The sequence below is a fragment of the Meridianimarinicoccus sp. MJW13 genome (genome assembly GCF_014901205.1).
Taxonomy (GTDB): domain Bacteria; phylum Pseudomonadota; class Alphaproteobacteria; order Rhodobacterales; family Rhodobacteraceae; genus Meridianimarinicoccus.
Genome location: NZ_JACNMU010000003.1, coordinates 343234 through 511744, shown reverse-complemented (window position 1 = coordinate 511744; position 168511 = coordinate 343234). Strand labels below are relative to the sequence as shown.

Below are 168511 nucleotides of genomic sequence, written 5' to 3'. Positions count from 1 at the left end.
GGAAGAAAGGCTCAAGACGCGCCATTTGCACGTCAGTCAGCCAGAAAAGATCAGACATGTTCACCGCTCGTTTTTGAGCCGTGAATCACGCCAGCAAACGGAAATCAATGGGTCCTGACCCTAAAACCCTTCACCACCCCCCTGCTGCCACGGCTTCACCAAATTCCCGAACCGCGTAAACCGGCCCTCGAAGCTCAGGTCCACCGAGCCGATCGGCCCGTGCCGCTGCTTGCCGATGATGACCTCGGCCTTGCCGTGCATCTTCTCCATGTCGTCCTGCCATTTGGCCATGGCTTCCAGATTGTCGTCGGCGGGCTTTTCGCGTTCTTTGTAATATTCGCCCCGGTAGACGAACATCACCACGTCGGCGTCCTGTTCGATGGAGCCGGATTCGCGCAGGTCCGACAGTTGCGGGCGCTTGTCGTCGCGGTTCTCCACCTGGCGCGACAGTTGCGACAGGGCGACGACGGGGATGTCCAGCTCCTTGGCGATGGCCTTCAGGCCCTGGGTGATCTCGGACACCTCGTTGACGCGGCTGTCCTTGGCGGTGGCCGGGCGCACCAGTTGCAGGTAGTCGACGAACAGCGCGTCCAGCCCATGGGTGCGTTTCAGGCGGCGGGCGCGGGCGGCCAGCTGGCTGATCGGCAGGGCCGGGGTGTCGTCGATGAACAGCGGGCAGGATTCCAGCGTCTTGGCGGCCTCGACAAAGCGGCGGAACTCGGCCTCGGTCATGTCGCCGCGGCGGATCTGTTCGGAGGGCACTTCCGAGGCCTCCGACAATACCCGCGCGGCCAGCTGTTCGGCCGACATCTCCAGCGAGTAGAAGCCGACGACGCCGCCATTGACCGCGCCCTCGGTGCCGTCCGGCGTGATGCCCTTCTGGTAGGCCTTGGCGATGTTGAAGGCGATGTTGGTGGCCAGCGAGGTCTTGCCCATCGACGGCCGCCCGGCCAGGATCAGCAGGTCCGACCGGTGCAGCCCGCCCAGCTTCTTGTCCAGATCGTCCAGCCCGGTCGCCAGTCCCGCCAGCCCGCCGTCGCGCATATAGGCGGCATTGGCCACATTCACCGCATCGGTGACCGCCGACAGGAACGAGGTGAAGCCGCGGTCGGTCTGGCCCTTTTCGCCCAGCTTGTAAAGCGCCTGTTCGGCGGCAACGATCTGGTCCTTGGGGCCGGTGTCCACATCGACCTTGCTGGCCTGCGTGGCGATGTTGCGGCCCAGTTCGATCAGCTCGCGCCGGATCGCCAGGTCATAGATCAGCTCGGCGTAATCCTTGGCGGCGAAGGTGGAGATCGCCGCCCCCGCCAGACGGACAAGGTACTGCGGCCCGCCCAGCTCCTTCAGCCCTTCCTCGTCCTCAAGGAAGGTGGCCAGTGTCACCGGGGTGACCAGCGCATTCTTGGCGATCCGCGCGGCGGCGGCCTCATAGATCTTGCGATGCACAGGGTCGAAGAAATGCTCGGGCTTCAGAACCGAAGCGATGCGGTCGTAGATCTGATCGTTGGTCAGCAACGCGCCCAGCAGTTGCTGCTCGGCCTCGATACTGTGGGGCAGTGTGCCTTCGGCCTCCGCCTGCTCGCGCGGAACCACTGCCCCCAGCCCTGCCAAATCGTTCATGCCTGTGCCTCCGGGCCGTCTTTTTCTGGGTTGCTCGGGGGATACGCGCTCCCCCGAGTCGGTGCAATTGGATAACCCTGTGGAAATCTTGTGCAGATCCTGTGGGGTGCTGTGGACTTACCCGATCTTGCGGTGCGGGCGGCTTGTCTGTCAATATATGGGTGGGTGGCCGGGGTCATCGCCCAACCGGCAGCGCATACGACGCCCAAACCGGCATGACCGTGCAACGAAACCAGCCGTCGCGCCACGCGCCGCAGGCCCGCGCCTGACCGGCTTCAACTTCAAGGTGCAACTGCCCCGAGACGGGCGTCAGCCGCGCGCTGCTTGCCAGGCCCGCGGATCGTCGAGGAACGACTCGACTTCGGACAGCGTTTCGGCATCGAAGGCCTGCGCCGCCTTGGCCTCGGCCAGAACATCATGCCAGGTGCACAGATGATGCAGCGCGATGCCATGGTCGCCGAGGGTCTTTTCTGTCTCCGGAAAGATCCCGTAGTAGAAGATGACCGCCGTATGCCCGCATTCCGCCCCGGTCTCACGGATCGCATCCACGAAACTCAGCTTCGAGCCGCCATCGGTGGTCAGATCCTCGACCAGCAATACCCGCTGGCCCTCGGTCATCGCGCCCTCGATCCGCGCGTTGCGCCCGTAGCCCTTGGGCTTCTTGCGCACATAGGTCATCGGCAAGGCCAGACGTTCCGCCACCATGGCCGCGAAAGGAATGCCCGCGGTCTCGCCGCCCGCGATGTTGTCGAACGCTTCAAACCCGGCCTCGCGCAGCACCGTCACCGACAGGAAGTCCATCAGCGTCGACCGGATCCGCGGATAGCTGATCAGCTTGCGGCAGTCGATATAGGTGGGCGAGGGCAGGCCAGAGGCCAGCGTGAAGGGCTCCGCCGCGTTGAAATGCACCGCCTTGATTTCCAACAGCATGCGCGCGGTCAAACGCGCGATCTCGGCCTTGTCGGGATAGGAGGATGGGATCATGTTTGAAGGTCTTTCCTATTTCTTCTTGGCGCAAATACTCAAATTTCCGGCCCAGCCACAATCGAAACGCCTGAGGCCGGGGGATAGGCATGAGTATTTCTTTCCAAGAAGAAGCCTCATCAGTCCTGAACCCGCCAGTGCAGCGGGAATCCGGGGTCGAATACGGTGACGGGCCCCTCGCCGGTGTCGATCCGGGCCGGGTAGGTGACAGGGTCGCCTTTCACCAGGGTCACGGTGGTCTCGTTCACCGGCAGCTTGTAGAAGGCGGGCCCGTGGCGCGATGTGAAGCCTTCGAGCTTGTCGAGGGCGCCTTCACGCTCGAACACTTCCGCAAGGCAACTCAGCGTGTTGGTGGCGGTGAAACAGCCAGCGCAGCCGCAGGCGCTTTCCTTGTTGGCGTCCGTGTGCGGGGCGCTGTCGGTGCCAAGGAAGAAGCGCGGGTTGCCCGAGGTGGCCGCGGCGACCAGGGCGCTGCGATGGGTGGCGCGTTTTGCCACCGGCAGGCAGTAATAGTGCGGCTTGATCCCACCGACGAGGATGTGATTGCGGTCGATGATCAGGTGATGGGTGGTGATGGTGGCGCCCATCTGGCCCTCGGGCTGTTCCTTGACGTAGTCGACGCCGTCTTTCGTGGTGATGTGTTCCATCACCACGCGCAGGTTGGGGATGCGGCGGCGCAGCGGGTCAAGCACCGTGTCGACGAACACCGCCTCGCGGTCAAAGATGTCGACGTCCGGATCGGTGACCTCGCCGTGCACACAAAGCGGCAGGCCCAGCACTGCCATGGTTTCCAGCACCCGCGTGACCTTGTCGAAATCCTTCACGCCAGAGGCCGAATTGGTGGTGGCGCCTGCCGGGTAAAGCTTCACCGCCGAGATCAGGCCGATTTCAGCGGCGGCACGCACGGATTTTGCCTCGGTCTCTTCGGTGAGATACAGCGTCATCAGCGGCTGGAACTTGTTGTTCAGCGGCTTGGCGGCCAGGATCCTGTCGCGATAGGCGGCGGCATCGGCCGGGGTCACCACCGGTGGCACCAGGTTGGGCATGATGATGGCGCGCCCGAAATGGCGGGCGGTTTCGGGCAGCACCGCGCGCAACATGTCGCCGTCGCGCAGGTGCAGATGCCAGTCGTCGGGCTGGCGGATGGTCAGGCTTTGGGTCATGGGCGTCGCATAGCGAAAATCGCGGCGGGGTGCCAGAGCCTGTGACGCGGGGCACCTTGTGGATTCGCCGCGCATCGTCGTCCGTCCGATTGTGCTATTGCAGCATTTCGGAAATCTCCAGCGGCGGGAAAACGCGCAAAACACCGCAATATTGTCACGGTATGGCCGAAATCCGGGATCAAACCGGCAAATGCCCCGCATTTTCGCTATGCTGCAGTTGCACAATGTGCAAGAGTGCTCACATGCGGAGAGAAGGTTTTTCCGCGGGGCGTCGCCATTGCGCGCAACGCGGCGACTTCGTGGAGTTGCTAGGTTTCTGGGTCACCCCCACCCGTGCCGGACCGTTGTGGTTTTCCCGGCAGCAGACAAAGCCAAGGCGAGGCCGGAGGTTTTCGGCCGTCGCAGAGATGGAGAAAGTGAAATGATGTTGACGCCGCTCGATATCTGGCGCCAGAGCATGGAATTCTGGTTTCGGAGTACCACGACGCAGGTCGAGATGACCCGTCGGATGATGGCGATGTTCCCGTCGTGGAACATCATTGCGGTCGATGGTTCGGTTGTGGCCAATGCGCCCAAACCCGCGCCGGCGCCCAAACCCGCTGCGCCGAAGGCCGAAAAGCCGTCCCTGAAGGCCGTGCCCGATGCCGTGAAGCCGGCGCCGCGCCGCAAGGTGACGCCGAAGCCCGCCCCGGCACAGGATGCCAAGCCGCTGGAAACCGTTGTGGCCAAGCCGCTCGAAACCGTTGTGGCCCAGACGGTTGCTCCGGTCGAAGCCGAAGCCCCCGTGCAGCCGAAACCGAAGCCGGCCCCGCGTCGCAAGGCAGCGCCCAAGGCCGCACCGGCCCCTGCTGCGGCTCCGGCCCCGGCGCCCGCCGCGAAAACGACCAAGGCCCCTGAAGCGGCCGAGGTTCCGGCCAAACCGGCCCCGCGCAAGCGTGCCGCGGCCAAGCCGGCGACCGTCAAGCCCGATGCACCGGATGCGACCTCGCGCCGTCGCCGGACCCCGGCCAAGCCGCAGGTTCCGGACGCGCTGAAGCCGACCGACAGCCAGAGCTGATCTGGATTTGACCGTGCGGCCTGCCAGTCGCGCGGTCCTCGGCCTGCCGGTCCGGCGGGCCGCCCCACCCGCGGGCAACCCGGGATCATGTAGAACAAGAAAGCAGGCGCCATGATGGCTTCCGATCCCGCCGCAACAATGCCCGAAACCAATGTCGACGCCGGTTGGCTGTACGATGTGACCCATACCGGCACCAGTCTGGCCGCGATGGCCTCGGAAGCGCAAACGGTGATCGCAATGCGCACCCTGGGCATGCTGGGGTTCTGGCCGATGGGGTTGGGCGAAAATACCCAGATGATCATGGAAAAGCCTGCCGCGATGGTGCAGGCGGCGGATGAGGCGATGCGCGCCACGCTGCAGGGGCTGCGCCCCGACCAGGTGCTTGGTGCCGCGCTGGAGCCGATCCGGGCCTGCACCCAGGACAATGCCCACCGGTTGACCCGGCTCGACATCTGGGATCGCAACTGACCCGAGATTGCATCCGCCCATGGGCGGGACCGGGGAGATCGCTGACCAGGGCGGATGCCCGGACAGGATAGGCGCACGGCTTTGCCGTTGCGCCTTTTTGCTGTGCTGCGCGCAGGATGGCACCAACAGCCATGCAAAACGCACAGGGCTGGCTTGCGCAACTGAGTGTTGCTGCGGGACTTGGCTGGGGATACCACTCGGCCCCGGGAAGAATACGATGGTATACCATGCAGGAGTTTGCCCAATGGCCCAGTCCCTGGCCGCTTCGAACCCCGGTTTCCTTTCCAGTCCGCTTCAGGCGGTTGCCGAGATGTTCGACAAGGTGACCTGGTCGGATGAGTTTCGGCAGCGGGTGGCGGCATTGGATGCGCTTTCCGACCGGCAGCTGGCACGCAAGGGCCTGCGGCGGAGCGAAATCTCGCGCCACGTTCTGCGGGACATGTCCCTGAGCTGAGCGCAACGGCTGATCGGCATCCGCAGCACCCAGAACCCGGCCCTTGTGCGGGGTCACCGTTTTCCGCACATGGATCCGCGCGCCGCATAGGCGAAACTTGCGCCAGTGGGGTGAATCCATAGGGTAGGCCTATGACGGTCACCCTGCGCCAATTGCGATACTTCAAGGCTCTGGTCGAGGCCGGACATTTCGGCATCGCGGCCGAGCGGATGCACGTCAGCCAGCCGGCGCTGTCGGTCCAGATCAAGGAGCTGGAGCTGACCCTTGGCGGGCGGCTGGTGGAGCGTCTGCCCCGCGAAATCCGGCTGACCCCGCGCGGACGGGCGGTTCTGGCGCGGGCCGAACGGATCCTGATGGAAGTGACGGAACTGGAAAGTGCGGCGCGCCGTGACGGGCCGGATGCGGTGATCCGGCTGGGGGTGATTCCCACCGTGGCGCCCTATCTGCTGCCGGCGGTGTTCGAGGATCTGGCGGCGCAGGGGCAGCTGCGGTTGCAGGTGCGCGAAGCGCAGACCGCGACCCTGACGGCTGAACTGCTGGACGGGCGGCTGGATGCACTGCTGATGGCGCAGCCCGACCGGGATGCCCGGTTGGTTGCGCAACCGCTGGTCGAAGACCGCTTCCTGCTGGCGGGCACGGTGCCGCGTCTGGCGCGGGTTGCGGCCCGGATGGAGCATCTGCGGCCCGCGCTATTGGATCCCGACGATCTGTTGTTGCTGGATGAAGGCCATTGCCTGGCCGATCAGGCGCTGGAGGTCTGTGCGCTGGATCGCAACGCCCTGCGGGTCGATCTGGGGGCGGCCTCTCTGGCGACGCTGTGCCGTCTGGTGGCGGCCGACCACGGGCTGACCCTGTTGCCGGAACTGGCGCTGGCCAGCGAATGCGCAGCCTCGCCCGAAATCGCCTTGCGCCGGTTCGAGACACCACAGCCGTTCCGGGTTCTGGCGCTGGTGCGCCGGTCAGGTGCGGCAGAGGAGCCCTGGGTGCAGGATCTGGCCGATCTGCTGACGCGTGCCGGACGGCGGGTGCAGACGGCTGCCGCGCAGCAGGCATAACCGGCCCGCCGAAACGCAAAAGCGGGCCCCGAAAGGCCCGCTCCGAATCTGCGACTGTGGCTGCGATCAGGCAGCAGCAGTGGCGTTGGCTTCGCGCAGATAGTCCAGCACGGTTTCCGGCGAGGACACGCCATAGGGATCTTCGCCGTGGTTGTCGGCCAGGCCGGGCTCTTCGAACCAGGCTTCGACGGTGCCGTCGTTGACGATGGCGGCATAGCGCCAGGACCGGGCACCGAAGCCGACGTTGTCCTTGGCGACCAGCATGCCCATCTTGCGGGTGAACTCGGCCGAACCGTCGGGGATCACCTTGACGTACTTCAGGCCCTGGCCCTCGGCCCATTTGTTCATGACGAAGCTGTCGTTGACCGACAGGCAGTAGATCGCGTCGATGCCTTCGGCCTTGAAATCGTCAAAGCCGTTTTCGAAGCCCGGCAGCTGGTAGGTCGAGCAGGTCGGTGTGAAGGCACCGGGCAGGGCGAACAGGACCACGCGCTTGCCGGCGAAAAAGTCGGAAGTGGTCTTGTCCTGCCAGCGGAAGGGGTTCGGACCTTCGATGCTGTCATCGCGGACGCGGGTGTGAAAGGTCACTTCGGGAAGTTTGAGGCCAGCTTTCATGGGGACTATCCTGTATCAGACGCTAACATTTGCCGCGCTGCGGCATGACTCTGATTTAGAAATGTTCTAAACCAGTTACAAGGCCGAAGCGGGGATTTTTGCCAGGGCATGGCGGCTATGCGTTTTAGACGCGGGACAAGTCAGCATGTCTGGCCTATATATGCGGCACTGGAGGAGGAACGTGATGCGTGATCTGAACATCCCCGAACAGCGCCACCCCGAAAAGGCGCATCGGCCCGACAATGCCCAGCCGCGCAAGCCAAGCTGGATTCGCGTCAAGGCGCCGATGTCGGACGGGTACAAGAAGACCCATCAGATCATGCGCGAGCACAAGCTCACCACCGTCTGCGAAGAAGCAGGCTGCCCCAATGCCGGTGAATGCTGGAGCCAGGGCCACGCCACCATGATGATCATGGGCGAGATCTGCACACGCGGCTGCACATTCTGCAACGTGGCCACGGGCCGTCCGGATGCGCTGGATGCGTTTGAGCCGGGCCGGGTGGCCGATGCGGTCAAGAAGCTGGGCCTGAACCATGTGGTCATCACCTCGGTGGACCGTGACGATCTGGAAGACGGCGGGGCCGAGCATTTCGCCCAGACCATCCGCGCGGTGCGGCACCGGGCGCCCGACACCACGATCGAGATTCTGACGCCGGATTTCCTGAAATGCTCGGACGACGTGCTGGAGGTCGTGGTTGCGGCCAAGCCGGACGTGTTCAACCACAATCTGGAAACCGTGCCGGGCCTGTACCCGGAAGTGCGCCCCGGGGCGCGCTATTTCCACTCGTTGCGGCTGTTGCAGCGGGTCAAGGAACTGGATCCGACGATGTTCACCAAGTCGGGCATCATGGTCGGTCTGGGCGAGGACAAGCAGTCCGTGCATCAGGTGATGGACGACATGCGCGCCGCCGACATCGATTTCCTGACCATCGGCCAATACCTGCAGCCGACGCTCAAGCATCACGTGGTGGATCGCTTCGTGACGCCCGATGAATTCAAGGCCTACGAGAAAGCCGCCTATGGCAAGGGCTTCCTGATGGTCTCGGCGACGCCGCTGACGCGGTCGTCCTATCATGCGGGCGACGATTTCGCCCGGCTGCGCGACGCCCGCCTGGCCAAGCTGGCCAAGGGCTGACCGCACACAGCTTCATGCATGAAAAAGGGGCCCGCGGGCCCCTTTGTTGTCTCTGGTTGGCGCTAAAGCCGAAGGCTCACTTCTGGGCGCGATAGTCCTTGTGGCACGCCTTGCAGGTGCCGCCGATGGCACCCAGCGCCGGTCCAAGGGTCTCGGGCGAGGTGATCTGCGAGGCCGCGTTTTCCGCTGCCACGCGCAGCGCATCCGCTTTCTCGGAGAAACCGGCATAGTTCTGCCAGATTGCCGGCAGGGCTTCCGAGGTCGCGCTGGTTTCTTCCGCCTCGAACAGGGCCGGCACCTCGGCCGCGGTCTGGGAAATGGTGGCGGCAGCCGCCTGTGCCTTTTCCGCGTCGAAGGGCGTTTCGCCCTTGGCCATGTCGCCCAACACCTTGGTGTTGCCGCCGATGGTCTTCATGGCTTCCATGCGCGCCTTGATGATCGGGTTGGTTTCCTCGGCATGGGACAGGGCCATGGTGCCAAGCGTGAGTGGCACGACGAGGGCAAGACTGGTCAGGAATTTCATTGGGGGGTCTCCTAGGCTTGGGTGAAAAGGTCAGGGGGCAGAGGCCACCGGCGGCAGGGCCCCCAGATAGGCGGCAATCGCGGCGCGATCCTCGGGTGTCAGTTTCGCCATGTTGCTGACCACATGGGCCATATGGCCGCCGACACTGTCGAAATCGGGTGTGAAGCCGGTTTCAAGGTAATAGGCCACGTCGGTGGCGGACCAATCCAGCGCGGCCGGGGTGATGTTGGGCACCTTGCCCTTGCCCGAGGGGTCCGGCGCGCCACCCATCCAGCGGTCGATGTCCATGCCGCCCAACGCCGTGCGCGGGGTATGGCATTCGCCGCAATGGGCCAGCGCCTCGACCAGATAGCGCCCGCGCGCCAGTTGCGGATCGTCACCCACCGGCAGCACCCAGTGGTCGGACAGATACAGCAGGTTCCAGCCAAACATCGCGCGGCGGATGTTGAACGGAAAGCCCACCTGGTGCGGCTGGCTGGGCACATCGGACGCGGGCAGGGTGTCCAGATGGGCCTTCAGGTTGGCGATGTCCTGAAGCGCCATGTGGGAGTAGGCGGTATAGGGAAAGGCCGGATAGTAATGCTCCCCCTCGGGGCTGACACCGCGGGTCAGGGCGCCCGCCAGATCGGCCAGGTCCCAGCCGCCGATGCCGTGATCGGGGTCGGACGAGATGTTGGGGGCAATGAATGTGCCGAAATCAGAGGGAAACTTCTGGCCCCCGGACAGCACCAGTTGCGCCTCGCCCTCGGCTCCCGGCGCCATGTGGCACGAGGCACAACCGGCGGCGGTGAAGATGGTTTGTCCGGCCACCGGATCGCCGGTCAGCCCGGCGACGGCGCTTTCGGGCAGGGGACGCCCTGCAGAAACGACCCACCCCAATCCGGCCAGAGCACACAGGACAATCAGACCAAGAAATAGACGCGACATGCAGGCTCCGGCACAATGAAATGCAGTGTTTACGAAATCCTTGCACATTGATTGGCCGCTGTCCTGCCCCTTGGTCACCGCCTCACAGGGGTGTGATCGGGGCTCCGCGCCGCCCGACGCCCCGGTCCGGGGTCAACCAGTCGGGCCAGCCGTACAGGTGTTCCCACAGCACGAACGCAGCGCAGAGCGCGAGGATCAGCAGCAGGATCCGGAATTGCGCCCAGCTTGGCGGCCGCCGCACCAGGTTGGACATCCGCATGAGCCATTCCGGCGGGATCATTCGGTAAAGCGCACCTTGCCGATATAGGGCAGGTTGCGGTTGCGCTGGGCGTAGTCGATGCCATAGCCGACGACGAATTCATCCGGAATCTGGAAGCCGGTCCAGTCGGCCTGTACATCGACCTCGCGGCGCGAGGGTTTGTCCAGCAGCACGATCGAGCGCAGCGAGGCCGGCTTGCGCTGCTTCAGCAGGCCAACGACGTGCGACATGGTATGGCCAGTGTCGATGATATCCTCGACCAGCAGCACGTCCCGGCCCTCGATGCCGCTGCGCAGATCCTTCAGGATGCGGACCTCGCGGCTGGAGATGGTGGAGTCGCCGTAAGAGGAGGCCTCGATGAAATCGACCTCGATATCCAGGTCCAGCTCGCGCACCAGGTCGGCGATGAAGACGAACGAGCCGCGTAACATTCCCACCACGACCAGCTTGTCGACACCGGCATATTGAGTCTCGATCTGGCGGGCCAGATCTTCGATCCGGGCGGCAATGGCCTTGGCCGAGATCATCGGATCGATTACATAGCTGCGGTCTGACATATCGTCCCCTTGATTTCACGGGGCAACTTTACGATACGGGCGCCCAATGTCTTGCCGTCAAAAGGACACAGATGCCCCGTCACGCCGAAAAACGCCATATGCCCTATAGCGCGGACCAGATGTATGCGCTGGTTGCCGATGTGGCCGCCTACCCGGAATTCCTGCCGTGGTGTGCTGCGGCCCGCATCCGGTCGCGCACGCCCAAGGGCGACTCGCTGGTGATGGAGGCGGATCTGGTGATCTCGTTCAAGGTGTTCCGCGAACGCTTTGGCAGCCGTGTCACCCTGTGGGACGAGGCGCGCAAGATCGACACCGAATACCTGGACGGCCCGTTCAAGTTCCTGAAATCGCATTGGGTGTTCGAACCGGCCGAGGATGGCGGCTGCGACGTCGATTTCTTCGTGGATTTCGAATTCAAGAACCGGGTGTTGCAGAAGGTGATCGGCGTGGTGTTCCACGAGGCCATGCAGCGCATCGTGCGCGCCTTCGAGGACCGCGCCAAGGCGCTGTACGGCGCGTCAGGCGTCTAGGGCAGCTTCCAGCAAGTCCAGCGCCCGCGCCACGGTGGCGGCGCGCACCTGCGTTCGGCCAATGGCGCCGAAGTCCTGTGTTTCGATCCGGGTGGGCTGGCCGGTCATGGCGAGGCCAAAGCAGACCCGGCCCTCGGGCTTGTGTTCCGACCCGCCCGGCCCGGCGATTCCTGTGACCGAGACCGCCAGTTGCGCGTCCGACCGGGCCAGCGCGCCCTCGGCCATTTCGCGCGCCACCTGTTCCGACACCGCGCCATGGGCGTCCAGCGTGTCGGCCCGCACCCCCAGCATCGCCTGTTTGGCCGCGTTGGAATAGGTGACGAAGCCGCGATCCACCACGTCGGACGATCCCGCGACCTCGGTCAGCGCGCCCGCGATCAGCCCGCCGGTGCAGCTTTCGGCGGTGGCAATCAGCAGCCCACGGGCGCGGGCCTTGTCCAGAATGCGCGCGACGGTCACTGGCCCATCAACCCGTGCGAGACCCCGGCGGCCAGCGCCACCACCACGGCGGCCATGACGCCCGCGATCAGGTCGTCCAGCATCACGCCCCAGGGGGTGTTCTTGCGGTCGGCCCAGCCCACCGGGCCGGGTTTCCAGATGTCGAACAGGCGGAACATCACGAAGGCCCCGATCCAGCCCGGATAGGGAAAGATCCACGGATCCACGCCCGCGTGCCACAGGCCCGCCGACAGGGGCCAAAGCGCGATCCAGATCCCGGCAGTCTCATCAATCACCCATTCGGACGCATCATGCGCCCCGGTCAGCGCCTCTTCCTGCGCGATGGCCCAGGTGCCGACGGCAATGACGATCAGCGTGGCCAGGACGAGGCCCGGAAAGCCGGTCAGCCCGTGAATGACCCAAGCCAGCGGGATCGAGGCGACGGTGCCCCAGGTGCCGGGTGCCGGGCGGATCAGCCCGACGCCGCCAAGGGTGCAGATGGCACGGGTCAGTCTCATGCCTGCACCAGTGCGGCTGTTGCGATGGCGGCGATGCCTTCGCCCCGTCCGGTGAACCCCAGCCGTTCCGAGGTGGTGGCCTTGACGCTGATGCGCCCGGCCTCCAGCCCCATGATCTTGGCCAGCCGCGCCTGCATGGCGGCGGCGTGGGGCCCGATCTTGGGCATTTCGCAGACCAGCGTGCAATCGACATTGGTGATGGCAAAGCCCCGGCTGGCGGCCAGATCGACCGCGTGTTTCAGGAAGATGTCGCTGGGCGCGCCCTTCCACTGCGGATCCGAGGGCGGAAAGTGGCGGCCAATGTCACCTTCGGCCAGCGCGCCATAGATGGCGTCGGTGATGGCGTGCATGCCAACATCGGCATCCGAATGGCCCAGAAGCGCCTGGTCGTGGGGCACGGTGATGCCGCACAGCACAACGCCGTTGCCTTCGCAGAACTTGTGAACGTCGTAGCCATTGCCGAGGCGGATATCCATCTGCGCTCCTTCGCGTTCGCCCAGCAGACGTTCGGCGCGGGCGAAGTCCTGGGGCAGGGTGATCTTGATGTTGTTCTCATCCCCGGCGGTGATGGCCACGTCAAGCCCGTGGGCGCGGGCGACCTCTACATCGTCGGCGGCACCGCCGGGGTGGGCGGCATGGGCGGCGCGGATGGCTGACAGGTGAAAGCCCTGCGGGGTTTGCGCCCGGAACAGGCCTGTGCGGTCCTGGGTGCCGGTGACCTGCCCGTCGGCACCGCGCCACAGTGCATCGGTGACCGGAAGGGCCGGGGCCGCGCCGGGATGGGTCGCCAATGCGGCCAGCACGCCGTTGATCACCGCGCGGTTGACCAGCGGTCGCGCGGCATCATGGATCAGCACGCGGTCGCAACTGTCGGGTGCCGCCGCCAGCCCGGCCTGCACCGAGGCATCGCGGCTGGCCCCGCCGTGCACCACGCTCAGCGGCAGGTCCGGGTGGGGCAGGGCCGCGAACAGATCGGCGTCCTCGGGGTGGATCACCACCACCAGCGCCGAAATCTGCGGATGCCGCGCCAGCGCCCGCAGGGTATGCGCCAGCACCGGTTCCCCGCGCAGGGGCTGGTATTGCTTGGGCAGTGCGCCTCCGGCGCGGGTGCCGCGCCCGGCAGCAACGATGACAGCAGCGGCGGTCATGAGATCCTCCGATCAGTTGCCGATTGTTTAGGACTTGCACCCGTGAGAGACAATCCATGCCCGACAGCCGGGATTATCGCCTAAAAAATATGCACAACCGGGCTGAGGCGTCTTAAGTTCGCCCGTCCACTTTGCTATTGCGCAGGGGGCACGTACAGAAAAGAGACATTCGCGTAAGGATTGAGCAGTTGTCCATTCTTTTGGCACATCAGGAAATCGCACCCAACGTGGTGCTGGCACCGATGGCGGGGATCACCGATCTGCCGTTCCGTCGGCTTGTGTCCCGTTTCGGCGCCGGTCTGGTGGTGTCGGAAATGGTCGCCAGCCAGGAAATGGTGCAGGCCAAGCCCGGCGTGCGTGAGCGCGCCGAACTGGGCTTTGGCGAGACCCGCAGCGCCGTGCAACTGGCCGGGCGCGATCCCTATTGGATCGCCGAGGCCGCGCGCATGGTCGAGGCCAATGGCGCCCGCATCATCGACATCAACATGGGTTGCCCGGCGAAGAAAGTGGTGGGCGGCCTGTCGGGCTCGGCCCTGATGCGCGATCTGGATCTGGCGCTGCGTCTGGTCGAGGCGGTGGTGGCCGCCGTGTCGGTGCCGGTGACGCTGAAAACCCGGCTGGGCTGGGATCACGACTGCCTGAATGCGGCAGAGCTGGGATCCCGCGCCGCCGATGCCGGGGTGCAGATGCTGACCGTTCATGGGCGCACCCGCTGCCAGTTCTACAGGGGGCGGGCCGATTGGGCAGCGATTGCCCCGGTGGTCGATGCGCTGGACATCCCGGTGCTGGCCAATGGCGACATTTGCAACGGTGCGGATGCTCGGGCGGCACTGGCGGCCTCGGGCGCGGCCGGGGTGATGGTCGGACGCGGGGCGCAAGGCCGGCCCTGGGCGCTGGCCGAAATCGCCGCCGATCTGCACGGCCAGCCCGCGCCGGAGATTCCCCAAGGGAGAGATTTCGTGGACATGGTCGAGGACCACCACAAGGACATGCTGCGTTTCTACGGCCCAAGCCTGGGCTTGCGCGTCGCGCGCAAGCATCTGGGCTGGTTCATGGACACCGCCAACACGCCCGCGCCCTTGCGGCGCGAAGTTCTGACCGCCACCGCCCCGGCGCAGGTTCATGTCCTGCTGCCCCTGGCGCTGGATGCCCATGCAGAGATGGCCGCATGACCGAGACCTGGGGAGACACCCTTTGGGCCTCGCTGCCGGTGCCGGCGGTGCTGGTCGATGCCGAGGACAAGATCCTCGACATGACGCCGGCGGCGGAATCCTTCCTGAACACTTCGGTCAAATCGGTGCGCGGCTCTCCGGTCTGGGACAAGGTGATGGTCGATGCGCCGCTGGAGGATGCCTTCGCGCGGGTGCGTTCGGACAGGGCGGGCCTGTATATCAACGACGTGGATGTGGGCAGTGGCAACCGCGCCCCGGCGCAATGCAACCTGCAGATCGGGCCGGTGATGCGCGATCCGGGGCTGGTTCTGGTGCTGTTCGAGCCGCGCCAGATCGCCGAGCGCATGGATCGCGCCAATTCGATGAAATCGGCGGCGAAATCGGCCATCGGCATGGCCGAGATGCTGGCCCACGAGATCAAGAACCCGCTGGCGGGCATCACCGGGGCGGCGCAGCTTCTGGCGATGGGGCTGCGCGGCGAGGATCTGGAACTGACCGATCTGATCGTGGGCGAGGCCCGGCGCATCACCAAGCTGCTGGACCAGGTCGAGCAATTCGGCAACCTGCGCCCGCCGGAACGCAAATCGGTGAACCTGCACGATCTGCTGGATCGCGCCCGCAAGTCCGCCGCCCTTGGCGTCGCGGCGCGGATGCGGATCGTCGAGGACTACGATCCCTCGCTGCCCAACACCCATGTGGACGGTGACCAGATGTTGCAGGTGTTCCAGAATCTGATGAAGAACGCCGCCGAAGCTTCGGATCCGCGGAATGGCGGCACCATCACCCTGCGCACCTTCTATGACATGGCGCTGCGCGTGCGCCGCAGCGATGGCAGCCACGCGCGGCTGCCCCTGCAGGTCGAGATCATCGACGACGGACCCGGCATTCCCGCCGATATCGTCGACGACATCTTCGATCCCTTTGTATCGGGTCGCGAAAACGGCACCGGGTTGGGGCTGGCCCTGGTGTCGAAGATCGTCTCGGATCATGACGGCTGGGTTGGCGTGGAAAGCACGCCGGGCCGCACCGTGTTCCGCATTTCCCTGCCTGTCGCCCCCAAAGAAGAGACGGAGACGCCCTGATGGATGGCACGATCCTGGTGGCCGATGACGATCGCACGATCCGCACGGTCCTGACCCAAGCCCTGACCCGCGCCGGCTGCAAGGTGCATGCGACCTCCTCGCTGATGACGCTGATGCGCTGGGTCGAAGAGGGCAAGGGCGACCTTGTGATCTCGGACGTCATCATGCCCGATGGCAACGGTCTGGAGACCCTGCCGAAGATCAGCGAGGCGCGGCCGGGCCTGCCGGTGATCGTGATCTCGGCGCAGAACACGATCATGACGGCGATCCAGGCGGCCGAGGCCGAAGCCTTCGACTATCTGCCCAAGCCCTTTGACCTGCCCGACCTGATGCGACGCGCCGGGCGCGCGCTGGAGGTCAAGCGCCGCGCCCCGGTGCAGCGCGATCCGGTGGACGAGGACGCCGACGAACTGCCGCTGGTGGGCCGCACCCCGGCCATGCAATCGCTGTACCGGCTGGTGGCGCGGGTGATGAACACCGAACTGTCGGTGATGATCTCGGGCGAAAGCGGCACCGGCAAATCGCTGATCGCGCGCGCCATCCATGACTTCAGCGATCGGCGGGCGATGCCCTTCGTGGTGGCCTCGGCGGCGGATCTGGTTGGGGTCGATGGCCCGGCCAGCCTGATGGCGCGGGCGCGCGGCGGCTCGATCCTGTTCGACGAGGTCGGCGATTTCGACCTTGAGGCGCAGGCCAGGGTCGTGCGGATGCTGGACGGTTTCGGCGATCCGTCGCCGCGGATCATGGCCACCTCGCAAGAGGATCTGAGCGGGCGCATCGACGACGGTGGCTTCCGGCAGGATCTGTATTACCGGCTGAGCGGCGTGACGGTGCAGGTGCCCGCGCTGCGCGAACGGGTCGATGACATTCCGCTTCTGGCCGATCATTTCCTGGCCCGCGCCGAGCGGGACGGCGCCCCGGCCCGTCGGTTCGACGACACCGCGATGGAGATGATCCGCGCCTATTCCTGGCCCGGCAACGTGCGGCAGTTGGAAAATACCGTGCGCCGCCTTGTGGTGACCAGCCCGGAAGATCAGATCTCGAAGGCCGATGTGGAACACGTGCTGGGCAACCAGCCGGCGATGGAGCCGATAGGCGGGCGGGCTGCCGATACCGACAAGCTGTCGGCCTCGGTCGGGGCGCATCTGAAACGCTATTTCGATCTGCATGGCGGCGTGCTGCCACCGCCGGGTCTGTATCAGCGTATCCTGCGCGAGGTTGAAATGCCGCTGATCGAGATCGCGCTGGATGCCACCGGCGGAAACCAGGCAAAATGCGCCGATCTGCTGGGGATCAACCGAAATACGTTGCGCAAGAAGATCACCGACCTTGATATCCGCGTGACACGCCGGCGAAAATTGATGTAAGCGTGCAACAGGGCGTTGCAGCCCTGCCGCAGGTATGACATCCGCGGCAACGCGACGATCAATCTGTTCGAGGTCCGGCATGCGTGCAGACCTGGGTCGGTCGACCTGGCTCATGCTCAACGAATTCAGTCGCCGCCGACGGGTGCGAACCGGGGCCACCTTTGCCATGGTGATCCTCGGGCCGACCCTGGCCGTGGCGACCTTCCTTGTGCTCGGGCCTCTGGCGCTGGGATCGTCAAGCGGCGGCCTGCGCTTCGTGCTGCTGCTGGACTTCGTCTATATCCTGACCCTTGCCGCACTGGTGCTGTACCGCATCGCCGGGATGATCGCGGCACGACGGGCGCATTCCGCCGGATCGCGGCTGCACCTGCGCCTGACCGGGGTGTTCACGCTGGTGGCGCTGATCCCCACGGTTCTGGTGGCGGTCTTCGCCGGGCTGACGGTGAACATGGGGCTTGAGGGCTGGTTTTCAGAACGGGTGCAATCGGTGATCGGCGCCTCGCTGGACGCCGCCGAAGCCTATCAGGAAGAACAGCGCCGCGACCTGAAGACCGATGCCAGCGCACTGGCGGAACTGCTGAACGCCCAGCAGCAGCGGGTGTTCGTGGTCTCGGACGGAGAGTTCCGGCAGGTGCTGGCGCAGGGGCAGGCGCAGATCCAGCGCGGACTGAAAGAGGCCTATGTGATCGACGGACAGGCCGAGATCCGGGCCCGTGGCGAACGTTCCTACCTGTTTGGCTATGATGCGCCGGAACAGGGGCTGCTGACCACGTCGCGCACCGATGGCGTGCAGGTGATCGAGGATTGGGATGCCAACGAGTTTCGGGCGCTGGTCCATCTGGACGCGTTCGTGGATCGCTATCTGCTGGTGTCGCGTCAGGTCGATGGCGACTTGCTGAATCTGCTGGATGATACCCAGCAGACCGCGCAACTGTACCAGCAACTTGAGCGCGATCGTGGCCGGATGCTGTTCGAGTTCTCGCTGCTGTACCTTGGCTTTGCCGTCATGCTGATGCTGGCGGCGGTCTGGCTGGGGCTGTGGTTCGCCGAACGGCTGTCGCGCCCGGTGGGCCGTCTGGCCGGGGCCGCGCAGCAGGTCGGCGAGGGCAATCTTGAAGTGCGGGTGCGCGAAGAGAAGGGCGATGACGAGATCGCCGTCCTGGGCCGCGTGTTCAACCAGATGACCCGCCAGTTGAAACGTCAGCGCCAGACCCTGCTGGATACCAATGCCAAGAACGAACAACGCCGCCGCCTGTTCGATTCGGTGCTGTCCTCGGTCTCGGCCGGGGTCATGGGGCTGGATGCGGATGGCCGCATCGACTTCATCAACCGGTCCGGGGCGCGGCTGATCTTCATGGAGGACGAACCGGTATCCGGGCGCGCCATGGCCGAGGTCGTGCCCGAATTCCTGCCGCTTCTTGAAACCCTGCGCCACGGGCGCGAGGATTTCGCCCAGCAGGAGGTCAAGCTGCGGCGCGGCGGGGTGCAGGACATTTTGCTGGTGCGCATGGGAATGCGGTTTGGCAACGACCGCGTGATCGAGGGCTTCGTGGTGGCCTTTGATGATGTCACCGATCTGGTCTCGGCGCAGCGGATGGCGGCCTGGGGCGACGTGGCCCGCCGCATCGCCCATGAGATCAAGAACCCGCTGACCCCGATCCAGCTGTCGGCCGAGCGCATCAACCGCAAGTTCGGCCGCGCGCTGGAGGCCGAAGATGCCGAGAAACTGGGGCAGCTCACGGATGTGATCGTGCGCCAGACCGGCGACCTGCGCCGCATCGTCGACGAATTCTCGAAATTCGCGCGGATGCCCGTGCCGGAACCCGAACGCGAAAACCTGACCAAACTGGTGAAAGACGCCGTGCTGTTGCAATCCACGGGCCAGCCCGAGGTGCAGATGACCAGCGACATGCCGTCCGAACCGGCGCTGGCCGATCTCGACGCCACGCTGATTTCGCGGGCACTGGTCAATGTGCTGAAGAACGCCTGCGAGGCGGCCTTGGCGTGCAAGGATCGTCCCGAGGACGAAGGGGCACAGGTGCGGGTGTCGCTGGAAATCCTCGACCACCAGTTGCGCCTGACGGTCGAAGACAACGGTGCGGGCTTCCCGCCGGACCGGGCCAAGCTGTTCGAACCCTATGTGACCAACCGCGAAGGCGGCACCGGGCTGGGCCTGCCGATCGTCAAGAAGATCGTGGACGACCACGGCGGACGGGTGCGGCTGGAAGATGCCGACCCCTTCGGCCCCAGCGCGCACCGGGGGGCCTGCGTCGTCGTGACCCTGCCGCGCGCGGGCGATGAACTGCAGGACGCGGCGCAATGATGACACCGGGCATGACAATAAACGAAAAGGGAGCCAACCCGTGACAGATATCCTGATCGTGGATGACGAACGTGACATCCGGGAACTGATTTCCGATATTCTGGAAGACGAGGGGTTCACCACCCGTCTGGCCGGCAACTCGGACGATTGCCTGAAGGCGCTGGACGACGGGCTGCCCGGCCTGATGATCCTGGATATCTGGCTCAAGGACAGCCAGATGGACGGCATCGACATCCTGACCAAGGTCAAGCGCGAAACCCCGGACGTGCCGGTGGTCATCATCTCGGGGCATGGCAACATCGAAATCGCGGTCGCCGCCATCAAGCAGGGCGCCTATGACTTCATCGAAAAGCCGTTCAACATCGACCAGCTTCTGGTGGTCATCCGCCGCGCCATGGAAACCTCGCGCCTGCGCCGCGAGAACACCGAATTGCGCCGCGCCGAGGTTTCGACCGGCGATCTGATCGGCTCCAGCCCGCCGTTCAAGCTGCTGCGCAGCCAGTTGGAAAAGGTGGCCAAGACCAACAGCCGGGTGTTGCTGACCGGCGGGCCGGGGTCGGGTAAGGAAAGTGCGGCGCGCTATATCCACGCCCATTCGGGGCGCGCGGGCGGCAGTTTCGTCATGCTCAACTGCGCCTCGGTCTCGCCCGACCGGATGGAACACATCCTGTTCGGGCAGGAGGCGGACGGCCAGCGGGTCGAACCGGGGCTGCTGGAACAGGCGGACAAGGGCACGCTGTATCTGGACGAGGTCGGCGACCTGCCCCCCGACACGCAGGCCCGCATCCTGCGGGTGCTGGTCGAACAGCAGTTCCAGCGCATCGGCGGCACCGCGCGGATCAAGGTGGATGTGCGCATCATCTCGTCCACCGCGCGCAATCTTGAGCTTGAGATCGAACAGGGCCGGTTCCGGCAGGAGCTGTTCCACCGTCTGGCCGTGGTGCCCCTTGCGGTTCCCGGTCTGGACGAACGCCGCGCCGACATTCCCGAGATCGCCGAGCATCTGATCGACCAGTTCCACGACCGCGATGGCCTGGTCCGCCGCCCGCTGAGCGAGGAGGCCGCGGCAACCCTGCAATCCATGGTCTGGCCCGGCAATATCCGCCAGTTGCGCAACATGATCGAACGGGTGCTGATCCTGGGGTCCGGCGACGGCGAGATCCAGGCCCGCGAACTGCCCAACATGGATGCCGCACCGGGCGACGAGGATGAACGCGTGGTGCTGTCGTCGGCCATTGCCCGGCTGCCGCTGCGCGAGGCGCGTGAATTGTTCGAACGCGAATACCTGCTGACCCAGATCAACCGTTTCGGCGGCAACATCTCGCGAACCGCGAATTTCGTCGGCATGGAACGCTCGGCGTTGCACCGGAAGCTGAAATCGCTGAACGTCGTCACATCGACCCGCGCCGGGGCGCGCGTGGCGGTGGTTGAAGAGCCGGATGAAGAGTAACGCATTGGTCGGCCCGCCCAGGGCCAGACACGGGGAGCGTAGCGCATGAAGGTCATCATTTGCGGCGCCGGGCAGGTCGGCTGGCAGATCGCCCGCCATCTGGCCGGAGAGCGCAACGAGGTCACCGTGGTGGACCACAACGAGGAACTCGTGCGCCGCGCCACCGACCAGCTGGACGTGACCGGGGTGACCGGCTTTGCCTCTTATCCCAACGTGCTGGAACGGGCCGGGGCGGAAGACGCCGACATGATCATTGCCGCCACCTATTCGGACGAGGTCAACATGGTGACCTGCCAGGTGGCGCATTCGGTCTTCGGCGTGCAGCGCAAGATCGCGCGGCTGCGGGCGCAAAGCTATCTCGACACCATCCATTCGGATCTCTATCGCCGCGATCACCTGCCCATCGACGTGGTCATCAGCCCCGAGAAGGAAGTGGCCGAGGCGGCGTTGCAGCGGCTGGCCGCACCTTCGACTTTCGACATCGAGAGCTTTCTGGACGACAAGGCCCAGCTCATGGGGGTGCAGCTGAGCGACGACTGCCCGGTGCTGAACACGCCCCTGCGCCAGTTGACCGATCTGTTCTCGACCCTGCGCGCCATCGTCGTGGGGGTGCGCCGCGAGGGCACGCTGTTTGCGCCCGAGCCGCGCGACCAGCTGTTCGCCGGCGATCAGGTCTATGTGTTCAGCCATACCGACGACGCCCAACGCGCGCTGGAAATCTTCGGCAAGAGCCAAAGCCGCCAGACCCGCGTGGTCATTGTCGGCGGTGGCAACGTCGGCCTGACGGTGGCCAGTGCGCTGGAAGCCCGTACCGACCGGGTACGGGTCAAGGTGATCGAGAAGGATCGCAAGGTGGCCGAAGCCGCCGCCGAGGCGCTGGAACGCACCATCGTGCTGAACGGCGACGGGCTGAACGCGGATCTTCTGGCCGAAGCCAACATCACGAAGGCCGACGCGCTGCTGGCGGTGACCGATGACGACAAGACCAACCTGCTGACGGCGGTGCGGGCCAAGTCGCTGGGCTGTCCGCTGACGATCTCGCTGGTCAATGACCCCGCGCTTCTGCCGCTGATGGGGCCGTTGCACATCGACGCGTATATCAACCCGCGCTCGACCACGGTGTCATCGATCCTGCGCCACGTCCGCCATGGCCGGGTGCGCAGTGTCTATTCCATCGGCGACGCCGAGGCCGAGGTGCTGGAAGCGCAGGTGCTGAAGACCGCCACGCTGGCCGGGCAGCAGGTGCGCGACATCGACCTGCCCGAAGGCGTGCTGATGGGGCCGCTGCGCAAGGGCGACAAGATCCTCATCCCGCACGGCGGCACGCGGATCGAAGAGGGCGACGTGGTCACCTTCTTCGCGTTGTCGGAAGATGTGCCGGAAGTGGAACGGCTTTTGCAGGTCTCGATTGACTACTTCTAGGATCCGCCGCAAGACCCAGCATCAACGCTGGTACGACCGTTTGCCGCTGCTGGTGATGACGGCGGCGGTGGCGGCGGCGCTGATGCTGGTGCCCGCGATCTATGCCGGCTGGGTCGGCGATCACGATGCCGGCCGGCCGTTCCTGTATGGCGCGCTGACCTTCGCAACGATCATCATGTTCATCGGCCTTTCGGTCTGGACCATGGATCAGAACAACGCCGCGCGGGCCATGCTGCTGTCGCTGGTCGGCACCTTCGCCCTGTTGCCTGTCATGCTGGCGCTGCCGGTGGTTGAGGCGATGCCGGGGCTGAGCTTCCGCTCCGCCTATCTGGAAATGGTGTCCAGCCTGACCACCACTGGCGCCACGGTGTTCTCGGTGCCGTCGCGGGTGCCGGAGACGGTGCATCTGTGGCGGGCGCTGATGGGATGGTACGGCGGGTTCATCATGTGGGTGGCCTCGATCGCCATCCTGGCACCGCTGCGGATCGGCGGGTTCGAACTGGTGCTGACCTCGGTGTCGCTGGGCCGCGATGCCACCCTTGGCCGCGCGACCATGGCCGAATACCCGATGCAGAGGGTCTGGCGATTCTGCCGGGCGCTGGCACCGATCTATGCCGGGCTGACCCTTGTGGCCTGGCTGGCGCTGCTGGTGGCGGGAGAGACCCCCTTCATCGCCGCCTGTCATGCCATGTCGGTGCTGTCGACCAGCGGGATTTCGCCGGTGGCGACGCTGGGGCAGGCCGCGTCGGGGCTGGCCGGCGAGATCGTGCTGTTCATGTTCCTGTTCTTCGCTCTCAGCCGGGGCCTGTTCGCCCGCGATGTGCCGACACCGCTGGGCCGCAAATGGTACCAGGATCCCGAACTGCGGCTGGCGGTGGTGATGATCACCGTGGTGCCGCTGCTGGTGTTCAGCCTGCATTGGGTGTCGCTGCTGGAGGTGCTGGTTCTGGCGACGGATCTGCAACCGCTGCGCGGCTACTGGGGCGGGCAGTTCATGACCCTGTCGTTCCTCAGCACCGGCGGCTTCATTTCGGCGGACTGGGAAACCGCGCGCAACTGGTCGGGGCTGACCACGCCGGGGCTGATCCTGATGGGGCTGGCGATGATCGGGGGCGGGGTGGCGACCACCGCCGGGGGCGTGAAACTGCTCAGGGTCTATGCGCTGGCCCGTCACAGCCAGTTCGAGATGGCCAAGCTGGTGCACCCGTCGATTGTCGCCAATCCCGGCACCCGCCTGCGCCGGTTCAAGCCCGAGGCGGCCTATGTGGCCTGGCTGTATTTCATGATCTTCGCGGTCACCATCGCCGCGCTGATGCTGGCGTTCGCGGTGGTGGGGGCCGATTTCGATACCAGCCTCGTGCTGACCGTCGCCGGGCTGACCACCACCGGGCCGCTGACCATCGTTGCCGGGGATGTGCCGATCGAACTGGGGCTGCTGAGCGGCCCGCAGCAATTGCTGTTGTGCGTGGCCATGGTGCTGGGGCGGCTGGAAACGCTGGCGCTGATCGCCCTGCTGAACCCGGAATTCTGGCGCTCCTGACCCTGTCGATGCAAAAATGCTGCAAGTGCGAAGTGATATTTCCGCATCCCGCGCGCCGTCTGGCCTTCACCGCCTGTTGCGTGCAGTCATGAAACGCGATTGAATGCCCCCAAGAGCACGGGTCGAGAACAAAAAGGTTTATAAAAAATGGCAACCGACCGTCAGAACCTGCAGGATGCATTTCTGAACCACGTTCGGAAAACCAAGGTTCCGGTGACGATATTCCTGATCAATGGCGTAAAGCTGCAGGGCGTCATCACATGGTTTGACAATTTCTGCGTGCTGCTGCGCCGGGATGGACAATCGCAACTGGTGTACAAGCACGCGATTTCCACCATCATGCCCAGCCAGCCGATCAGCCTGTACGAGGGCGAAGACTGACCGAGCCTGCCCCCCGCACCCCGGAGCCGACACGCGCCTGGGTCCTGCATCCCGAAATCCGGTCAAAACCGGGGCGCCGCGCGCCCGGTTTTGCGTTGGAAGAAGCTGTTGCCCTGGCCGCTGCGCTGCCGGGGCTGGACGTCGTGGGTGGCGATGTTGTGCGCCTGACCCAGCCGCGTCCCGGCACCCTGTTCGGCACCGGCAAGGTTGAGGAACTGGGCGCGCTGTTCAAGGCCAACGACATCGAACTGGTGCTGGTCGACGGCCCCCTGTCGCCGGTGCAGCAGCGCAATCTGGAGAAGGACTGGAAGGTCAAGATCCTGGATCGCACCGGTCTGATCCTTGAGATTTTCTCGGACCGCGCCCGCACCCGCGAAGGGGTGCTGCAGGTTGAAATGGCCGCTCTCAGCTATCAGCGCACGCGGCTGGTCCGCGCCTGGACCCACCTGGAACGGCAGCGCGGCGGGCTGGGCTTCGTCGGCGGCCCCGGCGAAACCCAGATCGAGGCCGACCGCCGCGCCATCGACGAACAACTCACGCGGCTGCGGCGGCAGTTGGACAAGGTCGTCAAGACCCGCGAATTGCATCGCTCTGCCCGCGCCAAGGTGCCGTTCCCCATTGTCGCGCTGGTGGGCTATACCAACGCCGGGAAATCGACGCTGTTCAACCGCGTGACCGGGGCGTCGGTGATGGCCAAGGACATGCTGTTCGCCACGCTGGACCCGACCATGCGGGCGATCGACCTGCCGGACGGGCCAAAGATCATCCTGTCGGACACCGTGGGCTTCATCAGCGCCCTGCCGACCGAACTGGTCGCCGCCTTCCGCGCCACGCTGGAAGAGGTTCTGACCGCCGATCTGATCGTCCATGTGCGCGATATTTCTGACCCCGAGACCGAGGCCCAGGCCGAGGATGTGCGCGAGATCGTGGAAAGCCTTGGCGTCGATCCCGACACGCCGCAGATCGAGGTCTGGAACAAGCTGGACCGTCTGGATGCCGAGGCCGCCGAGCGTCTGCGCGCCCTGGCGCCGCGCCAGCCCGACGTGCATCTGATCTCGGCGATCACCGGAGAGGGTCTGGACGATCTGCTGGCCGCAATCGCGACCCGCATTTCCGATCCGGTTCTGGACGACACCCTGCATCTGGACTTTTCCGATGGCCGCCGCCGGGCGTGGCTGTTTGCCGAAGGCGTGGTCGAGGCCGAGCGGCAGGGCGAGGACGGGGTCGACCTGGACGTGCGCTGGACCGCGCGGCAGAAAGAGACCTTCTCGCGCCTCTAGCGCCAATTCTGCTTTCCGCAGCGTCGCTGTGGCGGGTTTCCGCTTGTTTGCACAGCGAAATTCATCTCATGGTTAACCAGTTTCCCGCGTGGAAGTTGTGCTTTGAAAACTTTGCGTCAAAGTGGAGCCTTACACGCGGAGCGGCATGTCTTGCCGTTGGCCGGCTGCCCGCAAGGTGACAATCTGGCCTTCCGGGAATATCCGGGCTAGACAGCCTTCGTACCAATTTTTTCCAGCATCCAGCATTGGCTGGTAAGTGAGCGATCTTGACCGTCGATATCTATGCCCCCACCCCCGGTGATGCCCTCAGTTCCGCAGAGCTGGAGTTCTACCACCTCGTCAACGATTACCGTGTCTCCCTTGGCCTGGATACGATCCAGCTGTCGCAGAGCCTGACCACCGTCGCCGGGCGTCACGCGCAGGATGTGCTCTATAACATCTGGGAACCGAACCTGCAGCAACCGGCCAATGCCTCGCTCAACAGCTGGAGCGATGCGGTCTATTTCAACGACCATTCGAACACCGGCGTCATGCATAACGCACCGCAGCGCCTGGGCACGGCCTATGTGGATCCCAACGCCACGGCGACCACGCGTCTGGATCGCGGCTATGAACTGTCGGTGGCCGGTCCTGCCACCGTACTGGAAGCCTTCAACGCCTTCGTGGCGTCCGATCCGCATCACAACGTCTTCATCAACAGCGGCACCTGGGCCAATTTCGACTTCAATGCCATGGGCATCGGGGTTGAACTGGATCCCAGCATCTCCACCAACGGCGGCACCATCTTTCACCTGTGGTTCGGCGAAATGGTGGATCCCGCGGGCGCGCCCGACATCAATGGCGACGGCAGCGACAACAGCCTGCGCGGCACCCTGTTCGACGATGTGCTGGACGGTCTGGCGGGTAATGACACGATCCTTGGCGACGATGGCAATGACACCATCCGCGCCGGCACCGGCAACGATGTCTTCAACGGGGGCAATGGTGTCGACACGCTGATCGAGGATCTGAGCGGCGCGGCGGCCCAGCAGTTCGTTGTGCAGGTCAACCTTAACACCGGCGACCACGGCGCCAAGGGAGACGCGGCCAACCGCGACACGCTGATCGCCATGGAGAACTATACCCTGATCGGCGACTATGACGCCGAAGTCATGGGCAATGGCGCGGCCAACGTAGTCACAACCGATGCGGGTGACGACACGATCTCGGTCGGGGCGGGCGACGACACGGTCAATGCAGGCGGCGGCAATGACACCATCGATGGCGGCGGCGGTTCGGACCAGTTGTTCGGGCAGGCTGGCGACGACCATCTGACCGGCGGCTTTGCCAATGACTTCCTGTTCGGCGGATCGGGCAATGACACCCTTCTGGGCGGCGATTCCAACGACCAGTTGTTCGGCGGCAGCGGCATCGACACCATGGATGGCGGCAACGGCTCGGATTTCTACGTGATCGACGGTTTCGATCTGGTCCTCGATACCGGCACCACCGGGTACGACAAGGCGCAGATCAACGATGCAGGCGGCGTGTCGCTGCTGATGACCCTGGCCGGATGGGGCGGGATCGAACGTGTCAACGGCTTCACCGGCAATGACACCGTGGATGCCTCGGAACAGACCTCGGCCGTGTTCCTGTTCGGCGACGCGGGCGACGATACGATGACTGGTGGCGCGGGAGATGACGTTCTGATCGGCGGCGACGGCAATGACACGCTGACCGGCAATGATGGCAACGACATCATGCTGGGCGCTGCGGGCAACGACACCTTCGATGGCGGTGGCGGCAACGACGTATTCTACATCGGCGAAAGCGGCGATGTGGTCAGCGACGGCGGGGCCGGGTTCGACAAGGCGGTGATCTATGACACCAACGGCCTGAGCCTGAACGTCGGCAGCTGGGTCGGGGTCGAGCGGATCATGGGTCTGACCGGCGACGACACCATCGACGCCACCGGGCTGGCAACCTCGGTGACGCTGGTGGGCGGTGCTGGCAACGATGTGCTGACCGGCGGGTCCGATGCGGACGTGTTCTTCGGCGGGGCCGATGACGACACGCTTCTGGGCGCGGCGGGCGATGATGCGCTCATCGCGGGCGCGGGCAACGACATGCTGGACGGTGGCGCGGGCAACGACTTCTACCTTGGCGGTCTTGGCGCGGATGTTTTCGCCTGGACCGACGGGTTTGGCCGCGACGTGGTGAAGGACTTCACCGATGGCGTCGACCGGCTGGACTTCTCGGGCCACAGCACGGTGAATTCGACCAGTGATCTGGTCATCACCCAAAGCGGGCAGCACACGATCATCACCCTGGCAGCCGGTGGCACCGACCAGATCACCCTGGCCAATACGCAAGCCAGCCTGATCACCGGGACGGATTTCGACTTCGTCTGATCCCGGCCTTTCGACCCAAACAGAAAGACCCGGCCCTTGCGGCCGGGTCTTTTGCGTTCAGGGGGCCGGGCGCAGGGTGGTCACGCCGGTGGCGGCGGCTTCGGCCAATGCCGGGTCCAGCGACATGGGGATGTACTCGCCGCGCCGCCAGCGTTCGCCCAGATTGTCGTAGAACCGCGAAAACGGATGCCCCGACTGCCCGGTCGCGATGACAAACACCGAACTGTCGGGATCGGCCATGTCATAGACCCCGCGATAGCCCGCCGCATGCACGTTCAGGAAGGGCTGCGCGCCCAGCCCGGCGGTGCGGCCCCGGTTCAGGGTGTGATCGCCGCCCGAAGTCGGCTGGCGGATATTGACCAGCCAGCCCAGCCCCGGAATGCCGCCCAGCACCTCGTGATCATGGGTGGCCTGATGGGCGCTGCCCCATTGCAGCCCTTCCAGGCCGCCGCGATAGGTCTCGGAGATCCACAGCAACGCATCGTCCAGCGCCCGTTCGGCCATGTCGCGGCAGGTCTCGATCCCCGAAGAGCGGCTGACATCGCACCAGGCCGAGGCGCCGTCCACGTCGCGAAACACCCGTTCCAGGAAGATCGGGTCGGGATGGCTGAACGCGGCCGCCAGATCGCGGCCCAGTTCGTCGACGATCAGCCGTTGCTGCAGCGCCTGCACCCAGGCCGCATAGATCAGTGGCTCGGGCATGTGTTCGTTCATGTCGCCGTTCCAGTTGGCCAGAAGGTCCAGCGCCTCGCGCCGGGCGCGGGCCGGGCTGCCATCGGGGGCGGCCTCGCCGGTGAACCACAGGTCGGCACCGATCAGGGGCAGCAGGCTGCGGGCGGCAGGGCTGATGGTGTCAAGCTGCGCTTCCATGAAGCTGTCGCGCGAATGCACCTCGCGGTTCCGCATCAGCCGTTCCCAGCGATGCACCCGCTGGCTGTCGCCCCAAGCATAGCTGACATGCAGCGGGAAGGCGCGTTCCAGCGGCTTGTTGTTGGTATTGCCCAGCAGGCCGCCGTCGGGATCGGTGAAACGCGGGTTCGTGTCAAAGGGCAGCCGGCCCTGCCAATGGTTCTCGGCCCGCCATCCCGGCGCGGGCAGACGGCCCAGGCTGTCGTGCTGGGCCGAGCGTCGGGGCAGGGCGCCGATCATCACCATCGCCACGGTCTCGCGGTCGGCCAGCACAAGGTTCTGTGCGGGGGCGACGTACTCGGCCATCGCCTCGATTGCGGGGGCCACCGCGCGCTGCTGCATCAGGTGCATCCCGGCGGTCATGGTGCGGTCGTCGGGAGTCAGCGCGGTCCAGGCCAGGCTGGCCACATGGCCCGCGGGCACGATGGTGTTCAGGTCGAACAGGTCGCCGGGCAGCACCGGTCCGCGATCGGTCCAGCGCAGGGTCAGAGTCACCGGCTCGGCCCCCTTGACGCGGACCAGCGCGCCCTCGGTGCGAAACGGTGCCATGGCCCCGGTGGGGGTTTCATAGGCGTTGGGATTGGTGGGGTCGAGCCGCTCGACATACAGGTCCTGGTCGTCGGCATAGGCGCTGGTCAGCCCCCAGGCCAGATCCTCGTTGCGGCCCACAAGGATCAGCGGCATCCCCGGAATGGTGCCGCCGATCACGCCGCCGCCCGCAATCTCGATCCGGGCCAGGTACCAGATCGACGGCGCGGTCAGCCCCAGGTGCGGATCGTTGGCCAGCAGTGTGCTCCCGGTGGTGGAGCGGTCGGGCATCGCCGCCCAGACGTTCGACGCCCCGGCCAGCGCCGGGGGCGAGAAGGGTGACAGCGGATCCGTCAGCAAGGGGTTGCCGGCCAGTTGGGTGTCGGCCGCGGTCGGAGCGGGGCCAAGTGCCGCCAGCACCGCCAGCCCGCCCGTGGGATCGTCGGGCAGAATATCGCGCAGCCGCTCGGGGCTGACGGTCAGCGCGGTGCGCGCGCGCAGAACCTCGTCCTGAAGGTGTGCTGTCAGCTTCAGCGCCATCAGCTTGGCGATGGCCAGCGAATCCGATGGTTGCCACGGGGCGATCTCGGGGGGGAACAGAAAGAACTCGGGTGCCCCGCGTCCGCGTGCGCCAGTGTTGACCTGATCGATCCACGCGTTGACACCGGCGGCATAGGCGTCCAGCGCGGCCAGCGTGGCGTCGTCCTGTATGGCCTGCGATTGCACGGCCAGCCGATAGATGTCGAGCCGCCGCAGCGTCTCGTCGATCTTCAGGGTGCGGGGGCCGAAAATCTCGGACAGCCGCCCCTGCGCCGTGCGCCGCATCATCGTCATCTGCCACAGCCGGTCCTGTGCATGGACGAAGCCCAGGCCGAAGAAACTGTCGGTCTCGGTAGCGCCGAAGACATGGGGCACATTGGCGGTGTCGCGCACGATCCGCATCGGTGCCGACAGGCCCGGAAGCTCGAAGCTTTCGCTGTAGTCGGGCAGCGAGCGTGTGGCGAGGTAATAGGCCAGCGTCGCGGCCAGTGCGGACAGCACGACGCCCGCCAGGAAGAGGCGCAATACCCAGCGGAAGGCGCGAGTCATGGCAGGCTCCTGCAATCTGTCCTTTCGGGATCATCCCGCGCAGGCGCGCGCGGGACAAGGGGCATTCCGGCTTTGTGCGATCAGCGCAGGATGCGGGTGTACTTGGTGCCCTCGATGGTGGCCCCGGCCATCAGGCCCTGCTGCGCAAACAGGAAGGCAATGGCCGAATTCGAAGTCACGGTGCTGGCCTTCAGCGCGCCGCCGACCTCGCCACCGGTGAATTCCGCGGCCGCCCCGGCATCCCAGCCCGGCGAGGTGCGGAAGCGGCGCAGGGACTCGGGCGTCAGGAAGAACAGCACGTAGGCGTATTGCTGCGCCCCGATCTGAAACCCGACGCTGCCTTGGGTGGCCGAGTAGTAGTCCACCGTCACCCCGGCCACCTGCAGCGCGCCTTCGCCGTAGGAGCCACCAACCATGAACCCGGCCTCGCCTACCAGCGGCATCACCAGCATGCCGACGGATTTGTCGCGCAATTCGGCGGTTTCGGGATAGGTCTTGTACATGTAGTCCAGCGCCGCGGCGACCCGCGTGTCGATGGTTTGCGCCCCTTTGGAGCCCACGGAGTTGTCGCAGGCGGCCAGAAGCGCGCCCGCGCCCAGAAGCAGCCCACGCCGCGTCATGTTGATCATTGTCTTTGCCTCGATTTTCACTGCTCGGAAGCGGTTGCCCCGCGATTGGCGCGCAGTCTAGCGCGAAACGCGCCCCGTGTCACCGCAGCGCAGCATCACCCGGCCAGAAGCCGCGCGGCGCGGGGGGCAAAATAGGTCAGGATGCCGTTGCAGCCGGCGCGTTTGAAGGCCAGCAGGCTTTCCATCATCACCTTGTCGCCATCCAGCCAGCCGTTGCGGGCCGCCCCCTCCAGCATCGCGTATTCGCCGGACACCTGGTAGGCGTAGGTGGGCACGCCGAAGCTGTCGCGAACCTGGGTGCAGATGTCGAGATAGGCCATGCCCGGCTTGACCATGACCATGTCGGCGCCCTCGTCGAGATCGCGGGCGATCATGCGCAGGGCCTCGTCGCGGTTGGCCGGGTCGATCTGGTAGGTGTTCTTGTCCCCCTTCAGGGCTGCCGAGGCACCCACCGCGTCGCGGAACGGGCCGTAGAAGGACGAGGCGAATTTCGCCGAATAGCTCATGATCGCCACGTCGGAATGGCCCGCCGCCTCCAGCGCGTCGCGGATGGCACCGATGCGCCCGTCCATCATGTCCGAGGGGCCAAGGATGTCGGCGCCCGCCTCGGCCTGTGCCAGCCCCATACGCACCAGCGCCGCGACGGTTTCGTCGTTCACGATCATCCCGTCGCGGACAATGCCGTCATGGCCGTTGGCGTTATAGGGATCCAGCGCGATGTCGGTCATGACCGCGATCTCGGGCACGGCGGCCTTGATTGCCCGGATGGCGCGGTTCGACAGGTTGTCGGGATCCCAGGCCATCTCGCAGCTTTCGGTGCGGTCTTCCATCGCTGTGTAGGGAAACAGACACATGGCCGGGATGCCCAGATCTGCGGCCATGCGGGCAGCCTCGACCGCCTTGTCGACAGACAGGCGCGAGACGCCGGGCATCGCGGCGATGGGGTCTTCGATGCCGTCACCGTCGCGCACGAAGACCGGCCAGATCAGATCGGTCACCGACAGGGTGGTTTCGCGCACCAGCCCGCGCAGGGCGGCGGTCCGGCGCGTGCGCCGCGGACGATTGCGCAGGTATTGTCGATGGGCGTCGGTCATCTTGGGATCCTTTCTGACTGCTCCCTGACTGCCACCGATGGGCGGCAGGCTCAAGAGGCGGCGGGGGCTGGGCAATCGCGCCGCATTGGGCTAGCTGGAAGACAGACTTGAACGGGAATCCCATACCGTGCCGACGACAATTCTTGACCTGATCGACCTGCGGTCGTTTTCCAGTGTCTGGTACTGGATCCTTCTGGGCGTGATCTGGTCGCGGGTTCTGACCTATCCGATGGGGATCCCGGTGGACATGCTGCGGGCGGCGCGGGCCGAGGATCCCGCGGCGCGGGAACGGCTGGCGGCCCTGACCGAGATCATGGTGAGCCGTCATCTGGCGCATCTGAACGGCCTGGGTCCGATCCTGGTGGGGTTCTGGGCCTTTGCGCTGACCGGGCTGATCCTGCTGTCTGTCGTCTACCGCGTGGAATTTGCCCAGGCCATCCTTGTGCTGGCCTTGCCGCTGGCGCTGGCCGCCTGGATAACCGCGCGCGGAGCCCGGCACATGGCGCAGGCACAGATGACCGTGGACGACCTGCCGCGTGCCTTGAGCGTCCTGCGCTGGAAGCTGCATGCGCTGGCGCTGCTGGCGGTATTCTTCAGCGCCATCTGGGGAATGTACTACAACCTGTCAGCGGTGATGCTCTAGGGCCGGGGGCGGGTGCCTCCGGCGGGAGTATTTTGGCCAAGAAGAAATCGGGCGCGCCGATCTCCGCCGGACCGGGTGCTTGACACGACGGTGGGGCCGGGTAGGTCACGGCGCGGAACCACGCAACCACCCCGGAGGGTGACATGTCTCAGTCCGACAGCCAGAAACTGACCGTAGGTGGCGCACCGGAGGGCTTCGATGCGCGGCTGGTGCTGAAGGAGCTGGACCGCGGGCCGGTTCTGCATGTGGCGCGCGATGACAAGCGGCTGGAGGCGATGCGGGCAGCCCTGCGGTTCTTCGCACCCGATGTGCCGGTGTTCCATTTCCCGGCCTGGGATTGCCTGCCCTATGACCGGGTTTCGCCCAATGCCGATATCTCGGCGGCGCGGATGGCGACGCTGGCCGCGCTGGTGCATGGCGCGCCCAAGCGGTTCGTGCTGCTGACCACGCTGGCGGCAGCCACCCAGCGGGTGCCCGCGCGCGAAGTTCTGGCCGAAGCGGCGTTCTCGGCGCAGGTGGGGAGCCGCATTGACGAGGCCGGGTTGCGGCAGTTCCTGGTGCGGATGGGGTTCTCGCAAGCGCCCACGGTGATGGAGCCGGGCGACTATGCCGTGCGGGGCGGGATCATCGATATCTATCCGCCCGGCGACGGCGGCCCGGTGCGGCTGGATCTGTTCGGTGACGTCCTGGACGGCGCGCGGCGGTTCGATCCGGTCAGCCAGCGCACCACCGAGAAGCTGGACATCGTGGAACTGGCCCCGGTGTCAGAGATCGTTCTGGATGACGCGGCCATCACCCGCTTCCGGCAGACCTATCGCATCGAGTTCGGTGCCGCCGGGGGCGACGATCCGCTGTACGAGGCGGTCAGTGCCGGGCGCAAGCATCAGGGGATGGAGCATTGGCTGCCCTTCTTCCACGCACGGCTGGAAACCCTGTTCGACTATCTGCCGGGCGCAGTGGTGACGCTGGACGATCAGACCGATGCCATGCGTCTGGCGCGCTGGGAGGGGATCGCAGACCAATACGACACACGGCGCGAGGCGATGACCCATCGCGCGCGGATGGACACGGTCTATAAACCCGCAGCCCCCGAAACACTGTATCTGAACGACGCCGATTGGGAGGCCGCCGTGGCTGGCCGCCGGGTGCTGCGCTTTCATCCCCTGCCGCAGGCCAGTGGGCCGGGCGTCGTCGATGCCGGCGGCCGGATCGGGCGCAACTTCGCCCCCGAACGCCAGGCCGAGCAGACCAACATCTTCGAAGCACTTGCCGATCATATCCGCGCCCGGCGCGCTATGGGGGCGGTGGTGGTGGCCTCCTATTCCGAGGGCGCGCGGGAACGCTTGCAGGGGCTGCTTGAGGACGAGGAGCTGACGGGGCTGCGGCTGATTTCCGACAGCCGCGATCTGGTGGAAAAGGCCGGGCAGGTGCATCTGGCGATCTGGGGGCTGGAGCACGGGTTCGAGGCTGACGGGCTGACCGTCATCTCGGAGCAGGATGTGCTGGGCGACCGGCTGGTGCGCGCACCGAAAAAGCGCAAGCGGGCCGAGAATTTCCTGACCGAAACCCATAGCCTGACGCCGGGCGACCTGGTGGTGCACGTCGATCACGGGGTCGGACGGTTCACCGGGCTGGAAGTCGTCACTGCCCTCGGCGCGCCGCATGAATGTCTGGCGCTGGAATATGCGGGCGGCGATCGCTTGTACCTGCCGGTGGAAAACATCGAGCTGCTGTCGCGCTTCGGGCATGAGGAAGGTCTGCTCGACAAGCTGGGCGGCGGCGCGTGGCAGGCCAAGAAGGCGCGGCTGAAGGCACGCATCCGCGAGATTGCCGACCGCCTGATCCGCATCGCCGCCGAGCGCGAATTGCGCCACGCCCCGGTGATGGCGCCGCCCGATGCCATGTGGGAGGCCTTCTGCGCGCGCTTCCCCTATCAGGAGACCGACGATCAGCTGACCGCCATCGAGGCGGTGCTGGAGGATCTGGAACGTGGCCGTCCGATGGACCGCCTGATCTGCGGCGATGTCGGTTTCGGCAAGACAGAGGTGGCCATGCGCGCAGCCTTTGTCGCGGCCCTGTCGGGCACGCAGGTGGCGGTGATCGCGCCGACCACCCTGCTGGCGCGCCAACATGCCAAAAGCTTCCGCGACCGTTTCCGCGGCTTCCCGGTCGAGGTGCGCGCCCTGTCGCGTTTCATCTCGACGAAAGCGGCCAGTGCCACCCGCGCCGGTCTGGCCGACGGCACCGTCGATATCGTGGTCGGCACCCATGCGATCCTCGCCAAATCCGTCCGGTTCCGGAACCTCGGACTGGTGGTCATCGACGAGGAGCAGCGCTTTGGCGTGCAGCACAAGGAGCGGCTCAAGAACCTGCGCTCGGACGTGCATGTGCTGACCCTGACCGCCACGCCGATCCCGCGCACCCTGCAGATGTCGCTGTCGGGCGTCCGCGACCTGTCGATCATCGGCACGCCGCCGGTCGACCGTCTGGCGATTCGCACCTATGTGTCAGAATTCGACACGGTCACCGTCCGCGAGGCGCTGCTGCGCGAACACTATCGCGGTGGGCAGAGCTTCATCGTGGTGCCGCGCATCAAGGACATTCCCGACATGGAGGAGTTCCTGCGCGACCAGGTGCCCGAGGTGACCTTCATGGTGGCGCACGGCCAGATGGCCGCAGGCGAACTGGATGACCGGATGAACGCCTTTTACGACGGCAAATACGATGTGCTGCTGGCCACGACCATTGTCGAATCGGGGCTGGATATTCCCACCGCCAACACCATGGTGGTGCATCGCGCCGATATGTTCGGGCTGGCGCAGCTCTATCAGATCCGGGGCCGGGTGGGCCGGGCCAAGACCCGCGCTTATGCCTATCTGACCACCAAGCCGCGCGGCAAGCTGACCCCGCAGGCCGAAAAACGGCTGCGGGTGCTGGGCTCGCTCGACAGTCTGGGGGCGGGGTTCACGCTGGCCAGCCAGGATCTGGACATTCGCGGCGCCGGCAACCTGATCGGCGAGGAACAGTCCGGCCAGATGCGCGAAGTGGGCTATGAGCTGTATCAGCAGATGCTGGAAGAGGCGGTGGCCAAGATCCGCTCGGGCGAGAGCGAGGGGCTGGCCGAGACCGATGACCAATGGTCGCCGCAGATCAACCTTGGCCTGCCGGTGCTGATCCCCGAAGATTATGTGCCCGATCTGGACGTGCGCCTTGGCCTCTATCGCCGTCTGTCGGGATTGCAGAACAAGGTCGAACTGGAAGGCTTCGCGGCCGAGTTGATCGACCGCTTTGGCAAGCTGCCCAAAGAGGTGAACACCCTGCTGTTGGTGGTGCGGATCAAGGCCGAATGCAAGAAGGCCGGGATTGCGCGGCTGGACGCCGGGCCGAAGGGTGCGACGATCCAGTTCCACAACGACAAGTTCGCCTCGCCCGAGGGGCTGGTGGCTTTCGTGCAGGATCAGAACGGGCTGGCAAAGATCCGCGACAACAAGATCATTGTGCGGCGCGACTGGGCCAAGGAAGCCGACAAGGTGCGCGGCGCGTTTGCCATCGCGCGGGATCTGGCCGCCAAGCTGAAGAAGAAAGCCGCCTGACCGAAAGGGCACCCGCGCCGGTCGTGGTTAACCCTTCGTCAACCCAAGGTTTCTACCTCTGGGCCGGAGTCTTGAACTCTGGCCGACAGGTGCTGTGTGCGTGATCTGCCAGTCCGGGCAGGGAGAGTATGGATCATGCGGTGCTTGAGGGTTGGCGTTCAGGGGGGCATTGTGGCGTTGCTGCTGGCGCTGTCTCCGGCAGGGGCGGCCACGCGGGTGGATGCCATCCACGTGGTGTTTCAGGACTTTTCGTACCAGTCGAATTTCTGGGCCGGGGTGATGCCGACGGCCACCGTTGGCGGCCCTGCGCCGATCACGCGCATGGATATGGGATTTCACCTGACCTATCGCACACCGGTCGATCAGGCCTTTGCCTTCGGGCTGCGGCAACCTGCGGTGACTGGGGTCAGTGTCTCCATGCAAACCGCTGATATCGCGGGATTGTCCATGTCAGGAATGCGGATCTCGCACAGCGTGATGACGGATGCGCTGGTGATCCAGAGCGGGGCGGGCTTTGGCCTGCGCGGCGGGGTCGAGGTCTTTACCGCTGCTTCGGGGGCGACAACGCCGCTGGCGCGGCTGTCCTTCACATTGCCGGGGCTGTTCAACCTTGATCCGCTCACCGGGGCCGAGATCGCCAGCTATGACTACAACAGCCCTCGACCCCTCGATGCGCCGCGCTATGGGGCGCAGGCCATGTCCGGGGCAGCGATACAGGTGCAGCGCAGGTTCGTTTCGTCCACGCCGGGCCCGGTGCCCCTGTCGGGCGCGCTGGTGTACGGGATCAGCGGACTGGTAGCCCTGACCGGCGTCGGCCTGCGCGGACGCGGACGCCTCAGGTGCCGCGATGCTGGTCGAAGAAAGCTGCTGCGCGGTCGAAGAACTGTTTTCGGCGCGCGGGTGTTTCCATCATCGTCTCGTGGCGGCCGCCCTCGATGATCTCGATCTGGCCGCCGGTCATCTCGCGGCCCTGACGGGTCATGTCGGGCACCGAAACGATTTCGTCCCGTGTCGGCACCACGGTCAGGGTCGGGATGCCGGGATCGCGGATTCGGCGCAGCGCACGGCATTCGACCAGCGCGCGGTAAAGCCAGGGCACCGACGGCGCGCCCAGATCCAGCCCCGGTACTGCGTCCAGCTGCCGCCGCATATAGGCGATCATCTCGGGATCCGTGGTCAGCCAGTTGTCTGTCGGATCCGCCAGCCGCACGTAGGTTTCACGCGACATGCCCGGGGTGATCCATCGGTTCAGGCGGGTCTTGTGCGCCAGCCAGCCCAAACCCCAGGCTGCCGGGCGCACGCCGGGATACATGTTGATGCCCCACATCGGCGCAGAGAACACCGCCGAGGTCACATCGAGACCGTTCAGAACGGCGCGCAGGCCAATGGCGCCGCCCATGGAATGACCCAGCAGCACCCAGGGGCGCGGCATGTCATGATGCGCGGCATAGGCCAGCAGGGTCGCCACATCGCACTGATACTCGGCGAAATCCTCGACATGCCCGATGGCGGGATCGGTCAGCGGCCGGTCGGCCAGCCCCTGACCGCGAAAGTCGACGGCCACCGATCCATAGCCGCGTGCCAGAAACTCGGCGGCGGGAAGCCCGTACTTCTCAAGGTACTCGGTCCGTCCCGGCAGGATCAGAACCGTGCCCCGTGGCCCTGTCGCCAGACGCCCCACCCGCAGCCGCACGCCGTCGCTAGCCTCGGCCCAATGCGCCTCGGCCCCCTCGGGGGCCTGCGACGACGGGGTATGGAACGGGGCCGGGCCAAATCTCACGACAGCGAGGAGCCCAGTTTCATCGCCAACCCAAGGTCGCCGTCGATCTTCAGGCGACCGCCCATGTAGGCCGAGGTCGGGTCCAGTTCGCCCGACATCATCTCGCGGAACGTGTCCTCGTCGGCGATCAACGTCACATCGGCGTCTTCCGCACCAGCGCGCACGCCGTCGCTGTCCACCATGATCGAGCCTTCGCCCTCGATATCGAAACGGGCCACCCCGTCGAAGCCGTTGGGCATCTTTTCGGCCAGTTTCTCGACGGCTCCTGCAATAACATCGCTCATTTGTGCTCTCCTGTTGCATTCCCGCGGCTATCGACGGGAACATGTTTTGCGCTATCCTCGCCATATGCGAAGTATTCGGACCCAGATCAAATACGCCGTAGCGACACTTTTTGTGGCAGTGGGGTTTTCCACCATGGCGCTGGCCGAGGAGGCGCCGCTCGACAGGCTGTTCGACCGGCTTGCCGATCCCGAACTGGCCAACTGGCAGCAGGTCGAGAACGAGATCTGGGGCATCTGGTCGAAATCCGGGTCCGACACCGCCGATCTGTTGCTGGAGCGCGGCCGCCAGGCCATGACGGCCGGGGACATGCCGGCGGCCATCGACCATCTGTCCGCCCTGATCGACCACGCACCGGACTTCGCCGAAGGCTACAACGCCCGCGCCACCGCCTATTTCCAGGCCGGTCTGCTGGGCCTGTCCCTGCGCGACATCGAGGCGACCCTGGCCCTGAACCCGCGCCATTTCGGGGCGTTGAGCGGACTGGGGATGATTCTGGAACAGATCGGCGACGAGGCCCGCGCGCTGGATGCCTATCGTATGGTCAACGCTATACATCCCCACCGCCCGAACGTAAAAGATGCGATGAAGCGGCTTGAAGCCCGCTTGGGCGAAACCGCCCTCTGACACGCGGATCCCGGCGGGCATTCCGGCGGCGAAGGAAAGGGGTCTCATGTCTGGCAGCAGTCGCATCGAAGCGGTGCTTGGCCCCACCAACACCGGCAAGACCCATTACGCCATTGAACGGATGCTGATGCATCGCACCGGGGTCATCGGCCTGCCGCTGCGGCTGCTTGCGCGCGAGGTTTACGACCGGGTCAAGGAAAAACGCGGCCCCTCGGTGGTGGCGCTGATCACCGGCGAGGAACGCATCGTGCCGGAGCGGGCGCAATACTGGGTCTGCACCGTCGAAGCGATGCCCGAGGGCATGGGCGCGGATTTCGTGGCCGTGGACGAGATCCAGCTGTGCGCCGATCCCGAACGCGGCCATGTGTTCACCGACCGCCTGCTGCGCGCCCGTGGCCTGCTGGAAACCCTGTTTCTGGGGGCCGACACCATGCGCAGTGCCATCGCCGCACAGGTGCCCGGCGTCGTCTTCACCCATCGCGACCGCCTGTCCGAACTGACCTATATCGGCGCCAAGAAGATCAGCCGGATGCCTGCACGCTCGGCCATCGTCGGGTTCTCGGTGGAAAACGTCTATGCCATCGCCGAACTGCTGCGCCGCCAGAAGGGCGGGGCGGCGGTGGTGATGGGCGCGCTCAGCCCGCGCACCCGTAACGCGCAGGTGGAACTGTATCAAAGCGGCGAGGTCGATCACCTTGTCGCCACCGATGCCATCGGCATGGGGCTGAACCTGGACATCCAGCACGTGGCGTTTTCATCGCTGTCCAAGTTCGACGGCCGCCGGATGCGCCCCTTGCAACCCAACGAGTTGGCGCAAATCGCTGGTCGCGCCGGGCGCCACACCCAGAACGGCACTTTCGGCGTCACCGGCGAGGCCCGCCCGCTGCCCGAGGATCTGGCGCAGGCCATCACCGCCAACCGCTTCGTGCCGGTCAAGAAGTTGCAATGGCGCAACGCGCGGCTGGATTTCGGCACCGTGGGCCGGCTGATCGGCTCGCTTGAAGAGCGCACCGACGACGAATGGCTGTCCCGCGCGCGCGAAGCCGACGACCTGATGGCGCTGAAGACGCTGGCCGAAGTGGGGGCCATCCGGGCCCGGCTGAGCGACCCGCAGGCGGTGCGCCTGCTGTGGGACGTGTGCCGGATCCCCGACTTCCGGGGCATCAGCCATGCCGAACATGCCACGCTGCTTGAGACGATTTTCAACGACCTGCTCGAATTGCGCCGCATTCCCGACGACTGGATGGCGCGGCAGGTCAAACGCATCGACCGGACCGAAGGCGATATCGACACATTGTCGAAACGACTGGCATATATCCGCACTTGGACATATGTGGCTCAGCGGAAAGGCTGGTTGGACGATGAAGCCCATTGGCGTGAGGTCACTCGGGCTGTAGAAGACCGCCTGTCGGATGCGCTTCATGCGCGTCTCACACAAAGATTTGTTGATCGGCGCACATCCGTGTTGTTGCGCCGGTTGAAGCAGAGGGAGAGCCTTGTGGCTGAAGTAAACGATTTGGGCGAAGTCACCGTCGAGGAACAGTTCGTCGGACGGCTGGAAGGATTTCGCTTCATCCAGGACAAATCCGGCTCCCCCGATGAAGCCAAGACATTGCGGCAGGCCAGCCTTCAGGCACTGGCCCCGCATTTTCATCTGCGTGCCGACAAGTTCTACAACGCGCCCGACAGCGAGATCGACTATACCGATCAGGGCGGGCTGATGTGGGGCGAACACGCGGTGGGCAAGCTGGTTGCCGGATCCGAGCCGCTGAAGCCGCAGGTCAAGGCGTTCGTCGATGACGAAGCCGGTGCCGATGTGGCCGCCAAGGTGGAACGCCGCCTGCAGCATTTCATCGACCGCAAGGTTGCGACCCTGTTCGAACCGCTGCTGAACCTGCAACGGGACGAGACCCTGACCGGGCTGGCCCGTGGCTTTGCCTTCCGCATGGTCGAAGGCAATGGCGTGGTGCCGCGCGACGAGGTCGCGGGTGACGTCAAGGAGCTGGACCAGGAAGCGCGCGGCATGCTGCGCAAGCATGGCATCCGTTTCGGCCAGTTCACCATCTTCATGCCGCTGCTGCTGAAGCCGGCGCCGACGCGGCTGCGGCTGGTGCTGTGGTCGCTGGCGCAGGGTCTGGATGAATTCCCCTCCAGCCCGCCGCCGGGTCTGGTGACCGTGCCGACCGCGACCGATGTCCCCGAGGGCTATCACACCATGGCTGGCTATCGCGCCGCCGGAGAGCGGGCGATTCGCATCGACATGCTGGAACGTCTGGCCGATCTGCTGCGCGCGCAGGACACGCGCGGTGGCTTCGAAGCCACGCCCGACATGCTGTCGATCACCGGCATGACGCTGGAACAATTCGCGGGGCTGATGCAGGGGCTGGGCTACAAGGCGGAACGTGACGAGCGCCCCAAGGCGCGCCCGCAACCGGTCGAGGCGAAAACCGCGCCCGAAGCCACAACGGAACCGGACGCCAGCGCCGGGGCCGAGACGCCAGAGACGGATACAGAAGCAGCCTCCGAGGCCGACGCAACGGTTGCGCAACCGGAAACGGACGCGGCCGCTGAGACCGCGGCAGAGGCGGAAATCCCCGCCGAGGCCCCCGCCGCGGAAGCCCCCACAGAAGAAGCCCCCGTCAGCGCGGACACTTCGGCCGAGGCACCGGCAACCGAAGCCGCTCCCGAGGAACCGGCGGAGGTGGCCATCGAGGCCGCTGCCGAAGCCAGTGACGCCGACGCGCCGGCCGAGCCCGAGATCGAGGTGTTCTACACCTTCACCTGGGCACCGCGCCGCCGTCAGGGCGGACGTCCGCAACAGGGCCGTCGCGAAGGTGCTCCCGGTGATCGACCCGCCCGTGGCAAACCGCGCGGCGACGGCAAGCCGCGTGGCGACAAGCCCGGCGGCAAGTTCCAGGGCGGCAAGGGCAAGGGCAAACGTCCGCCGCAGGGTGCCAAGACCTATTCAGCGCGTCCGAAGAAGGCCGAAAAGCCGATCGATCCGGACAATCCCTTTGCCGCTGCGCTGATGGGGCTGCGTGACAAGACCTGACACCGGCATCGACGCGTCGGAGCATCCCTCCATGCGCGTCGACAAATGGCTCTGGCACGCGCGGTTCTTCAAGACCCGCAGCAAGGCCAGCGCCGTGGTGGCGGCCGGGCACCTGCGGGTGAACGGCCAGCACGCCAGAAAGGCGGCCCAGGCCATTCGTGCGGGCGATGTGCTGACCTTTCCGCAGGCGAAAACGGTGCGAATCATCAAGATCCTCGCCCTGGCCGACCGGCGCGGCCCGGCACCCGAGGCACAGGCGCTTTACGAAGACCTGACCCCGCAGGCGCCGCGCGATGACAGTGCCCCGCGCCCGGTACAGGGCCGCCCCGACAGCCGCGACCGCCGTGCCGCACGTGCGGCCAAACAGGCTCGGCTTGAATGATCGGGCGCGGCGGAGTAGGGAAACGCCAAACAAACGGATGAGTGCGCCCCATGACCTATGTCGTCACTGACAACTGTATCGCCTGCAAATATACCGACTGCGTCGAGGTCTGCCCGGTGGATTGTTTCTACGAGGGTGAGAACGCGCTCGTGATCCATCCCGATGAGTGCATCGACTGCGGCGTGTGCGAGCCGGAATGCCCGGCAGACGCGATTCGCCCGGATACTGAACCGGACATGGAGCAATGGGTTGAATTCAACCGCAAGTACAGCGAACTCTGGCCGGTGATCTACACCAAGAAGGAACCGCTGCCCGAAGCCGAAGAGCGCGACGGCGAAAAGGACAAACTGGGCAAATACTTCTCGGAAGCGCCCGGCGAAGGCGGCTGATTTCCGCCGCCAGACCTGCGCCCTGCACAGCGGCATTTCCCGTGCCGACATGCGGGGCTTTGAATTTTTGCGTATATGTGCTATATATTTTGGTCAGCGAACTATAACCGTCCGGAAACGTCTCGCACTCGGTGTGCGAGCACGTTTCTTTTTTCGCCTCGGAACCCGATCATTGCACGGGATCTGACGCGGACCAGAGCAAGGAAGACCACCAGATGAGCCAAGAGTATACGCCGGATTTCCGTGCCAATGATTACGTTGTCTACCCGGCCCATGGCGTCGGAAAAATTGTCTCGATCGAAGAGCAGGAAGTTGCGGGTCTCAAGCTCGAACTTTTCGTGATCTCGTTCGAGAAGGACAAGATGACCCTGCGGGTGCCGACGGCAAAGGCGGCCGGTGCGGGTCTGCGGGCGTTGTCGACCCCGGACGTGATCAGCCACGCGATGGAAATCCTGCGGGGCAAGGCCAAGGTCAAGAAAGCCATGTGGTCGCGCCGGGCGCAGGAATACGAACAGAAGATCAACTCGGGCGATCTGATCGCCATTGCCGAGGTGGTCCGCGACCTGCACCGCGCCGACGATCAGCGTGAGCAGAGCTATTCCGAGCGCCAGCTGTATGAAGCCGCGCTGGAGCGTCTGACCCGCGAAGTGGCCGCCGTCAAAGGCTCGGGCGAGGATGAAGCCCAGAAGGCCGTGGGCGAGGTTCTGTTGAGCCGCGCCGCCTGAGCACCCAGCTTTTCAAGCCTTTCAAAGCCGCGCCTTCGGGGGCGGCTTTCTCATGTCAGCAACACGGACAGGCTCAGCAGGGCGGCGACTTCGGCGATTTGTTGCGTGGCGCCCAGCACATCGCCGGTCTGGCCGCCGATCTTGGCGCGGGCCAGCAATGCCACGCCAACAGCAGCGGCTGCGGTGGCCAACGCCGCAACCATCACGCTGCTGCCCAGACAGGCCCAGGCTCCGGCGACGGCAAGACCCAAAGCCACGGCCGCCGTGGCCGGGCGCGGCTGTCCCAGCGAACGCGCCAGCCCGTCGTTTCGCGCCGCGGGCAGTGCGGCCCAGACCACCACCATCGCGGCGCGCGACAGCATCCCGACCGCCAGAAGCACCGGCCAGTGCCGGACCAGCTCGGCCAGCCCCTGCCAGCGCAACAGCCCCACCAAAACCAGTGCCAGCACGCCGTAGGTGCCGATGCGGCTGTCATGCATGATCTCAAGCCGTCGGTCGCGGGCAAAGCCGCCCCAGAAGCCATCGGCGCAATCGGCCAGACCGTCCTCGTGCATCGCTCCGGTCAGCACCACCATCAGCCCCAGCGCCAGTCCCGCCGACAGGTTTTCCGGCAGACCCATCCACAGCGCGGCCTGCATCAGCAACGCCGCCACCCCCCCCACCACCAGCCCCGCCAGCGGATAGGCCCAGGCGGCACGCGCCCCGCGTCGTTGCGCGGTATCCATCGCCACGGGCACCGGAAGGCGGGTCAGAAGACCCAGGGCCAGGGCCGGATCGGCGGGGTCCAGAAGGGCAGGTCGGGGTGCGGTCACTTGGCGGTTTTCCTCTGTGTTGTTCGCCGTTAACGTCCCGCCGGAACAAAAGCAACGAGGCTGCGCATGTCCCAGGAACCCTTTCAGTCGCTTTCGCAGATCCACAAGATCCTGCGTCAGCTTCCGAACCCCGATGAGGGGGCTTTGGTGCGGGCGCAAAACCGCAACGGCCAGTTGACCAAACCTCCCGGTGCGCTGGGGCGGCTGGAGGATCTGGCGATCTGGTACGCCGGGTGGCGCGGCGATCATCGCCCGGTCGTTCGCGCGCCGCAGGTTCTGGTCTTTGCCGGCAATCACGGTGTCGCCGCACGTGGCGTGTCGGCCTTCCCGCCCGAAGTCACGGTGCAGATGGTGGCCAATTTCCAAGCCGGCGGGGCGGCAGTCAACCAGTTGGCCAAGTGCTTTGGCGCCACCTTCATCGTGGTGCCGCTGGATCTGCAGAACCCGACGCAGGATTTCACCCAAGGTCCGGCGATGAGCGAAGCCGAGGTCTGCGCCGCCTTCAGCGCTGGCTGGCAGGGCGTAGACCCGGACGCCGACCTTCTGGTCACCGGCGAAATGGGCATCGGCAATACCACGTCCGCGGCCGCCATCGCGCTGGCCCTGTTCGGGGGCACTGCACGCGCCTGGACCGGGCGCGGCACCGGTGTCGAAGGCGCAGCCCTTGAGGCCAAGGCGCAGGTGGTGGCGGACGGGCTGACGGCCAATGCCGATCTGCTGGGCGACCCGTTGCAGGTGCTGCAAGCTCTCGGCGGGCGCGAGATCGCCGCAATGGCCGGGGCCATCCTGCGGGCGCGCAGCCTGCGCATTCCGGTGATCCTGGACGGCTTCATCTGCTGCGCGGCGGCGGCGGTGCTGGAGAAAGCCCGGACCGGTGCGCTGGATCACTGCGTGGCCGGACACCGCTCGGCCGAGCAGGCGCACCAGCGGCTGCTGGACGCGCTGCACAAGCCCGCGCTTCTCAGCCTCGGGATGCGCCTGGGCGAAGGCTCGGGCGCGGCGCTGGCCATCGGGGTTCTGCAAGGGGCTGTCGCGTGCCATTCCGGCATGGCGACCTTTGCCGAAGCCGGGGTCGCTGACGGCTGAGCCTCAGTTCTTCGGGGCGGGGATCGGTTCCTTGTCCTCGAAGGAGCCGTCCTTGCGCTCCACCTGGCTGACCAGCGCGGTTTCCAATTCGCGGCTGAACTGCTTGGCCCGTGCCATATAGGCGGCGTTCTCGGTCACCGGCACGCCGGGTTTCCAGACCTCGGCCTGTTCGCGCAGGGCCTTCCGGTCGAGCTTGTAATACAGGGTTTCCAGCTCGTTGGCCTCGAACTCGCTTAGCCCCATGTTTTCCAGCACGTAGCGCGCGGCGCGCAGCGAACTGTCGAACATCTCGCGCACGATGTCATTGGCTCCGGCGCGATACAGTTCGAACACATGCACACGGTCATGGGCGCGGGCGACGATATGCAGATCGGGCCGCACCCGGCGCGCATAGCGCACGATCCGGGTCGAGGCGTTCTTGTCGTCCATCGACACCACCAGCACCTGCGCTTCCATCAACCCGGCCGAGCGCAGCAGGTCGGGGCGAGTGGGATCGCCCAGAAACCCCTTGAAGCCGAACTGCCGCATCAGGCGGATGGTGTTCAGGTCGTTGTCCAGAACCGTGGTGCGAAAGCCGCTCATCTGCACCATGCGGTTGACGACCTGCCCAAAGCGGCCGACGCCCGCGATGATGATCGGGCCTTCCTGCTGGATCTGGTCGGGCGGCTGGTCGAGCGGTTCTTCCGAACGGATGCGCTTGGACAGGATCTCGTAGGCGATGAAAAACAGCGGTGTCAGCAACATCGACAGGGCGATGACCAGATAGATGACCTGCTGGTATTCCGGTGGGATCACGCCGCGTTGCAGACTGAACCCGACCAGTACGAAGCCGAATTCCCCGGCCTGTGCCAGCCCGAGGGTGAACAATCGCTGATCGCGCCCCTTGAGTTGGAAGATGCGGGCCAGCAACAGCAGGATCGCGCCCTTGGTAAACATCAGCGCCAGGGTCAGCGCCAGAAGCTGAAAGGGCTGCGCCAGGAAGGTGGTCACATCCATGCCGGCGCCGACGGTGATGAAGAACAGCCCCAGAAGCAGGCCCTTGAAGGGCTCCAGCGCGGTTTCCATCTCGTGCTGGAATTCCGAGTTGGCCAGCACCACCCCTGCCAGGAAGGTGCCAAGCGCGGGCGATACGCCCAGGATCAGCATCAGGCAGGCGATGGCGATGACGATCAGCAGGGCCAGCGCCGTGAACATCTCGCGCAGACGGGTGGCGTGGATGGCGTTGAACACCGGCCGGGTCAGGAAGATGCCCGCAAGGATGATGCCCAGAAGGGCGGCCATGGTCACCAGCGCCTCGCCCCAGACGGGCAACTGGCTGATGTGGCCACGGGCCCAGTTGGCAAATTCCATCATTCCGCTCGTGGTGGCGGCACCATGTCCGGCAACGTCATGGGCCGCGACCGGATGCGGGTCGACACCGCCAAGTGCAAGCAGCGGCAGCAGTGCCAGCATCGGGATCACGGCCACATCCTGCGTCAGCAGCACCGCGAAGGTGGCACGCCCGCCATTGGTCTGCATCAGCCGCTTTTCCGACAAGGTCTGCAACACGATCGCGGTCGAGGACAGCGACAGCGCCAGACCCACCGCCAGCGCCGCCGACCATGTCAGCCCCAGCGCCATGGCGGCGGCCATGATTGCGCCGGTGGACAGCACCACCTGCAACCCGCCCATGCCGATCAGCCGGTGTCGCATCGCCCAAAGGGCGCGGGGATCAAGCTCCAGCCCGATCAGGAACAGCATCATCACCACGCCGAACTCGGCAAAATGCTGCAGGCTCTCGGTCTCGCTGCCGACCACCCCCAGTACCGGTCCGATCAGGATACCGGCCAGCAGGTAGCCCAGCACCGACCCCAATCCCAGGCGCGACGCAATGGGCACCGCCAGGACGGCGGCCAGAAGATAGATCACGGCCTGAAACAGGAAACTTTCCATGGTCCCTCGGTGTGGTGGAATGCGATGCGGGTTTATCCCACTGTGCCGTGCTGGCTGCGGGGCCGCCACTGGTCATTGCGCAGATGCGGCCATCCCACGCGCTTGTGACCGCGCCGGGCGCAATCCTAGCCGCGCGGCATGGTCAGGGTCACGTTGCGCCCGCCCTTCACATAGCTCAGCCGGCCCTCCTTGATGGCCGACACCTTGCCGCCGTCGATGCGATCGCCGACCTCGACATTGACGACCCGTCCCGACGCCAGGCGCACCAGGGCGCGCGGCGATCGGCTGGATCCGAAAGTGCCCAGCAGATTGATCTCGTTCAGGTCGATCCCGCTGCCACGGGTGGCCTGTTTCGCCACCTTTTTCGGCGAGGCCGCCGTGGCGGTCTCGACCTGATCCTGCCGGATCACCTGCGGCGCGGGCTTGGCGACGCTGGCGGCGGCGAAACGTTGCGCGGCTTGTGGCGAGCGCGCCTTGGGGCGCGGGGCCTGGCTGACGGCCTGCGCGGTGGCCGGCGCGTCGCGCACTGCGTCTTGTGCCGAAGCAGGGCGCGGTACCGGGCGGTAAAGCGCCAGTTCGGTCTTGGTCTTGCCGCCAAGGGCGGCGCGCTCGAACTTCTCGTCCAGACCCTGCGGGCGCGCGCGCGGCGCGACGTTCCTGAGCGGATGATCCTCGGCCAGACCGGCGCGGGTCAGCACGATGGTGACCGCGACGGGCTCTTCACGTTCCGGGCGCGGGCGGGCCTCGCCGGGCGGCTGGCCTTCGAACACCAGTACGCCGTCGGGGGTCGGGGTGCCATCGGCGCTGGGGCGGACCAGCCCGCGGTCGTCCACCACGAAGATCTGAGCGGCGGCCCCCGGCGGCTGGGGCGAAGCGGGCAGGCTGTCGGCGCGCCAGGTGGTCAGATCGGCCAGTGCCAGCGCATCGGTGCGAAAACTGGGATCCAGCCCCGGCATTGCAAGGTCCAGTAGATCCTGTTCGTCCAGCGGCTGGGTCAGGATCGGCGCCGGGCTGTAGAAGACCGTCAGATCCTCGGGCAACGGCGGCGGCTGATCGGCGGTGCGTGTCGCCTCGACCGGATCGGCGGCGGCGGTGATGCTCTCGCCGCTTTCGTCTTCATCCGCCGCGATTTCGGCCACGATGGGCTCATCCGGCTCTGCGGCGATGATCTGGGCCGGGGATTCGGGTGCGGGCCCCTTGGCCATATCGTCGACGGGCCACAGCGCGGCCACAGACAGACCGGCAACCAGCACCAGGGTCAGCGCGGCAGCAATGCGCAGGCGTGGACCAGGGGTCAGCCGGTGGCGCAGGCTGCGGGCGGCCACGGCGCGCTTGATGCGGGGTGGCGGATCCTCGGCCTCGATCTCGTCAAGGGTGCGCAGATTTTCGGGATCGCGGCGGGCGACCTCATCGGCGCGGATGCGGGCCGGGGTGAGCGCGGCCACAGGCGGCGGTGACGGGACGGACGCAACTGGCGGCTCGACAGGCTGCTCGGTCACGCCGGGCGCGGTCTCGGGATCGGGCAGGGGCGGCCAGGGTTGGGCGCCGTCCGGGGGACGCAATCCGCCAAGGTCGGGCTGATCGGGGAACTGGCCGGGTTCGGGGCGCGCGGTGAAGGCCGACGGCGCGGCACCGCAAGCCTGCAGGAAGGTCGTGGCTTCCTCGACCACCACGCGCGGTGCGGCGGCGATCAGGAACCAGCCGCCCTGCAAGTCCCAGTCCAGCGCCATGGCGTCGGTCAGATGCGGATGCTTTGCACACAGAACCGCGATCAGCCGGGCCGTGGGATCTTCGGCAGTCTCGCCGATCTCCTGCATCGACAGCGCGGCATAGGTCATCTGGTCGGGGGGCAGCGCCACCAGCAGATCCAGGGCGTCCAGGGGCGTGTCCAGATGCCCCGCGCCCAGACGCAACAGTGCCGACAGCCGGTTTTGCAGCCCGTCGCCGGCCAGCGGCGTACGGCCCAGCCGTGCCCAGCCCCGGCCCTGGGGAACCAGGAGCGTTGCCCACTCTTCCGAGAGGTCGAGAGCACATCGTTGCGTCATTTGCCTGTCCGGACTGCCTTGCCGCTGCATAGCGCGGTTTGTTTTCCAGAATGCTACCATATCTGGAAAGGCAGGACAGGCCCTACCGGACCTGAAAACACCCTCAACCAAAGGAAAACCGCATGACCAGACCGCTGATCCCACTTCTTCTGAGCGCGATGCTGATGGCCGGGGCCGCCGGTGCCGACACGCCGCAGCGCAGCATCACCGTGACCGGGGAAGGCCGCGTGGCCGCGGCCCCCGACATGGCGCGCTTGCAGGCCGGCGCGGTGGCGCGCGCCGACACCGCCGAGGGCGCGCTGGCGGCCATGTCGGACATGATGGCGGCGGTGCTGGCGGCGCTGAAGGCCGAAGGCATCGCGCCCGAGAAGATCCAGACCCAGTCGCTGGGCTTGATGCCGCTGCGGCCCAACCGCAATGACCCTGGCGTCGATCCGCTGGCGGTGATCGGATTCGAGGCACGCAGCGAGGTGGCGGTCGAACTGGTCGATCTGGCGCGGGTGGGGCCGGTCATCGACACGCTGGTCAAGGCCGGGGCCAATGACATCTCGCGGTTGACCTTCGACATCGCCGATCCCGCCGGGTTGCGCGATGCGGCGCGCAAGGCGGCGGTGGCCGATGCGCTGGCCTCGGCCAAGCTTTACGCGGACGCGGCCGGGGTCGAACTGGGCAAAGTGCTGAGCCTGAGCGAACAGGGCGGCGGGATGCCCCGGCCCGAAATGGCGGGCCGGGCGCTGATGGCCGATGCGGCGGTGCCGGTGGCCGAGGGCGAACTGCAGGTCACCGCGCGGGTGACGCTGGTCATCGCCCTCGACTGAGACCGATCAGCTGGTGGCCTTGGCCAGGGCCTGGTCAAGGTCGTGGATCAGGTCCTCGGCGTCTTCGATGCCGATGGACAGACGCACCACATTGGGGGCCGCGCCGGCGGCCTCCTGCTGCTCGGGCGTCAACTGCCGGTGCGTGGTCGAGGCCGAATGGATCACCAGCGACCGGGTGTCGCCAAGGTTGGCCACATGGCTGAAGATCTCGACACTGTCGACGAATTTCACGCAGGCCTCGTAGCCACCCTTGATGGCGAAGGTGAACAGCGCCCCCGCGCCCTTGGGATACAGCGCCTGAACCCGGTCGTAATAGGGCGACGAGGGCAACCCGGCGTAAGTGACGAAATCGACGCGGTCGTCATCTTCCAGCCAGTTGGCGATGACCTGCGCGTTTTCCACGTGGCGCTGCATCCGCAACGACAGGGTCTCGATCCCCATCAGCGTGTAATGCGCTGCCTGCGGGTTCATGGTCATGCCCAGATCGCGCAGACCCACGGCGATGGAGTGGAAGGTGAAAGCCATCGGGCCAAGGGCTTCGTGGAACTTCAAGCCGTGGTAGGCGGGCTCGGGCGCGCTGAGCGAGGGGAACTTGTCGCTGGCCGACCAGTCGAACTTGCCGCTGTCCACGACGCAGCCGCCGGTGACGGTGCCGTTGCCGGTCAGGTACTTGGTGGTCGAATGCACCACCAGGTCGGCGCCATGTTCGATCGGGCGGCACAGGTAGGGCGTGGCCGAGGTGTTGTCGACGATCAGCGGCACGCCGCCGTCATGGGCGATGCCCGCGATGGTCAGCAGGTCGGTCACGTAGCCGCCCGGATTGGCGATGGATTCGCAGAACACCGCGCGGGTGTCGTCGTCGATGGCCGCTTTCACCGCCTCCACATCGTCGAAATCGACGAATTTGGCCGACCAGCCGAAACGCTTGATGGTCTGGCTGAACTGGGTGATCGTGCCGCCGTACAGACGGGTCGAGGCGACCACGTTCTTGCCCGGTCCCATCAGCGGGAACAGCGCCATGATCTGCGCCGCATGGCCCGACGAACAGCACACCGCTCCGGCGCCGCCTTCCAGCGTGGCGATGCGTTCGGCCAGCACCGCAACCGTGGGGTTGGTCAGGCGCGAATAGATGTAGCCGACCTCTTGCAGGTTGAACAACGCTGCGGCGTGATCGGCATCGCGGAACACATAGGCCGTGGTCTGGTAGATCGGTGTCTGCCGGGCGCCGGTGGCCGGATCGGGGCTGGCGCCTGCGTGGATCTGCAGCGTGTCGAAACCTAGTTTTGCCGTGTCGGACATTGCTCTCTCCCTGTGGTGTCGCCAAAGTAGCAGTAAGTGAAGGTTTTCGCGCCGACAAGCAGCCATAGGAGTCCGCAATGCCCATGCCCTTTCACCTGGCCATCAATGTGGCCGATCTGGATGACGCCCGCGCCTTCTATGGCGGGCTGCTGGGGGCCGAAGAGGGGCGCAGCACCGACACCTGGGTGGATTTCAATTTCTTCGGCCATCAGTTGTCGCTGCATCTTGGTCCGATTCTGGAAACCCGCAACACCGGCAAGGTGGGCGACCACATGGTGCCGATGCCGCATTTCGGCGTGGTTCTGGCGATGGCCGACTGGGAGGCGCTGGCCGCGCGGCTGACCGAGGCCGGGATCGACTTCGTGCTGCCGCCGTCGCGCCGGTTCGAAGGCCAGCCCGGCGCGCAAAGCACCATGTTCTTCCGCGACCCCTGCGGCAATCCCATCGAGGTGAAGGGTTTTGCCGACACCGACGGGATTTTCGCCAGCTGACCGCATTCGCGCGCCGTCCCGTTAAGCCCCGTCCCGTCAAACGGGTTGATCGGGGCGTTGCGCTTGCCTAGGCTTCCCGGAAATGCACCGGCATTTGGGCCGGTATTCAGGGAGTTGGACCATGAAATTCACCCGCTTTGGCGCGGTTGCCCTGTCGGCGCTGCTGGCCGTGCCTGCCGCCGCCGACATCACCATCGCCCATGTCTACGGCAAGACCGGCCCGTTCGAGGCCTATGCCAAGCAGTCCCATGCGGGCCTGATGATGGGTCTGGAATACGCCACCGGCGGCACCATGGAAATCGACGGCGAGAAGATCGTGGTGATCGAGAAGGACACCCAGTTGAAGCCCGACATCGGTCGGGCGCTGCTGGAAGAAGCCTATGGCGATGACGAGGTCGATCTGGCGGTCGGCCCGGTCAGTTCCGGCGTGGCGCTGGCGATGCTGCCGGTGGCCGAGGAATACGAGAAGATCCTGATCGTCGAGCCAGCGGTGGCCGACAGCATCACCGGGGCCAACTGGAATCGCTACATCTTCCGCACCTCGCGCAACTCCAGCCAGGATGCCATCGCCAATGCCGTGGCGCTGGGGGGCGAGAGGGTGAGCGTGGCGACGCTGGCGCAGGACTATGCCTTTGGCCGCGACGGCGTGGCCGCCTTCGAGGAGGCACTGACCGGCACCGGCGCGGCGCTGGTCCACAAGGAATTCGTGCCGACGGACACCACCGATTTCACCGCCGCCGCCGAGCGGATCTTCAACGCCATGAAGGACGTGGACGGCGAGAAAAAGCTGTTCATCATCTGGGCCGGAGGCGGCAACCCGATGAGCAAGATCAACGCGATGGAGCCGTCGCGCTTCGGCATCGACATCGCCACGGGCGGCAACATCCTGGCGGCGCTGAAGGCCTATAAGGAACTGCCGGGCATGGAAGGCGCGACCTATTACTACTATGAAATCCCGCAGAACCCGGTGAACGACTGGCTGGTGACCGAACATATCAGCCGCTACGACAGCCCGCCGGATTTCTTCACCGCGGGCGGCATGAGCGCCGGCATCGCCGTGGTCGAGGCGATCAAGGCCGCAGGCTCTACCGACACCGAGGAACTGATCGCCGCCATGGAAGGCATGTCGTGGGAAACCCCCAAGGGCACGATGACCTTCCGCGCCGAGGATCATCAGGCGCTGCAGTCCATGTATCATTTCAAGATCAAGGTGGACGAGAACGTGGAATGGGGTATTCCTGAACTGGTACGTGAGCTTACGATCGACGACATGCCGATCCCGGTTCGCAATTGACAGGTAGCGCGCCCTGCCTTGTGCAACGGCGGGGCGCTGCGGACGGGTGAGTGACGGCAATGGCCGATATGGTATTGGAGACCCGTGACCTGACCGTCCAGTTTGGCGGTCACGTGGCGGTAGACGGGATCAGCACAGGCTTTCGGGCAGGCGAGCTGACCGCGATCGTCGGACCCAACGGGGCCGGAAAGACCACCTATTTCAACCTGATCTCGGGACAGATCGCGGCCACGCGCGGGCGCGTTCTGCTGGAGGGGCGCAACATCAGCCGCAAGCCCGCCTCGACGCGCACGCGCATGGGACTGGGGCGCGGCTTTCAACTGACCAACCTGTTTCCCGACCTGACGGTCTATGAAAACGTCCGTCTGGTGGTGCAGGCGCATCAGCGCAAAGGCGGACGCTTGCTGCGGCTGGCCGACAGTGACGATCACATGCGCGACATGACGCATCAGGCGCTGGACCAGGTACAGATGCGCGTGCAGGCCGACAAGCCGGTCAGCGAACTGCCGCACGGCGACCAGCGCAAGCTTGAGGTGGCGATGCTGATCGCCATGGATCCCAAGGTCTACATGTTCGACGAACCCACCGCGGGCATGTCGCCCGATGATGCGCCGGTGGTGCTGGACCTGATCGGGCGGCTGTCGCAGGACCGCAGCAAGTGCATCCTGCTGGTGGAACACAAGATGGATGTCATCAGTGCGCTGGCGGATCGGATCATCGTGCTGCACAACGGCGCGCTTGTGGCCGATGGCGCCCCGCGGGACGTGATGGCCTCGGCCATCGTGCAGGAAGCCTATATGGGACGGGCACAGGCCAATGTCTGACGACGAAGACAAGATCAACCTGCGGGTCGACCGCCTGGCCGCCGCCATGGACGCTGCTCGCGCCCGCGCCCGTGGCGAACAGCCCGCCGAAGCGCCCAAGCCCAGGGCCGAAGCGCCGCCTCCGGTGAGCGAGGAATTCGCACCGCCCGAACCCGGTGCCTCGCTGCAAGAGGCCGGCCGACTGGCCGCCCGGCCCTTTGGCGCCGCTGGGGAAGAGCCCGCCCCGGTTGCGCCCGCTCCCGAGCCTGCGCCCGAGGATGTGCGGGAAGAGGCATGGCCCGACATGGACCCTGTTGCCGAGGTTGCGCCGGAGCCAGAGCCCGCATCTTGGTCAGACCCCGCGTTTGAACCGGATCCCGAACCGGGCCCGGAGGCAGATCCGGAACCCGATCCCGACCCGTTCCAGGCACGGGACGGTTTCGCGCCCGAAGTGCAGGACGGCGACGTCGCAGATGCCCCGGCTGAGGACGAGGTTCCCGCCGAACCGGACTTCCTTGAACATCAGGACGCGGAGGAAGACTGGAGCGAGGATGCGCCCCACGCCATCGACGCGCCTGCCATTGACGATGACGCCATCCCCGCGGAAACCGGCCCCCTTGTCCTGAGCGAATATCACCAGGTCGAGGACCAGGACGACGGCGTGGACCCTGGTTCCGCCGCCGTCGACGATCAGCCGATCCACATCCGGGTGGAACCGCCGGTCACCTATTGGGAGGACCCGGAGGATCCGGGCGTGACGCTGGTCCCCCCGCTGCCCGAGACGCCGCTGCCCGTGACCCCGTCCATTCTGGCCCCGCGCGGCCCGGCCCTGCTGCGCCTGTCCGGGGTGCACACGGATATCGGCCGCTATCACATCCTGCACGGGGTCGATCTTGAGGTGCCCACCGGCGGCGTCACCATGCTGCTGGGCCGCAACGGCGCCGGAAAGACCACGACGCTGCGCACCATCATGGGGCTGTGGCGCGCCCGCGCCGGCACGATCACCCTTGGCGGGCAGGAAATTCAGGGCCAGCGGCCGCACCGGATTGCGCGGGCGGGCATCGGTTTCGTGCCCGAGGACATGGGCATCTTCGCGGATCTGACAGTGGCGGAGAACATGGCGCTGGCCGCCCGCAGCGGCCGGATCAGCCGCGACCGGCTGGACTGGATCTTCCGTGTATTCCCGGCGCTGGATCAATTCTGGCGGGCGCGGGCCGGCACCCTGTCGGGCGGCCAGAAACAGATGCTGTCGGTGGCCCGCGCGGTGATCGAGAAACGCCGCCTGTACCTGATCGACGAACCCACCAAGGGTCTTGCCCCGGCCATCGTCACTTCGCTGGCGGGCGCGCTGAAGGATCTGAAATCGCAGGGCGCCTCGATCCTGATGGTGGAACAGAATTTCGCCGTGGCCGCTGAACTGGGCGACACCGCGGCGGTGATGGAAGACGGCCGCATCGTCTGGGCGGGGGAGATGGCGGAACTTGCCGGATCGCCCGACCTGCAGGCGCGCTACCTTGGACTGAACGTGGAGGCCCTATGAGCAGCAGCACCCCCGACGTGGGCGCGATCCACGCCACCACGCCCCGCCGGATCGGCGGACGCCGCTTTCCGGCGCTGGTGCCGCTTCTGCTGGTGCCGGGGCTGGTGATCCTTGGCCTTGTGGCCATGGCGCTGCAGGCCAGCCTGCCCGAGGGCGCCGGGTGGGCAGCGCTGCTGGACCCGGCCACATGGTCGGGCCTGCCCATGGCCGCCATCGCGATCCAGCCCAGTTGGCTGACCCTGACGGTGTCGGGACTGGCGATGGGGATGATGATCTTCCTGATGGCCTCGGGGCTGACGCTGGTCTTCGGGCTGATGGATGTGATCAACTTCGGCCATGGGGCCTTCATCTCGGTCGGCGCCTTCGTCGGGGCCAGCGTGCTGTTCGCCTATGCCAGTTGGGTCGGCGCGCCGGATCTCGGGCTGAACCTGGCCGCCGTGGCCCTGGCGGTGCTGGCGGCGATGGCCGCCACCGGGGCCATGGGGCTGGTGTTCGAACGGGTGATCGTGCGCCCGGTCTATGGCGCGCATCTGAAACAGATCCTTGTGACCATGGGCGGGCTGATCATCGCCGAGCAGTTGATCCACGTGATCTGGGGCCCGGACGAGATATTCCTCAGCCGCCCCGAGACCCTGAAGGGCGCGCTGACGTGGCAGGGCGCGGCGCTGGAGAAATACCGCCTGCTGGCGGTGGCCGTGGGGCTGGTGGTCTTTGCGCTGATGGGGCTGGTGCTGCGCTTCAGCCGCATCGGGCTGATCGTACGCGCCGGGGTGCAGAACGGTGAAATGGTCGAAGCGATGGGCTATCGCCTGAGCCGCATCTTCGTGCTGGTCTTCGTCGCGGGTTCGGCACTGGCCGGGTTGGGCGGCGTCATGTGGGCCATGTACCAGGAGGTCGTCACCGCCCAGATGGGCGCCGAACTGATGGTTCTGGTGTTCATCGTGGTGATCATCGGCGGGCTGGGATCGGTCGAGGGCTGTTTCATCGGCGCGCTGCTGGTGGGGCTGACCCAGAACTACACCGCCTTTCTGGAACCGAAGATGGCGCTGGTGTCCAACATCGGCCTGATGGTGCTGATCCTGATGTGGCGGCCGCAGGGCATGTTGCCGGTGGTGAGGGCGAAATGATGGTCAAGTTGCTGTCCGGTGACAAACCCGGTTCTGTCCTCTTGTCGCTGATATTGCTGGGGATATTCCTGTCCCTGGCCTTTGCGCCCTTCCTGTTCGAAGGCACCCGCGCGCTGGATACGGCGGCGCGGATCTGTGTCTTCATCGTGCTGGTGGCCAGCTACGATCTGCTGCTGGGCTATACCGGCGTGGTCAGTTTCGCCCATACGATCTTCTTCGGCTTCGGAGCCTACGGCGTGGCGCTGGCGTCGATTCACATGGGCCGCAGCTTCGAGGCACTGGCGATGGGCGCCGGGGCCGGGGCGCTGGGGGCGGCACTGCTGGCGGCGGTGATCGGGCTGTTTTCGCTACGGGTGCGGGCGATCTTCTTTGCCATGATTACACTGGCGGTGGCTTCGGCGGTGGCGGTGCTGGTCTCGCAGCTTTCGGTTCTGACCGGGGGCGAGGACGGGCTGACCTATCGCATCCCGCGCGAACTGACGGCGGCGGTGACCTATGGACAGGCGCCGGAATGGCGCATTGCGCTGCCCGAAGCGGTGGCGCCCGGAACCGAGGAGGGACCGGCGATGCTGACCCTCGGTGGCGACCGGATCAGCGGCAAGATCGCCAACTACTACCTTGTTTTTGCAGGCTCCCTGATCCTTGTTCTACTGATGCTTCGGATCGTGAACTCGCCCTTCGGACGGGTTCTGCAGGCGATCCGCGAGAATGATTTCCGGGCCGAGGCCATCGGCTATCGGGTGGTCAGCTACCGCATCGGGGTGACGGTTCTGTCGGCGGTGTTCGCGGCGCTGGCGGGGTCGCTGTTCGCGATCTGGCTGCGCTATGTGGGGCCGGACACGGTGTTGAGCTTCGAGATCATGATCGACATCCTGCTGATGGTGGTGATCGGCGGCATGGGCACGATCTATGGCGCGGTGATCGGCGCGGTGGTGCTGATGCTGGCACAGAATTACCTGAAAGACCTGATGGCGGGCGCGGCCACCGGGCTGGCGGATGTGCCCTATGCGGCGGACCTGCTGAACCCGGATCGCTGGCTGTTGTGGCTGGGGGTGCTGTTCGTGCTCAGCGTCTATTTCTTCCCCACAGGGGTGGTCGGGCGGCTGCGCGGCAAGCGCGGCTGAGGGCCGAAAACCGGGGCTGGAAAGCGTCTGGAAAAGGTATGGCTGGTGTATGGCTGCGGGGCTGGCCCGCAGCCCACCGCCGCCGACCGGGATCGGCACGAAAAAGGGCGGCCCTGAGGCCGCCCCGTTTGTGTCCGTACCACTGATGTCCGCTCAGCCGACGCGGGCCTTCATCTCGCGCATCAGGCGGGCGTTCTTGGTCATCGCGGCGACCACGTCGTCATAGGTGGTCATGCCTTGCGCTTCCAGCATCGCCAGCATCCGCTGGAACACCTCGGCGGTGGCCACGGTGTCGCCATAGGCGGTGTGGCGGACCTCGGCCGGGATCACCACGCCGAAGCGGTCGGCCAGCGCATCCAGCGTGTGCTCTTCGTTCTGGCCGAACAGGATCGCCGACAGCAGCACCGTGTCGAGCACCGGGTGATCGAACGGCGCACCGATGATGTCGGCATGGCGATGGAAGAAGGCCATGTCGAAGGGCGCGTTGTGGGCGACCAGCACGGCGTTCTCGCAGAAGCGGTGAAACTGCGCCCCGGCCTCCTTGATGGTCGGCATGCCTTGCACCATGTCCTCGGTAATGCCGTGAATCTCGGTGGATTTGGGCGGGATCGAACGTTTGGGATCGACCAGCTGATCCAGCACCTCGCCATCCACGCGCTTGCCATTCAGCAGACGCACGGCGGCGATCTGCACGATCTCGTCGCCGCCCTTGGGATCGAGCCCGGTGGTTTCGGTGTCAAAGACCACATAGGTCAGTTCCGACAGCTTCTTGCCGGTCACCGCGCCGTCGCGGACCTGGGTCAGCAGATCGAAGTCAAAGACCGTGGGCCGCCCGTAGCCGGGTTTCAGCGATCCCAGCGCCTCGACCGCGCGCGCCTCGGCGATGGGCAGCACCAAAGCGGCTTGCCCCGTGTCCGTGGTTTCGGGCCAGATGTCGGCGTTGTGGTGGTCCAGGATCTCCTGCCCGGTGATCTCGAAGGGACCGTCTTCCAGCGGCGCATCCAGAACCTCGCGCAGCGCCGGGATCGGCAGCGCGTCGCCATCCCAATGCAGCGAGATCAAGGCGCCGGGGCCCTCCATCTCGACGGTCAGCGACAGCGCCTTTGCCAGATGCAGTTCGGTGATCTTTTCGATCAGCGAGGCCAGAAGGCCGGACAGGGCCAGGCCGTCGCAACGCAGGCTGATGTGGGGGCTGGGCGCGTCCAGCGGCAGCGCGTCGGGGCCAAGATGGCCGCGGATCGCGTCGATCATCTGCGAGGCACGCACGTCCTGCATCGGCCACCAGGTGTCCTGATTGGCATCGTGGCGTTCGGCCAGCGTGTTGACGACCTCGACCAGGCCTGCGGCTTCGGCTTTCAGCGCCTCGCCGTGATCGGCAAAACCGCCGACCGGATCGTTGATCAGGTCCAGCACCGCCTGCAGGCGCGCGGCGGGCAGGCGCACCGAGTCGATGGTTTCGGTCAGCAGACGTTCACGTTCGCTGTGCAGCTTCATGTCCTTGGACACGTCGCGCAGGGTCAGCACATAGCCGGGCTTTTCCCCCATTCCCAGCGCCCCGCTGACCAGCCGCATATGCGCCGCGATGGTGCGGCCACAGCCAACGGTCGAGACCAGCACATCCCGGTGCCGTTCGCCGCGTTCGGCCTTCAGCAGTGTTTCATAGGTGCGCCGGATCGGACGTTCGTGCAGCAGGTCGAAGATCATCCGGTCCAGCCGGGGCCGCCCGGTGTCTTGCAGAAGATCCACCGAAGTCGGGTTGTAGAACACGATCTGGTGGCTGGGGGAACACAGGATCAGCCCCATGTCCACATCCGACAGCAGCGCGGTCAGCTGCGCGGTCTGTTCCTTCAGCCGGCCGGTCTGCTCGGCCACGGTTTCCTCAAGCTCGGTGCGGGCCGAGGACAGGGTCCTGGTCAATTCGCCGGCGGCGGGGGCCAGATCGCCCAGGTATTTGGCCGGTGCGGCGTCCAGATCGCGGGAGATATCCGCATGGGCGCGGGCGCGCAGTTCGGCCGACAGACGTTCGATGGCGCGGGCGACGTTTTCGTCAAACAGGTACCAGATTCCGGCGACAAGGGCGGCGGTCAGGAACCCGGCCATGATGCCGCCGGTGGTCAGGGCGGCCATAGGGTGCGCCGGATCCATGCGGGAGGCGGCGAAGGCGAGGCTGCCGGCCAGAATGGCCAGTGATCCGCAGCCCAGGAAGGCGAAGAACAGGAATATTCTCAGCCGTAGCGACAGGGAGTGGAACATCGGTCAGGCCTCCAGCAGCCGTCCGACCTCGATGCGCAGCGACGACATGGGGAAGGGCATGGACAGGAAGCCGTCGGCACCCATGGCACGGGCCCGGCGCTTGTCGATGGCGCGGCCCGAATTCTGCAGCACCAGCAGGCGGGCATGATCCAGATCGCGGTTTTGCCGGATCGCCTGTGCGACGCCGAAGGCCGACATGTCGCTGGTCCGGGTTTCCAGCACGATCACATCGGGGCAGCATTCGCACAGCCTTGGCACAGCGCTGGTGGCGCAGGGGGCGCGGGTCATGGCGCAGCCGTCGCGGCTGAGGCTTTGCGCGATGGCATCGCCCAGCGTGTCATCCAGCCCCAGCAGGGCCACGCGGGCCTCGTGTCCATTGCATGTCAATGTCCTTGTCATCCCAATACCTCCTCCTCACAGGTCTTGAGCAGAACCGGATCTTCCGGTTCCAGCGGAATCCACGCGCTTTCCTCCACATTGCCGTTGGCATCCATGGCGACCCCCTCCATGAGGTCGGCACGGCGGTTGTTGGCGCAGTCGATGACAACCCGGATCTGCCGGACCGGCGCCCAGCGTCCGAAGAAAAACAGGTCAACCATGCGTTGGCCGGGCAGGTCGTCGTTGGTGCGGATGGTTTCCAGATCCACGGCAACGAAGCGATCCACCTGCGGCGAGACATAGGTCCAGGGCTTGTAGAACGCAGAGGTTTCATGCGCCCAGGCGACGACGATCTCTTCGGGCAGGGTGGTCGTGGTGCGGTCGTACCAGGTGTATTCCGACCAGACCGAAAACCCGATCATGGCCAGACCCGCCCCGGCCGGCAGAAACCAGCGCGGCAGCCGTTTGCCGACGAGCAGATTCACCAGCAGGATCACCCCTGCCGCGCCAAGGCCGATCGCGAACGTCGCGAAGAGTTCTAGAAACATGTATCCTCCCAGGGTGGTCCGCAGCGGCGGACCGAAGTGTTAACCGATCATGCCGCGTCCATGTCCAAGAGCCGATTGCAGCGTCTTTACCACGACGAAAGCGTCGCGAAGATGACTTCGCTCAAAGTCGGACAATTCTGTCGGTGAAAGAAAGTTGTCAGGGGCCGCGCCGTGGCGCACCAGCTTGGCCTGATGGTCCAGACGGGTCTGGGCGATCAGGTCATAGGCATCCATCAGGTCGCTGCCGCCGGACTTCGACAGCACGCCCTTGGCCTCGGCCTCGACCAGGCGGGCGCGGGTGTTGGCGGCGGTCAATTCGCCCTGGATCGCATAGATCCGGGCAAGGTCGACGATCGGCACAACGCCGTTGTGCTTGAGGTCGATGCGGTTCTTGTGCTCGCCCGAGCGGATGGTGGCAAAGCCGCGCAGCAGTCCCAGCGGCGGCGTGTGCTTGAGCGAGTTCGCGATCATGTGCGACACGAAGATCGAATTGGCCGAGGCCTTGGCCAGAACCTCGCGCTGAAGCCCGTCGAACAGGCTGGCGTCGCCGCCGATCACCCGCAGGTCGAACATCACCGAGGCCAGCATCTGCGCCTCGGGGCTGGGCTTGACGATCCAGCCTTCGAAATAGCTGCGCCAGACCCGCACCGGCTGACGCCAGCGGGTCGCCGTCGCCATCATGTCGCCGGGGCAATAGACATAGCCGCAGGTGTTCAGCCCGTCACAGACGAATTTCGCCAGCTTCTCGAAATAGGGCATGTCCTCGGCGGTGACCCGATCGTCGAGAAACAGGCAGTTGTCCTGATCCGACACGCCGGTCTGTTCGCGGCGGCCCTGGCTGCCACAGGCAAGCCAGCAATAGGGCACCGGGGGCGGGCCGAACTTGGCTTCGGCCAGCGTCAGCAGGCGGCGGGTGACGGCATCGGCGATGTCGGTGATAAGCCGGGTGACGACCTCGTGCGGGTTGCCGGACCCCACCAGTTGCACCAGCAACTGCGGGATCTGCTTGGTGACCTTGGCCAGCGCGGCCGGGGTGCGCCCATAGGCGATGTCCGAAACGAATTGCGCCGAGGTGACCGCCTGCAGGCGGGTCAGGTCGGTCTGGGTGACCATGCCGAGGATCTTGTCGCCCTCGGCAATGGGCAGATGACCGATATGGCGTTCGTGCATCACGTGCAGCACGTCCGAGGCCAGCGCGTCTGGGGGCAGGGTGATCGGCTGCGGTGTCATGATCCGCGACACATCCAGCGCGGAATCGATGCCTTCGGCCACGACCCGATGCGACAGGTCGGTGGTGGTGACGATGCCCTTCAGGACGCCATCCTCGACCACGGCCAGGCTTGAGATGTTCTTTTCACGCATCTGCCGCGCGGCCTCGCGGATCGAGGTCGTAGGCGGGCACGACACGGGCGGACCGGTCAGCAGGTTCGACACCTGCGTGGTGGCCAGCGACAGGGTGTTGGGCTTGTCGCCCGAGGTGCCGCGATCGAAGAATCTTGCAAAGGCGGGCTGCGTGTCCAGCAGGCGGGTGACCTCGGTCACCGGCAGGATCAGCAGGGAAACATCGGTGGCGGCGAGGGCGTTGGTGACGGCGGTGCCGTCCCGGAACAGGCCGCGTTCGCCGAAACTGTTGCGCGGACCCAGCAGCGAAAGCTGGCCGCCCTGGGTATCGTGGATCTCGACCGAGCCGTCTAGGATGACATAGAGGCCCGGGAGCTTGTCGCCGATGGAATAGATCGTATCGCCCTTGGCGCGCGCGTCGACGGTGAAGGCGTCGGCAACCCGGTTCAGGTCTTCGGGGGGGAGGGCGTCATAGGGGTGCAGGGCGGAAAGAAACGTGCGCACTGCTTCGGTGGTGACTTCCATCGAAAGCTCCTTTGGGGAAGAAGCCGGGCGCAGCCTGTGCCGCGCCCAGCGATGGCTGCGGCCGGGGCGCGAAGGGCGCCCCGGCGGATCTTTTCAGGACCAGATCAGTGGTCGATGGCAGCAGCGCCGGCACCTTTCGGGACGCGGATGCTTTCCACCAGATCCTGGATCTCCTGCGGCGGCTCTTCCGTGGCGTTCGACACGAAGTAGGCGACCACGAAGTTCACCAGGGCACCGATCGAACCGATCGCGGTGGACTGGATGCCCAGCAGCGACCCCTGGATGGTGTCAGGGAACTGGTTGGTCCCTGCGATGAAGAACCAGCCCTTGTGCATGAAGATGTAGACCAGCGTGAACAGCAGACCCGACACCATGCCGGCAACAGCACCCTTGTTGTTGATGCGCTTCACGAAGATGCCCATCATCAGCGCCGGGAAGATCGACGCGGCAGCCAGACCGAAGGCAAGAGCCACGGTTTGAGCAGCGAAGCCCGGAGGGTTGAGGCCGAGGTAGGTTGCGACACCAATGGCAACCGCCATCGAGATACGCGCCCAGAGCAGTTCGCCTTTTTCCGAGATGCCGGGGTTCAGCTGACCCTTGATCAGGTCGTGCGACACCGAGGACGAGATCGCGAGCAGCAGGCCGGCAGCGGTCGACAGCGCGGCGGCAAGACCACCGGCGGCGACGATTGCCAGAACCCAACCGGGCAGCTGTGCGATTTCAGGGTTGGCCAGAACGATGATGTCCCGGTTCACCGTCAGCTCGGAGCCTTTCCAACCGCGCGGCGTGGCCACATCGGCGTCGAAGGTGGAGTTGGCGTCGTTGTACCACTGGATGCGGCCGTCACCGTTCTTGTCTTCGAACTTCAGCAGGCCGGTCTTTTCCCAGTTGGTCATCCAGTCGGGACGGCTTGCGTATTCGATCGGCTCTTCGGCAACACCGTTCGGATAGATGGTGTCGACCAGGTTCAGACGTGCCATGGCGCCAACAGCCGGAGCCGTCAGGTACAGCAGGGCGATGAAGACCAGGGCCCAGCCTGCCGACCAGCGGGCGTCAGCCACGCGGGGAACGGTGAAGAAGCGGATGATGACGTGGGGCAGACCCGCGGTACCGATCATCAGCGAGAAGGTGAAGAGCACCATGTTGATGACCGAAGACGGCGTGCCGTCCTGCGCGGTGTAGTCCGCAAAGCCCAGATCGGTGACCACCTGGTTCAGGCGCGTCAGCAGCGGCTCGCCCGAGGCGACGTCGTTGCCGAACAGGCCGATGCCGGGGATGGCGTGGCCGGTCAGCTGCAGCGAGATGAAGACCGCCGGGATGGTGTAGGCGGTGATCAGAACGCAGTACTGAGCCACCTGCGTGTAGGTGACGCCCTTCATGCCGCCGAGAACGGCGTAGGCAAACACGATGGCGGCGCCGATCAGCAGGCCGGTGGTGTTGTCCAGTTCCAGGAAGCGCGAGAAGGCAACGCCAACACCGGTCATCTGACCGATCACATAGGTGATCGAGGCAGTGATCAGGCAGACCACGGCCACCAGGCGCGCGGTCGGGCTGTAGAAACGGTCGCCAATGAATTCCGGCACGGTGAACTTGCCGAACTTGCGCAGGTAGGGCGCGAGCAGCAGGGCCAGAAGCACGTAACCACCGGTCCAGCCCATCAGGTAGGACGAGGTTGCATAGCCGCCAAAGGCGATCAGGCCGGCCATCGAGATGAACGAAGCGGCAGACATCCAGTCAGCGCCTGTGGCCATCCCGTTGACAACCGGGTGCACACCGCGACCGGCTGCATAGAATTCCGAGGTCGAGCCCGCACGGGCCCAGATTGCAATGCCGATGTAGAGCGCGAACGTCGCGCCGACCACCAGCAAGTTGAGGGTAAACTGATCCATCGTTCCCTGTCCCTTACTCTTCGACGCCGTGCTCTGCGTCGAGCTTGTTTACGCGCCATGCGTAGAAGAAAATGATGGCAAGAAATACCAGGATGGAGCCCTGCTGGGCGAACCAGAAGCCCAGGTCGGTGCCACCCACCGGAATACCCTTGAGGAGCGGGCGCAGCAGGATGCCGAACCCGAAGGAAACGAGGGCCCAAATGGCGAGGCAAACCTTGATGATATTCAGGTTCGCTTGCCAGTAGGCGTTGTTGGACGAATTATCCGCCATAGCGGTCTCTCCCTTTAAGACATGCTTTCCCGGAGCCCGGAACAGTGCGTTCCAAAATCCAATGATGAAAGCGGTTGCTCTGCCGACCCCCCCCCAAGTCCCACCGGGGGGAGCCGGCTCTCCCTTATGCCGAAGCGGCTTCCACGATGCGACCGAGGCCCTGCGCGATCGCGCTGATGTCGCCCATGGCGTCAACGCGTTGCAGGACACCCTTGGCGTCGTAGTAGTCGATCAGCGGCGCCGTTTGCGCGTGGTAGGCTTCAAGCCTGGACCGCACGGTTTCGGCATTGTCGTCGGCCCGGCGCTTGAACTCCGTGCCTCCGCATTTGTCGCAGGTCCCGTCAACGGCGGGCTGCTTGAAGCTGTCATGGTAGCCTTCGCCACATTTGGCGCAGGTGTAGCGGCCCGAAACCCGCTCGACCATGGCTTCGTCCTCAACGTCCAGCGAGATCGCGGCGTTGATCTTCTGTCCGGTTTCTTCCAGCAGCGCGTCCAAGCTTTCGGCCTGGCCGGTGGTGCGGGGGAAGCCGTCCAGAATGACACCCTTCTGGGTGTCATCCTCGGCCAGGCGATCCTTCAGGATGGCCAGAACGATCTCGTCGGAGACGAGCTTGCCCGCCTCCATCACCGCCTTGGCGGTCTTGCCGGCATCGGTGCCCGCGGCAACCGCCGCGCGCAGCAGATCGCCGGTGGACAGCTGGACGAGGCCGAATTTCTCTTCCAGCATGCGGGCCTGGGTGCCCTTCCCGGCGCCCGGAGGGCCGAGAAGGATGAGGACTGCGGGTGTCGTGGTCACGATGTCTGCTCCGTCCATGACTTATTTTTTGTTCATGCGGTTTTCGATGAGATCATCGACCACCGCCGGTTCGGCCAGCGTCGAAGTATCGCCGAGCGCCCCGAAATCGTCTTCCGCGATCTTGCGCAGGATGCGGCGCATGATCTTGCCCGAACGGGTCTTGGGCAGGCCGGGCGCCCACTGGATCAGATCCGGTGCGGCGATCGGGCCGATCTCGGTGCGGACCCAGGTGCGCAGTTCCTTGCGCAGCTCCTCGGTCGGCTCGACGCCGTTCATCAGGGTGACATAGCAGTAGATGCCCTGGCCCTTGATGTCGTGCGGATAGCCCACCACGGCGGCCTCGGCGACCTTGGCATGTGCCACCAGCGCGCTTTCGACCTCGGCGGTGCCCATGCGGTGACCGGACACGTTGATCACGTCATCGACGCGGCCGGTGATCCAATAGTCGCCATCGGCATCGCGGCGGCAGCCGTCACCGGTGAAGTAGTAGCCCTTGTAGTCCGAGAAATAGGTCTTCTCGAAACGTTCGTGATCGCCATAGACGGTGCGCATCTGACCGGGCCAGCTGGCCTTGATGCAAAGCACGCCTTCGGCCGGGCTTTCGTGGATTTCCTCGCCCGACTGCGGGTCCAGAACCACCGGCTCGACGCCGAAGAAGGGCTTCATGGCCGATCCGGGCTTCAGCGCATGGGCGCCGGGCAACGGGGTCAGCAGGTGACCGCCGGTTTCGGTCTGCCACCAGGTGTCGACGATCGGGCATTTGCCCTTGCCGACATTGTCGTTGTACCAGTTCCAGGCTTCCGGGTTGATCGGCTCGCCCACGGTGCCGAGGATGCGCAGGCTGGAAAGGTCGGCTTTCTCGACGAACTCGGTGCCCTTGCCCATCAGCGCGCGGATGGCGGTCGGCGCGGTGTAGAACTGGTTGACCTTGTGCTTTTCGCAGACTTCCCAGAAGCGCGAGGCGTCGGGGTAGGTCGGCACGCCTTCGAACATCACCGTGGTGGCGCCATTGGCGAGCGGGCCGTAGACGATGTAGCTGTGGCCGGTGACCCAGCCCACATCCGCGGTGCACCAGAAGACATCGCCTTCCTTGTAGTCGAAGACGTACTTGTGGGTCATGGCGGCATACAGAAGGTAGCCGCCCGAGCTGTGCACGACGCCCTTGGGCTGGCCGGTCGAGCCAGATGTGTAAAGCACGAACAGCGGATCTTCGGCGTTCACTTCCACGGCACGGCTGTGATCGTCGGCTTCGGCGTGCAGTTCCGAATAGTCGTAGTCGCGGCCATCAACCCAGGTTGTCTGGCCACCGGTGCGCTTGACCACCAGGCATTTGACCGTGTCCTTGCAGTGCAGCAGGGCGGCGTCGGCGTTCGACTTCAGCGGGGTCTGGCGACCGCCGCGCGGGGCGTAGTCGGCGGTGATCACGACCTTGGCGTCGGCGCCGTTCACACGGGCGGCCAGGGCATCCGGCGAGAAGCCGGCGAAAACGATCGAGTGGATGGCCCCGATCCGGGCGCAGGCCAGCATGGCGTAAGCGGCTTCCGGGATCATCGGCAGATACAGGACGACGCGATCGCCCTTGCGGACGCCAAGGCCCTCAAGGATGTTGGCCATCTTGCAGACTTCGGTGTGCAGCGCCTTGTAGGTGATGTGCTGCGCCGGCTCTTCGGGGTTGTCGGGTTCGAAGATGATGGCGGTCTGGTCACCACGGGTTTCAAGGTGGCGATCCACGCAGTTGGCGCAGACGTTCAGGGTGCCGTCCTCGAACCACTTGATAGACACCTTGCCGAAGTCAAAGGTTGTGTCCTTGACCTTGGTATACGGCTTGATCCAGTCCAGCTGCTTGCCGTGCTCGCCCCAGAAGACCTCGGGGTCGGAAATCGACTCCGCGTACATACGATTGTAGGTTTCGGCATCAATATGCGCGTTTGCGGCGATCTCAGCGCTCGGCGGATAGGTTGCTGTGTCCTGACTTTGACCCGTCATCGGAGTCCTCCCGTCATTAGTCAACTTCGCGTTCAGTCATGCGCCCGCAGCAATGCGGATATGAGCACATGTCCCGACTGTCCCGTAGTCACTTTATCACCTTTTGAAAACACCAGAATAAGTCGTAGATATTCCACGCCTTTTTTGTCAACGATTTTGCCGCTTTCATCGAAAAGCTGTAAAGTCGTTCACGGTTAGGAATTTCGCAAGGATTTCGGGCTGTTGCTCATCCGCGCCTGGTCTGCTGCGCTTTGTCAGTAAACAGGAATCTGTAATACACGTCATCCGCAGTGTGGTGTGACAAAATCTCCAGCGCTCTTGAAGCGCCCCTCGGCTGTGTCCCTGCCACCGACCAAAGGTTAGTTGCGCCGCATGATTCTGCCGGCGCAATTTTGTTACACCAACCGCGCCAGCAGCGCATAAAAAAACACATTCTCAAATGCACGTTTACGAAGTCGTTGCATGGCCCCTATGGTGCACCCGGAAGTTGAGTGGCGCGGCTGATCCGTGCCCATTGTCCAAGGAAAGTTCCCGATGAAACCTGTTGTTGTCCTGCTGGCCGCCCTGTGCGCGACCACCTCTGCCCAGGCGGGCACGCGCGATTGCGTGCACACTCATGATGTGGATTGGAATATCACACTCGATCCCGATACCAATTATGGCAGCGCGCTGACGCCTCAGAAGCACACGCCCAACGGCCAGACCGACAAGAATGGTCGCCCGCAGTATGATCTTGCGTCGCCGATCAACTTCGAAGCAAAGACCTATAGTGTGCTCAGCGATTTCGCCGATCCGGGGCTGGACAATGTCTGCAAGGAGCGCGGACGCAAGCCGCCCGAGGAGATGAAGGTCTTTGCCCGGCTGGTGCGCTATTACGGCGTCGATGTGGGCTATGCTGCGGGCGACAGCAAATACAGCAAGGCAGGCAAGCTGACGGCCACGGTCAATGGCGAGACGCGCAGCAAGATCGGTCGCGTCGGGTCGCCGGGCAGCAGTTTCGACCATGACTCGGGGGGCATCAACGGCGGCAAGGTGGCGGTTGGTGGTACATTTGACGTGAGCGCGGTGCTGGAGCTGCTGAACTGGAACGGCGGCAACGGCGCGATCCAGCACTATTTCACCCTGTCGCCCGAGCTGCGGGGGCGGACCAGCGGGACGGTGCGCTACTATACCGATATCGCGGCGGGATCGTCGGCTCTGGCCCCGGCGTCCGGCAACGGAAGCACAGCGGTGCCCCTGCCGGCAGGAGGCGCGTTGATGATCGGCGGGTTGTTGGCGCTGGCCGGTGTGCGGAAGCGGCGGCGCGGGCGCGGCTGACGGCTCAATCCACCGGCAGACCGCTGGGCACGGCATCGGGCCGGCCCAGCGGATGCTGCCCGGCGGTGGTGCCGGTCAACGCGTGCAGGAAGGCCAGCAGGGCATCGACCTCGGCCCCGGTCAGATTGACCGGGGCGATGTCGCGCCGCGCCGCCTGGCGGGCCAGTTCCGCGCGATCCTGCCAGACGATGAAATCGGTGGCGGCCAGCCAGGGCGCCTCGGGCAGACCCGCCATTTGCGGCGTCCAGCGGACCAGCGCCGCGTCTGGATCGAGGTGATGCTCGACAATGCCGCGCAGGGTCGGGTAGGCGCCGTTGTGCCCCCACGGCCCGGTCAGCGCCACGTTGCGCAGCGAGGGCGTGCGGAAGCGGTAGGCATCCTCCAGACGGTCGCTTTCGCCCATCCGCCCGACATCGCGGGCATGCGGATCGAAGGCGCGGGTGCGGCCCGGCCCGAAGGGCGGCAGGCCGATGGCATGAAAATCCTGATCGGTCAGCAACGGGCCGGAATGGCAGCGCGCACATCCGGCCTTGCCATAGAACAACTCCAGCCCGGTCTGTTCCTGGGGGTCCAGGGCGTCGGGATCGCCGGCCAGATAGGCATCGAAGGGGCTGTCGAAACTGCGCCAGTCGGCGTTGATATAGTCACCGATGGCCTCGGCCACCTCGACGATGGTGACCTGCTCGGGGCGGTCGATGGTGTCGAAGGCGGCCACGAAGCCTGCGCCATAGGTAGGCAGGATGCGCACCCGCTTGGCCAGGATCGGCCAGGCCGCGTCGATGCGGTCGTGCACCGCGCCGGCGATCTCGTTCTCTTTCGGATTGCCCGCCATTTCGAATTGCGCCACCAGCGGAAACACCGCCTGCGCCGCGATCAGCGTGTCCAGCCCCGGCGGCAGCCATTCCTGCGCCGGAGAGTTGTAGGCGTTGCCGTAAAGGTTTGACGACTCCAACCGCCCGTCGTGGAACATCACCTTGATGTCGCGGTGCCCGAGGTTCCACAGGCTGGGGGCGTTGCGCGGGATGCGTTTGGCGATGCGATCCGGGCCGCTGCCCGCCGTGCGGTCGGGGCCAAGACCGACGCCGCCTTCGCCGATGCCAAGGCTCAGCCCGTCGCTGCCCGCGTGCTTGGGATGGTGGCAGGTGGCGCAAGCGATGTTGCGGTTGCCCGAAAGGATCTTGTCGAAGAACAGCAACTGGCCCAGTTTCGCCTTGGCGGGATCGAACGGGTGGAAGTCTGCTGCCGTGATCGGTTCCGGCAAGGGAAAGAGGTGCGGCTCGGCCATCGCCGCCAGGGGAAGGAGCAGGAAATGACCCAGAACCACAGCCTTGGGGCCGCCGCGTTTGCGGTGTGTCTGGCGCTGGCCGGACCGGTCCTTGCGGATCTGGAAGAGGCGCGCGACCTGATGGAGGCCGGCGCCTTCGAGGACGCCCGCGCCGCGCTGTGGCCTGCGGCCCGGTCGGGCAATGCCGAGGCCGAAGAGTTGATCGGCGTCATGTATGCCATGGGGCTGGGGGTGGCGCGGGATGACCACCGCGCTTTCGACTGGTATCTGCGGGCGGCGATGAAGGGCCATCCCGGCGCGCAATCGGGCGTCGGCTGGTACTACGAAGTCGGTCGCGGCATGCCCGCCCCCGACCTTGTGCGCGCCTATGCGTGGTACGTGCTGTCCGCCATCGGCGGCGACCCCGACGCGGCGATCAGCCAGGAAGAGGTGGTCAAGAAGATGACGGCAGAGGAAATCGCGCAGGCGCATGTGATGATCGATGATTACCGGGTCTGGATGTATCCGTTCCGCTAGGGGGGACCGCCCGGGCGCTGCTGTCAAGCGCGGCCTTATGCGGGTCGCGTGACCCAAACGCCATTTTCCGCTATGGTTGCAGAATGTCAGGCAGACACGGCCCAGGCGGACCGGGGTTCAACAGCCCCAAGCACCCGTACCGCCGTGTCCCATCCGCACAATCAGGGGGACGTGGGATGCTGAGGATACTACTGCTCGTGGCGCTGCTTTGGCCGGGGGCCGCAATGGCCGTGGTGATGTCCGCCACCGAGATCACGCCGAATACCGATGAGGTCTACAGATCCGCCTTCCAGTTCAGGATCGAGCTGAAAAGCAGCCGCCCGGAGAGACCCTATACCGAAACCGTGCCGTTTACGTTGGGGGGCGGGTACTGGGAAGTGAGAGGGTCCGTAACATTCTCGGGCGATGCCAGCAAGGCCGGGTCCGAAACCATGAGTTTCACGCCCATTTCCTACCAGCACCTGACCCACCCGCATGCAAACGAGGGGATCAGCCTGTACATGTCACCGGCCCTCAGCTTCACCGCGTCGGATTATCTGCGCATCAAGTACGACCAGAACGGGAACAAGGTGCCTCAGCTTGATGGGCGGCGGATCCGGGTCTGGTTGTTCAACGTGGATGAACCGCATGTCTCGGGCGCCGGCGATGGGCCGTCGCCGGGCCACTACGATACGTTCATTGGCAAGTTCGGAACCCATGTGGACACCCATTTGATCGATCCGGACAATGATCGCTACACGATCTTCGAACGGGTCGATATCCGGTTCGAATCCGTCCACCCGGCGCCGGTGCCGCCTGCGGCGTTGGCCCTGGGATCGGGGCTGGCCGGGCTTGTCGGGCTGGGCTGGATGCGGCGCCGGCGGCAGGTCTGATGCCCCGCGCGCCGGTTCCCGAAAAGAAAAGGCAGGCCGTGAGGCCTGCCTGATCGGATCCGTCCGGGGTGAGGAGGGGGCCCCGGCCCAGATCGTCAACTCTTGCGGCGAAAGCGCCGTGCCAGAACCAGCGCGCCAAGCCCGGATGCAATCAACGGCAGCCCTGCGGGCAGCGGGATTGGTGCCGGCGCGGTGCTCGGCGGCAGGCCACCTGCCTTGGTGATGACGTAGCCGACGCCATTGCCGTTCTTGAAATCGGCGTGGAAGAAGTCGATCGCCACGGCCAGCGGGCCAGTGTAGCCGTCCAGCGCGAACGAGATCTTCAGCGGATTGCTGTCGGTCAGGCCGGCGTAGGTGCCCGAGAATTCCAGCGGCCACCAGTCGTTCTTGTTCTTGAACGCCTTGTCCTTGATGCGCAGGTTCAGGCCGCCCCAGTCACCGCCAACATTGGTGAAAGTGAAGTCCAGTGAGGTGGTGCCGTCTTCAAACCCGTCAAAGAACAGGAAATCGCTGTCGCCATTGTTCTTCTGGCCACCAATCACGGTGCCCACGTCCTTGTCGAAAATGGCGGACTGTTTGGGGTTGTTGCCAAACTCGCCCAATACCGCTTCATCCGCGACAACAGTGGCTGCCACGACCGGTGCAGCACCCAGGGTCAGGGCGGAAAAGGCTGCCAGAAATGCCATGCGATTGAAGGTCATCGGTTTCTCCTCGTTCTACTCTTCATATGGGCGCTGCTGAGCATGCGCTCAATGGAGTGAAGGGGAGAATAACGGGGTGTGACGCAGCGTTACGTGCGCGTCAAGCAGGGTCGCGGGCCAACCCGATGCCGGGCTGGCCCGCTGGGGGGATTATTGCAGGTCGGCGCTGCGCGCGGCGTCCAGTTCCGCTTCGGCCTCGGCCACGGCCTCGGTCAGGGCGGTGAAGATCGGCTCGCCCCGTTCCACGTTCTGCTTGAACCAATCGTAGACCGGTGCGGCGGCGTCCTTGAACGCAGCCTTTTCCTCGGGCGTCGGCACATACAGGTCGCCGCCACCGGCAACGAATTCCTCATAGGCGGCGATGGATTTGCGCTTGGGCGAGGCGAAGGTGGCCTGTTGCAGCGCGTAGAACCCATCGACCACGACGCGGCGCAGGTCTTCGGGCATCTCCATGAAGCGGGCGTTGTTCATCCACCACAGGGCGCCCATGTAGGCGTGGCCATCCAGCGTGACGTATTGCAGGCCGGCATCGGGGAACTTCATGCCCATGATGTCGGTGATGCCGTTCTTGGAGCCTTCGACAACGCCGGTCTGGAACGAAGTGAACAGTTCCGGCCACGGGATCGGGGTGGGCGAGGCGCCAAGCGCGCGCACCAGTTCCTGCGGCAGGTCGGCGACCACGGTGCGGATCTTCAGCCCCTCCATGTCGGCCGGGGTCTGCACCCGCCGCTTGGTGTTGGCGAAGTTGCGCCAGCCGCCGGTGTTGCCGATGGTCATCAGGCGGATGGTGCCGCCGGAATCCTCAAGCGCCATGTCGCGCATGGTCCGGGTGAAATCGCCCTGAAGAACAGCTTCGGCGATGCGGTCGTCGGCCATCAGATAGGGCAGGTCCAACACCTGCACATAGGGGAAGATCCCCGCCGCGCCGCCCGAGGTCGAGATGTAGATGTCGATGGAGCCATCGGCGATGCCCTGAAGACATTCCGCGCCTTTCGAGCAAAGCTGCGTGCCGATGAACAGCTCAACCTCGATGGCGCCGTTCGACGCGGCCTCGACATAATTCTTGAACACGACCAGACCGTCATAGTCTTCATCGTTCTCGTTGGAATTCGCGGTGGCGCGCAGCGTGTAGTCTGCCGCCATGGACGCCATCGGCGTGACCGCAAGGGCCGCAGCCAGAAGCGGTTTGGATAGGTTCTTGAGCATGTCTCTCTCCCTGTAGTTGTTTTGGTTGCTCAGTTCACGAAGCCCGCGAGGCGGGGGATGGTCATCGAGAAGGCCGGCACGAAGGTGATCAGGAAGATCACCACCACCTCGACGGCCAGAAACGGCAGGATGGCCTTGGAAATCGTCTCGACCCGTTCGCCCGACACCGACGAGGCGACGAACAGCACCAGCCCCATGGGCGGCGTGGCCAGGCCCACGGTCAGGTTGACGCTCATGATGATGGCGAAATGCACCGGGTCAACGCCCAGATCCACGAAGATCGGCCCCAGGATCGGCCCCAGGATGATGATCGCCGGGCCTGCGTCCAGAAACATGCCGACGACGAACAGCAGCAGGTTGATGAGGAACAGCAGGATCAGCGGGTTCTGGCTGAGGCCAAGGATGAATTCGGCCAGGATCTCGGGCGCATGGGACAGGCTGACCACGGTCTTGAAGGCCATGGCCGCCCCGACCAGCAGCAGCACCACCGCCGAGGTTGTCCCGGCTTTCGCCAGCACGTCGGGCAGTTCCGACAGTTTCAGGCTGCCCATGATGAAAAAGCCGATGAACGTGGCATAAGCGACGGCGACGGCTGCGGCCTCGGTCGGGGTGAAGACGCCGCCCAGGATGCCGCCCAGGATGATGACCGGGGTCATCAGCGGGAAGAAGGCGCGCAGGCTGGCTTGCCCGCGTTGCCGCCACGTGGTCTTGGCCGAGGCGATGGGAAAGTCATAGCGGTCGGCCATGACCTTGACCATCAGCATCAGCCCGACCCCGACCATGATCCCCGGCACGATGCCCGCCAGAAACAGCGCGGCCACGCTTTCGCCCATGACATAGGCATAGATGATCATGATGCCCGAGGGCGGGATGATCGGGCCGATCACCGAACTGGCCGCGGTAATGGCGGCGGCGAACCGGCGGGTATAGCCCTGACGTTCCATCGCCGGGATCAGCATCGACCCCAGCGCCGAGGTGTCCGCCACCGCCGATCCCGACAGCCCGGCAAACAGCATCGACGACAGCACGTTCACATGCGCCAGCCCGCCGCGCAGATGGCCCATCAGGGCTTGGGCGAATTCCACCAGCCGTTCGGTGATGCCGCCACGGTTCATCAGCTCGCCCGCCAGCATGAAGAAGGGAATGGCCATCAGCGGGAAGCTGTCCATGCCGTTGTAGACGTTGCGATACAGCAGGGCGATGTCGCGTTCCTGCCCGTTCAGCCACAACAGCAGGCCGGGGGCGACCAGCAGCGCGAAGAACACCGGCAGGCCGACCATCAGGAAGATCAGGAAGACGGGCAGGAACCAGATCAGCATCACTCGGCCTCCACGACATCGCGCGGCAGCGGGCGCAGGTGATCTTCGCGGCCCAGCAGGGTCGCCAGCCCGCGCAGCAGCAATTCGACATTGACCAGCACCAGCAGGATCAGCCCAACGTAGAGCGAGGCATACATCATCGCCAGCGGCATCTTGGCCCAGCCCCATGTCAGCCCAAAGGCCGCATCCGCCTTGGTGCACAGGGTCAGCGACATGTCGAGACCGGGCAGGGGCATCGCGAAACTGAAGGTGAAGGGCATCCACAGGGTCGAGCTTTTGAACAGGCAGCCCGACATGGTGTGGTTGTAGCCCAGCCGCACGCCGACGATCAGCACCACCAGCGACAGGCTGAGCAGGACCAGCGACAACAGGGCCGCCGGCCGTTTTGGCAGGGCGCGCTCGACCATGTCGATGGCAACGAAGCCGCCCCGGCGAAAGGCGTAGGGCGCGATCAGCCCGGTCATCCACAGCATCAGGAAGCGCGCGGCCTCATCGGGCCAGGGCAGGGCATTGTTCAGCACGTAGCGGAACACCACCTGGATCAGGATCACAATCACCATCAGCGCCATGGCCACCACGGTCACGCCCCGGCCCAGCCGCCCCATGGCGGTGTTGACGATCTCGAACGGGCGCAACAGCGCCAGCAGAATGGGCATCCGCCGTGATCCTCCCTGATCGGGCCGACGTTGCGACCCTTGCACTCCCCTCCCGTATGCTCAGGAGGTGGAGAAACTTCCGAATTTGCCCTGCACGAACAGCAGGGGCAGGCCGTGGCGCGCCGAGACGCTGGACACTTTCGACACGAGGATGATGTGATCCCCGCCATCATGGGTGGCCACGGTTTCGCAATCAAAGCGTGTCAGGCAACCGTCCAGACAGGGCACACCATTGCCGTCGGGCTGCCAGTCGGTCTGCGCGAAATCAAAGCCGTCGCGGGCAAAACGCCATGCCAGATCCTGCTGGCTGCGTTCCAGGACGTGAATCGCGCTGTGGCTGGCTTCGGCAAAGGCGGCGCAACGGTCCGAAGCCTTGTCCACCGACCACAGCACAAGGGCCGGGTCCAGCGAGACGCTGGCGAAACTGTTGACGGTGATGGCGCAGGGGCCAAGGTCGGTGGTCGTGGTGATGACCGTGACGCCGGTGCCGAACGAGCCAAGCGCGGTGCGATAGGCCCGTTGCGTATCGGGTGCGGGCTGGAATGTCTCTATCGAAATCGCGCTGCTCCCGTCCATGCTCAGGGCACCTCTTGTCCCAGGGCCGCTGTGTAGAAGTCGAACCAGTCTTCCCGCGACATCTCCACTTTGCACGCCTCGGACAAACGTGCAATCCGTGCCAGGCTGTTGGTGCCCATGACCGGAAGGATGCGGGCGGGATGCGCCAGCAGCCAGGCCACCGCCACGGCACTGGCATCGACGTCATGCTTTTCGCCGAATGTTGCAAGTTTGTCGTGCAAGGCGCTGTTTTCAGGGGCGAACAAGGCACCACCGGCCAGCGGCGACCAGGCCATCGTCGCCACGCCCGCCTGCATCAGCGTGGCCAACGCGCCATTGCGGAAAGGGTCCGAGGCCAGAAGGCTGATCTCGATCTGGTTGGTGACCATTGTCGAGGACATGCGCGATTGCAGCAGGTTCATATCCGCCGGCAGGAAGTTCGACACGCCCACATGCCCGACCTTGCCCGAGGCCACCATGTCATCCAGCACAGCCCCGGTTTCATCGGCATCCATGAAGGGATCGGGGCGGTGGATCAGCAGCAGATCGATATGCTCGATTTCCATCTCGCGCAGGGAATACTCCACCGATTTCTCGATGTGCGCCCGCGAGGTGTCATAGTATTTCACCCGCGCGTCGGCATAGCGTCCCGCCGGGGCCACAATTCCGCATTTGGTGATGATCTGCATCTGGTCGCGCAGCGCCGGGGCGGCCCGCAGGGCGCTGCCCAGCACCGCTTCCGAGGTGTAGCCGCCATAGATGTCGGCCTGATCGAAACTGGTGATGCCCTGCGCAAGACAGGCTTCGATCTTGGCCTGCACATGGGCGGGCGAGATGTTGTCATCATCGGCCAGACGCCACATGCCATAGACGATGCGCGACAGGTCCAGCGTCGGGGACAGGGAAACACGATCCATTACTTGCGCTCTCCGGCTCCTAAAGGGGTCATCGGGGTCTTGTCCGGCACCCGGCCATAGGCGTGGGGCAGCGAACAGGTCTTGAGATGAGGTAGAACCTTTTCCCCGAATATCCTGCATTCTTCCAGATGCGGGTAGCCCGAGAAGATGAAGGCGCGCATGCCCATCTTGCGATAGGCCTCGATCTCGCTCAGCACCTGGTCGACGGATCCGACCAGGGCCGCACCGCAACCCGACCGGGCGCGACCGATGCCGGTCCACAGGTGCGGCTCCACATAGCCGAACTTGTCGGCCAGCTCGCGGGCGCGGGCCTGGTGCGAAACGCCCAGCGAGCCGGAATCATGCGCCCGTTCGCGGATCAGCTTGCCGTATTCGTCATCCAGTTTCGACACCAGGTGTTCGGCGTATTCCTTGGCCTCGGCTTCGGTGTCGCGCACGATGGTGTGGACCCGCAGGCCATAGTCCAGCGTGCGGTCGTATTTCTCGGCCACGGCGTTGACCGCCTTCATGCGTTCGGCCAGCTGGTCCCTGGGCTCCGGCCACATCAGGTAGACGTCGCAATGCTGGCCGCAGAGGTCCAGCGCGTCGGGAGAGTACCCGCCGAAATACAGCAGCGGCCCGCCGGTCTGATAGGGTTTCGCGGGATCGGTGGTCAGCCCCTCGAAGTCATAGACCTGCCCCTTGTAGGTGATCTGGTCCTGCGTCCACGCTTGTTTCAGGATCTCCACCACCTCGCGGGAACGCTGGTAACGAAAACTGCTGTCTTCTTTCTGGCCGGGAAAATCGCTGCTGATGATGTTCACCGTCAGGCGGCCCTGCAACATGTGGTCCAGCGTGGCGATGGTGCGGGCCAGCATGATCGGTTGCATCTCGCCGCAGCGCACGGCGGCCAGCATGTTGATGCGGTCGGAGATCGGCGCGCACCCCGCCACGAAGCTGAGCGTGTCCTGCCCGACCTGGTAGGAGGACGGGCACAGGATGTTGCGGAAGCCTTGCGCTTCGGCTTCCTTCAGGATCGATGAACAATGGGCAAAGCTGGACCGCAGATCGCCCTCGGGCACCCCCAGCAAGCGGTAGTCGTCCGAACACAGGGCCGAGAACCACGACACCTCGGATGCATCAAGATCTGCGGATGTGACTGGCACCACCGTCATCGACTTCCCCCCGGTTGTTTCTTCTTGCCTAGCATCGCGCAATTGATGCATCAATAGTAAATCAATTCGACAGGGGGATGGCGTGGCAGATCGTGCAGCACTGCCCAAGTATCTGCAAATTGCCGAGTTTCTGGTGCGTGAAATCACGGCCGGACGCTTGCGCGTCGGCGATCGCCTGCCGCCCGAACGGCAGATGGCGGATGGCATGGGCATTGCCGTCGGCACCCTGCGCAAGGCGCTGGCACGGCTGGAGCGCCAAGGCATTCTGGAGCGTCGGCAGGGGTCGGGGAACTATATTCTCGACACTGACCAGGGCGGGTCGATCTATGCCTTCTTCCGGCTGGAACGGCTGGACGGCGGCGGGCTGCCACGGGCCCGCGTGCTGTCGGTGACGCGCCTGCCCAAGCCTGCCGATCTGCCGGATTTTGGCGGCTCGGACACCGCGCACCGCATTCGCCGCCTGCGCTATCTGGATGACCGCGCCGTTGCAGCAGAGGAGATCTGGCTCGACGGGGAGATCACCGACCGGCTGGATGCGCAGGCGTTGTCGGAATCTCTGTACCTTTACTACCGGGAAACCCTTGGGCTTTGGATCACCGCCATCGAGGATCGGATCGGCGTCGATGCCATGCCCGGTTGGGGGCAGGACACCGGCTGTGACGAGGGCGCGGTCTGCGGCCACGTCCTGCGCCAGAGTCGCACCAGCGACGGGGCACTGCCCGAGGTCTCTCGCACCTGGTTCAACCACGACCGCGCCCGCTATGTGGCGCGCAACAGCTAGGAGAGCAGGCATGACGCCAATGCGCTATGGCATCATCGGATGCGGGATGATGGGGCAGGAGCATATCCGCAACATCGCGATTCTGGACGGTGCCGAGGTGGCCGCATTGTGCGATCCCGATGCGGGGATGCGCGGTGCTGCGCAGGCGCTGGTGCCGGGGGCCGTGGCGGTGGCCGATCTGGCCGATCTGCTGGCCCTGCCGGATCTGGATGCACTGGTGATCGTCAGCCCCAACGACTGCCACGTGGCGCAGATGGAGCAGATCGCCGCCACCCGGCCGCTGCCGCTGCTGGTGGAAAAGCCGCTGTTCACCGATCCTGACGATGCGGCCCGGCTGGCGGCGCTGCACGCGCGCTATCCGGCACCGATCTGGGTGGCGATGGAGTATCGCTACATGCCGCCCATCGCGGCGCTGATCGACAAGGTGGCCGAGGTTACCGGCGGTGTGCGGATGCTGACCATCCGGGAACATCGCTTTCCGTTTCTCGACAAGGTCGGCGGCTGGAACCGTTACAACGCCCGCACCGGTGGCACGCTGGTCGAGAAATGCTGCCATTTCTTCGACCTGATGCGGCTGGTGGTGGGGGCCGAGCCGGTGCGGATCATGGCCTCGGGCGCGCAGGACGTGAACCACAAGGCCGAACACCCGGCCGCGGGCCCGCCCGACATCTGGGACAATGCCTATGTGATCGTGGATTTCGCCAACGGCGCGCGCGGGATGCTGGAATTGTGCATGTTCGCGGAAGGCTCCGAGTTTCAGGAAGAGATCACCGCCCTCGGTCCGCTGGGCAAGATCGAGGCCAAGGTGCCGGGGCCGACCCGGTTCTGGCCTGCCGACCTTGGCCCGCCGCCGGTGTCACGGGTGATCGTATCGCCGCGCCGTCCCAAGCGGCCGCAGATGCTGGAGATCCCGGTCGACGAGGCGCTGCTGGACGCGGGCGATCACAACGGCTCCACCTTCTACCAGCATCAGAAGTTCCTGCAGGTACTGCGCGGACAGGGAACGGTCGAGGTCGGCTTCGACGACGGGATGCGCGCGGTGCTGATGGGGCAGGCGGCGCAACGCTCGGCGCTTGAGGGACAGGCGGTGGCGTCCGGTTTGCCCACTGACGCGCCTCAGGTGCAGACGCCGATGTCCGCCTGATCGATCAGGGCCTGAACCTCGGCCTTGCTGCGGTTGCCCACGGCCAGCACCGACCCCACCACCAGCGCCGGTGTGCCGGGGATCTGGAAGCGGGCCGCCAACCCAAGGCTGGTGGCGATGCGCGCGGTCACCTCGGGGCGGTCCATGTCCTGCAACAGCCGTGGGGCGTCCAGCCCCAGGCCTTCGGCCAGCGCGGTCAGATAGGCCGGGTCGGGCTGAAAACGGGTGCGATGCAGCCGGGTGCGCATCGCCGAGGAGGCTCCCTGGTACTCTGCCGCCAGGATGGCCCGCGCCGCCGCCACCGAACCCGCGCCCAGCAATGGCAGATCATGCACGGTCAGAGCCACGGTTGCCGGGTCCAGCGCGGTGATCCACGGCTCCATGGTTCGGCAATAGGTGCAGTTGATGTCGGTGAAGAACGCCAGCGGCACGCGCCCGTCACGCGGTGTGCGGAACAGCGCGGCGCAGATATCGGGGATCTCGGCCGCCTCGATCCGGGGGCCATCCTGAAGGCCCACCAGCGGATCGAAGGCCCCGGTCACCGCCGCCTGTTCCAACTGGAAGAACCCCGGCACCGACGGATGCGGCGGGGCCGACAGGGAGGGCGCGAAGACCCGCCACAACGCGGGCGCCCCGGCCAACAGGGCCACAGCGCCGCCCAAGGCAAGAAATCCGCGCCGGTTGCCAGAGAGTTTGGGTGTTGTCATCGGGGCCGTGCCTCATCTTTTGCCGGGATCAGTATCGCGCTCCCCGGTCCGGTCTGCCGAGACAACTCTAGGGGCCGTGCGCCCCCGCGCCCCTTGCCCAAAACAGCGCAGGCGCCCTACCAGGCATCCACCCGGTGCTCGGGCGGCAGCCACATGGGATCGCCCTTGATGCTGTCGAACGCCCCTTTCAGGGAACCGTTGGCCGACTGGAGGCATCGGCAGGAATGTCCAGGCAGGGGTCGCAAAGGCCCCGCAGTCAACAAATTTGGGCGCAAACGCAGAGGGACCGGGCGCTGCCGCTTCATCACATACGGAGCGGCATCCCGAGTGTGGCGCCACAGGTGCATGGGTTTCCACGACAGCGCGGTGTGGATGCGGTCGCCGCCCTTGCGATGACGATCCGGGCGCGACCCCAAACGGAAAACGCCCCGTCCACTGGATCAGTAGCCGGGGCGCAGCCGTGCAGGTCATGACACCGATCGCCTGCTGATGCGCGGCAACCGGCGGCGGGCTCAGTTCGGGAAGATCGTTTTCCAGTCGTTCTTCATGTCGATCAGAAGCCAGCCGTTTTCGGCAGCTGCATCAAGGCCCTTGTCGAGTTTGCCAAAATGCGTGTCGCGGTCATAGGCGTATTCGCGGTCGGCGTCGGTGTGGTGCACGAAGGCGCCAAGACGCGGGCCATCGGCGCCGATGGTGGTGTATTGCAGCATCTCGAAATCGCCGTCGGAATTGCCGAAGGCGGCAATAGGTCGGCGGCCGATATGGGAATTGATGCCGACGGGCTTTCCGGCCTTGTCGTCGATGAAGTCGATCTTGTCGGTGCGCATCAGCACCGGCTTGCCATCCACCATCTTGAACTCGGTGGTGATCGACGATCCGACGACCTGTTGCGGCGGGATGTCATAGACTTCTTCGGTCCAGGGGCGCATGAACTCGATACCGCCGCCGGAAACGATGAAGGTCTCGAAATCATTGTCCCGCAGGTAGTCGAGCAGCTCCAGCATCGGCTGGTAGATCAGCTCGGTATAGGGCCGGTCGAATTTCGGGTGTTTCGCGGTGGCCAGCCAATCGGTGGTGATCGACGCGAAATCTTCGGTCGACATGCCGGAATGGGTCGCGGCGACGATTTCCAGCAGACCCTTATCACCGGCTTCGCCAAGCGCTTTCATGTCGCCTTCCAGAACGGCCTGGAACGGCTGGGTCGTCTTCCATTCCGGGTGGTCGTCGGCCATGGCCTTGACCCGGTCGAAAGCGAAGGCAAGCTGGGTGTACATCGGCTGCTCGACCCAAAGCGTGCCGTCATTGTCGAAGGTCGCGATCCGTGCGTCTTCGTCGACAAAGGTGTCGCTGTCGTCGTCGGTCACGCTCTCGACGAACGCGATGATGGCGCTTTTGGTGTCGCCGTCGTTCCACGATGGCAGGGGATCGTCCTGGGCAATCGCGGGAAGCGCGAATGCCAGGGATACGGCAAGGGTGGAGGCAAGAAATTTCATTTTGGGATTGGCCTTTGCGTGTCCGGTACGAGGTCAAGTGGACGCGAGAGAGGGCGGGCCCGTCAAGGCCCGCCCCGTGTGTGGTGTTGCCTCAGTTGCCGGTCGGCAGGCCGATGCTGACACCATCCTTGGCAAGTTCGTCACGAACATGCTTGAACCGCTGATACGCGCTCAGCGTGATCGGACCGGTATAGGTCTCGCTCTGCAGCTTGCGCGGCGGATACTCGACATAGCTTTTCATGATCTCCTGCATCGCCTCGTTGGCCGGGACCATTGCCCAGGTGCTCTCGGTGAAGGTGGTCATGAAGATGTCGTAGCGTTCCTGCGGGTCGGCCAGCAGGTCAAAGACCTGCGGAACAGTGGCGACGTATTTCTCGGCGCCTTTCCAGCCCAGGTTGGTATCGACCGCAAGGCCACCGGTGGTGGCGCCATTGTCGCCGCGCAGGTTGAACACGTACTTGAAGTTGTCGACGCGGACAGCACCCGGAGTTAGTTCGTTCTCGGTGAAGTAGAACCACTCGTTGCGGTCAGACTTGCCCTTGCCGGTCCAGACCGGGGTCATGTCGTGGCTGTCGAAGATGATCGGCTCGCCGGCGCGATCTTTCTCGGGCAGCGTCTGATCGGCCAGGGCTGCGAAGGTTGCCATCAGGTCGAGACCGCCGAGAATGTCGTCGCTCTTGGTGCCTGCCGGAACATGCGCAGGCCAGCGCACCACGGCCGGAACCCGGCTGCCGCCCTCGCGGTCGGTGCCCTTGGTGCTGCGGAACGGAGTGTAACCGCTGTCCGGGTAGACATCCTGCCAGGCGCCGTTGTCGACCGTGTAGAACACGACGGTGTTGTCCTTGAGGCCAAGCTCGTCCAGCTTGTTCAGGACGTTGCCGACGCGCGCGTCAAGTTCGACCACCGCATCTGCATAGGGCGACTTCGAGATCGATTTGCCCTCGAAATCCGGGTGCGGCAGGTTCGGCTGGTGGTTCTTCATGAAGTTGACGTTGATGAAGAACGGCGTGTCCGGATCCTTGGCGGCGTCTTCAAGGAACTCATAGGCGGCCTTTTCGACATAGGCGTCGAGATATTTGATGCCGACCTTGCCCTGATCCGGCGTGTCCGCGTCGCCGATCACCTTGAAATCCTCGGTGACCTCTTCGCCGGCATTGCCGGACAGCGACCCCTTGGTGATCTTGGCGAACTCGGCGCGCAGGTCGTCGCCCATGTTCTTGTGCCAGGCCGGATCGGGGTAGGTATAGGCGTTTAGATGATAGAGGAACGCGTATTTCATCTGGTCATAGCCCTGCGCGTTGGGCAGCGCATAGTCAGACTCGCCCAGGTGCCACTTGCCAGTGAAATAGGTCTTGTACCCGGCTTCTTTCAGCACCGAAGCCAGCGTCCATTCCGCTTCGGGCAGACCGCCGCCCTGGCCCTGGAAGGCCACGGTGGTCATGCCGGACCGGTTCGGGTTGCGCCCGGTCTGCATCGCCGCGCGGCCCGGTGTGCACGAGGGCTGGCCGTAGAAGTTGGTGAAGAACATGCCTTCTTCGGCCAGCTTGTCGAAGTTCGGCGTCGGCATGCCGCGCGCGGCACCGCCCAGATAGGGACCGAGATCGCCCCAGCCGGTATCGTCCGAGACGATCAGGAGGATGTTGGGCTTGCTGCCGGCAGGATCGTCCTGCGCAAGGGCTTGCGACGCTCCGAGTCCGCCAAGGGCAAAGGCGACCCCAAGCGCAAGCGCGCGCCCCGCCATGCCGGTTTGGGTTCCGGAAGTTTGCATATGAATTTCTCCGTCAGAGGTTTCTGATCCCGGCGCTCTCCGTCCGCACGGGGATGCCATCTTTTGCCAGCTCTTTTTCGATCTCGGCTTCGAGTTCGCGGACGAGCCTGTCGTAATCCGCGATCCGACACGACGATTCCGGGTCGATTGCGCGCCATCGGTCAAGTGCTTCCCATGCTTCCCTGTAGTCGGAAAGAAGCTCTCGAAAGCCCGGATCGATGGTGCTCCGTCTACGGAGTTCGGGCATGAGGTTCGGCCAACGTTCCGCAATGATCGGACCAGGCTCCATGTCATCTCTCCGTAAGAAATGTGATCTTGCGACCATTGGTTTCACAACCGGACGGAAGACGTGTCGAAATCGCCTTGAGCTTGCCCCATGCGTGCGGTGCCCGGGAGTGGCGAACATGTTCGAACCCCTCACAAAGGGGTGCCTGGTAAGGCCGCAACACCGCAATACGGCCCTTTAATTCAGGGGGCGGGCGACTATAGTGCTGCCGAACAGGTCCCGGCCGGCATTTTCATGTGGGATCGAGACCAGCGCAGCGAGATGCCCCCGAAAATGGTAAATGCCCGCCAGAACCTGATGGACGAGAGGGGTGCGCACCCCTCGCAGGCGGATGTTCGCGCGGCGTTGGACCGAATGTTCGAGCATCCGGAATTCAGGGCCAGCAAACGGCGGCGCGCATTCCTGAGTTTCGTGGTCGAAGAGGCGCTCGCGGGTCGCGGGCCCGCCCTCAAGGGTTTCGCCATCGCCCATTCGGTTTTCGGGCGCGACGAGAATTTCGATCCCAAGACGGATCCGGTGGTGCGGCTGGAAGCCCGGCGTCTTCGGCAGGACCTCGACAGCTATTATGTCGGCCCCGGTGCCGACGATCCGGTGCGCATATCGATCCCGAAGGGCAGGTACGAACCCCTGTTCGAGGTTCGTCCCCCCCAGGTCGCCACGACTGTCGCGCCAGTTGCCCCGACGGAGGTATCATCCGTCGCGCCACCGCAGGCGAAAACACGCAAGTCCAGGCGCAAGGCACCGCTGATGGCGGCGATCTTTGCCGGGCTGGCGGTTGTTGCGGTGATTTCATTGTGGTTGTTTCGCGCCGATGGCGTCGCGGTTACAGATCGTACCGTGGCAGAGTTTCCGCGCGTCGCGATCCTGCCCTTCGAGGCGCTCGATCCGTCGCCGACAACCCGGACGTTGTCGCTTGGCCTGAGTTCGGAACTGGTCCTGAAACTGCGCGGCTTCGACAACTTGCGCCTGTTTGCACCGCTGGCTGCGACCAACCTGACCGAGAGAATGGCGGAACTCGGTGCCGACGGGGTGCCGACCTATCTTGTGCACGGCACTGTCCAGACAGAGGGCGAGGCGGTTTCGGTCAACGTCCAGCTTCTGTCGGCCATCACGGACGAACTGGTCTGGGGCGAAAGCTATGACCTGCATCTGAACCCCGGCGCCCTCATCGACCTGCGCAACTCCGTATCGGCCGAGATCGCGACCGCCATCGGGCAGCCCTACGGCCCGCTGTCCGCCGATATCATGGCGCGGGCAGATGCCTCTCCCGCGCCCACAAGCCTCAACAGCTACCTGTGCGTTCTCGAGGCCATCGCCTACCGGCAGAAGTTCTCGTCAGCCGCCTATCAGACCGTGCGGGCCTGTCTTGAAGAAACCGTGGCGCAAAGCCCCGACTACGCCGAGGCCTGGGCAATGCTCGGGTGGCTCCAGCTTGACGCGGCGCGCTTCGGCTTTGTCCCTGCCGAGCAGGCCGATGCCGAAATCGCGGCGGCGCTGGAGGTTGCCGAACACGCCTATTCCATGGCTCCGGACAACGTACTTGCCGCGAAGGCCCTCTCCTCCATCCATCACTACACCGGCAATTATTCCGAAAGCGAACGCTACGGGCGTATCGCGCTGGACCTTAACCCGCACGATCCTGACACGCTCGCGCAGGTGGGGTGGCGGTTGTCGGTGCGGGGCAAATTCGACGAAGGCGGCCCACTCATGGCGCAGGCGATCGAGCGCACGGTCGACCCGCCCGGCTGGTACTATCACCTTCCGTCGCTGCAGCATTTCATGCAGGGCAACTTCGAACGGGCCTTGGAGGAAGCCGAAATCGCCGCGTCAAAGGGGACAGGCTTCGCGTGGTTCCTCGTTGCCATCAACGCGGCGGCACTGGGAGATGCCGAGAAGACGGCCCTGGCTTTGGACGTTTTGTCTGCACATCCATACATTTCCGCCGACCCGGCAGCGTTCTTGCGCCGCCACGGCGCCATCGATGAGATCGTGTTGAAAGCGACAGCCGCCTACGGCGCGGCTCAGCGCCTCGCGCCCTTTTAGACCGTATCGCCCCTCGGAACGCCATCCAGCAGGATGATGCCGGGAGCGTCCCCAGGCGGAACTGGCCGGTTGGTGCTCCGCGTGCTGCCCCAGCCCAAAAATGAAGAAGCACCCCCGAGGGGGTGCTTGCTTGGTCACCTGATATTGTTGGGTGATTTGGCTCCGGCGGTAGGGATCGAACCTACGACCAATTGATTAACAGTCAACTGCTCTACCGCTGAGCTACGCCGGAACATGCGGCGGTGTATAGCTATGCTGTCTGGGGGCGTCCAGAGGCTTTTGACATTTTTTTCACCCCATTTCAGGCCAGCGAAAACAGCGCCGAGGGCGACAGGTTCGGGGCGGCCTGAACCTTGCCGCGCGTGGTCAGATCTATGAGATGGGCCAGCACGTTACGCTCGGCCGCGGGCATCAGGGCGGCAGGGGTTTCGCGGTCATAGATGGCCCGGGTCAGGGCGCTCAGCCCGATGCCGTGCGGGGGAATGGCCGACAGGATCTGGGCCTCGCGGGCATGGCGATGCGCGATCAACCAGTCGATGCGCGCGGCGGGATCGGCGACCGGCAGGCCGTGACCGGGATGCAGGATGCGCGAACCAAGGTCCCGCAGCCGGTGGCAGGATGACAGGAACGCCGCCAGATCGCCGTCTGGGGGCGAGATCAGCGAACTGGCCCAGCCCATCACCAGATCGCCGGTGAACAGGATGTCGTCCCAAAGGAACGCCATGTGGTTGCCCATATGTCCCGGTGTCCACAGCGCCGTCAGCGTCCAGCCCGCGCCGGTTACCTGCGCGCCATCGGGAAGGCAACGGTCGGGCGCGAACTCCGTGTCCACGCCTTCCCCGCCCCCGGCAAGCCCATCCGCCACCAGACCTTGCATCAGCGCGCTGCGGCCCGAGGCGGCCGGTCCATAGGCCAGAACCGGGGCGCCCGTTCGGTCGGCCAGCGCGCGGGCCAGCGGCGAATGATCCCGGTGGGCATGGGTGACAAGGATCTGCGTGATCTTCTGGCCGGGGCGCAGGGCGGCAAGGATGGCCTCAAGATGCGCTGCATTGTCCGGGCCGGGATCGATCACAGCGATCTCCCGGTCGCCCAAAAGGTAGGTGTTGGTGCCCCAATAGGTCATGGGCGAGGGGTTGGGCGCCAGAACACGGCGCAGGCCTGGGGCGAGGTCTTCGACCTGTCCGGGAACGGGGGACTGCGGGGAAGGGTCCATTTGGCGCTTTCCTGTGCTGCTGCTGCATGGTCAGATGTAGCCATGCTCTTCGCCTGGCTCAAACACTCCCTTCCGCGCAGCCTGTATGGACGCGCCGCGCTGATCCTGATCCTGCCGGTGTTCAGCCTGCAACTGGTGGTCTCGATCGTCTTCATTCAACGCCATTTCGAAGGCGTCACCCGCCAGATGACCCGCAATGTGCTGGCTGAAACGCGGTATCTTGTGGACAGCGTGAACGCGGCGCCCGACCTTGCCGCGGCGCAGGCGCTGGTGGACGAGCTTGGACCGGCGCTGGAACTGGCGGTGTTCCTGCCCGCGCCGCTGCGCGATGGCGACACGCGCGCCTTCTATGATCTGTCGGGGCGGGTGGTGATCGAAACCCTGCACCGGCGTTTGACCGGTGTTTCGGGCATCGACCTTACCAGCAACCAGCGCGAGGTGCAGGTGTCGATCGACACCGTGCATGGCGGCATGGACTTGCGGATGCCGCGCGGGCGGGTGTCGGCGTCGAACCCGCATCAGCTTCTGGTGTTGATGATCGCGACCGGCGTTCTGATGACGTTGATTTCCTTCATCTTCCTGCGCAACCAGTTGCGGCCGATCAAGCGGCTGGCCCGGGCGGCGGATGCTTTCGGCAAGGGGCGGCATGTGTACTACCGTCCCACCGGCGCCAGCGAGGTTCGGCTGGCCGGGCAGGCGTTCCTCGACATGCGCAGCCGGATCGAGCGCCAGATGGAGCAGCGCACGCTGATGCTCTCGGGGGTCAGCCATGACCTGCGGACGCCACTGACACGGCTGAAGCTGGCGCTTGGGATGATGGACGACACCGAGGAAACCGACGCCATGCGGCGCGATGTTCAGGACATGCAGCATCTGGTGGACGAGTTCCTGAACTTCGTGCGCGGCGATGCGCTGGACGATGCGGAGGCCACCGATCTGACCGAACTGGTGCGCGACTGCGCCGATTCCGCCCGTCGCGGCGGTCACGCGGTGGACCTGTACCAGCTGGATGAAACCGGCGACGTCACGATCCGGCCCATGGCGATCAGCCGGGCGCTGGAGAACCTGATCGGCAACGCCGTGCGCTATGGCACCATGGCGGCGGTCACCGTCGTTGTGCGCGAGGGCACGGTCTGCATCCGCGTCGAGGACGACGGACCAGGCATTCCCGAGGACAAGTTCAAGGATGCGCTGAAACCCTTTGCCCAGCTCGATGCGGCGCGCAATCAGGATCGCGGCACCGGGGTCGGACTGGGTCTGGCCATCGCCTCGGACATCGCACGGCGGCACGGCGGGCGCCTGCACCTTGGGCGCAGCGCCCGTCTGGGCGGGTTGCAGGCCGAATTGATCGTCGCGCGATAGGCCTTGCCGGCGCGGAACCGTTGCAGGGACGGGCAGTTTCGATCAGACTCGCCCGCATGACCGACCCAACCGCCGCCGAATATCTGACGACCCAGGAACTGGCCGAGCTTCTGCGGATCAAGGAACGCAAGGTTTATGACCTGGCGGCCTCGGGACAGGTGCCCTGCATCCGGGTCGTGGGCAAGCTTCTGTTTCCGCGCGACGAGGTGAAGGCCTGGATCCAGGCCGGGCGCAGCGGACCAGAGGTGCGCGCGGATCTGCCCAGCATCGTCGTCGGCAGTCATGATCCGCTGTTGGAATGGGCGCTGCGCGATAGCGCCAGCGGGTTGGCGGGCCTGTTCGATGGCAGTTTCGACGGGCTGGGCCGGTTTCTGGCGCGCGAGGCCATGGCCTGTGCGCTGCATGTGCATGAACCCTCGGGGCATTGGAACATCGACACGGTTCAGGCGGCGGCCGGGGCGCTGCCGGTGGTGCTGGTGCGGCTCGCGACGCGGCGGCGCGGTCTGTTGCTGGCGCGGGACAACCCGCTGAAGATTTCCGGCATTGCCGATCTGGCGCCGCATCGCGTGGTCCGCCGGCAAGAGACCGCCGCCAGCGAACGTCACTTCCAGCGTCTGGCCAAGGCCGAGGGGCTGACGCCCGATGCGTTGAGCGGACCCCAGGGGGCCGCGCGCACCGAGTTGGACCTGGCCCGCGCCGTGGCGGAAGGGCAGGCCGATGCCGGTTTCGGGATCGAGGCCGTGGCAAAGCCCTTCGGGCTGGATTTCCTGCCGCTGGTCGAGGAACGCTTCGATCTTCTGGTGTGGCGGCAGGCGTGGTTCACCGCGCCGATGCAGGCGCTGATCGGTCTTGTGGGGCGGCCGGGGTTTGCAGATCGCGCCGCCGAACTGGGCGGCTATGACGTGGGCGAGGCGCTGCGGGTCGTGATGAACGGCAGCGCCCCGTAATCGCGCACTATGGCGCGGCGTTGGGATAGAACAGCTGCGTGCCGTCCACCTTGAAGGCGGCAATCGCGGCCTGTCCGTCGGGGCCGGTCAGCCAGTCGGCAAAGGTCTGCGCCGCGGCGGCCTGCACATTGGGATGCCGTTCGGGGTTCACCACGATGACGCCGTACTGGTTGAAAAGACGCGGGTCGCCCTCCAGCAGGATCCGGTGTTCGCCCTTGTTGCCAAAGGAAATCCAGGTCGCCCGGTCGGTCAGCACATAGGCGCCCATGGCCACGCCCGCGTTCAGCGTCGCCCCCATCCCCGATCCGGTTTCGCGGTACCAGGTGCCCGAAGCCGCGGCCACATCGGTGCCGGTGTCGCCCCACAGGCGCAGTTCCGCCTTGTGCGTGCCGGAGTCGTCTCCGCGCGACGCAAAGGGCGCCTCGGCCGCGGCGATCCTGGCCAGTGCCGCCACCACGTCGGCCTCGTTGGCCAGTCCGGCCGGATCCGTCGCCGGGCCGACGATCACGAAGTCATTGTACATCACGTCGCGGCGCGGCAAGCCGAATCCCTCGGCCACAAAAGCCTCTTCGGCGGGCTTGGCATGAACCAGCAGCACGTCGCCATCACCGTTGCGGGCATTGCGCAGGGCCTGCCCGGTGCCGACGGCGACGACGCGCACCTCGATCCCGGTGGCGTCCTGGAACTGCGGCAGGATCGCGTCCAGCAGGCCCGAATTCTGGGTCGATGTCGTGGATTGCACGATGATGACGTCATCGGCGGCGGTGGCGGAAATCGCGGTGGCGGCCAGCATCAGGCCACCCAATACAATGTTTCTGAAGAACACGTTCAGTCTCGCTTTGATGGGGATTACCGAAGAAGATCGCCGGACAGAAATGCCTGTGCGGCGGCAGAGCGGGGCAGGGCGAAGAACCGGTCCGTCGGAGCCTGCTCCTGAACCTGCCCGCGATGCAGCAGGATCACCTCGGAGGCCAGCCTGCGGGCCTGTCCAAGGTCGTGGGTGACCATGACAATCTTGATGCCACTGGCGCTGATCTGACGGATCAGGCCTTCGATCTCGCGCGTGGCGGCGGGATCCAGCGGGGCAGTGGGTTCGTCCAGGAGCAGCAGGTCCGGGCCGGTGGCCAGCGCGCGCACCAGCGCCAGCCGCTGTTGTTCCCCACCGGACAGGGAGCGCGCGGGCTGTTTCGCGCGGGTCTGCAGGTGGCCCTGGGCCAGAAGTTCGTCAATACGGGCGCGGCGTGCGCGCCACGGCACCCCCTGTTGGCGCAGCACGAAGCCCAGGTTGCCCGACACGCTGCGCCGCAACAGCACCGGTTTCTGAAACAACATCGCCTGTTTGACCGCGCCGCCGCCCGAGGGATCGGTCAGCGCGATCTGTCCGGTGGTGGCGGGCAGAAGCCCGTGGATCAGCCGCAGCAGCACGCTCTTGCCCGCGCCATTGGGACCGATGATGACGCTGGGGCCGGGGGCGTTCAGCGTCAGGGCGGGAATGTTCAGCAGGGTCTTGCGATCCCGCGCGACGGTCAGATCCGACACATCGACCCGGCAGGCGGGCACGGCGGGGGCCGCGTCCTTGGCCCAGTTGGCGCGCAGTTGATCGGTGTGGTCACGCATGGCTGAGCCTTTGCGCCCGCAGCGCGGTTGCGGCCACCGCCGCGTTCACCATCAGCGCGATCATGATCAGGATCACTCCCAACGCCAGCGCCAGCGCAAGATTGCCCTTCGAGGTTTCCAGCGCGATCGTGGTGGTCATGACGCGGGTCACATGGTTGATGTTGCCGCCAACGATCAGCACGGCCCCCACCTCGGCCACGGCGCGGCCGAACCCGGCCAGCAACGCCGTCATCAGTTGAAATCGGCCATCCCACAGCAGCGTCGGCACGGTTTGCATCCGGCTCAACCCCAGAGAGCGCAACTGGTCGGCATATTCGCCGTCCAGTTCGCTGATGATCTGGCGGGTCAGGGCTGTGATGATGGGCAGCACCAGCAGCACCTGGGCGACGATCATCGCGGTGGGGGTGTACAGCAGGCTCAAGACGCCCAGCGGGCCGGAGTTCGAGAGCAGAAGATAGACCGTCAGCCCGACCACGACCGGCGGCAAGCCCATCAGCGCGTTGACCACGACGACCACCAGCTGCTTGCCGGGAAAGCGCGTCACCGCAAGGATCGCGCCCAGCGGCAGGCCAATGGCCGCCGCCACCACGGTTGCCGTCAGCGACACGCGCAGCGACAGCAGAACAATGGACCACATGTCCGGATCCCCCGAGAGGATCAGAAGCAGCGCCGCCCTGAGTTCTTCTGCAAAATTCTGCATTTCCTCCCCGGATCCGAGAATTTCGGAAATTTCCCTCATCTTGGGGCAGGAGGCGCACCCTGTCTACCGGCATCGTGAAATTTCGACTGCGGCGCGCAGACAGGTCGCCAAACGCAAAAACGCCGCCTGGGCGGCGGCGCTGGAAGGGGCAGTCTTTGAAAGGGCTTCAGCCGTTCCAGGTTCGGATCGGGCCACAGTCCATATGGACGAAATTGGACCGGTAGTAGCGTCCGACACCGCCCGCCGAGACCGATTGCGCGGCTTTGGACATCTGGCTGACGCTGCGCGATTTCAACCGCAGGTCGGCGGCCTGGCCGGACATGTGCAGGGATTTCTTGGCAACCCCCCTGGTGCCCTTGCGCAGCATCGCGTTGGTGCGCGGTGTGCGATAGCCGGACAGAAGCAAGTAGGGTTCGTCAATATCCAGCAGCGTATGCGACGCGGCCATGATGTCGATGGTGCGGGTGTCGATCTTGGTCGCCTTGTTCTCGCGCCAATCCCGCATGAAGTGGTTGATTTCCTTGAGGGCGGGCTTCACATAGCGGCCGTCCACCCAATAGATCATGTCGATGCTCTCGCCGGTGCGGCCGGAATACATCTTGATCCGTCGAACGTCCCCGGCCCCGCGAAGGAACCCGAATACGCCTGCGTGAACCGGTGCTGCGGTAACCGTCGTTGCGGCGAAGGCCGCCAATAGTCCACGTCTGGAAATGCGGGCTGTGCCCGCCTTGCTGTCATTTGTCATGCCCGTACTGCCTCATATTCGCCACATTCGCGGCTGTTTTGAGAACCATCCCACAGAACGGCTTTTTACACAACAGTATGAACAACCCAACAATGATTTGGACTCACACCGGAATCTGGGCCGAAATCGGCAGCTTTCTGCCAATGCAAAGTCAGGAGGGGTGTCCTAATCCACCGTTGCCGATCCGCGACATAATATTCAGCAACATCTGATTGTGATTTTGACGGATTGAACCCCGCGCGTTACCTCGGGGATAACGGTCCCTTGCGCCGCAACCCAGGAGTTCCCATGTCCGCGATCCTGCGAAGCCCGATTCTGCGCCCTTTCTGGGCGTTTCTGTCTGTCCTTCTTCTGACCGGGGCTGCCTTTGCCCAGTCCGGCGATCAGGCCCTGCGTCAGGCCATTGCCTCGTCCGTGGCGCGCGATGCCACGCTGCAACAGTTCTATGCCCAGCGGAACTATCAGCCCATGTGGATGGGCGGGTCAGCCAAGGACAAGCGCCGCCAGCGCGACTTTCTGAAGGCGCTGAAGCAGTCCGGCGATCACGGTCTGCCCACCGGGGCCTATAATGTCGCGGGGCTGAGCCAGATGGCCGGGGCCAAATCGGTGGCCGACAAGGCCAAGGCCGAGATCGCTTTCACCAAGACCTTCAGCGCGTATGCGCAGGACATCCAGTCCGGCATCCTGACCCCGTCGCGGGTCAGCAAGGAGATCGACCGCGCAGCGCCCCGGCGTGGCACGGTGCAGACGCTGGTGGCTTTCTCGAAAAGCTCGCCGTCGGGATTTCTGAAGGCGCTGCCACCGCAGCGCGCCAGCTACAAGGCGCTGATGGAGGAAAAGACCCGGCTTGAGAAGATCGTCGGCGCCGGCGGCTGGGGCTCGAAGGTGGGCGGCAAGTCCTACAAGATGGGCCAGTCGTCGCAACAGATCGTGGTGATGCGGACGCGGCTGCGGGCCCTTGGCTATGGCAAGGGCGGAAAATCTCCGACTTTCGACCAGGCCTTGCAGCAGGACCTTGCCCGGTTTCAGCGCGATCACGGGCTGGACCCCGATGGCGTGGCCGGTCCCGCCACGCTGGCGGAACTGAACCGCAGCGCGAAGGATCGCCTGACGCAGGTCATCGTCGGGATGGAGCGCGAACGCTGGATGAACTTCCCGTTGGGCAAGCGCCACGTACTGGTAAACATTCCCGACTATTCGGCCAAGATCATCGACAACGGGCGCGTGACCTTTGAAACCCGCGCCGTGGTCGGGCAGAACCGCTCGACCCACCGCACGCCCGAGTTTTCGGACCGGATGGAGTTCATGGTCATCAACCCGACCTGGAACGTGCCGTATTCCATCGCCACGAAGGAATACCTGCCGATGCTGAAGCAGAACCCCAATGCGGTCTCGCATCTGCACCTGCTGGATCAGAACGGCAACCGGGTGTCGCGCGGGTCGGTGAATTTCGCCTCCTACAGCGAAGGCAACTTCCCCTTCCGCCTGAAAGAACCGCCCAGCGACGGCAACGCCCTGGGGCTGGTCAAGTTCATGTTCCCGAACCAGCACAATATCTATCTGCACGACACGCCGCACAAATCGCTGTTTTCGCGTGGACAGCGGGCCTTCAGCCATGGCTGCATCCGGTTGGCCGATCCGTTCGACTTCGCCTACACGCTGCTGTCCAAGCAGACGTCCAACCCCAAGGGAACCTTCAAGGCGCATCTGGACACTGGCCGCGAAAGCGTTGTGCAACTGAAACAGCCGGTGCCGGTGCATCTTGTCTACCAGACGGCCTTCGTCGAAGGCTCGGGCGATGTGCAGTATCGGGTCGACATATACGGGCGTGACGCAATGATCTTCAACGCGCTGGCGAAGGCCGGGGTTTCGCTGCGCGCGATTGGGGGCTAGACAGGCCGGAACAGCTATTCCGGAGTGATCATGGCATTCAGTCTCGACAGCATTGCGCAAGCCCTGGGTGCGCGCCTTGAAGGGGACGGCGCGCTGCAGATCACCGGCGCCTCTGAGCCGGCGCTCTGCGGGGCGCGGGATCTCGCCCTGGCGATGGATCCGAAGTACGCCGAGGGTCTGCCCAAGGGAAAGGCGCAGGCCGCCATCCTGTGGGAGGGCGCGGACTGGCAGGCGCTGAACCTGAAGGCGGCCCTGTTTGTCGCCCGCCCGCGTCTGGCCATGGCGCATCTGTCGAAGATCTTCGATCCCGGCCCGCAGATTGCGCCGGGCATCCATCCCACGGCGGTGGTCGATCCCTCAGCGCGGATCGGGCCGGGGGCGGCCATCGGCCCGCTGACCGTGATCGGCGTCAATGCCCGCATCGGTGCCAACGCCCGTATCGTCGGACAGGCCACCATCGCCGAAGAGGCCGTGATCGGAGACGATGCGCTGATTTGTTCCGGTGTCCGCATCGGCGCGCGTGTCCGCATCGGCGACCGGGTGATCCTGCAACCGGGCGTGGCCCTGGGCGGCGACGGTTTTGCCTTCGTGACGCCCGAGAAATCCTCGGTCGAGCAGGTGCGCGAGAACCTTGGCGACCGCGTCGAGGTCACCAACGCCGAATGGACGCGGCTGCATTCGCTGGGCACGGTCGAAATCGGCGACGACGTGGAAATCGGGGCAAACTCGACCGTCGATCGCGGCACCATCCGGGCCACGAAGATCGGGCGCGGCACCAAGATCGACAACCTGGTTCAGGTCGGACACAACGTCGAGATCGGCGAGGATTGCATGTTGTGCGGGCTGGTCGGCGTCGCCGGATCGACCCGGATCGGCAACCGCGTCGTCCTGGCAGGCCAGGTCGGGGTGAACGACAACATCTTCATCGGCGACGATGTGGTGGCGGGCGGGGCCAGCAAGATCTTCACCAATGTGCCCGCAGGCCGGGTGATCCTGGGCTACCCGGCGATCAAGATGACCACGCACAATGAAATCTACAAGGCCCTGCGCCGCCTGCCACGGATGATGCGCGACGTTTCGGCCTTGAAGAAAGCAGTTTCCTTGCCGGATCAAAGCAACTAAATCCCCCATCAACGAACTCGGAGTGGTCGGATGAGCGTCAGAGACAAGGTGCTGGGCATCATCGCCGAACAGGCGGTCATGGATGTGGCGGATGTCACGCCGGACAAGACACTTGAAGATCTGGGCATCGACAGTCTGGGCCTGGTGGAAAGCATCTTTGCCATCGAAGAGGAATTCGACATTCAGGTGCCCTTCAACGCCAATGATCCCGCGGCCAGCGACTTCGATATCTCCAGTGTCGAAGCCATCGTCGGCGCGGTTGAATCCCTCGTCGCCCAGCAGTCCGGATGAAGCGCGTCGTCATCACCGGTCAGGGTTCCATCAACGCGCTTGGCCACACGGCAGAAGACACATTGCAGGCCATGCGAGACGGCCGCTGCGGCATTGGCGAGCTGAATTTCCGCGACGTGGAGCGCCTGTCGATCCATATCGGCGGGCAGGTGCGCGACTATGATCCCGAGCAACGGTTCAACCGCCAACAGATCGCGCTGTACGACCGGTTCACCCAGTTCACGCTGATCGCCGCCAAAGAGGCCATCGCGCAATCGGGGCTGAGCTTTGCCGGCGACCTGGCGGCGCGGTCCGGGGTCGTGCTGGGCACCTCGGGCGGGGGCCTGAACACGCAGGATGAAAACTATCGCACGGTCTATGAAGAAGGGAAGAACCGCGTTCATCCCTTCGTCGTCCCCAAGCTGATGAACAACGCCGCCTGCAGTCATGTCTCGATGGACTACAACCTGAAGGGTCCAAGCTTCACCGTGGCCACCGCCTGCGCCTCGTCGAACCATGCCATGGGGCTGGCCTTCCACCTGATCCGGGGCGGCGGTGCGACGGTCATGGTGACCGGCGGGTCCGAAAGCATGCTGTGCTTTGGCGGCGTCAAGGCCTGGGAAGGGCTGCGCGTCATGTCCAAGGATGCCTGCCGGCCGTTTTCGGCCAATCGCAACGGCATGGTTCAGGGAGAAGGCGCGGCGATCTTCATCTTCGAGGAATACGAGCACGCCAAGGCGCGCGGCGCCGATATCCTGGCCGAGGTGATCGGCTTTGCCATGTCCTCGGATGCGGCCGACATCGTGATGCCCTCCAAGCAGGGCGCGGCCCGCACCATTGCCGGGGCGCTGGAAGACGCGAAGATCTCGCCCGACGCGGTGGGCTATATCAACGCCCATGGCACCGGCACGGCCGCCAACGACAAGACCGAATGCGCGGCGGTGGCCGATGTGTTCGGCGCCCATGCGGATCGGCTGATGATCTCTTCGACCAAGTCGATGCATGGACACCTGATCGGCGGTACAGGCGCGGTGGAGCTTCTGGCCTGTGTCATGGCCCTGCGGGACGGCATCATCGCGCCGACAATCGGCTATGAAGAGCCCGATCCCGAATGTGCGCTGGACGTGGTGCCGAACGAGGCACGCGAAGCCGATGTTGACGTTGTCCTGTCCAACGCCTTCGCCTTCGGGGGCCTGAACGCCGTTCTGGCGCTCAGGCGGATCTGACGGGGCCGTGCCCGGTTATTGCGGCCGGGGCAGGGCCATCAACTCGTTATAGGCCGCGGTGAAGCCCGACAGCGATACTGTCAGCGAAATGCGGTTGTCCGGCGCCACCATCGGGTAGATGGCGATTTCGCCGTTCGAGCCGCTGCGCATCCGCGCGATTTCAGCCTCGTTCAGCCCCAGTTGCGCGATACAACCCTGGCGGTTGCAGAACTGGAACGGATAAGTGACGGCTTCGCCGCCATCTGCGCTGAAGGACACGCGGCGGGTCAGCAGGGTTTCCAGCGGCGTGATGACGGTGGCCCCTGCGGTCAGCTCGGGATTGTCCACCGGGAACAGGCTGAAATCAGCGGTCGGGTTGCCCTCGGGGTTCAGCAGCGTCTGCTGGATCTCGCAGGGATCGAAAGCCACCTGTTCCAGCCGGATGCAGCGCAGGGACCAGTCGCCATGGGTGGCAATCTCGTAGGTCTGGTTGGGCTGCGCATCGGCGCGGGACTGGGGCAGGGCAGCCGCAGCCGCCTGGGCTGCGTTGGGGGCCGCATTCGGGGCGGTTTGCTGGGCGGTGGCCGGAAGGGCCGCGATCAGGGTGCTCAGGGCACCGGCGATCAGGAAGTTGCGCATCTGAGGCTCCGTGTTGGTCGTTCTGACCTGCTCCTAGCATGGTGCAGAAAGCTTGTCAGAGGGAACCTAGGGAAGCGCGCGAAAAGTTTAAAGCACCCTTTGCAGGTCAAAGACGCGGCGCTGCGCGGGCAGGGAATGGACCGGCCCGCGGACAGGCGCTGCCGGACCTCGCCCGATCAATGACGCGCTGCTTCAATCCTGAATTGTGGTCGGGCCATTGCCCCGTGAGATCGCTGATGCGCCCCAACGGGACTATCCTCGAGATTTCTGCAGCGCAGCATAATGGAGCCATCTGCATTTTCCGCCGGATCCAGATCTCATTGCGCGAAGTCTGCTCAATATCCGGGTTGTGAGTTCTTCTGACAGAGCCGTATCGACGGGGCCGCCGACCGATCGGCAATGGACATCAACAACCGGTGCGAGACATCAGCACTGCGCGACAAGTCTCTGAATAGGCACAGCTATCAGGATGACCGGGTTTTGGGCAACATGCACCGTTGCCCCGTGGCGCGGGTCCCGAACCTGGGAAAGACCATGCTGTCAAATGCGAGATTTTCGATCTGTCTGCCGCAATTGCCGGCAAGTCCAAATCGTGGCGCGAGGGAATACACCCGGGTCGCAAAAGGGTTCCAGATCCCCAAAAAAATAAAAGGGCCCACGAAGGACCCTTTATTTTATTTTTGCTCCCTGTCGGACTGGCCGACTTATGTGGTGAACGCTACGGCGACTCGGATCAAGCGTCAACAGCCAATTACTGGTAAAACTGAAGTAAAAAGGGCCGCGCCAGAGGCGCGGCCAGTCCAACAGGGAGGAATATGCCAGGAACGGCCAAGACCGGCCCCGACAGGACCAAGGCTAGCGCGAAAAGGTTAATGCTCGGTAACCGTTCGTTCCGGCTTCGTTCGGGCCACCGACATCTTGATCTGGGTGATGCGGTTGTTCTCGCGGGCAAGGATCTCGAAGCGGAACCCGTGGAAGACGAACACCTGGCCGACGACCGGAATCATCTGGGCCTCGTGGATGACCAGTCCGGCGATGGTATTGGCTTCGTCATCGGGCAGGGACCAGTCGCGGGCGCGGTTCAGGTCGCGGATGGTCATGGCGCCGTCGATGATGAACTTGCCGTCCACATCGCGATGGATCATGTCCGCGGCGCTGTCGTCGAATTCGTCGGTGATCTCGCCCACGATCTCTTCGAGGATGTCCTCCAGCGTCACCAGCCCCTGAAGGTCACCGTATTCATCGACCACCAGCGCAAAATGGGTGTGCCGTTTCAGGAAGTGGCGCATCTGGTCGTCCAGCGTCGTGGTTTCCGGCACGAAATAGGGCTTGCGGGTCACCGACATGATGTCGAAGTCCAACACATGCGAGGGGTCCTTGATGGTGCCCTCGCTGCCGATCGTTTCCAGTGCGGCGCGCAACAGATCCCGGGCGTGGATCACCCCGACGATATTCTCGGGATCGTTGCGGAACACCGGCAGGCGCGTGTGCTGGGATTGCAGGGCCTGCGCGATGATCTCGGGCACCGGCTTGCTCACGTCGATCATCTCGATGTCGGAGCGGTGGCGCATGACTTCTTCCACGGTGCGGTCGCCCAGATCCAGCGCCCCCAGAAGGCGGTCGCGATCTTCTTTCTGAACCACGCCCTCGTGGTGCCCAAGGGTCAGCGTACCGATGATTTCCTCGCGCACGGACAGGACGTTGCGGCCCGGATCGATGCGCACGCCGAAGACCCGCAGGACCGAGCGCACGATGAAACGCACGACCGACACCGCCGGCGACAGCACCGTCACGATCACGTTGATCGCCGGTGCCGCCAGCGCCGCCGCGCGCTCGGACTGGGAAATCGCATAGGTCTTGGGCAAGACCTCGGAAAAGACCAGAACCAGCAGGGTCATGACCAGCGTCGCCATCGCGACACCGCCTTCGCCCAGGTATTTGGTGAACAGCGCCGTGGTCAGCGACGTCGCGAGGATGTTGGCCAGGTTGTTGCCCAGAAGGATGCCGCCGATCAGCCGTTCGCTGTCCTCGGTCAGTTTCAGTGCGGTGGCCGCCCCCTTGGATCCGGCGTCGGCCTGGTTGCGCAGCTTGCCGCGGGAGGAGGCCGTCAGCGCGGTTTCCGATCCCGAAAAGAAGGCCGAGCAGGCAAGGAGAATGAACACCGCCCCGGCGGTAATCCAGAATGCAAGGTCAAGACCCGTTGTCCCGTCGCTCATGGTGCAGATGCCTCCGTGCGTTTGCTGTCTTATGGGGGTCCGGACCGAAGGCTGCAAGGCACCTGAGTTGCACGAGGCAGGGCAGGCCGAACGCGGGCGGGCTGGCCGGACCGGCGCCCTGTGTGGGTCGGGGGGAGCGGCGAGGAGATCGAATCATCCGGTGTTTCGACGGAATCCCCGCTGCATCCCCGCTGCGCTGGTGACCCTAGGTCATCCTGCGCGTGCCTGGACCAAGACCCGCAATCTTCGTCTGCCGCGCTGCAGCAATGCAACATTTGATTGCTTACGAGCGGTAAACCCTGTTCATTTTGTTCACTAGGCAATTGCCACTATCCCTCAATTCGCTAGTCTCCCGGCACCGCCTGCGGCGTGGGTTCGCGCATCGTGGGTCAAAAAAATCAATGGGAGGTCCATACCGAATGAACCGTCGCTCTTTTCTGAAGAACTCCGCACTGGGTGGCACCGCCGCCGCAGCATCTTCGCTGGCCGCGCCGCTGTATGCGCAGGGCAACCGCACGCTGACCATGGTCACCACATGGCCGCGCGGCTTTGCAGGTCTGGCAGACGCCGCTGACCGCGCCGCCGCAAACATCAACGCGCTGACCGACGGGTCGCTGACCGTCGACGTCAAGCACGCGGGCGAACTTGTCGGAGCCTTCGAAGTATTCGACGCCGTGACCGCCGGTCAGGCCGACATGTATCACGGGGCTGACTATTACTTCGTCAACCAGCACCCCGCGTTCGCCTTCTACACCGGTGTGCCCTTCGGCATGACCGCGACCGAGCACAACAACTGGTACTACCACGGCGGCGGCATGGAAATGCACCACGCCCTGGGCGAGATCTTCGGCCTGAAGTCGTTCATGGCGGGCAACACCGGCGCGCAGTCGGGCGGTTGGTTCACCAAGGAAATCACCGGCCCGGAAGACTTCCAGGGTCTGAAATTCCGCATGCCGGGTCTGGGCGGTCGCGCCCTGGGCCACATGGGCGTGTCGGTGCAGAACCTGCCGGGCGGCGAAATCTACCAGGCCCTGGCCTCGGGCGCCATCGACGGCACCGAATGGGTCGGCCCCTGGTCGGACGAGAAGGTGGGCTTCCAGGAGATCACCAAGTTCTACTACACCGCAGGCTTCCACGAGCCGTCGGCGGGTCTGTCGCTGGCAACCAACCTTGAAGTCTTCGACAGCCTGACCCAGCAGCAGAAGGCCGCCATCGAAATCGGCGCCGCCGCTGCCGACCACTGGAACCTGCACCAGTACCTGATGAACAACGGTTCGGCGCTGCAGCGTCTGGCCTCGTCTGGCGTCAAGGTTCTGGAATTCCCCGACAGCGTCTGGGATGCCTTCGGTGCCGCGTCGATGCAGGTCTATGAAGAATTCATGGGCGATGATATCTTCAAGGAAACCTACGACGCCTATGTAGAGTCGATGGCAGCGTCTTCGGGCTGGATTTCCAAGTCTGACGCCACCTATCGCAATCAGCGGGACCGGGTGCTGGGCTCCTGATCCCAACCTGATCTGAACCGGCCCGCCCCCCGCGCAGGGGGGCGGGCCTTTGTGCAAAAGCGAGGTCCGGGACAAGGGCCCGCAGCGGGGAGAGGACGATGCTGGACGGTATCCTCTGGGTTGTCACCAATATCGGGACAGCCTTTTACAATTTCGGTTATGCCGTGACCCATCCGGGGCTCTGGCTGAACTGGTCCGACACCGAAGCGATCATGCGGTTTGCCTACTACGGTGGCTCGACCCAGCTCTTCTTCGTCATCTTCACCGCTTTCCTTGTGCTGACCGCCGTCGGCCTGTGGCGCAACAGCGTGCTCTGGGGCTATGTGCGCGGCGCGGAATGGTTCGGCAACACGGTCGGACGCTTCTTCGCCTGGGCCGGCCTGCTGATGGTCCTGCAACAGACGCTGATCGTCTTCCTGCAACGGATCTTCCTTGTCTCCGAGATTTCCATCGGCCCGTTCGGGACCGTGTTTACCAAGGATCTCAGCTGGTACGCCGAGGAACTGAAGCTTTATAACGCCATGATCGTGGCGCTGTGCTGCGCCTATACCTTCATCCAGGGCGGCCATGTGCGGGTGGATCTGGTCTATGGCTCGGTTTCGCGCCGGACCAAGAAGATCATCGACATGATCGGCTGCCTGATCTTCATGATCCCGGTGCTGACCCTGACGTGGATGTACGCCTGGTTCTTCCTGTGGCGTCACCTGATCACCCCGAAGATCTCGGCCAGCGACAAGATCGAAATGCTGATGCGCAAGGCGCGGATCGTGAAATGGAACGTGGAAACCATCGGCTTTTCGCCGAACGGCTTCAACGCCTACTTCCTGTTCAAGGTGCTGATCATGGCCTTCGTTGTCATGATGCTGATCCAGGCCATGGCCTTCTTCTATCGCAATCTTCTGGAACTGATCGAAGGCGAAGAAGCCGACGGCCGGTACCATGACGAGGACGTGCTGGGCGACGATCTGCCCGAGCACTTCCATGAATCCTTCTGAGGGGACCCTGACCCATGCTATTTGGACTTGATGGAGTCGAGGTCGGCCTGATCATCGTATTCTTCTGTCTCTTCGGAGGCATCATGACCGGCTTCCCGGTGGCTTTTGCCATCGGCGGGGCCGGGGTTCTGTCCTTCGGCATCATTGCCGCGCTGGACAGTACCGGATTGTTGATCCACCAGGCGGTGGACACCACCAGCGACGCCTATCGGGCGTTGATCGCCAATGGCGCCAACCAGATCAACATATCGCACTTCCGATACCCGGACTTACCCTTGATCGATCAGCCCCTGTTCCCGGGCGGTTGGGAGCAGGCCGTGGATCGCAACCTGTCGTTCATCGTGAACCGCATGAACGAACGCGTGTTTGCCGGTCAGTCGATCGAAACCCTGCTGGCGGTGCTGATGTTCGTGATGATGGGCATCACGCTGGAACGCTCGCGTATTGCCAATGACCTGCTGACCACCATGGCGCGGGTCTTCGGGCCGATGCCCGGCGGTCTGGCCGTGTCGGTCGTGGTCGTGGGCGCTTTCCTGGCTGCTTCGACCGGGATCGTCGGGGCGACCGTGGTGACGATGGGCCTGTTGTCGCTGCCTACCATGCTGCGCAACGGCTATTCGCCGTCGCTGGCCACCGGCGTCATTGCCGCGTCTGGCACGCTGGGCCAGATCATTCCGCCGTCGATCGTGATCGTTCTGCTGGGCACCCTGGCGGGCGACCTGTATTCGGCCGCGCAGGAAACACGGGCCCAGGCGGCCGGGTGTTCCGACGCGCTGACCTACCTGGGTGAAGCCGCCGTGGTGTCGGTCGGCACGCTGTTCCAGTCGGCGATCCTGCCCGGCATCCTGCTTGCCGGCCTCTATGCGGTCTATGCCCTGGGCTTCGCCCTGTACGATCCGCGGCACGCGCCGCCGGTCGAGATTGAGGACGTCAAAGGCGGCGAAGTCATCACCCGCAGCGAAGGTCTGACCTGGTTCCTGGGTATGCCCATCGCGCTGATCGGTGGCGCCATCCTGCTGGCACAGATCGGGATTGTCGGATCACAGGACATCACCGTCGACAGTTATTCGGATGCCTCTGAATCCGCCGTCCTGCGGACCAGTGTCTCGGAACAATGTCAGGCGTCGATGATCGAACTGCACGGGCAGGAGAAATGGGATCTGGCCATCGAGCAGCAGGAGGCCATCGAGGCTTCGGGCGGGGCGCAAGCCAGCCGCGCGCTGAGCGCCGAAGAGATCGAAACGGCCCGGGTCGAGAAGATCGCCAATGCCGCGCCGATCAGCTCGGGTCTGGCGACCATGTTCATCATGCTGGCGCTGGTCCTGACCACCGCCCGTGGTGTGGCCCCGACCGCCGATCCGACCCCGCTGGCCATCGGTCTGGCGGGTGTGGGTCTGGCCTTCGTGGTGGACTGGTTCCTGATCAGCCCGACAACCAGCGAAGGGGCCAGCTTCCTGCTGTTGGTGATCCCGCTGCTGCTGATCGCCTATGGTTGTCGCGAGGCCATCACCCGCCTGTCGCAGAACGAGCTTCTGCGCGTGGTCTTTCCGCCGCTGATCCTGATTGTCGCGGTGCTGGGCTCGATCCTGGGCGGGATCACCAACCCGACCCCGGCGGCGGCACTTGGCGCATCCGGCGCGATCATGCTGGCGGCCTATCGCAAGCTGCGGGATGACAGCCGGTCGGGCAAGATCATCATCTGGGCGTCCTTTGCCATCATTCTGATGATCCTTGTGGGGGTGAACTTCGACCTGCGGATCACCCGCTCGGAAGTGATGTTCGAAGAATACATCGCCTTCATCGTGGCCCTTCTGACCTATCACTTTGCCATCTTCGGCATCCTCTACAGCTGCTGGGTGCTGCTGCGGGGCGGGGTGCTGACCCCGGTGGTGCGCGAGACGGCCAAGGTGACCTCGATGGTCTTTACCATCCTGATCGGCAGCCAGGTGCTGAACCTCGTGGTGATTTCCTTCGGAGGGGAACACTACATCCAGCAATTCCTGCGCAGTTTCGACAACGAGCTTGTCGTCTTCCTGCTGGTGATGCTGGTGCTGTTCATCCTGGGCTTCGTGCTGGACTTTCTCGAGATCATCTACATCGTGATCCCGATCGTCGGGCCGGTGATCTATGGCGGCACGATGGATCCCAAGTGGGTCACCATCATGATCGCGGTGAACCTGCAGACCAGCTTCCTGACACCACCCTTCGGCTTCGCGCTTTTCTACCTGCGCGGGGTGGCGCCGCCCGAGGTCGCCACCCGTGACATCTACAAGGGGGTTCTGCCCTTCGTGTTGATCCAGGTGGCGGGACTGGGCCTGTTGTGGCTGTTCCCCAGCGTGGTCACCATCGTACCGAACCTGCTGAACTGACCGGATCGGACACCGGGGCGCTGCAGCCCCGGCCCGGACCAACCAAGGCCGTCCCTTCGGGGGCGGCTTTTTCGTGGCGTGGCGGCGCGTGGCAGACGGAAAAACACCCCGGATACCGGGGTGTGGCAGGTCGTACGAATTGCGGGATTTCGGGCGCGCCGGACCCTAGCGCTTGATCGGCACGCTGTCGGGCAGCGAGATCCGCGCCACCTGTTCGGCAATCGGATCGACCGACAGCGGATGGGTCTCGGTCTCGTGGCATTCGGGATCGCCGATGTCCTGCCAGACCCCGTGCTTATAGACCTCAAGCGCGCTGAAGCCGGCCTTGTAGCCCATCTTCGGGCTGCTCGGCACCCAGTAGCCCAAGTAGACATAGGGCAGGCCGCTTTCGCGGGCGATCTCGATATGATCGAGGATGACATGGGTGCCCAGCGAGCGGCGGTTCTCGTCTGGTTCGTAGAAGGAATAGACAAGGCTCAGCCCGTCATCCAGAACGTCCGTCAGGCACACGGCCTTGAGGTCGCCGCGCACCAGGTTGGGCGATTCCCGGACTTCGTATTCTATGACGCGCGACCGGATCGGGGTTTCCTCGATCATCGCGGCGAATTCGAAGATGTCCATGTCGGCCATGCCGCCATCGGCGTGGCGGTTGTCCAGATAGCGGCGGAAGAGCGAGAACTGCTCTTCGGTGGCCCAGGGAGAATTGGCCCGTCGCTTGAGGTCGCCATTGCGGCGCAGGGTCTTGCGTTGCGCGCGGCTGGGTTCGAAATCCGCCACCCGGATACGGGCCGACATGCAGGCGGTGCATTCCGCGCAGGAGGGCCGGTAAAGCACGTTCTGCGATCGGCGGAACCCCTGTTTGGACAGCGTGTCGTTCAGGGTTTCGGCGGTTTCGCCCTGCAAGGCCGTGAACAGCTTCCGCTCCATCCGCCCATCCAGATAGGGGCAGGGTTGCGGCGCAGTTACATAGAACTGCGGGGCAATGGGAAGCGTATGGCGCATGGGCTCCTCGACCTGTTTCGAGGGAGCCTAGCAATCCCGAACGAAACCGCCAAGCCCCCTTGGGACACACCGCGCGTTCAGGGCTTGCGCGACAGGTTGATGGCGGCGGTGCCCAGCAGCATGTCATGCAGGCCCTGACCGCGCGACGAGGTCAGCATCAGGATGATCGAGATGATCTGAAGCACGAAGAAGGTGGTCATGAAATAGAACATCAGCACGTGCAGGGTGGCGGTTGCGGTGTCGAACCGTTCGCCGCGGCTGTTGCGGAATTCGATCGCCATCAGGCGCATGCCGGGGGTGGCAGACCGGCTGGACATGGCCCAGATCCGATAGACCAGACCCACCGCAAGGAACAGGAAGCCGAAGAAAAACAGCCCCGTGAACGCGGTGAACGGAATCGCCAGCAGGCTGATCCCCAGGATCAGGACGGTGTCGACCAGCCACGCGAAGAACCGCTTGATCGTGGTGTCGGCATAGAAGTCGCCATGGGTGTCCGGGTCGGGCAGGCCCCACAGCGCGGTGTCAGGTTGAATCATGGATGTCATTGCAATCGGTCCGCGAAGAAAAGGCAAGGCCCCCCTAGAGGGGGGGCCATGAAGGGCGTCAGGCGCTTTCCGGTGCAGCGGGGGCTGCGGCCGTCCGGACGCGTTCGTCCATGAACTGGTCGAATTCGGCCTTGTCCTTGGCTTCCCGCAGACGCTTGAGGAATTCCTGGAAGCTGTCTTGTTCTTCTTCCAGCCGGCGCAGGGTTTCGGCCTTGTAGGCGTCAAAGGCGCTGTTGCCCGAAGACTTGAAGGCATAGGTGGCGTTGCGGGTGTGGCGGGAACATTTCCCAAACATGCGTTTGCTCCAGATCATATAGGCGAGAAGGGCGAGGCCAATGGGCCAGAAGACAATGAAGCCGAGGATCATGGCCGCGATCCAGGCGCCTTTGCCGCGCTGATCGAGCCAGGTTTCTGCGGCCGTAGGCCAGGTTGCGACGGTGCTCATCGGGATCTCCGTGTTGGTTGTGTGTATGTGAACTGTCTTCACATTGAATAGATTGGGTGCGCCCGCCGCCGCTTCAAGGGTTCATGTGAAAACTTTTTACATTCGCATCTGCAGCAAGATCGGGCGGCGTGCCGTGACCCTGCGGTGCGTTGACCCCGGCGCGGCGAGACGACAGGCTCCGCCCATGACCTTTGCTGATCAGATCACCCGCGCGCCGATTCCCCATGACACCGTTCTGGCACAGGATGCCCTGTCGCAACTGGGCTGGGCCAGCGGGCGCACCCGTGACCTGCTGTGCGGTACGGCTGGATGCAGCCCTTATCTGGCCGGCCTGATGACCCGGCACCGCGACTGGCTTGAGGCGGCCCTGGACCAGGATCCCGCCACGGTCATAGCCGCCGAGATCGCCGCCCTGGAGCCAGGGCCGGCGTCGGACACGGGCAAGGCCCTGCGGTTGGCCAAGCAGCGGGTGGCGCTGTTGACCGGGCTGGCGGATCTGGGCGGGGTCTGGGGGCTGGATGCGGTCACCGGCGCCCTGACGCAACTGGCGGACCGGGCCAGCGATGTGGCGCTGAAATCCGCGCTGATCCTGCCGCTGACACGGGGCAAGATCCCCGGCCAATCGCTGGACGATCTGGATCAGGCCGCCGGTCTGACCGTGCTGGCCATGGGCAAGATGGGCGCGTTCGAGCTGAATTATTCTTCGGACATCGACCTGATCTGCCTGTTCGACGACAGCCGGTTCGAGGGCCCCGACGTGATGGAAGCGCGCGCCATCTTCATCAAGGCGGTCCGGCAGGCCATGGGGCTGTTGTCCGACAACACCGGCGATGGCTATGTGTTTCGCACCGATCTGCGATTGCGGCCTGACCCCTCGGTGACGCCGGTGGCCGTGTCGATCACGGCGGCAGAGCGCTACTACGAAGCCTTGGGCCGGGCGTGGGAGCGGGCGGCCTATGTCAAGGCGCGCCCCTGTGCCGGGGATCTGGAAGCAGGCAATCGGTTCCTGAAGGACATCCGCCCGTTCATCTGGCGCCGCCATCTGGATTTCGCGACGATTCACGAGGCGCAGGACATGCGCCTGAAGATTCGCGCCCAGAAGGGCCGGGCCTCGGACAGGCTGGACGGGCGCAACGTGAAGCTCAGCCCCGGCGGCATCCGCGAGATCGAGTTCTTCACCCAGACCCGCCAGTTGATCGCCGGGGGCCGCGATCCCGAGTTGCGGATGCGTGAAACCCGCCACGGCCTGGCCGCCCTCGCGGAAAAGGGTTGGGTGACCTCAGACGTGGCGACGACGCTGGACGCCGACTATCTTGTCCTGCGCGAAATAGAGCATCGCCTGCAAATGGTGCAGGATGCCCAGACCCATGCGCTGCCTTCGGCGGACGAGGGTTGGCAACGGCTGGCGGATTTCACCGGCGTCGGGGATGTGGCGCAACTGAAGGAGTCCCTGCGCGAACGCTTTGAACGGGTCTATGCGCTGACCGAGGAGTTCTTTGCCCCTGAGCGTGCGGACTCCCTGCTGCCCGAGATGACCGGCACAGCGGAAAAAGTGGTGGACCGCTGGAAATCCTATCCCGCGTTGCGCTCGGAACGGGCGCAGGAAATCTTTGCCCGTCTGCTGCCCAAGCTTCTGGCCGGCTTTCAACGCGCGGCCGATTCCGACGAAGCGATCTTGCAGTTTGACGGGTTTCTCAAGGGGTTGCCTGCCGGCGTTCAGGTGTTTTCCCTGTTCGAGGCCAACCCGCAACTGATCGACTTGATGGTCGATATCAGTTCTACCGCCCCGGCATTGGCGCAGTATCTGTCCAACAATTCGGGCGTGCTGGACGCGGTCATCGGCGGGGATTTCTTCGAAGCCTGGCCGGGCAGTGCCCAGTTGACCGAGGAACTGTCAGCGCTGCTGGCCAACCCCGATCTGGACTATGAATTGCGGCTGGACACCACGCGCCACTGGCAGAAGGACTGGCATTTCCGCATTGGCGTGCATCATCTGCGCGGATTGGTCAGCCCGGATGAGGCGGCGGCAGAGTATTCCGATCTGGCCGAGGCCGTGGTGCAGGGCATGTGGCAGGCCACCTGTGCCGAGTTTTCGCGCAAGCACGGGGTGGTGCCGGGCAGCCGGGCGATCGTTCTGGGCATGGGCTCGCTGGGCGCGCGCAAGCTGGGCGCGCGCTCTGATCTGGATCTGATCGTCATCTACGACGCGCCGCCCGATGCGGAGTCCGACGGCAAGCGTCCGCTGGAGGCGCGCACCTATTTCGCGCGGCTGACCAAGGCGCTGGTGACCTCGCTGTCGGCGCAAACGGCAGCGGGCACGCTGTACGAAGTCGACATGCGGTTGCGGCCCTCGGGACGGCAGGGACCGGCGGCGGCGTCCTGGACCTCGTTCCAGGCCTATCAGCGCAAGGAGGCCTGGACGTGGGAGCATCTGGCCCTGACCCGCGCGCGGGTTGTGGCCGGCACAGAGGGTCTGGGCGCGGAGTTCGAAGCCTTCCGCCGCAAACTTCTGGCCGGGCCGCAGGATCGGGCCAAGGTCCTGCAGGATCTGGCCGACATGCGTCGGCGGCTGTCCGAGGCCAAGCCGCGCAAGGGTGTGTGGGACGTGTCGAACGGCCCGGGCGGTTTGCAGGATATCGAATTGTTCGGCCAGGCCATCGCGCTTCTGGCCGGGGATCCAGAGACCGGCAGTGCCGCACAACTGCGGCTGGAGACCGATCTGGCCTCGGCCGAAGTGCGCGCCAAACTGCTCGAGATCGGCACCCTGCTGGCGGCGGTGAAATCCGTGGCGCGGCTGTTGACCGGACGCGGGCTGGAGCCGTCGCGCCTGGGGCAGGGCGGGTTGGCGATGCTGCTGCGCGATGGCAAATGCGGCGATCTTGAGGCGTTGGAGCTCGCGCTGGACACGGCCACCACAACGGCCGCAGACATGATCGATGTCGCAATCAAATCCGGGGAAGGCGCGGATGAGACGTAGCAACGGGGCCGCGACCGCTAGACAGTTGCCATGGCACCGATAACGCGAGACCCGCGCGATCCCAAGAACCTGATCGCGGACAGCTACCGGATCGACGGCATAACCGCCGCGGATTGCCGGGCGATCTTTTTTGACTGGGCGCTGTCCCTCCCCGACGGGGTGGAGGCCGCCAGTGTCGCGCAGCAGCTATTGCAGATCCACGCGCCGGAAAACCCCGATCATCCGATGACCGGGGTTCTGCGCGAGGCGATGGCCGGAACCGAGCTGCCCCGGCGGCGCGGGGGACGCGCCGCGCGGGTGCCGGGATCTAGCTGACTTCCAGGGCTGCGGCTTCGGCGGCCAGCTTGGTGATGCCGTCCCAGTCGCCCTTTGCCACCAGATCGGCCGGGGCCACCCACGAGCCTCCGGCGCAGACCGTGTTGGGCAGCGACAGATAGGTGTTGGCATTGGCCAGCGAGACACCGCCGGTCGGACAGAAGGCGATCTGCGGCAGGGGGCCAGCCAGAGATTTCAGTGCCGGTGCGCCGCCGATGGCCTCGGCCGGGAAGAACTTTTGGAAGCTGTAGCCGCGTTCCAGCAGGTACAGCGCTTCGGTCGCAGTGGCGGCGCCGGGCAGCATGGCCAGATCGATGGCCTCGCAGACATCCAGCACCTTGTCGGTTGATCCGGGCGAGACTGCGAAAGTTGCGCCCGCGTCCTGGGCGCGGCGCGCGTCATCGGGCGTCAGCACGGTGCCCGCGCCGACGATGGCGCCCGGCACATCCGACATGGCGCGCATCGCGTCCAGCGCCTGCGGCGTGCGCAGGGTGACTTCCAGCGCATAAAGACCACCGGCGACCAGGGCCTGGGCCAGATCGGCGGCGCGTCCGGCATCCGAGACCACCAGAACAGGGATGATCGGCGCCTTGCGGGCCACGGCGATCAGACGTTCGCTTGCGATTTGGGGGGTCATGTCGTGTCCTTCGATTAGCTGTCGGCAGGCAGAGCCACACTGGCCCCGGATGTAGCGGGTCCAACATTGGCGCGGAAGGCGGAAAACAACTCGCGGCCCATCCCGAAACCATTGGCCGAAAGGTCGGGTTCCACAGCAGGCCGATCGGCAACGCCTTCGGTGACCACCTCCAGCACCCCGGCCTCGGCATCGACGCGGATCACGTCGCCATCGGCGATGCGCGCCAGCAGACCGCCTTCGGTGGCTTCGGGCGTGACATGGATGCAGGCGGGCACCTTGCCGGATGCCCCCGACATGCGGCCATCGGTGACCAGCGCCACTTTCAGCCCGCGATCCTGCAGCACGCTCAGGGTCGGGGTCAGGTTGTGCAGTTCCGGCATGCCGTTGGACTTGGGACCCTGGAAGCGAACGACAACAATGGTGTCCTCGGTGAATTCACCTGCCTGGAAGGCGGCCTTGACCGATCCCTGGTCCTGGAACACCCGTGCGCGGGCTTCGATGACGCGGCGTTCTGGCGCCACGGCCGAAACCTTCATGACACCACGCCCGAGGTTTCCTGCAAGCTGCTTCAGCCCGCCGGATGTCTGGAACGGATCGGTGGCAGGACGCAGGATCTTGTCGTTCAGGCTTGTGCCCGCGCCCTTGTCCCAGGTCAGAGTGCCGTCGCTGAGCTTGGGCTCTTGCGTGTAAAGCTCCAGCCCGTCGCCGGCGACGGTCTTGGTGTCGTCGTGCAGCAACCCGGCTTCCAGCAGCTGGCCGATCATGTAGCCCAGCCCGCCCGCAGCGTGGAAGTGGTTCACGTCTGCCAGACCGTTGGGATAGACCTTGGCCAGCAGCGGCGTGATCTCGGACAATTCCGCGAAATCTTCCAGATCCAGAATCACACCGGCGGCCCGTGCCATGGCGGGCAGGTGAATCACAAGGTTGGTCGAACCGCCCGTGGCCATCAGCCCGACGATGCCGTTGACGAACGCGCGCTCGTCCAGCACGTCGCAGGTCGGGGTATAGGCGTTGCCAAGGGCTGTGATTGCCAGCGCCCGCTCGGTCGCGGCGACGGTCAGCGCCTCGCGCAGCGGCGTGTTCGGATTGACGAAACTGGAGCCGGGCAGGTGCAGGCCCATGAACTCCATCAGCATCTGGTTGGTGTTGGCGGTGCCGTAGAAGGTGCAGGTGCCCGGCCCGTGGTACGAGGCCATCTCGGCCTCCATCAGCTTGTCGCGGCCCACTTCGCCCGCGGCGAACTGGTTGCGGACACGGGCCTTTTCATCGTTGGGCAGACCGCTGGTCATGGGACCGGCGGGGATGAAGATCGCCGGAATATGGCCGAAGGTGGCCGCGGCCATGATCAGCCCCGGCACGATCTTGTCGCAGACGCCCAGATAGGCCGCCGCGTCATAGGTGTTGTGCGACAGCGCGACGCCCGCCGCCATGGCGATCACATCGCGCGAAAACAGCGACAGCTCCATGCCGGGTTGACCTTGCGTGACACCGTCACACATGGCCGGAACGCCGCCAGCCACCTGGGCTGTGGCCCCGGCCGTCTGCGCCGTGCGGCGGATCAGATCGGGAAAGGTTTCGAACGGCTGATGCGCCGACAGCATGTCGTTATAGGCGGTGACGATGCCCAGGTTGGGCGCCCGCGCTCCGGCCAGCGTGGCCTTCTGGTCGCCCATCGCCGCATAGGCATGGGCCTGGTTCCCGCAGGTCAAATGGGCGCGCGCCGGGCCATCCTCGGCGGCAGCACGCATCCGGGCCAGATAGGCGTTGCGGGGCTTGTCACTGCGGGAACGGATCCGGTCTGTGACTTTCTCGACGATTGGATGTAGGGCCATGGGACCTCCCGGCGTCTTGGCGAATTCTCGCGTCGTATAAGCCGTTAGCGCTATCAATGCCAGTGGAAACGACAGGCTGCGGCAGGAAGGAGCACGGTGATGATTGCGCATTCCGGTAAATTGCGTCAATCACCGGCAGACCCCCCAAGCAAACAGGAGCGGCCATGAACGCCCCCAGCGCATCGGCGACCGGCACCATTCGGTTGCGCCCGAAGATCGACCCCCGTCCCATTCGTCACGGGTTTCCATGGGTTTATGGCAACCAGGTGGTCACCGACCGGCGCACCAAGGCGTTGGCGCCGGGATCGCTCGCGGTTCTGGAAGATGCCGAGCGCGGGCCGATTGCCCTGGTCACCGTCAACCCGGACTCGAAGATCATCGCGCGGGTGCTGGATCCCGATCCCGCCGCGCTGGTCGATGCCGACTGGATGACGGCGCGGATCGCCCGCGCACTGGCGCATCGCGATCGGTTGTATGCCGCGCCCTTCTACCGGCTGATCCATGCCGAGGCCGACGGTCTGCCCGGTGTCATCATCGACCGGTTCGGTGATGTGGCGGTGATCCAGCCCAACGCGGCCTGGGCCGATTCGCGACTGGATATGCTCACGGACGTGCTGAGCGATGTCACCGGCGTCACCACGGTGCTGATGAACGGCGCGGGCCGGGCGCGCAAGCTGGAAGGCCTGGATGAGGCCAGCCGCCCCTTGCGCGGGGCGGTCGAGGGGCCGATCCCGGTGCCGATGAACGGCGCCACCTATCTGGCCGATGTTCTGGGCGGGCAGAAAACCGGGCTGTTCTTCGACCAGCGCGACAACCATGCCTTCGCCGCCGGTCTGGCGCAGGGCGCGCGGGTGCTGGACGTGTTTTCGCATGTGGGCGGTTTCGGGCTGGCGGCGCTGGCCGCAGGGGCTGACAGCGCGCTCGCGGTGGATGGTTCGACACCGGCGTTGGTTCTGGCCACGCAGGGGGCATCGGCCAGCGGTGTCGCGGAGCGGTTCAATACCCGGCAAGGCGACGCGTTCGAGGTGATGACCACGCTGGCGCAGGAAGGCGCGCAATTCGATCTGGTGATCTGCGACCCGCCGGCCTTTGCGCCGTCGAAACAGTCGCTGGACGCGGGCTTGCGCGCCTACGAGCGCGTGGCGCGGCTGGGCGCATCGCTGGTGGCACCGGGGGGCTATCTGGGCCTGTGTTCCTGTTCCCATGCCGCGACGATCGAGAAATTCCGCGCCGCGTCTGTCCGTGGGTTGGGACGGGCCGGGCGACAGGGGCAGGTGATCCACACCGGCTATGCCGCGCCGGATCATCCGCAGCATCCTCAGCTGGCCGAATCCGGCTATCTCAAGGCGCTGTTCTTCCGGGTCTGGTGATGCGGCTGCTGATCGATGCCTGCGTTCTGTATCCCACGGTGCCGCGCGCCCTGATCCTTGGGCTGGCGCAGACGGGCTGGGCCGAGGTGCGCTGGAGCGCACGCATCCTTGAAGAATGGCGCCGTGCCGTGCTGCGCCAACATCCTGAACAGGCCGGGCAGGTCACACGGGAAATCGCCAGTCTTCAGGCGCTGTTTCCGGGAGCAGAGGTTGCGCCGGATGCGGCGGTGGAATCGGGGCTCAGCCTGCCCGACGACAATGATCGGCATGTTCTTGCCGCAGCCCTTGCCGCGCAGGCGAGCGATCTGGTGACCTTCAACCTGCGCGATTTTCCGGGCCGAACCCTGGCCCGTCACAGCCTGCGACCGCGCCATCCAGATGAACTGTTGCTGGAGGCGCTGGACGACCGGCCAAAGCAGGTGACCCAACTGGCGCAACAGATCGTGGCCCCGCTCTGTACCGGACCCGTGACCCCGGCAGACCTGCGCCGCATCCTGAAAAAGGCGCGGCTGCCCCGGTTGGGCAAGGCGCTGGCAGCGCGGGGCAGCTGACACCCCGAGGTAAAAACGCAACGAGCCGCCCAAGGGGGCGGCTCGCAAATCCGTTGATCTGGGCTCAGAACGGGATTTCGTCGTCGTCAATGCCCGAGGAGGGAGGCTGACTGCCGCCACCGCCACCGCCGCCCTGACCGCCGCCATAGCCACCGCCCGATCCACCACGATCGTCATATCCGCCGCCGCTGCCACCACCGCCGAAGCTGCCTCCGCCGCCACCGCTACCGCCTTCGGAACGGCCATCCAGCATGGTCAGTTCGCCCTTGTAGGGGCGCAGGACAACCTCGGTGCTGTAGCGGTCATTGCCGCTTTGATCCTGCCACTTGCGGGTTTCCAGTTGGCCTTCCAGATAGACCTTCGATCCCTTGCGCAGATACTGCTCGGCCACCTTGGCCAGCGGCTCCGAGAAGATCGCGACGCTGTGCCATTCGGTGCGTTCGCGGTTCTCGCCGGTGTTGCGGTCGCGCCAACGTTCCGACGTGGCAATGCGCAGGTTCACCACCTTGCCGCCGTTCTGGAAGGTGCGCACCTCGGGGTCGCGCCCCAGATTGCCCACCAGGATGACCTTGTTCACCGATCCTGCCATGATGTTGCCTTTCGCGATTCCTGTTGTTGATCGCTTTAAACCACGCAGTCGCGGGCAGGAACAGCCGCTGCGCGACGGAACGCTGGCATTGCGGGCAAAAATTGGCTATGGCTTGCCAAAAGAGCAGAGCAGGCACCTCATGCGCAAGACACCCTTGGCAGGGCTTTTGATCGGCAGTCTTCTGGCCGCCCCGGTGGCGGGTGACCAGGCGCGCGTGTCCAGCAAGGCGCGCTCGTCGATCTTCAAGTCGCAGACCGATGTGCTGGATCGGCGCTCCTCGAAGCAATACGAATATTCCTCGCGTCTGCAGCCGCAGACCGATTTTTCCGGTGCGATCCGCCTGCCGGGCGTGTCGAACTCGAAATACCGCGGGATCTATCTGCCGGTGGCCGAGTCCGTCGCGCGCAAGCATCGCGTGCCGCAAAGCCTGTTCACCCGGCTGGTGCAGCAGGAAAGTGCGTGGAACCCGCGCGCGGTGTCGCCCAAGGGGGCCATCGGGCTGGCGCAACTGATGCCGCAGACCGCAAGGTATCTGGGCGTCGACCCCCATGACCCGCATCAGAACCTGGAAGGCGGCGCGCGCTACCTGCGGCGCCAGTACGAACGGTTCGGATCCTGGCGACTGGCGCTGGCCGCTTATAACGCCGGACCTGGCGCCGTCGAAAAATACAACGGCGTGCCCCCCTACAAGGAAACCCAGAACTACGTGCGCAAGATCCTTGGACTGCCGGGATAGTCGAGACTGACCGGCTGCACCGCCGCCGCTGAAAGCGCCTTGCACGCACATGAAAAAGCCCCGGTCGATGCCGGGGCTTTCTGCGTTTCGTATGTGTTGTGGATCAGTCCAGCGCCTTGAAGTTCAGCGCCGCGCCGTCCTTGATCCCCGAGAACCACCGCGCGGTCACGGTCTTGGTCTTGGTGTAGAACCGGAAGGCATCGGGGCCATACTGGTTCAGATCGCCGAAGGCCGACTTCTTCCAGCCGCCGAAGGTGTAGTAGCTGAGCGGCACCGGGATCGGGAAGTTGATGCCGACCATGCCCACGTTCACCCGGCTGGCAAAGTCCCGCGCGGTGTCGCCATCGGCGGTAAAGATCGAGGTGCCGTTGCCGTAGTCATTGTCGATGACCAGCTGCAGCGCCTCTTCGTAGGTCTCCTTGCGCACGGTGGACAGCACCGGGCCAAAGATCTCCTGCTTGTAGATCTCCATGTCCGGCGTGACCTCGTCGAACAGGCTGGGACCGACGAAGAAGCCGTTTTCATAGCCCTGAAGCGTGAAGCCGCGCCCATCGACCACCAGCTTCGCGCCCTGGTCCACGCCGGAGTCGATCAGACCGGTGATGCGCTCCTTGGCGGCGGCGGTGATGACCGGGCCGAAGTCCACGTCGTCGCCGGCGGTATAGGGGCCGACCTTCAGCTTCTCGATGCGCGGCACCAGCTTTTCGATCAGGCGGTCGGCGGTTTCCTGCCCCACCGGAACAGCCACCGAGATCGCCATGCAGCGTTCGCCTGCCGCGCCGAAACCGGCGCCGATCAGCGCATCGGCGGCCTTGTCCAGGTCGGCATCCGGCATCACGATCATGTGGTTCTTGGCACCGCCGAAACACTGGGCGCGCTTGCCGTTGGCCGCTGCGCGGCCATAGATGTACTGCGCGATGGGGGTGGAGCCGACAAAGCCCACCGCCTGAATGGTCTCGTTGTCGAGGATCGCGTCAACAGCTTCCTTGTCGCCGTTCACCACCTGCAGCACGCCGTCGGGCAGCCCGGCTTCCTTGAAGATCTCGGCCAGCAGCAGTGCGGTCGAAGGGGCGCGCTCGGACGGTTTCAGGACCATCGCGTTGCCGGCGGCGATGGCGGGGGCCATCTTCCACAGCGGGATCATGGCGGGGAAGTTGAACGGGGTGATGCCCGCGACCACGCCCAGCGGCTGGCGCATGGAATACAGGTCGATGCCGGGACCGGCGCTGTCGGTGTAGTCGCCCTTCAGGAAGCTGGGGGCGCCCATGCAGACTTCGACCACTTCCAGGCCGCGCTGCACGTCGCCGCGCGCGTCGGGCAGGGTCTTGCCATGCTCCCGGCTCAGCACCTCGGCCAGCTTGTCCATGTTCTCTTCGATCAGCGCGCCGAATTTCATGATGATGCGGGCGCGGCGCTGGGGGTTGACCTTGGCCCATTCCTGCTGCGCTGCTGCGGCCTTGTCGATGATCGCGTCCATCTCGGCTGCGGTGGCCAGATCGACCTGCGCCTGAACCTCGCCGGTTGCCGGGTTGTAGACATCCGCCGTGCGGCCCGAAGTGCCCCGCACCTGAGCGCCGTTGATATAATGACCGATTGCTTGCATCACGTCCTCCATTGACTTGACGCGACCCTAGCATTGCGAAAATGCGGAAGCTATAGGATGTTCGGCAAAGTCATTTTGCAAAATTTCAGGTGTAGCCCATGCAGCCCGACGATCTGATGGTGTTCCTGATGGTGGCCCGACGCGGCAGCATCACCGCCGCCGCCCAGCATCTGGGCAAGGATGCGGCCACGGTGGGGCGCCGTGTGGCGCGGCTGGAAAACGATCTTGGCGAAACGCTGTTTGCGAAATCTCCCAAGGGATATCACCTGACCGAGGCCGGGCACGGCCTGCTGCCCAAGGCCGAAACGATGGAGGAACTGGTCACCGACATCAAAGGCGGCTTCCGGCAAGTGGGGCGGCACATCGACGGCAAGATCCGCATCGGGGCGCCGGACGGATGCGCCACCTTCCTGTTGCCGCAGGTCTGCGCCCGGCTGACCCGCGACAATCCCGGCCTGGTGATCGAGGTCGTGGCCACGGCGCGGGAAACCGACCTTCTGGGGCGCGAGGTCGATCTGGCGGTCACGCTCAGCCCGCCCACGGCCAAGGCGGTCGAGCATCTGCATCTGGCCGACTACGAGCTTCATCTGGCCATGGCGCGGCGGCTGGCAGGCACGGTCGCCGATCCCCTGCGCGACCTGCCGGTGATCTCGTATATTCCCGAACATCTGATCGACCCGGCGCTGGATATTCCCGACGACCTGATTTCGGGCCAGCGGGTGCTGCGGTCGAACTCGGTGCTGGTGCAATGGCAATGGCTGCGGCAGGGGGCAGGGCTGGGACTGGTGCATGATTTCACCCTGCGGCAGGACCCCGGCCTGATGCGGGTGAAACCCGACTTCACCATCCATCGCAGCTATTACCTGGCCAGCCGTCGCGCCGACAACCGGTTCGACCGGATGCGCCGGTTCCGTTCCATGCTGCTGCGGCAGGTCGCGCAGGAAATCAGCCGTCCGTCCGTGCAACCGGCAGACTGATTTGCGCAGACCTGCGGATAGTGCTTGACACTTTCTTCAAGGGGCGGAGACTCGAGGGTAATATTATTGCTCAAGAGAGAGTGTCGGGAGGCCACCATGCGAGTCCATCAAATCCTCAACTCCAAGTCCGATGACGGCGTGGTAACCATCAAGCCGGGCACCAGCGTCGAATCCGCCGCGCAATTGCTTGCCGAAAAGCGGATCGGTGCAGTGATCGTGTCGGACGATGGCGAAGTGGCGATCGGCATCCTGTCCGAGCGTGATGTGGTGCGCGAACTGGGCAAGCGCGGCGCGTCCTGCATGTCGGACATGGTGGACGACCTGATGACCGCAGATCCGATCAGCTGCACGATGAACGAAGACAGCTCGGAAGTGTTTCAGAAGATGACCGAGGGCCGGTTCCGTCACCTGCCCGTGATCGAGGACGGCAAGATGGTCGGCCTGATCTCGATCGGCGATGTGGTCAAGGCGCAGCTCAGCACCCTGTCGATGGAGAAAGATGCCCTGCAAGGCATGATCATGGGCTACTGAAACCGGCGGGCCGCAGGCCTGCGGCCCAACGTCTCTTGCAATGCGCAACTTATTATTGTTGCGTTGCCGGGCATTCTAACGACCGACGGAACATCATCATGCGCATCGGGCTTTATCCAGGGACATTCGACCCGCTGACCTTGGGACATGCCGACATCATCCGGCGCAGCTGTTCGCTGGTCGATCGGCTGGTCGTCGGGGTCGCCATCAACCGCGACAAGGGCCCGCTGTTCTCGCTCGACGAACGCGTGGCCATGGTGGAAAGCGAAGCGCCAAGGCTGAGCGCCGGCACCGGGTGCGAGATCGTGGCCCATCCGTTCGAAAACCTGCTGATCGACTGTGCCCGCGATGTGGGCGCTTCGGTCATCCTGCGCGGCCTGCGCGCGGTGTCGGATTTCGAGTACGAATTTCAGATGGTGGGGATGAACCGGGCGCTGAGTTCCGAGGTCGAGACGGTCTTCCTGATGGCCGAGGCCCAGCATCAGGCCATCGCCTCGCGGCTGGTCAAGGAAATCGCGCGTCTGGGCGGGGATGTTTCAAAGTTCGTCAGCGCCGATGTGCGCGACCAGTTGGTGGCAAAGTTCCAGGGCTAGGGCAGCCACCGTGAAACGATCGGCAAGGGATGGGGCCCCCGCAACGGGTGGCCCCTTTTTCGTGCATCAGGCGCGCGGCTTGCGCAGGCGGCGGCCGGCCACCCCAAGCGCGCCCAGCCCAAGCGCCAGCATCGGCAAGGCAGCCGGCAGCGGCACAGGTGCCGGCGTGTTGGAGGGCGCCACGGCAATGCTGTCCGTCACGGTCTTGCCGTCGATCTTGAAGTGCAAACCGGTGTAGCCATAGTTTTCATAGTAGGTCAGCACGAAATCCACCGGATTGCTGCCGACGTCATAGGACACATTGGTGTAGCCAAAGCCGCGCGGGCTGCTGCGGCGCGAAATCTCGGTGCCGTTGATGCTCAACGCGAAGCCGTCATCCGAACCGACCGAAAACGTCTTGGTGCCGCTGCCGGGCTGGAAGCGGCCCGAGATGCGGACAACGCTGGTTTGAAGGCTGGTGGGCTTGGTGCCCGTATACGAGGCCGCATCGACGCCCAGGAAGTCCGAAATGCTGCGGCGGTCCGAGATGGAGCCGATCCAGCCATTGGGATAGTCGATCATCGTCGACACGAACTGTCCCGTGGTCGTGGTCGAATTGGCAAATCCGATGGCGTCGTCAACGCTGCGGAAGCCCCGCGTGCTGTCCCAGAACTCGCCCAGATAGCTTGCGGCATGGCTGGCCCCCGACGACAGGACCAAAGTGGTGGCGACGACAATACCCGTGATTTTCATGACTTTGACTCCTAACCGGGAAACTCTACCGAGGCGGTTCTACGCTTCCGGGGCAGGCTGTCTCAAGAAAAGGGTGACCTCACGGTTAATGCCGGGGCGAGGGCGGAATCGTGACCGAAAACGAAAACGGCCCCGAAGGGCCGTTGTCAGATACGTCTGGGATCGGCGGAACCGATCAGATGAGCTGACCCAGAACCCGCGCGGTATCGGCCATGCGGTTCGAGAAGCCCCATTCGTTGTCATACCAGCTGAGGATTCGCACCATGTTGCCATCCATCACCTTGGTCTGATCGGTGTGGAAGATCGAAGAATGCGGGTCATGGTTGAAATCCATCGACACGTTCTTGGCGTCGGTATAGCCCAGCACACCCTTCAGCGGGCCATCGGCGGCAGCACGGATGACCGCGTTGATCTCTTCGACGGTGGTGTCGCGGCTGGCTTCGAACACCAGGTCCACGACCGAGACGTTCGGCGTGGGCACGCGGATGGCGACGCCGTCCAGCTTGCCGTTCAACTCGGGCAGCACCAGACCCACGGCCTTGGCGGCGCCGGTCGAGGTCGGGATCATCGACATGGCAGCAGCGCGGGCGCGGTACATGTCCTTGTGCATGGTGTCCAGTGTCGGCTGGTCGCCGGTGTAGCTGTGGATCGTGGTCATGAACCCGCGCGTGATGCCGATGGCGTCATGCAGGGGCTTGGCGACCGGCGACAGGCAGTTGGTGGTGCAGGATGCGTTCGATACCACCAGATCCTCGGCGGTCAGCGTGTCGTGGTTGACCCCATAAACGATGGTCTTGTCAGCGCCCGATGCAGGGGCCGAAACCAGAACGCGCTTGGAGCCGTTTTGCAGATGCATCGCGGCCTTTTCGCGGTCGTTGAAAATGCCGGTGCATTCCAGCGCCACATCGACACCGTCCCAGGGCAATTCCTTGGGATCGCGGATTGTGGTGACCTCGATCGGGCCGCGCCCGATGTCGATGGTGTTGCCATCCACCTTTACCTCGCCGGGGAACCGGCCATGCACGCTGTCAAAGCGCAGCAAGTGGGCATTGGTTTCCACCGGGCCGAGATCGTTGATGGCGACGACTTCCACGTCGGTCCGGCCGCTTTCGGCAATGGCTCGCAGCACATTGCGACCGATACGTCCAAATCCGTTGATGGCCAGTTTGACAGTCATGGGATCCTCCAGACAGGGGCCTGTGTCGCGACCGAAAAATGGCGCGACGTTGATAGCGCTAACTTCTATGCCGGTACCTATGCCATACACGCCATCCTGGTCAACCGCGTTAACGTGTCACGCGGCAGGTGAAGACACGCGAAAAGGGCCGGCACAAGGCCGACCCTACAGGAGTCTCGCAAGGAGAGGGAATTATTTGGTCAGGCGTCCCATGGCGGCGGCGACATCGGCCATGCGGACCGAGAAGCCCCATTCATTGTCGTACCAGGCCAGAACCCGTACCGTGCGCCCGCCGACGACCTTGGTCTGGTCGGGCGCGAAGATCGACGACTGCGTGGTGTGGTTGAAGTCGATGGAGACCTTGGGCTCGGGATCATAGCCCAGCACGGCGCCCATATGGCCGGCGGCGGCTTCACGGACCACCTCGTTGACGTCCTCGACGGTGACATCCTTGCCCGCTTCGAAGGTCAGATCCACGGCCGAGACATTGGGCGTCGGCACCCGGATCGCCGAGCCGTCCAGCTTGCCTTCAAGTTCCGGCAGAACCTCTGCCAGGGCCTTGGCGGCACCGGTCGAGGTGGGGATCATCGCCATGGCGGCGGCGCGAGCGCGGTACAGGTCGTTGTGGCGGCGGTCCAGCGTCGGCTGGTCGCCGGTATAGCTGTGGATCGTCGTCATGATGCCGCGTTCGATCCCGATGGCATCGTTCAGCACCTTGGCCAGCGGCGCCAAGCAGTTGGTGGTGCAGGAGCCGTTCGACACCAAGGTGTGCCCGGCGTCCAGATCGCGATGGTTGACTCCGTAAACCACGGTCTTGTGCACATTCTTGGCCGGGGCCGAGATCAGCACCTTCTTGGCGCCGCGCTCAAGGTGCACGTCGGCCTTGTTGCCGTCGTTGAACTTGCCGGTGCATTCCAGCACCACATCGACACCGGACCAATCCAGTTCGGACGGCTCATAGGTCGAGAACACCTCCATCGGGCCGCGGCCCAGATCCATGGTGTTGTCCTTGATCTTCACTTCGCCGGGGAAGCGGCCATGTACCGAGTCATAGCGCAACAGGTGGGCACTGGTTTCGATCGGGCCGGTCGCGTTGAGCTTGACGACCTGAACGTCGTTGCGCGCGCTGGCGGCGATATGGGCCAGGGTGCAGCGTCCGATGCGGCCGAAACCATTGATGCCAATCGTTACAGTCATGAATGAACTCCCACGGTGTGCGACCGGTGTCACAGTCTCTGTCTGGCGTTCCTATACGGGAGATACCGGTAAGATGGGAAGCAAAAACATATTTAAAGTGAACGTGTTAGCGCAAAAGGTGACCTGTTATCGCCAACATGTATGCGTTTGTATACCGTTGTGCGCCGGTTCCTGTTCGGCCAAATTGCCCGACCACGGCAAAAAAGGGGAGCAGCCTTGCAGCGCTCCCCCGAATTTTCATGTTTGATTCGGTGCCGATTACAGCAGCGACTTGACCTTGTCGGCCACGGCTTGCGCGGTGATGCCGAACTTTTCGAACAGGACATCCGCCGGGGCCGAGGCGCCGAAGCCCTCCATGCCGACGAAGCCGGCCTTGTTGGCCTTGCCGCGTTCGCTGGTCAGCCAGCGATCCCAGCCCATCTGAACGCCAGCCTCGACGGCGACGCGCACCGGTCCGGCGGGCAGAACCCGGCGACGATAGCTTTCGTCCTGTTCGGCGAACAGCTCCCACGACGGCATGGAAACAACACGGGTGCCGATGCCTTCCGCCTGCAGCAGATCGCGTGCGGCCAGCGCCACCGAAACCTCGGAGCCGGTGGCCAGCAGGATCGCCTGGCGCTTGCCCTCGGCCTCGGCCAGCACATAGGCGCCCTGGGCGACCATGTTCTTGGTCTTGAACTCGGTGCGCACGGTGGGCAGCCCCTGACGGGACAGGGCCAGAACCGTCGGCGTGCCGGTGGCGGTGGCCGCGATCTCCCAGGCTTCGGCCGTTTCGGTGGCGTCGGCAGGGCGGATCACGGTCATGTTCGGCGTGGCGCGCAGCATCGCCAGATGCTCCACCGGCTGGTGGGTCGGGCCGTCTTCGCCCAGACCGATCGAGTCGTGGGTCATGACATAGGTGACCGGCACCCCCATCAGAGCCGAAAGGCGCATCGCACCGCGGGCGTAATCGGCAAAGCACATGAAGGTGCCGCCATAGGCACGCAGACCGCCGTGCAGGGCCAGACCGTTCATCGCCGCCGCCATGCCGTGTTCGCGGATGCCATAGTGCAGGTAGTGGCCGTCGCGCGACTCGGGCAGATGCACGCCCATGTCCGACGATTTGGTGTTGTTCGACCCGGTCAGATCCGCCGAGCCGCCCACGTTTTCGGGCATCAGGGGATTGATGACGTTCAGGGTCTTTTCACTGGCACTGCGCGTCGCCATCTTCGGCCGGGTCTCGGCGTAGTCGCGCTTCATTGCCTTGATGGCCGCAGACAGTTTCTTGGGCGCTTCGCCCGCCTGCATGCGTTCGAATTCGCGCTGCTTGGCGCCCGACAGACCGGCCAGACGGGTCGACCATTCGTCGCGTTCCTCAGCGCCGCGGCTGCCGATCTCTTCCCATTGCGCCTTGATGTCGACGGGCACCTCATAGGCGGCCCAGTCGATTCCCCATGCCGCCTTGGCGTCGGCCACGACCTTGGGGTCGGTCAGCGCGCCGTGGCCCTTGGGCGTGTCCTGCGCGGCAGTGCCAAGCGCAATATGCGTCTTGCAGGCCACCAGCGCGGGCTTGCCGGTCTTCTTGGCGGCGGTGATCGCCTCGTCGATGTCCACGGGGTCATGACCGTCGCATTCATGCACGGACCAGCCCGACGCCTTGAAGCGCGCCAGTTGATCGGTGCGGTCGGCGATATCGACGGTGCCGTCGATGGTGATGTTGTTGTCATCCCACAGCACGATCAGCTTCGACAGCTCCTGCCGCCCGGCCAGACCGATGGCTTCCTGGCTGACGCCTTCCATCAGGCAGCCGTCGCCGGCGATGACATAGGTGTGGTGATCCACGACCTTCTTGCCGAACCGGGCGCGCAGGATTTCCTCGGCCAGCGCGAAGCCTACGGCATTGGCGATGCCCTGACCCAGCGGGCCGGTGGTGGTCTCGATCCCCTTGGCATGGCCGTATTCCGGGTGGCCGGCGGTGCGGGCGCCCCACTGGCGGAAGTTCTTGATCTGATCCAGCGAAATGTCTTCGACGCCGGTCAGATGCAGCAGTGCATACAGCAGCATCGAACCGTGGCCCGCGGACAGGATGAACCGGTCACGGTCCGGCCAATCGGGGTCGGCGGCATCGAATTTCAGGTGGTTCTCGAACAGGACCGTGGCCACATCCGCCATGCCGATGGGCATGCCGCTGTGGCCGGAATTGGCACCGGCGACGCCGTCCAGAGCGAGGGCGCGGATGGCGCAGGCTTTCATCCAGTGGTCGGGGTGGCGTTCGCGCAGCGTCTTCAGGGACAAGGGGCAACTCCAGTTGTCTTGGGATGGATTTTGGACTTCAGCTGCGCGGGGCAGCGCGCCCCTGCGTCTTAGCAACTGCCATGGGAAGTTCAAGCGGGGCCAAAAAACTGCTCAGAACCCGAGAAAAAGCCATTCTGACGGTTTAAAACTGTGGGATTCGATGCTGTTGCGACCTATTGTTGACGCCAGCTTCGGGGTTGGTGCGGTCAAAAAAAATGAATATGCGTACCTAAGTTGGGGCAGAAAGGGGAACCATGACGGAGATTTCCGAGCTTGAGCATCGGCTTGCCGATGCCCTTGGGCGCATGAGGATGGCGCATCAGTCCACGCGAAAAGCGTTGAGCGACGCCCTGAACCGGGTGGCCGAACTGGAAGCCGCAGCACAAGCGCAGCCCGCGGCGGCGCCTGCGGGGGACGCTGGCGACATCGCCGCGCTGGAGGCCGAGATCGAGGCAACACGCGCGCAACTGGCCATCCGCGACACCGATCTGGAGGAGGAGCGCGGGCAAGTCTCGACGCTAGTCCAGCAGATCGAAACCGATCGCGCGGCGCTGCAAGCGGCGCAGACCGAACTGACCGCGCTGAAGGCCGCCGACCGGCTTGGCGGAGTTCAGGCCAACGGCCAGGCGGAAGAGACGCAGGAGCGGATCGGCGCGCTGGAAGCAATCGTCGGCCAGCTTCAGAAAGCCAACGCCCAGTTGCGCCAGAACAACGAGTTGCTACGGCAGGCCATGGCCGAGGGCAGTGACGGCGGCGCCTTGTTCGACGACAGCCTGACCGCCGAGATCGAGTCCCTCAAGGCCGCGCGTGCCGCCGACCGGGCCGAAATCGACAGCGTTCTGGCCGCGCTGCAACCGCTGATCGAGGAGACCGCCGATGCCTGAAGTCACCATCAAGATCGGGGGCCGGTCGTTCGACGTGGCCTGTCAGGACGGCGAGCAGGAATTTCTGCATTCCGCCGCCAAATTGCTGGACGATGAAATCAGTGTCATGGCCGATCAGTTGGGCCGGGTGCCCGAGGCGCGGATGCTGCTGATGGCGGGGCTGCTGCTGGCGGACAAGACGCTGTCGGTGCAGGCCAGCACCGAGACCCTGAAAGCCGAAATCGCCGAGTTGAAATCTCAGGTCGCCACCCTGGAATCGCGTCCCGCCGAGCGGGTCGAGGTGCCGGTGATCCCGGCCGCGGTGGGCGACGGTCTGGCCGAGCTGGCCGCCCGCGCCGAAGCCCTGGCCGAAGAGATGGAGCAGGGCGCGTCCTGAGGCGCGCCCCGTCCGCCGAAATCAGGCGTTGGCTTCGCGGATCTTCTCGGCGGCGTCCTTGTCGAAGGTCACGCCGTTGGTTTCCAGCAGCGTGTCCAACTCGCCTGACAGGGTCATCTCGGTGATGATGTCGCAACCGCCGACGAATTCGCCCTTGACGTAAAGCTGCGGCACGGTCGGCCAGTCGGAATAATCCTTGATGCCCTGGCGGATCTCGTCGTTCTCCAGCACGTTCACGTCCTGGTAGTCGATGCCCATATAGTTCAGCACCCCGGCGACACGGCTGGAAAAGCCGCACTGCGGCATCGCCTTGGTGCCTTTCATGTACAGAACCACGTCGTTTTCGGTCACGGTCTGCTTGATCTGTTCTTGAACGCTCATCTGAGAGCTCCTTGTCTGTGTCGTCGGATCATCGGGTCTGACGGGCAGGTAATGTCTGTATCGGCGATACACAATATCAGGGACATCTGTCCCCGAAGCAGTGCCTGGCCGGGTTGGGGTCAGTCCGGGGCTTTGGTGGTCAGCGCCAGCGCGTGCAATTCGCCGTTCTTGCCGTCCATCTTGCCTTTCAGCGCCGCATAGACCGCCCGCTGCTGCTGCACGCGGTTCTGGCCCCGGAAGCTTTCGTCGATGACCTCGGCGGCATAGTGATTGCCGTCGCCAGCCAGATCTGTGATCGTGATCTTGGCATCGGGAAATGTTTCGCGGATCAGGTTTTCGATTTCCTGGGCTTGGATGGGCATGATCGGTCGTCCTTGGTTTCCCCCGATTTGTAGGGCGCAGCCACAGGGGCTGCAAGCGGCAACGGGCGCGCAGGTCGGGCTTTCCCCTAGGGAAATGCACTGTCTGCCGTGCTATATTGATCCGGCGTAAACCAAAAGGAGGCAAGAGATGACACATCTCGTTCGCACCTGTTTGGTGGCCAGTATCCTTGTTGTCTTCACTGCAACTGCCGGCGTGGCATCGCGGGCCCATTGGGGCACCGCAACCGTGGTCCAGGTTGCCCACGGAATCGTCAATCCGCTGGTGATCTATGGCTTCAATCCACAGCCCGAACCACCAATCCTGTTTCCCGCGTCCACCACGCTGACCCCTTTTTCGGTCGACAAGACCATTCGGGGCGTTTCTGGGGCGCAGTTCTTCCAGGTTCTGCTGGGCGGCAGTCTGGGCGGCAAGCCGCTGGATCCTGTGGCGGGAAGCCCCGGCGCGCGGTTCCCGCAGGCGGATTTCCTGGTGGACACGGGAACCGAAACCCTGACGCTGCGGCTGATGCTTCAGTCGTCTTCAGGGGGCATCGGCGCTAACCCGCTGTTCTTCAATCCGCAGCCCGAACCGCCGCCCGGTGCGGGTCTGTTCGGCACCCTTGGCATGGACTTCCAGTTCACCTCGCTGTCGGATGCGACTGTGTCGTTGCAGGTTCTGGACAGTACCGGACGCGCCCTGGGGCTGACCCGTGTGGCCGCCCCCGTGCCGCTGCCTGCCCCGCTGGCCTTGCTGGGGGCAGGGATCGGCGCGCTGATGGTGTTGCGTCGGCGGCGGCGCTGAGGCCGCCCGCGCCTAGTTCGCGAAGGTGGCCGGGAAGGTCTCTTCGTTCAGCTTCACCAGGTCTTCCAGCGGCGCGCTGGAGCCTGCCAGCGTGACCGTATCGCCGCCGAAACGTCCGATGGTGGCCAGCGGGATCTTGTGCTGGCTGGCCTCTATCATCAGTGTTTCGGCCGCATCGAACGAGCATGACACAATATAGCGTGCCTGATCCTCGCCGAACAGCGTGGCCATATCGCCTTCGTCCACGGTCAGGCCCAGCCCGGCGGCCGCGGCCATTTCGAACAATGCCAACGCCAGCCCGCCATCGGCCACGTCATTGGCTGCCGTGATCAGCCCGCGATTGTTGCGCAGGAAGATGCCGTGGCGCTTTTCAAGGTTCAGGTTCACATGTGGGGCGTCGCCGTCCTCGCGCTTGAATACTTCGGCCAGCAGCGCCGATTGCCCCAGATGGCCATGGGTTTCGCCGATCACCAGGATCAGGTCGCCGTCGTCGGGCGTCATGGGAATGAGGTTGTGCGCGAATTGCACCAGACCCACGGCACCGATTGTCGGGGTCGGCAGGATCGGCTCGCCGTCGGTCTCGTTGTAAAGTGACACGTTGCCCGACACGATCGGCATGTCCAGTTCGGCGCAGGCCTCGCCGATGCCCTGGATGGCGCCGACGAATTGGCCCATGATCTCGGGCTTCTCGGGATTGCCGAAGTTCAGGTTGTCGGTGCTGGCCAGCGGCTTGGCCCCGGCGGCCGACAGGTTGCGATAGGCCTCGGCCACCGCCTGTTTGCCGCCTTCGACCGGGTTGGCGCGCACATAGCGCGGCGTCACATCCGAGGTGAAGACCAGCGCCTTCTGGGTGCCATGCACGCGCACCGCGCCGGCACCCCGGCCCGGAACCCGGACCGTGTCGCCCATCACCATGTGATCGTATTGTTCCCACACCCAGCGTTTCGAGGCGTAGTTGGGGCTGGACAGCAGCGCCTTCAGCCCGTCGATGGGATCAATCTCGGGCACCGGCTCCATCTCGGGGGCAGGGGGCGTGGCCACCCACGGGCGATCGTATTCCGGGGCTTCGCCGGACAGCGCCTTCAGCGGCAGATCGGCCTTCACCTCTCCGCCCAGTTCCACAAGGAACCGATCCTCGGCGATGGTTTCGCCAACGATGGCGAAATCCAGATCCCATTTGTCGAAGATCGCCTTGGCGACCTCTTCCTTCTCGGGGTTCAGCACCATGAGCATCCGCTCCTGGCTTTCCGAGAGCATCATCTCATAGGCGGTCATCGCGTTCTCGCGCACCGGCACGCCGTCCAGCCGCAAGCGGATGCCCAGGTTGCCCTTGTCGCCCATCTCCACCGCCGAGCAGGTCAGCCCAGCAGCCCCCATGTCCTGGATCGAGATCACAGCACCCGTGGTCATCAACTCAAGGCAGGCTTCCATCAGGCGCTTTTCGGTGAACGGGTCGCCCACCTGAACCGTGGGGCGCTTTTCGTCGATGGTGTCGTCGAATTCGGCACTGGCCATGGTGGCCCCGCCGACGCCGTCACGGCCGGTCTTGGCGCCCAGATAGACGACCGGCATGCCGACGCCTGAAGCGGCCGAGTAGAAAATCTTGTCGGCATCCGCCAGTCCCGCCGCAAAGGCGTTCACCAGGCAGTTGCCGTTATAGGCCGGATGAAAGCGCACTTCGCCGCCCACGGTGGGCACGCCGAAGCAGTTGCCATAGCCGCCGACCCCTTCAACGACGCCATGCACAAGGCTGCGGGTCTTGGGGTGGTCCGGTTCGCCGAAGCTGAGCGCATTCATCGCCGCGATGGGACGCGCACCCATGGTGAATACATCGCGCAGGATGCCGCCCACGCCGGTGGCCGCGCCCTGGTAGGGTTCGATGTAGGACGGGTGGTTGTGGCTTTCCATCTTGAAGACCACGGCCTGACCGTCGCCAATATCGACCACGCCGGCGTTCTCGCCCGGTCCGCAGATCACCTGGTCGCCGGTGGTCGGCAGGGTCCGCAGCCACTTCTTCGACGACTTGTACGAGCAGTGCTCGTTCCACATGGCCGAGAAGATGCCAAGCTCGGTGAAGGTCGGTTCGCGGTTCAGCAGGCCAAGGATGCGGTCGTACTCTTCGGCATTCAGACCGTGGGCTGCGATCAGGTCGGGCGTGATGGCGGGTTCTTGCATGGTACTCCCCTTACGTGGGCGCGGTAATACGGGAGCCGGGCGGTCAGGGAAAGACCACATCGCCTGCGGCGGCGGGATATCTTCAAGATCGGCTGGATGTCCCTGTGTGCAGAGGCCTGCAAATTGCGTGCGGCAGTGCAGAAAAAAAGTGGCCGAGACAAGCTCGGCCAAGTCCAACAGGGAGGTAGAAGAAGACGAAACGCCTAACTTCTATGCTTCAGTTAGACAGCCCCCCCGTTTCGATCAAGAAGAATAATGCCGCAGGGGCAACATAACCGGTATGCAGTATTTACATATCTCCTGCGCGCGAGTTATGCAGTCTGTCCAGTTATTGTGCTTTCTGACGGCTTTCGGCCAGTTGCTCGACGACGAAATCCCGGAACGCAGATATGCGTTTGGATTGCCGCAACTCCTCGGGGTAGGCAAGGAAGACCGGAACCGTGCCCGCGTCGATCTCTGGTAGGACATTGACCAGACGGGAAAAATCCTCGGTGACATAATTGGGCAGAATGCCGATGCCCAGGTTGTTGATGACCGCCTGCAGCACGCCAAAATAGTTGTTCACTGTCAACAGCGACCGAACTTCCTCGGCGATGATCGTTTGGGCGATGCGGGCACCAGCGGCGACCTGAACCGAATTTGGATTCTGGCAGATCAGGCGGTGCTGTCGCATATCTGCAACGGTTTCCGGCGTGCCGTTTTCCTCCAGATATTCCGGCGACGCGTACAGCCGCATGTGAACATTCATCAACCGCTTGCGGATCAGGTCGGCCTGGCTGGGCTCTTTCATGCGGATCGCGACATCGGCCTCGCGCATCGGCAGATCCAGCACGCGCTCTTCCAGCATCAGGTCGATCTTCAGTTCGGGATACTTTTCATAGAGCTTCGACAGACGCGGTGCCAGCCACAGAGAGCCGAATCCCGTGGTGGTGGTCACGCGCAATTCGCCGAAGACCTCTTCCTCGCTGTCGCGGATGCGGGCGGCGGCGGCATCCAGGCGCTTGGCCATCGACCGGGTGGCGTCGAACAGCAACTCGCCCTGTTCGGTCAGGATCAGGCCACGGGCATGGCGGTGGAACAGGGTGGTGTTCAGGCTGGTTTCCAGGCTGCGGATCTGGCGGCTGACGGCGGATTGCGACAGATGCAGGGCGTCGCCCGCATGGGTCAGGCTGCCGGCATCGGCAACCGCGTGGAAAATTCGCAACTTGTCCCAATCCATCGGGCGTCTCCATTCTGCAGCGCGGTTCGACAGTTCGGCGTGCACAGATAAAAATAGTACCCGTCCGGTCCGGGGGGATGGTGCGGGCTCGCTTCGCAAGAAACTGTGGCGTCGCCGCTACAGTCGGACCGGCCCGAAGGCAATGAACCTTCGTGCTGATAAGCCATTCCTGACGCAAAGGTAACCCTGCGGCCCGAATTTCAGGCGGAACTTGTCCAACATGGTTGCCGGTCCTTCGGGCGCATCATCGGGGGCAATCCGCCTCTGTGATGCTGCATAGTCTTGTATCTGGCTTCATGGAGGTGATATTTCACACCACCGGCACGTAGACCGGGGGAGACACATCGTGCGCCAGGTTCACGATACAAAAAACAAGCGGGACGTCACACGCGAAATCAGCTACGCCCATGCTGGAGCCACGCGCGGTGGACGGGCGATGATCCGGGTGATGGAAAACGCCACCGGGCGTTTGCGCCTGATCCGCAAGGCGCAAGGCTATGAGGAGGAGGTGGCCAGCGGCCGCGACTTCTGGGATGTCATTACCGACCGCTACGGGTTGAGCCTGAAAGTCATCGATGGCGCGTTGGAGAATATCCCGCGCGATGGGCCACTGGTGCTGATCGCCAACCATCCCTTCGGCATCCTCGACGGGCTGATGATGGGGCGAATCCTGTCTGTGACCCGTGGCGATTTTCGCATTCTGGCCCACCAGGTGTTTCGCAAGGCCGAGGATCTGAACCGGGTGATCCTGCCGATCTCTTTCGATGAGACGCGCGAAGCTGTCGCCATGAACCTGCAATCGCGCAAGGATGCGCTGGAGTTGCTGAAGAATGACGGGGCGATTGGCATCTTCCCCGGCGGCACGGTCTCGACTTCGGCCAAACCGTTTTCAGCCCCGATGGATCCCACCTGGCGGTCCTTTACCGCGCGAATGATCCTGCGGTCCGATGCGCATGTGGTGCCGATGTTCTTCACCGGCCACAACTCGCGCGTTTTCCAGGTGGCCAGCCATCTGCACTACAACCTGCGGGTCGGGCTTTTGATCAAGGAGTTCAAGTCGCGGGTCAACAAGCCGGTCGAAGTCGTGATCGGCAAACCGATCCCGAAAGACCAGCTGGCGGCGCACGCAAAGGACGCAGCCGGGATGATGGACTTCCTTCGGCAGGCCACGTATCAGCTGTCTCCAGTGCCTGTCCGCGACATGGGCTATGGCTTTGAAACTGAAGACAGGTACAAACGCTAGATGGCCGTCGGGGTTTTCGATTCTGGATTGGGCGGCCTGACCGTCCTTGACGCGGTCACGCGACGATTGCCGGGGGTTCCCTTCGTCTATTTTGGTGACAACGCCCATGCGCCCTATGGCGTGCGCGATGCCGACGATGTCTATGATCTGACGACCAAGGCCGTGGAACGGTTGTGGGAGGCCGGCTGCGACCTGGTGATCCTGGCCTGCAACACGGCGTCGGCGGCGGCGCTGCGGCGGATGCAGGATAGCTGGATCCCGCCCGAGAAACGGGTGCTTGGGGTGTTCGTGCCGCTGATCGAGGCTTTGACCGAACGGCAATGGGGCGACAACTCTCCGCCGCGCGAGGTTGCGGTCAAGCATGTGGCCCTGTTCGCCACGCCGGCGACGGTCTCCAGCCGCGCGTTCCAGCGGGAACTGGCGTTTCGCGCCATCGGCGTCGATGTCGAAGCACAGCCCTGCGGCGGTCTGGTCGATGCGATCGAGGATGGCGACGAGATTCTGGCCGAGGCGCTGGTGCGCAGCCACGTGGACGCACTGAAGCGCCGGATGCCGCACCCCGAGGCCGCGATTCTGGGCTGCACCCACTACCCGCTGATGGAAACCACCTTCCAGGCCGCCCTTGGCCCCGATGTGACGGTCTATTCGCAAGCCAATCTGGTGGCCGAAAGCCTGTCGGACTATCTGGACCGCCATCCCGACATGTTGGGGCCGGGCACCGAGCAGGCCTTCCTGACCACCGGAGACCCGCAGGCCGTGTCCTATCGCGCCACCCAGTTCTTGCGACGAAAGATCACTTTCCGCGCCGCCTGATTGCACCCGGTCTTTGGGGGCTTATGTTTTGTGAAAGTTCAAGGAGAAGGTGTCATGGCACACAGGATCGCCATACTGGGCGCAAGCGGGTACACCGGGGCCGAAATGGTCCGCCTGGTGTCGACCCATCCCAACATGGAGATCGTGGCCCTGACCGCCGACCGCAAGGCTGGCCAAAGCATGGCGCAGGTGTTTCCGCATCTGCGGCACCTGGATCTGCCGTTGCTGGTGAAGATTGACGAGGTGGATTTCTCTGACGTCGATCTGGTGGTCTGTGCCTTGCCGCACGCGACATCTCAAAGTGTAATCAGTGCCTTGCCGCGCGACGTGAAAGTCGTGGACCTGTCCGCGGACTTTCGTCTGCGCGATGCCGCAGCCTATGAAAAATGGTACGGCCAGCCGCACAGCGCCATGGATCTGCAGGCCGAGGCGGTCTACGGCCTGCCTGAATTCTACCGCGACCAGATCCGCAACGCGCGCATCGTGGCCTGCACCGGCTGCAATGCCGCCACCGGCCAATTTGCCCTGCGCCCGCTGATCAGTGCGGGCGTGATCGCTCTGGATGACATCATCATCGACCTGAAGGCCGCGGTGTCGGGGGCCGGCCGCTCGCTGAAGGAAAACCTGCTGCATGCCGAGTTGTCCGAAGGCTATCACGCCTATGGTGTCGGCGGGGTACATCGTCATCTGGGCGAGTTCGATCAGGAGTTTTCGCTGATAGCCGGGCGTCCGGTCTGGGTGCAGTTCACGCCGCATCTGATCCCCGCGAACCGCGGGATCCTTGCGACGGTCTATGTGTCCGGGGATCCGCAGTCGGTACATGACACGCTGGCGCAGGCCTATGCCGACGAGCCTTTCCTGCAGGTGCTGCCCTTCGGCGAACATCCTTCGACCCGCCACGTGCGGGGATCGAATTTCGTGCATATCGGCGTGGTCGGCGATCGCCGACCGGGCCGGACCATCGTCATTGCCGCGCTCGACAACCTGACCAAGGGATCGTCGGGCATGGCCATGCAGAACGCCAACCTGATGCTGGGAGAAGAGGAGACCACCGGCCTGATGCTGGCCCCGGTCTTCCCATGAGCCAATGAAAAGTCTGAAGAAGCAACGTCGTATCCAGGTCATCATCGTCGCCGCCATCGCGCTGGCGCTGTCCACCGCGCTGATCGGCTATGCCATGCGCGACGGGATCAACTTCTTCCGCAGCCCGTCGCAGGTGGTGGCCGAACCGCCGACCGCGTCGGAGGTGTTCCGCATCGGCGGGCTGGTGGAAGAAGGCACGCTGGTGCGCGGGCAGAGCGAGACCGTCACGTTTTCCGTCACCGATGGCGGCGCCTCGGTGCCGGTGGCCTATACCGGCGTGCTGCCGGATCTGTTCGAAGAAGGCCAGGGCATGGTCGGCACCGGAAAATACGTGAACGGCACATTTGTCGCCACGGAAATTCTGGCCAAACACGACGAGACCTATATGCCCAAGGAAGTGGTGGATGCGCTGAAGGAACAGGGCGTGTATCAAGACCCCAACGAAACAGACAGCTGATCGGAGGGCACACGCCATGATCGCAGAGCTTGGACATTTCGCCCTGATTCTCGCGGCCATGGTGGCCGTGGTGCAGGCCATCGTGCCGATGATCGGCGCGCACAAGGGCTGGGACGGCTGGATGGCCGCCGCCGTGCCCGCCGCCACGACGCAGTTTTTCCTGACCGCTTTCAGCTTCTCGGCGCTGACCTATTCCTTCGTGGTGTCGGATTTCTCGCTGCGGCTGGTGGTCGAGAATTCGCACAGCCTGAAGCCGATGATCTACAAGGTCAGCGGCGTCTGGGGCAACCACGAGGGCTCGATGCTGCTCTGGGTGCTGATCCTGACCCTGTTCGGGGCCTGTGCCGCGTGGTTCGGAGGCAACCTGCCGCCAAGCCTGAAGGCGCGCGTTCTGGCGGTGCAATCCGCGGTCGCGGTGGCGTTCTTCGCCTTCATCTTGCTGACCTCCAATCCGTTCCTGCGCATGGGCATTCCGCCGATGGACGGGCAGGACCTGAACCCGCTGCTGCAGGATCCCGGTTTGGCCTTCCATCCGCCGTTCCTGTATCTGGGCTATGTCGGCCTGTCGCTGACCTTCAGCTTCGCCGTTGCCGCGCTGATCGAGGGCCGCGTCGATGCGGCCTGGGGCGGCTGGGTGCGGCCCTGGACCCTGGCGGCCTGGGTGTTCCTGACGATCGGCATCGCGCTGGGATCGTGGTGGGCCTATTACGAACTTGGCTGGGGTGGCTACTGGTTCTGGGATCCGGTGGAAAACGCCTCCTTCATGCCATGGCTTCTGGCCGCAGCACTGCTGCATTCCGCCATCGTGGTGGAAAAGCGCGAAAGCCTGAAAAGCTGGACCATCCTGCTGGCAATCCTTGCCTTCGGCTTCTCGCTGATCGGCACCTTCATCGTGCGCTCGGGTGTCATCACCTCGGTGCACGCCTTTGCCAATGATCCCGAACGCGGTGTGTTCATCCTGATGATCCTGGCGGTCTTCACCGGCGGCGCACTGACCTTGTTCGCGGCTCGCGCCTCGGCCATGCAGGCCAAGGGGGTCTTCGGGCTGGTCAGCCGCGAAAGCGCGCTGGTGGCCAATAATGTGCTGCTGGCGGTGTCCTGCTTCGTGGTGTTCATCGGCACCATCTGGCCGCTGGTGGCGGAACTGGCCTTCGGACGCAAACTGTCGGTGGGCGCGCCCTTCTTCGACGCCGCCTTCACGCCGTTCATGGTGGTGCTGGCGATCATCCTGCCCATCGGTGCGATCCTGCCGTGGAAACGCGCCAAGCTGAACCGCGCGGTCAAGCAGGTGGTACCTGCTGCCATCCTGGCCTTCCTGATCGCGGCACTGGCCTGGACCCTTCAGACCGAGAAGACCATACTTGCGCCCGTCGGACTGGCACTGGGCACCTGGGTGGTGGCCGGGTCGGCGCTGGACCTGTGGAGCCGCTGCGGCCGGGGCGACGTGGCCAGCCGCTTGCGCCGTCTCATGCGTCTGCCGCGTGCCGACTATGGCAAGGCTGTGGCGCATTTTGGGCTGGGCGTGACCATGATTGGCATCTCGGCCATGAATGCCTGGCAAATCGAAGACATCCGCGTGGCCCAGATCGGCGAGCGGTTCGAGGTCGGCGCCTATGAGATCGAGCTGGCCTCGGTCGATCAGGTGCAAGGGCCGAACTACTATTCGACCATGGCCCGGATGAATGCCTATCGCGGTGACCGTCTGGTGGCCTCGCTGACCCCTGAAAAACGGGTCTATCCGGTGGCCAAGATGCCCACCACCGAAGCCGATATCGACAACGGCTTCCTGCGCGACATCTATCTGGTGATCGGCGATGCGCAGGACGACGGCGGCTGGGCGGTACGCACCTATATCAAGCCGCTGGCCAACTGGATCTGGGCCGGGGCGATCCTGATGGGGGTCGGCGGGCTGCTCAGCCTCAGCGACCGTCGCTATCGCATCGCGGCAGGGGCTGCCAAGGCCGGAGGCGGGGGCCCAACCCCCGTGGCGGCGGAATGAGCCTGCGCCCGGTTCTGGTCGCCGCCTTTCTGGCACTTGTCCCGCTGGCGGCCCCGGCGGTTCAGCCCGACGAGGTGCTCTCTGACCCGGTGCTGGAGGAACGCGCGCGCGATCTGTCCAAAGGCCTGCGCTGTCTGGTCTGCCGGAACGAGAGCATCGATGATTCCAACGCCGATCTGGCGCGTGACCTGCGGCTGCTGGTGCGCGAACGTCTGGTGGAAGGGGACAGCAACGACGAGGTCATCGACTTCGTGGTCGATCGCTATGGCGAATACGTCCTGCTGAAACCGCAGACCGATGGCTCCAACCTTGTGCTGTGGCTGGCCGGGCCACTGATGCTGCTGGTCGGCGCCAGTCTGGGCGTGGTCTATATCCGTCGCCGAAATGCGGCCCCCGAGCCCACCCTGCGCGCGTTGGATTCCAAGGAAGAACAGCGCCTGCAGGAAATCCTGAAGGAATGACCCCGCGTTCTTCTGGCTTGGGGACGATTTCCAAGTAACTTGCCCGCAACCTGGCGGAGACGGATATGGACTTTCAGACAATCGACCTGAGCATCGAGGATCACATCGCGCGGCTGACCCTCAACCGGCCCGATGTGAAGAACGCGCTCAATGCCCAGATGCGGGCCGAGATCCCGGCGGCGATCCGCATCGCGCAGGACAACGCGCGGGTGCTGGTGATGACCGGGGCCGGCGATGCCTTCTGTTCCGGGCAGGATCTGGGCGATGGCAGCGGCGCGGTGAACCTGGACATCGAACGGGTGCTGCGGGACGAATACGTGCCGATGCTGCGGGCCATCTTCGACTGCCCGATCCCGACGGTGTCGGCGGTCAACGGCACGGCCGCCGGGGCCGGGGCCAATCTTGCGCTGGCGGCAGATGTTGTCATCGGCACCGAAAGCGCGGTCTTCCTGCAAGCCTTCAGCCGCATCGGCCTGATCCCGGACGCGGGCGGCACCTATTGGCTGCCGCGCCAGATGGGCATGGCCAAGGCCATGGGGGCGGCCCTGTTCGCCGAGCCGATCCCGGCCCGCCAGGCCGCCGCCTGGGGCATGATCTGGGAAGCGGTGCCGGATGCGGACTTCAACCAGCATGTGGCCCGCCGCGCCGTGCATCTGGCCACCGGCCCGACCCAGGCCTACCGGCTGACCAAGCAGGCCCTGCGCGCCAGCATGGCCAATGATCTTGAGGCGCAACTGGCGCTTGAAGCCCAGCTTCAGGGCAAGGCCGGGGCCACCCGTGATTTCAGTGAAGGGGTTCTGGCCTTCCTGGAAAAGCGCGTGCCCGACTACCAGGGACGCTGACGGCTCTGCATGGCTGATCCCTTGCACCCCCTCAAGATGGATGCCGATGCGCTGCACGCCTTCCTGCGGGCCGAGTTCCCGCAGGTGGCCGATCTGATCGAGGTCGAAGAACTGGCGCCGATGCGCGTGCGCGTGGCCATGCCGGTGCGATCGGACAACCTGCGTCCCGGCGGCACGGTCTCTGGCCCCACCATGTTCACGCTGGCCGATCTGGGGGTCTACCTGGCGGTGCTGTCGATGGTCGGCCCCAAGGCGCTGGCGGTCACGACCAACTGTTCGATCGACTTCATGCGCAAACCCGAAGCGGGCGTCGATCTGGTGGCGGATGTGGAACTGCTGAAACTGGGCCGCAGCCTGGCGGTCGGGGACGTGCGAATCTGGTCGCGCGGGCCGAAACGACGTGACGTCGCGCGCGCCACGTTAACCTATTCCCTGCCTTAAACTTGAACGCACGCAGGGCGCGGAGTACCTGTGTTTCAAGAGTGGGGAGCCGTGCAATGCGCGGCGTGCTTGGGCAAACCTATACCTTTGCATACGCAGCATCGCCAAAAGGGCAGATGCAAATCCGCGGCCGCCCCCCCAAATAAAGCAAGTATTCGTATGTTTATGAGTGAATGCCGCGTGCGTAACGGGGACCGCGGCCAGAAGCGTGGGAGAAGACAATGTCCAAGGCAGGGCACAAGGCGATCATCAGGGCTTTCGCCACCGCAAGTGCAGTCGCAGTTGCGGCCACAAGCGCGTTTGCCGGATCTCCCGACGCCACCACCCCCGAGCTTCTGGTCACTGAACCCCCGGTCAAGGGGTTCATCAACGATGGCGACGAATCCATCGTCGAGACGGTCTACCTGTATCTGGATGGCTGCCCGCTGGTCAGCATCACGCCCCCGGCCAATGGCAAGGGCAACCCGGTCGTCACGATGATCGAACCGGACGGCGAATGCGCCACGTCGGTGGGTCTGGCCGACAAGGCCTCGCTTGTCGTCTCGGATGAGCTTCGCGAGAACGGCGGCATGCATGTCCAGCTGTGGCAGGACGACATGTCCGACCTGGACCCGGTCGAGGACAGCCCCGGCAAATCGCTGATCGTGGAAATCTCGAACCTCTATCCGCCGGACGGCCTTCCGGGCGGCGAGGGGGAGCCGGTGTTCGCGCTTGGCACGGCCCCGTCGTTCTGGATCCCGGGTGTCTTCGGCGATCCTTCGGGCAATCTTCTGGTCGGGGTGTCCAATCCCAACGGCAATGGCGGCACGCCGCTGTTCGGCTCGGGTCCGGGAACGAACCTGGGATTCCTGGGCGGCGGTGGCGGCGGCGGGGGCAATGGATCCGGTGGCGGATCTGGCGGCGGCCCCGGCGGCGGCTCCGGCACGCCGGGCGGCGGGATCTTCCCGGGCAATGGCGGTGGCGGACCGGGCATGCCCGCGGGCGGATCGTCGCCGCAAGTTGCGCCGGTTCCGCTGCCCGCAACCCTGCTTCTGCTGCTTTGGGCGCTGACGATGATGCGCAGCTACGTGCGTCGCCGCTGACCCCGAAAACAACCCCGATTGCACGGAACATCTGCCCTTTCGGCAGATGTTCTTGTTTAACCGGGACTTAGATGGCAGAAGGTCGGGGTATTTTGATACCTTACTTGTAATACGCTCTTTTTCATCCCGAAATCCGCGTTTTCCGCTTGACCGTGGTGTCGGGTTGGCTAAAACCGCGCAATCCGAATACCGGGGGCTCTTGCCCCCAACCCAGACTAAAGGGTCATCCCAATGAAAACCTTCACAGCCAAACCGGCTGACATCGACAAGAAGTGGATCCTGATCGACGCCGAGGGCGTTGTTCTGGGCCGTCTTGCCTCGATCGTCGCCATGCGTCTGCGCGGCAAGCACAAGCCGTCCTTCACTCCGCATATGGACATGGGTGACAATGTCATCGTGATCAACGCGGACAAGATCCAGCTGACCGGCCGCAAGCGGACCGACAAGGTCTACTACCGCCACACCGGCCATCCGGGTGGCATCAAGTCGATCACCGCAGGCAAGATCCTGGAAGGCGCGCATCCCGAGCGCGTGGTGACGAAGGCCGTGCAGCGCATGCTGCCGGGCAACCGTCTGAGCCGCCAGCAGATGACCAATCTGCGCGTCTACGCCGGCGCCGAGCACCCCCATGAGGCGCAAGCCCCGGAAGTGCTGGACGTCAAGTCGATGAACACCAAGAACACGCGGAGCTGATCATGGCCGAGGAAATCAAGTCGCTCGACGCCCTGAAAGGCGCCGTTGAAACTGCCGACGTCGATCTGTCGGTTCTGGAAGATGCCGCCGAACCGCGTGAGCCGGTTCGTGACGAACTGGGTCGGTCCTACGCCACCGGCAAGCGGAAAGACGCGGTCGCCCGTGTCTGGATCAAGCCGGGCTCCGGCAAGGTCACCGTGAACGGCAAGGACCTGAACACCTATTTCGCCCGTCCGGTGCTGCAGATGATTCTGCGCCAGCCATTCACCGTTGCCGGTGTCGAAGACCAGTTCGACGTGATGGCCACCGTGAAGGGTGGCGGTCTTTCGGGTCAGGCCGGTGCTGTGAAGCACGGTGTCTCGAAGGCGCTGCAACTGTACGATCCGTCGCTGCGCGCCGCGCTGAAAGCCGCAGGCTTCCTGACCCGCGACAGCCGCGTCGTGGAACGTAAGAAATTCGGTAAGCGCAAGGCGCGCCGTAGCTTCCAGTTCTCGAAGCGCTGATCGCGTTTCACGTTACGATCTTGCGAAAGGGCTGCTTCGGCGGCCCTTTTTGCTGTCCGGCCTCAGGCGCCGCGGCTGTTCACCCCGCGTCACCGTTTTCCTTCTCGTTGTCCCTGTCTCATGCTAAGGCCGATGTAACAGCCGGTGTTTGTTGGAAACTTGTGAAAAGCGTATTCGGGAGTAGGCGATGAAATGTGTTATTCTTGCGGGCGGTCTGGGAACACGTCTGAGCGAGGAAACGGTCCGCATTCCAAAACCCATGGTCGAAATCGGCGGTCTGCCGATCCTGTGGCACATCATGAAGATCTACGGTGCCCACGGGGTCAATGAATTCGTGGTCTGCCTTGGCTATCGCGGCTACATCATCAAGGAATACTTCGCGAACTTCTATCTGCACCGGTCGGATGTCACCTTCGATCTGGCCACCGGCGAGATGACCATCAACCGCACCGAATCAGAGCCGTGGAAAGTGCATCTGGTGGACACCGGAGCCGAGTCGATGACCGGCGGGCGTCTGAAGCGGGTCATGCCCTATGTGCAGGAGGACGAGGCGTTCTGCCTGACCTATGGCGACGGGGTGGGCGATATCGACGTGCGTGCGGGGATCGACTTTCACAAGTCGCACGGCAAGCTGGCGACCGTGACTGCTGTGCCGCCACCGCGCCGGTTCGGCCAGCTGGAGCTGACCGGCCACACCGTCACCGATTTTCTGGAAAAACCGTTGGGCGACGGGGGCCTCATCAACGGCGGCTTCTTCGTCTTGTCGCCCGAGGTGGGCCGTTATCTGGATGGCGACAGCACCATCTGGGAGCGCGATCCGCTGATGAACCTGGCCCGTGATGGCGAGTTGATGGCCTTCGAGCACAGCGGCTTCTGGCAACCCATGGACACGATCCGCGAGAAACAGGAACTGGAAGCGGCCTGGGCCACCGGGAAGGCACCGTGGAAGATCTGGGAATGAGTTTCAACCGCTTCAAGGGCCGGCGCGTTCTGGTCACCGGGCACACCGGGTTCAAGGGGGCGTGGCTTTGCGCCTGGCTGGTGCGCTGCGGGGCCAGGGTGACAGGCTATGCGCTGGCGCCCGAGACCGATCCGAACCTGTGGCAACTGCTGGGCCTGTCCGAGGTCGACAGCCACATCGGCGATCTGAATGACCGCGCCGCACTGGACGCTGCCATTACCGCCAGCCAGCCAGAGTTCGTCTTTCATCTGGCCGCGCAGGCGCTGGTGCGCCGCTCATATCGCGAGCCGGTGGAAACCTTTGCCTCGAACGTGTTGGGCACCGTGCAACTGCTGGACGCACTGCGCGGGGTCGAGGGGCTGCAATCGGTGATCGTGGCGACCTCGGACAAGGCCTATGCCAATGTCGAGCAGATCTGGGGCTATCGCGAGACCGACCCGATGGGCGGGCATGATCCCTATTCGGCGTCGAAAGGGGCCACCGAACTGGCCACCGCGGCCATGCGCGCCAGTTTCTTCGAGCCGGATCAGCCGGTGCGCGTGGCCACCGTGCGCGCTGGCAATGTGATCGGCGGCGGCGACTGGGCCGAGGATCGTCTGGTCCCCGATATCGTGCGCGGCTGCCTGGGCGGTGACGGTCATGTGACCCTGCGCCAGCCGTTCTCGATCCGGCCGTGGCAGCATGTACTGGAACCGCTGTCGGGCTACATGATGCTGGCGCTGGCGCAGGTGGATCACCCAGAAATGGCCGAGGGCTGGAACTTTGGCCCCGACCGCGCCGAGGAACGCCCGGTGGACGATGTGGCGCGGGCCGTGGTGGCCGCCCTGGGACAGGGCGACATTCGCCACGATCCTGCCGCCGCCGATCTGCATGAGGCCAGATTGCTGCGTCTCGATGTGTCAAAGGCGCGGGTCGAGTTGGGCTGGCGTCCCTTGCTGGACTTCGAGCAGACCATCGACATGACCGCAGGCTGGTATGGCCGCTGGTCGCGCGGGGCCTCCGTGCGCGATCTTTGCTCTGAACAAATTGAACAGTTTGAAATGCTTATGGGGTCTTCTTGATGAATTCCGTTCCCGATTGCCGCCATTGTGGCACCCCGCTGACCCGCACCTTCGTCGATCTGGGCCTGTCGCCGCTGGCCAATTCCTATGTGCCGCCCGAGATGGCCGGCCAGTCCGAGCCTTTCTACCCGCTGCATGTGCGGGTCTGTGAAAACTGCTGGCTGGTGCAGGCCGATGACGCGGTCCCGGCGGCAGAGATCTTCTCGTCGGAATACGCCTATTTCTCCTCTTTCTCGGACAGTTGGCTGGCCCATTGCAAAGCCTATGTGGAGGCGATGACAACGCGCTTCGGGCTGGGGCCGGACGATCTGGTGGTCGAGATTGCCTCGAACGACGGCTACCTGCTGCAGTATTTCGTCGAAAAGGGCATTCCCGTGCTGGGGGTGGAGCCGTCGGGAAATGTCGCGCAGGTGGCTATCGACAAGGGCGTGCCCACGCGGGTGGAATTTTTCGGCGAGGCCTTCGCCAAGGCGCTGGTGGCCGAAGGGCAATTGCCGCGCCTGATCTGTTCGGCTAACGTGCTGGCCCATGTGCCGGACATCAATGATTTCGTGGCCGGCGTCGCCACGCTTCTGACCGGCGACGCTGTTTATACGGTCGAGTTTCCGCATCTTCTGAACCTGATCGAACAGGTGCAGTTCGACACCATCTATCACGAGCATTATTCCTATCTGTCGCTGCTGGCGGTCGAGACGATCTTTGCCAAGGCCGGGTTGCGGGTCTTTGACGTGGAAGACCTGCCGACGCATGGCGGCTCGCTGCGGGTCTTTGCCTGCCGTGATGCGGCCAGCCATGCCGAGGCGCCGGGTGTGGCCCGCGTGCGGGCCCGCGAAGCGGCGGCCAAGCTGGACCAGGTGGCGGGCTACGAAGGCTTCTCGGAAAAGGTCGAGGCGGTGCGCCGCGGGCTGCTGGGGTTCCTGGATCACGCCAAGGTCGAAGGCAGGCTGGTGGCGGCCTATGGCGCTGCGGCCAAGGGCAACACGATCCTGAATTATGCGCAGGTCGGCCCGGATCGCATCGCCTATTGCGTGGATCGCAACCCGGCCAAGCAAAACACCCTTCTGCCCGGCAGCCAGATCCCAGTGCGGCCGGTCGAGGCGCTGCGCGAGGATCGCCCGGATTACGTGCTGATCTTGCCGTGGAACCTGCGCGACGAGATCATCGCGCAACTGTCGGATCTGGCCGAGGACGGCACGCAATTCGTCACCGCCGTGCCCGAGATCCGGATTTCCTGACATGCGGGTTCTGCTGACCGGCGCCACCGGCCTGATCGGGCGGCAGACCGCCCGCGCGCTCTATGCTGCCGGGCACGATGTTTTGCCGGTGTCGCGCAGCGGGCAGGGCGGTTTGACCTGCGATCTGCTGGATGCGGGCGCCGTCGAGGGCCTGCTGTCGCGGGAGCGTCCCGAGGGTCTGGTGCATCTGGCCTGGCATGCAGGGGCAGCGGATCGCTGGACGTCGCCCGCCAATCTGGACTGGGCCGCCGCGACGTTGCATCTGGCGCGACGGTTCGCCCAGCATGGCGGCAGGCGGGCGGTGTTTGCGGGCTCCTGCGCCGAATATGATTGGTCGGTATCCGAATTGTCCGAAGACTCTGCGCTGCGGCCTGCCACCCCCTATGGCGCGGCCAAGGCGGGCACCGGGCTGGCCTTGTGTGGGGCGGGATCCGCACTGAACCTGTCGCTGGCCTGGGGGCGGATCTTCTTTGTCCACGGGCCGGGAGAGCCGCGCGGGCGCTTACTGGGCGATCTGATTGCCGGGCTGCGCGCGAGGGAGCGGGTGGCCTGCACCGATGGGCTGCAGGAACGCGACTTTCTTCAGGTCGAGGATCTGGCCCGCGCGCTGGTCGCGGTGCTGGACAACGACTTGCAAGGTCCGGTCAATATCGCCAGCGGCCAGACCATTGCCGTGCGCGACCTGATCGGTGAAGTGGCGCGGCAGTTGGACGGCGAAGACCTGGTTGATCTGGGCGCCCGGCCGCGCCCCGCGTCCGATCCGGCCAGACTGGCGGCGGACACCACGCGCCTGGCCAGCATCGGGTTTCGCCCACGCCATGACCTGACGTCCGCCGTGTCGGCCACCCTGACCGACGGGAGTGCCCCGGCATGATCGGCGATCTTCTGCGTTCGCGCTTTGTGAAATTCCTTGCCGTCGGCGTGCTGAACACCGGCTTTGGCTATGCGCTGTACGCGGTGCTGGTGCTGCTGGGGCTGGGGCCGCAGGCGGCGCTGGCGCTGGCCTTTGCCTGTGGCGTGGTCTGGAACTATTTCACCCACGCGCGGCTGGTGTTCTCGGCCAAGGGCACCTCGCGGATGCCGGCCTATGCCGCTGTCTATGCCGGGCTGTACGCGCTGAACGCGGCCGGTCTGGCCGGGCTGTTGCGGCTGGGCATGGGGCCGATCGTGGCGCAGGCGGTGCTGGTGCTGCCCGCCGCCGCCCTGTCGTTCATCGCCATTTCCAAGGTGCTGACCGACCGCTTCCCGTGGGAAGGTCGCCCCGCCTAGGCGCTGTCTTCGTCGATGTTCAGACGATCTTCCTCGATCACCAGCGGGCCGCCGCGCACCTGGTTGTGGATCGCGGTGATGTATTCGCCCAGCATCCCGATGAACAGCAACTGAATGCCGCTCAGGAAGAACAGCGACACGATGATCGTCATGGTGCCGCGCGGTGCATCGCTGGGCGCGATCAGGAAGAGCAGAACCTCGAACAGCGCAAACAGGATGCAGCCCACCGCGATGACCAGCCCGGAGATCGTGCAGAACCGCATCGGCGCGCGCGAGAAGGCGAAGATCGCGTTCAGCGCCACATCGGTCAGCGCCCCCATGTTGTGCTTGGACAGGCCGCGTTTGCGGGCCTTCCACGTATAGGGCACGATGATCCGCCTGAACCCGCAGGAGGCGATGATGCCCCGGATATAGGGGTAGTGGTCGTTGTGCGACAGCACCGCCTTCAGCACCTTCTTGTCAATCAGCTGGAACTCTCCGACCGACGGCTCAAGGGTCACATCCGACAGCCGGTTCAGGGTCCGGTAGAACAGGCCGCGCGCGTTGCGCAGGAAATAGCCTTCCTCGCGGATGTTGCGGGCGCCGGCCACCACGTCATAGCCGCTTTGCCACAGCTGGACGAATTCGGGGATCATCTCGGGCGGGTCTTGCAGATCGACCGGCAGCATCACCACCACCGCGTCGCCAGTGGCATAGCGCAACCCGTTGAAGGTTGACCGGAACACCCCGAAATTGCGGGCGTTCAGCACCACGCGGATCGTGGGATCCTTGGCGGCCATTTCGCGCAGGATCTCGGGCGTGCGGTCGGTCGAGGCATTGTCGACAAAGATATGTTCCAACCGATAGTCCGGCAGGTGTTCGGCAAAGATCGCGCGGACGGTTTCATAGCATTGGAAGACGTTGTCTTCCTCGTTGTAACACGGCGAGACGACGGAAATGGTTTTCATGGTCGGCACTCCACGCAACCGTTTGACACACAACCGGCCCACCTGTGGACCGGCAGGCCTGTCCCTTGCTGATAGCGGCTGGACGGCATCGGACAAAGGGCTTTCTGGGCTTCTGTGCGCAGGCGTCACGCCCTTGGGTCAACAAGGTCAACAGGCTGTTTACAGGGGCGGGCGCAGGCACAATACTCGCCCGCAAACGGGCAACAGGAACTTCCATGACGGACTTGCGCACATCCGGGGCCAGACGCGGCCTTGCCTTGATTTCTGCGCCCTTGCTGTACGCGGTGCTGCTGCTGGCCGCGCCCATGGCCGCAATTCTGGCGTTCAGTTTCTGGACGCAGGATTATCTGACCATCGACAAAAGCTTCACCCTGACCAACTACCGCGAGGCGTTCACCGACCCGATCTATCGCGAGTTGATGATCCGGTCGCTGAAGATCGCCGGATTGGTGACGCTGGTGACGGTGCTGCTGGCCTTTCCGGTGGCCTATTTCATCTCGTTTCACGTGCCGGCGGGGCGCAAGTCGCTGTGGATCTTCCTTGTGACGATCCCGTTCTGGACCTCCTACCTGATCCGGGTGTTTCTGTGGAAAGTGATCCTGGGCTACAACGGGGTGCTGAATTCAGGGCTGATCGGGCTGGGCCTGATTGACGAGCCGCTGACGGTGATCCTGTACAATTTCAACGCTGTGGTCATTACGCTGGCCCATGCTTTTGCACCCTTCGCGATTCTACCGATCTTCGTGTCGCTGGAACGTATCGACCGATCGCTGCTTGAGGCGGCGCAGGATCTGGGCGAAACCCGGCTGTCGGCGTTCTTCCGGGTGACCTTGCCGCTGGCCATGCCGGGCGTGGTGGCGGCCAGCCTGATCGTCTTCATCCCGACCATCGGGGACTATGTCACGCCGCGGCTGGTGGGCGGGCCGGGCGGGCTGATGATCGCCAACATGATCCAGACACAATTTCTGAAGCTGAACAATGCGCCCATGGGCGCGACGCTGGCGGTGGTGGCCATGGTGATCGTGACGATCATTGCCCTGATCTTCGTGGCGCTGAACCGCCGCTATCTGCGGGGGCGGTCATGAGCGCGCTGTTCCGGGGCGGCTGGCTGCGGCTCTATGCGGCGCTGTACCTTGTGTTCCTGTATCTGCCGATTCTGCTGCTGCCGATCTTCGCCTTCAACAGCTCCACTGTCATCGCCTTTCCACTGAGCAGCTTCACCACCGAATGGTTCGCGCAACTGGTCGAGGTCGAGGCCCTGCACGCGGCGGTTCTGACTTCGGTGCGCATTGCGCTGATCACGGCCGCCGTCTCGACCCTGCTGGGCATCTGCGCCGCCCGCGCCGCCGCGCGCTACAGGTTTCCGGGCAAGGGCGGGATCATGGGGTTGATCATGCTGCCGCTGGTGCTGCCCGAAATCATCGTGGCGGTGTCGCTGCTGGTGGTGTTCCTGCAACTGGGGCTTCAGCTCAGCTCGCTGACGGTGATCCTTGGGCATGTGCTGATCTGCACGCCGTTTTCCATCGCGATCCTCAATTCGGCCTTCCAGTCGCTGGATGTCTCGCTGGAGGAAGCCGCCATCGACCTGGGTGAAAATTCCTGGGGTGTGTTCCGGCTGATCGTGCTGCCGCTGGTGATGCCGGGGATCATCTCGTCGCTGCTGATCGCCTTCACGATTTCCATGGATGAATTCATCATCGCCTTCTTCCTGTCGGGGTCTGACGCCACGCTGCCGGTCTATCTGTGGGGCCAGTTGCGCTTTCCGCAGCGGCTGCCGGTGGTCATGGCCCTGGGCACGATCCTGGTCAGCCTGTCGATCCTGCTGCTGATCCTGGCGGAATGGGCGCGGCGGCGCGGGGTGCGCAAACGCGGTGGTGCAGAAACAGGAGGGTTCCTCTGATGGCGCTCATCTCCCTTCAGGGGATCAACAAGTACTATGGCGACTATCACGCGCTGCGCGATATCAACCTCGAGATCGCCGAAGGCGAGTTCTTCTCGCTGCTGGGGCCATCGGGCTGTGGCAAGACCACGCTTCTGCGGTCAATCGCCGGGTTCGAGATGCCCGAGAACGGGGTGCTGGCCATCGACGGGCAGGACATGGCCGGGGTCGGGCCGAACCGGCGCCCGACCAACATGGTGTTTCAAAGCTATGCCATCTTCCCGCATCTGACCGTGGCTCAGAACGTCGGCTTCGGGCTGCGCAAGTCGCCCATGCCGCGCGCCGACAAGACCCGCGCCGTCGAAGAGGCGTTGGAGATGGTCGGTCTTGGCGGCTATGGCCCGCGCGCCGCGCATGCGTTGTCAGGCGGTCAGCGGCAACGGGTGGCGCTGGCCCGCGCGCTGATCCTGAAGCCAAAGGTGCTGTTGCTGGATGAACCGCTGTCGGCGCTGGACAAGAAACTGCGCGAGCAGATGCAGACCGAGTTGCGGCGCCTGCAACGGCAGGTGGGCATCACCTTCATCCTTGTCACCCACGATCAGGAAGAAGCCCTGATCATGTCCGACCGCATCGCGGTGATGTTCGAAGGCGCGATCGCGCAGGTGGATACGCCCGAAGGCCTGTACCTGCGGCCCAACAGCCGCAAGGTGGGCGAATTCATCGGCATGATGAACCTGCTGCCCGGGGCCTTGCGCCAGGATGGCGCGCATCTGCTGGCCGATATTCCGGGACTGGGCGCAGTGGCCCTGCCGCGTGACTTCCTGCCCGACGGCGCAGCACCGGGACCGATGACCTTCGGCTTGCGGCCCGAATCCATGTCGGTGCTGTTCACCTCGTCGGAACTGCCCACCGGCAAGTTCGTCGATGGGGTGGTCGAGGATCGCGCCTATTACGGCGACATGACCTATTACGAGATTGCCTTGCAGGGCAGGCAGGCACCGGTCACCTGTTCCATGAAGAACATGATCAGCCGTCCGGTGCTGTCGCGCGGCGATGCCATCCGGCTGGCGTGGGAACCCGGCGCGCTGATCCCCTTTGCCGAGACCTGAAGGTCAGCGGTCCGGGGCGATCAGACCCAGCCCGCGCAGGTAGATGCCGACGCCCGCTTCCAGCAGATCCTCGGGCGGATAGGGGGCCTGGCTGCCGGGCTCGCCCCGGCTGAACAGTTCCACCACCCCGTGGCTGAGCGCCCAGACATGGGCGCTGACCATGGCCGCCGGCGGGCGCTTTTCCTTCGGGATGTGCTGGGACAGGTTTTCGGCGGCGTGTTCCAGCACGCCGCGCGCACGGGCCGAGGCGCGTGCCAGTTCCGGGGTACGATTGACCGAGATGCCGCTTTCGAACATCGACACGTAGTGACCGGGATACTTGCGGGCAAAGGCCAGATAGGCGCGGCCCGTGGCTTCGAAGGCCGACAGGGCGGTGGGTTTGCCACCGTCGAAGGCGAACTCCATCAGGTCGGCGAAGATCTCGTATCCCTGCCGCGCACATTCCGCGATCAGATCCTCGCGACCCTGAAAATGGCGGTAGACGGCCGCCGGGGTCACGCCAGCGGCCTTCGCCGCCTCGGAGAGGGTAAAGCCGGTGGGCCCACGTTCGGCGATCAGGTTCAGCGCCGCATCCACAAGCGCCTGCCGCAGATTGCCATGGTGATAGCCGCGTTTAGCCATTCCAGATTTCAGGGCCGCCGCAGATTGCCGGATCCGGGGCGCAGGCCACTTCGGCATCCTTGCCGGCATAGGGGATCTGGCTGAGCACCCGCTGGATCACCGCGATGCGGGCGCGGCGTTTGTCATCGGCCTTGATGACGGTCCAGGGCGCATGGGCGCTGTGGGTGCGGTCGAAGGTTTCCTGGATAGCAACGGTATAGGCATCCCAGCGGCGCAGCCCGTCCACGTCGATTTGGCTGAGCTTCCATTGCTTCAGCGGATCTTTCTCGCGCGACAGAAAGCGGTGCAATTGTTCGGCGCGGCCGACCTCAAGCCAGATTTTCACCAGATGCACGTTGTCATCCACAAGCGCCTCTTCCAGGGCGGGCACCTGATCGAAGAATTGCTCCCGTTCGGCGGTGGTGCAGAAGTCGAAGACCCGTTCGACCACGGCACGATTGTACCAGGACCGGTCGAACAGGGCGATGTGACCGGCGGCTGGGAAATGGGCGATGTAGCGCTGGAAATACCACTGCGACCGCTCGGTGTCCGAGGGTTTCGACAAGGCCACGACCCGCGCCACGCGCGGGTTCATGTTTTCCTTGAACCGCTTGATCGCGCCGCCCTTGCCCGCCGCATCGCGGCCCTCGAACACAATGATGACGCGCGCGCCCGAGGCTTGCACCCAGGCCTGAAGCTTGGCCAGTTCGATCTGAAGCTTGTAAAGGGTCTCGGAATACTCTCGCGACTTCATCCGATGGTCATAGGGATAAGGCGGGATCAGGATCACCTTGTCGCCGCCATTGATGGCGCTGCGGACGTGATCGGGGGCTTCGGTTTCGAAAAACCGGGTGATGGCGCCATCAAAGGGCAGGTCTGCAACGTCTGTCATCGTCAAAACCTAGCGACCTGAAGGAATTAGCGCAATCCGGCGCGTTCGGCGACCCGCGCGACAGCATCCAGCACGGCATCGGGATGGGTGTGATGCGGCATGTGACCGGCATCGTCCAGCATCGTCAGCCGGGCGTCGGGCAGCAAGGTGGACAGCGGCTCGGCATGGATGTCGGGCAGAACGATGGTGTCCAGCGCGCCGTGGACCAGTTCGGCGGGCATCTGAAGCGTGCCATACTGGCCGGACATGGCGATGACATGGTCCTTCAGGCCGGTGACCTGCCGGGCATTGGCGACCATGGTGGTGCGGCGCAGGCTCAGCGGCAGGCCGAAATGCGCGGTAAATCCCTGTGGCACCGGCGCGGGGGCAAAGATGCCCGACAGGATCTGATCCATCAGGCTTTGCGGCGGAAAAGCGGTCAGCAGCGGCACCAGCGTGGTGGCCCCGGCGCGGCTGGCGTTGACGTGGTACGAGGGTTTCAGCTTGCCGGGCCAGGGCATGGTGGCGCCGGATACGATCACCAGTCCGGCGGTCATGGCAGGATCTTCCAGCGCCCAGGCCATGGCGACGGCACCGCCGAAGCTTTGACCCAGCACCAGCGCGCGGGTCACGCCCAACTGTCGCGCGGCGGCCTGCAGAAGACGGGCCTGTTCGCGCGGGCTTTCGCCGCGCTTGGCCTCGGCGGCCTCGGGCACCCTGCCGGTGAAGCCGTGGCCGGGCCGGTCGAAGGCAATGACGCGGAAGTCGCGGGCCAGACGCGGGGCCAGCGCAAAGGTGAAGTCGCGCAGGTTGCCGCCCGCACCGTGCAGCAGCACCAGATCGGGGCCGCTGCCCTGAACCCAGGCATGCACCTTCACCCCGTCGATGGTCAGGATCCGGCCTTCGGGCGGAAACTCGGCCTCGGCCTGGGATTCGGCGCGCGTGGCCAGACGATCCACGCCCAGCACCGCGCCGCCGGTTAGCGCCGCCGCTGTGGCCAATTCCAGCATCCTAGTGCCCGATCTCGTTCAGATCGAACGGCGTGTGCTGGTAGATCTCGTTGATCCAGTTGCCATAAAGCAGATGCGCGTGCGACCGCCAGCGGTTCAGCGGCGTGCGCGACGGATCGTTGTCGGGATAATAGTGCCCCGGCACGTTGATTGTCACACCCGCGTCCACATCGCGATCGTATTCTTCCTTCAGCGTGCCACTGTCGTATTCGAAGTGGTTGAAGTTATAGAGCGCGCGATGGCCCTTGTCCTCGACCAGACAGGGGCCGACCTCGTCGCTGCCCAGCAGGGTCTTCAGCCCAGGGGCGGCGTCGATCTCGTCCTGTTTCATTTCGGTCCAGCGGCTGACCGGGATCACGAAATCATCCGAGAACCCGCGCAAATAGGGCGAAGCCGGATCGAGGTTCTTGTGCCGGAAACAGCCAAACGCCTTGTGCGGCAGCATGTGTTTCCGCACGCCGTGGAAATAGTTGATCATCGCCATGCCGCCCCAGCAGACGCCGAAGGTCGATTGCACATGGGTCTGGGTCCAGTCGAAGACCTCGCACAGCTCGTCCCAATAGGTGACCTCGTCGAAGGGCAGATGCTCGATCGGGGCGCCGGTGATGATCAGACCGTCGAACTTTCGGTGCTTCACCGCCTCGAAGGGCTGGTAGAAGGCTTCCATGTGCTCGGCCGAGGTGGTCTTGGACTGATGCTCGGACATGCGGATCAGGGTCAGGTCGATCTGCAGCGGTGTTGCGCCGATCAGCCGGGCAAATTGCGTTTCGGTCTGGATCTTCTTGGGCATCAGGTTGAGCAGGCCGATTTGCAGTGGGCGGATGTCCTGATGCGCGGCCCGCCCTTCGGACATGACCATGACGCCCTCGCGGTCGAGAACATCATAGGCGGGCAGGTCGGAGGGGATCTTGATGGGCATGGGTTTTCCCGAGATTGCGTGAACTTAGGGATATAGGCCGTGGGTCAACGGGCCTCAAGCGTGCGGGCGACAAGGTCGGTCAAGTCTTTGGCATTGTGGACGGCGGCGATGTCTTCGGCCTTGACCGAGATGCCCCAGTTGCGGGCCATCGCGGCATAGCGCGGCTGCCGGTGCGCCAGCGCGCGGGCATAGGTCCAGCGCACGAAATCGTCGGGATCGACCTTGTCCTCGGGCACCGATTTCAGGTCCAGGTATTCGGCCCATTTCTCGGTCAGGAAGGCGGGCTGGTAATACATCGGCTTGGGCGCCTTGTCGAAGCGGCGCACCAGTTCGGCGGTATGGGCGTCGGAGCCTTCGATCCAGACCATCAGCGCGGTGTCGGCCAGGGCGGTCAGCACCGGATCTTCCGGGTCTTCGGGATCCACGACCTCGCAGATCGAGCCGCCGCTGTCGCAGACGAAGTCGCGGTAGCCGTACAGGTCTTCGGCACGATGCGCGAAATGGGCGGTGTCCAGCAGGGCGGCAACCTCGGCCACACGGTGCTGCTCCTGCCGGCGCAGGTATTCGTCGAAGGGCAGGCCGCCCCTGGCCGGATCTCCGGGCTTGCCCAGATAGGTCGAAAGTGGCGCCAGGTTGTGGAAGGTGATGTTCGAGGCGATGTAGATCGAATCGCTCAGCAGCAGTTCCGCCAGAAAGGGGTTGCGCATCGCCTCGCGCTTGAAATTGTCGACGATATGTTCGCCCATGTAGCGGGTGCCGATGCGGTAATCGACCGAATAGTGGAACCAGCCGCCGCAGTCGCGCAGCATCGACGACACATGGGTCTTGCCGAGCCCCGACATGCCGAAAAAGAGAATGCGTTTGCGGTCCTGCTGCCGCCAGGCATCGGCGGTGGGTCGTGTGATCATGTGCTGCCCCTGTCTTGCCGCTCTCGCCTAGCAGGGAAGGCCGGGGCGCTTCAACACAAAGCCGGCGGCAACGACAAAGGGCCGCCCATGGGCGGCCCTTCAGTAAAGCGGTTGGTTGGCTTCAGAAGAAATAGCCGACGCGCAGACCGACCGAGACCGCGCTGTTGTCCGAGAAATCGGCGCGCGCCACGTCCGGCGTGCCGGTTTCGGCCAAGGCATCGCCCAGCCACGTATAGCGAATACCGGCGGCGAATTCGACCTGGTTGACGCGGTAGGTGGCCCCGATGCGCAGCGCCTGGCTGCCATGGGTGGGCGCCAGCGGCGACACCAGATCGTCGCCGTAGACATCGTCGTAGATGTAGGCGATCGAGGCGCTGATCTGATCGGAGAAGCGGTGGCCGACCCCCAGCGTGTAGGTGGTGGAGTTGTCCACTTTCACCAGGCCGGTTCCGGTCAGGGCGGTGAAAATCTCGGGATCCACGGTGAACTGCGAATGATCGACCCAGCGGATTTGGCCGAACACCAGCGTGTCTTCGGCAACGCCGGTCTGGAAGTCCAGGTTCACCGACTGCGGGATGTCCACATCGGTTTTCTTGCTGTTGCCCAGGCTGGCCCCGTTCAGGGTTTCCGTGGTCTTGAAGCTGTGGGTGATCGTCGAGTTGTAGGTCAGCGCGACGCGGAGCCCGATCTCGGGCCGCTCGTAGGCACCGCCGACAATATAGCCCCAGGCCGAATCCTCGCCGAGGTTCACCTCGTACCCGTTGACCCCGCCGTAGGCGAGACCGCCAAGGCCGATCTTGCCGTCGGCTGTCTGGCGACGCACACCGGCATGAAAGCTGAAGTTCTCGTTGACGTGGAAGCGGCCGACCAGCGCCAGCGCGTAGGAATTGGCATCCGCGAGCGTGCCGCCCAGAAGCGAGCCGGTCTCTTCGGGGTACAGGACATCGACGCCGTAGTCCTCGCCGCCCATGAAGGCCACGCTGAACTTTTCGTTGAAGTCGTACTTGATGCCGAACCGCAGGTCGTTGAACGCATCAGCCACGTCATTGTAAGACGCGCCGCTGTCATACGGGACCGGGAATCCCGGCGGCGATTGCGGCAGGTCAGTGCCGCTGACGCTTGGGATGGTCCGGACCGCGGAAAATTCAAGGTAGTTGCCATCCTTGAAAAGAAGGTCCATCGGCTGGCCGGATCGGTCGATGCCGCCGGCCTGCGCTGCGCCGGCCAGCCCGACAATGGCTGTCGCCAGTTTAAGTGATCTCGTCATGTCTCCCCCACTTGATGTGGTCTTCTGTTCCCAGGTTTCATTAAAAATTGCAGGGGATTGGCGTCAAACCAGACGTAGCGTCACAGTTTTTTCAACGCTACGACACGGGCCAAAAAACGTCCGGGTGTTGTAAACGACCTACTGCGTGGCCGGAATGTGGGTGGCGACCCAATACGTCAGATAGGCGACCGCGATCAGCCCGGACACGAATCCCAGAAATGCGATGAAGGACGCCGAATAGACCACCGGCTTTTCCGAATAACAGCGCCGGCAGCGCGTCCCGCCCAGTCGCATGTGATGGCCGCAATTGGGACATTTGAAGAGGCGTAGATGCATGACGTGGCCTCGGTCAACGATGGGAGATGACCGAGTATACAGAGAATCGGGGCGCTGGCGCAAATTTTGCGGCCCACACGCCCCGGTGTCTGTCAGGTCATTCCCACTCGATCGTGCCCGGCGGCTTCGATGTGACGTCATAGGTGACGCGGTTGATGCCCTTGACCTCGTTGATGATCCGGGTCGCGGTTTCGCCCAGGAACTCGTGGCTGAACGGGAAGTAATCCGCCGTCATGCCATCGACCGAGGTCACCGCGCGCAGCGCACAGGCATAGTCATAGGTCCGCCCGTCGCCCATGACGCCCACGGTACGCACCGGCAGAATGGCCACGAAAGCCTGCCAGATCTCGTCGTACAGCCCATGCTTGCGGATCTGGTCGATGTAGACCGCGTCGGCCTCGCGCAGGATTGCCAGCTTCTCGCGGGTGATCTCGCCAGGGCAGCGGATCGCCAGGCCCGGACCGGGGAAGGGGTGGCGGCCGATGAAACTGTCGGGCAGGCCCAATTCGCGGCCCAGGGCGCGAACCTCGTCCTTGAACAGCTCGCGCAGGGGTTCGACCAGTTTCAGGCCCATCTTCTCGGGCAGCCCGCCGACGTTGTGGTGCGACTTGATGGTGACCGATGGCCCGCCCGAGAAGCTGACCGATTCGATCACATCCGGGTACAGCGTGCCTTGGGCCAGGAACTCGGCCCCGTCGATACTGTCGGCGTGTTTCTGGAACACGTCGATGAACAGCTTGCCGATGATCTTGCGCTTGGTTTCCGGGTCGGATTGGCCGTCCAGCTCGCCAAGGAACAGGGCGCTTTCGTCGGCATGGATCAGCGGGATGTTGTAGTTGTCGCGGAACATGGCCACGACTTCCTCGGCCTCGTTCTTGCGCAACAGACCGTGGTCGACGAAGACGCAGGTCAGCTGGTCGCCGATGGCCTCGTGGATCAGCACCGCCGCGACCGAACTGTCGACACCACCCGACAGGCCGCAGATGACTTTCTTTTCGCCCACCTGTTCGCGGATCAGGCGGATCGCCTCTTCGCGGTAGGCGCCCATGGTCCAGTCGCCGGTAAACCCGGCCAGCTTCACGAAATTCTCGTACAGCGTCTTGCCGTGTGGGGTGTGGTGCACTTCGGGGTGAAACTGCACCGCATAGAAATGCCGTTCGGGATCGGCGGTGATGGCGAAGGGCGCGTTGGGCGAAGTGCCATAGACCTGAAAGCCCGGCGCGATCTCGCTGACATGGTCGCCATGCGACATCCAGACCTGCTCGGGGCCCTCGGCGAACCAGCCGTCCAGCAGATCAAGCTGGCCCTGCCGGGTGACATAGGCGCGGCCGAATTCGGCGGTGCCATGGCCGCTTTCGACCTTGCCGCCCAACTGGTGCATCATCACCTGCTGGCCATAGCAGATCCCCAGGATCGGCAGACCCATCGAGAAGATGTCCTGTGGCACGCGCGGAGACCCCTCGCGGGTCACGCTGTCCGGCCCGCCCGAGAAGATCACGGCCTTCGGTGCCATCTGGCGCACGAAGTCGGTGGTGACATTCTGATAGGGGTGGATCTCGCAATACACGTTCAGCTCGCGCAGGCGGCGCGCGATGAGCTGGGTCACCTGACTGCCGAAATCGACAATCAGCAGGCGGTCATGGGAAACATCTGTCATGGCAGGCTGATAGGCAAGGGCGCGGGGCCTTGCAAGTGAGTCTGCATGGCTTTCCCGAAGCCCATGCCGCCAGCGGGCCTGAAAAGCCGTGCGAATGTCGTTTTGCGCCGCGAGGAGACGCAAAACCGATGTGGTCGCAGCCTGCGGTTGGCTAGGTCTACGCCACCCCTTCGGGAAGAATGCACGATCAAGGGACCAGATCATGGCGGATGAAGGCAGACGACGGCGCGGACGTGGCGGCGGTGGCGCAGCGCGCCGCGCGGAACGCAGCAGCACTCAGGTCGAGACCGCCAAGGTCATCGCCCGCGATATCCCAACATTGGACCTGTTCGATGACGCGGCGCTGGACCGGATCGAGGCCGCGGCGGAAGCCGTTCTGGAAGAGATCGGCGTCAATTTCGTGGAAAACCCTGCCGCGCTGGACCGCTGGCGCGAGGCCGGGGCGGATGTGCAGGGCGAACGCGTGCATATCCCGCGCGGGCTGGCCCGCAAGCTGTGTGCCACCGCACCGGCCAGGTTCACCCATCATGCGCGCAATCCGGAACACTCGGTCGAGATCGGCGGCGACAACCTGGTGCTGGCCCCGGTCTATGGTCCGCCCTTCGTGCTGGATCTGGAAGGCAACCGTCGCTACGCGACTCTCGCCGATTTCCATGATTTCGTGAAGCTGGGGCAGATGAGCCCCTGGCTGCATCTGTCCGGCGGCACCGTGTGCGAACCCACCGACATTCCCGCCAACAAGCGCCATCTGGACATGCTGATGGCGCATATGACCCTGTCGGACAAACCCTTCATGGGGGCGGTGACCGAGCCCGAGCGCGCCCGTCACAGCATCGAAATGTGCGAGATCCTGTTCGGCGCCGAGTTCGTGGCGCAGAACACGGTGATGACGTCGCTGATCAACATCAACTCGCCGCTGACATTCGATTCGGTGATGATGGGGGCGCTGGAAGAATACGCGATGGCCAACCAGGCCTGCATCATCTCGCCCTTCATCGTGGGCGGGGCGATGTCGCCGGTGACCGTGGCGGGCACGCTGGTGCAGGTGTTTGCCGAGGTGCTGGCCGGAATCGCCTACAGCCAGTTGATTCGTCCCGGTGCCCCGGTGATTTTCGGCGCCTTCGTGACCTCGATCGACATGAACTCGGGCGCGCCCACCTTCGGTACCCCGGAAGCCGCCCAGATCACCGCTGGTGCAGGGCAACTGGCGCGCCGGCTCGGGGTGCCCTATCGGTCAGGCGGCAGCTTCAACGGCTCGAAACTGCCCGATGCGCAGGCCGCCTATGAGACCGCGAATTCGCTGAACCTGGCGCTGATGTCCGGCGTCAACTTCATGCTGCACGCCTGTGGCTGGCTTGAGGGCGGGCTGGTGGCCTCGCCCGAGAAGTTCGTGATGGACGCCGATCAACTGGGCATCCTGCACCGACTGGCGCGCAAGCCCACGGTCAGCGAAGACGATCTGGCACTGGAGGCCATTCGCGAGGTCGGGCCGGGCGGGCATTTCCTGGGCTGCGCCCACACCCAGTCGAATTTCAAGACCGCGTTCTGGCGAAGCAACCTGCTGGACTACCGCCCCTACGAGACCTGGATCGACGATGACGCGCCGGACACACGGACGCTGGCCAATCGCAAGGTTCGCAAGTTGCTGGCGGACTATCAGCAGCCGGGGCTGGATCCGGCGATTCGAGATGCCCTGCAGGATTATATCGCCCGCAGGAAGTCCGAGGTCGCTGACGCTTTCAGCTGACGGCGCTTCGGCGCACGAGGGTGTTGCGATTCGTGCATCAGGGCGGACAGAATCTTGACATGGCGGGCCGGTCCATAGACGGGATCCTTGGCCCGCCGCTGGGCGTTCAGCTCTGATTCCAACTCCATCAACTTCAGGATGCACTGGTTGCGGCCGGGCACATTGGGCGTGTTCAGCAGGCGTGGCAGCTCTTTTTCACGGCTGTATCCGGGCAGCGCAAGGCGCGCGGCGGTCACCAGAAGCGTGGGTCGGTTCAGGGACTTCAGGGCGCTGAGGGGATCGATCATGTCATTCTCCTGTGCTGGTTTTCGCAACAACATTGATAACCAGATTGAGTGTGTTGCATTTTAAGCAACTCGCCGTCCGCCACGGCTACCAAGATTTAGGCATTATAAACAATGCTTAACCATGCAGACAATTTTAACAGACCTGAAAGAAGTGTTGCGACAGGCTCAACAGGCCAATCCGTGGGGGAAGCCTGTGCCGCTCGCAAGGCTTGAGGAGACTTCAGCGTGACCAATCAGGCGATTGTGACATCCGAAACGTTTTCTGCTGTGTGGTGGCTGCCCGAAGCGGCTATTCATTACGTAGTTCATACCGAGTTGGGAAGGTCGATCCGCGCCATCGCACGCGATACCGGATACCAGCCTTCCACTGTAATGCGTCGTGTCCGCCGTTTTGAAAACAGGCGTGAGGACCCGCTCGTAGATGGTGCCTTCAATCGTTTGAGTGACTTACCCTTCGACCACACAATTCAGGATCATTCGCCCGAGGAGACCCGAACCATGACTGCCACGATCCAAGCCCAGTTCTCGCCAGAGTGCCGACAGGACCTGAGCCGCGAGGCCAAACGCGTCCTGCGCAGGTTGGCCGAAAGCGGGGCGGTGCTGGCTTTCGCGCAGGACATGGAAAAGGCGGTCGTGGTGCGGGACCTTCCCGGCGGCGACACCACGCGAACGGCCGTGGTGGACCGCGAGGTGGCCGAGGTCATGGCGCTGAACGACTGGATCCGCATCACCGGTAAGGGCCGGATTTCGAAGTACACCATCACCGGGGTCGGGCGCGCGGCGTTGAAACGGATGCTGGCCGAAGCCAACGATACAACGGAACTGCACGAATCCGCCGATCCCTTTGCCGGGCAGCACCGGCACATGGACCCGGTGGCGCAAAGCCCCTCGGGCCGCCGTCGGCGCCCTTGTTACAACCTGTCGGAATCGCCGTTGTCGGCGCTGGCCCGGCGCAAGGACAAATCCGGCCAACCCTTCCTGACCGACGATCTTGTCGCCGCCGGAGAGCGTCTGCGCGAAGATTTCGAGATGTCGCAACTGGGGCCGCAAGTGGCTCAGAACTGGGCCAATATCCTGAGCGAACCGCAGTCGGACATGGACTGGGCCTCCACATGCGGCAATGCCACCTCGGAGGCGGCCCGGCGCCGGGTCATGGCGGCACTTGAGGAACTGGGCGCGGGTCTGGGCGACGTGGTGCTGCGCTGTTGCTGCTTCCTGGAGGGGATCGAGACCACCGAGAAATCGATGGGCTGGTCGGCGCGCTCGGGCAAGGTGGTGTTGCGCATCGCGCTACAGCGGCTCAAGCGTCACTATGACGAACAGGGTGCGATGGCCAATCGGCTGATTGGCTAGACTCAGCGCCGGGCCGTGCGCGAGTTGCTCTGCCCGATCACCGTGATCCTGCTGACCCCCGCCAATTCATGGTTGCTGAGAAAAGTCGCGACTTCCAGGTCGCGGCTTTCTGCTGTTCCGACGGCCGTTTCGCCGATCGGCGGGCGGGCGCGAAACTCCAATCGGATCTCGCTGGCGGGTGCTGCGTCCTCTCCGACGCGGACCAGTTCCAGGTCCCAGTATCCCTGGGTAGGCGGTAATCCGTTGGCCTGCACGATGACGCCGCCGGGCGACGGGGCGATTCGCAGATCCGTGATGGTGGCGACCGGACGGCGGCTGTCGGTCACGATGGGATCATAGCCGTCCTCGGGCTCTAGCGTGTCGGGGGGCGCGGTGTTGAACCAGCCACCCAGGCTGTTGCCACACCCGGCAAGCGTGCCGCAAAGGGCCAACAGGATCAGCGGGCGCGAGATGCCAAAAGAAAGAATCATCAATATGCTCGTGCTGCCAAGGGTTGGGGTTCTGGACGTGCGCCTCTGTGCGGCTTAGGTGATGGCACGAAAACCAAGAGGGTGCAAATGGCCACGGAACGCTTTGAAGAGATTGCCGATACGTTCGAGTTTCTGGACGACTGGGAAGATCGCTATCGCCATGTGATCGAGTTGGGCAAGGAAATGCCCGCGCTGGACGAAGTGTTTCGCGTGCCGGCGACAAAGGTGGACGGCTGCGCCAGCCAGGTCTGGATCCGTCCGATCATCGACGGCAGCGGGCCCGAGGCGACCTTTGACTTCGAAGGCGAAAGCGACGCGATGATCGTGCGCGGGCTGATCGCCATCCTGCACGCGCTGTATTCCGGCCTTTCGGTGCGCGAAGTGGGGCAGGTGGATGCCGCTGCGGAACTGGGCCGTCTGGGCCTGAACGATCACCTGTCGTCGCAGCGTTCGAACGGATTGCGGGCGATGGTGGAACGCATCCGTCTGGTGGCCGGAGAAACCGCCGCCGCCTAGGCCGGGGTTGCGCGGGTGGCCATCCAGTCGGCCAGCCCGCCGAAACCGGTCTCGCGCCGTTCGAAGGCCAGCCCCAGGCGTTGCGCGCAGTCGCGGGCGCGGGCGTCCAGTTCCGGGTCGGGCACCTGGGCCAGATAGATCAGCCGCTCGTAATGGCTGAAATACATGTCGCGCAACTCGGGGTGGCGATCCAGCCCCAGCGGTTTCCAGACGAAGGCATCGAACTGCCGCACCAGGAAGTCGGTCAGGTAGAAGGCGGTCATGTCGTCCTCGGGCGGTGGCGCGGCCGCGCCCTGGAAGAAGGCATAGCAATGTGGCCCGGCGATCATTGCCATGCCAAGCTCGTCGCAGACATTCTGCAACAGCCCGCCGGTGCCGCAATCGGCGAAGGCCACGTCGATCCGGTCATAGGCATTGTGATGCTTGGCGTGCAGTTCCCGCACCGCGCCGGGGATTTTCTCGGGGTGGTTGTGATAGATCGCGGGCACGCAGGTCAGATCCAGATGATCCCAGCCGTTGGCCTCTTTCAGCGCAAGGATCTCACGTGCGATGGCGCCACAGCCGATGATGAGGATGCGGTCGGGGGGAGCATGTTGGGTGTCAGGCATGGGCGCGGCCTTGGGGTTGGACGCCCCTCAGGGCGCCGTCCGGGTCAATTGGCCAGTTGGTTGTGTCGGCGTTCCATGAAGGATTTCGCGGTTTCCACGGCCACGGCGGCATCCCGGCAATAGGCGTCGGCCCCGATGGCGCGGCCGAATTCTTCGTTCAGCGGCGCACCGCCCACCAGAACCACATAGTCGTCGCGCAGGCCCTTCTCGACCATCGTGTCGATCACCACTTTCATGTAGGGCATGGTGGTGGTCAGCAGCGCCGACATGCCAAGGATATCGGGCTTTTCGGTTTCCAGCGCGTCCAGATAGGCTTCGACCGCGTTGTTGATGCCCAGATCGACCACCTCGAACCCGGCGCCTTCCATCATCATCGACACAAGGTTCTTGCCGATGTCGTGGATGTCGCCCTTCACGGTGCCGATCACCATCTTGCCAACGCGCGGCGCACCGGTTTCGATCAGCAGCGGTTTCAGGATTGCCATGCCGCCCTTCATGGCGTTGGCGGCCAGCAGCACCTCGGGTACGAAGAGGATCCCGTCGCGGAAGTCGCGGCCGACGATGGTCATGCCGCCAACCAGTGCTTCGGTCAGGATGCGATACGGCGCCCAGCCGCGGGACAGCAGGATGTTGACGCCTTCCTCGATCTCCTCCTTGAGGCCATCGTAGAGGTCATCGAACATCTGCTCGACCAATTCGTCGTCGGCCAGTTCGGACAGGATGATGTCGTCGTCTTCACTCATGGCGGCGTATCCCGGATCGGGGGTTACTCTTTCCACCATGTTTTCGTGATATCGGGGCCGCGGACTGTCTGGTTCGCGACACCTGTACCGGCGTTCCCGACCTCAGGTAGGGCTTCTGCGCCGCCGACCGCGCCCGCGCGAGGGGATCGGTGTGCTGTCGAGCCCGTCGCTGGCCGAGGAAAATGCCCCAAGCGCGCCGGCGATGTCATCCAGGCTGGGCCGGGGGCCGGGGGTGGCGTCTTCCAGTGCGGCGCGCATGGCGCGCAGGTGATCGGGGGTGGTGCCACAGCACCCGCCGATGATGGTGGCGCCGCTGTGCAAGGCCAGCACGGCGTAGCGCGCCATCAGGTCGGGCGTGCCATCATAGTGGATATGGCCATCGACATATTTCGGAATGCCCGCATTGCCCTTGGCGATGACCGGGGTTTCCGGCCCCTGCGCGGTGATCCCCAGAACCGTGCGCAGCAGGTCGGATGCGCCGACGCCGCAATTGGCGCCGAAGGCCAGCGGCTTGTGTTGCATCCGGTCGATCATCTTGGCCAGATCGGCGGCGGTCAGCCCCATCATGGTGCGCCCGGCGGTGTCGAAACTCATGGTGCCACACCACGGCATCCCGACCCGTTCGGCGGCCTCGGCGGCGGCCTTGTATTCCTCGGCGGCCGAGATCGTCTCCATCCACAGAACATCGGCGCCGCCGGCCTTCAGCCCCTCGGCCTGTTCGTGGAAGATCTCGACGGCCAGCGCATGGGTCAGCTGGCCCATGGGGGCCATGATCTCGCCGGTGGGGCCCATCGAGCCTGCGACGACGACCTTGTGGTCAGCGGCATCGGCCACCTCGCGGCCCAGTTCGGCGGCTACGCGCGACAACTCGTGGGATCGGTGGCCCATGTCGTGCAGCTTCAACCGGGCACGGTTGCTGCCGAAACTGTTGGTCAGGAACAGGTCGCTGCCCGCCTCGACCGCGCCGCGATACAACGCCCGGATCTTGTCGGGCTGGGTCTCGTTCCACATCTCGGGCGCATCGCCGGACGACAGCCCCATGTTGAAAAGGTTGGTGCCGGTGGCCCCATCGGCCAGGATCCAGTCCCGCGTGGCAAGAAGATCGGAGAGCGCGTCGGGCAAGGGTACCTCCCAGGGTCAGGCATCAACGGCAAAAGCCCGCACGGGCGGGCTTTCTTCTATACAGCGGCCACCAGGGCCGCAGGGCAAGGCCCTTTCGCTCAGGCCTCGTCGCCGAAGACCTTCTTGCGTGCTACTTCAAGGGATTCTTCCATCTTCGCACGGATGGTGGCCTCGTCAGCAACATCTTTCAGGTCGGCAACCAGCTTGCGCACCACCACTTCGGGGCCCGGTTCCGAGAAATCGGCCTTGATCAGGTCCTTGGCATAGAGGGCCGCTTCGGCGGTGCTCATGCCCAATTTTTCGGCGGCCCAATAGGCGATCTGCTTGTTCCGCAGCGATTCCGACAGGAATTCAAGCTCTGCTTCATGGGCGAACTTGTTTTCAAAGGCGCTTTCGCGTTCGTCGAATGTGGTCATCGGGGGTCTCCGCACGGTCGTTGTTGCCCCGGTTATGCAAGCTATGGCCAGATGCCACAAGGGGCAGGGCGGCGCTCGCCTTGCGACACTTACGGCATTGGCATATACGCCCGATACCCGGCGCGAACCGTCGCGCCCCTCATGTCAGATCGGAGACCCCATGGCACGCCGCAAGAAGATCTATGAAGGCAAAGCCAAGATTCTCTATGAAGGCCCCGAGCCCGGCACCTATGTGCAGTATTTCAAGGATGATGCCACCGCCTTCAACGCGGCCAAGCATGACATCATCGACGGCAAGGGCGTGCTGAACAACCGGCTGTCCGAGTTCTTCATGAACGGATTGAACGAGGTCGGGGTGCCGACTCATTTCATCCGTCGGCTGAACATGCGCGAACAGTTGATCCGGCAGGTCGAGATCATCCCGCTGGAAGTCATCGTGCGCAACCGCGCAGCGGGTTCGCTCAGCAAGCGTCTGGGCATTCCCGAGGGCAAGGTGCTGCCGCGCCCGATGGTCGAATTCTGCTACAAGGATGACGGGCTGGGCGATCCGCTGGTCACCGAGGAAAACATCGCCACCTTCGGCTGGGCCAGCCAGCAGGATCTGGACGACATGGTATCGCTGGCGCTGCGGGTGAACGACTTCCTGTCGGGCGTCTTCATGGCCGTCGGCATCCGCCTGATCGACTTCAAGATCGAGATCGGTCGCGTCTACGACGGCGACTATCAGCGCCTGATCCTGGCCGACGAGATCAGCCCGGACAGCTGCCGCCTGTGGGACATCGAAACCGGCCGCAAACTGGACAAGGACGTGTTCCGGCAGGATCTGGGCAGCCTGTCCGATGCCTATTCCGAACTGGCCCGGCGTCTGGGGGTTCTGCCCTCGAACTCCACGCCCATCACCAAACCGACACTGATCAACTGAGGCCGACGATGAAAGCTACCGTGCATGTCATGCTGAAACAGGGGGTTCTTGACCCCCAGGGCGAAGCGGTGCGTCATGCCCTTGGCACGCTGGGGTTCGACGGGGTCGAAGGGGTCCGCCAGGGCAAGATCATCGAACTGGACCTGACGGGCGAAGATCGCGACGCGGCACATGATCAGGTGACCCGCATGTGCGAAAAACTGCTCGCCAACACGGTGATCGAAAGCTACCGGATCGAGATCGCCTGATGCGCGCCGCTGTCATCGTCTTCCCCGGTTCGAACTGTGACCGGGATCTGGCCGTCGCCTTCGAGGCCTTCGGTGGGCAGAAGCCCGCGATGGTCTGGCACAAGGACACCGAACTGCCCGCAGGCATCGACATCGTCGGGGTGCCGGGCGGATTTTCGCACGGGGATTACCTGCGCTGCGGCGCGATTGCCGCGCAGGCGCCGATCACCCGCGCGGTGGCCGATTTCGCCGCAAAAGGCGGCATGGTGCTGGGCATCTGCAACGGCTTCCAGGTGCTGACCGAAAGCGGCATCCTGCCCGGTGCACTGATGCGCAATGCCGGGATCAAGTTCGTCTGCAAGCCGGTTCCGCTGGACGTGGTCACCACCGACAGCCCGTTCACCGCCGATCTTGAGGCAGGCAGCCAGATCGAAATTCCGGTGTCGCACCACGATGGCAATTATTTCGCCGATACCGAGGTGCTGGCCCGCCTGAAGGGCGAAGATCGCGTGGCCTTCCGCTATGCCACCGACATCAACGGTTCGATGGACCGCATCGCCGGCATCCTGTCGGAAAACCGCCGGGTGCTGGGAATGATGCCGCATCCCGAGCGTGCCATTGATCCACTTCACAGCGGCACCGACGGCGCGGCGATTTTCTCGTCGATCATGTCCAGCCTGGCCACCGCCTAGGCGAAGACCTGCCGCAAGTGGTGGCGGGCATCCGCCACCACCCCCATGTTCCTTTTGCAACGTCAGCACGGGTGGGGCAGGCTAGGGCATGACAAGCGAAAGCCGCAATTCTCACATGACGGGCAGGTTTGACTCGGGGCTTTGGCGGCCACGGGTCTTTCTGGGTTTTCTGGCCATCATCGCAGCGGTGGTAATCTGGGTCACCATCGTGGTGCTCAGCGCCCGCACCGTGGCCGAGATTCGCGCCGAATCCGAGGTGCGGCTGGCGCTGTTTTCCGGCAACGTGATGTCCGAATTGCGGCGAAGCTCGATCGTGCCGCAGCTTCTGGCCCGCGACCCGCATCTGACCTCGGCGCTGGCGGCGGGGGATTTCTCGCAAAGCACGCAACGCCTGATCGAATACCGCGACGAGATCGGGGCCGCCCGGCTGCTGCTGCTGGATGTGGATGGCCGCACTGTGGCCTCCAGCGACCGGCTGGAGCTTGGCACGATCCACCGGACCGATCCCTACCTTGTGAATGCGCTGCGGTCGAACACGACGGTGTTCAACTCGCAACTGGATGAGCTGGGGCTGCCGATCTTCACTTATTCGCGCAAGGTCACCCAGGGCAATGACGTTCTGGGCGTCATCGTGGTCAGTGTCGATCTGAAGAAATACGAACGCAGCTGGGCTGGTATTGCCGAGGCGCTGATCGTCACCGACAGCAGTGGCGCCATCCTGCTGACCACGGACTCGCGCTGGCGCAACAAGACCGAGGAAGAAGCCCTGGCGCTGGGGACCGAGCAGGCCAAGACCTGGACCAACCTGCGCACCGCCTGGCTGACCCTCTCCGGGGCGACCGATACGGTGGTGCATGGCCTCCCGGTGATCCGCTCCGAGGCGCGGATCCCGTTCCAGGGATGGCGCATCGTCGGCTATTCGTCCCATGAAACCGTGCGCGAGCGCGTGGCCACGGCGGTGGCCATCGAGGTCATGGCCTTCGCCATCCTTGCCGCCACCCTGTTCTACACCACCTCGCGGCAGGCCGAACGCCGCTCGGCCCGCTTGCAGAAGGAATCGTCGGAACTGCGCAAGCTGAACGTGTTGCTGCAACGCGAAATCGCCGAACGCCAGAAAGCCGAGAAAAACCTTGAAGTGGCCGAACAGACCATCGCGCAATCGTCGAAACTGGCCGCATTGGGCGAAATGTCGGCGGCGGTCAGCCACGAATTGAATCAGCCGCTGGCCGCGATGAAAACCTATCTGGCCGGGGCCCGCCTGCTGATCAGCCGCAAGCGCACCGAAGAGGCGGTGTCCTCGTTGCAGCGCATCAACGATCTGATCGACCGCATGGGCGCGATTACGCGCCAGTTGAAATCCTATGCCTCGAAGAACACCGAAACCCTGGGCAAGGTGGACATGCGCGAGGCGGTGACCTCGTCGCTGTCGATGATGGAGCCGCAACTGCGCCAGCTTCAGATCGAAGTCTCGGTCAGCCTGCCCGAAGAACCGACGCTGGTTCTGGGCGACCGTTACCGGATGGAACAGGTGATCGTGAACCTGCTGCGCAACGCGGTCGATGCTGCGGCCTCGGTCGATACGCCCGAAATCACAGTTTTGCTGGCCGAGGGCGATCACGTTTCGCTGTCGGTGCTGGACAATGGCGACGGAATCCACGATTTCGACTCATTGTTCGAACCCTTCTACACCACGAAGGATCCCGGCGACGGGCTGGGTCTTGGGCTGGCGATCTCAAGCAGCATCGTCAACGATCTGGGCGGACGCCTGATTGCCCGAAATCGTCCCGAAGGCGGGGCCCTGTTCGAAATGCAACTTCCGGTTTACGGCGAGGATAGCCTGGCCGCCCAATGACGGAGACACGAGGATGAAAGTCGCAATCGTTGATGACGAGCTCGACATGCGCAAGTCCATCAGCCAGTGGCTGTCGCTCTCGGGGTTCGAAACCGAAACCTTCGAAAGCGCCCGCGCGGCATTGGCCAAGGTCGGACCGGGCTATCCCGGGATCGTGCTCAGTGACATCCGG

General features: G+C 64.6%; 162 protein-coding genes and 1 tRNA gene (1 of these 163 cut by a window edge). 85 read left to right on the top strand and 78 right to left on the bottom strand.

Translation table 11 applies throughout. From position 1 onward, the window contains the following. Positions 1-120: 120 nt before the first annotated feature. From H8B03_RS08085 to pyrC, 3 genes are all read right to left on the bottom strand, one after another. On the bottom strand, positions 121-1620 hold the full coding sequence (locus H8B03_RS08085; RefSeq protein ID WP_193141202.1) for a replicative DNA helicase: 1500 nt from the start codon (positions 1618-1620) through the stop codon (positions 121-123). A gap of 309 nt (positions 1621-1929) precedes the next feature. After that, positions 1930-2604, bottom strand: a complete 675-nt coding sequence (locus H8B03_RS08080) for an orotate phosphoribosyltransferase (RefSeq protein WP_193141201.1) — start codon at positions 2602-2604, stop codon at positions 1930-1932. 119 nt (positions 2605-2723) lie between these two features. Further along, positions 2724-3767 carry a dihydroorotase gene (pyrC, locus tag H8B03_RS08075; protein ID WP_193141200.1) on the bottom strand — a complete coding sequence of 348 codons (1044 nt, stop codon included), beginning with the start codon at positions 3765-3767 and terminating at the stop codon, positions 2724-2726. Between the two features lie 421 nt (positions 3768-4188). Here pyrC and H8B03_RS08070 point away from each other — a divergent pair, with 421 nt between their 5' ends. The 4 genes from H8B03_RS08070 to H8B03_RS08055 all read left to right on the top strand — a co-directional run bounded on the left by H8B03_RS08070 (position 4189) and on the right by H8B03_RS08055 (position 6801). Beyond that, positions 4189-4824 carry a hypothetical protein gene (locus tag H8B03_RS08070; RefSeq protein WP_193141199.1) on the top strand — a complete coding sequence of 212 codons (636 nt, stop codon included), beginning with the start codon at positions 4189-4191 and terminating at the stop codon, positions 4822-4824. 111 nt (positions 4825-4935) lie between these two features. Further along, the gene (locus tag H8B03_RS08065; RefSeq protein WP_226925770.1) at positions 4936-5292 is read left to right on the top strand and encodes a hypothetical protein; all 357 of its coding nucleotides are present in this window, start codon (positions 4936-4938) and stop codon (positions 5290-5292) included. A gap of 244 nt (positions 5293-5536) precedes the next feature. Further along, a complete protein-coding gene (locus H8B03_RS08060; RefSeq protein ID WP_193141198.1) occupies positions 5537-5746 on the top strand; it encodes a hypothetical protein in 210 nt (69 codons plus the stop codon). Between the two features lie 131 nt (positions 5747-5877). After that, positions 5878-6801, top strand: a complete 924-nt coding sequence (locus tag H8B03_RS08055; protein ID WP_193141197.1) for a LysR substrate-binding domain-containing protein — start codon at positions 5878-5880, stop codon at positions 6799-6801. 66 nt (positions 6802-6867) lie between these two features. Here the strand turns inward: H8B03_RS08055 and H8B03_RS08050 are convergent, their stop codons facing one another. Further along, positions 6868-7416: a peroxiredoxin gene (locus tag H8B03_RS08050; protein ID WP_193141196.1), complete on the bottom strand. Its 549-nt coding sequence runs from the start codon at positions 7414-7416 to the stop codon at positions 6868-6870. Positions 7417-7600: 184 nt separating this feature from the next. Here H8B03_RS08050 and lipA point away from each other — a divergent pair, with 184 nt between their 5' ends. Beyond that, a complete protein-coding gene (lipA, locus tag H8B03_RS08045) occupies positions 7601-8551 on the top strand; it encodes a lipoyl synthase (protein ID WP_193141195.1) in 951 nt (316 codons plus the stop codon). Between the two features lie 76 nt (positions 8552-8627). Here lipA and H8B03_RS08040 read toward each other — a convergent pair whose 3' ends face one another. From H8B03_RS08040 to hpt, 4 genes are all read right to left on the bottom strand, one after another. Next, the gene (locus H8B03_RS08040; RefSeq protein ID WP_193141194.1) at positions 8628-9074 is read right to left on the bottom strand and encodes a cytochrome c; all 447 of its coding nucleotides are present in this window, start codon (positions 9072-9074) and stop codon (positions 8628-8630) included. A gap of 30 nt (positions 9075-9104) precedes the next feature. Further along, complete coding sequence (locus tag H8B03_RS08035; protein ID WP_193141193.1) at positions 9105-10001, bottom strand: cytochrome c; 897 nt, start codon at positions 9999-10001, stop codon at positions 9105-9107. A gap of 82 nt (positions 10002-10083) precedes the next feature. After that, the gene (locus tag H8B03_RS08030) at positions 10084-10260 is read right to left on the bottom strand and encodes a hypothetical protein (RefSeq protein ID WP_226925769.1); all 177 of its coding nucleotides are present in this window, start codon (positions 10258-10260) and stop codon (positions 10084-10086) included. A gap of 17 nt (positions 10261-10277) precedes the next feature. After that, on the bottom strand, positions 10278-10817 hold the full coding sequence (gene hpt, locus H8B03_RS08025) for a hypoxanthine phosphoribosyltransferase (RefSeq protein WP_193141192.1): 540 nt from the start codon (positions 10815-10817) through the stop codon (positions 10278-10280). Positions 10818-10888: 71 nt separating this feature from the next. On the opposite strand from hpt, the gene H8B03_RS08020 reads away from it, so the two are divergent. Continuing rightward, positions 10889-11347: a type II toxin-antitoxin system RatA family toxin gene (locus tag H8B03_RS08020; RefSeq protein ID WP_193141191.1), complete on the top strand. Its 459-nt coding sequence runs from the start codon at positions 10889-10891 to the stop codon at positions 11345-11347. Here the strand turns inward: H8B03_RS08020 and H8B03_RS08015 are convergent. The 3 genes from H8B03_RS08015 to H8B03_RS08005 are packed head-to-tail and all read right to left on the bottom strand — an operon-like array spanning position 11336 to position 13451. Then, positions 11336-11806 carry a CinA family protein gene (locus tag H8B03_RS08015; protein WP_193141190.1) on the bottom strand — a complete coding sequence of 157 codons (471 nt, stop codon included), beginning with the start codon at positions 11804-11806 and terminating at the stop codon, positions 11336-11338. The genes H8B03_RS08020 and H8B03_RS08015 overlap by 12 nt on opposite strands. Then, the gene (locus H8B03_RS08010; protein WP_193141189.1) at positions 11803-12303 is read right to left on the bottom strand and encodes a phosphatidylglycerophosphatase A; all 501 of its coding nucleotides are present in this window, start codon (positions 12301-12303) and stop codon (positions 11803-11805) included. Before H8B03_RS08010 ends, H8B03_RS08015 begins: the two co-directional genes overlap by 4 nt. Beyond that, positions 12300-13451: a bifunctional 2-C-methyl-D-erythritol 4-phosphate cytidylyltransferase/2-C-methyl-D-erythritol 2,4-cyclodiphosphate synthase gene (locus H8B03_RS08005; RefSeq protein ID WP_193141188.1), complete on the bottom strand. Its 1152-nt coding sequence runs from the start codon at positions 13449-13451 to the stop codon at positions 12300-12302. Before H8B03_RS08005 ends, H8B03_RS08010 begins: the two co-directional genes overlap by 4 nt. A 242-nt stretch (positions 13452-13693) precedes the next feature. Between H8B03_RS08005 and dusB the strand changes: the two genes are divergently transcribed. The 10 genes from dusB (at position 13694) to H8B03_RS07955 (ending at position 27858) form a co-directional block, all read left to right on the top strand. Continuing rightward, positions 13694-14623, top strand: a complete 930-nt coding sequence (gene dusB / locus H8B03_RS08000) for a tRNA dihydrouridine synthase DusB (RefSeq protein WP_394355453.1) — start codon at positions 13694-13696, stop codon at positions 14621-14623. Beyond that, a complete protein-coding gene (locus tag H8B03_RS07995; protein WP_193141186.1) occupies positions 14620-15705 on the top strand; it encodes a nitrogen regulation protein NR(II) in 1086 nt (361 codons plus the stop codon). Before dusB ends, H8B03_RS07995 begins: the two co-directional genes overlap by 4 nt. Further along, complete coding sequence (locus tag H8B03_RS07990) at positions 15705-17072, top strand: response regulator (RefSeq protein ID WP_193141185.1); 1368 nt, start codon at positions 15705-15707, stop codon at positions 17070-17072. Before H8B03_RS07995 ends, H8B03_RS07990 begins: the two co-directional genes overlap by 1 nt. A gap of 79 nt (positions 17073-17151) precedes the next feature. After that, complete coding sequence (locus H8B03_RS07985) at positions 17152-19395, top strand: PAS domain-containing sensor histidine kinase (RefSeq protein WP_193141184.1); 2244 nt, start codon at positions 17152-17154, stop codon at positions 19393-19395. Between the two features lie 40 nt (positions 19396-19435). Continuing rightward, a complete protein-coding gene (locus H8B03_RS07980) occupies positions 19436-20845 on the top strand; it encodes a sigma-54 dependent transcriptional regulator (RefSeq protein ID WP_319022448.1) in 1410 nt (469 codons plus the stop codon). Positions 20846-20890: 45 nt separating this feature from the next. Beyond that, positions 20891-22267 (top strand): Trk system potassium transporter TrkA, encoded by a 1377-nt coding sequence (gene trkA, locus H8B03_RS07975; protein WP_193141182.1) that lies wholly within the window; start codon positions 20891-20893, stop codon positions 22265-22267. Further along, the gene (locus tag H8B03_RS07970) at positions 22254-23807 is read left to right on the top strand and encodes a TrkH family potassium uptake protein (RefSeq protein ID WP_226925768.1); all 1554 of its coding nucleotides are present in this window, start codon (positions 22254-22256) and stop codon (positions 23805-23807) included. Before trkA ends, H8B03_RS07970 begins: the two co-directional genes overlap by 14 nt. 147 nt (positions 23808-23954) lie before the next feature. Then, a complete protein-coding gene (hfq, locus tag H8B03_RS07965) occupies positions 23955-24188 on the top strand; it encodes an RNA chaperone Hfq (protein ID WP_193141180.1) in 234 nt (77 codons plus the stop codon). Beyond that, entirely contained in the window at positions 24185-25468 is a 1284-nt protein-coding gene (gene hflX / locus H8B03_RS07960) for a GTPase HflX (RefSeq protein ID WP_193141238.1), read from the top strand. The genes hfq and hflX overlap by 4 nt, the downstream gene beginning before the upstream one ends. Positions 25469-25734: 266 nt before the next feature. Further along, positions 25735-27858 (top strand): hypothetical protein, encoded by a 2124-nt coding sequence (locus tag H8B03_RS07955; protein WP_193141179.1) that lies wholly within the window; start codon positions 25735-25737, stop codon positions 27856-27858. 57 nt (positions 27859-27915) lie between these two features. Here the strand turns inward: H8B03_RS07955 and H8B03_RS07950 are convergent, their stop codons facing one another. The 3 genes from H8B03_RS07950 to hemB form a co-directional block, all read right to left on the bottom strand. Further along, complete coding sequence (locus H8B03_RS07950) at positions 27916-30384, bottom strand: penicillin acylase family protein (RefSeq protein WP_193141178.1); 2469 nt, start codon at positions 30382-30384, stop codon at positions 27916-27918. Positions 30385-30464: 80 nt separating this feature from the next. Continuing rightward, entirely contained in the window at positions 30465-31013 is a 549-nt protein-coding gene (locus H8B03_RS07945; RefSeq protein ID WP_193141177.1) for a YSC84-related protein, read from the bottom strand. A 95-nt stretch (positions 31014-31108) separates the two neighbouring features. Further along, the gene (gene hemB / locus H8B03_RS07940) at positions 31109-32107 is read right to left on the bottom strand and encodes a porphobilinogen synthase (protein ID WP_193141176.1); all 999 of its coding nucleotides are present in this window, start codon (positions 32105-32107) and stop codon (positions 31109-31111) included. Between the two features lie 127 nt (positions 32108-32234). Here hemB and H8B03_RS07935 point away from each other — a divergent pair, with 127 nt between their 5' ends. The 3 genes from H8B03_RS07935 (at position 32235) to H8B03_RS07925 (ending at position 37282) form a co-directional block, all read left to right on the top strand. Beyond that, the gene (locus H8B03_RS07935; RefSeq protein ID WP_193141175.1) at positions 32235-32750 is read left to right on the top strand and encodes a hypothetical protein; all 516 of its coding nucleotides are present in this window, start codon (positions 32235-32237) and stop codon (positions 32748-32750) included. A gap of 143 nt (positions 32751-32893) precedes the next feature. Further along, positions 32894-36343, top strand: coding sequence for a transcription-repair coupling factor (mfd, locus tag H8B03_RS07930; protein ID WP_193141174.1), 3450 nt, complete (start codon positions 32894-32896; stop codon positions 36341-36343). A 135-nt stretch (positions 36344-36478) separates the two neighbouring features. Beyond that, positions 36479-37282 carry a hypothetical protein gene (locus H8B03_RS07925; RefSeq protein WP_193141173.1) on the top strand — a complete coding sequence of 268 codons (804 nt, stop codon included), beginning with the start codon at positions 36479-36481 and terminating at the stop codon, positions 37280-37282. Here the strand turns inward: H8B03_RS07925 and H8B03_RS07920 are convergent. Then, positions 37179-38123, bottom strand: coding sequence for an alpha/beta fold hydrolase (locus H8B03_RS07920; RefSeq protein ID WP_193141172.1), 945 nt, complete (start codon positions 38121-38123; stop codon positions 37179-37181). The genes H8B03_RS07925 and H8B03_RS07920 overlap by 104 nt on opposite strands. Continuing rightward, the gene (locus H8B03_RS07915) at positions 38120-38407 is read right to left on the bottom strand and encodes an SCP2 sterol-binding domain-containing protein (protein ID WP_193141171.1); all 288 of its coding nucleotides are present in this window, start codon (positions 38405-38407) and stop codon (positions 38120-38122) included. Before H8B03_RS07915 ends, H8B03_RS07920 begins: the two co-directional genes overlap by 4 nt. Positions 38408-38540: 133 nt before the next feature. On the opposite strand from H8B03_RS07915, the gene H8B03_RS07910 reads away from it, so the two are divergent. The 5 genes from H8B03_RS07910 (at position 38541) to H8B03_RS07890 (ending at position 43580) form a co-directional block, all read left to right on the top strand. Beyond that, positions 38541-39032 carry a tetratricopeptide repeat protein gene (locus H8B03_RS07910; protein WP_193141170.1) on the top strand — a complete coding sequence of 164 codons (492 nt, stop codon included), beginning with the start codon at positions 38541-38543 and terminating at the stop codon, positions 39030-39032. A 46-nt stretch (positions 39033-39078) separates the two neighbouring features. Continuing rightward, positions 39079-42084 (top strand): helicase-related protein, encoded by a 3006-nt coding sequence (locus H8B03_RS07905; RefSeq protein WP_193141169.1) that lies wholly within the window; start codon positions 39079-39081, stop codon positions 42082-42084. Positions 42085-42115: 31 nt separating this feature from the next. Then, entirely contained in the window at positions 42116-42466 is a 351-nt protein-coding gene (locus H8B03_RS07900) for an RNA-binding S4 domain-containing protein (RefSeq protein WP_193141168.1), read from the top strand. Positions 42467-42516: 50 nt separating this feature from the next. Next, entirely contained in the window at positions 42517-42855 is a 339-nt protein-coding gene (fdxA, locus tag H8B03_RS07895; RefSeq protein WP_193141167.1) for a ferredoxin FdxA, read from the top strand. A 215-nt stretch (positions 42856-43070) separates the two neighbouring features. Next, positions 43071-43580, top strand: coding sequence for a CarD family transcriptional regulator (locus tag H8B03_RS07890; protein ID WP_193141166.1), 510 nt, complete (start codon positions 43071-43073; stop codon positions 43578-43580). A gap of 50 nt (positions 43581-43630) precedes the next feature. Here H8B03_RS07890 and cobS read toward each other — a convergent pair whose 3' ends face one another. After that, complete coding sequence (cobS, locus tag H8B03_RS07885) at positions 43631-44392, bottom strand: adenosylcobinamide-GDP ribazoletransferase (RefSeq protein ID WP_319022447.1); 762 nt, start codon at positions 44390-44392, stop codon at positions 43631-43633. A 66-nt stretch (positions 44393-44458) separates the two neighbouring features. Between cobS and cobT the strand changes: the two genes are divergently transcribed. Then, positions 44459-45478: a nicotinate-nucleotide--dimethylbenzimidazole phosphoribosyltransferase gene (cobT, locus tag H8B03_RS07880; RefSeq protein ID WP_193141165.1), complete on the top strand. Its 1020-nt coding sequence runs from the start codon at positions 44459-44461 to the stop codon at positions 45476-45478. A gap of 3 nt (positions 45479-45481) precedes the next feature. Here cobT and H8B03_RS07875 read toward each other — a convergent pair whose 3' ends face one another. Both H8B03_RS07875 and H8B03_RS07870 read right to left on the bottom strand, forming a co-directional pair. Next, on the bottom strand, positions 45482-47410 hold the full coding sequence (locus H8B03_RS07875) for a monovalent cation:proton antiporter-2 (CPA2) family protein (protein WP_193141164.1): 1929 nt from the start codon (positions 47408-47410) through the stop codon (positions 45482-45484). 125 nt (positions 47411-47535) lie between these two features. Continuing rightward, positions 47536-49455, bottom strand: coding sequence for a hypothetical protein (locus tag H8B03_RS07870; RefSeq protein WP_193141163.1), 1920 nt, complete (start codon positions 49453-49455; stop codon positions 47536-47538). 122 nt (positions 49456-49577) lie between these two features. Here H8B03_RS07870 and H8B03_RS07865 point away from each other — a divergent pair, with 122 nt between their 5' ends. Then, the gene (locus H8B03_RS07865; RefSeq protein WP_193141162.1) at positions 49578-50273 is read left to right on the top strand and encodes an SIMPL domain-containing protein; all 696 of its coding nucleotides are present in this window, start codon (positions 49578-49580) and stop codon (positions 50271-50273) included. A 6-nt stretch (positions 50274-50279) separates the two neighbouring features. Here H8B03_RS07865 and H8B03_RS07860 read toward each other — a convergent pair whose 3' ends face one another. Beyond that, on the bottom strand, positions 50280-51572 hold the full coding sequence (locus tag H8B03_RS07860; protein WP_193141161.1) for an O-acetylhomoserine aminocarboxypropyltransferase/cysteine synthase family protein: 1293 nt from the start codon (positions 51570-51572) through the stop codon (positions 50280-50282). A gap of 77 nt (positions 51573-51649) precedes the next feature. On the opposite strand from H8B03_RS07860, the gene H8B03_RS07855 reads away from it, so the two are divergent. The 6 genes from H8B03_RS07855 to H8B03_RS07830 all read left to right on the top strand — a co-directional run bounded on the left by H8B03_RS07855 (position 51650) and on the right by H8B03_RS07830 (position 57951). Then, complete coding sequence (locus H8B03_RS07855; RefSeq protein WP_193141160.1) at positions 51650-52063, top strand: VOC family protein; 414 nt, start codon at positions 51650-51652, stop codon at positions 52061-52063. A gap of 121 nt (positions 52064-52184) precedes the next feature. Then, positions 52185-53357: a substrate-binding domain-containing protein gene (locus H8B03_RS07850; RefSeq protein WP_193141159.1), complete on the top strand. Its 1173-nt coding sequence runs from the start codon at positions 52185-52187 to the stop codon at positions 53355-53357. A gap of 59 nt (positions 53358-53416) precedes the next feature. Further along, on the top strand, positions 53417-54181 hold the full coding sequence (locus tag H8B03_RS07845) for an ABC transporter ATP-binding protein (protein ID WP_193141158.1): 765 nt from the start codon (positions 53417-53419) through the stop codon (positions 54179-54181). 766 nt (positions 54182-54947) lie between these two features. Further along, positions 54948-55700, top strand: a complete 753-nt coding sequence (locus tag H8B03_RS18980; protein WP_394355452.1) for an ABC transporter ATP-binding protein — start codon at positions 54948-54950, stop codon at positions 55698-55700. Then, entirely contained in the window at positions 55697-56827 is a 1131-nt protein-coding gene (locus H8B03_RS07835; protein WP_226925767.1) for a branched-chain amino acid ABC transporter permease, read from the top strand. The genes H8B03_RS18980 and H8B03_RS07835 overlap by 4 nt, the downstream gene beginning before the upstream one ends. Beyond that, positions 56824-57951: a branched-chain amino acid ABC transporter permease gene (locus H8B03_RS07830; protein WP_193141157.1), complete on the top strand. Its 1128-nt coding sequence runs from the start codon at positions 56824-56826 to the stop codon at positions 57949-57951. Before H8B03_RS07835 ends, H8B03_RS07830 begins: the two co-directional genes overlap by 4 nt. Before the next feature lie 153 nt (positions 57952-58104). Here the strand turns inward: H8B03_RS07830 and H8B03_RS07825 are convergent, their stop codons facing one another. The 8 genes from H8B03_RS07825 to acs all read right to left on the bottom strand — a co-directional run bounded on the left by H8B03_RS07825 (position 58105) and on the right by acs (position 67938). Beyond that, the gene (locus tag H8B03_RS07825) at positions 58105-60204 is read right to left on the bottom strand and encodes an exonuclease domain-containing protein (RefSeq protein ID WP_193141156.1); all 2100 of its coding nucleotides are present in this window, start codon (positions 60202-60204) and stop codon (positions 58105-58107) included. Between the two features lie 3 nt (positions 60205-60207). Next, positions 60208-60603 carry a two-component system response regulator gene (locus H8B03_RS07820; protein ID WP_193141155.1) on the bottom strand — a complete coding sequence of 132 codons (396 nt, stop codon included), beginning with the start codon at positions 60601-60603 and terminating at the stop codon, positions 60208-60210. Further along, positions 60600-61130, bottom strand: a complete 531-nt coding sequence (locus H8B03_RS07815; RefSeq protein WP_193141154.1) for a hypothetical protein — start codon at positions 61128-61130, stop codon at positions 60600-60602. The genes H8B03_RS07820 and H8B03_RS07815 overlap by 4 nt, the downstream gene beginning before the upstream one ends. A 39-nt stretch (positions 61131-61169) precedes the next feature. After that, positions 61170-62996 carry a DUF294 nucleotidyltransferase-like domain-containing protein gene (locus H8B03_RS07810; protein WP_193141153.1) on the bottom strand — a complete coding sequence of 609 codons (1827 nt, stop codon included), beginning with the start codon at positions 62994-62996 and terminating at the stop codon, positions 61170-61172. Between the two features lie 104 nt (positions 62997-63100). Continuing rightward, entirely contained in the window at positions 63101-64885 is a 1785-nt protein-coding gene (locus H8B03_RS07805; RefSeq protein WP_193141152.1) for a sodium:solute symporter family protein, read from the bottom strand. A gap of 13 nt (positions 64886-64898) precedes the next feature. Further along, positions 64899-65156 carry a DUF4212 domain-containing protein gene (locus H8B03_RS07800; protein WP_193141151.1) on the bottom strand — a complete coding sequence of 86 codons (258 nt, stop codon included), beginning with the start codon at positions 65154-65156 and terminating at the stop codon, positions 64899-64901. A gap of 124 nt (positions 65157-65280) precedes the next feature. Continuing rightward, complete coding sequence (locus H8B03_RS07795; RefSeq protein ID WP_193141150.1) at positions 65281-65970, bottom strand: adenylate kinase; 690 nt, start codon at positions 65968-65970, stop codon at positions 65281-65283. A 3-nt stretch (positions 65971-65973) separates the two neighbouring features. After that, positions 65974-67938, bottom strand: coding sequence for an acetate--CoA ligase (gene acs, locus H8B03_RS07790; RefSeq protein WP_193141149.1), 1965 nt, complete (start codon positions 67936-67938; stop codon positions 65974-65976). A gap of 534 nt (positions 67939-68472) precedes the next feature. Here acs and H8B03_RS07785 point away from each other — a divergent pair. Next, on the top strand, positions 68473-69255 hold the full coding sequence (locus H8B03_RS07785; RefSeq protein WP_193141148.1) for a hypothetical protein: 783 nt from the start codon (positions 68473-68475) through the stop codon (positions 69253-69255). A gap of 4 nt (positions 69256-69259) precedes the next feature. On the opposite strand, the gene H8B03_RS07780 is transcribed toward H8B03_RS07785, so the two are convergent. Further along, positions 69260-70540 carry a cytochrome-c peroxidase gene (locus H8B03_RS07780; RefSeq protein ID WP_193141147.1) on the bottom strand — a complete coding sequence of 427 codons (1281 nt, stop codon included), beginning with the start codon at positions 70538-70540 and terminating at the stop codon, positions 69260-69262. Between the two features lie 24 nt (positions 70541-70564). On the opposite strand from H8B03_RS07780, the gene H8B03_RS07775 reads away from it, so the two are divergent. Together H8B03_RS07775 and H8B03_RS07770 are read left to right on the top strand one after the other, a co-directional pair. Next, positions 70565-71056, top strand: a complete 492-nt coding sequence (locus H8B03_RS07775; RefSeq protein WP_193141146.1) for a tetratricopeptide repeat protein — start codon at positions 70565-70567, stop codon at positions 71054-71056. A gap of 176 nt (positions 71057-71232) precedes the next feature. Next, entirely contained in the window at positions 71233-71928 is a 696-nt protein-coding gene (locus tag H8B03_RS07770; RefSeq protein WP_193141145.1) for a hypothetical protein, read from the top strand. A gap of 95 nt (positions 71929-72023) precedes the next feature. On the opposite strand, the gene H8B03_RS07765 is transcribed toward H8B03_RS07770, so the two are convergent. The 7 genes from H8B03_RS07765 to H8B03_RS07735 all read right to left on the bottom strand — a co-directional run bounded on the left by H8B03_RS07765 (position 72024) and on the right by H8B03_RS07735 (position 78436). After that, the gene (locus H8B03_RS07765; RefSeq protein WP_193141144.1) at positions 72024-72629 is read right to left on the bottom strand and encodes a VPLPA-CTERM sorting domain-containing protein; all 606 of its coding nucleotides are present in this window, start codon (positions 72627-72629) and stop codon (positions 72024-72026) included. Positions 72630-72779: 150 nt separating this feature from the next. Then, positions 72780-73835, bottom strand: a complete 1056-nt coding sequence (gene dctP / locus H8B03_RS07760) for a TRAP transporter substrate-binding protein DctP (RefSeq protein ID WP_193141143.1) — start codon at positions 73833-73835, stop codon at positions 72780-72782. Positions 73836-73864: 29 nt separating this feature from the next. After that, positions 73865-75154 (bottom strand): TRAP transporter large permease, encoded by a 1290-nt coding sequence (locus H8B03_RS07755; RefSeq protein ID WP_193141142.1) that lies wholly within the window; start codon positions 75152-75154, stop codon positions 73865-73867. Then, the gene (locus H8B03_RS07750; protein ID WP_193141141.1) at positions 75154-75810 is read right to left on the bottom strand and encodes a TRAP transporter small permease; all 657 of its coding nucleotides are present in this window, start codon (positions 75808-75810) and stop codon (positions 75154-75156) included. Before H8B03_RS07750 ends, H8B03_RS07755 begins: the two co-directional genes overlap by 1 nt. Before the next feature lie 60 nt (positions 75811-75870). Continuing rightward, on the bottom strand, positions 75871-76386 hold the full coding sequence (locus H8B03_RS07745; RefSeq protein ID WP_193141140.1) for a flavin reductase family protein: 516 nt from the start codon (positions 76384-76386) through the stop codon (positions 75871-75873). A 2-nt stretch (positions 76387-76388) separates the two neighbouring features. Beyond that, positions 76389-77282, bottom strand: a complete 894-nt coding sequence (locus H8B03_RS07740; protein ID WP_193141139.1) for an aldo/keto reductase family oxidoreductase — start codon at positions 77280-77282, stop codon at positions 76389-76391. Further along, positions 77282-78436: an LLM class flavin-dependent oxidoreductase gene (locus H8B03_RS07735; RefSeq protein WP_193141138.1), complete on the bottom strand. Its 1155-nt coding sequence runs from the start codon at positions 78434-78436 to the stop codon at positions 77282-77284. The genes H8B03_RS07740 and H8B03_RS07735 overlap by 1 nt, the downstream gene beginning before the upstream one ends. Before the next feature lie 82 nt (positions 78437-78518). Here H8B03_RS07735 and H8B03_RS07730 point away from each other — a divergent pair, with 82 nt between their 5' ends. Together H8B03_RS07730 and H8B03_RS07725 are read left to right on the top strand one after the other, a co-directional pair. Next, positions 78519-79217 carry a GntR family transcriptional regulator gene (locus H8B03_RS07730; RefSeq protein ID WP_193141137.1) on the top strand — a complete coding sequence of 233 codons (699 nt, stop codon included), beginning with the start codon at positions 78519-78521 and terminating at the stop codon, positions 79215-79217. Positions 79218-79227: 10 nt separating this feature from the next. Further along, on the top strand, positions 79228-80361 hold the full coding sequence (locus tag H8B03_RS07725) for a Gfo/Idh/MocA family protein (protein WP_193141136.1): 1134 nt from the start codon (positions 79228-79230) through the stop codon (positions 80359-80361). On the opposite strand, the gene H8B03_RS07720 is transcribed toward H8B03_RS07725, so the two are convergent. The 4 genes from H8B03_RS07720 to H8B03_RS07705 all read right to left on the bottom strand — a co-directional run bounded on the left by H8B03_RS07720 (position 80334) and on the right by H8B03_RS07705 (position 84618). Further along, on the bottom strand, positions 80334-81068 hold the full coding sequence (locus H8B03_RS07720) for a DsbA family protein (RefSeq protein ID WP_193141135.1): 735 nt from the start codon (positions 81066-81068) through the stop codon (positions 80334-80336). The two genes, H8B03_RS07725 and H8B03_RS07720, sit on opposite strands and share 28 nt — an antisense overlap. Before the next feature lie 512 nt (positions 81069-81580). Next, positions 81581-82561, bottom strand: a complete 981-nt coding sequence (locus tag H8B03_RS07715; RefSeq protein WP_193141134.1) for an HAD family phosphatase — start codon at positions 82559-82561, stop codon at positions 81581-81583. Positions 82562-82652: 91 nt separating this feature from the next. Beyond that, positions 82653-84329, bottom strand: a complete 1677-nt coding sequence (locus tag H8B03_RS07710; RefSeq protein ID WP_226925766.1) for an arylsulfatase — start codon at positions 84327-84329, stop codon at positions 82653-82655. 13 nt (positions 84330-84342) lie between these two features. Next, positions 84343-84618, bottom strand: a complete 276-nt coding sequence (locus H8B03_RS07705; RefSeq protein WP_193141133.1) for a hypothetical protein — start codon at positions 84616-84618, stop codon at positions 84343-84345. A gap of 351 nt (positions 84619-84969) precedes the next feature. Here H8B03_RS07705 and H8B03_RS07700 point away from each other — a divergent pair, with 351 nt between their 5' ends. After that, complete coding sequence (locus H8B03_RS07700; RefSeq protein WP_193141132.1) at positions 84970-86658, top strand: hypothetical protein; 1689 nt, start codon at positions 84970-84972, stop codon at positions 86656-86658. Between the two features lie 157 nt (positions 86659-86815). On the opposite strand, the gene H8B03_RS07695 is transcribed toward H8B03_RS07700, so the two are convergent. Both H8B03_RS07695 and H8B03_RS07690 read right to left on the bottom strand, forming a co-directional pair. After that, positions 86816-86890 (bottom strand) — tRNA-Asn (locus H8B03_RS07695). Positions 86891-86959: 69 nt separating this feature from the next. Continuing rightward, the gene (locus H8B03_RS07690) at positions 86960-87871 is read right to left on the bottom strand and encodes an MBL fold metallo-hydrolase (RefSeq protein WP_193141131.1); all 912 of its coding nucleotides are present in this window, start codon (positions 87869-87871) and stop codon (positions 86960-86962) included. Positions 87872-87913: 42 nt separating this feature from the next. On the opposite strand from H8B03_RS07690, the gene H8B03_RS07685 reads away from it, so the two are divergent. Both H8B03_RS07685 and H8B03_RS07680 read left to right on the top strand, forming a co-directional pair. Continuing rightward, on the top strand, positions 87914-89233 hold the full coding sequence (locus tag H8B03_RS07685) for an ATP-binding protein (RefSeq protein ID WP_193141130.1): 1320 nt from the start codon (positions 87914-87916) through the stop codon (positions 89231-89233). A gap of 56 nt (positions 89234-89289) precedes the next feature. Then, entirely contained in the window at positions 89290-90180 is an 891-nt protein-coding gene (locus H8B03_RS07680) for a helix-turn-helix transcriptional regulator (RefSeq protein ID WP_193141129.1), read from the top strand. A gap of 7 nt (positions 90181-90187) precedes the next feature. Here the strand turns inward: H8B03_RS07680 and H8B03_RS07675 are convergent, their stop codons facing one another. The 4 genes from H8B03_RS07675 to H8B03_RS07660 form a co-directional block, all read right to left on the bottom strand. Next, on the bottom strand, positions 90188-90973 hold the full coding sequence (locus tag H8B03_RS07675; RefSeq protein ID WP_193141233.1) for an extracellular solute-binding protein: 786 nt from the start codon (positions 90971-90973) through the stop codon (positions 90188-90190). 56 nt (positions 90974-91029) lie between these two features. Beyond that, the gene (locus tag H8B03_RS07670) at positions 91030-91797 is read right to left on the bottom strand and encodes an ATP-binding cassette domain-containing protein (protein ID WP_193141128.1); all 768 of its coding nucleotides are present in this window, start codon (positions 91795-91797) and stop codon (positions 91030-91032) included. Beyond that, positions 91790-92497: an ABC transporter permease gene (locus H8B03_RS07665; protein WP_193141127.1), complete on the bottom strand. Its 708-nt coding sequence runs from the start codon at positions 92495-92497 to the stop codon at positions 91790-91792. Before H8B03_RS07665 ends, H8B03_RS07670 begins: the two co-directional genes overlap by 8 nt. Positions 92498-92663: 166 nt before the next feature. Next, positions 92664-93242: a DUF882 domain-containing protein gene (locus H8B03_RS07660; RefSeq protein WP_193141126.1), complete on the bottom strand. Its 579-nt coding sequence runs from the start codon at positions 93240-93242 to the stop codon at positions 92664-92666. 288 nt (positions 93243-93530) lie between these two features. Between H8B03_RS07660 and H8B03_RS07655 the strand changes: the two genes are divergently transcribed. The 4 genes from H8B03_RS07655 to H8B03_RS07640 are packed head-to-tail and all read left to right on the top strand — an operon-like array spanning position 93531 to position 97753. After that, positions 93531-95135: a murein L,D-transpeptidase gene (locus tag H8B03_RS07655; RefSeq protein WP_193141125.1), complete on the top strand. Its 1605-nt coding sequence runs from the start codon at positions 93531-93533 to the stop codon at positions 95133-95135. A 30-nt stretch (positions 95136-95165) separates the two neighbouring features. After that, a complete protein-coding gene (gene lpxD / locus H8B03_RS07650) occupies positions 95166-96257 on the top strand; it encodes a UDP-3-O-(3-hydroxymyristoyl)glucosamine N-acyltransferase (RefSeq protein ID WP_193141124.1) in 1092 nt (363 codons plus the stop codon). Between the two features lie 30 nt (positions 96258-96287). Then, entirely contained in the window at positions 96288-96548 is a 261-nt protein-coding gene (locus tag H8B03_RS07645) for an acyl carrier protein (protein ID WP_193141123.1), read from the top strand. Continuing rightward, positions 96545-97753: a beta-ketoacyl synthase gene (locus H8B03_RS07640; RefSeq protein ID WP_193141122.1), complete on the top strand. Its 1209-nt coding sequence runs from the start codon at positions 96545-96547 to the stop codon at positions 97751-97753. The genes H8B03_RS07645 and H8B03_RS07640 overlap by 4 nt, the downstream gene beginning before the upstream one ends. A gap of 15 nt (positions 97754-97768) precedes the next feature. Here the strand turns inward: H8B03_RS07640 and H8B03_RS07635 are convergent, their stop codons facing one another. Then, positions 97769-98371, bottom strand: coding sequence for an invasion associated locus B family protein (locus H8B03_RS07635; protein WP_193141121.1), 603 nt, complete (start codon positions 98369-98371; stop codon positions 97769-97771). An 869-nt stretch (positions 98372-99240) separates the two neighbouring features. Then, positions 99241-100587: an HlyC/CorC family transporter gene (locus H8B03_RS07630; protein ID WP_193141120.1), complete on the bottom strand. Its 1347-nt coding sequence runs from the start codon at positions 100585-100587 to the stop codon at positions 99241-99243. Positions 100588-101006: 419 nt separating this feature from the next. Here H8B03_RS07630 and H8B03_RS07625 point away from each other — a divergent pair, with 419 nt between their 5' ends. The 3 genes from H8B03_RS07625 to H8B03_RS07615 all read left to right on the top strand — a co-directional run bounded on the left by H8B03_RS07625 (position 101007) and on the right by H8B03_RS07615 (position 105456). After that, positions 101007-102092: a TRAP transporter substrate-binding protein gene (locus H8B03_RS07625; protein WP_193141119.1), complete on the top strand. Its 1086-nt coding sequence runs from the start codon at positions 101007-101009 to the stop codon at positions 102090-102092. A gap of 98 nt (positions 102093-102190) precedes the next feature. Continuing rightward, positions 102191-103087: a TRAP transporter small permease subunit gene (locus tag H8B03_RS07620; RefSeq protein ID WP_193141118.1), complete on the top strand. Its 897-nt coding sequence runs from the start codon at positions 102191-102193 to the stop codon at positions 103085-103087. A 14-nt stretch (positions 103088-103101) separates the two neighbouring features. Next, complete coding sequence (locus H8B03_RS07615) at positions 103102-105456, top strand: TRAP transporter large permease subunit (RefSeq protein WP_193141117.1); 2355 nt, start codon at positions 103102-103104, stop codon at positions 105454-105456. A gap of 165 nt (positions 105457-105621) precedes the next feature. Here the strand turns inward: H8B03_RS07615 and H8B03_RS07610 are convergent, their stop codons facing one another. From H8B03_RS07610 to H8B03_RS07600, 3 genes are all read right to left on the bottom strand, one after another. Next, complete coding sequence (locus H8B03_RS07610; RefSeq protein ID WP_193141116.1) at positions 105622-106458, bottom strand: arginyltransferase; 837 nt, start codon at positions 106456-106458, stop codon at positions 105622-105624. Between the two features lie 77 nt (positions 106459-106535). Beyond that, positions 106536-107003 carry an RDD family protein gene (locus tag H8B03_RS07605; RefSeq protein ID WP_226925765.1) on the bottom strand — a complete coding sequence of 156 codons (468 nt, stop codon included), beginning with the start codon at positions 107001-107003 and terminating at the stop codon, positions 106536-106538. 58 nt (positions 107004-107061) lie between these two features. Further along, positions 107062-107448 carry a DUF2852 domain-containing protein gene (locus tag H8B03_RS07600; protein WP_193141115.1) on the bottom strand — a complete coding sequence of 129 codons (387 nt, stop codon included), beginning with the start codon at positions 107446-107448 and terminating at the stop codon, positions 107062-107064. A gap of 184 nt (positions 107449-107632) precedes the next feature. Between H8B03_RS07600 and H8B03_RS07595 the strand changes: the two genes are divergently transcribed. Then, positions 107633-110425 (top strand): glutamine-synthetase adenylyltransferase, encoded by a 2793-nt coding sequence (locus H8B03_RS07595; protein ID WP_193141114.1) that lies wholly within the window; start codon positions 107633-107635, stop codon positions 110423-110425. A 30-nt stretch (positions 110426-110455) separates the two neighbouring features. Then, complete coding sequence (locus tag H8B03_RS07590) at positions 110456-110740, top strand: hypothetical protein (protein ID WP_193141113.1); 285 nt, start codon at positions 110456-110458, stop codon at positions 110738-110740. Here the strand turns inward: H8B03_RS07590 and eda are convergent. Beyond that, positions 110733-111377 carry a bifunctional 4-hydroxy-2-oxoglutarate aldolase/2-dehydro-3-deoxy-phosphogluconate aldolase gene (gene eda, locus H8B03_RS07585; protein WP_193141112.1) on the bottom strand — a complete coding sequence of 215 codons (645 nt, stop codon included), beginning with the start codon at positions 111375-111377 and terminating at the stop codon, positions 110733-110735. The two genes, H8B03_RS07590 and eda, sit on opposite strands and share 8 nt — an antisense overlap. A gap of 14 nt (positions 111378-111391) precedes the next feature. Then, positions 111392-113209, bottom strand: a complete 1818-nt coding sequence (gene edd / locus H8B03_RS07580) for a phosphogluconate dehydratase (protein ID WP_193141111.1) — start codon at positions 113207-113209, stop codon at positions 111392-111394. Positions 113210-113373: 164 nt separating this feature from the next. Between edd and H8B03_RS07575 the strand changes: the two genes are divergently transcribed. Next, the gene (locus H8B03_RS07575; RefSeq protein ID WP_193141110.1) at positions 113374-114579 is read left to right on the top strand and encodes an RSP_2647 family RNA methyltransferase; all 1206 of its coding nucleotides are present in this window, start codon (positions 113374-113376) and stop codon (positions 114577-114579) included. Beyond that, positions 114579-115130, top strand: coding sequence for an RSP_2648 family PIN domain-containing protein (locus tag H8B03_RS07570; RefSeq protein WP_193141109.1), 552 nt, complete (start codon positions 114579-114581; stop codon positions 115128-115130). The genes H8B03_RS07575 and H8B03_RS07570 overlap by 1 nt, the downstream gene beginning before the upstream one ends. Before the next feature lie 64 nt (positions 115131-115194). On the opposite strand, the gene ssb is transcribed toward H8B03_RS07570, so the two are convergent. Beyond that, entirely contained in the window at positions 115195-115719 is a 525-nt protein-coding gene (gene ssb / locus H8B03_RS07565; RefSeq protein WP_226925764.1) for a single-stranded DNA-binding protein, read from the bottom strand. A gap of 139 nt (positions 115720-115858) precedes the next feature. On the opposite strand from ssb, the gene H8B03_RS07560 reads away from it, so the two are divergent. Further along, positions 115859-116455 (top strand): lytic transglycosylase domain-containing protein, encoded by a 597-nt coding sequence (locus H8B03_RS07560; RefSeq protein WP_193141108.1) that lies wholly within the window; start codon positions 115859-115861, stop codon positions 116453-116455. A gap of 103 nt (positions 116456-116558) precedes the next feature. Here H8B03_RS07560 and H8B03_RS07555 read toward each other — a convergent pair whose 3' ends face one another. Then, positions 116559-118058 (bottom strand): CoA-acylating methylmalonate-semialdehyde dehydrogenase, encoded by a 1500-nt coding sequence (locus H8B03_RS07555; RefSeq protein ID WP_193141107.1) that lies wholly within the window; start codon positions 118056-118058, stop codon positions 116559-116561. 98 nt (positions 118059-118156) lie between these two features. On the opposite strand from H8B03_RS07555, the gene H8B03_RS07550 reads away from it, so the two are divergent. The 3 genes from H8B03_RS07550 to coaD all read left to right on the top strand — a co-directional run bounded on the left by H8B03_RS07550 (position 118157) and on the right by coaD (position 120159). Continuing rightward, positions 118157-119035, top strand: coding sequence for a LysR family transcriptional regulator (locus H8B03_RS07550; protein WP_193141106.1), 879 nt, complete (start codon positions 118157-118159; stop codon positions 119033-119035). Positions 119036-119131: 96 nt separating this feature from the next. Continuing rightward, positions 119132-119566, top strand: a complete 435-nt coding sequence (locus H8B03_RS07545) for a CBS domain-containing protein (RefSeq protein WP_193141105.1) — start codon at positions 119132-119134, stop codon at positions 119564-119566. Positions 119567-119664: 98 nt separating this feature from the next. Beyond that, positions 119665-120159 carry a pantetheine-phosphate adenylyltransferase gene (gene coaD / locus H8B03_RS07540; protein ID WP_193141104.1) on the top strand — a complete coding sequence of 165 codons (495 nt, stop codon included), beginning with the start codon at positions 119665-119667 and terminating at the stop codon, positions 120157-120159. A gap of 66 nt (positions 120160-120225) precedes the next feature. Here coaD and H8B03_RS07535 read toward each other — a convergent pair whose 3' ends face one another. The 4 genes from H8B03_RS07535 to tkt form a co-directional block, all read right to left on the bottom strand. Then, a complete protein-coding gene (locus H8B03_RS07535) occupies positions 120226-120891 on the bottom strand; it encodes a PEP-CTERM sorting domain-containing protein (protein ID WP_193141103.1) in 666 nt (221 codons plus the stop codon). A gap of 175 nt (positions 120892-121066) precedes the next feature. After that, positions 121067-122068 (bottom strand): type I glyceraldehyde-3-phosphate dehydrogenase, encoded by a 1002-nt coding sequence (gene gap, locus H8B03_RS07530; RefSeq protein WP_193141102.1) that lies wholly within the window; start codon positions 122066-122068, stop codon positions 121067-121069. A 192-nt stretch (positions 122069-122260) separates the two neighbouring features. Continuing rightward, entirely contained in the window at positions 122261-123265 is a 1005-nt protein-coding gene (gene gap / locus H8B03_RS07525; RefSeq protein ID WP_193141101.1) for a type I glyceraldehyde-3-phosphate dehydrogenase, read from the bottom strand. 258 nt (positions 123266-123523) lie between these two features. Continuing rightward, positions 123524-125497, bottom strand: a complete 1974-nt coding sequence (gene tkt, locus H8B03_RS07520; RefSeq protein WP_226925793.1) for a transketolase — start codon at positions 125495-125497, stop codon at positions 123524-123526. A 296-nt stretch (positions 125498-125793) separates the two neighbouring features. Here tkt and H8B03_RS07515 point away from each other — a divergent pair, with 296 nt between their 5' ends. Both H8B03_RS07515 and H8B03_RS07510 read left to right on the top strand, forming a co-directional pair. Then, complete coding sequence (locus H8B03_RS07515; RefSeq protein WP_193141099.1) at positions 125794-126423, top strand: hypothetical protein; 630 nt, start codon at positions 125794-125796, stop codon at positions 126421-126423. Further along, a complete protein-coding gene (locus H8B03_RS07510; RefSeq protein ID WP_193141098.1) occupies positions 126416-126799 on the top strand; it encodes a cell division protein ZapA in 384 nt (127 codons plus the stop codon). Before H8B03_RS07515 ends, H8B03_RS07510 begins: the two co-directional genes overlap by 8 nt. Positions 126800-126820: 21 nt before the next feature. Here the strand turns inward: H8B03_RS07510 and grxD are convergent, their stop codons facing one another. Next, a complete protein-coding gene (gene grxD / locus H8B03_RS07505; protein ID WP_193141097.1) occupies positions 126821-127180 on the bottom strand; it encodes a Grx4 family monothiol glutaredoxin in 360 nt (119 codons plus the stop codon). A 119-nt stretch (positions 127181-127299) separates the two neighbouring features. Beyond that, complete coding sequence (locus tag H8B03_RS07500) at positions 127300-127542, bottom strand: BolA/IbaG family iron-sulfur metabolism protein (RefSeq protein ID WP_193141096.1); 243 nt, start codon at positions 127540-127542, stop codon at positions 127300-127302. Positions 127543-127690: 148 nt separating this feature from the next. On the opposite strand from H8B03_RS07500, the gene H8B03_RS07495 reads away from it, so the two are divergent. Further along, the gene (locus H8B03_RS07495) at positions 127691-128344 is read left to right on the top strand and encodes a VPLPA-CTERM sorting domain-containing protein (protein ID WP_193141095.1); all 654 of its coding nucleotides are present in this window, start codon (positions 127691-127693) and stop codon (positions 128342-128344) included. Positions 128345-128356: 12 nt separating this feature from the next. On the opposite strand, the gene purL is transcribed toward H8B03_RS07495, so the two are convergent. Further along, positions 128357-130519, bottom strand: coding sequence for a phosphoribosylformylglycinamidine synthase subunit PurL (gene purL, locus H8B03_RS07490; RefSeq protein WP_193141094.1), 2163 nt, complete (start codon positions 130517-130519; stop codon positions 128357-128359). A 328-nt stretch (positions 130520-130847) separates the two neighbouring features. Further along, a complete protein-coding gene (locus H8B03_RS07485; protein ID WP_193141093.1) occupies positions 130848-131738 on the bottom strand; it encodes a LysR family transcriptional regulator in 891 nt (296 codons plus the stop codon). 346 nt (positions 131739-132084) lie between these two features. Between H8B03_RS07485 and H8B03_RS07480 the strand changes: the two genes are divergently transcribed. The 16 genes from H8B03_RS07480 to H8B03_RS07405 all read left to right on the top strand — a co-directional run bounded on the left by H8B03_RS07480 (position 132085) and on the right by H8B03_RS07405 (position 145881). Next, positions 132085-132981 carry a lysophospholipid acyltransferase family protein gene (locus H8B03_RS07480; protein ID WP_319022446.1) on the top strand — a complete coding sequence of 299 codons (897 nt, stop codon included), beginning with the start codon at positions 132085-132087 and terminating at the stop codon, positions 132979-132981. Further along, entirely contained in the window at positions 132982-133794 is an 813-nt protein-coding gene (locus tag H8B03_RS07475; RefSeq protein WP_193141092.1) for a glutamate racemase, read from the top strand. 54 nt (positions 133795-133848) lie between these two features. Next, positions 133849-134877, top strand: a complete 1029-nt coding sequence (argC, locus tag H8B03_RS07470) for an N-acetyl-gamma-glutamyl-phosphate reductase (protein ID WP_193141091.1) — start codon at positions 133849-133851, stop codon at positions 134875-134877. 4 nt (positions 134878-134881) lie between these two features. Then, positions 134882-135334 (top strand): cytochrome c maturation protein CcmE, encoded by a 453-nt coding sequence (ccmE, locus tag H8B03_RS07465; protein ID WP_193141090.1) that lies wholly within the window; start codon positions 134882-134884, stop codon positions 135332-135334. Between the two features lie 16 nt (positions 135335-135350). Beyond that, positions 135351-137333 (top strand): heme lyase CcmF/NrfE family subunit, encoded by a 1983-nt coding sequence (locus tag H8B03_RS07460; RefSeq protein WP_193141089.1) that lies wholly within the window; start codon positions 135351-135353, stop codon positions 137331-137333. After that, on the top strand, positions 137330-137794 hold the full coding sequence (locus tag H8B03_RS07455; RefSeq protein ID WP_193141088.1) for a cytochrome c-type biogenesis protein: 465 nt from the start codon (positions 137330-137332) through the stop codon (positions 137792-137794). Before H8B03_RS07460 ends, H8B03_RS07455 begins: the two co-directional genes overlap by 4 nt. 65 nt (positions 137795-137859) lie before the next feature. Further along, positions 137860-138636 carry an enoyl-CoA hydratase-related protein gene (locus tag H8B03_RS07450; protein WP_193141087.1) on the top strand — a complete coding sequence of 259 codons (777 nt, stop codon included), beginning with the start codon at positions 137860-137862 and terminating at the stop codon, positions 138634-138636. 9 nt (positions 138637-138645) lie between these two features. After that, on the top strand, positions 138646-139077 hold the full coding sequence (locus H8B03_RS07445; RefSeq protein WP_226925763.1) for a PaaI family thioesterase: 432 nt from the start codon (positions 138646-138648) through the stop codon (positions 139075-139077). A gap of 221 nt (positions 139078-139298) precedes the next feature. Then, positions 139299-140159 carry a hypothetical protein gene (locus H8B03_RS07440; protein WP_193141241.1) on the top strand — a complete coding sequence of 287 codons (861 nt, stop codon included), beginning with the start codon at positions 139299-139301 and terminating at the stop codon, positions 140157-140159. Between the two features lie 231 nt (positions 140160-140390). Then, positions 140391-140852, top strand: a complete 462-nt coding sequence (gene rplM / locus H8B03_RS07435) for a 50S ribosomal protein L13 (protein ID WP_193141086.1) — start codon at positions 140391-140393, stop codon at positions 140850-140852. A gap of 2 nt (positions 140853-140854) precedes the next feature. After that, entirely contained in the window at positions 140855-141355 is a 501-nt protein-coding gene (rpsI, locus tag H8B03_RS07430) for a 30S ribosomal protein S9 (RefSeq protein ID WP_193141085.1), read from the top strand. 187 nt (positions 141356-141542) lie between these two features. Further along, entirely contained in the window at positions 141543-142316 is a 774-nt protein-coding gene (gene rfbF / locus H8B03_RS07425; protein WP_193141084.1) for a glucose-1-phosphate cytidylyltransferase, read from the top strand. Then, positions 142298-143377, top strand: a complete 1080-nt coding sequence (gene rfbG / locus H8B03_RS07420; RefSeq protein ID WP_319022445.1) for a CDP-glucose 4,6-dehydratase — start codon at positions 142298-142300, stop codon at positions 143375-143377. The genes rfbF and rfbG overlap by 19 nt, the downstream gene beginning before the upstream one ends. Beyond that, positions 143377-144612: a class I SAM-dependent methyltransferase gene (locus H8B03_RS07415; RefSeq protein ID WP_193141083.1), complete on the top strand. Its 1236-nt coding sequence runs from the start codon at positions 143377-143379 to the stop codon at positions 144610-144612. The genes rfbG and H8B03_RS07415 overlap by 1 nt, the downstream gene beginning before the upstream one ends. A gap of 1 nt (position 144613) precedes the next feature. Next, positions 144614-145486, top strand: coding sequence for an NAD(P)-dependent oxidoreductase (locus H8B03_RS07410; RefSeq protein ID WP_193141082.1), 873 nt, complete (start codon positions 144614-144616; stop codon positions 145484-145486). After that, entirely contained in the window at positions 145483-145881 is a 399-nt protein-coding gene (locus tag H8B03_RS07405; protein ID WP_193141081.1) for a GtrA family protein, read from the top strand. The genes H8B03_RS07410 and H8B03_RS07405 overlap by 4 nt, the downstream gene beginning before the upstream one ends. On the opposite strand, the gene H8B03_RS07400 is transcribed toward H8B03_RS07405, so the two are convergent. Then, positions 145878-146828 carry a glycosyltransferase family 2 protein gene (locus H8B03_RS07400; RefSeq protein ID WP_193141080.1) on the bottom strand — a complete coding sequence of 317 codons (951 nt, stop codon included), beginning with the start codon at positions 146826-146828 and terminating at the stop codon, positions 145878-145880. The two genes, H8B03_RS07405 and H8B03_RS07400, sit on opposite strands and share 4 nt — an antisense overlap. A 215-nt stretch (positions 146829-147043) precedes the next feature. Here H8B03_RS07400 and H8B03_RS07395 point away from each other — a divergent pair, with 215 nt between their 5' ends. From H8B03_RS07395 to H8B03_RS07385, 3 genes are read left to right on the top strand one after another with little or no spacing between them, the layout of a single operon-like run. Continuing rightward, positions 147044-147913, top strand: coding sequence for an ABC transporter permease (locus H8B03_RS07395; RefSeq protein WP_193141079.1), 870 nt, complete (start codon positions 147044-147046; stop codon positions 147911-147913). Further along, on the top strand, positions 147910-148728 hold the full coding sequence (locus H8B03_RS07390; RefSeq protein WP_193141078.1) for an ABC transporter permease: 819 nt from the start codon (positions 147910-147912) through the stop codon (positions 148726-148728). The genes H8B03_RS07395 and H8B03_RS07390 overlap by 4 nt, the downstream gene beginning before the upstream one ends. Further along, positions 148728-149816, top strand: coding sequence for an ABC transporter ATP-binding protein (locus tag H8B03_RS07385; RefSeq protein ID WP_193141077.1), 1089 nt, complete (start codon positions 148728-148730; stop codon positions 149814-149816). The genes H8B03_RS07390 and H8B03_RS07385 overlap by 1 nt, the downstream gene beginning before the upstream one ends. A 3-nt stretch (positions 149817-149819) precedes the next feature. On the opposite strand, the gene H8B03_RS07380 is transcribed toward H8B03_RS07385, so the two are convergent. The 8 genes from H8B03_RS07380 to guaA form a co-directional block, all read right to left on the bottom strand. Beyond that, the gene (locus H8B03_RS07380) at positions 149820-150437 is read right to left on the bottom strand and encodes a TetR/AcrR family transcriptional regulator (protein ID WP_193141076.1); all 618 of its coding nucleotides are present in this window, start codon (positions 150435-150437) and stop codon (positions 149820-149822) included. Then, complete coding sequence (gene ppk2 / locus H8B03_RS07375) at positions 150430-151308, bottom strand: polyphosphate kinase 2 (RefSeq protein ID WP_193141075.1); 879 nt, start codon at positions 151306-151308, stop codon at positions 150430-150432. The genes H8B03_RS07380 and ppk2 overlap by 8 nt, the downstream gene beginning before the upstream one ends. 26 nt (positions 151309-151334) lie before the next feature. Beyond that, positions 151335-152297: an alpha/beta fold hydrolase gene (locus H8B03_RS07370; protein ID WP_193141074.1), complete on the bottom strand. Its 963-nt coding sequence runs from the start codon at positions 152295-152297 to the stop codon at positions 151335-151337. A gap of 1 nt (position 152298) precedes the next feature. Next, complete coding sequence (metA, locus tag H8B03_RS07365; RefSeq protein WP_193141073.1) at positions 152299-153216, bottom strand: homoserine O-succinyltransferase; 918 nt, start codon at positions 153214-153216, stop codon at positions 152299-152301. Between the two features lie 44 nt (positions 153217-153260). Next, complete coding sequence (locus tag H8B03_RS07360) at positions 153261-154124, bottom strand: ATPase (protein ID WP_193141072.1); 864 nt, start codon at positions 154122-154124, stop codon at positions 153261-153263. Between the two features lie 121 nt (positions 154125-154245). Beyond that, entirely contained in the window at positions 154246-155391 is a 1146-nt protein-coding gene (locus H8B03_RS07355; protein WP_193141071.1) for an outer membrane protein transport protein, read from the bottom strand. Positions 155392-155529: 138 nt separating this feature from the next. Beyond that, a complete protein-coding gene (locus H8B03_RS07350) occupies positions 155530-155727 on the bottom strand; it encodes a hypothetical protein (protein WP_193141070.1) in 198 nt (65 codons plus the stop codon). 97 nt (positions 155728-155824) lie between these two features. Continuing rightward, on the bottom strand, positions 155825-157384 hold the full coding sequence (gene guaA, locus H8B03_RS07345) for a glutamine-hydrolyzing GMP synthase (RefSeq protein WP_193141069.1): 1560 nt from the start codon (positions 157382-157384) through the stop codon (positions 155825-155827). A 202-nt stretch (positions 157385-157586) separates the two neighbouring features. Here guaA and H8B03_RS07340 point away from each other — a divergent pair, with 202 nt between their 5' ends. Then, positions 157587-159131 carry a trimethylamine methyltransferase family protein gene (locus tag H8B03_RS07340; RefSeq protein ID WP_193141068.1) on the top strand — a complete coding sequence of 515 codons (1545 nt, stop codon included), beginning with the start codon at positions 157587-157589 and terminating at the stop codon, positions 159129-159131. Here H8B03_RS07340 and H8B03_RS07335 read toward each other — a convergent pair. Further along, complete coding sequence (locus H8B03_RS07335; protein WP_193141067.1) at positions 159086-159418, bottom strand: DUF6477 family protein; 333 nt, start codon at positions 159416-159418, stop codon at positions 159086-159088. The genes H8B03_RS07340 and H8B03_RS07335 overlap by 46 nt on opposite strands. Positions 159419-159916: 498 nt before the next feature. Here H8B03_RS07335 and H8B03_RS07330 point away from each other — a divergent pair, with 498 nt between their 5' ends. Continuing rightward, positions 159917-160771 carry a DUF6456 domain-containing protein gene (locus H8B03_RS07330; protein ID WP_319022444.1) on the top strand — a complete coding sequence of 285 codons (855 nt, stop codon included), beginning with the start codon at positions 159917-159919 and terminating at the stop codon, positions 160769-160771. A 2-nt stretch (positions 160772-160773) separates the two neighbouring features. On the opposite strand, the gene H8B03_RS07325 is transcribed toward H8B03_RS07330, so the two are convergent. After that, positions 160774-161241 carry a hypothetical protein gene (locus H8B03_RS07325; protein WP_193141066.1) on the bottom strand — a complete coding sequence of 156 codons (468 nt, stop codon included), beginning with the start codon at positions 161239-161241 and terminating at the stop codon, positions 160774-160776. 87 nt (positions 161242-161328) lie between these two features. Between H8B03_RS07325 and H8B03_RS07320 the strand changes: the two genes are divergently transcribed. Then, positions 161329-161757, top strand: a complete 429-nt coding sequence (locus H8B03_RS07320; RefSeq protein WP_193141065.1) for a SufE family protein — start codon at positions 161329-161331, stop codon at positions 161755-161757. Here the strand turns inward: H8B03_RS07320 and H8B03_RS07315 are convergent. The 4 genes from H8B03_RS07315 to H8B03_RS07300 form a co-directional block, all read right to left on the bottom strand. Then, the gene (locus H8B03_RS07315; RefSeq protein WP_193141064.1) at positions 161754-162365 is read right to left on the bottom strand and encodes a DUF1638 domain-containing protein; all 612 of its coding nucleotides are present in this window, start codon (positions 162363-162365) and stop codon (positions 161754-161756) included. The genes H8B03_RS07320 and H8B03_RS07315 overlap by 4 nt on opposite strands. A 44-nt stretch (positions 162366-162409) precedes the next feature. After that, positions 162410-163108, bottom strand: coding sequence for a B12-binding domain-containing protein (locus H8B03_RS07310; protein WP_193141063.1), 699 nt, complete (start codon positions 163106-163108; stop codon positions 162410-162412). Between the two features lie 102 nt (positions 163109-163210). Next, positions 163211-164230 carry a betaine--homocysteine S-methyltransferase gene (gene bmt / locus H8B03_RS07305; RefSeq protein WP_193141062.1) on the bottom strand — a complete coding sequence of 340 codons (1020 nt, stop codon included), beginning with the start codon at positions 164228-164230 and terminating at the stop codon, positions 163211-163213. Between the two features lie 98 nt (positions 164231-164328). Further along, a complete protein-coding gene (locus H8B03_RS07300; RefSeq protein WP_193141061.1) occupies positions 164329-164646 on the bottom strand; it encodes a DUF1476 domain-containing protein in 318 nt (105 codons plus the stop codon). Between the two features lie 160 nt (positions 164647-164806). Between H8B03_RS07300 and purC the strand changes: the two genes are divergently transcribed. The 5 genes from purC to H8B03_RS07275 all read left to right on the top strand — a co-directional run. Further along, the gene (gene purC / locus H8B03_RS07295) at positions 164807-165568 is read left to right on the top strand and encodes a phosphoribosylaminoimidazolesuccinocarboxamide synthase (RefSeq protein WP_193141060.1); all 762 of its coding nucleotides are present in this window, start codon (positions 164807-164809) and stop codon (positions 165566-165568) included. 8 nt (positions 165569-165576) lie between these two features. After that, positions 165577-165816, top strand: coding sequence for a phosphoribosylformylglycinamidine synthase subunit PurS (gene purS, locus H8B03_RS07290; protein ID WP_193141059.1), 240 nt, complete (start codon positions 165577-165579; stop codon positions 165814-165816). After that, positions 165816-166487, top strand: coding sequence for a phosphoribosylformylglycinamidine synthase subunit PurQ (gene purQ, locus H8B03_RS07285; RefSeq protein ID WP_193141058.1), 672 nt, complete (start codon positions 165816-165818; stop codon positions 166485-166487). Before purS ends, purQ begins: the two co-directional genes overlap by 1 nt. A 115-nt stretch (positions 166488-166602) precedes the next feature. Next, positions 166603-168339 (top strand): ATP-binding protein, encoded by a 1737-nt coding sequence (locus H8B03_RS07280; RefSeq protein WP_226925762.1) that lies wholly within the window; start codon positions 166603-166605, stop codon positions 168337-168339. 13 nt (positions 168340-168352) lie between these two features. After that, on the top strand, positions 168353-168511 hold the start of the coding sequence (locus H8B03_RS07275) for a sigma-54 dependent transcriptional regulator (RefSeq protein ID WP_193141056.1). It continues 1167 nt past the right edge of the window; 159 of the gene's 1326 nt are visible here — the first part of the coding sequence; the start codon lies at positions 168353-168355; its stop codon lies beyond the right edge, outside the window.

Bases quoted from the DNA above. Each gene is read 5' to 3' on its own strand.
- H8B03_RS07685 (WP_193141130.1), top strand. From the start codon at position 87,914: ATGCTCTTCGCCTGGCTCAAACACTCCCTTCCGCGCAGCCTGTATGGA.
- H8B03_RS07460 (WP_193141089.1), top strand. From the start codon at position 135,351: ATGATCGCAGAGCTTGGACATTTCGCCCTGATTCTCGCGGCCATGGTG.
- H8B03_RS07350 (WP_193141070.1), bottom strand. From the start codon at position 155,727: ATGCATCTACGCCTCTTCAAATGTCCCAATTGCGGCCATCACATGCGA.
- H8B03_RS07720 (WP_193141135.1), bottom strand. From the start codon at position 81,068: ATGACAACACCCAAACTCTCTGGCAACCGGCGCGGATTTCTTGCCTTG.
- H8B03_RS07615 (WP_193141117.1), top strand. From the start codon at position 103,102: ATGCTATTTGGACTTGATGGAGTCGAGGTCGGCCTGATCATCGTATTC.
- H8B03_RS07750 (WP_193141141.1), bottom strand. From the start codon at position 75,810: ATGCCCATTCTGCTGGCGCTGTTGCGCCCGTTCGAGATCGTCAACACC.
- H8B03_RS07890 (WP_193141166.1), top strand. From the start codon at position 43,071: ATGAGCCAAGAGTATACGCCGGATTTCCGTGCCAATGATTACGTTGTC.
- H8B03_RS07765 (WP_193141144.1), bottom strand. From the start codon at position 72,629: ATGACCTTCAATCGCATGGCATTTCTGGCAGCCTTTTCCGCCCTGACC.
- H8B03_RS07925 (WP_193141173.1), top strand. From the start codon at position 36,479: ATGCGGTGCTTGAGGGTTGGCGTTCAGGGGGGCATTGTGGCGTTGCTG.
- H8B03_RS07670 (WP_193141128.1), bottom strand. From the start codon at position 91,797: ATGCGTGACCACACCGATCAACTGCGCGCCAACTGGGCCAAGGACGCG.
- H8B03_RS07715 (WP_193141134.1), bottom strand. From the start codon at position 82,561: ATGAAATTTCTTGCCTCCACCCTTGCCGTATCCCTGGCATTCGCGCTT.
- H8B03_RS07590 (WP_193141113.1), top strand. From the start codon at position 110,456: ATGGCACCGATAACGCGAGACCCGCGCGATCCCAAGAACCTGATCGCG.
- H8B03_RS07705 (WP_193141133.1), bottom strand. From the start codon at position 84,618: ATGGAGCCTGGTCCGATCATTGCGGAACGTTGGCCGAACCTCATGCCC.
- H8B03_RS07570 (WP_193141109.1), top strand. From the start codon at position 114,579: ATGCGGCTGCTGATCGATGCCTGCGTTCTGTATCCCACGGTGCCGCGC.
- H8B03_RS07495 (WP_193141095.1), top strand. From the start codon at position 127,691: ATGACACATCTCGTTCGCACCTGTTTGGTGGCCAGTATCCTTGTTGTC.
- H8B03_RS07795 (WP_193141150.1), bottom strand. From the start codon at position 65,970: ATGGACGGAGCAGACATCGTGACCACGACACCCGCAGTCCTCATCCTT.
- H8B03_RS08070 (WP_193141199.1), top strand. From the start codon at position 4,189: ATGATGTTGACGCCGCTCGATATCTGGCGCCAGAGCATGGAATTCTGG.
- purS (WP_193141059.1), top strand. From the start codon at position 165,577: ATGAAAGCTACCGTGCATGTCATGCTGAAACAGGGGGTTCTTGACCCC.
- H8B03_RS07405 (WP_193141081.1), top strand. From the start codon at position 145,483: ATGATCGGCGATCTTCTGCGTTCGCGCTTTGTGAAATTCCTTGCCGTC.
- H8B03_RS07990 (WP_193141185.1), top strand. From the start codon at position 15,705: ATGGATGGCACGATCCTGGTGGCCGATGACGATCGCACGATCCGCACG.
- H8B03_RS07915 (WP_193141171.1), bottom strand. From the start codon at position 38,407: ATGAGCGATGTTATTGCAGGAGCCGTCGAGAAACTGGCCGAAAAGATG.
- H8B03_RS07740 (WP_193141139.1), bottom strand. From the start codon at position 77,282: ATGGATCGTGTTTCCCTGTCCCCGACGCTGGACCTGTCGCGCATCGTC.
- H8B03_RS07475 (WP_193141092.1), top strand. From the start codon at position 132,982: ATGGCCGTCGGGGTTTTCGATTCTGGATTGGGCGGCCTGACCGTCCTT.
- H8B03_RS07320 (WP_193141065.1), top strand. From the start codon at position 161,329: ATGGCCACGGAACGCTTTGAAGAGATTGCCGATACGTTCGAGTTTCTG.
- H8B03_RS07550 (WP_193141106.1), top strand. From the start codon at position 118,157: ATGCAGCCCGACGATCTGATGGTGTTCCTGATGGTGGCCCGACGCGGC.
- H8B03_RS08010 (WP_193141189.1), bottom strand. From the start codon at position 12,303: ATGAGACTGACCCGTGCCATCTGCACCCTTGGCGGCGTCGGGCTGATC.
- H8B03_RS07785 (WP_193141148.1), top strand. From the start codon at position 68,473: ATGAAACCTGTTGTTGTCCTGCTGGCCGCCCTGTGCGCGACCACCTCT.
- H8B03_RS07555 (WP_193141107.1), bottom strand. From the start codon at position 118,058: ATGCAAGCAATCGGTCATTATATCAACGGCGCTCAGGTGCGGGGCACT.
- H8B03_RS07620 (WP_193141118.1), top strand. From the start codon at position 102,191: ATGCTGGACGGTATCCTCTGGGTTGTCACCAATATCGGGACAGCCTTT.
- H8B03_RS07660 (WP_193141126.1), bottom strand. From the start codon at position 93,242: ATGACAAATGACAGCAAGGCGGGCACAGCCCGCATTTCCAGACGTGGA.
- H8B03_RS07450 (WP_193141087.1), top strand. From the start codon at position 137,860: ATGGACTTTCAGACAATCGACCTGAGCATCGAGGATCACATCGCGCGG.
- H8B03_RS07820 (WP_193141155.1), bottom strand. From the start codon at position 60,603: ATGACAAGGACATTGACATGCAATGGACACGAGGCCCGCGTGGCCCTG.
- H8B03_RS07860 (WP_193141161.1), bottom strand. From the start codon at position 51,572: ATGTCCGACACGGCAAAACTAGGTTTCGACACGCTGCAGATCCACGCA.
- H8B03_RS07370 (WP_193141074.1), bottom strand. From the start codon at position 152,297: ATGCTGGAATTGGCCACAGCGGCGGCGCTAACCGGCGGCGCGGTGCTG.
- H8B03_RS07485 (WP_193141093.1), bottom strand. From the start codon at position 131,738: ATGGATTGGGACAAGTTGCGAATTTTCCACGCGGTTGCCGATGCCGGC.
- H8B03_RS07665 (WP_193141127.1), bottom strand. From the start codon at position 92,497: ATGCAGAATTTTGCAGAAGAACTCAGGGCGGCGCTGCTTCTGATCCTC.
- purL (WP_193141094.1), bottom strand. From the start codon at position 130,519: ATGCAAGAACCCGCCATCACGCCCGACCTGATCGCAGCCCACGGTCTG.
- H8B03_RS07830 (WP_193141157.1), top strand. From the start codon at position 56,824: ATGATGGTCAAGTTGCTGTCCGGTGACAAACCCGGTTCTGTCCTCTTG.
- H8B03_RS07735 (WP_193141138.1), bottom strand. From the start codon at position 78,436: ATGACGGTGGTGCCAGTCACATCCGCAGATCTTGATGCATCCGAGGTG.
- trkA (WP_193141182.1), top strand. From the start codon at position 20,891: ATGAAGGTCATCATTTGCGGCGCCGGGCAGGTCGGCTGGCAGATCGCC.
- H8B03_RS07605 (WP_226925765.1), bottom strand. From the start codon at position 107,003: ATGACATCCATGATTCAACCTGACACCGCGCTGTGGGGCCTGCCCGAC.
- hfq (WP_193141180.1), top strand. From the start codon at position 23,955: ATGGCAACCGACCGTCAGAACCTGCAGGATGCATTTCTGAACCACGTT.
- H8B03_RS08065 (WP_226925770.1), top strand. From the start codon at position 4,936: ATGATGGCTTCCGATCCCGCCGCAACAATGCCCGAAACCAATGTCGAC.
- H8B03_RS07515 (WP_193141099.1), top strand. From the start codon at position 125,794: ATGACGGAGATTTCCGAGCTTGAGCATCGGCTTGCCGATGCCCTTGGG.
- H8B03_RS07810 (WP_193141153.1), bottom strand. From the start codon at position 62,996: ATGGAAGTCACCACCGAAGCAGTGCGCACGTTTCTTTCCGCCCTGCAC.
- ccmE (WP_193141090.1), top strand. From the start codon at position 134,882: ATGAAAAGTCTGAAGAAGCAACGTCGTATCCAGGTCATCATCGTCGCC.
- H8B03_RS07805 (WP_193141152.1), bottom strand. From the start codon at position 64,885: ATGGATCAGTTTACCCTCAACTTGCTGGTGGTCGGCGCGACGTTCGCG.
- grxD (WP_193141097.1), bottom strand. From the start codon at position 127,180: ATGAGCGTTCAAGAACAGATCAAGCAGACCGTGACCGAAAACGACGTG.
- tkt (WP_226925793.1), bottom strand. From the start codon at position 125,497: ATGAAAGCCTGCGCCATCCGCGCCCTCGCTCTGGACGGCGTCGCCGGT.
- metA (WP_193141073.1), bottom strand. From the start codon at position 153,216: ATGCCCATCAAGATCCCCTCCGACCTGCCCGCCTATGATGTTCTCGAC.
- H8B03_RS07985 (WP_193141184.1), top strand. From the start codon at position 17,152: ATGCGTGCAGACCTGGGTCGGTCGACCTGGCTCATGCTCAACGAATTC.
- fdxA (WP_193141167.1), top strand. From the start codon at position 42,517: ATGACCTATGTCGTCACTGACAACTGTATCGCCTGCAAATATACCGAC.
- H8B03_RS07630 (WP_193141120.1), bottom strand. From the start codon at position 100,587: ATGAGCGACGGGACAACGGGTCTTGACCTTGCATTCTGGATTACCGCC.
- H8B03_RS07610 (WP_193141116.1), bottom strand. From the start codon at position 106,458: ATGCGCCATACGCTTCCCATTGCCCCGCAGTTCTATGTAACTGCGCCG.
- H8B03_RS07775 (WP_193141146.1), top strand. From the start codon at position 70,565: ATGACCCAGAACCACAGCCTTGGGGCCGCCGCGTTTGCGGTGTGTCTG.
- H8B03_RS07870 (WP_193141163.1), bottom strand. From the start codon at position 49,455: ATGACGCAACGATGTGCTCTCGACCTCTCGGAAGAGTGGGCAACGCTC.
- lipA (WP_193141195.1), top strand. From the start codon at position 7,601: ATGCGTGATCTGAACATCCCCGAACAGCGCCACCCCGAAAAGGCGCAT.
- H8B03_RS07400 (WP_193141080.1), bottom strand. From the start codon at position 146,828: ATGAAAACCATTTCCGTCGTCTCGCCGTGTTACAACGAGGAAGACAAC.
- H8B03_RS07800 (WP_193141151.1), bottom strand. From the start codon at position 65,156: ATGGCGGATAATTCGTCCAACAACGCCTACTGGCAAGCGAACCTGAAT.
- H8B03_RS07875 (WP_193141164.1), bottom strand. From the start codon at position 47,410: ATGGAAAGTTTCCTGTTTCAGGCCGTGATCTATCTTCTGGCCGCCGTC.
- H8B03_RS07835 (WP_226925767.1), top strand. From the start codon at position 55,697: ATGAGCAGCAGCACCCCCGACGTGGGCGCGATCCACGCCACCACGCCC.
- H8B03_RS07825 (WP_193141156.1), bottom strand. From the start codon at position 60,204: ATGTTCCACTCCCTGTCGCTACGGCTGAGAATATTCCTGTTCTTCGCC.
- H8B03_RS07575 (WP_193141110.1), top strand. From the start codon at position 113,374: ATGAACGCCCCCAGCGCATCGGCGACCGGCACCATTCGGTTGCGCCCG.
- H8B03_RS07995 (WP_193141186.1), top strand. From the start codon at position 14,620: ATGACCGAGACCTGGGGAGACACCCTTTGGGCCTCGCTGCCGGTGCCG.
- H8B03_RS07280 (WP_226925762.1), top strand. From the start codon at position 166,603: ATGACGGGCAGGTTTGACTCGGGGCTTTGGCGGCCACGGGTCTTTCTG.
- H8B03_RS07395 (WP_193141079.1), top strand. From the start codon at position 147,044: ATGACGGACTTGCGCACATCCGGGGCCAGACGCGGCCTTGCCTTGATT.
- H8B03_RS07500 (WP_193141096.1), bottom strand. From the start codon at position 127,542: ATGCCCATCCAAGCCCAGGAAATCGAAAACCTGATCCGCGAAACATTT.
- H8B03_RS07680 (WP_193141129.1), top strand. From the start codon at position 89,290: ATGACCGACCCAACCGCCGCCGAATATCTGACGACCCAGGAACTGGCC.
- H8B03_RS07900 (WP_193141168.1), top strand. From the start codon at position 42,116: ATGCGCGTCGACAAATGGCTCTGGCACGCGCGGTTCTTCAAGACCCGC.
- dusB (WP_394355453.1), top strand. From the start codon at position 13,694: ATGGCGGGGATCACCGATCTGCCGTTCCGTCGGCTTGTGTCCCGTTTC.
- H8B03_RS07300 (WP_193141061.1), bottom strand. From the start codon at position 164,646: ATGACCACATTCGACGAACGCGAAAGCGCCTTTGAAAACAAGTTCGCC.
- mfd (WP_193141174.1), top strand. From the start codon at position 32,894: ATGTCTCAGTCCGACAGCCAGAAACTGACCGTAGGTGGCGCACCGGAG.
- purQ (WP_193141058.1), top strand. From the start codon at position 165,816: ATGCGCGCCGCTGTCATCGTCTTCCCCGGTTCGAACTGTGACCGGGAT.
- H8B03_RS07445 (WP_226925763.1), top strand. From the start codon at position 138,646: ATGGCTGATCCCTTGCACCCCCTCAAGATGGATGCCGATGCGCTGCAC.
- dctP (WP_193141143.1), bottom strand. From the start codon at position 73,835: ATGCTCAAGAACCTATCCAAACCGCTTCTGGCTGCGGCCCTTGCGGTC.
- H8B03_RS08060 (WP_193141198.1), top strand. From the start codon at position 5,537: ATGGCCCAGTCCCTGGCCGCTTCGAACCCCGGTTTCCTTTCCAGTCCG.
- H8B03_RS08035 (WP_193141193.1), bottom strand. From the start codon at position 10,001: ATGTCGCGTCTATTTCTTGGTCTGATTGTCCTGTGTGCTCTGGCCGGA.
- eda (WP_193141112.1), bottom strand. From the start codon at position 111,377: ATGACCCCCCAAATCGCAAGCGAACGTCTGATCGCCGTGGCCCGCAAG.
- ppk2 (WP_193141075.1), bottom strand. From the start codon at position 151,308: ATGACAGACGTTGCAGACCTGCCCTTTGATGGCGCCATCACCCGGTTT.
- H8B03_RS08020 (WP_193141191.1), top strand. From the start codon at position 10,889: ATGCCCCGTCACGCCGAAAAACGCCATATGCCCTATAGCGCGGACCAG.
- H8B03_RS07745 (WP_193141140.1), bottom strand. From the start codon at position 76,386: ATGGACGGGAGCAGCGCGATTTCGATAGAGACATTCCAGCCCGCACCC.
- H8B03_RS07410 (WP_193141082.1), top strand. From the start codon at position 144,614: ATGCGGGTTCTGCTGACCGGCGCCACCGGCCTGATCGGGCGGCAGACC.
- coaD (WP_193141104.1), top strand. From the start codon at position 119,665: ATGCGCATCGGGCTTTATCCAGGGACATTCGACCCGCTGACCTTGGGA.
- hemB (WP_193141176.1), bottom strand. From the start codon at position 32,107: ATGACCGACGCCCATCGACAATACCTGCGCAATCGTCCGCGGCGCACG.
- edd (WP_193141111.1), bottom strand. From the start codon at position 113,209: ATGGCCCTACATCCAATCGTCGAGAAAGTCACAGACCGGATCCGTTCC.
- H8B03_RS07755 (WP_193141142.1), bottom strand. From the start codon at position 75,154: ATGCTGATCTGGTTCCTGCCCGTCTTCCTGATCTTCCTGATGGTCGGC.
- pyrC (WP_193141200.1), bottom strand. From the start codon at position 3,767: ATGACCCAAAGCCTGACCATCCGCCAGCCCGACGACTGGCATCTGCAC.
- cobT (WP_193141165.1), top strand. From the start codon at position 44,459: ATGTCCCAGGAACCCTTTCAGTCGCTTTCGCAGATCCACAAGATCCTG.
- hpt (WP_193141192.1), bottom strand. From the start codon at position 10,817: ATGTCAGACCGCAGCTATGTAATCGATCCGATGATCTCGGCCAAGGCC.
- H8B03_RS08005 (WP_193141188.1), bottom strand. From the start codon at position 13,451: ATGACCGCCGCTGCTGTCATCGTTGCTGCCGGGCGCGGCACCCGCGCC.
- H8B03_RS07330 (WP_319022444.1), top strand. From the start codon at position 159,917: ATGACTGCCACGATCCAAGCCCAGTTCTCGCCAGAGTGCCGACAGGAC.
- H8B03_RS08080 (WP_193141201.1), bottom strand. From the start codon at position 2,604: ATGATCCCATCCTCCTATCCCGACAAGGCCGAGATCGCGCGTTTGACC.
- H8B03_RS07725 (WP_193141136.1), top strand. From the start codon at position 79,228: ATGACGCCAATGCGCTATGGCATCATCGGATGCGGGATGATGGGGCAG.
- gap (WP_193141102.1), bottom strand. From the start codon at position 122,068: ATGACTGTCAAACTGGCCATCAACGGATTTGGACGTATCGGTCGCAAT.
- H8B03_RS08030 (WP_226925769.1), bottom strand. From the start codon at position 10,260: ATGCGGATGTCCAACCTGGTGCGGCGGCCGCCAAGCTGGGCGCAATTC.
- H8B03_RS07655 (WP_193141125.1), top strand. From the start codon at position 93,531: ATGTCCGCGATCCTGCGAAGCCCGATTCTGCGCCCTTTCTGGGCGTTT.
- H8B03_RS07865 (WP_193141162.1), top strand. From the start codon at position 49,578: ATGACCAGACCGCTGATCCCACTTCTTCTGAGCGCGATGCTGATGGCC.
- H8B03_RS07440 (WP_193141241.1), top strand. From the start codon at position 139,299: ATGTCCAAGGCAGGGCACAAGGCGATCATCAGGGCTTTCGCCACCGCA.
- H8B03_RS07595 (WP_193141114.1), top strand. From the start codon at position 107,633: ATGACCTTTGCTGATCAGATCACCCGCGCGCCGATTCCCCATGACACC.
- H8B03_RS07780 (WP_193141147.1), bottom strand. From the start codon at position 70,540: ATGGCCGAGCCGCACCTCTTTCCCTTGCCGGAACCGATCACGGCAGCA.
- H8B03_RS07905 (WP_193141169.1), top strand. From the start codon at position 39,079: ATGTCTGGCAGCAGTCGCATCGAAGCGGTGCTTGGCCCCACCAACACC.
- H8B03_RS07675 (WP_193141233.1), bottom strand. From the start codon at position 90,973: ATGCTGGCCGCCACCGCGATTTCCGCCACCGCCGCCGATGACGTCATC.
- H8B03_RS07815 (WP_193141154.1), bottom strand. From the start codon at position 61,130: ATGTTTCTAGAACTCTTCGCGACGTTCGCGATCGGCCTTGGCGCGGCA.
- H8B03_RS08085 (WP_193141202.1), bottom strand. From the start codon at position 1,620: ATGAACGATTTGGCAGGGCTGGGGGCAGTGGTTCCGCGCGAGCAGGCG.
- H8B03_RS07310 (WP_193141063.1), bottom strand. From the start codon at position 163,108: ATGAGTGAAGACGACGACATCATCCTGTCCGAACTGGCCGACGACGAA.
- H8B03_RS07390 (WP_193141078.1), top strand. From the start codon at position 147,910: ATGAGCGCGCTGTTCCGGGGCGGCTGGCTGCGGCTCTATGCGGCGCTG.
- H8B03_RS07385 (WP_193141077.1), top strand. From the start codon at position 148,728: ATGGCGCTCATCTCCCTTCAGGGGATCAACAAGTACTATGGCGACTAT.
- rpsI (WP_193141085.1), top strand. From the start codon at position 140,855: ATGGCCGAGGAAATCAAGTCGCTCGACGCCCTGAAAGGCGCCGTTGAA.
- H8B03_RS07545 (WP_193141105.1), top strand. From the start codon at position 119,132: ATGCGAGTCCATCAAATCCTCAACTCCAAGTCCGATGACGGCGTGGTA.
- guaA (WP_193141069.1), bottom strand. From the start codon at position 157,384: ATGACAGATGTTTCCCATGACCGCCTGCTGATTGTCGATTTCGGCAGT.
- H8B03_RS07355 (WP_193141071.1), bottom strand. From the start codon at position 155,391: ATGACGAGATCACTTAAACTGGCGACAGCCATTGTCGGGCTGGCCGGC.
- H8B03_RS07845 (WP_193141158.1), top strand. From the start codon at position 53,417: ATGGCCGATATGGTATTGGAGACCCGTGACCTGACCGTCCAGTTTGGC.
- rplM (WP_193141086.1), top strand. From the start codon at position 140,391: ATGAAAACCTTCACAGCCAAACCGGCTGACATCGACAAGAAGTGGATC.
- ssb (WP_226925764.1), bottom strand. From the start codon at position 115,719: ATGGCAGGATCGGTGAACAAGGTCATCCTGGTGGGCAATCTGGGGCGC.
- H8B03_RS07770 (WP_193141145.1), top strand. From the start codon at position 71,233: ATGCTGAGGATACTACTGCTCGTGGCGCTGCTTTGGCCGGGGGCCGCA.
- lpxD (WP_193141124.1), top strand. From the start codon at position 95,166: ATGGCATTCAGTCTCGACAGCATTGCGCAAGCCCTGGGTGCGCGCCTT.
- H8B03_RS07560 (WP_193141108.1), top strand. From the start codon at position 115,859: ATGCGCAAGACACCCTTGGCAGGGCTTTTGATCGGCAGTCTTCTGGCC.
- H8B03_RS07415 (WP_193141083.1), top strand. From the start codon at position 143,377: ATGAATTCCGTTCCCGATTGCCGCCATTGTGGCACCCCGCTGACCCGC.
- H8B03_RS07625 (WP_193141119.1), top strand. From the start codon at position 101,007: ATGAACCGTCGCTCTTTTCTGAAGAACTCCGCACTGGGTGGCACCGCC.
- H8B03_RS07340 (WP_193141068.1), top strand. From the start codon at position 157,587: ATGGCGGATGAAGGCAGACGACGGCGCGGACGTGGCGGCGGTGGCGCA.
- H8B03_RS07455 (WP_193141088.1), top strand. From the start codon at position 137,330: ATGAGCCTGCGCCCGGTTCTGGTCGCCGCCTTTCTGGCACTTGTCCCG.
- H8B03_RS08040 (WP_193141194.1), bottom strand. From the start codon at position 9,074: ATGAAATTCCTGACCAGTCTTGCCCTCGTCGTGCCACTCACGCTTGGC.
- H8B03_RS07360 (WP_193141072.1), bottom strand. From the start codon at position 154,124: ATGATCACACGACCCACCGCCGATGCCTGGCGGCAGCAGGACCGCAAA.
- H8B03_RS07335 (WP_193141067.1), bottom strand. From the start codon at position 159,418: ATGATCGATCCCCTCAGCGCCCTGAAGTCCCTGAACCGACCCACGCTT.
- H8B03_RS07640 (WP_193141122.1), top strand. From the start codon at position 96,545: ATGAAGCGCGTCGTCATCACCGGTCAGGGTTCCATCAACGCGCTTGGC.
- H8B03_RS07850 (WP_193141159.1), top strand. From the start codon at position 52,185: ATGAAATTCACCCGCTTTGGCGCGGTTGCCCTGTCGGCGCTGCTGGCC.
- acs (WP_193141149.1), bottom strand. From the start codon at position 67,938: ATGACGGGTCAAAGTCAGGACACAGCAACCTATCCGCCGAGCGCTGAG.
- H8B03_RS07855 (WP_193141160.1), top strand. From the start codon at position 51,650: ATGCCCATGCCCTTTCACCTGGCCATCAATGTGGCCGATCTGGATGAC.
- purC (WP_193141060.1), top strand. From the start codon at position 164,807: ATGGCACGCCGCAAGAAGATCTATGAAGGCAAAGCCAAGATTCTCTAT.
- H8B03_RS07945 (WP_193141177.1), bottom strand. From the start codon at position 31,013: ATGATCAACATGACGCGGCGTGGGCTGCTTCTGGGCGCGGGCGCGCTT.
- H8B03_RS07910 (WP_193141170.1), top strand. From the start codon at position 38,541: ATGGCGCTGGCCGAGGAGGCGCCGCTCGACAGGCTGTTCGACCGGCTT.
- H8B03_RS07645 (WP_193141123.1), top strand. From the start codon at position 96,288: ATGAGCGTCAGAGACAAGGTGCTGGGCATCATCGCCGAACAGGCGGTC.
- H8B03_RS07315 (WP_193141064.1), bottom strand. From the start codon at position 162,365: ATGCCTGACACCCAACATGCTCCCCCCGACCGCATCCTCATCATCGGC.
- argC (WP_193141091.1), top strand. From the start codon at position 133,849: ATGGCACACAGGATCGCCATACTGGGCGCAAGCGGGTACACCGGGGCC.
- H8B03_RS07710 (WP_226925766.1), bottom strand. From the start codon at position 84,329: ATGCAAACTTCCGGAACCCAAACCGGCATGGCGGGGCGCGCGCTTGCG.
- H8B03_RS07635 (WP_193141121.1), bottom strand. From the start codon at position 98,371: ATGCGCAACTTCCTGATCGCCGGTGCCCTGAGCACCCTGATCGCGGCC.
- H8B03_RS07600 (WP_193141115.1), bottom strand. From the start codon at position 107,448: ATGAGCACCGTCGCAACCTGGCCTACGGCCGCAGAAACCTGGCTCGAT.
- H8B03_RS07535 (WP_193141103.1), bottom strand. From the start codon at position 120,891: ATGAAAATCACGGGTATTGTCGTCGCCACCACTTTGGTCCTGTCGTCG.
- rfbF (WP_193141084.1), top strand. From the start codon at position 141,543: ATGAAATGTGTTATTCTTGCGGGCGGTCTGGGAACACGTCTGAGCGAG.
- H8B03_RS08050 (WP_193141196.1), bottom strand. From the start codon at position 7,416: ATGAAAGCTGGCCTCAAACTTCCCGAAGTGACCTTTCACACCCGCGTC.
- H8B03_RS07510 (WP_193141098.1), top strand. From the start codon at position 126,416: ATGCCTGAAGTCACCATCAAGATCGGGGGCCGGTCGTTCGACGTGGCC.
- H8B03_RS07690 (WP_193141131.1), bottom strand. From the start codon at position 87,871: ATGGACCCTTCCCCGCAGTCCCCCGTTCCCGGACAGGTCGAAGACCTC.
- H8B03_RS07380 (WP_193141076.1), bottom strand. From the start codon at position 150,437: ATGGCTAAACGCGGCTATCACCATGGCAATCTGCGGCAGGCGCTTGTG.
- gap (WP_193141101.1), bottom strand. From the start codon at position 123,265: ATGACTGTAACGATTGGCATCAATGGTTTCGGCCGCATCGGACGCTGC.
- H8B03_RS07700 (WP_193141132.1), top strand. From the start codon at position 84,970: ATGTTCGAGCATCCGGAATTCAGGGCCAGCAAACGGCGGCGCGCATTC.
- H8B03_RS07325 (WP_193141066.1), bottom strand. From the start codon at position 161,241: ATGATTCTTTCTTTTGGCATCTCGCGCCCGCTGATCCTGTTGGCCCTT.
- H8B03_RS08055 (WP_193141197.1), top strand. From the start codon at position 5,878: ATGACGGTCACCCTGCGCCAATTGCGATACTTCAAGGCTCTGGTCGAG.
- H8B03_RS07950 (WP_193141178.1), bottom strand. From the start codon at position 30,384: ATGACTCGCGCCTTCCGCTGGGTATTGCGCCTCTTCCTGGCGGGCGTC.